Genomic DNA, 230686 nt, shown 5'->3' on the forward strand with positions numbered 1-230686 from the left:
TCGTAATGAAAGCGTAGCTCGGGTACGTGACGCAGCTTGATACGCTTGGCAATTTGGCTTCTTAGAAAGCCTGCGGCACGCTTAAGTACCTGCAGGTTCTCCTTGATACGCTCCGGCTCTTGCTCACCCAACAGGGTGACATAGATATCGGCGTAGCCAAGGTCACGACTCACCGTGGCACCACTTACCGTGACCATGCCTAAGCGTGGGTCTTTTACTTCGCGTTGGATGAGTACCGCCAGCTCCTTTTGGAGCTGATCGGCTACTCGGTCGGTACGCTTAAATTCGCGCATGATTGCTCCTCGCGGCCTTACAGGCTGCGCTCGACCTTCACTTGGTCAAAGACTTCGATCTTGTCATTGACCTGAACATCGTTGTAGTTCTTCACGCCGATGCCACACTCCATACCGTTACGCACTTCTTGGACGTCGTCTTTGAAGCGGCGCAGCGATTCGAGCTCACCTTCGTAAATTACCACGTTGTCACGCAGTACACGGATACGCTTGCTGCGCGAAACGGTGCCTTCGACAACCATACAGCCGGCCACTGCACCAATTTTCGGCGCACGGAACACATCGCGCACTTCAGCCACACCCACGATCTCTTCTTTCCACTCGGGGGCAAGCATACCGCTCATCGCCTGCTTAACCTCGTCGATCAGCTGGTAGATGACGCTGTAGTAACGCAGATCCAAGCCTTCACGCTCGATAATCTCACGGGCAGAGGCGTCAGCACGGACGTTAAAGCCGACCACGATCGCCTCAGAGGCAAGCGCCAAGTTGGCATCGGTACCAGTGATACCACCAACACCCGAGGAGACCACGGCAACTTCAACTTCACCCGTAGAGAGTTCTTCCAGGGCGCCTTTGATAGCTTCCAGTGAACCTTGAACGTCGGCTTTCAGAACGATATTGACCTTGGCAACTTCGTCTTGGCCCATCTGGCTAAACATGTTCTCCAGTTTGGCCTTCTGCTGACGTGCCAGACGCACCTCGCGGTATTTACCTTGACGGAAGTTAGCCACTTCACGGGCTTTCTTCTCGTCGGCAACCACCATGAAGTCATCACCTGCGTCCGGGGTGCCATCTAGACCCTGGATCTCTACCGGCATGGCGGGGCCAGCGGTATCAACCTGCTTACCAAGTTCGTTGGTTAGCGCACGAACGCGACCGTAGTGCAGACCCGCTAGAACGATGTCGCCTTTCTTCAACGTGCCGTTTTGCACCAGTACAGTGGCAACTGGACCACGACCTTTATCAAGGCGCGATTCAACCACAACACCTTTACCCGGCGCAGACGGTACAGCTTTCAGCTCAAGCACTTCAGAGACCAATTGGATCGCTTCCAACAGCTCTTCGATACCTTCACCGGTTTTAGCTGAAACGTGAACAAACTGCGTATCACCGCCCCACTCTTCGGAAATGACACCGTGCTGCGATAGCTCGTTCTTGATCCGATCCAGATCAATGCCCTGCTTATCGATCTTGTTCACCGCTACTACCATAGGTACTTCAGCAGCTTTGGAGTGCTCGATAGCTTCAATCGTCTGAGGCATCACACCGTCGTCGGCAGCAACGACCAGGATAACTACGTCGGTAGCTTTAGCACCGCGGGCACGCATGGCGGTAAACGCTGCGTGGCCAGGGGTATCCAGGAAGGTAACGCCGCCGTGGTTGTCTTCCACGTGGTAAGCACCAATGTGCTGGGTAATGCCGCCTGCTTCGCCGGTGGCGACTTTGGCACGACGGATGTAATCCAGCAGCGATGTTTTACCGTGGTCAACGTGACCCATAACGGTAACCACCGGTGAGCGAGTGATCTCTTCACCTTCGTAGGAGATGCCTTCAAGCATTTCCGTTTCCAGCGCATCATCCTTCACCAGTTTGACCTTGTGGCCCATCTCTTCCACGACGATGGCCGCTGTGTCCTGGTCAATCGTCTGGTTGATGGTCACTGCCGCGCCCATGGTGAACATGGCCTTGATTACTTCGTTGGCCTTGATCGACATTTTGTCGGCAAGCTCAGCAACGCTGATCGATTCAGGAATCGATACTTCACGCACAATAGGCTGAGTCGGCTTCTGGAAAGCATGCTTGCCATTGCCGGTCTGGCTGCCACCACGGCGACCACCGCGACGCTGCTCGGCACGCTTTACCTTCTTACCGCCACCGCCACGCTTACGCTCTTCGCGGTCGCCACGATCGTCGTCATCATCACGACCTTTCTTCTTCGCAGCAGCTTTCTTAGGCGGCGCAGTACGACGGTCGGTGCGGCCTTCCTTCGGCGGAGCAGGCGGCATGTCATCAGCAGCCGGTGCATCGTCGATTTGCAGCTCTGGCACTGAAATCTTGGGCGTTTCAGCAGCTTTTGCCTTGGCTTTCTCTTCCGCCTCTTTCCGTGCGGCGTCCTCGGCAGCCTTAGCTTTGGCAGCCGCTGCTCGCTCTTCAGCTTCGCGAGCATCACGTGCTTTGCGCTCGGCTTCCGCTTCCGCCATATCACCTACTAACTGGCGCGGGCCAGTATGCTTTGGCTCAGCGGCTTTCGGCTTCTCATTCTCAGCGCTTTTAACGTAAGTTTTTTTCTTACGTACCTGCACTTCAATGGTCTTGCCACGCTCGCCGGTTTTAATGCGGCTACGAGTTTTGCGCGTCAGCGTAATGCGGTTTTTGCTTGCATCAACTTCACTGCCGCCATGGCTTTTCTTTAGAAAGCTAAGCAGCTTTTGCTTGTCTTCTTCAGACACAGCATCACCTTCAGAGGCATGCTGTAAGCCTGCTTCTTTCATTTGTTCCAATAGGCGGGGCACATCACGGCCCACCTTTACTGCAAAATCTTTAACTGTCATATCTGACATAGTGACCCTCCTCAGCCCGTGACCTGTTTACTGTGTGTTCGAATCCGATGCGTTCTCGTCTTCAAACCAGGGCGCACGGGCAGTCATGATCAGTGCCGCTGCGCGCGCTTCGTCCAACTCCTCGATATCGACCAGATCGTCGACAGACTGCTCGGCGAGATCTTCCATGGTGACAATGCCTCGGCTAGCCAGAATGAAGGCCAGATGGCGCTCCATGCCGTCCATTTCCAGCAAGTCATCTGCTGGTTGGGCACCATCTAGCGCTTCTTCCGAGGCAATCGCCATCGTCAGCAGCTCGTCTTTCGCGCGTGCACGCAGCTCTTCCACCAACGCTTCATCGAACTCTTCGATTTCAAGCATCTCTTCAAGCGGCACGTAAGCAATTTCTTCCAGGGTGGTGAACCCCTCTTCTACCAACAGGCGGGCAACATCCTCGTCCACTTCCAAGTGCTGAACGAAGGAGTCCACCAAACTATCGATTTCTTGCTCACGCTTAGACTCGGCTTCATCTTCGGTCATCACATTGATGCGCCAGCCGGTCAACTCAGAGGCTAAACGTACGTTCTGCCCGCTACGACCGATGGCCTGAGCGAGGTTATCTTGGGCGACAGCCACATCCATCGCGTGGGCATCTTCGTCCACTAGGATAGACCCAACATCGGCTGGCGCCATGGCGTTGATAACCAACTGCGCTGGGTTGTCATCCCACAGCACAATATCCACACGCTCATTTTGCAGTTCCGAAGAGACTGCTTGAACACGTGAACCACGCATACCGACACACGCCCCAACAGGGTCTATACGGCGGTCGTTGGTTTTCACCGCAATTTTGGCCCGTGAGCCAGGGTCGCGAGCAGCACCTTTAATTTCAATCAGTTGCTCGGCGATTTCCGGCACTTCAATTTTGAACAGTTCAATAATGAAGGCTGGACTGGTACGCGACAGCTGTAGCTGGGCGCCGCGCGCATCCGGGTCTACCTTCACTAGCAACGCACGCACCCGCTCATTCATGCGGTAGCGTTCACCGTGAATCATCTCATTACGCGGCAAGAAGGCCTCGGCGTTTTCGCCCAGGTCAATAATCAGGCCGTCGCGGGTGGTCTTTTTAACAATACCGGCGACCAGCTCGCCTTCACGATCAGCGTATTGGCGTACCACTTCAGCACGCTCGGCCTCGCGCACTTTTTGCACGATAACCTGCTTAGCGGTTTGCGCGGCAATACGACCAAACGCGGCATTTTCAATTTTATGCTCAACAACATCGCCAAGCTTGAGTGGCGGATCGCGTTGTTCGGCGATGCTCTCTTTGATTTCGTAATCTGGCGTTTCAAACTCATCATCTTCGACCACCGTCCAATAACGGAAGGTGTCGTAGTCACCTGTGCGGCGGTCGATATGCACCCGCACGTTGGCTTCTTCCTGATCAAAGCGCTTGCGTGACGCGCTAGCCAGTGCGGCTTCTACCGCTTCAAAGATGACATCACGGGGAACGCCTTTTTCATTAGAGATCGCGTCCACGACCATTAAAATTTCTTTACTCATGCGTTTGCCTCGCCAGAAAACCTGTCCTTTTGTGCATCACCCCGGCAACCGCCGGAAGCCGCCACCCGTTTAATCGTCGAACTGCGGGACAATTTGCGCAGAATCGATGCTTTCGATAGGAAAGCAGTACTCTTCGCCATCCAGCTGCAGCAGCACTTCATCGCCTTCAATACCCGCTAGAAGCCCTTGGTATTTGCGCCGCCCATCAAAGGCAACACGTAGCTTAAGCGCAACTTGGTAGCCTTGATAACGGATGAAGTGGTCCAGGGTATATAAGGGGCGTGCCATGCCGGGCGAAGACACTTCCAGACGGTATTCACCGGGAATGGGATCTTCTACATCCATAACGGCACTAATTTGACGACTAATATCAGCGCAATCTTGTACGCTGACGCCGCTTTCGCGCTCAATGTAAATCACCAACCGCGAGTGCTTGCCCTGGGAAATATGGTCGATACCCCAAAGCTCAAAGCCCATGGCGGTAACGACAGGTTCGATCAGCGCGTGAAGCGCAGCGTGTTTTGTGGCCACAGACAAAGCTCCTATAGCCGTTGCATCAGGCACCTGGCCAGGAGTAAATAAGAAAAGTCAGGTGGCTGATTGGCGTTACCCGGAAATGTGTCTCTGGCAACTCGGATGACATCCGCTTTGAGACACGCTTGGCTCGCAAAAAGCTTTAATAAAAAGCTATTAACAAAACTGTTAACAAATGATGCTAACAAAAAGGCTACTAACAAAAAGCCCCTTCACAGGAAGGGGCTTTTTGAAAGAAACCTGTAATACCTCTTTAGCAATATGCGGAGAACATTGTCAAAATGACCACCTCGTCATAATGACTGACTCACCACCTCAGCTACTCAATAATGACCGTAACCGAGATACAACACATCACTAGAAGATGGTAGCGGGGACCGGATTTGAACCGATGACCTTCGGGTTATGAGCCCGACGAGCTACCAGACTGCTCCACCCCGCATCAATCTAGGTCGACGATAATAGACACTTGAACCACTTACGTCAACCTTTCTTTTCAAGTGTGTTTTTCGTCTTAGGTGCCAACCCCTGCTTTCTTTTACAAAAGCTTTTCTGGCAAAAACTCTGGGAAGCTGGTGAACCAGCAAAACAGATGGTGCCGAAGGCGGGACTTGAACCCGCACGACCATACGGTCACTACCCCCTCAAGATAGCGTGTCTACCAATTCCACCACTTCGGCATCAGGGGAGGCTAAAGAAAGCGACATCAATATGTTACTCGCTGCTTTCCTCTAGCACTGGCGCGGTATTATCCATACTTGTAGGGCCGTCGTCAAGCGTTGGGAAGTTACGCTGCTGCTCAATTAGACGCGAGTCAGGGATACCTGCTTCCGGCGCCTGGCCCGCTTGAGTAGCAAAGTAAGCGAGGGCCATTGAGGTAACGAAAAAGCCTGCCGCTAACACAGCGGTAGTCCGGGATAAGAAACTACCGCTCCCCCGTGAACCGAAGACCGTTTGCGATGCACCACCACCAAAGGCAGCGCCTGCTTCGGCACCTTTACCCTGCTGAAGCAGGATGAGTACAACCAGGGCGATCGCAATCACCACATGAACCATAAGAATTGCAACTTGCATGGCGTTATCCTGCTGACTGACAAATGGCGTAGAAATCGTTGGTTTTGAGCGAAGCTCCGCCCACTAAACCACCGTCGATATCCGGCTGAGCGAGCAGCTCAGCCGCATTACTTGCATTCATACTGCCGCCGTAAAGCAGCTTGAGCTGCTCGGCAAGCGATGTATCAAACCCAGCTTGGTAAGCACGGATACCAGCCATTACCTCTTGGGCTTGCTCAGGCGTAGCAGTGCGACCGGTACCAATTGCCCACACAGGCTCATAGGCAATCACTACCTGAAGGCGCTGAGCAGGCTCTAACCGCGCCATCACATGCCCAACCTGGCGAAGAACAACTTGCATCGTGCTGCCCGCATCACGCTCTTCCAGAGTTTCGCCAACACATAGAATAGGCGTTAGACCAACATCCAGCGCAGCCACCAAACGGTCGAATACCTGCTCATCGGTCTCACGGTAAAGCTTGCGACGTTCTGAGTGGCCGACCAGCACGTAGCCAACCTCAAACTCCTTCAGCATACGCCCGCTAATCTCACCGGTATGCGCCCCTGAGTGTTGGGGATTTAGCGTTTGCGCCCCTAGCTGCAGCGGTGTGTTTTTGAACGCATGACGCGCCGCATCCAGATACAGGAACGGCGGAATCACGACAATGTCGATGTGCGCTGGCAGCGTGGCTGAAGCGAACGCGCTACCAAATGCTTCAATCAACGCCGTTGAACCGTTCATTTTCCAGTTACCGGCAATTAATGGCGTACGCATTGACTATCCTCACTCAAGGTGGAGCGAAATGGTATAGGAGCAGCCTTGTCAAGACAACCGCTGTTACTGGCATAGCGCGGTTTGTTGAAGCAGGCTTGGTGAGCAGGTCAGCTAAACTGGGCCTGCACCTGGTCGGCTAAGGCATTGGCTAGCCGCTCAACGTCAAGATGAGCACACCCTTCGACCATGACCCGAATCAGTGGTTCTGTGCCTGAAGGCCTGAGCAGTACACGCCCCTGGTCACCCAACTCTTCCTCAAGCATCGACACTGCCTGCTGCAAAGACTCGGAATCCATAACCTCTTTGGCGCTTGCTCCCTTAGGCAGCCTTACATTTACTAGCGCTTGTGGCACTTTTTCCAAACCTTTAAGTAGCTCAGGTAAGGTTTTTTGCTCGCGCATCATCAGCGCCAGCACCTGCAGCGCAGAAACAATACCATCCCCCGTAGACTGCACATGGCCACAGACAATATGCCCTGATGCTTCGCCACCCAGCTCCCACCCATGCGCGGCCATCATTTCCATCACGAAGCGATCGCCAACCTTGGCGCGCACAAAGGGGATGCCAAGTCTCTCCAGTGCCATAGCAAGGCCAAAATTGCTCATTAACGTGCCTACTACACCACCTTCCAGCAAGCCGCGCTCATGACGATCCCTAGCAATCAGATAAAGAATATCGTCACCATCTACTTCTCGGCCATCAGCATCTACCAGCAACAAGCGGTCACCATCACCATCAAAGGCAACGCCTAAATCAGCCCCTTGCTGAATAACCGCCGCCCGCAACGCTGCAGGATGGGTGGAGCCCACCTGCTGGTTAATATTCAGCCCATTGGGGGCAGCACCAATCACGCTGACCTCGGCACCCAACTCTCGAAACACATTAGGCGCAATATGGTAAGTCGCTCCATGGGCGCAATCCAGCACCACTTTCAGTCCATGCAGGCTTAGTCGATCTGGCAGGGTGGACTTACAAAATTCGATATAACGCCCGGCTGCGTCATCAATCCGCGTCGCCTTGCCCAAAGAGGCAGCAGCTGCTGTTGTTAGCGGCGCCTCGAGCATTGCTTCAATGCGATCTTCGATCTCATCAGGTAGTTTTTTACCCTCGGCGGAGAAAAACTTGATGCCATTATCATCAAACGGGTTATGCGACGCGGAAATCACGATACCTGCGTCTGCCCGAAAGGTGCGCGTTAAATAGGCGATACCGGGAGTAGGCATCGGCCCCAACAGAGCAACATCAACGCCTGCAGCAGACAAACCTGCCTCTAAGGCAGATTCAAACATATAGCCTGAAATACGCGTGTCTTTACCAATAAGCACCCGAGTAAGACCTTTCTCACGGCGCAATACTTGACCCGCCGCCCAGCCCAGTTTGAGCATAAAATCAGCGGTAATCGGTGACTGGCCAACGGTGCCACGAATACCATCGGTGCCAAAATAACGTCGTGTCATGCATCAAGCTCCTTATTTAACGGCGGCTCGCAACCCTCTTGCAATACCGCCCACGCCATATTAACGGCATCCACCGTTGGCCCTACATCATGCACGCGCAGAATATTCGCCCCGCGCTCAACCGCCATAGCTGCCAACGCCAAGCCACCCGCTAAACGTTCCTCAACGGGTCGGCCCAGCACTTTACCAATCATACTCTTACGTGACATACCAACTAACAGTGGCAGCTCCAACGCCTGTAAAGTATCCATGTACTTTAGCAAGCGTAGGTTGTGCTCAACGGTCTTACCGAAGCCAAAACCGGGATCGATCAATAACCGGCAGCGACGTAACCCAGCAGCCTCACAGGCTGCCACGCGCTCGGCGAGGTAAGCAAAAACGGCACTCTCCACCGGCTGATCATAACTCGGAGACTGCTGCATACTTTGAGGTTCACCTTGGCGGTGCATTAAACATACGGGCAGTCCGCTGGTAGCCGCTGCTGCTAAAGCACCCTCGCGCTCTAGCGCCCGCACATCATTTATCATACCTGCTCCCAATGCGCTCGCTTCCCGCATAACGGCAGCACTACTGGTATCCACCGAGACCAGGGCATCAAGCTCACGCACTAGCGCTTCAATCACTGGCGCCACACGATCTAACTCTTCTTGCTCAGACACAGGAGCAGCACCAGGGCGGGTCGACTCCCCACCCACATCGATCATTGCCGCGCCTTCTGCCAACATACGTTCGGCATGATGCAACGCGCCATCTAATCCAATGTGCTGCCCACCATCAGAAAAAGAGTCGGGAGTCACATTCAGAATACCCATAACCCTGGGGAACGAGAGATCTAACGAATGGCGCCCACAGCGCAAGTGATATGCGCCATTCACTGCCTGACTGGAAGATGAAGGGTCAACTATCGGTTTCATACTGCGGCCTGGTAAAGAAAAGAAACACTGCTGCTTGTGTCTACAGCATAACAAAAAGGCGCCCCATGATGGGACGCCTTTGCTCGTACAGGCTTGTGGTACTTATGGTCCAGCCGGGCCACCCAGCGGATCAGAAGGACGGCGACGGGATTCATCATCATCTTCCTCCCCATCATCACCCGAGACGCCAGAAGGAGCATCATTCCCATCATCTTGAGTCGCCGCAGGCTTATCATCGCCTACCTTCGCGCCACCACCGCCAGTGGAACTTCCATCATCCCAACCTTCCGGCGGACGCGGATCGCGACCTTCCATAATATCTTTCAATTGACTGGCATCGATGGTCTCGTACTTCATCAACGCCTCAGCCATAGCGTCCAGCTTGTCGCGATTATCGTGCAAAATCTGACGCGCCTGCTCGTAGCAGTCATCGATAATTTTGCGCACTTCTTTATCAAGGCGAGTAGTCGTATCGCCAGACTTCATCTTGCTACCGCCCTGCCCTGGGCCACCAAGGAACTGGTGAGACTCATCCTCGTCATACATGATCGGACCCATCTCATCCGACAAGCCCCACTTAGCTACCATGTTGTGGGCAAGCTCGGTCGCGCGCTTAATATCGTTCGACGCACCAGTGGTCACACCATTGGGACCTAGCGTCATCTCTTCGGCAATACGACCACCAAACAGCGAGCAGATTTGACTGAGGATCTGCTGGCGAGAGAGGCTATAACGATCCTCTTCCGGCAGGAACATCGTCACACCCAGCGCCCGGCCGCGCGGAATAATCGTTACCTTGTAGACAGGATCATGCTCAGGCATCACCAAGCCGATAATCGCATGGCCTGATTCGTGATACGCCGTATTCAGCTTCTCTTTATCGGTCATGACCATCGATTTGCGCTCTGCGCCCATCATGATCTTGTCCTTGGCAAGCTCCAGCTCTTCCATGGCAACCAGACGCTTGTTACGACGAGCAGCAAACAACGCCGCCTCGTTGACCAAGTTAGCCAGGTCAGCACCAGAGAAACCTGGCGTACCACGGGCAATTAACTGCGGTTTCACGTCATCAGCCAACGGTACCTTGCGCAGGTGAACGCCCAAGATATGCTCACGACCACGAATATCTGGCAGACCAACCGTCACTTGGCGGTCAAAACGACCAGGGCGTAGCAGCGCCGGGTCAAGTACGTCAGGTCGGTTGGTCGCCGCGATAACGATGATACCTTCATTAGCTTCGAAGCCATCCATCTCAACCAGCAACTGGTTAAGAGTCTGCTCGCGCTCGTCGTTACCACCGCCCATACCAGTACCACGTGAGCGGCCCACTGCATCGATCTCGTCGATAAAGATAATGCAGGGCGCTTGCTTCTTGGCCTGCTCGAACATATCGCGCACCCGAGAGGCACCAACACCTACGAACATTTCAACGAAGTCAGAGCCTGAAATGGAGAAGAAAGGCACTTTGGCTTCACCTGCAATGGACTTAGCCAGCAGCGTTTTACCAGTACCGGGCGGGCCCACCATCAGTACGCCACGAGGAATCATGCCGCCCAGACGCTGAAATTTCGTCGGGTCACGCAGAAAGTCCACCAGCTCCTCAACCTCTTCCTTCGCCTCATCACAGCCCGCCACATCAGCAAAGGTGGTTTTGATCTGATCCTGGGAAAGCAGTTTGGCCTTAGATTTACCAAAGCTCATCGGGCCGCCTTTGCCGCCTCCAGCGCCGCCCTGCATTTGACGCATAAAGAACATGAAGATGGCCAGGATTAGCAAAATCGGGAAGCTGGCAATTAGCAAGCGCGCCCAGATGCTCTGCTGCTGCGGCTCTTTACCGACCACCGTCACATTATTGCTCAACAGATCATCGATCAGCTTAGGATCTTCTGCCGCAGGACGGATGGTTTGGAACTGAGTACCATCCGTACGCTCACCAATGATGGTATAGCCATCAATCGTGACGCTACGTACCTGCTGATTTTGCACCTGCTGCACAAACTGCGAGTAGTTAGTGGTTTGTGGTGCGCTTTCCGTACTGAAATTGTTGAACACTGTCAGTAGAACGGCCGCGATGACCAACCACAGAATCAGGTTCTTCGCCATATCGTTCAAGGGGCTACCCTCATTACAAGAATCCGTCAGTTAACCATTGATACTCAGACCTTACACTAGAGCTCAACGTTCAACCATTGCCAAAGCACATTTGGCTTTGGGCCATCTGTGTCACGTTCGTCCAATGTCCGTAATGTGACACACCTTGCGCCTGCCTGTCTGGCAATCGCAGTGATAAATCTTTGCTATTGCACTAGCTGCCAACACCCTCCAGCACCCAAAAGGTGCACTGAGGTATCGACTGGGGCTGGTTAACCGCGAAACCCTTCAGCCAGAAAGTAGACTTCCCGCGAGCGGGCTCGCGAAGCATCAGGTTTTCTACTCACCACCCGATCAAAACTCCCGCGCAGCTCTTTCAGGTAGGCATCAAACCCTTCACCTTGAAAGACCTTGGCTAAAAAGCGCCCACCAGGCGGTAGCGTTTCTCGGGCTAGCTCTAACGCTAATTCTACCAGATACATGGCTTGTGGCTGATCTATCGCTGCCATCCCACTCATATTGGGGGCCATATCCGACATCACAAGGTCTACACGCCGATTATCCAGACGTTTTAATATCGCCTTGAGCACTGCCTCTTCGGTAAAATCCCCCTGGATAAAGTCAACGCCTGCCAGGGCATCCATCTCTAGTATGTCGGAAGCAATCACCACTCCCTCTGGCCCGACCTTCTCCGCGGCAATTTGACTCCACCCACCAGGGGCGGCACCAAGATCAATTACCGTCATCCCTGGGCGAAACAGCTTATCTTTTTCATTGAGCTCAAGCAGCTTATAACTTGCTCGGGAGCGGTAACCATCCTGCCAACTCTGTTTGACATACTGGTCGTCAAAATGCTCCTTTTTCCAGTTATTGCTGGTTTTACTGACTGAATGTTTACGACCTGGGGGCTTTTGCTGCATGTGGGAATCTGGCACTGGTATAAGAGATGGGCGCATTTACGCGATTGCTTTCACTTAGCGGCATTTCACCGTAAGATGGAACGTTAAGCGCTAACCGGGATACCGCAAGATACCATGAGCTTGTCACAGGCACAAAAGAAAGCATTTCGTAGCATTGGCCACCATCTTAACCCAGTGGTCACCGTTTCTGAGAACGGCGTCTCCGAAAACCTGCTCGCAGAACTCAGCCGCGCGCTCGATGATCACGAGCTAATCAAAGTGAAGCTCGCCCTGCCCGAGCGCGATGACCGTGCTGCCATGATCAACGAGCTACTGGACAACAGCAAGGCAGAGCTGGTGCAAACCATTGGCAAAATGGCGCTACTCTATCGTCGCAACCCAAAGGCCAACCCGAAGCTTTCCAACGTTACCCGCTTCGAAGGCCACCACGGTCGGCACTAACTCTCCCAGAGCGTGCTGCTGAACGTAAGCAATGCAAAAAGCCCGAGACAGTTAACTGCCTTGGGCTTTTTAATGCGCCAATAAAAATACCAAGGCACGGGCGCGGTGCTATAACACACCGGCACCCGCTGCCCGGCAATAGCGCTACGCTAGAGGTGTTCCACGCTTTCTACTTCATACTCAACATCGCCACCAGGGGTCTTCACCACCACAACATCGCCCTCTTCCTTACCAATTAACGCACGGGCAATTGGCGAGGTTACCGAAATACGGCCCTCTTTAATATTGGCCTCGTCCTCACCCACAATGCGGTAAGTAACACTCGCATCGCTATCCAGATTTAGCAGCGATACGGTCACGCCAAAAATCACCTTGCCCGTATTCGGCAGCTTAGTGACATCAATTACTTGAGCGCCGGAAAGCTTACTCTCAATTTCCTGAATACGACCTTCAATAAACCCCTGCTGCTCGCGGGCTGCGTGATACTCGGCGTTCTCTTTAAGGTCGCCGTGTTCACGCGCTTCAGCGATAGCAGCGATCACCTGAGGGCGCGCCTCACCCTTCAGATGGGCGAGCTCATCACGAAGGTTTTTTTCTCCCGCAACCGTCATCGGGACCTTGTTCATTGCGTTGCTCCTGCATGCAGATCCTGAAGGCGCCGCACCGTAATCTCCCTACCGTACTCAAGCGCCATGCAAACAGCATTAGCGCCCGCCAAGGTGGTCGCATAGGGCACCTTGCGCGCGAGAGCAGTACGGCGAATCACCGAAGAGTCGTTAATAGCCTGGCGACCTTCGGTTGTGTTCACAATGTAGGCGATTTCGTCGTTCTTAAGCAGATCGACGATATGGGGACGGCCTTCGTAGACTTTATTGACGTGCTCCACCTCCAGCCCAGCAGCTTCAAGTGCCGCTGCAGTGCCACGTGTTGCACATAATGTGAAGCCTAATGTTAACAGAGAACGAGCAACTTCGATAATCCCCTGCTTATCCGGCTCACGCACTGACAGGAACGCTTTACGGTCACCCTCTAGTGATGGAATAGCTTCGCCTGCGCCTAGCTGCGCCTTGAAGAAGGCTTCAGCAAACGTATCGCCTGAGCCCATCACTTCGCCGGTCGACTTCATCTCAGGAGAGAGAATCGGGTCTACACCTTGGAACTTATTGAACGGGAACACCGCTTCCTTGACGCTATAGAAATGCGGCACGATTTCGCGCTCAAAACCCTGCTCAGCCAGCGTTTTACCGGCCATGCAGCGCGCAGCGATCTGCGCCAGAGAGGTGCCAATGCACTTAGATACAAAAGGCACTGTACGCGAAGCACGGGGGTTGACCTCAATCACGTAGATCTCGCCATCCTGCCAGGCGAGCTGCACGTTCATTAAGCCTTTCACGCCCAGCTCAACAGCCATCTGCTTAACCTGGTCGCGCATTTTATCCTGTACATCAGCAGGCAACGAGTAAGGCGGCAATGCACAGGCAGAGTCACCTGAGTGGACGCCCGCTTGCTCGACGTGCTGCATGATGCCGCCAATTACAACCTGGTGGCCATCCGATACTGCATCGATATCGACCTCTACCGCCGCACTTAGGAAGTGATCAAGCAGCACTGGCGAGTCGTTGGAAACTTTCACTGCATGGGTCATGTAGTTTTCAAGCTCGGAGGCGTCGTAGACGATCTCCATGGCCCGACCACCCAATACATAGCTAGGGCGTACCACCAGCGGATAACCAATCACCTCCGCCTTGGAGAAAGCTTCTTCAAAGCTACGGGCAGTAGCATTGGGCGGCTGCTTCAAGCCAAGCTTGTCGATCATTACTTGGAAGCGCTCACGATCTTCGGCACGGTCGATAGCGTCCGGCGTGGTACCAATAATCGGCACACCAGCCGCCTCTAGCTCGCGGGCCAATTTCAGTGGCGTTTGGCCACCGAACTGGACAATGACACCCACTGGCTTCTCTTTATCAGCGATTTCGAGCACGTCTTCTAGCGTCACCGGCTCAAAGTAGAGGCGGTCAGAGGTGTCGTAGTCGGTAGAGACAGTTTCCGGATTACAGTTAACCATGATGGTTTCATAACCGTCATCGCGCATGGCAAAGGCGGCGTGAACACAGCAGTAATCGAACTCGATACCTTGACCGATACGGTTCGGGCCACCACCAAGCACCATAATTTTCTGGCGGTCAGACACCTCCGCTTCACACTCCTCTTCGTAAGTGGAGTACATGTACGCGGTGTCGGAGGCAAATTCAGCAGCACAGGTGTCGACACGCTTATAAACCGGACGAATGCCCGCTGCCTGACGTGTTTTACGGAATTCTTTTTCGGTCACACCCAACAATTTGGCTAAGCGTGCATCACCGAAACCTTTGCGCTTGAGCTGATAAAGTTCACGGGCTGAGAAGTCGGCCAAGGAGCGCTGGGCAACGGCATTCTCGGTCAGCACTAAGTCTTCAAGCTGCACCAGGAACCAAGGGTCAATATTGGTCAGCGCAAACACTTCATCGACGCTCATGCCTGAACGCATCGCGTCCGCCACGTAGAAGATACGCTCGGCGCCAGCGGCCTGCAGCTCGCCCTGGATGATCGCCATGTTATCTGGCGTGAAGTCGGTAATGATCGGATCAAGACCATCGTTACCGGTTTCCAGGCCGCGCAGCGCTTTCTGCAGTGACTCCTGGAAGGTACGACCAATCGCCATCACCTCACCCACGGACTTCATTTGGGTGGTCAGACGGTCATTGGCCTGAGGGAATTTCTCAAAGGTAAAACGTGGAATCTTGGTAACCACGTAGTCGATGGATGGCTCGAAAGATGCAGGTGTGCGGCCACCGGTAATATCGTTTTGCAGCTCATCCAGGGTATAGCCAATCGCCAGTTTGGCAGCGATTTTAGCAATCGGAAAACCGGTCGCCTTGGAGGCCAACGCCGAGGAGCGCGACACCCGGGGGTTCATTTCGATAACCACCAGACGCCCGGTTTTCGGGTCCATACCGAACTGAACGTTGGAGCCACCGGTCTCTACACCAATCTCGCGCAGAACCGCGAGGCTGGCATCACGCATGATCTGATACTCTTTATCGGTCAGCGTTTGTGCCGGGGCCACGGTGATGGAGTCACCGGTGTGCACCCCCATGGGGTCGAAGTTCTCAATCGCGCAGACGATGATGCAGTTATCGTTTTTATCGCGGACAACCTCCATCTCATACTCTTTCCAACCCAGCAGCGACTCATCAATCAGCAGCTCATGGTTATTGGAAAGCTCGAAACCGCGGGTACAGATTTCTTCGAACTCTTCCTTGTTGTACGCCACACCGCCGCCAGAGCCACCCATGGTGTATGACGGGCGAATAATGGTCGGAAAACCCAGCTCCGCCTGAATCTCCCACGCCTCATCCATGGTGTGCGCAACTTTCGCTTTCGGGCACTCTAAACCAATACGCTTCATGGCCTGATCAAACAGATCACGGTCTTCCGCCATATTAATCGCATCGGCATTGGCACCAATCATCTCAACACCGTACTTTTCCAGCACGCCGTGATGATCCAGCTCCAACGCGCAGTTCAGTGCGGTCTGGCCACCCATCGTGGGCAGAATGGCATCTGGGCGCTCAGCTTCAATAATTTTTTCCACCGCCTGCCAGGTAATCGGCTCGATGTAGGTGGCATCGGCCATAGCGGGGTCGGTCATGATGGTAGCCGGGTTGGAGTTAACCAAAATAACCCGGTATCCCTCCTCGCGCAGCGCTTTACACGCCTGGGCGCCGGAGTAGTCGAATTCGCAGGCCTGGCCGATAACGATCGGGCCAGCACCAATGATAAGAATGCTCTTGATATCAGTACGCTTTGGCATAACGGTTCCCGCAAAAATAGGTGACGATGAGCAACAAAAAACGGCGTTACGTGGCGACAATAAGGCGCAGTGTCAGCGGCGCTAAGTTAACGACGCGCCAGCATCATGGCGACAAAGCGATCAAACAGCGGCGCCACGTCGCGTGGGCCAGGGCTGGCTTCCGGGTGCCCCTGGAAGCTAAACGCCGGGCGGTCAGTACGCTCAATCCCTTGTAGCGTGCCATCAAACAGCGAACGATGTGTTGCACGCACATTGGCGGGCAGGGTCGCTTCATCGGCAGCAAAGCCGTGGTTTTGGCTGGTGATCATCACCGTACCGGTGTCTAAATCTTGCACCGGGTGGTTAGCACCGTGGTGGCCATGGCTCATCTTGACGGTTTTTGCACCGGAGGCTAGCGCCAGCAACTGGTGACCAAGACAGATACCAAATACCGGGATATTGGTTTCCAGCACTTCCTGGATTGCTTTGATAGCGTAGTCGCAAGGCTCTGGGTCACCCGGGCCGTTAGCCAGGAAGACCCCATCTGGATTCATCGCCAACACCTCAGCTGCGGGCGTTTGTGCTGGCACTACCGTTAGACGGCAACCACGAGCAGCAAGCATGCGTAGAATGTTGAACTTCACCCCGTAATCAAACGCCACCACATGATAGGGCCGCTCGGCCTTTCCATCAGGGCCGGCAGCATCGGCATAACCTTCGCCCAAGGTCCATTCGCCTTCCGTCCACTCGTAAGCCTCTTTACATGACACTTCTTTGGCCAGGTCCATCCCCTTCAAACCAGGAAACGCCTTCGCCGCCGCCAGCGCCCGCTCTACCGCGTCATCGCCCTCTGCATCTGCTCCCGCCAGAATCGCGCCATTTTGTGCACCTTTATCGCGCAGAATGCGCGTTAAGCGACGGGTATCGATATCCGCAATGCCCAGCACATTTTGGCTTTTCAGATAGTCAGAAAGCGTTTGCTCGGATCGAAAACTGCTGGCCATCAGCGGTAGATCACGAATCACCAAGCCCGCCGCCGCAATTGATGCGGACTCTACATCTTCCGAATTAATGCCAGTGTTGCCAATATGGGGATAGGTAAGCGTAACGATTTGGCGAGTATAAGAGGGGTCAGTGAGGATTTCCTGGTAGCCGGTCATGGCTGTATTGAACACCACCTCACCGCGTGTGACGCCCTCCGCGCCAATGGCTGTACCGTGAAATACACTGCCATCTTCCAGGGCCAATATCGCAGGTTTGCTCAATGCGGGGTTATTCAAGACAAGTTCTCCCATGCTGGTGGGAGCCTGTGGGCGCAGGCTCGGCGATCCGGTTTGTCGGCGTTTGCGTGCAAACGTCGGGTCGTAAAAAAGCGGGACGAAGCCGATAATAAAAAATCGGTTTCATCCCGCTTGTTGTTCTCTTCCATGGTAAGTGGCCATGGCGCAGCGCTTAGCTGACTATTTTTCTAACCTAGGCCAGTGCAACAAGCGCGGTGCTTTTTCTACAGAGCTTTTTCTACAGAGCTTTTTCCGCAGAACTCCCTCGCAGAGTTTTTCCTGAAGAACACCCTCTTTTCTGAAGAGCATCTCGTCAGCACCTTCTCTACAGGTTATTCGCTCGCTCAATGCAGATATTTTGCTGCTTTTCTGCAGCCACTGGGCCAAAATTTTTGGAATGTTACAGGATTTATCGACCTTAGGCTAGGCCTAAAAGCACAGATCACGCTAAACGATCCTCCCCTCTCTCCTGGCATTGACTTCTGACCATTGACCCGTGCGGAAATCTTCGTCGAACGGAATAAATCTAGTATACAAAATTAATATATTTAGTTGCCTTATAGAGCGCTTTTTGTCTACGCTTGCAAATATTGACCAAATGGTCAAACTCGTTTTGTTCGATAGCTCACTCAATAACTACAAAGAGAATATCGTCATGCCACAAAGCCCTACGCCGTATTCCGGCTCCTCCCCCGTCCCGGCAACAACTGCCTTGGATAACTACTTCAATGTCAGCCGCCGCGGCTCCTCGGTGAAGACCGAAGTGCTTGCAGGCATCGCTACTTTTCTGGCTGGGATGTATATCATCGTGGTCAACCCAGCAGTCCTATCCGATGCTGGCATTCCCTTTTCGGCAGCCCTTTCCGCCACAGTAGTCATCAGCTTTTTTAGTAGCCTGGCCATGGGCCTGTATGCCCGAAACCCAATTTTGGTCGCACCAGGCATGGGCATGAACGCGCTTTTCACCTATACCCTGGTGCTTGGCGCAGGGTTATCGTGGGAAGTTGCTCTGGGCTGTGTGTTCTGGTCGGGGGTATTGTTCGCGGTACTGGCAATGTTCAACGTTCGTGAAGCTATCATCGAGGCCATTCCCGCCTCATTGCGCTACGCCATCACCTGTGGCATCGGCCTGTTTATCACTTTTATTGGGCTCAAAAATGCCGGGTTCATCGTTGCCAACCCAGCGACCCTTATTAGCCTCGGCGACCTGAATGCAAGTCTCGTCACCTTCTTCATTGGCCTGATGGTCACAGCGATATTGGTGATTCGCGGCTTCAATGGCGCTCTGATCCTGGGCATCGCCCTAACCACCCTACTGGCGGCCCCTATGGGCCGGTTGTGGAGTGACGAAGTATTGGTGGCTTGGCAAGGGCTGGCCTCATGGCCGGATTTCTCGGCTGTGATGAAGGTCGATATTCTAGGCGCCCTAAAGGTAGCTTACTTACCGTTTATCTTTGTGATGCTGTTCACTAACTTCTTCGACTCGCTGTCCTGCTTCATGGCCCTGTCCGAGTCTGCTGACCTCAAGGATGCCAACGGCAATCCACGCAACCTTAAGCGCTCCATGACTGTAGATGCCTTTGCGTCAATGATTGCAGCTCCTCTCGGCACCAGCGCGGCACAGACGTTTATCGAATCCGGTGCTGGCGTCGCCCAGGGTGGCCGTACCGGACTCACTGCAGTAGTTATTGGCGTGCTATTCCTGCCCTTCCTGTTCCTCTCGCCACTGCTCTCCTTGGTCCCTAGCATTGCGACTGCCCCAGCCCTGGTACTGGTAGGGCTGTTTATGATGGCCCCCATTGGCAAAATCGACTGGAGCCGCCTTGAAGAGGCTTTCCCTGCATTTCTGGCCATCATCTTAATGCCACTGACTTACTCCATCACCCTTGGTATCGCCTTTGGTTTTATCAGTTTTGTACTAATCCGACTCGCCACCGGCAAGCTGAACGAGATTAAGCCCGCTATGTGGGTATCGGCCCTGTTAGCGGTGGTCATGTTGCTGACGGCATAGTTGTTGCTGACGGCATAAATGGTTGGTTAATAACTAAATAGCGAATAACAACATAACAGGTAGAACTATGATTAACTTTTACCTCAATGGACAACCGCAGCGCGTCGCCGCGGATGCCCACCTCAGCGTCTTGGAGCTGTTGCGCGAACAACTTCACCTGACCGGTACCAAGGAAGGCTGTGCCTCTGGTGACTGCGGTGCCTGCACTGTGGCCATCGGCGCCCCTGATGCCACTGGTGAGCTGCGCTACCACAGCGCCAACGCGTGCATCATGCCGGCCCATCAACTTCAAGGCTGCCACTTGGTAACCGTAGAGGGCTTGGCGGATGGCCAGGAGCGCCTACATCCTGCCCAGACAGCCATGGTTGAATGCCACGGTAGTCAGTGTGGTTTCTGCACACCAGGCATCGTGATGTCACTGTTTACGCTCCACGAAGAACAGCATCGGCACCCTGCTCCGCTCGCTACTGCATTTAGCTCCGAACGCCTGGAAGCAGCCCTTGGCGGTAACCTGTGCCGCTGTACTGGCTATCGCCCCATCCGCGATGCAGCACTGGCCATGAACAAGATTGATGGCCACCGCCCAGCTTGGCTGGATAAAACCTGGGATGACGCGCTGGATAACCAGCACCCGGCCAATCAACTGGCTGTAGATGCCAGCCATTTCCACCAGCCCCGCCGACTGGGCGAACTGGTCCGCCTGCGTGCAGCCCACCCGGAGGCACGCTTGGTCGCTGGCGGCACCGACCTGTGGCTTGAGGCCACTCAGCACCTGACAGACTTCCCACGGGTCATTGATACCACGCGAGTAGATGAGCTCCAGCGTATCGAACAAGGCCAGGATACCGACGGGCGCTCCGGCTGGTGGATCGGTGCCGCCGTCACCTATGCCCGCCTGGAGCCTCTGCTCAAGCACGAATACCCAACCTTCGCCCACCTGCTTCACCGCCTCGGCTCAGCCCAGGTACGCAATCGCGGCACACTGGGAGGCAACGTGGCCAACGCATCACCCATCGGCGACACGCCACCGGTACTGCTGGCCCTCGATGCCCAGCTACGCCTTGCCGGCCCTAAAGGAACCCGCGAAATTGCCGCCACCGACTTCTTCCTTGATTACAAGAAGACCGATCTGGGCGCAGATGAAGTCTTAAGCACGATCTTTATTCCCGAGCCCCAGGCGGGCCGCCCACTTAAGGTATGGAAACTCTCGAAGCGCCGCGAAGATGATATTTCTGCTGTGCTTGGTGCTTTTGCCTGGCATCTGGAGGATGGCTGCCTGCGTGATGTACGTTTGGCATTCGGCGGCATGGCTGGCATACCGGCCCGAGCCCGAGCTGCCGAGGCCGCACTCGAAGGATGTCCACCATCACCAGCCGTTTTCGAGTCTGCATGCAAGGCCCTGACCAGTGACTTCTCACCAATGAGCGATGTGCGCGGCAGTGCCGATTACCGCTCTAGATCCGCCAGCGCGCTGCTTGAACGCCTACGCCTAGTCATCGCCTCACCTACTTCCCCCCAGGCACAAACTCAGGAGGTGATGCTACATGCGTACGCTCACTGATTTATCAGAGTCTCAGACCGAACAGAAAAAGTCTCAGCCTGAAAAAAACTCAGGTAGCTCTTTCTCAGGTAGCTCTTTCTCAGGGGCTTCGGCCCACCACGAGAGTGCGATCAAGCATGTCACCGGGCGCGCGGCTTATATTGATGATTTGGCCCTTCCGGCCGATGCCCTGCACCTAGCCGTGGGCCTCTCGCCTGTTGCCCATGGCCGCATCACCCAGATGGATCTGGAAGCCGTACGATCCGCCCCTGGCGTGGTGGACGTTATTAGCGTGGCAGACGTACCAGGCCATACCGATATCGGCCCAGTGTTCCCAGGGGATCCCATCATGGCCGACGGTGAAGTGCTCTATGCCGGCCAAGTGCTGTTCGCCGTGGCGGCCAACAGCCACCGTGCTGCCCGTCAGGCAGTTAACAAGGCCATCGTCGAGATCGAAGAACGCCCTGCTAGCCTCAACCCCGTGGCCGCTGTCGAGGCCGGTGATCTAGTACGCCCTACCCACCAGCAAATCAGTGGAGACTGGGAGAAAGCCCTCGACAATGCTGCCATTGTCATTACCGGCGAGCAGTTCGTTGGTGGCCAGGAACACTTCTACCTGGAAGGGCAGGCTTGCGTTGTTCACCCCAGCGAGGACGAAGGTGTCGTGGTCCATACCTCGAACCAACATCCCAGTGAGACGCAGAAGCTGGTCGCCGAGGTACTCGGCATCCCCTTGCATGCGGTCACTGTCGAGACACGGCGCATGGGTGGCGGCTTCGGTGGCAAAGAGACGCAGGCCTCCCCCTGGGCCTGCCTGGCCGCCTTGATCGCCAGGCGCACCGGGCGCAGCTGCCGCTTCCGATTATCGCGGGTCGATGACATGCGCGTGACCGGAAAACGCCACCCCTTTCATAATCGCTACCGTCTCGGCGTCGATGCCCATGGCGTGATCCTGGGTGGCGATATCAATGTGATCGGCGATTGTGGTTACTCTCCAGATCTTTCCGATGCCATCGTCGATCGCGCCATGTTCCACTCGGATAACGCATACTCCCTCGGTGAGGTTCGCGTCACCGGTCACCGCGCCCGCACCCATACCGCCTCTAACACGGCCTTCCGCGGTTTCGGTGGCCCCCAAGGCATGATGGTGATCGAAGCGGCAATGGAAGACATCGCACGCCGTATGGGTGAGGATCCACTGACTGTGCGCAAGCGCAATTTCTACCGCGACGGGCGCAATACCACCCACTACGGCCAGACAGTGGATCAGACCGCTCTCTTGCATGAGCTAGTCGAGCAACTCGAAATCTCGAGTGACTACTGGCAACGGCGCAAGACGATCCGAGAGTTCAACGCCCAGAGCCCTGTGATTCGCAAAGGCCTAGCACTGACCCCGGTAAAATTCGGTATTTCCTTCACCGCCCAGCACCTCAACCAAGCTGGTGCGCTACTTCACGTCTATACCGACGGCAGTGTGATGATCAACCACGGCGGCACCGAGATGGGCCAGGGCCTACATACCAAGATCTGCCAGGTGGTGGCGCGGGAGCTGGGGCTGGACCTGGAGAAGGTGCGCATCACCGCCACACGCACCGACAAGGTGCCCAACACCTCACCCACCGCAGCCTCCAGCGGCACCGACCTAAATGGCCAAGCAGCCCGTGATGCAGCGCTCAAACTCAAGACACGGCTCTATGACTTTGCCGCCGAGCACTATCACCTCGACCGCGAAGCCATGCGTATGGAAAATGGTTATTTGGTCACAGGCCTTGGGGAAAGTGAACACCGCATTGCCTGGGGAGAGCTGGTCCAGGCTGCCTATCTATCGCGCGTCTCGCTGTCGGAAAAAGGCTTCTACGCCACGCCATTGATCCATTACGACCGTGCCAACGGCAACGGTCGGCCTTTCTATTACTACGCTTTCGGCGCTGCCGTGGCTGAAGTCTCGGTGGATACCTTGAGCGGTGAATACCAGGTAGATCGCGTCGACATTCTTCATGACGTAGGCGACTCCCTTAACCCAGCCATCGATATCGGCCAAGTCGAAGGCGGCTTCGTTCAGGGGATGGGCTGGTTAACCAGCGAGGAGCTGAAATGGAATGACCGCGGCCAGCTGATCTCAAACGGCCCAGCCACCTACAAGATCCCGACCTACGGCGACCTCCCTCCAACCTTCAACGTCAGCCTGATGGAAGGGCATCCCAATTCCATGGCCAGCATTTATCGCTCCAAGGCGGTGGGTGAACCTCCCTTTATGCTCGGCATATCGGTATGGGCGGCACTGCGTGACGCCCTGGCCAGCCTCAGCGGATACACCCAGGCGGTGCGTCTGGACACTCCGGCCACTCCTGAGCGAGTCATGGCCGCAGCCGAAGCGGCACGCATCAATCTGCGCCATGCCGCCGACGGAGGACAAAGTAATGGCCACTAAGCTCCCCTCTCTAAAATTATCTTCAGGAGCCACACCGTGAATGAAGAGCAAGGACAATACCTGAAACAAGAGCAAGAGCATGCCTGGTTGATACGTGCACGCATCTTGAGTTTCGATGCCGACCCAGGCGATGGTGATACTCCACGAGATGGCAGCGTTGTCTACCACCAGGATGGCGCCCTGTGGTGGGCTGACGGCCGCATTCAGGGCATTGGCGACTACCGTGACCTGGCCCCTCAACTGCCTGCAGATGTCAGCGTCATCGACCAGCGTGACAAACTGATCATGCCGGGCTTCATTGACAGCCATGTCCACTACGTCCAACTCGACATCATGGCCTCCTATGGCCGCCAATTGCTGGACTGGCTGAATGATTACACCTTTCCCGAGGAGTGTCGCTTTGCCCAGCGCGCACATGCCGACAACATGGCCGAAGCTTTTCTCAAAGAGCTGATGCGCGTCGGAACTACCTCAGCCCAAGTATTTTGCTCAAGCCACCCCAATTCGGTAGATGCCTTCTTCAGTGCTTCCCAGCGCCGCGGTCTATGCATGCTCGCAGGCAAGGTACTGATGGATCGCCACGCACCGGCAGCACTTACCGATCAGACCCTCGGCGGTATCCGCGATACTGAACGCTTGATCAGCGACTGGCACGGCACCGACCGTCTCGGCTACAGCGTCACGCCACGCTTTGCCCCCACTTCAACTCGCGCCCAGCTGGATGCTGCCGGCGGCCTACTACGCAACGATGGCAGCCTATGGCTGCAAACCCACTTATCGGAAAACCTAGGCGAGTTGGACTGGGTAGCTGAACTGTTTCCGGAAAGCCGTGACTACCTTGAGGTTTACGAGCAGTCCGGTCTGGTGGGCCCACGTAGTACCTTCGCCCACGGAATCCATCTGGACGACGGAATGCGCAAGCGACTGGCCGACCGCAGTGCCAATATCGCTTTCTGCCCAAGTTCCAATCTATTTCTCGGCAGCGGACTGTTCGACCGCCGTGCAGCGCAGGACATAGGACTGAACCTGACCCTGGCCAGCGATATTGGGGCCGGCACCGACCTTTCCGGCCTAGCCACCCTCAAGGCGGGTTATCAGGTAGGGCAACTACTCGGTCAGCCACTTACTGCCTGGTCAGGCTTCCATGCTCTGACCAGAGGCAATGCCATCTCGCTGTCACTAGATGACCGCATAGGCCGCTTCGCGCCGGGCATGGATGCCGATTTCGTTGTCATCGACCTGTCAGCCTCACCGCTGATGGCAAGGCGTATGGCCAGATGCGAGAGCTTGGCAGAAGAGCTATTCACCCTGATGATGCTAGGTGACGACCGAGCCATCTTTGAAACCTGGGCAGGGGGACGGTTACAACATCGCCGCCAGGATTGAAGCAAGGCTCAGCGCACATGGAGCAATACAATTACTCCAGGCCTAACACATCCTGCATGTCGTAACGGCCGTGCGCTTGGTCTGCGACCCAGCGGGCGGCACGTACGGCCCCTTTGGCAAACGTCATGCGGCTGGAGGCTTTATGGGTAATTTCGATACGCTCGCCTTCTGTGGCAAACATTACTGTGTGTTCACCAACGATGTCGCCAGCGCGCACTGTGGCAAAGCCGATCTCTTTGTCGGTGCGCGGGCCACACTGTCCTACCCGCTCAAACACACCGTGCTCTTTTAGCGTGCGGCCGATGCTTTCTGCAACCACTTCACCCATCTTAATAGCCGTGCCAGAGGGCGCATCTACTTTATGGCGATGGTGTGCTTCGATAACTTCGATATCATAGCCTTCGTCACCCAACGCTTTAGCAGCGGTTTCCAGCAATTTAAGGGTGAGGTTAACGCCCACGCTCATATTCGGCGCGAATACCATTGCCACTTTGTCACGGTAGCTATCAAGCTCGGCCAGCTCGTCATCGCTCATACCGGTGGTGCCAATCACGATGCGTTTACCGTGTTCAGCGCAGAAGGCTAAATTAGCCAGCGTTACCTGGGGCGCGGTGAAGTCGATCAGTACATCGAAGTCGTCCGCTATCGCACTTAACGAATCCACCGCCACCACGCCACGCTTACCAACGCCTGCCAATTCACCAATATCCGCACCGGCCAGAGAACTACCCGGCTCAACAATCCCCCCAGCTAGCGAGGCACCCGCCTCCTGCTCAACCGCGTTTACTAACGTGCGGCCCATACGGCCAGCTACGCCTACAATGGCAATTCGGGTCATGGAAACTCCTGCGCACGCGCCGTTCGGCATCAATCTTGAGAAAAAATCAGGGATAGAAAAGTGACTGCGATTATAACAGACCCCCCTTAGCGATGCGGCGCTAAAGGCAGTCCTATATATCATCCAAATTAGTTTTCCCAGACGATTTCTAACGGCTCGTCTTTTGCCATACGCACTAAGTGGCTCTCCACCACACCCTCCAACTGATCCAGATGCTCCTCTTCCAGAGTCTCGATAGACACCAGCAGCCGCTCGGGCTCAGCGCGCATTAGGCAGGCACCGGTTGAAAACGTAATGGTGGCCTGCTGATCACTCTGCTCTACCTCCAGCTTATGCGCCCAATGCTTGCAAAGACGGTTTATCAAACGCTCAGCAGAAGGCGTAGCAATTTCGGCACGAGATAAAGGCATAGGTCTACTCCAAAATATAAATACTTACGGGCTATTTCTTACTGCCATGTTTTAAGGGGCATGTCTTAAGGGACATGTTATGTGGGCTATTTCTCACTGACGAGCAAGAGGCAGCCAAAACATTGGCGCCGAGCACTAAAAATAGCATATACAGATAGCGCCCAAACGTTAATAAGTTACAATACTAACTGCGTCTCAATCCCAACGAAACCACAATACGCCAGCAATGCCAATCTTCTATTAACCTCTATCGATCAACGAGTAAGCAATGCTCAATTCACTACGCTTAAAGCCATGCTTCAAAATACGCTTCAACATGCTGCTTGGCACGCTCATGGCCCTTGGATGCTGCACAACGGCTGTAGCTGACGCTATTACCATCACCGATATCGCTGGCCGCCAAGTCACCCTATCCGCCCCGGCTGAGCGGGTCATTCTAGGAGAAGGGCGACAAATTTATCTGCTTGGCTTACTCGAACCAGAAGACCCTTTCGCCCATGTGGTCGGCTGGCGCGAAGACTTTTCACAGGCAGCCCCCGATAACTACGCCCGTTACGCCGAGCGCTTCCCAGAAATTGAAGCGATACCGACCTTCGGGGGCTTTAAGGACGGCACCTTTGATGTGGAGCAGGCCGCCGCGCTTAACCCAGACGTGGTACTGATGAATATCGAAGCAAAAGCAGCGACGGAAGACGCCGCTTACGACGAAAAACTGGCACAGCTCGGCATTCCCATCATCTATGTAGACTTTCGGGAAGACCCGATTGAGAACACAATTCCCTCCATGCGGATCATCGGCCAAATCATGGACGATGAAGAAGCAGCAGAAGCCTTCATCGAGTTTGCTGAGTCTCAACTGGCACGGGTAACGGATGTGCTTGCCGAGGCCAACCCCGAGCGCCCAAGCGTATTTATTGACCGTGCAGGTGGTTATTCCGACGAGTGCTGCATGAGCTTCGGGCCGGCCAACTTTGGTGAATATGTCACCCTGGCAGGCGGCACCAACATTGCCGAAGGCATTATTCCCAACAGCTTCGGCAACCTGAATCCTGAACAGATTATTGCCGCTAATCCCGACCACGTGGTTGTCACCGGCGGTAACTGGGACGCTTATGTGCCTGGTGGCGCCTGGGTCGATATGGGGCCTGGCGCCGATATGCAACGCGCACGCACTAAGCTTACTGCATTGACCAAGCGCACCGCGATGACTGGTATTGATGCAGTGGAGTCAGCTAATTTTCACGCTATTTGGCATCAATTTTATAACAGCCCCTACTACTTCGTGGCTGTTCAACAGCTAGCCAAGTGGCTACACCCTGAGCTATTTACCGACCTAGATCCCAACGCCACGATGCAGGAGCTCCACGAGCACTTCCTACCCATCGACTATGAGCCCGGCTACTGGATATCGCTCAATGACGACTAACACTGGGGTGACAGAAACAGAGGTGGCAGAAACCAGGATGACAGAAACCCTGTCACGAGGGCGAGCTTTCTATCATAGCCAGGTTTTCCGCCGCCAAATGATATTGGCGGGGCTGGTTCTTGCGCTGTTTTTTAGCCTTTGCGTCGACCTGGCGCTTGGGCCAGCCCGCTATAGCCTGGGCGAAGTGATCGCGGCGCTTTTTACGCCGGATAGCGTCAGCCAGCAAGCACGAGTGATTGTGTGGGAAATCCGCATGCCGGTGGCGCTGATGGCACTGGTTGTCGGGGCTAGTCTGTCGGTGGCTGGTGCGCAGATGCAAACCATTTTAAGCAACCCTCTTGCCAGCCCATTCACCCTGGGCATCTCTGCAGGTGCCAGCTTTGGCGCGGCGCTCGGACTTGCTTTTGGTGTGGCAATTATTCCAGCCGCTATCGAATTTGTGGTGCCCATCAACGCCTTTGTGATGGCCATGTTCACCGCCTTTTTAATCCACGCCTTAAGCTTGCGCCGTGGCGTTACGGTGGAGACCATAATCCTGCTAGGCATCGCCATGGTGTTTATCTTTAATTCCTTAATGGCACTGATCCAGTTCTTCGCCAGCCAAGAGGCGGTATCCGCGGTGGTATTTTGGACCATGGGAAGCTTAACCAAAGCGACCTGGCCCAAGTTCTGGATCGCTCTAAGCATCCTTGCATTGTCGATGCCGCTGCTTGCCCGCCATGGCTGGGCACTAACCGCTATGCGCCTGGGCGATGCTAAAGCCGAGAGCATGGGTGTGAACCCACGAGCGCTACGCTTGGAAGTGCTGGTATTGGTATCACTGCTCGCTGCCATCTCAGTGGCATTTGTAGGCACCATTGGCTTTATTGGCTTAGTGGGGCCACATATCGCTCGCATTTTGCTGGGTGAGGATCAACGCTTTTTCCTACCAGGCTCTGCCCTGTGTGGTGCACTGATACTCTCCGTTGGCTCGGTTATCTCCAAAATCATTATCCCCGGCACCATCGTTCCCATTGGCATTATCACCTCGCTGGTGGGGATTCCCTTCTTTCTATTTCTGGTACTTAACCATAAGAAGGCCTCATGGTAACCCTACAGTTGAACCGCGTATCCGCCCGTTATGGGCGCCGCTCTATTTTGGAAGAGATCACTACGCCCTGCTTCCAGGGCGGGCAAATGGTGGCACTACTGGGCCCTAACGCGGCAGGCAAATCAACGCTTTTTCGCCGTGTGTTAGGGCTGTTAAAAGGCGAGGGCGAGGTGATTATCAGCGGCACCAGTGCCGAGCGCCCAGTGGCTTATATGCCCCAGGACACCGGTGCCAGGGCGGTATTGACGGTGTATGAATCGGTGCTTTTGGCCCGCATGCAGGGGCGTGGATTAAAAGTACAGCCCGACGATTTAGCGCAGGTTGACCGTGCATTGGAAGAGCTCAGCATCACGGTGCTTGGCGAGCGAGATATTGGTGACCTAAGCGGCGGACAGCGCCAGTTGGTCAGCGCTGCCCAGGCCCTGGTGCAGGAGCCCGAAATTCTGATGCTGGATGAACCCACCTCGGCACTCGACCTTAACCGCCAAATTAGTCTTTTGACGGTTCTGCGCAGACTAGCCGACGAGCGTCAGATGCTGATATTGGTAGCACTCCACGACCTGGGGCATGCGCTACGCTTCACTGACGCCGCCATGCTGCTTGAAAGTGGCCGCTTAATTGCCTGCGGCCCCACCGCTGAGGTGATCACCCCTGCACGGCTACGCCAGGTCTATCACGTAGCAGCGCGTATCGAGTCCTGCTCAAAGGGCCAGCCTCAGCTCATCGTCGAAGCAGCCATTTAACCCTTAACCTAAGTCGCCGTCCTTCCATCGCTGCTAACGCGACTCCGCTCAACATCAGCGGTAGTGCTAGCAGAAAGGCACTGGATACCGGCGATCCAAATAGCACCCAGTCAGCCAGCACAGGCCACACCAAAGCTATATATTCGAAAGGCGCCAAACGCGATGCCTCAGCGTAACGCAGGGCTAAGGTCATCGCGATATGGGCGGCGCCACCAAACAGGCCAGATAACACCAATAGCGCAAACTCGACTCGGGTAAGTGATGCCCAGCCCAACGGAAGTGTTGCCAGCCCTGCCAGCGCTGCAACCACAATAAAATAGAAGGCAATGGAAGCCGCCGTTTCAGTCCGGGAAATACGCCTGACCGTCAACAGCGCCCCTGCGGTTAGCAGCGCACTGAGCGCCCCCAAAATATATCCGGTCAGTTGTCCATTACCGGCACTAGCATCAAGCCCAGGCAAGATCAGTACAGCCACCCCGGCAAGCGCTAACAGGACACCGCCCGCCCGATAAAGCGAGAACCGCTCCCCCAGCAGCAGCACACCACCCACCGCCATAAAGACAGGCGTTAACTGGGCGAGCAGCGTTGCCTCTGCGACCGGCAGCAGCGCCACCGCCGCAAAAGAGGCAAACATCGCTGCCGCCCCCAACCCCGAACGCAGCGCATGCCCCAACGGGCGTCGCGTAGCTAACCCTTGGGGGAACTCCCGCCGTAGCATCAGAAAAACAACAATCGGTAGTAGCGCAAACAGCGAGCGGAAAAATACCGACTGCCCCACTGGCACTGTGTCGCTCACGGCTTTAATACACACCAGCATCCCGGTGAATAGCAGGCCTGACAGAACCCGTAGCAAAATACCCATTGAGGGCCTTTCTTCAAGGTTATCCATTGGGTCTAACGTTCCTTGAACAGCAAAAACCCCCGGAGAACCGAGGGTTTTTGAATCACACATCTAGTGCCTAAACACTATCTCAAAATCACAGCACTATCTCAGAACCACAGTGCTATCTCAGAATCACAGTACTATCTCAGAATCACAGCACTATCTCGGAATTACGGTTTCATCTCTTCAAAGAACTTCTTCACACTGTCGAAGAAACCGGTCTTCTTCGGTGAGTGGCTGTGACTGTTACTGCCGTCGAAGCTCTTTTGCAACTGGCGAAGCAGGTCTTTTTGCTCGTCGTTAAGATTGACGGGCGTCTCCAACACTACTTTGCACAGCAGGTCACCCGGGGCACCACCACGCACTGGCTTCACACCTTTACCACGCAGGCGGAATAGCTTGCCTGTTTGTGTTTCCGGCGGGATTTTCAGCTTCACACGGCCATCTAGCGTGGGCACTTCAAGTTCGCCACCAAGGGCTGCATCTACAAAGTTAATCGGCACATCACACTGTAGGTGCTTGCCGTCGCGTCTGAAGATATGGTGCGGTTTGATGGAAACCTGTACGTATAGGTCGCCCGGTGGACCACCGTTAACGCCACTTTCACCTTCAGCGTTTAGGCGAATACGATCACCGGTATCGACACCTGGCGGAATTTTCACCGACAGAGTGCGGGTTTCACGCACGCGCCCTTCACCATTACACTTATGGCATGGCACCTTAATCTGCACACCAGTGCCATGACAGGTCGGGCAGGTTTGTTGCACAGCAAAGAAGCCCTGCTGCATACGCACCTGGCCGTGACCATTACACGTTGGGCAAGTCACTTTACTAGTGCCTGGCTCCGCACCCTCTCCATCGCAGCGGTCACACTCGATATGGCGCGGCACACGAATATCTACCGTTGTACCAGCCACCGCGCTCTCGAGATCAAGCTCTAGGTTATAGCGCAGATCAGAGCCTCGGGCAGGCGCGTTGGGACCACGGCGTCGGCCACCGCCGCCGCCAAAGATATCGCCAAACACATCGCCGAAGATATCTCCAAAGTCGCCAGAGCCGCCGCCAAAACCGCCACCACCAAAGCCGCCGCCCTGGCCATCTACTCCGGCATGACCAAACTGGTCGTACGCCGCGCGCTTTTCGCCATCGCTTAAGATTTCGTACGCTTCAGACACTTCACGGAATTTTTCCGCTGCGCTGTTATCGTCCGGGTTTCGATCAGGGTGGAATTTTTGCGCCAGACGGCGATAGGCCTTTTTGATCTCTTTCTGATCGGCCCCTTTTTCGACACCCAGGACTTCGTAATAATCGCGTTTGGACATGGGTCCTACGCCTCCTGGTTAGCTACGCACTTAATAGGCGTCTCGACCGCGGAAACAGCAACGCGGGAGTTGCCTCCCGCGTCACCGCTTTCCTTGGCAGAAAGAGGTTGGTTACTGCTGTTTCTTGTCGTCGTTGACTTCTTCGTACTCGGCGTCAACCACGTCATCATCCTGCTTGGCGTTGGCACTCTCTGCGCCATCACCCTCGGCTTGCTGGGCTGCTTCTGCCTGCTCAGCATACATTTTCTGCGCCAACTGGCCCGAAGCTTCGGTCAAAGCATCCAGTTTCTTCTGGATGTTGTCCTGATCGTCAGTTTTGATCACTTCTTCCAGCTCAGTAATAGCGGTTTCGATGGCCTGTTTTTCGTCATCGGTCGCTTTATCACCCGCTTCCTGAACGGTTTTACGCGTAGCGTGAATCATCCCGTCAGCTTGGTTGCGCAGCTGTACCAACGCTTCGAATTTCTTATCTTCGTCAGCGTGGGCTTCTGCATCGCGCACCATCTGCTCGATCTCTTCATCGGTAAGACCGCTAGACGCTTTGATGACGATGGACTGCACTTTGTTAGTTGCTTTGTCTTTGGCCGACACATTCAGGATACCGTTGGCATCCAGGTCGAAGGCAACTTCAATTTGCGGTACACCGCGCGGTGCCGGCGGAATCTCAGCAAGGTCGAAACGGCCAAGCGACTTGTTCTGCGACACTTGCTTACGCTCACCCTGAACAACGTGAATGGTCACCGCTGTTTGGTTATCATCCGCCGTTGAGAAGGTTTGTGTCTTCTTGGTCGGGATCGTGGTGTTCTTGTCGATCAGTGCGGTCATCACGCCGCCCATGGTTTCAATACCCAGGGTCAGCGGGGTTACGTCAAGCAGCAGTACGTCTTTAACGTCGCCACCTAGTACACCACCCTGAATCGCAGCACCGACAGCAACCGCTTCGTCAGCGTTGACATCTTTGCGCGCTTCTTTACCGAAGAAGTCAGCCGCTTTCTTCTGCACCATCGGCATGCGGGTCTGACCACCAACCAGAATCACTTCATCGATTTCAGAAGCAGACAGGCCAGCATCTTTGAGCGCCATTTTGCAAGGCTCAAGAGAGCGCTGTACCAACTCCTCAACCAGAGACTCCAGCTTGGCACGTGTCACCTTAACGTTAAGGTGTTTCGGGCCAGTGTTGTCGGCCGTGATGTACGGCAGGTTAACGTCGGTTTGCTGGGCACTGGAAAGCTCGATCTTGGCTTTCTCTGCAGCTTCTTTTAGACGCTGCATAGCAAGGTTGTCGCCAGACAGATCAATACCGCTATCAGCTTTGAACTGGTCAACCAAGTAGTTGATCAGCGCCAAGTCAAAATCTTCACCGCCCAGGAAGGTGTCGCCGTTAGTGGCCAACACTTCAAACTGAGTTTCGCCGTCAACGTCCGCTACTTCGATGATAGAGATATCGAAGGTACCACCGCCCAGGTCGTATACCGCGATGGTTTTATCGCCGCGGGATTTGTCCATACCGTAGGCTAATGCGGCAGCCGTCGGCTCGTTGATGATACGTTTTACATCAAGACCAGCAATACGGCCGGCATCTTTCGTAGCCTGACGCTGGCTGTCGTTGAAGTAGGCCGGTACGGTGATAACCGCTTCAGTAACCGGTTCGCCGAGGTAGTCTTCGGCGGTTTTCTTCATTTTCTTTAACACTTCCGCGCTTACCTGCGGCGGCGCCATTCGCTTGCCTTTTACTTCTACCCAGGCATCACCGTTGTCGGCTTCGGCGATTTTGTACGGCACCATTTTGATGTCTTTTTGTACAACATCATCTTTGAAGCGACGGCCAATCAGGCGCTTGATCGCGTAAAGCGTGTTTTCAGGGTTGGTCACGGCTTGGCGCTTAGCGGCCTGACCTACCAGTGTTTCGCCATCATCGGTGTACGCGATGATAGAAGGCGTAGTGCGGCCACCTTCGGCATTCTCAATTACTTTAGCGCTATCACCATCAAGCACAGCCACACAAGAGTTGGTGGTGCCCAGGTCGATACCAATAATGCGTCCCATAGCAAAAACCTCGAATTCGGTAGTTACAAAACTAAAAATTTCGTTTTCAAAACATATTGCGGGCTTACCCGCGGGGTTGACCTTTATTTGGGGGCCGCTGGCAGCATTTCAAGGGCTTTTTACTGCTTTGCGCCAACCTTTTCTTACTTCGCTTTTTGGCTGACCACCACCATGGCCGGGCGCACTAGGCGACCATTGAGCAGATAACCTTTCTGCATCACATCCATAACGGTATTCGGTTCAAGCTCGGGATTTGGCACCATGGCCATCGCTTCATGTACCTGTGGGTCGAAGGGCTCGCCATGGGGCTCAACGCTTTCAACACCAAATTTATTGAGCACATCAAGCTGCATTTTCAAGGTCATGGAGACGCCTTCGCGATGAACATCCGATGCACCATCCTGCATGCTCTCTAGCGCTTTTTCGAGGCTATCTACGACGGGGAGAAGTTCTTTCACGAATTTTTCGAGCGCAAATTTACGGGCCTTATCTGCTTCTTGCTCGGCCCGGCGACGCACATTTTGGGCTTCAGCGGCAGCTCGTAACGCCTGATCTTTGGCTTCTGCCAAGCTTTGCTCAAGCTCTTCTACCTGAGCAGCCAGCATATCGGCTTCTGGGTTATCAATACTGTCTACCAGCAGCTCTTCGCCGCTAACTTCTTCGTCACCAATCAAGTCTTCCAGCTCACCTTCCAGCAGGCGCTCTTCGACAGTCTGTTCAGTGACTTCGGCTTCTTGTTCACGGCGAGCCAGCTCATCATCCAACGGGGTTTGCGGTTCTTTTGCCATGTTCAGCTCCTAAAATATGCAAAGGTGCCGCAATCGGCCACCTAGATTCCAAAGAGGGTGTGAATTACACATGCTGGCTATATGGGGGCCATAAAAGCCATCTCAAGAGGGGCATTGAAGTGAGTTATCGACTACTGTATAAAACAACAACCATTGGATAAGTATCCAGCTTCTGTGCTGCATCGCCTCAGGAGGCCCCATGCTCTCTCAGCTAGCAATCCAGGACTACGCTATTGTTGACCGACTTGAACTCGATTTAACCCGTGGCATGACCGCCATTACCGGTGAAACCGGGGCGGGAAAATCGATTTTACTGGGCGCCCTGGGCCTCTGCTTAGGCGAGCGTGCCGATGCAGGCAGCGTCCGCCATGGCTGCGAACGTACCGACCTTTCCGCCCGGTTTGATATTCAGCACCTGCCCGCAGCCATCGAGTGGCTAGCCGCCCGAGAGCTCCCTATAGAAGAGTGCTTACTGCGCCGAGTAGTCACAGCTAGCGGCCGCTCTAAAGCATGGATCAACGGCCACCCAGCTACCATCGCCGACCTTAAATCACTCGGCGAGCAACTGATCCAGATCCATGGCCAACACGCCCACCAAGCGCTAATGCGCGAAGAGACCCACCTCGCACTACTAAACGACTACGCGGGACTACGGGAAAGCAGCCAGCAGCTCGCAGAAGTATTTCGCGAATGGCGCAACGCCCGGCGACAGTTGAAAAAGCTCAGCGAAGAGGGCAGCGAGGTGGAAGCCAAGCGCCAGCTACTGCGCTACCAAGTGGAAGAGCTCGACCAATTGGGCTTGGCAGAAGGCGAACTTAAAACCCTGGAAGAGGAGCAACACACCCTAGCCCACGCAGAAGAAACCCTGCGAGAAACTCAGTTCGCCGCCGACTGCTGCGCTAGCGATGAAGGTGGAGCGCTTTCTCTACTGAATCAAGCTTACGCCCACCTAAGCGCTTTACCTGGCAGTGACAAAGGCACGCTAGCTAACACCCTAGCCATGCTGAGCGATGCCCGCATCCAAGTAGAAGAAGCCTCTAGCGAGCTGAACCGCTTGGCTAGCACTACCGAGTTAGACCCAGAGCGCTTAGCCTGGGTGGAAGAGCGCATGAGCGATGTGCACCGTATAGCTCGCAAACATCACGTTGCCCCAGAAGAAATTTGCGCGCTACATGCGCAACTTAGCTCGGAAGTTGCTCAGCTTGAGGCCAGCGATGATGACCTGGAAGCACTTAGCAGTAAAGTGGCGGAGTGCCGCGAGCGTTACCGCAGTGAGGCTAAGAAGCTCAGCGAAGCGCGACAAAAAGCCGCAGCCCGCTTAGGCAAAGAAGTTCAACAGCAGTTAGCTTTCCTGGCCATGGGCAAGGCCCGCTTTGAGGTCGCCGTTACACCGCGTGAAACGCCCACACCGGAAGGCTTGGACCACGTGCAGTTTCTGATTAGCGCCAACCCTGGCCAGCCCGCAAGACCACTAACCAAGGTAGCTTCTGGCGGCGAGCTTTCGCGTATTAGCCTCGCCATTCAAGTGGTGGCAGCTGCCCACTCAACCATCCCCAGCCTGGTATTTGATGAAGTAGACGTGGGAATTTCCGGCGCCACGGCTGAAATCGTCGGCCAACTGCTGCGTAAATTGGGAGAAAATGGCCAAGTGATGACCGTCACCCACCTCCCTCAAGTCGCCGCTCAAGCGCATCAGCACCTGCATATCGAAAAACGCGCCAAGCGAGATACCACTCTGACTCATATGGCACTGCTAGACGAGCGCGGACGCATTAGTGAACTGGCACGCATGCTTGGCGGTGTCACACTCTCCGATCAGACGCTCGCCCACGCCCGTGAGATGCTTCACGCCAGCCAGCGCCCACCACACTGATCAATGCAGTGCTGGCCATAACTAGCCCTGCAATAATCGGCTCGCGTGATCCAATACTGTGCGCCGCAATGCTGTAAGAGGCGCACTTTCCGTCTGCCAAAAGTGCCAATATAAGGGTACATCCAGTATAAAAACTGGCCCTACATCAACCAATTGACCACTCGCGAGATAATCAGCCACCTGAAGCTCAGGCAACATACCGTATCCCATGCCATGTAACGCCATTTCAACAAAGCCTTCAGAGGATGGGACGCGATGTTGACGAACAGGCGGAGGTAACCCCAGCGCCTCAAGAAACTGGTGCTGTAGGCGGTCATCTCGGTTAAAAATCAAACAGGGGGCGTCAACTAACCGCTTAGGTTCAGACTGTGTGCGATAGCGTTCAACAAACGCTGGGCTCGCCAAGGCGCGGTAACGCAAGACACCTAGTGAACTTACAGCACCCCCGTTGACCGGCTGGGCTTCGGCACATATACATGCCATCACCTCTCCATTACGCATCCGGTCAAGCCCTACCTCTTGGTCCTCAACCACTAAGTCAAAGTCCATCTGGGTACTTAGCGGGCAAGCTGCTATCGCTTGTGGCAACCATGTTGCCATTGAGTCCGCATTGACGGTCAAACGTATCTTGATCGGCTCACCCTGCTCTTCATCTAACAGACCCAACTCCAACTGTTTGACCTGCTGCAAGTGGTTATTCAGGCGACGTCCTAATGCTGTGGCCACAGGCGGCGAGCGACGCAGTACCACTGGCTGGCCCAAGCGGTGTTCCAACTGGCGAATACGCTGACTTACAGCTGACTGGGTAAGATGAAGTTTCTGCGCTGCTTTTTCAAAGCCACCCGTTTCAATGACTGCACTAAGTGCCTCCAATAGCCGGTAGTCCAACATTACACACCTGCCTCAAGATTGTTCTGAAAAGCGTTGGGTAAATATCTGACTCGGTGACTGCTCCCCGCCCTATCGGGCGAGGCTTCCAACTTCTTAGGCAGCAACCGGCGCGTGGCCGGATTTACGCAAGCCTCCATTGGCAGGAGCCGACAGTCCTTCGGCCCGTAGCTTGATAATACCTTGCTGACGGATATTGATCGCGGCGTTGATGTCGCGGTCAAGCTCTGCTGCACAAGCAGGGCATGTCCAGTTGCGCACCGACAAGGGCAGAGAATCTACCTTGTGACCGCAGCAAGAGCAGGTCTTGGAGCTGGCAAACCACTGGTCGATTTTGACCAGATATTTGCCCTGCGCCTTAGCCTTGTACTCCAGCTTCTGAATCAGGCCGAACCAGCTTGCGTCTGCGATGTGCTTCGCCAGCTTCCGGTTCTTCAGCAGGTTTTTTACTTTCAGTGTCTCGACCACCACCGCTTGGTTTTCGTCAATGAGTTGTCGGGACAGGTTGTGCTGGAAATCAGCACGGGCGTTCGCTAGACGCTCATGCGCCTTGGCCAGTTTAAGCCGCGCCTTCGCACGACCTTTGCTGCCTTTCTGGCAGCGAGACAGGGCTTTTTGCTTCCGCCGAAGGTTTGCGGCGGCACGTTTCAGGAAGCGTGGATTGGCTATTTTGTTGCCTTCTGAGTCGATAGCAAGATGGGTAAGCCCCATATCGACACCCAGCACCGTATCAACAGTCTGCATTGGCACGGGCGCTTCTACGCCATCTTCGATCAACAGCGAGGCGTAGTATTTCCCTGTTACCGTGCGCGACAGAGTTATGCTCTTGAGCTTTCCGTCCAGCTCCCGGTGAACCCGCGCCTTAATCGGTTTCATCTTCGGCACTTTAATCCAGTTATCACCCGCGCTGACGCTCATGCAGTGGTAACTGGACTGCTTCCCGTGCTTACGCTTGAACTTCGGGTAACGCGCTGGGAGCTTTGGATCAAAGAAGGCTTGGAAGGCTTTATCGAGATTGATGCACGCTTGCTGGAGTGCGATGGAGTCGAAATCTCCGAGCCAGTGATATTTGCGGGACTTTTTCGCCACCGCCAACAGTGGTTTGAGGTCTTTCTTGGCTTTCAGCTTCAAGCCGTGGCGCTTGTACTGCGAGCTGATTATGTGCAGCGCCTTGTTGTACGTAAACCGAACCGCACCGAACTGGCGGTTAAGAAACTCCGCCTGCTTGGGTGTAGGGTAGATGCGTACCTTAGTGGCCTTTAACATTTCAGTGCTCATAGCTAGAATTCAGCAATTATAAGTCAGAAAGGTCACATTTCAAGTGAGTGCGCATAACAAAGAATTGCTATCAGATTACCTCCGAAAACGCCACAGCGTCACCAAGCTGGTTGTACATCTGGTATTTACCACCAAGTACCGACGAAAACTGTTCGATGGTTATATGATTGAGCAGCTACACGAAGCGTTTGAGTCCGCTTGTGAAAAGCTGGAATGTGACCTACTGGAAATGGATGGTGAAGCAGATCACGTCCACCTGCTGATCGCCTATCCACCGAAGCTGGCGATCAGCGTGATGGTGAACAACCTGAAATCGGTTTCATCACGCCGGATACGAATACTTAATACCCACATACCTCGGCAAAGCAAAAGTGCAGCGCTCTGGTCGCGCTCCTACTTTGCCTGTAGTGCCGGTGGGGCAACTATCGAAACACTGAGAGAGTATGTGCAGAGTCAGGCTACACCTGATTAGAACCGCTGCGCGGTTCCCGCTTGTATCCCCGCCCGATTGGGCGAGGGTTTACGCGGGGTTTTGCTAATGGCTTACCCTACAACAGGAAACTAACCACACCTTTTCACAAGCTTACTCACGTTATATCCACATATTTATCCACTAAGCATTCACATACTGACCCACCTAATACCCTCACATCTACTCGCTACCTACGCACTTACCCACTTTATAACCACAGGATTAAACACCTTATATCCACATACTTATCCACACATCTGCTCACGTGCCTACCCATGTACTTATCCACGTACTTACCTGTGGTTAAGGCATCTGCTAGTGCTACAGCTATCATAAGAATATCTTATGTAGCATAAATATTATTCGTTAGATTAATGAACGAGCCCACATTTATTGTAAAACGCTCATTGACCAGCGTTAGAGGCTCTCAGCATGACACCATCGTTACTCACGGGATTTGCCATCTCCATCGGCCTCATTGTCGCTATAGGCGCCCAAAATGCCTGGGTGCTTAACAAAAGCATGCGCCGAGAGTATCCCTGGGTGGTGGCCACCATTTGCGCCACTATCGATGCAGTACTGATTACGTTGGGTGTGTATAGCATTGAGTCACTACAGCAGCAGCTACCTACGCTGATCCCAGTTATGACATGGCTAGGCATCACGCTACTGTGCTGGTTAGGTGGACAAGCTTTCAAACGCGCATGGCAGGGCAACAGTGGCTTAAAAGCCAGTCAGCAGCATGGCACCCATAGCGGTTGGAAAGTTGCAGGCCAAGCAGCCGCTATTTCGCTTTTAAACCCACATGTCTATCTAGACACTGTGGTACTTATTGGCAGTGTGGGCGTTCAGCAGCCTAATACGGCGGCTTTTGTTGTCGGAGCTGCTTTTGCATCGGTGTTTTGGTTTTTTTCGCTTGCTGCGTTTGGACGCTACCTTGGCCCCAAACTGCAATCACCACGCGCATGGCGGGCCTTCGACACGTTAATTGGCATGATTATGCTGCTGGTGGCGTTTTCACTCGTACCTACTGCTGTGGGTTAAACGTGGCATAAAAAAAGCGCTGACGGCAATGTCAGCGCTTTTTGGCAATAAATTTGAGGCGTGCGCCAAGTGCAGAGCACTGACCACGCCCCACCTCTCACGGATTATTTACGGTTAACGGGGCCGCTGTCCTGGCGCGTAACGTCCGACCCACGTGGGCGCACGTACAACACAAGGGCATGGTCCACTAACTCGTAGCCGTGCTCTTCTGCAATCTCTTGTTGACGACGTTCGATGATTTCATCGAGAAACTCGACGATCTCACCGCTCTCCAGGCACACCATGTGGTCATGGTGGTCCTCTTGGGTCATCTCGAATACCGCATGGCCACCGTCAAAGTTATGACGAATAACCAAGCCTGCTGACTCAAATTGAGTCAGCACACGGTATACGGTTGCCAAACCAACATCCTCGCCCGCATCAATCAGTGTTTTATACACTTCTTCTGCGCTAAGGTGGTGTTGGCCCGAAGCATTTTCGAGAATCTGCAGGATCTTGACGCGCGGCAGGGTCACTTTTAGCCCGGCTTTGCGCAGTTCATGGTTCTGATCGGCCATGGTTGCTCTTCGCAGTAACAGGTTAGGTCGGGTATCATCGACCGAAACCACGATAGTGAAGAATAGGCTCAAATGCAAAAATTGACTCGTATCATTACTCTTTCCGTTGCCCTGACCGTTGTTAGCGGCTGCAGTTACGTCGGCGTTTACAAGCGCGACATTCCCCAGGGCAACCTGGTGACCCAAGAGATGGTTAGCCAGCTCCAGCCGGGTATGACCCAGGAGCAAGTGACCTACGTGATGGGGCGCCCTCTGCTGGAAGCCCCCTTCGACTCGCGTCAGTGGGACTATGTTTATCGCCTTGATAAAGCCTACAGCGGTGTTGAACAGCGTCGTGTCACCCTTACCTTTGATAACGCAGGTCGCTTGGTAAATGTTGAGCAGCAAGGCGATTTATCTCGCGATTTGCCAATCAGTACTGATAGCGGGATGGGGCCAGCGGTAGAAGGCGCCGACCCGATTGACGCTCTACCGACGCCTACTCAGCGAGCACCAGTGCCTGAAAGCACACCCGATTCACAGCCGGTGTTTATGACCGAGTAACACTTATTGGCTTTTGGCTTGGCGCTTTGCACGCTCCAGCCTCGCAGCTTTGGGATCAATCTGCAGCGGGCGATAAATTTCCACGCGATCGCCCGCGCGTAGAACCTCTTGCTCAGGCTGGCGCAGTGCCTTGCCAAAAATACCTAACGGCGCCTGCTCAAAGGTAGCGCTGGGTAGCTCGGGAAACAGGCTTGGAAAATCAGCCAACGCAACCGCCTGGCGTGCCGTTGTGCCCTGAGGCACCTGAACGACCACCAGGCGCTGCTTATGCGGTAGCGCGAAGGCTACCTCTACTGTCAGCGTATTAGCGTCCATAAAGCTCGTCAGCACGTTTCGTAAAGGCATCTACTAGCTGCCCTGCAATCTGCTGAAACAATTTGCCAAACGCCATCCCCAGCAACCGATTGGCAAACTCAAACTCCATTTCTAGGCTAATCTTGCAGGCATCTTCTCCCATGGGGACAAACAACCAGCGCCCCTTCAGACGTTTAAATGGTCCCTTTACCAGCGAAAGCTCGATGCGCTCGGGGGCAAATAAGTTATTTCGGGTAGTAATGGTTTGCTCTACACCAGCGCGCCCCAGGGTCATCTCGCCGACCAAGTGGACGTTATCGTGCTCAAGCAAACGTGCACGGCGACACCCCGGTAGAAACTCAGGGTAACGTTCGAAGTCATTCACTAAATCGAACATTTGTTGGGGGGTGTGCCGCACCAAGGCGGTACGATTAACGGTTGGCATTGACCTCTCCGCTGACTTCACAGTGCCCAAAGCGTATCATGGGAAACATTTTTTCAGACCTTAAATGGTATCACGCCTCCCCGCATAACGAAGGGGGCGCTACCGACAGATCAACGATGAGGTTCCATGGCCACTAAGAAAGGTAACAGTAAGGGCCCCAGCAGCAGCGTTATTGCCCAAAACAAGAAGGCACGGTTTGAGTACCATATCGACGAAACCTTCGAAGCAGGTTTGGTGCTCGCTGGGTGGGAAGTAAAAAGTCTGCGCGCTGGCAAAGCGCAGCTTACCGATACTTACATCCTGGTGCGTAACGGCGAGGCATTTTTACTGGGCAGCCACATCATGCCGCTTAATACGGCAAGTACCCATGAAATTGCCGACCCAACCCGCACCCGCAAGCTGCTGCTGCACCGCAAAGAGATCGCCAAGATTTTCTCGGTAACTCAGGACAAGGGCCACACTTGCGTGCCGCTTAAGCTTTACTGGAAGCGTAACAAAGTAAAATGTGAGCTGGCACTAGTAACCGGCAAACAACTGCATGACAAGCGTGCCACTGAAAAAGATCGCGACTGGAGTCGTCAAAAAGGCCGAATTATGCGGGAACATAACAAGGCATAACTGGTCAATTGGCAGCGAGCACGGTAGAATGCTCGTCTGTAATAAGGGGGCGACATGGTTTCGACGCTGGTGACAACCCTTGCGGTGCATGCCGAGAGCGTGATGTATCTCGTAAATCCCACATCACGAAAAATAGTCGCAAATGACGAAAACTATGCTCAAGGCGCGCTAGCAGCTTAAACACTGTTAGCTTCTTGTCTGGCCCCAAGGTGATGTGCCTATTCATCACTACGGGGATATGAGCTAAAGCTGATAGGACCGCGGTTGGTGGTGTCTTCTCGCCAATCGTCAAACTTTAGAAGACTCGCGTTGCTGAATCCTGATCGTCGGAGTCAGTCGCGTTAAATCAAATGACGAAATCTAAGCATGTAGAGCCAATAGGCGCGTGCTGGCGGACGCGGGTTCAATTCCCGCCGCCTCCACCACCCTACTATACAAATCAAGCACCTACGGGTGCTTTTTTTGTGTCTGAACACCCCCTAAAATCATTCCCATTTAGTGCGGGCAGCTCATATCCCCCTCTTCGCAGCTAGCATGCTCACGCAGCCTCTCTGTACGCTGTTTTGTTAGCGCTGTGAGGCAACCATTACGGACCATCGGCTGCGCACTGCCACCTTCCACGGCGCTACTTTCATACGCGCACTCTGCGTCACGAAATGCTATCCACGCCCGCTGCGCTGCTCTTAGCTGATCGCTGGAGGATTGGCTCAGCTTGCTGATGAGCTCTTGGTAAGCCTCGTTAAGCTCACCATCAGCCTCTTGATAGACCTGCGCCGTGCATTGGGTTAGCTCCATTTGCGTATTGGCGTTATCACATGCCTCGTTAGCGGTTGCAAAACCACTTGATACCAAAAAACCCACACCCAAAAAGAGTGGCGCTAAACGCATGGTGACACCTCTTGATGTTTACTAAATATACTCTGAGATACGACGACATAACGCTAACTAACCAGCATTACTCCTGTACCAATAAAAGCAAAGCGCTGGCATCTCGGCCAGCGCTTTTTAGTCGTTCATAAACAGCTTAGGCTGCTTTGGTTAGTGTGCGATCATTTCTTCAACAATCGCATTACCGTCCAGCTCTGAGGGATAATACGTCGGCCAGTGAGTGACTTCTTCTAGCAGCGCTTCACGATCATTGCCCCAATAAAGATGGAAGTGGTGCGCATCTGTTGGATAAATACTGTGGTCACTGAACTGGATATATTGCGGAAGGTCGTCAGCCCCCTCTTCAAGTTCGAAGATGAACCGAACACCACGATTGCCAGCTTGATAGGTCAATATTTCATAACCATCATATTGGTAATCGCCAGATTTTTCCTCGCCGTTCTCGTAGAAAGTGACAGTACTTCCATCGATGACAATACGCCCTACATCGGTTTGATAACCTGTATCGTAATAGGCTTTGTACTCTTCAGCTGTCTTATCGCCATGCTCGGCTTTATGCGCAAATACCTTGTCTAGCGTGCCATCTTCCAGGTATGGATAAACGGACTGCCAATCACCCTCCCAATCGGAAAGGGGGCGATCCTCCACTTGGTCATCATCAAAATAGCCTGAATAGATGTCGCTATCGTGGTCGTGGTCGTGGTCGTGGTCGTGGTCGTGGTCGTGGTCATGGTCGTGGTCGTGGTCGTGGTCGTGGTCGTGGTCGTGGTCGTGGTCGTGGTCGTTATGAGTGTGACCGTGATCATGCCCATGTTCATGGTCGCTGGCGCCAACAGTTTGAATACCCGTTAGTATCAAGGCACTTAATGCAAGTACGCTGACGCCCTTCAGTGGCAATGCTGTCATAGCTGATCTCTCCTTTTGCCGATTGCAAAGCAATTCAGTCCATCAAAAAAGGTATACTATAACATTTCGTTGATCAAATACGGTCTAAAAAGAGGGCGATGAGTCTTGCGGTATGAATCGAGCAGGGTTATCAGTTAGGATACCTTTAACAAACGACACGGGGTGTCCTGGCGTTACGCCAGGGCTGAGATAAGACCCGCTGAACCTGATCCAGTTCATACCGGCGAAGGGATGTCACGCTAATGGCCAGCCATGTGGTCGGTATGCATCTCTTGCCTTTACGAGGGACATACCATAATGCCGACAATACCCACCGCACTTCCGCTTTCCCAGCAAGTTGTTTTGATTACCGGCGCTAGCCGGGGCCTAGGCGCATGCCTGGCGCATGCGTTTTTAGCGCAGGGCGCACGGGTTGTCGTGAACTACTTAAACAGCACTGACGCGGCAGAAGCCCTGGCGGCACAAGCCCCTGAGCGCGCTCTGGCGATACAAGCGGATGTGCGTGATCCAGTAGCCGTGAAAGCGATGTTTACCACTGCAAAAGCGCATTTTGGAATGCCGGTGACCACGCTGATTAATAATGCCCTGCCGGATTTTTCGTTTAATGGCGATGCGCGCCCAACTCCGGACACGCTTACTTGGGAAAACCTCGACCAGCAGTTGCAGGGCGTGGCACGTGGTGCGCTCAACACTATTCAGGCGGCGCTACCGGGCATGCGTGAGCAGGGTGGTGGGCGGATTATCAACATTGGCACTAACCTCTTCCAAAATCCAGTAGTGCCTTATCATGACTACACGGCTGCCAAGGCGGCATTGCTGTCGCTCACCCGTACGCTTTCCAACGACCTGGGGCCTGACGGTATTACGGTTAATATGTTGTCGGGTGGGCTGCTGCGTACAACCGATGCTTCTGCTGCCACACCTGAAGCGGTGTTCGATCTCATCGCAGCCAACACGCCACTACGCCGTGTCACTACCCCCGAGGAGTTTGCGGATGCAGCACTGTTTTTTGCCTCACCTTGGAGCAGGGCTGTCACCGGCCAAAATTTAGTGGTCGACGGCGGTTTGGTTAAAAACTGATGGCCACACAGATGCATCTCAATCTTTTTATCATGGGCTGCGGACACCATAAGGCAGCCTGGCGCGAGCCAAACTCAGCCGTCGAGCGCATGGGCGACATTCGTTATTATGAGTCGTTGGCACGCACCGCCGAACGCGGAAAATTAGACGCGGTATTTTTCGCCGATGGCCATGCCGCAGGCAACGTGGCCGGGGGGCCACAATGGTTCTTGGAACCATTGACGGCACTCTCAGCCATGGCGCGGGCCACCGATCACATCGGCCTGATCTCCACCATATCCAGTACGTTTTTTAGCCCTTTCCATGCGGCGCGAATGCTCGCTTCGTTAGACCATATTTCTAACGGCCGTATGGGGTGGAATTTAGTCACTTCGATGTTTGATAGCGAGGCGCGCAACCATGGCTGGGAGGCTATGCCTTCTCAGCACATACGCTACGCCCGCGCTGAAGAGTTTGCACACACGGTGTTAGCATTGTGGGATTCATGGGCCGACGATGCGCTACGCTGCGACCGACAGGGCCAGTTTGCAGACCCAAGCAAAGTGCAGCCCATCGGCCATCATGGCGAGCACTTTTTGGTTGATGGCCCACTGACCGTACCGCGATCACCCCAGGGGCACCCTGTGCTGTTTCAAGCGGGTGCATCTGAACCGGGGCGCAACCTTGCCGCCCGCTATGCGGAGGCTATTTACGCCGTGGCCTACGACCTGCCCTCTGCCCAGGCCTACTACCAGGATATCCAAGCCCGTGTACGCGCCGCTGGCCGTGCGCCAGTGGCAATTATGCCTGGGTTAGTCACCTATGTAGCGTCCACTGAAGCCGCCGCAAAAGCACAGCAGCGTGAATTAGATGAGCGCTTACCCACGGAAGATTCACTTCATCAGTTAAGCCAGTTTATCGGTCAGGATTGCCGCCACTGGGAACTGGATGCACCGTTACCTGAACTGCCACCGCTAGAGGCGTTCGCTGGCCCAAAAGGACGCTATGCCACTATTTTGCGTATTATCGAAAGTGAAGCTCCTACACTGCGCCAGTTATTAGGCAGGTTAGCGGCTGGTGGTGGCCACTGCACGATGGTCGGCACGCCAGAGCAGATTGCTGACAAGATGCAGCACTGGGTAGAGGGGGGCGGCGCAGACGGCTTCAACCTAATGCCGCCCACGCTGCCAGGAAGTATCGATGACTTTATTGATCAAGTCGTACCGCTACTGCAAGCCCGTGGTCTATTTCGCCGTGAGTACACGGGTAGCACACTGCGTGACCACTTAGGATTGTCGCGCCCGGCAGCATAAGCGATGCCGGGCGGTCGTGTTGTCGTGCTTATATCGACTGCCGGGCATTCACCCCTTAAAGCGGCGCACCGCCGTGTGTAACAGGCCAAAGTCATACGCAGGGCGGGAAGGCAGTACACGTAAGAGCAGTAGCGATACCGCCACGGGCACCAGTGCCGCTAACAGAAAAGACTCCAGTAATGTTGCCGTGCTCCCACCTGGTGCAGGGAACATTGCTAAGCCAGCCACCAGGCCTAACGCGGTACTGATGACAGCGTTAAGGCCTGTGTAACGGCGATAGAAAAGCCCAAAAAATACGGGGAACGCCGCTGCCGAACATAGCAAATCAGCCAGCAAAAACAGGTACAGCACGCTATAGCCCTGGGAAGCAACCCAAGTGACAGGAATAGCTGCTAAAACGATCAGCCAGCGCGCCATGCTCATCAATGAGGCACTGCTCGCGTTGGGGATCAATCGCCCCATATCCACAGCGATAATGCTCGACGTGGCACTAATGGTGGAGTCGGCACTGCTCATCACCAACGCCAAGCCCAGTGGAACCAACGCCAATGCGAACCATAACGGCACATCTGCCAGCAGCACACTGAACAGTGCTACAGAACCATCGCCTTCAAGTCCAAGCCCCACAAAAGCCAGCCCAAACAGCCCCATCAAACCCACCACGATAAAGCTGCACACACCGCTTATCCAGAAACCACGGCGTAGCACCTTGGTATCTTTAGCCGCATAAATACGCTGCCAAGTGCCTTGATAAAAGAGCCCGGTTAGCGCCACGGCAAGAAAGAACGTCAAGCCTGCGCGGATGCCACCTATATCACTTACCTGCAACAGTTGCGGTGCACTCTCGGCAAGCCCTGCCAGCGTCGGCGCAACGCCTCCTGCCGCCTGCCAACCAAATACTAGCAGCAGCCCCAGCAGCGGCATAATCACCACCATTTGTAGCTTGTCGGTGTAAATAGACGCTCTCAGTCCACCATAGAAGGTGTAAATCAACGTGGCGACCATGACCACACTGGCAGTCACCCATAGCGGGATGGGAGCCAGCAAGCCCACCATACGGGCTACAGCGGTTAACCCGGCAGCCAATAAAATGAACAGGTAAAACAGCATAATCACCAGGGTAAAAGCGTACATAATACGGCCGTAACGATGGATAACGAACTCCGTTAAGCCATGGCCTTCGGGGATCAGCTCGCGCATCCGTCGACCAAGGGGAATCATTACTAACCGGGGGACCATAGAGCCAAACGCATAGCCGAGTATGGCCCCAATACCACCCCAGGTAGCCGCCTGGGCAGGACCGAACAAAATCCAGGTACCTAGCGTGGTCGCCACCAGCGTGAGCACAGTGGCGCGGGTGTTCTGGCTGTTGCGAGCAATGATGTAATCTTCAAGATTATCGCGATTGCGGCGGGCATAGAGTATGCCTGGCACAGCCAATACAATGGCACAGAGAGATAGCCAAAGGCCGGTCCAAATAGGGTCAAGCAGCATGAAAGAAAATCCTCTTTGCCTGTTAATAGACCGGGGATGCAGGGGGCGCACAGCAGGCAGGCGAAAGCAAAGAGGTGTATTGGTTGGCTACATCCTTCCCTTCGCCGGCATGACCCGGATCAGGTTCTAAGGGTTACCAACGCCAAGTGGCGGTGGAGTCTCAGCCAGTGCAGGCTCCCCTAGGACAGCTGCTACCCTAGGTATTGAGACGGGCGCTGTCAATTGGGGTGACTACAACACTCCCCAGCACCCGGCTCAAAAATAACTAACTAAGCAACGTCTCAATGAGCAGGTGGTAAAGAGGAATACCCAGCATGACGTTGATTGGAAAGGTAATACCCAGTGATGCCAGCATAGCAAGGCCAATATTCGCCTGAGGAATTGCGGCACGCATCGCAGCAGGTGCTGCAATATAGGAAGCACTGGCGGCCAAGGCAGCAAGAATGACCACCGAACCAGACGGCAGCCCTAGCACTACGCCTACAGCAATGCCTAGCAGCGACAATAGCACTGGCGTAACAAGGGCAAAAGTCACCAAACGCCAATGATGCCATGGCATTGGACGAAGCGTCTGCGCGGCGGTTAGGCCCATTTCCAACAGGAATAACGCCAACACACCTTTAAATGCACCGGTGAACAGCGCGGTGACTTCTTCTCCTTGAAATGGCCCGTAGAGCGCTCCAATTACCACCCCGCCAATCAGTAAGATCACACCGCGATTAGTTAGCGTTTCATGCCAGAGTTTACGCGTACTCTCTTTAACGGCAGCGCCCTGGTAACGTCTGAATAGCGCAATAGCGATCATGATAGCAGGCAACTCCATCGCTACTAAATAGAGCGTTACCTCACTGCCTACAGCCAGTTGCCGCGCTTCCGCATAAGCGAGCGCAACCGCAAAGGTACCTGCACTCACCGAGCCATAGTGAGCAGCAATGCTAGCACTATCCGCTGCGGAAAGGCGCACCCAGCGGCGCAGTACTGGCATCAACATCAGCGGTATCAACGCCGATAACAGTGCTACCCCTAACAGCTCCGGCACCAACCCCCAATGCAGATTTCCATACAGCGCCATACCGCCCTTTAGGCCAATAGTTAACATTAACAGCAGACTTAATGTGTCGTAGGTGGCCTTAGGGACCTGCAGGTCCGATTTCACTGCCCCTGCTATTAGCCCCAATAAGAAAAACATCACCACAATATCTGGCATCGCTGGCGCTCCACAGGGTTAAAAAAGATGCTGCATTTTGCTGGGAGTAGCGCAAGACAACTAATAATAACTTTCAAGATATATATAGATAATCATCTATACTACTGATATTCCGAGACTGCCCTTTAAGAGAGCCAAGGCCAATGAATATTCGTCACCTGACGTTTCGATTACTGCAGGTGTATGTAACCGTGGTGCGCTGCGGGTCGATTAGTGAAGCGGCAAGGCAGCTTCATCTCACCCAGCCTACGGTATCCCAACAGCTCAAACGTCTAAGCGAAGCAGTGGGCAGCCCTTTGTTAGAACACCATACACAGGGCCTAACCATGACAGCCACAGGGCAAGCGCTTTATCACGCTAGCCGGGATGTGCTAGGCCGCTTTGATGACTTTGCAGACCAGCTCAGCGATTTGCAGCAAGGTAGCAGAGGGCGGTTTAGCATTGCTCTGGTGAATACCGCTCAATATGTTTTACCACGCCTACTGGGACCATTTAGCCAAGCATTTCCTGATGTGGATGTGACCGTACATATTGGTAACCGTCGCCAGGTATTGGCGAGATTTGAGCGCCAAGAAGATGACCTATACGTCTTCAGCCACCCTCCCGCTCTTGCTCACGCGGTAGCAGCACGCTTTATGCGCAACCCGCTGGTAGCGATTGCGGCGGCCGACCACCCTCTTGCGCAGCATTCAGCCATTACCATGGAACAGCTGCTCAAGGAGCGCTTACTGCTGCGCGAGCCAGGCTCAGCTACACGCATGCTGTTGGAGAGCTGGCTTCAGGAGCACGGTTTAACAATGCAGAAAACCCTACAAATGGCGAGCAATGAAGCTATTCGCGTTGGTGTGGCGGCGAGAATGGGGGTCGCCGTTTTATCGGAGCATGTGCTGCCAAACGAGCATCCCGAACTCACGATTCTACCTGTTGCAGGGCTACCGATTGAAAGCCATTGGCAGGTTATTGTGCGCAACGACCGACGCTTGCCCCAATCAGCCCAGCGCTTTCTCCAGTACACTCATACCCATCTCGAACAGTGGATCGAGGCACGCTTTGTATGCAACGAGCTAGCTGACCTGTTGACCGCCTATCCAACATTTCCATTGCGTGGATAAGCACAATTTTCAATGCTTTAACGCAATAGCTGAAATTTTCCACAGCTGTCATCAACTTGACATCAACGTTGGCTTTAATCAGGCTACTGCTTGTTTTCAATTGAACGTTCAATAAAAACTCCGGTAGCCGCTACCCTTAACATCAGTGCCAAACGTAGAACAGATTGCCGCTTAACGAGGTTATCGAAAGCACATTACAGGCTCAGCGCTACCACTCTCAACGAGACGGCTCATCGAAGCCATAGCTGCCCATGCCCCAACTTACCGCCCAAGGTGTTACCTACGATATTGATGCCATTCTGTTTGATAAAGATGGCACGCTCCTCAACTTTGGTGACCTATGGATTGGCTGGTTCGACCAGTTGGTTTCTACCGTCAACCACCAATTGCCTTCCCACCAACAGTTCTCACACCATGCCCTCTATCCCAAAGTCGGTATTTATCCAGAGCAGAGACTTTGGGACCCAACGGGACCGCTTACGATTGGCTCGCTTGACGATATCGCGACAATTCTAGCGCTTAGCTTATTCGAGGCCCGTGTGGCATGGAACGATGCAACACAAATCACCCAGGATGCAATGACCACGCTGGCACAGCAGCTTGACTGGCTGAGCTGCGTCACTCCCGTAGAAGGACTTATTGATTTTGTGACACGCGCCAGCCATGCCGGGGTGCGTATGGGTGTGGTGACTTCAGACGACAAGCAAAACGCTGATCTTCACCTATCTATACTGTCGCTTACCGATCATTTTCCCGTAGTACTTGGCCATGACCAAGTCGCACGTGGAAAGCCCTACCCCGATATGGCACTAGCGGCCTGCCAACAGCTAAACGTTCTTCCCCAACGCACCCTCATCATTGGCGACTCCAATGGCGATATGGCGATGGGTAAAGATGCAGGCCTGCTGGCCAGTATTGGCATCTGTGCCGCCCCCCATCTTGATGGCTCTTATCTGACCCATGCCGATCTTGTGGTTCGCGATTACAACGAGCTAACCATCGCGCCATCCCACCACTAACCAATCAAGGGAACTCTAATTATGCACCCTTCACTTAAAACCCTTACCCAGCAAGCGACCCTCGGCCAGCTGTCGCGCCGCGATTTTTTACGCCGCGCAGCGGCACTCGGCATTGCCGCGCCTTTCGCAGGTTCACTGCTAACCAGCCAAGCGTTCGCTAGCACCGCAACTCCGCAGCGAGGCGGTATCCTTAAAGCAGGCATGCAGGGTGGTGAGTCAACCGACAGCCTGGATCCGGCTAGCTGGACAAGCCAAGTACAACACTCATTTGGCCAATCCTGGGGGGAAGCCCTAACCAACGTTTCACCAGAGGGCGAGCTTGTACCCCGCCTTGCGGAAAGCGTTGACTCCACCGCCGATGCCAAAACCTGGATATTTAAGCTCCGCCGTGGTGTTCAGTTCCATAACGGCCAGGAGATGACGGCTGCTGACGTGGTTGCCACGCTTGAACGCCACTCCGATGAAGACTCGCAGTCTGGTGCGCTAGGCATTATGCGCGGCATTGAATCGATACAAGCCACCGACACCTATGAAGTCACTATCGTGACTCTAGAGCCAAACGCCGACTTACCCTTCCTGCTGTCTGACTATCACTTGATGATTCAGCCCAATGGCGGCAAGGATAATCCAGCAGCAGGCATTGGTACCGGCCCATATAAAGTTGTCGAGTTCCAGCCTGGTGTGCGCCAAATTGCTGAGCGCTTTGAAGGCTACTGGAATCCCGACGAGTACGGCTTTGCCGATCAAATTGAAATTATCGTAATCAACGATCCTACTGCGCGCATTTCAGCGTTGCAGAGCGGCCAAGTGCATCTCATCAACCGAGTAGAGCCTCGGGTTGTCGATATGGTACAGCGACTGCCCAATATCGTGATCAATAACACCTCGGGCCGGGCGCAGTATGTCTTCCCGATGCACTGTGATACCGCGCCGTTTGACAATAACGACCTGCGGCTCGCGCTGAAGTATGCAATCAACCGGGAAGATATGGTCGAACGTATCCTGCGTGGCTATGGCAGTGTGGGCAACGACTTCCCGATCAACAAGGCCTACCCACTGTTCCCTGACGACATTCCCCAGCGTGAATTTGATCCCGAACGCGCTAACTATCACTACAAAAAGTCAGGCCATAACAGCCCTATCGTACTACGCACGTCGGATGTGGCCTTCCCAGGCGCGGTGGATGCCGCTCAGCTGTTCCAACAAAGCTGCGCCCAGGCAGGCATCAATATGGAAGTCCGTCGCGAACCCGGGGATGGCTACTGGTCCGAGGTGTGGAATAAACAACCATTCTGCGCCTCATACTGGAGCGGCCGCCCCACCCAAGACCAGATGTACTCCACGGCTTATATCTCCAGCGCAGACTGGAATGACACCCGTTTCTTCCGCGATGATTTCGATACCTTAGCGCGCGAAGCCCGCGGCGAATTAGACCAGGCCCGTCGTGCCGAGCTATATCGCGATATGGCGATGCTCGTGCGTGATGAAGGCGGCCTGATCCTACCGATGTTTAACGACTACATCGAAGCCACATTAAGTAACGTTGGGGGCTGGTCAGCTAACCCAATGGGAGAGATGATGGCAGGCTTTGCGCTCTCTAAGTGCTGGTTGGCCTCATAACTCGGATCTCTGCTATGAACACCTTTGTACTGAAACTGATTGCCCAGCGCATTGCGCTGGGCCTCTTACTATTACTTGCCGTCTCGGTACTAATATTTGTCGGCACCCAGTTGTTGCCGGGTGATGTTGCTCAGTCTATCCTCGGCCAAAGCGCCACCCCGGAAGCCGTAGCAAACCTGCGGCGCGAGCTGGGCTTGGACCAACCTGCTTGGCTGCGTTATTTCGATTGGCTAGGCGGTATTTTGCAGGGCGACCTGGGCACGGCGCTGTCGAACCGACAGGATATCGGCAGCTCACTATGGGGCCGCGTTGGTAATACGCTGTTTCTTGCCTTCTGGACAGCGATTGTAGCGGTGCCGCTAGCGATTTTGCTGGGGCTTGTCGCGGTGCGCTATCAAAACCGCTGGCCCGACCGGGCCATTTCTGGCACTACCCTCACCGCCATTTCGCTGCCGGAATTCTTTATTGGCTACCTGCTGATCTACCTGTTTGCGGTGAAGTTCAACTGGTTCCCTAGTGTGTCCACCGTGCATAGCGGCATGAGTCTAGGCGAACGCTTACATGCTATTGCCTTACCCGCCGCGACGTTAACGCTAGTAATTTTGGCGCACATGCTGCGCATGACCCGCGCGGCCATTTTAAATGTCATGCAGTCACCCTATATCGAAACCGCTGAGCTTAAAGGGCTAGGCACCTTTCGTATTATTGCCCGCCATGCCTTTCCTAACGCCATCGCCCCGGTGGTGAATGTGGTCATGCTGAATTTGGCGTTTCTGATTGTCGGCGTGGTGGTGGTCGAGGTGATATTCGTCTACCCAGGCATGGGCCAATACTTAATTGATCATGTCTCGAAACGTGATGTGCCTGTGGTACAGGCAGTTGGGTTGATCTTCGCAGCGGTATATATCGGGCTGAATATGCTGGCGGATATCATCGCCATCGTTACCAACCCACGCCTGCGCCACCCTAAATAATGTGCCTTTACTAAGGCCACTGTTACCAGACAGGAATGCAACACCATGTCGAAACCTTTTTCGCTGCTGAAGCGACTGCCGGTGACCGCTCTAGTCGGACTACTGCTTACCTTCAGCTTCTTAATCATGGCGGTCTTCGCGCCGTGGCTTGCACCTTACAGCATGTCTGAAAGCGTGGGCGATATGTGGATGGGGCCATCGGCAGAGTTTTGGCTCGGCACCGACAACCTTGGCCGAGACCTGCTATCGCGGCTAATTTACGGCGCGCGCACCACCATGACCATCGCCGCTCTTGCCACTGCCCTAGCGTTTTCCTTGGGGTCCGTTCTGGGTATTTTGGCCGCAGTTTACGGTGGCTGGGTAGACCAGCTGATCTCACGTGGTGTCGATATTGTGATGTCGATCCCCACGCTGATCTTCGCGTTAGTGATTCTTTCAGTGATGCCCAGCACCGTGCTCATGCTGATTTTAATTATGGGCGTGCTCGACTCTACGCGGGTATTCCGTATCTCGCGGGCGGTGGCAGTCAACATCAATGTGATGGACTTCGTTGAAGCCGCTCGCCTGCGAGGCGAAGGCAAACGCTGGATTATCTTTCGTGAGATTTTACCGAATGCCCTAACGCCTTTAGTCGCCGAACTAGGCTTGAGGTTTATTTTTGCGGTGCTGTTTCTATCATCGCTGTCGTTCCTGGGGCTAGGCGTTCAGCCACCGGATGCCGACTGGGGCAGTATGGTGCGTGAGAACCGCCAGGGCATTGTATTTGGCGTCCCCGCTGCGTTAATTCCCGCTGCGGCCATCGCGCTGCTCGCTATCTCCGTAAACCTAGTGGCTGACTGGATTTTACGCCACACGACAGATCTCAAAGGGGGCCGCAGTGGCTGATACGCTATTAGACATCCGCAACTTAACCATCGAAGCCACCACCTATCCTCCAGGCGAAGCGCCTCAAGACATCACTATCGTCAATGGAGTCAGCCTCACACTGGAACGCGGCAAGGTGCTGGGGCTAATTGGAGAGTCTGGTGCTGGGAAATCCACCATTGGCCTGTCACCAGCAGGCTACGGTCGTGGCGGTATTCGCTTAAGCGGTGAAGTATGGGTTAACGGCCGCGACATTTTGCAAGGCTCGCCTAAAGAGCTACGCCAACTGCGCGGCAAAGCCGTGTGCTACGTGGCACAGTCAGCGGCGGCGGCCTTCAACCCCGCTCAGACGCTGATGGAGCAAGTGATTGAAACCACCTTGCTACATGGCTTAGCCACCCGTAAAGCCGCCGAAGCGAGAGCAGTTGAGCTGTTTAAACAGTTGGGCCTGCCGGACCCCGAGCACTTTGGCAGCCGCTATCCGCACCAAGTATCCGGCGGACAGCTGCAGCGAGCCATGACGGCGATGGCACTATGCCCAGAACCTGATTTAATCATTTTCGACGAGCCAACTACGGCACTGGATGTAACTACCCAGATAGACGTATTGGCAGCCATTAAGCATGCGATTAAAACCACTGGCGTGGGAGCGCTCTACATCACTCACGATCTTGCGGTGGTAGCTCAAGTGGCCGATGATATTTTGGTACTGCGCCATGGTGAAAAGGTCGAAATGGGCAGCGCTGCCCAAATTATTGAGTCCCCTCAGCAGCCCTACACCCAAGCACTGGTCTCTGTTCGTTCAATTGAGCATGCCCCTAAACCGCCAACGGGTAATCCCCTTCTCACCGTGGATAACGTTAGCGCCGCTTATAGCAACAGCAAAGGGAATGTCCTCGAAGGGATCAGCATGAGCCTTTGCGCAGGCCAAACACTAGCCATTGTTGGTGAGTCAGGGTCGGGGAAATCTACCTTGGCACGAGCCATTACGGGGCTACTCCCCCCCAACCAAGGGCAGTTTTTATTTGACGGACAGCCGCTGCCAAAAACGCTGGGCGCTCGGAACAAAGACACGCTACGCGAACTACAGATGATTTATCAAATGGCTGATGTGGCGATGAACCCACGCCATACAGTGGAAACCATCATTGGCCGACCACTCACCTTCTACTTTGGCTTAAAAGGCAAAGCCCGGCGCAAGCGGGTGATTGAGTTGCTAGAAGAGATCGAACTAGGAGAAGGGTTCATTGATCGCTACCCCGCAGAGCTCTCCGGCGGCCAAAAGCAACGGGTATGCATAGCCCGAGCACTTGCGGCTAAGCCTAAGCTGATTATCTGCGATGAAGTCACTAGCGCGCTAGACCCTCTGGTTGCCGATGGCATTCTTAAACTCCTGCTGCGCCTACAGGCCAAAGAGAATGTCGCTTACTTGTTTATTACCCATGATTTAGCAACCGTAAAAGCCATCGCTGACTCGATTGCAGTTATGTATAAAGGTGAAGTGGTACGTTACGGTTCCCGTGAAACGGTACTCTCCCCTCCCTTCGACGACTATACCCAGCAGTTGCTAGCCTCGGTGCCACAAATGAAACTGGGCTGGCTTGAGGAGGCACTCGAAACTCGAGCAAACTAACATCGCCTACGGTGATGAGAGACAACGGTGGGAGCTAGCAGCAGAATCTGTTACTAGCTCCTACTCGCTCACTCCCCACTCCCAAAGTATTAGCTCGTTCAAGCTCACCCCCACTTGATTGCTCTAGCTAGTAGGTTGTTTCTAAAAAAAGACGGAATAGCTTGCTTATCAGCAGTTTTCATTCGTTTTTATTCCGTATTGCGATGCAATATTGGTTGTTACACTAGTGTCGATTACAACCTCTAATTCTAACTATTATTAGGAAAAAATGCGCCATGCTGACGTTACACCACGACCCTGGCCAGCCACGAGTTTCTCGTGGCTGGCTTTTTCTGTTAGCGGCTGTGCTGCTATGTGTAAGTCCTACAGCTTTTGCCGTGACCGGTGACATTGATCTCACGACCTCTGTTGTCGGCTTTTTTGCGGTAGCAATTTTCGTTTTAGCCTATGCGTTAGTCATGGCGGAAGAAAAAATCCACATGCGCAAATCCAAGCCGGTGCTGGTAGCAGCCGGTATCATTTGGGGACTCATTGGCTGGGTGTACGTCCAAAACGGTATGTCGGAAACGTCGGAACATGCGTTCCGCGTGACGCTGCTGGAGTTCACCGAGCTAATGCTGTTCCTATTGGTAGCGATGACTTATATCAATGCCATGGAAGAGCGCAGAGTATTCGATGCTTTACGCTCCTGGATGCTGCGCAAAGGGTTTAACTATCGCACCTTATTTTGGCTAACGGGTGGCCTTGCCTTTGTGTTGTCACCCATTGCCGATAACTTAACCACAGCCTTATTAATGTGCGCTGTTATTACTAAAGTTGCAGAGGGTGATAAGCGCTTTATTAACTTAGCGTGTATTAACGTTGTGGTTGCTGCCAACGCAGGGGGTGCATTTAGCCCATTTGGCGACATTACAACGCTGATGGTATGGCAAGCGGGGATGGTTGCCTTTCAGGAGTTCTTTGTCCTCTTCCTGCCCTCTCTGGTCAATTTCTTGATACCCGCCATCATCATGAGTGCGTTTATCAAAGATGAGAAACCTGCCAGCGTTTACGAAGATGTATGGCTGAAACGCGGTGCACGGCGGATTATCGCACTGTTCCTACTGACCATTACCACCGCAGTACTGTGCCATACGCTGCTTCATCTACCGCCGGTACTTGGCATGATGACAGGACTTGGCTACCTGCAGTTCTTTGGCTACTACCTACGCCGCACGCTACCTCGCTCGCTTGAGCGCAAGCGCGAACGCTATAGCCGCCGTGGCGACAATAAAAAGCTTGAGCAGCTAGGCAGCGTGGTACCGTTTGATGTCTTCAACCGTGTTGCCCGGGCCGAGTGGGATACACTGCTATTCTTCTACGGGGTTGTTATGTGCGTGGGTGGCCTTGGATTTATGGGCTACCTTGGGCTGCTTTCCGATGCGCTTTATACGGGTTGGAACGCAACCTGGGCCAATATTGTGCTTGGGGTAGTCTCGGCGGTGGTGGACAACATTCCCGTGATGTTTGCCGTACTGACCATGCAACCCGAGATGTCTCACGGACACTGGCTGTTGATCACCTTAACTGCTGGTGTAGGTGGCAGCTTACTCTCTATTGGTTCCGCAGCAGGCGTCGCCGTTATGGGACAAGCCCGTGGTGCTTATACCTTTATGGGGCATTTACGTTGGGCGCCGGTGATCATGCTAGGCTATATCGCCAGTATTGCCGTACACATGTGGTTAAACGCAGCTAGCTTCACTCAGTTTCATTAACCCAACTGCCGCCCATCTTATTGACTAAAATAAGCGCAAGCAGTGTAGTGTTTACTGCTTGCGCTTACTTAGCGCTAATAACGAACTAAAACACGCCCAACAGCGTTAATACGTTTCAAACAAGTACTCAATTGGTGTTGGCCTGCCAAACAGATACCCTTGATAACGGTAACACCCGTGACCTCTCAGCCAATCCAACTGCTCTTTCTTCTCCACCCCCTCTGCCACTACCGTTAAACCCAGGCTTACGGCGAGTAAGATCGTAGTATCTACAATGGCGGCATCTGTTTTATCCGTCAGTAGCTCACGAATAAAGGACTGGTCGATTTTTAGCTCATCGAGAGGCAGGCGTTTTAAGTAACTCAGCGAGGAGTAGCCCGTACCGAAATCATCCAGAGCAAAACGGATACCTCGGGCGCGTAGCCTGAGCATAGTATTGCGCACCCTTGTCGGCTCACGCATTAGTAAGCTTTCCGTTACCTCCAGCACCAACCTACTTGCCGGTGCTTGAGTTTCGGCTAACAGCCCCTCTACCTCACGTACAAAGTCGGGCTGCTGAAATTGAACCGAGCTGACGTTTACCGAAAGAGACAAAGACGAATAAGCTGGTTGCGCAGCCCACTTAGCTAGCTGCTCGCAGGCAGATTTCAGCGCCCAGTGGCCAATAGGCACAATTAAACCATTCTCTTCAGCCAGCGGGATAAAGGTTGCGGGTGATACCCAGCCACGTTGGGGGTGGTACCAACGAAGCAGTGCTTCTACGCCCACCGTCGCACCGTGATGGTCCACCTGCAACTGATAATGAAGCGCCAGCTCGTTACGCGCCAACGCCTGGTGTAGATCACCCTCCAGACTAGCCCGCTCCAGCACACTTGTTTGCATATCGCTATTAAAAAAACGTAGTTTGTTACCACCTGCTGCCTTGGCCTGCTGAAGCGCTATATCAGCCTGCTGTAGCACGCTATTCATACTGTGGCTAACACCACTAAATAGGGTAATGCCGATGCTTGCACTAATGGGTAGTTCACGGTCATTACGTAGCTGGGATATCGCTTCCAGCAACTGGCGTGCGACACGCTCAGTAACTAACGCTGCCTCATTTTGCCGCTCACCCAAGGCATTTAGCAGCACCACAAACTCATCGCTACTCACCCGTGCGACCGTAGCGTCCTGAGCTACCTTGTTTAGCAACTGCTGTAGCTGAACAGCGACGCTTATCAACAGCTGGTCGCCACTTTCATGGCCCTGGATATCATTGACGAGACGAAAATTGTCTAGGTCGACAATCAACACCGCACTGAACGTAGGCTCAGCCTTATCTTGCTCGGTCACCATAGCCAGGGAGTCCATCAACAAGCGGCGGTTCGGCAATCCCGTCAAGGCATCATAAAAGGCCAAATGATGGGTTCGCGATTGCATCTCTAGATACTCAGTCAGTTCGGTTGAAATACCACACAAACAGGCCGCTTCACCTTTGCGCATAACAAGCGGTGTCTTAATTGATAAAAAAGTGCGCACCTGATCCTGATTGTCACCTTGCAGCACATTGTGCTCTTCAACCGTCATCTTTTTGCCGGACGCGAGTACCTCACGGTCTACTCGATAAAGTTCAGCTGCGCTTACCTCATCAAAAAACACGTCATCACGTTTCCCAATGATCTGGTCTGCTGGAAGACCAAATAACTCACTAACCCGGTGGTTAACGTAGCGATACTCTAGTGAGGGTGACTTGATATAAATGTACGCATCAACACTGTCTAAAATAGTGGACAGCAAAGTTTCATTGACAGTGAGCTGATCTCGGTTCAGCGCAACACGGCGCTTAAGTAATACATTACCGCCTAGTGCCAGTGCTAAGAGTAGTGTTAACAGTCCACCCCACCACCACAGCCAAGTAGGCAGTAAAGGCGACAAAGGGGCTTGTGCCCGCCAAGCAACCAAGGTGTCGAAATACCGGGAGTCAGCATCTTGCTTCCAACGGCGAAGTACCACATCGATACGATCAAGCACGTCTTCAGATAGCTGAGGAGACGCAGCATAGAATAGCCTTACCGGTAGGAAGATAACTGGCGTTTCCCGCAGGCCGTAATCATGAGCGCGCCAATTGCCAAACAGGTGATTTGACGCTACAAGATCTGCCTCACCACTACTCACCAATTGGAAGCCTTCCGAGGAATTACTCGATGGCACCCACGTTACCGGTATAGCAAAGCGTTGAGTAACAGCAGCTAAGTAACTCTGCTGCATGGACCCCTCAACAACTGCAACACGCATCTGCGCTAAGTCAAAGATAGCTTCAACGTTCAAGCCCTCGCGTTGATAAAGCTGAGACCAGCTATGCATGACGGGTTCCTTGTGGAAAGCAAAGCGCTCTGCACGCTCTTCATTCCAGGCAACATCAGGCAGTAGGTCAATTTTGCCCTGCTCTAACAGCGTTAGACAGTCAGAGAACTCACACGTGAAGCCTTCTAATTCCCACTGCTCCTCGTGCGCGATGGCTTCAAGCAGTTCGCCCAAAATACCTTTCAATTCTCCTTGGTCACCAACAAAGAGCTTTGGCGGGTTGTGATATACCCCTACGAGTAACACTTCATTAGCGAATGAAGGAGGTACCCATAGCCACGTACCAACCAGCATGGCTGCAGCAAAACTGCAGCATGGTAGACGCACTGCAGTCTTTGCAGTTGTCACCATCCGGATGGCTAGCGGGAGCAGTGCGCGCGTCATCACTATACCTACCCACCAGGCATCGTAAGCGGGCCTGCACGCGCGACCACCCGCTGCCAGGCGGGGTCATTTTCGATACGCGCCACAAACGCAGCAATATGGGGATACTTTGTCAGAGCTTGTGTGCCCGGGGCTTGCATGGCTGCCACTGCCTGGAGCGGAAAACTCATCTGAATATCGGCTCCGCTCGGCCAATGGCCTGCAAAGCTCTCTTTTTTGCTCAAGTGCGTTTCGATAACGCTTAAATGCTGATTTATTTGCGGCTGGATAAAGCGTTGTCGTACGGTAGAACAGATCCCCTTAGCCAGGGGTTTAATGATCCAGGGCGACTGTTTGGGGATTTGGCTAAACACTAACCCCATTACCAGCAGAGGCATCAATGAGCCTTCGCCGTAGTGCAACCAGTAACGGTAATCTACCCACTCATGGGTGTCACTTGCTGCTGGCTGCAGACGCCCTTCCCCATAGCGGTGTACAAGATAATCTATGATTGCCCCTGACTCGGCAATGGTCAGCTCGCCGTCGGTGATAACTGGGGACTTACCTAGCGGGTGAATTTTTTTTAGCGCATCCGGTGCCTGCTGCGTCTTACTATCGCGCTGATAAACCTGAATTTCGTAATCAACGCCCAGTAGCTCAAGAAGCCATAGAATACGATGTGAACGAGACTTTTCCAGATGATGAACGTGAATCATAGGTTCTCCATGGGGCGGCTTCTTACATAGGCAAATGGCCAGAGCCAGTTACCCTTCTACTGCAAGCATATTTAGCGTAGCACCATTGCCGCGTTGAACCCCATGGAGGAGGAAAGCAAACCTTATCTTTTATGCCAAAGTAGTAGTTTGCACAATAATAGTGCGCCCCCCCTTATTCCTTTAGGCTAACTAACCTGAAACTAATTTAAAAAAACGCCACTTCACACTTTATGTTCCTGACGCCAGCGCATTAATACGTCAACAAATGACCATTTCCCCTGCAGCCACGGGGCCAATAAGCGCGTCGAAAGCGGAATAAATACAAACACCATTACAGGAGTTAGCATAAGGGTACTTACCATTACTCGTGGTAATAGCGCCCAATCTGCAATTACTCCACCAAACAACCATTGAAACAAAAGCGAAACAGGGAAGAACGCCAGCCAAACAGCCACTGCTTGCTTCCAGCGTGGCGGCGTAACACCAGGGCTAACCTGGAACCAGGCATCCAACCCTGTGGCACGATGCTCATGGGGGGCGTCATAAAGGCCTTTACCGCGCTTAAGCCATGCATGGCGTGAAGCCGAGTGTTCCCAGGCACTCAACGTATCGCTACTGCTAAATCGGAAAATAATCTGGTACTCGTCATCATCTGTTGGCGGCGCCAATACGCCAGACCCCAGGTAACCCGGAAAGTCAGCCGCTAGTTCACGGCCTTCATTTAACCAACGATTAAAATCTTGATAGCGGCCATTCGCCACTCGGCGAGCCACCATTAACGTGACAGGTGAGGCAGACATGGTATATCTCCTAAAAACGCTACAGCCATGGCCGGGTAGGCAGGCTGCTTGCTGACGGGCGGGTAAGCCCATTACTTGTGCCACAGTATACAAGCAATTTTAATGCCATGTGAGTACCGATAAAGCACTCAATACCTTGAGAGCGGCTGAATACTAACAAAGCGCCCCTGGTCGGAAAACTCAAGCCGAAAAACGCCCTGTACGCCGTCTCTTGTCACAACACGGCGTAGCGCCCCAGCGGGGAACACTACCCAGCGACCATCCACGCTGCGTGTACGCACATTGGAGTAACGCCCCTCATAGTGTGCCAAGCATTCGCTCTCAGAGAGACGGATAACCACATCAATAGTAGGCATAAAAAAACCGTTGATCCCCCTAGCAGCTCAGTGCCCAAGAGAAGTTAGTTGTGGATAAAACGTTGGCACTGCTCATGGTGCAGGTGCAGCGGCGCCTAAAAAGCGGGCCTGCCAGTAGTCAATATCAAGTGGCACGCTGACCACCGCCCTGCCACTGCCAGGGGCGTGTATCATTTGACGGTTTCCACGGTAGATACCTACGTGGGTAGCTTTTGCGCCACTGCCAAAGAACAGCAGGTCACCTGGGCGGGGAGCCTCTACTTGAGGCAGCGCTCGAAACTGCTCATCAGCAGTGCGCGGTACACGAATGCCCGCTGCGCGGTAAGTCATTTCCACTAAACCTGAGCAGTCAAGCCCCCCTGGCGAGCTCCCGCCAAGGCGGTACGGTGTGCCAATGGCCTGCTGGGCATGGGAAAGAATCAGCGCACGTTCCATGGAGATGCCTGCCTGAGGGCTGGGCGCCGGTGCGATTTTTGTTTCTTTACTGGCACACCCCACTAATAGCAGCAGGGTAAATAGCGTTAGCAGTGGGGATAGGCGAATAAACGGCATAGAACGCTCCGGCTCAGCACGCTAGCAGTGCTTTTATGATGGCCCAAGCTCGGCTTACTCGCTACTGGTTCTTGATGCTGTTTCGTTAACGCCCAATCCACTCAACGAAGGTTGTCTCTCCTAGGGCGTGGCGCTCATGACGCAGCCGACTCATCGCAGCATAGGGTAAGTCCATCACCAAGCCATTGTTTAATGGCTGCGCCAATACTTGGCGTAGTAGTGCATTACATACAAATAGGTGGGCAACCACCAGCACGTGCTTACCGGGCGGATTAGCCAGTAGTCGCCGCCAAACGTCGCTGACCCGGGCATCCAGTTCAGCGAGTGTTTCTCCTTCAGGAGGAGCAGCCTGGGTGGGGTTGTACCAAAACGCACTCATCTGCTCGGTGCCTTCTTCGGCAAATACCTGAGCATGGGTTTTACCCTCCCAGCGCCCAAGATGAAGCTCGGCAAGGTTATTCTCAACCTGCACCGGCAGTTCAAACTCCTCGCCCAACCAAAGCGCAAACTCGTGGCAGCGCAGCAGCGGCGAGCAGACAATAGCATCGTACGGTGGACGGCCCGCCACAGTGTGCCGCATCACGGCATTGGTCACCTGCTGCCAGCCGGTTTCGCTAAGCGGGTGGTCGGTGCTACCCCGTAGCATGCGTCCGCCCACTGGCTCGCCATGGCGCATAATATCAATCGTAGTGACCTGTGCATCAGGAAAACGCATGGTTGCTCCTTACCCTGTCGGCTAGCTAGATAATGGCGTGGCGCACACGGGCAGATACCCACTCTGAAACCAGCACCGTGGCAAAAATCATCACAAAGATAACGCTAACCTGGTTCCAGGCAAGGCTATTAATCGAAGCGTTAAGTTGCAGACCGATACCCCCGGCTCCCACCAAACCGAGCACGGTGGATTCACGAATATTGATATCCCAGCGATAGACACTAATGCCTGCAAAGGCTGGCATTATCTGGGGCAGTACGCCGTAGTTCATTACTTGCAGGCGGCTGGCACCGGTGGCGCTAATCGCTTCAACAGGCGTGGGGTGAATCTCTTCAATCGCTTCGTACAGCAGTTTGCCCACGAAGCCGATCGAACGCAGTGCAATGGCGATAATACCCGCCAGCACGCCAGGGCCAAGAATCGTCACCAATAGCATGGCCCAAATCAGCGAATTGATAGAGCGTGAGGAAACGATAATAGTGAGCGCCAGGCTGCGTACCAATGGATGCGGCGTGGTATTTCGTGCGGCTAAAAACGCCACGGGAAACGCCATCACAATCCCCAACGCAGTGCCCAGCGTAGCGATGTTCAGCGTATCCCACATGGGCTTCCATAATACACTGGCGTACTCCCAGCGCGGCGGCATCATACGGCTTATCAAGTCGCTGCCCTGGCGGCCGGCATCTTCAACAAACACCCACATGGTATTGTCGGAAATCACCTTCCAGCAGAGCAAAAACAGACTTATCCCCGCCAACCAGGCGACGTACTGTAGCCACTGGGCGCGGGTAGTGCGCCGCTGCCACAGCGGGGTACCTTGAGACGATGTTGAAACTGGCATAGATGATTCCTTTTCAAGACATGCAATGAGCGTGCGGGGTAAAGCGCAAGAACCGAGGCATATGGGTTATATGTGTGGGCTCAGCCATTGCATTACTGTGTCCAGCGGCGAACGTGGCTCGAGGCATACTCACTCATCAACACGATCGCGATGATAATCAGCAGGATGGCAGCGGAGGTGCCGTACTCGTAACGGCTTAATGAGGTGTTCAAGGTGGCGCCGATACCGCCTGCGCCCACAATCCCGATCACCGACGACTCGCGAAAGTTAATATCTAACCGATACATGGAAAGACCAATTAAGCGCGGCATTACCTGGGGTTGAATGGCATGGTTCATGGTTTGCCACCAACTTGCTCCGGTCGCGCGCACGGCTTCAACCTGCTTCCAATCGAGGTCTTCAATATCCTCCGCCAGCAGCTTGGCCATAAAACCAATAGTGGCGAATGCGAGAGTCAGCATGCCCGCAAAGGGGCCAAAGCCGAACATCACCACAAATAGAATGGCGATAATGATCTCTTGGAAGGTGCGCGACACGGCAATAATCGCCCGGCACACCGCGTAAACGGGTAGCGGTGAGATATTGCGCGCCGCACCTAATCCCACTGGAATCGCCAGCAGTACGCCAATCACGGTGGAAGTGAGCGTCATGGTGAGACTTTCCATTAGCCCCGCCATAATATCGTTCTGCCGGCTAACAAAGTCGGGCTGTAGAAAGGCGCCTAAAAAATTTAGCGCCCGGCCCGAGCCTTCAGCCACTCGTGCCCAGTTTACCTCTACTGAGGCTAATGCAAGCACTAGGTAAACCACACCGCCAAGCACCAACCCCCAGCGCACACGCGGATTGTCAATCAGCGGTAACCGCCGCCAGTGACCTTGACGAGCGGCCTGCTGACGCGCCAGCGTATCAGCACTGGTGTTCATAGCGCGCCTCCGGCGACCATGGTAGGCATGGCGTGCGCAGTGTAAGCCGTAGGTTGGAAAGCATCCTCGCTCTTTTCCTCAGCTGGCTCGGGGGTGGTGTCCCAATCCTCTTCACCATAAATGGTGGTGAGAATCTCGCTGGTTAGTTCGCTAGGCTGGCCATCAAATACGATCTCCCCAGCTCGTAAACCAACAATGCGATCGGCAAACTGCTTAGCGAGCGCCACATCATGAATATTGATAATCGCCGCCAGCTCACGCTCAGCGCAAAGTTCACGTATCAGCCGCATAATCTGGCGTGAGGTTTTAGGATCCAGGCTGGCGGTTGGCTCGTCTACAAGCAACAGTTTAGGACTCTGTAACAGCGCACGGGCAATTCCCACCCGCTGACGCTGTCCCCCTGAAAGTGCGTCGGCACGCTTATCAATGGCGTGGGGCAGGCCTACTCGCTCAAGCAGGCGAAAAGCCTCTGCTACCGCCTCTTTCGGATAGCGACGCAGAAAGCTACGCCAGAACCCTACATAGCCAAGCTGGCCCGATAGCACGTTCTCCATCACGGTTAAGCGATCCACCAAGGCGTACTCTTGGAAAATCATCCCCATGGAGCGACGGGCGTGGCGCAATCGGCTGCCGGATAGCTTGGTCAGCTCGGTATTTTCTAAACGAATACTGCCCTGAGTGGGCTCGACTAAGCGGTTTACACAGCGGATCAGGGTACTTTTTCCCGCACCAGACGGCCCAATCAGCGCCATTACCTGACCTTTGGGGAGTGACAATTCAATATCGGTGAGCGCACGATCACCCGTTGGGTAACGTTTACCAACGCCAGTGAGTGTCAACATGGGGTTACCTCATCTTCATAACGGTTCGGCCAGAAGGTTGTCCTTCTGGCCGATGGGGTTACACAGCTACCAAGGGGTTAATCGCAGTCGTAAGTCACGCCATTAGCATCGGCAATAGTACGAATCACCGACCAATGCTCTGCATAGGTAATCGGAATGAACTGCGCTTCACCGGAATTGGCAAACTCGGCCTCAAGAGCACTACCTTCCCAGTCGTAGCTGAAGAAAGCGTCCTGAATTTGCTGAGCAAGCTCAGGCTTCAGATTGTGGGCAACGCCATAAGCGGTGGTGGGAAAGGTTTCCGAGGTGTAGATAATGTCGTAATCACCTTCGTTGACCACGCCGCGCGAGATCATCCGGGTACCTACAGAGTTAGCGATAGCGGCTGCGTCATAATCTTTGTTGACCACCCCTAGAATGGAGTTGTCGTGAGAGCCGGAAAACGCCGTTTCAAAGTCGTCCCCAGCTTCTAGGCCATACTCTGAGCGCAGCAACGCAGAAGGCGCACGGAAGCCAGAGTTAGAGGTCTCAGAAGTAAACGCCAGCTGGCGGCCCTGCAGGTCTTCAACGCTCTCAATACCACTACCGGGGTAAGTGATAATCTCCATCTCATAGCCATAGCTGCCATCTTCACTGGCCATGATGGCAAAGGGGCGGAAACCACCACAGTTAACCGCAACCGGCACACCACCGGTGTTAAAGCCTGCTACGTGCAGGCGGCCTGCGCGCAGTGCTTCCTGCTGAGCAGCATTGGACTGTACAGGGAAGAACTGCACCCGCTTACCAGTCGCTTCGCTTAGGTGATCCAGAAAACCAGCCCACACGTCAGCGTAAACGGCAGGATCTTCAACGGGCGTATAAGCGAAAACCAAAGTATTCGGGTCAACCCACTGGGATTCATCAGTAGGTACATCGGCTACCATATCGCCATCGTTATCTACATAGCGCGAAGAGAGGTCAGCAGACGCGTTAACCGCCGCCAACGCAAACGTGCTGGCAACAGCAGCGCTAATCAACGTGCGAGAAAGCGGGTGAGAAAAACAGGAGGATTGCATGCATCACCTAAGCGGGCTGTTCGAAGATGACGCTATGCTGCCAAGCCTGCATGACAGGCACGGGTCACTTCCATGACAACCCCGTGACATATCAGTGACAGACATAGGCGTGACACTGCCACCACTAGAGCAGCACACAGACTAAAAGCATGGACGATGTCGAGCAGATCGACATTGATAGACGTGGGATGATGAAGACGTTAGCGACAATCCTGGCAGTTTCCCCGTGCCATAATGGCTTCGGCAATGCGCTCTATCCCCTGGCGATAAGCAGCTTGGCGATAAGTGACTTGCTCTTGCTCAGCCCGCGCCAGTACGCTTTGAGCCTGCTCACCTAACAGGCGGTCAAGGCGCTGATTGACGTCCTCTTCGCACCACTTTTCACCCACACGATTTTGCAGCCACTCAAAATAGCTAACAATCACCCCACCGGTATTGACCAAGACATCAGGTAGTACTGGGATTTCGCGTTTGGCTAATGCAGTATCGGCATCACAGGTCAGCGGCCCATTAGCAATTTCGAGGATGGCCCCTGCCTGCACATCGTCAACGTTATTGCAGTGGACCTGATTCTCTAGCGCCGCTAAGGCCAACACATCTACCTCAAGCGACAGCAACTTATCACCCGATAGCGGCTTGCCCTGTTTACTCTTCGATAATGAGCCGTGCTTGTTTTTATCCTGCTTTGCGGCGTCCACGTCTAGTCCGTCAGCGCTGTAAATGGCGCCGCTTGAGTCCGATAGTGCCACGATTTTGTAGCCTCGCTCTCTCGCGAGTCGGGCAAAATGGTAAGCCGCATTGCCAAACCCCTGTACGGCAACAGTGGTTTCTTCCGGTTTGCGCTCTTCGCGATCGACCCACAAATCAAGCACTTTTAAAGCGCCGCGCCCAGTTGCCTCTACCCTACCTGGTGAGCCACCCAGTGAAAGCGGCTTACCGGTGATGGCTGCTGGTGCCTGAGCACGCACAATATGCTCATACTCATCAATCATCCAGCCCATTACTGTGGCATCGGTATTCACATCCGGCGCAGGAATATCCCTGTCAGGGCCCATAATATCGGCAATAGCACGAATATAACCTCGCGCTAAGCGCTCTCGCTCAAGTGATGAAAGTGCTTTGGCATCAACCTGAACACCGCCTTTTCCACCTCCGTAGGGCAAGTTAACCACTGCGCATTTCACTGCCATCCAGAAACTCAGCGTGGTGACTTCATGCTGATTAACATCCAGATGGAAACGCACACCGCCCTTGGCTGGACCGAGGCTAGTGTCGTACTGCACCCGCCAAGCAGGGAAGGCCTTAAGACTACCGTCATCCATACGCACCGGCACACTGACCTGAAGCGATAAGCTAGGCTGCATCAGCCGTGCCTGGGCATCAGGATGGATATCCAGCGCTTCAAACACCGCTTCCAATCGCGAGCGGGCATCCTCAAACAGCGCGGCGCCAGTTTCAGGGGTAAGTGCTTGAGGGGCTTGTTGTTCGGCTTGAGGCTGGCGCGCTTTGGACGTCTTATGCTTTGTTTTATGTTTTTTCGCTTTCGCCATATCGCATTCTCCTTTTGCAGGGTAAGCGTCAACGTCTTCTAGCAAGCAATTTGGCACTGTCTAAGCGTAGCAGTTTGCTAACAACAAGCGCTTTTTACTTGCGAAATCCCAGCTTTTTCTCACACTTAGGCTATTTGCACGGATGCCCAGGGAGAACATTGTGGGGGAGAACATTGTGGGGGAGAACATCGTAGGGGGGAACATCGTGAGCCCAGTGACACGCAGCGCCTTAGGATGGGGCAGCCTCTACTGCTTACTTGCCCTACTGCCGATAGGCTGGCTATTGCTCTCACCGCCAGCCCCCCGTAGTTGGCTAGGTGAAGCGGCGATTTTATTAGGGGCGCTGGCCCTTAGCATCATGGCGTTGCAGGCCCTAATATCCGGCCGACACACTTGGTTTGCCCATGGCGTTGGCTTTGATAACGTTCTGCAATTTCATCGCCAAATCGGTATCGGGGTGCTTTTTCTAGTGATTGCCCACCCGGCTGCTTTGTTTATTGCGCACCCCTCGTTGATTCACTTTATTGACCCTAGGCAGGAAACCCTGCGCGCCTTAACGTTGATGGCTCTGCTGGGTGCCAGCATTATGCTGATTATTAGCTCGCTTTGGCGCAAACGATTTGGGCTATCATATGAGTGGTGGCGACTGCTCCATGGCGGCTTAGCGCTGTTTATCGTTTTTGGGGGGCTAGGCCATGCCATCATGGCCCAACGCTATACCGAGGGCTTGGTTACCTCGGTTGGTTTGGCGCTGCTGATTCTACTTCCTGCTGGCTTAGTGTTGGAAACACGCCTAGTAAGGCCCTGGCGTATGCGCCGCCGCCCTTGGCGTGTGGTGGATACCAAGCTTGAACGTGGTGATACCACCACGCTAACGCTCGAACCCGCAGGGGCCCATCGGTTCTTTTTCCAGCCGGGGCAGTTCTTCTGGATTACTCTGGGTGACACTCCTTGGTCACTGCAACAACACCCTTTTTCCCTCTCATCAAGCGCTACCAACAGCGGGCGAATAACTTTCAGCGCTAAACGTTTGGGTGACTTTACCCAGCAACTACCTCGCGTAACCGCCAATACTCTCGCGTTTATTGAAGGTCCTTTTGGTGCCTTTATTCCTCGCACCAATAATCCGTCCGGCCTAGTGATGATTGCAGGTGGCATTGGCATTACTCCTTTTATGAGTATGCTGTATACCTTTCGTGACCAGCACAACCGCCAGCCTATTTGGTTAATTTATGCCAATCCAACTTGGCGGGAGGCCACATTCCGCGACAACCTAGACGATTTGGCGCAGCATCTTGAGCTAACACTGATTCACGTCATCTCAGATCCCCATGAGGGCTGGGAAGGTGAAGAGGGCTACGTTGATCAGACTCTACTCGCCCGCTGCTTACCCCCGGACGATGGGCAGCGTGACTACTTTATTTGCGGGCCAGACCCCATGATGGATAGTGCCGAACGGGGGTTGATTGCCCAAGGCGTCGCTCCCACCCATATTTTCTCCGACCGTTTCGACATCGTTTAGGGGGTTTTTATGCTGCACAACTACGCAAGATACGCTGGCGTTGGCGTGTTAGCACTGCTCATTGCCGTTGTCCTGCTCGCCGCGTACTGTATCCAATGACCCACCGCTCAGAGCAGCGTGAACACGTTCCAGCCCACCTCACTTCGCAAACGGCACGGGATCTAGCTTGGCTGCTCACCACTCCGGATGTGGTTGAGCTGCCGCCTCCCATTCCCTGCGGCGGTCGGCCAACTCAGCAAGAGCTTGGCTTACAAGATGGTGTGGAAAGGTGGCTGGCACAGCTTGCACCGCTGATAAGCGCACTGGATGGCAAGTTAGGCACGCGTATGGGGCACTACCACGAGCGGCTGTGGCACCTACTGCTAGATAACGCACCCAACACTCGCCTGCTGGCGAGTAATGTAAAAATCACCCATAAGCGCACCACTCTTGGCGAGCTGGATATGCTCTATCGAACACGGGGAAACCCCGCACCCGTGCATCTGGAGGTGGCGATTAAGTTTTATCTTGGGCTACCGGAGGGACCAGGAGATGCTAGCAACCAAAGCCGTTGGATTGGCCCCGGTGGGCTGGATAGTCTGGCGCTGAAGTGCAGCCACCTACGTCACCATCAACTGCCTATTTCGAGCACTGCCACGGCATTGTCGATTATCGCTCACTGGTTAGCCCCCAGAGACTTAGGCCCAACCCCAGCGCTGATCAGCCAGCTCACCCAGCGCTTGGCAATACCTGGCGTGCTGTTTTACCCCTGGCACGCAGTGATACCACCACCAATAGGGGCAACTGCCAATCACCGGCGCGGGCTGTGGTGTTATTTAAAAGATTGGCCAGCGCTGGCGGCTGAAAAAAGCGCGGCACTGCAAATGGCGTGGTTGGAGAAACCACATTGGCTAGCTCCGCCGCCACAAGGAGCATTTCATTCTACTAGCGAAGAAATAGCGCGAGTGAGACCACTGATTGAGCGCTACGGGCCACAGCAAGTGATGCTATACGACCCAGAAGCAGCAACAACAACAACAACAACAACAACAACAACAACAACAACAACAACAACAACCAGTGAGCGACACATGGAGCGCCTTATCATTGTGCCCAATGACTGGCCACGCCAAGTGCCGCTACCACCCCGCACTCGCGATTAAACAACCACCAGGTTATCGCGATGAATCAGCTCGTGGGCTTCTACGTAACCCAAAATAGCTTCAATCTGGTGGCTAGGCTGGCCCGCCAACTGACGGGCTTCATCAGCCCCGTAATTGACCAACCCTTTAGCCACCCGCGCGCCCTGCTCATCCACGCAGAGCACCATATCACCGCGCTTAAAGCTACCCTGCACTTCACGCACGCCCACCGCTAACAGGCTAGAGCCTCTACCGCGCAGTACATTCACAGCCCCGGCATCCAGCACCAAGGTGCCACGCACCTGCAGTTGACCAGCCAACCAACGCTTGCGTGCTGCAATCGGTGCTTGATCCGGCCGCAATAAGGTTCCCAACGCTTCCCCCGTCATCACTCGGGTAATCACATCCGGCTGGCGGCCACTGGCAATTACCGTCACCGCGCCAGAGCGCGCTGCAAGTTGTGCAGCCCTCACCTTGGTGGTCATTCCACCACGCCCCAAGGCACCGCCGCTGCCAGCTACAGCGGCCAAACGCGGGTCGTCGGCGCGGCCTTCGGCAATCAGCTGTGCGGTGGGGTCATGGCGAGGATCGGCACTGAACAGACCTTCCTGATCGGTAAGCAGCAGCAGCGCATCTGCTTCCAACAGGTTGGCGACCAGTGCGCCCAAGGTATCGTTATCACCGAAACGAATCTCATCGGTGACCACCGTGTCATTTTCGTTGATAACTGGCACCACACGCATTTCCACTAAGGTGCGCAGCGCCGATAGCGCATTGAGATAGCGCTTACGGTTGGAAAGGTCATCATGGGTGAGCAAAATCTGAGCCGTTAGCATACCGTGACGAGCAAAATGGTGCTCGTAGCACTGGGTCAGGCCATTTTGGCCCACCGCCGCAGCCGCCTGCAGTTCATGCACGGCGCTGGGGCGCACCTGCCAACCCAGACGCACCATGCCAGCAGCAACGGCACCCGACGAGACCAGGACCACTTCTATCCCCTGCTGATGCAAGGTGGCAATCTGATCCACCCAGCCACCAATGGCAGCTTCATCCAGGCCACGCCCATCATTAGTAATTAGCGCACTGCCGATTTTCACTACTACTCGTCGTGCACGGCTGAGCGCATCGCGCCCAAGGATTTGCTCATTACTTTCCATGCGACCCCACCTTAGTCAGGCTCTTATAGCTTATATCCGGCACTGATAACCTGCACCAGGTACTTATAACCTATATCAGACAATTATCAGGCACTTATAACAAAGGCCGCGCGAACGCAGCCCTTATTAGCTTACTACCGAACCACCCCTGCCTTAGTGCTAAAGACTCAACACTAGATGCTAAGAACTAGATACTTAAAACTAAGGGGCGTACTCAACTTCAACATCGTAATCATCGTCGTCGAAGTCTTCGTCATCTTCATCGTCACGCTTACGGCGGCGGCCCAGTCGCGCCTCGGTACGTGCAACCGACTCTTCTTCCATTCGTCGGCGCATTTCCTGCTCACGGGCATGGGCTTCTTCATCTTCATTTTCCAGGCGCTGCTGTTCGGTCAACCAGCGGTAAGCCGCCTGAACCAGCTTATCGGTACCATCACTGCTGATCGCCGAGATGCGGAATACAGGGCCATCCCAGTTCAGCGCATCGATAATCATCTGGGCACGAGCTTCACGATCCTCTTCAGGCAGCAGATCGAACTTGTTCAATACTAGCCAACGCGGCCGTTCGGATAGTGCCGGAGAGAATTGACCAAGCTCATGAATAATCGCCTGGGCAGCTTCCACTGGGTCAGACTCATCAAACGGCGCCACATCGACCACATGAAACAGCAGTCGCGTACGGGTCAGGTGTTTTAAGAAACGCAGCCCTAGGCCAGCGCCATCAGAAGCACCCTCAATCAATCCCGGTACATCAGCCATCACGAAGTGCTCGTGCATGCCGAGTTTCACAACACCCAGGTTAGGCACCAGAGTGGTGAACGGGTAATTCGCCACTTTGGGCTTGGCTGCGGATACCGAGCGGATCAATGTTGATTTACCCGCATTGGGCATGCCCAGCAGGCCCACATCAGCCATTACCTTCATTTCCAGGCGCAGGTTGCGGCGGTCGCCTTCGGTACCCGGCGTGGTGCGGCGCGGCGCTCGGTTGGTCGAGGATTTAAAGTGAATATTCCCCAGCCCACGACGACCACCCTCGGCCACTAATACCACCTGACCGATATCGGTGACATCGGCGATCACCTCAAGGGTATCTTCGTCGATCACCGTGGTGCCCACCGGCACTTTTACGTGTAGGTCTTCACCTGCTTTACCACTCATTTGGCGACCCATGCCGCCTTGGCCGTTTTCGGCTTTATAAAAACGCTGAAACTTAAAATCAATCAGCGTATTCAGTGAATCATCACCAATCAGGTAAACGCTACCACCATGGCCGCCATCGCCACCATCGGGTCCACCTTTGGGCACATATTTTTCGCGGCGAAAGCTAAGACAGCCATTGCCGCCCTTACCTGCCTCAACAATAATCGAGGCTTCATCGACGAACTGCATTGGATTCTCCCGGCCGCTTCCGCCGCCCTAACTGCTATATCCCACTCGCAACGTGCGAGTAAAAGGGATCAAAAAGACAAAAAAGCCCCGCCATGGCGGGGCTTTTCTTTCGTTATCTTCGTCCTGCGCAACGATGTTGCTTAGGCAGAAACGATGCTAACGAATTTGCGGTTCTTCGGACCTTTGGTCTCGAACTTCACGAAGCCATCGCTCAGTGCGAACAGCGTGTGGTCACGGCCCAAGCCAACGCCAGTGCCGGCGTGGAAACGTGTGCCACGCTGACGAACGATGATGTTACCCGCAGTCGCCGCTTGGCCACCGAAGAGTTTCACACCAAGGCGTTTGGATTCGGAATCGCGACCGTTACGCGTGGAGCCGGCTGCCTTCTTATGTGCCATTGCAAAATCCTCCTTAAGGGAATTTTACCGCTTACGCGGAAATTCCGGTAATTTTGACTTCAGTGAACCACTGACGGTGGCCCTGACGCTTCATGTGGTGCTTCCGGCGACGGAATTTGATAATAGTTACTTTGTCGCCACGGCCGTGGGAAACGATTTCAGCGGAAACTTTGGCACCGCTTACTAAAGGTGCGCCAATGTTCACGTTATCACCGTCTGCTACCAGCAGCACTTCATCAAACTCAATCGTTTCGCCGGTAGCGACTTCGATTTTCTCGAGCTTGAGGGTTTGACCTTCTTTAACGCGGTACTGTTTGCCACCGCTTTTAATAACTGCGTACATGTCGCTCTCCGGACTTGTCGTTAATGCTGGTATGCCTTGCATAGCCAACGCTCATCGCTTTCCGCTCTTATCGACCTGCTGCGAGTGGCGCCCCTTTTGGAGCCATCTGACAGGGAGCATGATGAGTGGGTCGCGGATTATAACGATTATCGGCGCTTACCACAAGGCCATGGGACATTGTCAATTGCCACATCGCCTCATGCGCCACTTGATGCCTTGACGCCTTACAGACAGCCCCATAGCATAACTCTCAACTTAAGGCGGCCGCTGGAAACCTTGCCGCCACTTTCACCTGCCGCGATGAACGGAACCCATGACAGCCAACGTCTCCCCAACCCCGCCTGCCAGCCCAACGCCTTCACCGCTGCACGCCGTGGTGGCTGATGACTTTGACGCCGTAAACCGTACGATTGTTGAGCAGCTAAACTCTAAAGTGCCGCTAGTAGAAACTATCGGCCAATATATCATTGAAAGTGGCGGCAAACGCTTGCGCCCACTATTAGTGCTATTGGCTGCTCGCTCGATTGGCTATGCAGGCGACAAGCATATTACCCTGGCCACGCTGATCGAGTTTATGCACACCTCAACCCTGCTGCACGATGATGTAGTGGATGAGTCGCATATGCGGCGCGGCAAAAAAACCGCCAACGACGCCTGGGGTAATGCGCCTTCTGTGTTAGTGGGCGATTTTCTTTACTCGCGCTCGTTTCAAATGATGGTCGGTGTGGGCTCCATGCGTATTATGGCGATTCTCTCGGGCGCTACCTGCGTGATTGCCGAGGGAGAAGTGCTGCAGCTGACCAACATCGGCAATCCTAGCATTTCAGAAGCGGACTACTTTGAAACCATTCAAGGTAAAACGGCGATGCTATTTGAAGCGGCATCTCATAGTGGGGCCGTGCTCGCCGCCGCCACGCCTGAACAGGAACGCGCACTACAACACTATGGCCGCTATTTAGGCCTGGCCTTCCAGCTAATTGATGACCTGCTGGACTACCAGGGCGACGCTGAGGCCATGGGCAAAAACGTCGGCGACGATCTAGCGGAAGGCAAGCCCACCCTGCCGCTAATCCATGCCATGGAACGCGGTACGCCAGCGCAGGCCAAGCTGATCCGTCAAGTCATTCGCAAAGGCGGGCTTGAGCAGTTGGATGAGGTGCTTGAGATCATCAATGCTACCGGCGCACTGGAGTACACCCGCGCACGGGCAGAGGAAATGGCTGATAAAGCCCTCGCCGAATTAGATGCCTTACCACCCAGCCCCTACCGCGACAGCATGGCGCAACTCGCCCGCTTAGCGGTTGATCGACAAGCGTAATTTCTGCACTACCGATGGGCCGCACCGCGAAAAGGGGCTTGAAAAAAGCCCCTTTTCTGCGTATGATGCGCTCCGTTGTTGAGCACTGCTCGGTACGCTTTCAACAACATTGTGTTCAACAACACTTAGCTTCAACAATGCTCGGAATATAGCTCAGCTTGGTAGAGCGCTGCCTTCGGGAGGCAGAGGTCGCAGGTTCGAATCCTGCTATTCCGACCAAGAATTCAGCAAAAAAGGCCACTTAGCTAACACAGCAAGTGGCCTTTTTTGGTTTCCAAAGCCTGGTTTTTAAGACCTAGCTTTCAAGACCTAGTTTTTAAGATCTAGCTTTCAAGGCCAAGCAAGATCCACCACGACGGGATCATGGTCTGACGAGCGGAAAGGGTCAGGCTGGCTCTGTTCCCGCGTGTTTGCTGGGCTGTCGTAGCTTAAGAAACGCGGCTCATCGGCATTGACGGGCCAAAGATGCACCTGTTGTACGGCAGCGGCCAGTTCAGCACTGGCAAGGGCGTGGTCGAGATAGCCCGACTCACCACGAAAGACGTACGTGTAGCGGCGCTCTGGGGGAAGGTCGCGGGCGATCAAGTCGTTCATGCCCGCGTGGACCAGTATACGGATGGGGTCTTCAGCGCCGTAGGCATTAAGATCACCCAGCAGCAATAGGCGTTCGTGGCCAGCCTCATCGGCCAGCGATGCCAGGAAACGGCTGGTGGCTTCCGCTTGAGCGACACGACGCTGGTTCCAGCATCCCTGGCCACGATCAACATCCCCTTGAGCAGGGCAACCGGATTTCGCCTTGAAGTGCGCTGTGACAACACCAAAGGCAGGCCCGCCCTGGACGCTGCGAAAGAAAGCGGCAAGAGGTGGTCGGTCGTGGACATCGTCACGGTCCATATACAAGTCGCTGAGTACCTCCACCCGATCGGGCCGATAGAGCAGCGCTACCGTGATGGCATCCGTGCCACGGCGGGCTTGGCCACCCACAGTCTGATAGCGAATGCCGGTACGTTGGTGCAGTTGCTCTGCTAGGTCGGCCAACGCCTCTAGGCGATTTTCCACCTCGACCAGTGCCAGTATATCGGCGTCAAGGCCCTCAACCGTGGCGGCCAGCTTAGCGCGCTGCCTTTCTAACGCTTCAGCATTCGCGGCGCCTCGCTCTCCCAGCGTAATAAAGTAATTTTCCACGTTGAAGGTGGCAGCCCGCAGAGCGCCCTCAGGTGCATCCAGAGGAACGGGGCGTGGGTTGCTATTCGTAAATGTGACTGCCTCCGTAGGGTGTAGTCGATAGTCGCCAAAAGCGTGGGTGAGAACCCCTGTGAGCCCATTCAGCGTGCTGCCGACGCGACGGGTACCGTATTCATCCAGGTAGGGCACGGGAACAGGATCAGTGCGGTAGCTACCGTCATCCAATAGCAGAGTAGCCTGGTTTGGCGACACCAGAGAGGCCATATTGGTGGGCCTAAAAAGTCGCTGGCCAGACAGCTGCAAGGTGCCATAGCGGGCAAGCTCGTAGTTACCGGTTACGGTGAGCGGGGCGGAGAAGGTGACCAGCAGGTCTTCCACGGCAGCAAGTGATGTTTCATCCAGCGGCCATGGCAGCACCATGGGTTCTGGTAGTTCACCAGCTCCGCCACAGGTGGCCACGTGGGACACCCGCCGGAGCTGAGGGCGGTCTCGAAAGCTGCCCGCTTGGGCCTGTAGCTGTAGATGCTGCCCTGGAATAACCTGCGCTGCCTTATGCTCAGCCAGCTCTGGTGCATACACGAAGATACCCACCGGACCCTGTTCAGTGGCTTGCTGCAGATAAAACCCGCTGAGGCGCTCTCGGCCAAGGAACTCACCCGTCACGATGCCATCGATGGTCACGTCGCTGCCCGTGGCAAGGGCTGCGTGTTCACCCACTCCTTTGATACGTGCCAAATCCGAGGAAGATTCACCAGGGCAGCTGGCCATAGCGGAAGAAGCCAACGACACCAGCGCCAACCACCCGGCACCTTGGGCTAAACGTCTTGCAAACGTCTTGTAGCGGCCTGCCCTCCCCCTACACAAAGCGCCAGTCACACATTTCATAGTCGCGAATTCCTACCCATGGGCTCTTCAACTCGGTGGATTAAGCAGGCCCACCACGCTGACCAACATCAGCACCGCTCCCAGCACCCGAAAAAACAGCCCGGTATCCGCTTTAAGCATATAGCGGTGGGCCTTCTCACCAACCAAATGGCCGATAAAAGCACAGGGCAGTAGCCATAGCTGATGAATTAGCTGGAGGTCGACGCCTGCGATGACGAACGACACCATCTTGATCACTACCAGGATAAACCACAGCACAAACATGGTATCGCGCAGCTGCTCTTTGGCCACGTGAGTGGCGAACACTGCCACAATCAGCGGCGCGCCGATCAACGACGTACCGCTGACATAGCCACCCAGACTGAGAAGCACGACATCGACATACTTGTTGTTACTTCTAAACGGCCTATTCAGCACATACCCAATGGCATAAATGATCACAATGCCGAAAATAATATTGGTCATGACCTGTGTAGGCAGCGTTAACAACCCCACCACCCCAATCAGCTTGGGAATGATCATGATTTTTAAAGCTTTGGATAAATACTTCCAGTCGATATTACTTTCCGGCGCACTCCCTTCCACACCCACTTTTTGCAGCTGGCGGTGACCACTCCAGGCAATCCAACTGGAGAAAACCAGCAAGTGAATGGCAATAATCGGTAAAAACACCAAGGGCTGGTTCGTCACCAAAAGTAGGAAAGGCAGTGCCAGCACGGCACCACCAAACCCCAGGCTGGTGCGAACAAAGCCACTCCACGCGAAGATAAGCCCGATAAGAAGATACTGGTACCAGAGTAGATCCGCCATCGCTCGCCTATAGGTCCTTATTTGTGAAAGGGTTTGTCTAGCCCCCACCAGCGTGGCAGCAGTGCGCGCACCTTGGCCTGGGTAAATCGGTCATCCATTAATATCACAACCCCTTTATCTTCTGGGCTACGAATCACTCTTCCTGCGGCTTGCACCACTTTGATCATACCGGGTATGCGATAGGTGTAATCGTCGCCCTGGCCGAAGCGGGTGTTCATACGTGCTTTCAGTGCCTCGTTAAAGTCGTTAAACGGCGGCAAACCTAAAGTGGCAATAAACGCGCCGATTAAACGATCTCCAGAAAGATCGATACCTTCCGCAAAGGCGCCGCCCAGTACCGCAAAACCGATTCCTTTTCCGCCTGGGGTAAAGCGCGCTAGAAACAGCTCACGCTCGGCTTCCTGCATAGCACGGGTTTGGGCGAATATCGGTACGCTGGGGTGTGCGCACTGAAACGTCGCCAGCACCTGTTCCAGGTAGGTAAAGCTGCTAAAAAACGCCAGATAGTGACCTGGCTTACGCTGATACTGACCTGCCAGGGCTTCCACAATAGGCGCAACAGAGGCCTCTCGGTGATGGTAGCGTGTGGAGATATCGGCGCAAATTTGCACCTCCAACTGGCGGCTGGAAAACGGTGACACCACTTCCCGCCACACACTGCTTTCCGGTAGCCCCAGTAGGTCACGATAGTAATGAAAGGGCGTCAGCGTGGCCGAAAACAGCACAGCGGTGTGCGCTGCTTTGAAGCGCAGTGCTAGAAAGTCCGCCGGAATAACGTTGCGCAGCCCAAGTACCGCCTTACCTCGCCCATGAATAGCAAGGTCGCACAGCGAGTGATCGCCAAACCGCTCTGTTAAGCGGCAAAAGGCCAACGCTTCAAACAGCAGCTCTTGGAGTTCAAAGCTTGCAGCTTCGGGATGCTCAACCAAATAATCAGTTATTGCACCCGCCAGTGTTTGCATCGCAGCCACCAACTTACTGGGCAGCTCATCAAGCAAATGATAACGCTGTGATGCTGCTTCGCTGATGGATATCTCCTTAATTAGCGCCTGCCACTGCCTACCGACACGTGCCAGCGGCTTAGCAAGGGCAGGAGAAGAACTGCGACGCAAGTGGCTCAACCGCTGTTGCGAAAGCTCAGCACTGTACATACCCCGCGCTCGTTCGACTAAGTTATGCGCCTCATCTACCAGCAGGCCGACCCGCCAGTCGTTGGCTTTGGCCAAACCATGTAGCAACGCATGGCCATCAAACCAGTGATTGACATCGCCCACTACCACATCGGCCCAACGGGCCAGCTCTTGCCCTAAGTAATAAGGGCAAACGCTATGGGCCAGCGCCACCTGACGCAGCCCATCGCGATCAAGCCAACCACGCTCTACGGCAGCTTGGCGGGCCGTAGGCAAACGATCATAAAAGCCTGCTGCTAATGGGCAAGCATCCCCCTGGCAGGCAGTACCAGGGTATTCACAGGCTGTTTGCCTTGCCACCAGCTCCAATACGCGCAGTGGCACAGTCGGTGAAGATGGCGAAGTCGATGAGGAAAGGCACGCCAACGCATCCAGCGCCAAACGGCGGCCTGGGGTCTTCATAGTGAGAAACGCTACTCTATCCAGCTGCTGGCGAGGCATCGCAGAGAGCATGGGAAACAGCGTACCGAGGGTTTTACCAATGCCAGTGGGGGCCTGAGCCAGCAGGCAACGGCCGGTACTGGCCGCTTTGTACACATCTTCCGCCAGTGCGCGCTGTCCAGTGCGAAAATCTGGGAAGGGAAAGGTGAGTGTGGCCAGCTTCTCATCACGCCGCTCACGGTGGAGGGACTCCTGCTCCGCCCAGGCCAAAAAGCACTGACATTGGGCGACAAAAAACGCTTGTAGCTCGTTAGCGCTAGCCTCTTGGGTAAGCACCGTTTCCTGACCGCTGGTAATTTCCAGATACACTAAAGCGAGGGTGACTCGCTCAAGGCGACGCTCGGCACACAGCAGCGCTGCGTATATTTTCACCTGCGCCCAATGCAGCGCACGCTGATTAGCTGCCATGCGCTCCAAGCTACCGCGATAGGTTTTCACTTCCTCAAGACGGTTGGCACTGGGATCAAAACCATCGGCACGCCCCACCACACGCAGACCTTGATAGTAGCCGGAAAGCGGCAGCTCAGCCTGATAGCTCTCGCCCCGACGGCTGGCTACCAGAGCATGCCCTTCGATGCCTTCTTGGGCGCTGGGTGCTGGCGTAAAACGGTGGTCAAGATCGCCTTCCCTTGCGGTGAAGTCGCACAACGTGCGCACCGCCACCCGGTAACGGCTCATTTAGTCGCTTCTGCTTCAGTCGCTTCTGGTTCAACTACTTCGGCTTCAGCCTCCTCCGGCTGCCAGCGTACATGGCATACTTCAACAGGCATGCCATGGCGACAAAAGAAGTCGATCCAGCGGCGCTGGTTATCCTGCAGGCGATCGCCAGGGCCTTTGACTTCAATCATCCGGTAGCGGGGTTCACCCAGCGGCGCTTCCGGCATAAATTGAATCAGGTCAGGCAGGCCCGCGCGGTTGTGCTTAAGATCCTCTAGCAACCGTACAAAACAAGCCCGTAAATGGGTAGGAGGTAGGCACTCAAGGGCCAGCATTAGCAGCTCTTCACTGACGACTCCCCAGTGAACAAATGGCGAAGCAATGCCCTGCTTAGCGCGCCACGTGCTAAGTATCGCCGCCTGATAGCGGCCATCATCCAGTTGGGCCAGGCAATCATCGATATCCGCTTGGCGCTGGCGCACAAAATCCTCACGATATAGATCCGCTGGCCCACTGTGAAACGGATGAAAAAACGCCCCTGGCAGCGGTTTAAAAATGGCCGACCAAAACAGTAAACCAAACAGCCCAGTAAGCAGGCTATTTTCAACGTAATACACCGGTGCGCTAGGGGTTGCTATATGTTCAGCAACGGCCTGTTCTACTGGCTGAGGGCCGGGCAGTTGAAGCACATACGTGGGTGCATCAGCCGCCTTTTTACCTAACCCAGCTGTCAGCTCAACCTCTCGGTGCAGCTTGCGTGCAAGGCGCGGCAGTAGCCGTGCAAGCGCTTGAGCTTCACTTTCACTTGGCTCAGCGGCTAAGGCGTTACTAACGTGGTCATAGGCAGTTTGGTAGCGGCCTAACCGCTCTAGCACACGCAACCTGCGAATACGTGCATCGCTGTTATTGGCATCGGTATAGAGCATTAAGGCAAGCTCAGCATCACCACTGCGTTCAGCAGCGTGTCCCATGGAGAACAACAGCCGCGCCCGCCGAGCGTTTAGCCAGCGGTTATTGGATGCTGGCGGCACCTCAGCAAAGAGCACGTCCGGGGGTTCACCCCCGTCCAAGCGTTCGCGCAGGCGGTGCAGCACTAAGTAGGTGTTCACTTCGTCGCGACGCTGAAATGCCCGCGACTCAGCGGTAAACGTAACCTGCTCAAAGCGCTGCAAGCCCAGCTCGGTAAGCACGAACTCCGCCCAGTCCTGACGCAGGTTGCCAAAAAACATCAGCCGTAGGCGGTCGCAAAGCGGCATCACATTCAGCCGCACAATAGTTGTGGTGGCCGCTGGCCACCACTGGCCTAAAGGCGTTGGGTCGATTAACACGGGGGCTAATGCCGACTGGAGCAAAGCTTTGCCACTGTTTGATGCGAGGCCTGCTGCAGTAATTTCGTCTTTTAGCGCTTGGCGTAATTCACTTAACCGCAGTAGTCGAAACAGCTCAATACTACTTAGTTGAGGGCAATTATCTACCCAGCCAAGGGCTACTAGTGGCTTGAGCGCCTGCTGGGTATCGCCAATTTCGGCGTAGCTCAGTTTGTCTAAACGAAACAGCTCACCTTTGCGCATAACCATGCGCACCAGTAACGCCTGGGAGGCTTGCGGTAGTGCCCTGAAGCTGGCAATCGCATCACACTCGGTGACGCTCAGTAAATCGTGGTGGCGGGCTTCCACCCAGGCGACTACGTAACGAAAGTTCGTTAGGTAATAGAGAGGGTCATCCAGGGAGGCAGTCGCTGGTGCGACATAGGCACTGTTCATACATCCATTATAGCAGTGCTAATTGGGCGGGTTAACCCACCCGATGTTGATAAAGCACCTGCAACGCGTCGTCATCTTTAACAGCGCTAGAAGGAGCCTCAGGTTGAGCAGTGGGCTTACGCCCCCCTGCCAGCACGTACCACTCAGCTTCGGTTAGATAGTGCTGGCACCAGCGGCCTAAGCTATCGGCAATCTGCTCACGACTGCGCTCGCCGCTACGAAAAGCATGGGCCAAGTGCAAAAGATCTTGGCGGGCAGTGCGGGCACGGGCATTACCACCGTGCACTTTGGCAAGTGGGCAGCGTCGGTCATAGGCCGCGTTGGTTAATGCATTTAACCAGCGCTCCACTTCATGCGCCTGAATACCGCCGTAAACTGCCACACTGCACTCCATGCTTAACGGTTAATAGGTGTTATTAGCACTTGCTAAAGGTGCGTTAGACTGCCCGATTTTGGGACAACTGTCATCTTCATATCGCTAGCCCCGCACCTGCTTAAAGCCTTGCAACACATTCACCACGTTGACACCGATATCCTCAACCGCATACCCCCCCTCCATTAAAAATACGCAGGGTAGTCCAGCCTCAGCCAAGCGCTTGCCCAGTGCAATAAAGTCACTGTGCTGAAAGGTAAAAGCGCTAATCGGGTCACCTTCAAAAATATCCACACCCAGGGATACCACGATAAGTTCGCACTCCGCTTGGTGAATACGCTCAAGCGCCTTTTCCAGGGCCGTCATCCAGGCCGCTACCGAGGTGCCTGGGGGCAGTGGGTAGTTAACGTTGAACCCTGCCCCTCTGCCTTCGCCAGTTTCATCTGCGTAGCCAGAATAGTAAGGAAACGTCACATTCGGGTCGCCATGCAACGATAAAAACAGCACGTCATCACGGCTATAGAAAATTTGCTGAGTGCCGTTACCATGGTGGAAGTCTACATCCAGCACCGCTACCCGTCGCTTACCCGCATCCAGTGCCCGTTGGGCTGCAATAGCGGCATTGTTGAAAAAGCAGTATCCGCCAAACTGGTCATAGGCCGCGTGATGGCCGGGCGGGCGGCATAGGCCAAAGGTCGGCTCGCCGGTGGCTAAGGTATGCTCAACGGCGCCCAACGCAGTATCTTTGCTGGCCATGGCTGCAGCAAACGTGCCTTCGGTAATTGAAGTTTCCGCCGCCAAAGCATAATACCCCAGCTGACCGCTCACCGCTTTAGGGATTTTATCGCCTCGCAGGGTGCGGGCTGGCCAAATATTAGGGATAGCTTCGCCTTCGTGGCCGGCGGCCTGCCATGCCTGCCAGCAGCTTTCCAAAAACGCGACGTAACTCGAATCATGCACTGCAAGTACCGGTGCAAGGCCATAGTCGCTGGGGGTGCGCACTTCAAATGCCGCTTTGTGCAGTGCGTTAAGCACTAAGTCTATCCGTTCGGGGCACTCAAAGGGAGTCACTAGTGCGCCATCGTGAAGCTCGCTGCGCGCTTGGCGCTGGCGGCTACCTTCAGAGAAAAACGTCAGCATGTCGATTCCTCATTACATAGGAGATAAGGCCATTGGGCAGCCCATTGGCGTTTTTGGGAGGGGGATTGCTGCTTTAATTGATACTCCGCTCGGCTGGCAGCAGCGCGGTCGGCAAATGGTTGTGCTCCCAACAGTGCTATGGGCGGGTTCGCTCGGGTATAACGCGCGCCTTTTCCCATGCAGTGAGCGTGATAGCGCTTAGCAAGATTATTGGTAATACCCGCATAGGTGCCTCGTTGGCACTCCAATAAATAGAGATACCATTGGGCTCCTGCGGCCGAACTGCTTACGGCCTGACTGCCTGAATCCAAATTACTCACTTGCGCCATATCACCTCGTCAAACCTCACTCTACTTAGCCACCATTACTCACCGCAACACACCTTTAATTTACGCCCACTGCCGCACAAACACCGTTCATTGCGACGAGGTTTGAGGCGCTCGACACTAGGCTTACCATCCACATACCACCAACGCCCCCCTTCAAAAACAAACCGCGACTCCTCTTCAAGCACATGCCAACCGTTAGGCTCTCGAAAGTAGGCACGAAAATGCACACGGCCTTTATCATCACTGGCAGGGGGAGCCGCCATAATAGTGAGCGCCTTCCACTGGGTATCTGGGTCTGGCGGTAGTTGCGCAGGCCGAGTAGAGGTATGCCAGGTTGCAAGCAAATAATCACGAACATTCAACGCAAATGCCGTGTAACGTGAACGCATCAATGCTTCTGGCGTGGGTGCAACCACTCCTTGATGATAAGGCTGACAGCACTTTTGTAGCGGAAGATTGCTGCCACATGTACAACTTGTGGCGATTAATTGAGTCATAGTGGTGGCTCTAGCTGATAAATATGATGGCGCAGTAGAGGTTTTGTTTCTGTATTGCCTAAGAGTAGGTGTATCAGTCCTGTCATAGAGTGGGTATAGTAACAAAGCAAGATTATCAGACAGACGGAGTACGAAACACGATCGATCATTCTTTCCAAACGCAGTGGAGGTTCTCCTATGAAGGTTTACAAACCCGAATGGCAGTGCACGTTTAGCGTAAACGAAGGCGCGGTAGAATCAGCAAACTGGAAAGAGCGAATCGCGTGGCGGCTAAGGGAGTTTGCCGACCGACTTGAAGGCGGCGGCCGCACAGTGAAAATCGACTACAACGTCTCTCCACACGTTAGCCGAGACGAAGTTGATACCTGTTTAGGTAAAGGGTTTGAAGTGACTCAGCGACTACTGACCCAACTTGCCCGCCAACAGGCCTGCGAAGATGTGATGCGCCACGCAAAAGCTGAGCTTTACGAAGAGCAACATCAGCATTAAGAGCAGTAACTAGTAAACGTCTTAGAAAAACACCCGCCCGCTTCAAACGCTTGGCGGGTGTTTTTTATTGGCCGCATTTTGCGTCGCCATTACCCCAAAAAAGGGGTCTCTAGCGCCTGCCCCAATCGCTGCATAAACGCCGTACATTCATCAAGCTGGTCAGTTTCAATATACTCATCCGGCTGATGCGCCTGGGCAATGCTGCCAGGGCCAAGAATAATGGTTTGTAAGCCCTGCCCCTGGAACTGCCCTGCCTCCGTGGCGTAAGCAACCGCATGGTTGCAACAGGCGGCGGGTAAATGGTCTTTAGCCAAGCGCAGCACCCGGTCATTATCTCGGTCGGCAAGACCAGGGACGGTGACGTTGAGGGGTTCGGTGGTGATTTCAACGTGCTTACCTTTGGCCTGCAATTCAGTGGTTAGCTGCGCGCAAAACACTTCAAAGCGTGCGTATATCTCATCAAAGGTATCCGTCGGAAGATGGCGAATCTCCCACTCAAACTGACACTCTCGTGCCATGATATTGATCGCCGTACCGCCCTTAATTTTGCCGACATGCAAGCTGGTGTGAGGCACATTAAACGCCTTATCGACTCGTCCCTCCTCCACCAACGCTGCCATGGTGTCTTCAATAAAAGTGACTAGCCTTGCCGCGACGTGAATGGCAGATGTGCCCTGATTAACCTGGCTGCTGTGGGCTTCACGGCCAATCACTGTGGTACGTAGATTAGTCGCGCCTTTCTGCGCCACCACCGGCTGCATGCTGGTCGGTTCGCCAACAATGACATGAGCGGTGGTGGAGTACTGCTCATAGAAGCGCTTGATGAGGCTTGGTGCGCCCACGCAACCGATCTCCTCATCGTAAGAAAAGCCAAAATAGATAGGCTGCTTAAGTGATGCGTTTACCCAGGAGGGCACCATGGCCAGCGCGCAGGCAATAAACCCCTTCATATCGCAGGTACCGCGACCATATAGGCGGCCATTGCCACCATCGAGCAGTGTGAAGGGGTCACTTGTCCATGGCTGGCCTGCCACAGGCACCACATCAGTATGTCCAGAAAGCATCACGCCACCTGGCGCCTGCGGTCCAATACGCGCAATCAGATTAGCTTTTTGCCCACAGGGGCTCATTACGCGCTCTGAGGCAACGCCGTTATCCGCTAAGTAGTGCTCAACGAATTCAATCAGGGCCAGATTGGACTCGCTGGAGGTGGTATCAAACGACACCAGTTTCGCCAATAAAGTGGTCGCGTCAGTCATACGGCTCTCTTGGTTAGCTTATTAGCTCAACCCTAGCACTGCCCTAGTGCTTTTCCTACTCAAAGAACAACCTTGACTGTCACGGCAACTTCATCGTGCATTCATCAAAACGTCATCTACACTTCTTACTGTTCAGTGCATCCAAAAATCTTAACAAACGCATTGTCACGAGCTTATCAACTAGTTAGCTGATTAAGCTCAGGCCCATCAAGGAGCTGTTATGTCTCGTTTTACACTGCACGCGCTTGCCGTTGGGGTGGCGACTGCCAGCCTTAGCCTATCTGCCCAGGCTGCAACAGAAGTTAGCTGGTGGCACGCCATGGGCGGCCAGTTGGGGGAGATTCTTGAGGGAATCACCGAAGACTTCAACGCCTCACAGGATGAGTACCGTGTGCGCCCCAGTTACCGGGGTAACTATACCGAGACCATGACCGGTGCGATTGCTGCTTTCCGCGCTGGTCAACAGCCTCATATACTGCAAGTGTTCGAAGTCGGCACTGGCACGATGATGAATGCCTCAGGCGCGATATATCCCGTATATCAACTGATGGAAGAGCATGGCCGGGCGTTTGATAACGATGCATTTTTACCTGCGGTAGTCGGCTATTACACAGACACCGAAGGCAATATGCTCTCGTTCCCCTTTAACTCCTCCACGCCGATTATGTACTACAACCGCGACGTGTTTGAGGAGGCGGGCCTAGACCCTGAACAGCCGCCCGAAACATGGGAAGAGCTAGCTGACTTTTCGCGCCAAATCGTTGAGTCTGGTGCTGCACGCTGCGGGTTTACCTCTTCTTGGCCCAGCTGGGTGATGCTGGAAAACTTCTCCGCCATGCATAATTCACCATTAGGCACATTGGAGAATGGCTTTGGCGGCATGGAGACCGAGCTAAACTTTAACAACGAGCTGGTCGCCCGTCATTGGGACAACTTGCACGATTGGCAGGAAGAGAACATTTATCGCTGGGGTGGTCCAGGTACCGGCGCTGACTCCGAGCCAATGTTCTACTCTCAAAACTGTGCGATTTTCTTTGGCTCTTCGGCTTCACGTGCCGATGTGGCGGCCAATGCAGATTTCGAAGTTGGCTTCGGCATGCAGCCCTACTACGCCGATGTAGAGGGTGCCCCACAAAACTCCATTATCGGTGGCGCCACACTGTGGGCACTGCAGGGTCATAGCGACGATGAATATGAAGCCGTTGCGGCCTTCTTTGAGTACCTCTCCCAGCCTGAAGTGCAGGCTGATTGGCACCAGAAAACCGGTTACCTGCCCATCACTCAAGCTGCATGGGATTTAAGCGAAGAGCAGGGCTACTACGCAGAGAATCCGGGTGCCGATATTTCGCTACAGCAGATGACCCTCAACGAACCAACCGAAAACTCCAAAGGCCTGCGCTTTGGCAATTTCGTACAGATTCGCGACATTATCTCTGAAGAGATGGAAGCCGTGATGACCGGCGCCAAAAGTGGCCAAAAAGCAGCAGACGATGCGGTGCAGCGCGGCAACAATCTGCTGCGTGACTTTGAATCTGCCAACCAGTAAATAAGCACTCACTACGCCGCTTACCCTATGGGTAAGCGGCTCTGTCGTTTTTGATGCTTATATTTTTCATATGCTTGTTTAATACTTTGCAGAGCTCCCCATGCAAACTAAACGCATGACGTTCCCAGGGAAATGGCTACCTTTCGCGCTGCTGGCGCCTCAGGTAATCATTACTCTGATCTTTTTTATCTGGCCTGCGGGCCAAGCGCTGTATCAATCGCTCTTGCGCGAAGACGCCTTTGGGCTGCGCACCACCTTTGTGGGCCTTGAGAATTTTGTGCGGCTATTCCGCGATGGCGCCTATCTCAATTCACTATCGGTGACGGTGGTATTCGCGGTGGGCACCACGCTGCTATCCATGACGGTGGCACTACTGATGGCCAGCACCGTAAACCGGATGATTCGTTCACGCAGCACCTATACCACGCTGTTGGTGTGGCCTTACGCCATTGCGCCAGCGTTAGCGGGTGTTTTGTGGTGGTTTATCTTCAACCCCTCGATTGGCATTGTGCCTTACATGCTTGAAATGGTGGGTTACCGTTGGAACCACCGCAACTCGGGCAGTGATGCCATGCTGCTGGTGATTTTAGCCGCTGCCTGGAAGCAGATCTCTTATAACTTTCTGTTCTTCCTGGCAGGCTTGCAGTCCATTCCTCAGTCGTTACTTGAAGCCGCTTCCATTGACGGCGCCAGCCCTTTTAAACGCTTCTGGACGATTGTTTTCCCTCTACTCTCGCCCACCACCTTTTTCTTGATGGTGGTTAACGTGGTGTACGCCATGTTCGACACCTTTGGCATTATCCACACGACCACCCAAGGCGGGCCAGCTCAGTCGACCAACATCCTGGTTTATAAGGTCTACGCCGATGGTTTTGTCGGCCTTAACCTTGGCTCTTCAGCAGCCCAGTCAGTGATTCTGATGGTGATTGTAGTGGTGTTAACGGTCATTCAATTCCGCTTTATCGAGCGCCGAGTCAACTACTGAGCCTTTGGGAGAACAAAAATGGTTGAAAACCGCCCGTGGGCCAATTTTTTCGCCCACACCGTGTTGATTATTGGCGTAGCGCTGGTGATTTTCCCGGTTTATATCGCCCTAGTGGCATCGACCCAGGCACCGGGTGACTTACTGCGCGGTACTATGCCGCTGCTGCCCGGCAGCCATGGAATCGAAAACTATAAGCTGATGTGGCAATCCGGCGTATCGACAGCTAACTCCCCCCCTGCCGCAAAGATGCTCTGGAACAGCTTTGTAATGGCAATGGCAATCACCGTGGGCAAGCTGTCTATTTCGCTGCTGTCCGCTTTTGCAATTGTCTATTTCAGGTTCCGTTTTCGGATGTTCTTTTTCTGGCTGATCTTCGTCACCCTGATGCTACCGGTAGAAGTTCGTATTATTCCCACGTTCCAGGTCGTCGCGGATCTTAAAATGCTCAACAGTTTTGCTGGGTTATCGATTCCGCTGATTGCCTCCGCTACCGCGACGTTCTTGTTCCGCCAGTTCTTTATGACTATTCCCGAAGAGATGCTTGAAGCCGCTCGGGTCGATGGTGCCGGGCCGCTCAAGTTCTTTAAAGATATTTTACTGCCACTTTCAGTGACCAATATCGCCGCGCTGTTTGTGATCATGTTTATCTACGGCTGGAACCAATATCTCTGGCCACTACTGATCACCACTGACCCCAACTACACCACCATAGTGATGGGCATCCAGCGCATGACCGCAGAAGAGAACCCCCAGTGGCATTTGGTGATGGCAGCAGTGGTCATGGCCGCCCTGCCCCCCGTATTAGTAATTTTGTTTATGCAACGGCTATTTGTGAAAGGCCTGACCGAGACGGAGAAATAAGATGGCCAGCATTACCTTGGAAGGGCTGAAGAAAACCTATGCGGGTAACGTCGATGCCGTTAAAGGCATTGACCTGCACATTGAGGATGGCGAATTCGTTGTGCTGGTAGGGCCCTCCGGCTGTGGCAAATCCACTCTGTTGCGTATGGTAGCCGGCCTTGAAACCATTACCGACGGCACGCTCAAAATAGGCGACCGGGTCGTCAATAAACTCGAACCCGCCGAGCGGGATATCGCGATGGTGTTTCAAAACTATGCGCTCTATCCGCATATGACGGTGTACAACAACCTCGCCTATGGCCTGAAGAACCGAGGCTTTAAAAAAGACGAGATTGAAAAGCGCGTGCGTATTGCCGCCAAAATGCTCGAAATCGAGGATTTCTTAGAACGCAAACCGCGCAAGCTATCCGGCGGCCAGCGTCAGCGTGTCGCCATGGGCCGTGCCCTGGTGCGCGAGCCAGCGGCATTCTTATTTGATGAACCACTTTCCAACCTGGATGCCAAACTGCGCGTACAGATGCGTGTTGAGATCAAACAGCTCCAACGGCGCCTGAAAACCACCAGCCTTTATGTGACCCACGACCAGTTGGAAGCCATGACCCTCGGCGACCGCTTGGTAGTGCTGAGTGCCGGACAAATTGAGCAAGTGGGCACCCCTATGGAGATCTACGCCCGCCCGGCCACCATGTTCGTTGCTGGATTCATCGGCTCGCCCGCCATGAATATGGTACCGGTTGAATACCTACATGCACGGGGTTCCAACGGCTTGCTGGACAACCTTCCCGACGGCACAGACATCGTCGGCATTCGCCCGGATGATATGCACTTAACCCCGCCGGAAGGCCCACATTTAATCGTCCAATCAACCTTGGAGCTGTTTGAGGCTGCGGGTGCTGAAAGCCACCTGTATGTGCGTCTCGCCGACAGTGACCAACCCACGGTAATTCGTGTTTCGGGCCAGCCACCGGTCGCCGAAGGCGAAACCCTGCGATTCCATGTTACCCGCAACACGCTGCACCCTTTCAACAGCACTACGGGCAAACGCACAGGGGATTGAACGCAACGTCAAGCCAGGAGAAACCGTCAGCAGAGAAGTCAGTGCCCGTCATACGAAAAGCTAGCTATAAGAAAAGCAAGCCAGCGGAGAGTCCATGCGCTACGTTTGAGATAACGGTTTGAGAGGACGAGCAACACTCGTGTTGCTCACTTTATTATTTATCCGAGTAGCGTGCGGACCGCCACTAATGAGCGCTGAAACTTTATGCATTGACTCCCTTTATCGTGACCACTCTAGACGCGTTCAAGCGACTCTGATCCGCTTGCTGGGAGATTTTGAACTTGCAGAAGAAGCCATGCAGGATGCCTTTGTCGCCGCAGTTCAGCAGTGGCCCACTAGCGGTGAGCCTGACAACCCGACAGCCTGGCTAATTCGCACCGGCTACCACTGCGGTATCGATCAAATTCGTCAGCGCAGCACCGCACGCCGCCGAGCCCACTTGCTGCTACCTGCTGATGAGGCACTGGAGATCGACGATGCCGCTATTGAAGACGATGCGTTGCGGCTGCTGTTCACCTGCTGCCACCCAAGCCTAAGCATGGAAGCGCGGATTGCTCTCACTCTGCGCGAGATGTGTGGCTTGGCCACGGAGCAGGTAGCTAGCGCACTACTTATGAAACCTACCACGCTGGCACAGCGAATCGTACGCGCCAAACGCAAGATTCGTGATGCGCGGATACCCTATGCTGTTCCTGCTCAGGAAGAGCTGCCTGAACGCCTTCCTGATGTACTTCAGGTCGTTTACCTGGTGTTTAACGAAGGTTACTCACGCAGCTCAGGCGCCAGCGTCGTGGATATTAGCCTGACCCGTGAAGCCTTGCGCCTTGGTGAGGAACTAGCAAGGCTGCTGCCTCGGGGCGAAGTGTTTGGGCTGATGGCGCTGATGCGGCTTAGTGATGCCCGTCGCGATGCACGCCAGGATAGCACCGGCGAGTTGGTGACGCTGGATGCCCAGGACCGACGCCTATGGCACCAAGAGGACATTAGCACTGGCATAACGTGGCTCGAACAGGCACTGGCACTATCACCCACGGGGTATTACACGCTTCAAGCCTCAATTGCTGCCGTTCATGCACAGGCTAACAACGCCGAGCAGACTGACTGGGGGCGAATCGTTAGGCTGTATGATGCCCTATGCAGACGCTTCCCATCGCCTATTCTGGCATTGAACCGAGCAGTGGCTATCGCCATGAATGGCGCTCCCGCTACCGGCCTGCAGTTACTCGACGACATCTCGCATCACCCTCAGCTATCCCGCTATCACTTATTTCATGCCGCTAAAGCGGATTTACTGCGTCGTCTGGGCAAGCGTGAAGCGGCGCGCGGCGCCTACCAACAGGCGTTGCTATTGACCACTCTAGGCCCAGAAAAACGCTTTTTGCTCAGGAGGTTAACCGAGCTAGAACAATTGACTTAAAAAAAACCGCACCGCCATGTCGATTTGTGGACGCATTAAACGACTAGAGAGAGTACCCCCCCTAACCATCAAGGAGGCTCTCGATGAAATTTATGCTGATACGCCGCGCCGACGCCAATACCGAAAATGGAGCGCTACCATCACAGGAAATGCTCGCCGCCATGGCCGCCTATAACCAGCGCATGATTCAGGCTGGTGTGTTTATCAGCGGCAATGGCCTACGGCCAACCAGTGATGGCTGCCTTATCCGCTTCGAGAATAGCTCGCCTACCATTATTCCTGGCCCCTTATCTCCCCCAGAGGAGCGTGTTGCAGGCTATAGCGTGCTAGAAGCCCCTTCACTACAGGATGCCATTGAATGGGCGCAACAGTGGCCCACCATGGATGCCAATGGCAACGTGACGCTTGAGCTACGCCGCTACTTCTCGCTGGAGGACTTCGAACCAGGAGCAGGACTGGAACAGCACCGCACTCACGCCCGAATCCCAGACACCCTGAACGTATATGTTGCTTTTCCCGGCACCTGTAGAGAGGCAATGCAGTTTTATGCCGATGTGACCGGCGGGCATCTGGAGAGTCTACTGACTTATGGGGAAACGCCAGCAGCAGAACATACACCATCCTCGTTTCACGACCGCGTTATTCATGCCTCACTCAACCTACGTGGTCGGCGCCTGATGGGGGCGGACATAGCACCAGAGAGATACGCACCACCGCAGGGAGTTCATGTTCAGATGGAATACCAGGATAGAGAACAGGCCGCAAACACCTTCGCACACCTAGCGGAAGGTGGCGAAATCACCATGCCTTTCGAGGCTACCTTTTGGTCTCCAGGGTTCGGCATGGCAACCGATCGGTTTGGCGTCAATTGGATGATTAATGTGTCATCAGACGATTGTCAGCCAGCCAATGAAGGAGGCACTCCATGAAGTACGTTGCATTGGTGTATTACCAGGAGCAAATAATCAATGCCATGAGCGACCAGGCTTGGCACGACCTAAACCAGGAGTGCATCGCTGGGGTGGAACGCTTAACCACTAATGGCAACTACTTGGCTGGCCAAGCGTTACAACCAATAGAAACCGCCACCACGGTACGCGTTCGCGATGGAGAAACACTGATCTCCGACGGCCCCTTTGCCGAAACCAAAGAGCAGTTGGCCGGTTTCTATCTGCTCGAAGCCCACGACTTAAATGAAGCACTACAGCTCGCTAGTCGTATTCCCCCGGCTCGCCTGGGCAGCATTGAGGTACGCCCCGTTCGAGAACTTCCTCCCAAAACAGACACTGGAGCATCACTATGAGTACTATCGCCCAACCTTATGTGGATGGCTTTGTCGCTGCCGTGCCAACCGCTAATAAATCTCAATTTATTGAACATGCCAGCGCTGCTGCTGTGGTCTTCAAGGAGCATGGCGCGCTACGAGTGGTAGAGTGCTGGGGAGATGATGTACCGGAAGGGGATACTACCTCTTTCTCCATGGCGGTTAAGCGCAAAGATGACGAAAGCGTTATTTTTTCATGGATAGAGTGGCCTTCCAAAGCCGTGCGCGATGAGGCTATGCCTAAGGTCATGCAAGATCCACGTTTGCAAATGGACGTTAACCCCATGCCGTTTGATGGCAAGCGGCTCATTTTTGGAGGCTTTGAAAGCATCATTAATGAATGAGAAGGTGAGTGCACTGGGCCGTTCCGTTCTATCGCAACGGCCCATAAGGTGCTGGTTTCAAAGACCTGGTTTCAAGGGTTTATTGCCAATTAGTTCGCTTCAGCAAGATCTTCTATTTCCACAAGATCCTCTACTTCAACAAGATCCACTATGCGCCCTTCAACTTGGTAATCCACCTCCCCAAGCGACACCATGTAGTCACGCAGCATTTCCCAGTCGGTGTTACCGACGATAGTGTTACGGCCATCCTCATAAACAGCACCTAACACCGCGTGGCTATCACCGCCAGTCGCCGTAAAGTTGTTAGTAGCGATAGTGTACGTGCGCTCGGGATCAATGGCCTGCATGGCTTCTTTCTGAGCACCATCCTGAATGCCTTCCTGAGCTACTTTCAGGCTAACCACGCGCTCACCCGCTGGTTTGCTGCTGTCGTATACCAGCTCAACACCTGCAGATACCTGCAGAAAACCGCCGTTCTCAGCAGGAGCGTCAGCTAGAGCAATTTCGAACGTTTCAAGCAGCTCTGCACCAGTAACCTCAAGTAGCGCGAGCCGGTTACCAAATGGCTGCACAGCGATCAGATCACCCACCGACGCATCGCCGCTCTCAAGTGCTTCACGAATGCCGCCGCTGTTTTGGATCGCCAGTACAGTTTCCGGCGCCACTTTACGTGCGGCATAAAGCTGAGCATCGGTAATTAAATTACCCAGCGCGGTTTCATCCGCGCGAACGCTGCGCTCATCACCACGGCCATGGCGTGGGTTGGGCAGTGCTGCAATCACCTTGGCCCCGACTTGGGTATCACGTAGCTCTTCAATCACAGCCGTGTAGGGTTCAAGGCGCTCCGCTGCATCAGGGTCTGCCTCACGCTCATCGGCAGCGAGCAGCTCACCACTGACATCAACCACTAACCCATCAGCATCAAAGGTAACCTGCATCACACCGATATATTGCCCGTACTCCCCCGCCTGACCAATCACCGTCGGCGAGAGTGCTTCACCGGCACGGTTTTCAGTCAGCAAGGTCGGTGGCGATACTTTGGTGTGGCTGTGGCCACCAATAATAATATCAATGCCTTCGACGTACTCGGCCAAGAGAAGATCGTTACCCACGCTGGGGTCGCTATCGTAGCCAAGGTGCGTCAGGGCGATGATCTTATTCACGCCCTGCTCTTCAAAGCTTGCCACCATGGCTTCAGCGGCTTGGCGATAATCACTGATGGTGATTTGGCCAGGGCTTGAAATCGTCTCGCTATCCTGTGTACTTAACCCAAAGATGCCAATCTGCTCGCCATTATGCTCAACAATAATACCGTCATAGAGCATTCCCGCTTGAGGGTCTGAACTGACCGGTTCACCCAGCATGTCAGCAAACTCAGGGGCTGCTGAGAAATCCAGGTTGGCGCCTAAAATGGGAAATTCCGCACCTGCAAAAAACGCTGCGAGTGCCTGATGCCCCTCATCTGGATCACCCAAATCAAACTCATGGTTGCCCGGCACAAACGCGTCGTAGCCCATTAAGTTCATAAACTCCAGGGCATCCTGGCCCTGGAACTCAGTGAAGTAGAGCGTGCCCGAAAAAATATCGCCAGCATCCAGCAATAACCCTTCGCCATACTGCTCTCGCGCTTCATTTAGCGTGGTGACTAACTGTGGGTACTGGTCGGTCCGTCCGTGTAAGTCATTGGTGTGAAACAGCGTAAGAGTGTAGTTATCTGCAAATGCGGGGGAAACAGTGACAAATAAGGCGGTCCCTAGCGCAATACCAGAGCGGCTAAAAAGCATCTTGATGACTCCTTTCATATTGATGTCATGGTTCATTGTTAGCGTGCCATAAAAGCCTGACAAAACGGTGACAAGAGTGGCTAACCACCCACGCTCGCCTCTCAGCGATGAGGAAATAGCGTACTTAGTTCAACTTGCTAATGGCAATGCCATTGCCAGGCAACGGCGGCGCGATAAAAAGCGCGCACGCCCAATGCGCCCACCATCACCAGGGGAGTGAGTCCCCATTGCTATGCCAAAACCCGCCACTGTTATCTAACGTAAGCGCTTCGATGCGTGCGGTAATACCTAATGCAGCCTCCTGGGGGCTGATCAATCCACCAAAATTAACCATGCGTGTTTGCACATAGCCAGGGTGAAGTTGTGCCACAGCAATGCCTTGCGGCTTCAAATCGATTGCCAACGATTTACCAAACGCATTAAGAGCGGCTTTAGAGGCACGATAGCCATAGCGACCACCAGAGTCGTTATCCGCTATTGAGCCCATCCGACTAGTGATATTTGCGACTTTACTGCCTTTTTTAAGATTTGGCCGTAATGCTTCGACCACTCGTAGCGGCGCATAGGCATTGACCTCCATCTGATCGCGGATACTGTCGAAATCAATACTACCCAGCGGCTCATCACGTAGCAGCCCGGCATTATTAATTAATAGGTCAATCAATTGGCCATTCAGCGCCTCAGCTAGCCGGGCGACGTCATTAGGTTGGGTGACATCAATCCCGTCGATCACCAGATCAGCCACGCGGTCCAGCTCTGCCGACGACTGACGGCAAACGCCTAGCACGCGCCAACCAGTATCAGAGTAGCGTTCCGCCAGTGCTAAACCGACACCCCGGTTAGCTCCCGTAATGACAACAGTCGCTTTCATTTTGGATCCCTGCTTCTTTGCATAATGATAATGACAAGAATAGAACATCTATACACTTGCCAGTTGTATGCCGCCATCTGTAGGCATTTTTTTATAAGTACTTTTCTTTAAGTACTTTTCTACAAGTACTTTTCTACCAGTGCTTCCTTTTCTATAGGCACTTTTCTAAATCCTGTTATGCGCATCCAGGGGCAGCCAATGCTGTGCAGAAGAATGCCAGGGTGTCATCACTTGTTCACCGATCTGACTCCTGAGTGTCATTCAGCCTGTTCACACTACATTCAAACGTGATAAAGGGATGAATCGCTCATGCGGCTCTGTATCGTTAGTGAAACATGGTCACCTGATATTAACGGTGTTGCTCACACTCTGAGCAGACTATGTCGCGAACTGTACCAACAGGGCGTTACAGTGGATGTAATACGCCCTCAGCCCAGGGTAGCCGGTGAAGCACAACATGTGGCTAACGAGCTACAGGTGCAGCGGCTGCCACTACCCGGCTATACCGAAGTGCAGGTGGGGCTAGCCTCCTCCGTTAAAATAAGCCGTTTTTGGCGCAAATACCGCCCTGACACTGTTTATCTTGCCACCCAAGGTCCACTGGGCTGGGCTGCCCGCAAAGCTGCGCGGCGGCTGAATATCCCTTTGGTTGCGGGCTGGCACACTAACTTTGACCATTACTGCCACGATTATGGTGTGCCTTGGCTATCAGCGCTTACCTACCGTTATTTGCGCCGCTTCCATAACGGCTGCGCGTTAACACTAGTGCCCACTCACCAGCAGGCAAAAACACTCCAGCAGCAGGGGATTAAGGGAGTACATGTGCTGTCGCGTGGCATTGATGGTAAGCGCTTTTCACCTACCCACCGTGATGCCGAGCTACGCCGCCAATGGGGAGTATCAGACCACCAGCCCGTAGCCCTTTATGTCGGGCGTTTAGCGCCTGAGAAAAATCTAGCGCTACTACAAGAAACCCTGCAAGCCATGCGCAACGCTTGTCCTGATATGGCCCAGATAATTGTCGGTGATGGCCCAGGCCGCACTCAGTTACAAAAAGCACTACCCGATGCCCATTTCACTGGTTTTGTAGATAAACAAACCTTGGCACGCCACTACGCAAGCGCTGATATTTTTGTGTTTCCTTCCCTTTCCGAAACCTGGGGCAATGTGATTAGTGAAGCCATGGCAAGCGGGCTTGCGGTAGTTGCCTACCATCATGCCGCCAGTGCTGAGCTGATCCAAAGCGGACACAACGGCATTACCGTTGCACCAGGAGACTCCACCGCCTTTTCACAAGCGGCTGTAGAGCTATGCCAACACCCGGCGGACTACGCTCGCCTCGGCCGAGTTGCCCGACTAAAGGTATTGGAACAGAGCTGGTCAGGCATCGCTGAGCAGTTCGCACGTTATCTTTCTCAAGCCCAGGAGAGCCACAATGCGCCCACGCCCACTTGCCGTATTCGATCGTCTTGACCTATGGGAGTGGCGTTTTTGCCAACGCGTCACGCTACTTAGCCTCTATCGCCCCTGGCGGCTTACCCTGCAAACAGCCAGCAGGCTAGGTGACTGGCCAGTATGGGTTGCGCTGATTGCCGCACAACCCTGGCTACAACCTCAGCATGAGTGGCGCCTAGCACAATACGCCGCGACGGCACTGGTGGCGATTATCGTTTACCGGTTTGTCAAAACACGTCTTTGCCGTGAAAGGCCTTTTATTACTTACCGCAATGGCGTGCATTGCGGTGAGCCAGCACGTGATCGCTACAGCTTCCCTAGCGGCCATACCATGCACGCCGTCATGTTTTGCGTTTTTGTAGCAGCGCATACTCCATGGTTACTCCCTATTGTCCTGCCACTTTCGCTGCTGATCGCGGTGTCGCGGGTAGGGCTTGGGCTGCACTACACCAGCGACGTATTGGCAGGAGGGGCCATGGGCTACATTTTCGGGCTAATCGGCCTTTATATGATGGGTTAACGCTCGCCCATTAGCGCTTGCCCCCTACTATTCTGGCACTTGCGGGGCAGCGCAATCCTGTATGCCCCATTACGTGTGCACCACTCCTGGCGATAACGTTGTTCATGACTGTATTGCAGTTCATGACTATATCGCTGTTCATGACTATATCGCTGTTCATGACTATATTGCTGATATGGCCGAAGTAACGATACCGCCGGGCCCTGCTCGGCCTTTGTTATTCATCAAGGAGTGATGGGATGACCATGTCAGTAGGTGAGCTATTTATTGCGCTAGTGATTATTGCGCTAGTTCTGCTGTTAAGTAACGCGTTACGCCTATGGCTACCCTGGCTACGACGACTTTTCTTGCCTAGCTCCGTAATAGGTGGGCTACTTCTACTGTTGCTTGGCCCTGATGTAATCGGCCGGTTTATGCCGCCGATTTTTGCCGAGAGCCCTGGGCTTTTTCCTGCCTATGTTCAGGAAAGCTGGGCAGCCCTGCCGGGCCTGTTGATTAACGTCGTATTTGCCGCACTTTTTATTGGCACCGCTATTCCCGGATTACGCACAATTTGGCTGCGCGCAGGGCCGCAGGTAGTGGTCGGGCAAACCATGGCTTGGGGCCAATATGTTGTCGGGCTTACCCTCGCACTCTTAGTTCTGGTACCCATTTTTAACATGAACCCAATGGTGGGTGCGCTCATAGAAATTGGTTTTGAGGGCGGCCATGGAACCGCTGCAGGCATGGCAGATACCTTCGCAGACTTAGGCTTTGAGGAAGGGGCAGACTTGGCACTAGGGCTTGCCACCGTAGGTATTGTTTCTGGTGTGTTAATCGGCACCGTAATGATCAATATTGCCGCTCGTAAAGGAGTAGTAAAGCTAGATGGCGAGCAAGAGGACCCAGATGAGCTGATGCGCAACGATGAGCGCCCATCTACCGAAGAGTTCAGCGAGTTTAAGAAGGACCTGATGCAAGAAGCGGGCACAACCGACCCTCTTAGCCTCCACATTGGCCTTGTGGGCATAGCCATTGTCATCGGTTGGCTGCTGCTATCCGCCTTACAGTGGATAGAGCAGGTGACCTGGGCGCGCAACGACGGGCTTGAAATATTAGCGCACGTCCCGCTCTTCCCAGTGGCCATGATTGGGGGCGTTATTGTCCAACTGTGCGTTATGCGCTTTGGCCTTGAACGCCATGTATCCACCCGAACGATGTCGCGAATTGCAGGCACCGCACTCGATTTTACTATCGTTGCCGCCCTGGCCACTCTTTCGCTCACCACACTAGGCGACTACTTCGTGCCTTTCTTACTACTTGCCCTGGCAGGCATTGGTTGGTCGCTCTTCGTATTGATCGTCATTGCTCCCAGGGTGATACCGGAAAACTGGTTTGAACGCGGTATTGGCGATTTTGGCCAATCGATGGGGGTAACCGTGACGGGGCTGCTGCTGATGAAGATGGCTGACCCTAAAAATAAATCAGGTGCATTAGAAAGCTTTGGCTATAAGCAGTTGATGTTCGAACCGGTCGTCGGTGGTGGCCTATTTACAGCTGCTGCACTGCCGCTGATCGCCCAATTCGGAGCGCTGTCAGTACTCATCTTTACCGGCATTTTAACCATCTGCTGGCTTACCTTTGGGCTTCTCTATTTTGGCCGTATGGTGCCTGAACGTGGAAAAGGAAGGTGGCATAAAGCAGGTAAGTGATCTCACTTTTTAAACATTAACGCCCGCAGTTGCGGGCGTTAATTTAGCGATGTTCAGTACTCACATATCAGGAGGCATATCGTCCATATCTTCTGCAGTCGCCAGAAACGATGTTTTAAACATCATGTACAACCCAAGCCCTGAGAACACTAGAAACAGCACGAACATGCATAACATCAGTACCATTGCCATAACACTTGTCCCTGAAGATGCGCGGCCGCTGCGTTGACGTTTTCTAACCGCTAAAAATTGCTTCACAGGGAAGCATAGACCAAAAGTATCTCCTTTATCTGTACAAAAGTTATGCAAAATGGTTTTAAATTCTAAAAACACAGGGACATCAAAAGGTTATCTGTGAACAAAATGCACAAAAAAACCACCTTGTGTGAACAAGATGGTTATTTTGCATCGCTGCCGTTCCGTGGCCTTGATGACCAGCGCTTTCGTGCGCTGATAGGGACGGGCAAGCTGAGTGTCCTTTTACTTCCTTTTCAACAACTAGGCTCCATGCCTTCCTGTCTTATCTGTCAACTTGCCCGAACTTTTACTGTGCTCGCCATTTCTGTACTCGCTGCCCTCTGGTCTATTTACCTCATTTTTAACTTCTGACTTTTTTCTAACTCTCTCTTCTGACCTCTTCTAGCTTTCTTTACTGACTCTCTTTACTGATACTGAACTGGCATGCGTTGTGAATTTTAGAGCTTTTAAAACAGAACTTTACCGAGGGCTTTTAAAATGATCACCTATTTTTAGGTTACTTACCTAGCTACCTGCACACACTAAGCCAACACTCCCCTAAAAAAATAAAAAACCAATAAAAACATATTCTTAATATAAAATACATTGACACACAATTATCTCATAGGTATTTAAACGAGAGATTCTTATGTATAAAACTGACACATGGGACAAAATAGCTTGTCAAAAGCCCACCTTGCACATTAAACCAGTGGCGTAGTTCGCCAACTGAGCTTATGTTGATTAATGAACCTCTTCGCCCACGTTGGGCTTACGACTTCGGAAGGAATCCCTCAATGAAACGCACACTGCTGCTCTGCGTCTTGTTAATGGCAACGTTAATAGCCATTAGTGGCTGCAATACCGTTCGAGGGATGGGACAAGATATTGAAAAAGGCGGCGAGGCTATCCAGCGCACAGCGGATAGTTAAACCACCATGATGACTGTTTATCTTTCCCATGGCTTGGAGAGTGGCCCCGGCGCACTAAAGATCCAAGCGCTTAACGGCATCGCTGAACAGTTGGATAACTGTGAGCCGGTCGTTATGGACTACCGGGGCATGGCCAAACCTCAACAGCGTTTGCACCACCTTTTGGCTACCATAGCTTCCCGACATGATAGCTTGGCTAACTGTGTACTGGCAGGTTCAAGCCTTGGCGGCTGGCTAAGCGCTGCGGTCAGCGCCCAGCAACCTGTATTGGGCTGTTTTTTACTAGCACCAGCGCTGGGCCTGCCCGACTACCCAGAAACATCGCTCACTATTCAAGCCGCAGAAACGCACATCATTCATGGATGGCGGGACGACGTTGTGGCACCCGGTCCAGTTATCGAGCACGCCCGTTTGCAGCGGCTATCGCTGCGCATGGTCGACGATGACCACCGTTTGCATGACAGTCTCGATACTATTCTGAGCGATTTCGAGCGTTTTTTGGTTCAGTGCGCTGCGCTAAACCGTCCCTGCTGACACACCTTTATTTACGAATCTCAATAAATATTCGACAAGCACTCTACAAGCATATACAAATAATATACATCCATTAGGAGAGTGCTCACATGTTCGGACTATTTAAGCGCGACCCAAAGAAGAAGCTTCAGCAGGCGTATGAGCGTAAATTACAAGCGGCCATGGAGGCATCTCGCAACGGCGATATGCGAGCCAATGCCACTTTAACGGAAGAAGCCGAAGCAATACTGTCTGAAATAAATCGTTTAACAACTGCCAAGTAATAGGATTTCAATGCCACAGGGTCGCAATATACGGCGTTTCAATACACAGGGCTTCAATGCACAGGGTTCCCGCTTAGTCATCACAGCACTGATCGCTTGTTTGGGTTTAACACCGTTTAGCGCAGCGGCAAATTGCCCCTCACCCGGTGAATGGTGGCAAGCACAGCAAGTTGTTTCCCATAGCGCACTTCTCACCCAGGCGGCCCAACAACAGGTGGTATTACTAGGCGAACAGCATGACGCCATTGATCACCACCGATGGCAGCTGAGTACCCTGGCAGGGCTTCACGCACTGCGTGAAAACATGGTCATTGGGTTGGAAATGCTGCCTCGTAGTACACAACCCGTGTTGGATAACTGGGTGGCAGGCGCGCTAAGCGAAGAAGAGCTGCTAGAGCAAACACAATGGCAAGAAACATGGGGCTTTGATTCTGAGCTTTACCTGCCCATTCTGCATTTCGCACGATTACACCAGATCCCGCTCGTGGCCTTAAACATCACACCAGACTTGCGTCGGCGCCTAGTAGAAGAGGGATTTGTGAACATTCCCTCAGATCAACGCCACGGTATACCTGCTCCACTCACTGCCAGCGACACCTACAAAGAGAGGCTTCAACAGGCATTTGAGCAGCATGCCATGGATGTTAACGACCCTGAGCAACTGACCCGCTTCATTGACGCTCAATTAAGTTGGGATGTCGCCATGGCCCATGGGCTTGCCCAGGCAACAGAAGGCGGCGCATTAGCCGTTGGCTTAATGGGGCTGGGTCACGTCGTTTATAACGAGGGCGTTGCGCACCAGCTCAGCGGAATGGGCGTGGAACGCAGCTTAAGCTTGTTACCTTGGGAACGCCAACACTGCGAGACACCACCCCCTGCATTAGCAGACGCTGTCTTCATCCTGCCTGCACAACCAAAAGAGTCCGACTGACGGCATCGAGCCTACTGCAGGACAATCCTAGTGGCCAATCTGTAGGCAAATTTATAGTCGACTCAAAATTGCACCATTATTGAGCATATACAGAGCGTAGCGTTGATTGTCGCGTTTAAACGCCAGGCCATCACCAATTGATCCCCGCTGTCTCAGCTCATAGGGTATGAGCCTTCAACTTTTGTCGATAAAAATAGCTATGACGACTGAAACTCAAATGCAACGGAAAAATTTGTGGTCTGGCCTGGGAGTTACGTTACTTGCCTGCTGGCTATTGATGTGGCTTATTCCCCGATACGGTGGGTCAGGCATGGCTTTTGGTATGCACCCACAACGCCTCGCCACGCTAGGTGCGTGGGTAATGCTGATATGCGCCGCAGCACTTGCAATAGGTAGCCTGATAACGCTTAGGAAACACCGATCCTCGCTGTTTCAATTACCGCCATTAACCAACGTTTGGCACCAAGCTTGGCCTTTCTTATACGTTCTCTTCTTTATTGTGCTGGCAATATTTCTGCCGCTTACCTGGCTCGCGCCTTTTATTGTAGGCACGCTCGTTGCGCTGCTTGGCGAACGACGATGGCATGTCATCCTGCTGGCAGCGGCCATTCCTACCGCAGCACTCTACTTACTAACAGTCCATTTAATGCGCATAGGGGTGGTCTGATATGCCTGAACTTAGTGCCATCACAAGTGCCTTTGGCGATGCTTTAACACTGCACTCAATCAGCGTCATTTTAGGCGGCGTACTGTTAGGTTATTTGGTGGGCGTTATTCCTGGCCTAAACCGCTCTGTCGCTATCGCGATCGCCATTCCGCTAACGTTTTATATGTCCGCCTATGCGGCTATCGCTTTTCTCATTGGCCTTTCAAAAGGCACTGCTGCGGGTAGCGCCGTTTCGGCTATTCTGCTCAACACCCCTGGCGAGCCTTCCTCAGCCGCTACCTGCTTAGACGGCTACCCCATGGCTAAAAATGGCCAGCCACGCAAAGCGCTCAAGGTGGGCCTGCTGGCATCCGTTATCGGCGATTTGCTCTCCACCTTGCTGCTGATCGCTGTGGTTATCCCTTTTGCCTCTATTGCGCTTAAATTCGGCCCTTATGAGCTGGCGGCTATCCTGATTTTTGCCTTGGTATTTATTGCAGGCATGGCCGGTGGCTCGTTCTTAAAAGGTATGGCCGCTGGCGGCATGGGAGTTATCTTAGGCACCGTCGGCCTCGACCCAGAAACAGGGGCAATGCGCTTTACCTTTGGCTTCGCCGAATTAATGGAAGGTGTACCGATTCTTCCCTTGGTAATTGGTACCTTGGCGCTCTCCGAAATGTTTGTGCAATTAGATGAGTATCGGCGTACCAAAGGCGGCAGCTCCGTTCGCCTTGGGCACAATCCCGATGACGATCTCTCTTATAGCGAATTCAAAAAGACACTGCCTACTATCTTTAAAAGCACCGGCGTAGGCGCCTTTGTAGGTGCACTGCCAGGCCTCGGCCCTTCGGTTGGCTCGTTTATGGCCTATGGGCTTGCCAAGCGGGGAGCAAAAGATCCCGATAGTTTTGGTAAAGGCAACCCTAACGGAATTGCAGCAGCGGAAGCAGCGGATAACGCTGTTATCCCCGCAAGCTATATTCCGCTATTCGGTTTAGGTATCCCCGGCAGTGTTTCTGCTGCGCTGCTGGTAGGTGCCTTTATGATTCACGGCATTCAGGTTGGGCCACTGATGCTACGCGACCACCCACAAATGCTGTTTACCATCTTTGCAGGCATGGTGATTGCCAGCCTTATCATGCTGGCCGTGGGCTGGTACGGGTTACGTATCTTTGCCAAAGTGACTAACGTGCCGCAAAACATTGTGATTCCGGTCGTTATATTCCTGTGCTTGGCGGGCATACAAGTTCAGGGGTACGGCACCTTTGGTCTACTGACCGTATTTGGTTTTGCCATCTTTGGTTATTTCCTTAAAAAACACGACTACTCCTTCGTAACCTTCTTAGTAGCCTTCATTGTGACGCCTATGCTGGAAATGAATTTGCGTCAGTCGGTGATCCTTTCCGGCGGAGAAATTAGCATTTTGCTGCAACGACCTATCGCCCTGTTCTTTGTCGTCGCAACAGGCCTGATGGTGCTACACCTTGCCTGGAGTGGCTATCGTACTTACCGCCAGCGTCGCTTGGTTTCTGCGTAGCGATGCTGTTTTCAACCCAACCACAACCACGATAAAAAGATTTTTAAAAATCATTCTAAAAAAATTAGAAAAAACGAACCATAAAAACGATTCCTAACAATTATTGAGGAAATGGCACCATGAAAAAAACACTTCTTAGCACAGCAATTCTTTCTGCGGCTCTGGCTATCGGCGTCAGCACCGCTCAAGCGAATGACTTTCCTAGTAAGCCACTTACGCTAGTGGTTGGTTTTGGCGCTGGTGGCAGCACCGATATTCAAGCCCGCGTGCTGGCCAACGTATTAGAAGAAGAGCTGGGGCAGCCGGTTAACGTTGTTAACCAACCAGGTGCTGGTGGTGGGGTCGCGTTAACCCGTTTAGCCAGCAACCGCGATGAGGGCTACACCTTTGCTTTTGGCACCTCAATGACCATCACTTATGGCCCGCTGGCAACCGAAACCGCCTACCAACTTGATGATTTCCGCTACGTAGCAGGTGTGACTCTGGGCCAGTCTGCCATCGTAACCGGTGAAGGCCGCCCCTTTGGCGACAGCTGGGAGTCGCTGGTTGAGTACGCACGCGAAAACCCTGGCACTACCTACGCCACGCAAACCGCACTTGATCGTATGATCATTGAATACATTGCCCAGAAGGAAGACCTTGAGCTGCGCATCGTTCCCACTGCTGGGGGTGCAGGCATGGCCCCGCTGATTCTTTCTGGCGATGTTGATTTTGCCTACAGCGGCGGTACGCACTCAGGCTATGCAGAGTCTGGTGAAATGCCGGTACTGCTCAGCCTTGCGGAAGAGCGCTTAGTGGCATTCCCTGATGCACCCAGCATGAAAGAAGCTGGCTATGACATTAATCCGGCAGAAATTCGTGTGGTGATGGTGCCTAAAAACACCCCCGACGCCCACGTTGAGCGCCTGGCAGAAGCACTGGAAGCCGCCACCCAGGACGAGCGCTTTATTGAGATTACCGAAGAGCGCATCTTAATGCCGGTGGTCTACCTCCCTGAAGAGGAAGTCACCCAAACACTAATTGCACAGTCAGAAAGCTACAAAGCCCTGCTTGAAGAGCTAGGCGGCGTGCCCGGCGCCGACGAATAAGAGGTACCCGTCTAACGCTAAAGCGCCCGCTGCTTGTTAAAAGCAGCGGGCGCTGTTTTATTAGCGGGGCCAAAAACGAATCAGAACGTTTAGCAGCCCCAACAAAGCTTGTTACTCATCCGCCAGTGCGGGCAGCAGGGTTTTGAGTTTACGGGTCAGCGTATTGCGCCCCCAGCCTAATAGTTCCGCCGCTTCCCCCTTTCGTCCGCCGGTATGTTTAAGCGCAGTTTCTATTAAAATTCGCTCAAAATCCGGCACGGCTTCTTCCAACAAGTGAGTATGTCCTTCTGCCAGGGCATGGTCCGCCCAATCGCGAAACGCTGTACGCCAATCGCCATAGGCGCTGCTTTCCGACGTGCCTACCGAACGCAACTCAGGCGGTAAATCTTCGACCAGGATTTCACGGCCCGAGGCCATCACGGTTAGCCAGCGGCAGATATTCTCTAACTGACGCACGTTACCCGGCCATGGCAGGCGAGTTAGATGAGCCTCCGCTTCTGCGGTTAACACCTTGATATCCGTCGCAAGCTCCTTTGCCGCTTCGGCAAGGAAGTGGCGCGTTAAACGGGGAATATCCTCCCGACGCTCAGCAAGGCGCGGCAGGTGGACCCGGATGACATTTAAACGGTGAAACAAATCTTCCCGAAAGCGCCCCTCATCAACCAGGGACTCCAGGTTTTGGTGAGTGGCCGCAATGATGCGCACATCAACTTTTACCGGTGTATGCCCGCCCACGCGGTAAAACTCTCCATCAGCCAGTACCCGCAGCAACCGCGTTTGCGTTTCAGCAGGCATATCGCCGATTTCGTCCAGAAACAGAGTGCCGCCGTTGGCCTGTTCAAAGCGTCCTTGACGCTGTTGCGCAGCACCGGTAAAGGCCCCTTTTTCATGGCCAAATAACTCAGACTCAATTAAGTCACGGGGGATTGCAGCCATATTCAGCGCAATAAACGGCTTAACCGCCCGAGGGCTATGTTGGTGTAGTGCCTGGGCAACACGCTCTTTACCAGTCCCTGACTCACCATTAATCAGGACAGTGATATGCGAGTGGGAGAGGCGACCGATGGCGCGAAAAACCTCCTGCATGGCAGGTGCTTCACCGATGATTTCGGCATTCAAGCCTTCAGGAACGCTAATCGGGCGCTGACGCTCACGGGCATGGGCAACGGCACGTCTTACCAATGCAAGCGCTTCATCCACATCAAACGGCTTCGGCAGATATTCAAATGCCCCCCCTTGGTAGGAGGCAACCGCGCTGTCTAAGTCAGAGTGAGCGGTCATCACGATAACGGGTAAGTCTGGGTGAGCGTCTCGCACCCGTGACATTAGGTCTAACCCGTCGATACCGGGCATACGAATATCTGTAACCAGCACATCCGGCGGGTTCTCTAACAGGCGCGTAAGCGCCGTGTCCGCCCGCTCAATACACTCCACTTGCAGGTCTGGCTGCGCCAGTGCGCGCTCCAGCACCCAACGGATGGCGCGATCATCGTCGACGATGACCACCCGTGCAACATCGGTACGTGTCGTCTCAGTCATGACGCTTCTCCGGTAAAATTAACAACCAATGGAATCAGTAAACGAAATTCGGTGTGTCCGGGTCGTGAGTCGCATTCGATCAATCCTTGATGTTGGTGCAAAATTGACTGAGCAATGGATAGCCCTAGGCCGCTGCCTTCGGCGCGCCCAGAAACCATTGGATAGAAAAGCGTTTCACGTAATGCATCAGGGATGCCGGGGCCGTTATCAACCACCCCTACTTCACTGACTAATCGGTGGCGTTCTGCCCCAAGCGTAAACTGGCGTCTGGCACGGGTACGTAACGTTAGCGAAGGCGCAGGGGTGGCCGCATCGCTCATCGCCTGAACTGCGTTACGAGCGACATTAAGCACCGCCTGGATCATCTGTGACTCATCGCCAGAAAGGTCAGGTAGGCTAGGGTCATAATCGCGGCTCACTGTCACCTCGGGGTGCTCGGCAATCAACAGCGCCCGCACCCGTTCGAGTACTTTATGAATATTGACCGGCTCATGTTTAACAATATGATTAGGGCCGAGCATGGAATCCACCAAGTCTCGCAGTCGGTCCACTTCTTCAACGATAATATGCGTGAATTCACGTAGCGCTGGATCGTCTAAGTCGCGTTCCAATAGTTGAGCAGCACCGCGAATCCCCCCGAGTGGGTTTTTAACTTCATGGGCCAGGCCACGTGCCAATGTTTTGATAGTTTCTTGCCGCGTGGTTAGCGCCTCTTCCCGGGAAATTTGCATTAAGCGGTCTCGGGGTTCGACTTCCAACAACAGCTCATTTTCAGACAGCGGCGTGACGGTGTAGTCCACCGTGAGTGGTTCGCTATTGAGCGGGGTAATTCTCGCCTCGCGCTGGGTATAGGGGTGAAACGCATCCCGGGCTTTGGCCAGCACCTCATCAATGCTTTCACCGTTGCCTAGCAATGTATCCAGGCTGATCCCCTGTACACGGCTTAAACTAACCGCCAGCAATGCTTCAGCAGCAGGATTCATCCAGCAAACACGTAGCTCACCGTCCAACAATAGTACTGCAGTAGTGAGATGCTCTAATAAACGTTGATACATGGTGTTTCCTGAAATAATGAGCTGAAGTAATAAACCGAACCAATGTGCTGATGAATTCGTCTAGCAGCGGAACTGAAGACTCAGCTAAAAAAGCACCCAGCCAATCATGCAAGGAGAACTGCAAAAACCACGCCAATTATCATCAAACGCCTAATTGCACGGCTGGGGAGCATGCCCGCTGGGCAGAGCGGATCGTTATAGCGCATTGCAGCACTTTCCTGGCCACTATCATGCACCAAAAAAGTGCACCTCTAATCATCAGTAATAATAATATTCACTGGTTCTGTGCGTTTCTGCACCCGGTCACTGCTGCGTCTCTCCCGCTTGCAACAAAAAAACCCCGCCGTGGCGGGGTTTTAGGCTAAGCACACACCACAAGGGTGAGCCTTTATTAGCAGCTGTAGTACATATCAAACTCAATCGGATGAGTGGTCATGCGGATGCGCTCCACTTCTTCCATCTTGAGGTCGATGTAAGCATCGATCATTTCGTCAGTGAACACGCCACCTTCAGTCAAAAACGCGCGGTCTGCATCGAGTGCTTCCAGCGCTTGGTCCAGGCTGTTGGCAACGGTCGGTACTGACTTACCTTCTTCTGGCGGCAGATCATACAAGTTTTTATCCATGGCATCGCCAGGATGAATCTTGTTTTTAATACCGTCGATACCGGCCATCAATAAGGCAGAGAACGCCAGGTACGGGTTGGCAGTCGGATCTGGGAAACGCGTTTCAACACGCTTGCCTTTCGGGCTAGCGGTGTACGGAATACGGATAGAGGCAGAGCGGTTACGGGCGCTGTAGGCCAGCATTACCGGCGCTTCAAAGCCTGGTACCAAACGCTTATATGAGTTGGTAGACGCGTTAGTGAAGGCGTTTAGGGCACGGGCGTGTTTGATAACACCGCCAATGTAGTAAAGCGCCATTTCAGACAGGCCTGCGTATTCGTCACCCGCGAACTGGTTCTGACCATCTTTCCAGAACGACTGGTGTACGTGCATACCAGAACCGTTGTCGCCTACCAGCGGCTTCGGCATGAAAGTCGCGGTTTTGCCGTAAGCGTGAGCCACGTTATGGATCACGTATTTCATTTCCTGAACTTCGTCAGCTTTCTTCACCAGCGTGTTGAATTTAACGCCGATTTCGTTCTGACCCGCGTTAGCAACCTCGTGGTGGTGAACCTCAACGGTCTGGCCAATCGCTTCCAGGGTGTTACACATCGCGCCACGAATATCGTGGAAACTATCAACCGGAGGAACCGGGAAGTAACCACCTTTAACGCGCGGGCGGTGACCCAAGTTGCCACCTTCTACCTGATTACTGGTCGCCCAGGCACCTTCGTCAGACGTGATTTTGTACATGGAGCCCTGAATGTCAGATTTCCAATGTACTTCGTCAAAAATGAAGAACTCAGGCTCAGGGCCAAAGAAGGCGGTGTCGCCCAGGCCGGTGGACTGCAGATAAGCTTCTGCACGCTTGGCAATGGAACGCGGGTCACGGTCATAGCCCTGCATAGTGGCAGGCTCGATGATATCGCAACGCAGAATCAGGGTAGCGTCTTCGGTGAAGGGGTCGAGGAAGCCGGTGCCATCTTCAGGGCGAAGAATCATGTCGGATTCGTTAATGCCTTTCCAGCCCTCAATAGAGGAGCCATCAAACATCTGACCGTTCTCGAAAAACTCTTCGTCCACGTCCCGTGCCGGTACGGTGACGTGCTGCTCTTTACCGCGCGTGTCGGTGAAACGCAGGTCTACCCATTTAACATCATGTTCTTCGATTAGCGCGAGAGTCTTGGCTGACATAGTGTCCTCCGGTATGAGCGTGGCTTAAAGCGTAAACAGTAAGCTTTCGATAAAAGTGATATTCGACAAATCATTCAACACGCTAAAGGCATGTGTCACGTTTGTCATTCTTCTTCGCTCAACGTTTGCCTGACAGTGGATAACAAAGCGTCCAGCGATCATTTCAAACCGGCTATCGTTGTAGCACGCCGAAGGGCACCTGCCTACGACACGCTAGCCGCTGCTCAACATAAAGCACAGAGCATGCCAACGTTGCACCAAGATGGCATAAAAAATCAGCAAACCATTGTATATATTGAACTAAAAATTCCTTAGACATGCATCTTCATGTTGCATTAAACGATAGCAGCAGGCCTCCAACTCCCCTTCTCAGTGCAAAATGCACCAAAACAAAGCAAAAACTCACCCACAAGCACCATTCAAGTGCAGAAAGAAAATAAAGCAATGCCAAGGTGAGGAAAAACTTAATTCTTGCCACTTGACGAAACAGATGGCTACACTTAATTACAAAAACACACTCTAAATAACGCACTCAATGAAAAGGAAGCTCCCTCTATGGCTACGGTCTGCTTTATTGTTGATGCAGTAGTAACGGGGTCCTGTTTACCACGCCACTTACGCGCCATTCGGCAGTCAGGTCATGCAGACCACCTATTACCTATTATCGTCACTAACACATGTGCCGATACACGGCTGGCCCAAATAGAGCAGCGCTACCATGCACGCGGTTTGGTGACACCGGCACAGCTCTTGGGAGCGCGCATTAACCAAGCAGCAAACATCAGCCAAGCCGAGTGGCTATTTATCGCGCTGAGCAAAAAGCCCGTAGCTTCTCAATTATGGAGCACACTTTATGCACAGCTGGACACCTCTACACTGCTAGATGCATTAGTCATTCTTAACGTCCCACCACGCTTTTCTGCACGCCTGTTACGGCGTTTAGTGAAAGCTTCTGCTTCAGTACCACCCTACCTCGTCATTAGGCGCACATGGCTAGAGCGATTAGGAGGGTTTGACCCTGAGCTAGACGAGTCCTCGCTAGAAGATTTATTACAGCGGCTCTACGCATGCCCAACACGCTTGAAAACGATTAGTAGCGCAACACTACGCTCGCAGCCCGGCTTGTTTACCAAGGATGCCGCTGGTTACGCACAACACTCTTCTAGCTTAAGTCTCTAGCCAAGCACTTATCACAAGCACTTATCACAAACGCTTGCCACAGACACTTATCGCCAGCGCGATTGCACGCAGTGACGAAGGGGATTTCAGACCTTAAGGCGCTTACCAAAGAGCATCGCGCCCAGGGTGGTAGTGTTAGCTGCTTTATTCAGCAAAACAGAGCCTACGCTGCCCACTATGATGAGCAAAGCCGCATAAACTACGAGCGGAAGAGTTGAAGGCCCTACTATAAAATCTGTGATGGCAAAAAACATCGGGTGCGCAAGATAGATGCCAAACGAATATGCATTGATATAGCGTACCCAGGCAGGTGCTCGGCGCCCCTTTAGGTAGCGCATTGCCCACAGTGTAAACAACACGAAAAAGGGAATGACCCATACCTCTTTAGATGAAAAGGCCAACCATCCGGCAAAGGTTGCCATCACAATGCAAGCAACCATCCCGATCAGCCAGCCTGGCCAAGCCAATACACTCACCCAAGCCGGCAGTTGAACTGGCTGCGACTGAGGCGCTGATGGTGGTGTGGGCAGGTAATAGCGCACTAATACTAGCGCTAAAAAGAAGAGATACACCCAACCCAATGGGGCAATCCACAGCAAATAGCCAGGCGGCGCCACTTCTAGCCAATAAGCCAGCCCCCAGTAGGCCATGCTTACGACACAGCTTCCCCACAGCCAGGGTTCCGGGTTAAAGCGCCACAGCTGCCAGCGGGTAAACAGCCAATAGGCCGTGTAAAATTGCATGGCAACGATCAAGAAGTAGCCATGCCAGCCTGCAAAAATAAAATACTCCGTTGCATTGCTAATAAATCCCACCGGCTCATCACTGTTCAGTAAGCGCACCCACTCAGCCGTAGAATAAATAAACCCATATACTAAGTACGGCAGCATAACGTACTTAACTCGCTGCCCTAGAAACCCCGGCGGTACTTGTTTGTTGTAACGAATGGCAAAAACAAATACCGAAATAAATAAAAAGATAGGCGTGCCAAGTACCAGTGGGATCCGCATCAGATCGGTAACCACATTATCAACACGCTGATTTATATGGTCGAGCCAGTGAAATAAGAAAACAGCGACACAACCATAAGCACGTAACCAGTAAATTTCTTCAACCTTCTGCATCCAGCCTCCCGACGAGAGAACACCCTGCTACGCTAAGAACGTGCCGCATAACATTACCTGATGTGCTGTACGATGTTTGTAACGTAATTTAATTTCTGGAGGCAATGTGTTCATCACTCCCTTAGCGTCTCTTTTCCGGCTTGTTTGGCGCTGTCTAATTACGCTTACCGGTTGGCTGGCACTCAGCAGTTACGCGATGGCTAGCGATATATCCCGCGAGCAGTTCTTCTCACCCACGCTAGGTTACAGCTACCCTTATACAATCTATTTACCCGATGGCTATGACAAGGATGCGTCAGCCCCTTACCCGGTTATCTACCTACTACACGGCTCGTTTGGTAACGAGCTGGATTGGGCAACCCGCGGTAATCTTCCCCTGGTAGCCAACCGTTTAATAAGCGCTGGGCACATTCCCCCTGCAGTCTTTGTAATGCCGGGTAGCCGCAGTTGGTGGGTAGATGGCTATAACGAACCCGCCCGCAGCGCCTTTTTTAACGACCTGCTACCGCATATCGAAAGCACCTATAACGTAGGTAACACTCGCCATCTACGCGGTGTTGCCGGGCTCTCAGCAGGCGGATTTGGTGCACTTAATTTTGCCCTGGAGCGCCCCGATATGTTCGCCGCTGTTGCTGCCTTAAGCCCTGCTAGCTACGTACCAGCGCCTCCCGCCAACTCCTCAGCCAACCGGCACCCCGCTTTCTTAAACGAGCAGGGGCAGTTCGACCAAAGCCTATGGGAACGGCTCAACTATAACGCGCATCTGGAAGAGTACCGTATTCACGTAACGCCACGGCCCAATTCAGCTACTAGCGATATCCCCCCCGTACCGCTTTATATAAGCGCGGGGCGCAGTGATGTATACGATGCAGAATTCCACGCCCGGCTGCTACGCCAAGCCATGGAACGTATTCAACCGGGTTACGTACGGCTAGACCTCTACCCTGGCGGCCACACGTGGCGTGTATGGCGAGCCAGCCTACCAGCCGCACTAAACTTCATGTTTCAGTATGTGGGGCACCCAAAGGTGCTGGTAGAGTAAAGCACTGACTGATTTAGCCCGTTAGCCTTTGCTGTACATACAGAAGAGGCCGCCCTCTATCCCCTTCACTGCTTACACCGTTGGAATGCCCTATTGGCAGTACCCCACCAACATTATCTACACTGAAGGTAGGCAGTTATTTTCTATCCACTTTATCACTCACTACTAAGGATACTGCGATGCATAAGCATATCGAATGGGATGATCCAGGCAGCGCTAGCGTGATGGAGTACTTTAAAAATGACCCTGACTACACTCCGCCCTACCCAGGAGCCATGCTTTCCGCCCGTTACCAAGGCCGTATTGTGCGGGTAAAGGTAGAGGCCTACCGCGAAGATGATACCGTCAGCATCGGCAGTGTTGCCGCCATTCTCGACCGCCATGGCCGCCACCACGATTCACACTTCAAGCTTACCGTAGGCGATATAGTGCGACTTCCCGACGACAAACGCGCCATGGAGCACTGGGCAGACAACGAGGAAGACGACACCTAATCGAACCGCAGTCTGTGTCTTTACTAAGATCCATGTGCGCTTAATGGGGAGCGGTAGACTTATTCTTGATTCATCGCCAGCTTCCATGCGGTGACAGCCAATAGGCCTGCACGTGCCCCCACTTGGCGTGCATTATTCGAACTGGCATTGCCTTGTAGTGAACGGGAATAGACCCCCTGGAGAATGGCGGCCAGACGAAACAGGGAAAAGGCAAGATAGAAGTTCCAATGCCGGATTTCACCACGTCCAACGCTTCGGCAATAGGCCTCGATAAACGCCGCTTCGGAAGGAATGCCAGCGGCTGCGAGATCGAGCCCCTGAAGCCCCTTGATGCCACTCTGCCCGCTGGGGAGGTGGTAAGGAATACAGCAATAGGCCAGATCAGCCAGGGGGTGTCCCAGTGTGGCCAGTTCCCAGTCCAGCACCGCACTAACCTCGGGATTGTGGGGGTGGATAATGAGATTGCCGATACGGTAGTCACCATGAGCGATCCCCGTGGTGGCATCGTCAGGAATATTATGCGGTAGCCACTCCATCAGCCGGGCCATGGCAGCAGCCCCCTCGGGCCCACCGGCGGGTTCGTCGCACGAAGCCAGGTACTGCTTTGACCAGCGCTGAATCTGCCGGGAATAGTAGTCTCCCTCTTTGCCGAAGCCCGACAAGCCGATCTGTCGCCAATCGACGGAGTGAAGATTAGCTAGCGTTGCAGCCATGGAGGTATAAATTCCACTCCGCTCATCGACAGACAGATCAGCCAGGTTCGGCATGTCCAGTACCCGGCCTTCGACATGATCCATAATGTAGAAGGGTGTGCCGATGATCTCGCTTTCCTCACATAGCAGACGAGTCACCGGGACAGGCACGGACGACCCCTGCAATGCGGTCATCACCTGGTACTCACGCTCGACCTGGTGAGCCGATGGCAATAGTTTGCCGGGCGGCTTCTTACGCAGGACATAGCGACCCGCTGGCGTGGTCAGCAGAAAGGTGGGATTAGACTGTCCACCTTGGAACTGCTGTACCGAGATTTCCTGTTCGGCACCGGGTAGCTTGTGACGGAGATAGGTCTGCAGAGCCGCTTCGTCAAACCGGTGACTTTGCTGGACCGGGCCTAGGACAGGTTGTGATTTACTCATGGCTAGACCTCATCAGGATATGGTTTCGCCACCGTCAGCCACGACCACCTGGCCGGTGACATAGCTCGACATGGGGCTGGCTAAAAACAGGGCCACTCCGGCGATATCGATGGGTTGGCCAAGGCGACGCAGCGGGGTCCTGGTCTCAGCACGCTGCTTGCGCACAGGGTCTTCCACCAGGGCCTTGGCAAAGTCGGTTTCAACCACACCCGGGGCAATGGAGTTAACCCGAATGTTACGCGGCCCCCATTCGACTGCCAGGTTGCGTGTCAAGGCCGCTTCCGCTGCCTTGGACACGCCATAGCAACCGATGGTCGTGTTGCCACGCAAGGCGGCAATGCTGGAGAGCATAATCACGTTTCCTCCGCCCTGATCCGCCATCTTCGGCAACACGCTATTACACAGCCAGAAGGTGCTCTTGACGTTGGTATCCATGATCTTGTCATAGGCTTCGTCAGTAAGCTCCGACATAGGGCCATACACGGGGTTGGTGGCCGCATTACAGACCAGAATATCGATCCGTCCCCATTCAGCCAGTGTGCGTTCCACCAGGTTTTCAAGCTGGGTTTTGTCACCGATATGGCAAGGAATAGAGATCGCTTCTCCACCCTGTTCACATATCGCCTCCGCTACGGCAGCACAGGGTTCCGGTTTACGGCTGGAAATCACCACCTTGGCCCCCTGCTGGGCAAAGACTTCAGCGATACTGCGCCCTATACCACGGCTGCTGCCGGTGATCAGCGCGACCTTCCCTTCGAGATTTAAGAAATCGATCATTTTCACTCCGAATAGAAACTAGTGCGACCTGGACAGGAAATGATGGCTATCAAGGCATAAGTAAGGTGAGCGACTGAGCCACACAGGCCGGTTCTTGCCGATCCTCAAGCTCAATGGCGACATCGGTTACCAACTGATAGCGCCCCTCACCCTTGTAATGAATGGCCTGCGGAACGAACCGCGCACGCACCCGGCTTCCACAGGGGACCGGTTGAATGAAACGTGTCCGATTGAGCCCGTAGTTGAGCTTGCTGCTAAAGCCGTCGATGCGATAGCAGCTTTCCGCCATGGTTACGATCAGCGAAAGAACCAGGTAACCGTGCGCGATCGTCGTGCCATAAGGAGACTCGGACACAGCTCTCTCGACATCGCAATGGATCCACTGGCGATCACCGGTAACCGCAGCAAAGGCATCAATACGCTGCTGGTCGACCTCGAACCAGTCACTGAAGGCAAGAGGGCGACCCAGACTATCGTCAAGCTCCTCAAGGGAGTGGATGACTCTCAAAGCTATCACCTCGCTCGCAGATAAAATAATTATCCATTTAAATGGAACCATATTTCGCATAGCAGTATTTAGTGTTACCTTGGAGATACTAAATGTCAATCATGCACGTCATTCCGAACTCACACAGAGGGGAAGGGGCGCGAGGGGAGCGAGGCACGCCAGACAAGGCACTGGGTAGATGGTGGCTGGAACTGGTAGATGGGTGACTGGATAGATGGGAGAGATATGACGGAAGTGATTCTGGTACGGCACGGACAGGCATCGTTTGGTAGCGACCACTACGATCGTCTCAGCGACCGGGGCCGCCTGCAGGCTCAAGCTCTTAAAGAGCATTGGCAACACATTGGATGGCGCTTCAATCAAGCCTACAGCGGCACCCTGGAGCGTCAGGTAGATACCGCCAGACTGGCCACCGAGGACTCCCCCCGGCCTGTCCAGGACAGTGCTTTCAACGAGTACTGTGCCCATACACTACTGCACCATTATGGCGCACCAGAGCACTCCCCGATCACACAGAATAGCCGCCACTTCCAGCTACAGCTGGAACAGGCACTACGCAACTGGATCCACACCGCACCAGACACCTCATCATTCGAATCCTGGTCACACTTCAATGGCCGCGTGCACGACCGTCTGCACCAGATCGTGCAAACAGCCGCTTTTGATGAACAACTGGTGATCTTCACTTCAGCGGGGGTGATCGCCTGCGCAGTGGCTAGGGTGCTACACCTCGACGGAGAAGGCTTCCTGGCCCTCAACCGGCGTATCTATAACGCATCAGCCACGCATCTCACCTATGGCCGGTCTGGCTTTTCACTGCTTGGATTCAATGACGTAGGTGCCCTGCGCCTGGCAGGCCCCGAGCTGCTCACCTACCGCTAGAGAAGGAAATATCATGACATATCGCTTTACCGAACAAGTCGCCATAGTCACCGGTGCCGCCAGCGGTATTGGTCGCGCCATTGCGCAGCGCCTCTACGCCGAGGGTGCAGCCTTGATGCTGGTAGACCGCAGCGATGAAGGCCTACAGGCACTATTAACGCATTTTGACGATGCCCACCGAGTTGCCATTCGGGTCACGGATATCGCCGACGACAATCAGATAGAACAGATGGTTGAGGCAACTCTTGAGCGCTATGGCCGCCTTGATCTGCTGTGCAACAACGCCGGCGTGGCCAGCAATCGCAATATCGCCACCGAACAGGACCCGGAGGATTGGCAGCGCGTACTGCAGGTCAATCTATTGGGGGTAGTCAACGGCACCAAGTACGCCGCTCGGCACATGGTCGCGGCAGGAGGGGGCGCTATCGTCAATACTGCCTCGATTGCCGGGATACGCTCTGGTGCTGGTGGCAACGCCTATAGCGCCTCAAAGGCGGCAGTCCTGAACTTTACCCAGACCGCCGCCTGTGACCTTGGCCAGTACAATGTACGTGTCAATGCCGTTTGCCCAGGGCTGATCGAAACAGGCATGACCCAGCCGTTTTTCGACAAAGCACGTGAAAAAGGCGTCGTGGACCGGCTTGGCGCACGCTGCGAGCTACTGCGCTATGGCCGCGCCGAGGAGGTTGCCTCAGCGGTAGCCTTTTTGGGTAGCGACGATGCCAGTTTTATCACCGGACAGGCCCTCGCCATCGATGGCGGCAATACCGCTTCGCTCAATATGCCTGGCATGAAGGTATAACCGCACCTGCCGCAGCAAAATACCAACCAACGACAAATCCAATGCAACAAGAGTATGCGCCATGAACCACAATGACCTCCCTCCTTTCAAACAGAATGACTGGGAGGCGCCCGACGTTACAGTCGAGGTGCTCGACTCAGGTATCCAGCTCGTCAGCTCACCTCGGCAACCGCTACCGGTGGCCAATAATCTGATCGAGGTCCTTGCCAGAGCAGCCGACAGGTATGCCGATCGCACCTTTCTGGCACAACGAGATAACAACCAGAGCAACAACCAGAGCAACAACCAGAGCTGGGTACGTCTCAGTTTCAAGGAAGCCGACGAACGCTCCTCTCGGGTTGCCCATTGGCTGTTATCCCTGGGGCTGCCAGAAGCAACTCCGGTCATGATCCTATCGGAAAACTCACTGGAGCATGCCTTGTTCATGCTTGGTGCCATGAAAGCCCGACTGCCAGTCGTTCCCGTATCGCCTGGTTACTCCTTGATGAGTCACGACCACTGCAAGCTGCGCCGTATCCATTCACTCGTGAAACCTGGTGTCGTGTTCGTACAAGATACAGAGCGCTACGCTAAGGCCTTACAGGCCCTGGAGCTTGGCGACACCGCTCTGGTCACCGTAGCGGGCCATGGCGAAGGTGGCTCAATCACTCCGTTCGCCAGGCTGGAAGCAGACGAGGCCGGGCATGAGGTGCAGGCGTCCTGCGATGCCATCCAGCCCGATACAGTGGCCAAGATACTGTTCACTTCAGGTTCGACCGGAGAGCCCAAAGGCGTCATCAATACGCATCACAACCTCTGTTTTACGCAGTCGGCCCTGGGCTCTCTCGTGCATCTCGATGCTGACAATCGCCCCCCTATCCTGCTCGACTGGCTACCCTGGCACCATACCTTTGGTGGCAACCAGAATTTCAATCGCAGCTTGCGCTACGGCGGCGCCCTATATATCGATGACGGCAAGCCACTACCGGGATTATTCGAGCGCACCCTGCACAACCTGCGCGAGATTCAGGTGACAACATTTAGCACCGTGCCTGCCGCCTTCGGAGCACTCCTCGACGCACTCGAGCGTGACAAGCCGCTGCGCGAGAACTTCTTTAGCGAACTCGATTGGATCAGCTACGGTGGCTCTGACATGCCCCAGCACATCTTTGACCGTATTCAGAAGGTAGCCATCGAAGCGACTGGCAAGCGAATGCCAGTGATCACAGCCATGGGCTCCACCGAAACATCAGCCATCATTACTGCTACACACTGGCCTAGCGAGCAGATGGGCAACATCGGATTACCTGTGCCGGGCACTACCGTCAAGCTAATACCACTGGGCGACAAGTTCGAAATGCGTGTCAAGGGACCCCAGGTCATGCAAGGCTACTTCCATGACGATGCCCGGACCCGAGAGACCTTTGATGAAGAAGGCTTTTTCCGCACTGGCGATGCCGTACGCTGGATCGACGCCGCACACCCCCACCTTGGCCTCAAATTTGCCGGAAGGGTGGCCGAAGACTTCAAACTTTCGAGCGGCACTTGGGTACATACTGGCAGCCTACGAAGTGCAGCGGCTTCAGCCTTGGCCCCTTTGATAACCGACCTGGTAATGACCGGCCAGGATCGCGACTGCATCGGTTTGATGGCCTGGCCCAACGAAGCCGGCATCCGTGCCCTGCTGGATGACAGCGAGACGCCGCTGAGTACTCTGATGGGCTCGACGGCATTACACCAACTGCTGTCACAGCGTCTTGAACAACATAATCAGGTGCATAATCACAGCTCAATGCGTATCAAGCGTCTACTATTACTGACGGAACCGCCTTCTCTGGATCACAATGAGATCACGGACAAGCGATATATCAATCAGCTTGCGGTACTTGAGCGCCGAGCTGATCAGGTTGAGCGACTTTATGCCACATCACCAGACCCCGACGTAATCTGCCTCTAATATCCACTCGTGAAGCGGTGACTCTGAGTCACTGCTTGAGTCACCGCTTCGTTTGGCTAATCAAGACGAGACCGCCCCGCCTGTCGAACAGGCGGGGCGGTCTAATACCAAGTACTCCCTAAAGCACTACATATTCCTGGAGCGCTACATATTGTTAGGAATCCAGGTAGCGATTCCGGGGAAAAGCACGACTAGAAGCAGCACGAGCAGTATCATGGCGATTGGCAGCATGGCCCCCTTCATCACCTTGACGATGGGTATCGAGCCGATATGTGATACGACGAACAACACCCCACCCATCGGCGGCGTAATCAGTGCCAGATTGACATTGAGCAACATGATGACCGCGAACCAGATATTATCCCAGCCCATGTAAGCAATGATCGGCACCAACAGTGGAATCGCCAGATACATCAAAGCCATCACTTCTAGAAACATGCCGAGCACGAAAAGGCACAGGTTTATCAGTAGCATCAATTGCAGAGGAGAAAGATCCAAGGCAATGATAGTTTCCAGAAGCTGCTGAGGAATACGTCCAAACGAAACCACATGCCCCAGCACGGCACCACCCACCACGATGACCCCCACCATGGCAGACACGGCCGTGGCCTCCATCAACACATTGCCCAGCTTCTTCAGGGTCAGAGTTCGATAGATGAAGAAGCCCACCAGCATACAATATACGACAGCGATAGCGGCTGCTTCTGATGCAGTAAACACCCCGAGATAGATACCACCCAAGATGATGACCGGTGCCATTAAGCCCCAGAACGCCTCCTTAAGTGCCTTGCGCTTGCTAAGCCTCTCAGGAGCAGGCGCTGCTTCGTGATTGACCTCACGAGTCGACTCCGTTCGGGTTGCTGCAGCTCCCACCTGCAGAGGTGGTGCCGTCATCCGGTAATGACGATTGATGAAAAAGGAGAGGGCGAGAGAATAGAGCAATATCAGCAATATGCCGGGCACGATACCGGCCATGAAAAGCTTACCTATCGACTCGTCGGTCAAGTACCCATAGATGATCATGACAATGCTGGGTGGAATGACACTCCCTAACGACCCCCCTGCCGTGATGGAAGCGGCTATCAAGGAGTCAGAATATCCCGCTCGACGCAGCTCTGGCGTCGCAATCAAGCCCATCGTCGAAGCAGAAACGAAGCTGGAACCCGTCATCGCAGAAAAAACGCCACTGCTCGATATGGTGGCCACCCCAAGTCCCGATTTAGACCACCATAAGAAAGACTTGGCAGCATCAAAAAGGCGCTTCCCCATCCCCGTTTCCGAAATTAGCTGCGCGGCTAGCACAAACAACGGAATGGCAACGAGAATACTGGAATCCATCGCCGAATACGCTTTCTCTACACTGATGCTAGTCGCTGAATCGAGACCGATATAGGTCGTTAGCAGAGCGATGCCAAGAAAGCCAAGGCCGAAGCCCACTGGCAGCCCGCTGGCCATGACCAGCAGGAAGGTGATCACGAATCCTATGATATAAATTGTCATGCTAGGCACCTTGCGGCTTGGTGATGGCGGTAATAGGTTTCACTGTGCCCCCTTATTCATTAACTCCAGCAACAACTTGTTGAAGAATTGAAGGGCAAGCAATACTGCTCCAATCGGAAGCAAGGAACCTGGAATCCATAAGGGCACCTGAATCAAGCCCGTGCTGGTATCACCCATTTCATAAGAGAAATGGACCATCTCGATTCCCTTGATGACAAATGTGACCGAATACCCCAGGCCAATCAGATGGGTAAAGATCCTCAACCGCCTACGATTACTCGCCTTGAGCCGGTCGACAAAGATTGTCACGGCAAAATGGCTATCATTGCGCAGGGCATAGGCGGCTGCTAGGAAAGCGATAGCCATCCAAAGGTATACGCTGAATTCCTGCACCCAGGCTGTGGGGCTGCCGAAGAAATACCGTACGGTGACTTCATACGTGATAATGAGCGCCAATAGCATCAGGCAACAGGCGGCAATGACACCACCCACTCCACTGCTAAAGTCGATCCAGCGTGACAGCCAGTTTCTCTCAGTTGGACTTTTCATCACTACTCCTGCGAGCAAAGTCACAATCCATACACGAGGACAGTGCTAGACAGTATTGCGAGGCCAACTAAGCGATAGATAGTCGACCTCAGCTCGATTATTGGCTTAGCGCGATTATTGGAGACTCAGCTCAAGCAGGCGCTGAGCTTCCGGCCCATTGGCGTCTGCCCACTCCTGCCACACACCATGGCTTATCTCACGCACTCGTTCCATTTCGGACGCAGGGAACTCCGTGACGATAGCGCCATCCTCTGCTGACTCGGCCAGGAATTTTGCCTCCCAGGCCATGGCTTCCTGAAGGCTTCTGGCCTGCATCCGCTCGCCTGCACTCAGCATGATTTCCTGCACATCCTCAGGCAGTGACTCCCACTTGTTGAGGTTCATCGCCACCATAATGGTGGGGAAACTCAGGTTGATTCTGGTCAAGTGAGGCGCGACTTCGTGGGTCTGTTGAAAGTAGCCGTTGACGATGGAATTGAGGCTGGCATCGGCCACCCCAAGCCTGAGGGCCATATACTGTTCTATCTGGGGAATGGAGCTGTCAGGTGAAGCCCCTAAGCGGGAGAAGATATTAGTTCCCATCGGGCTTGTGGAGAGTACGCGTAAATTCTCGAAATCTTCCACCGTTTCAATGTTTCCATTTGAGCTATAGATCTGCACACCATCCACAAAGCTGGTATAGATCAACTTCATGCGCCGCTGCTCCAGGGCATCCTCGATGATTGCAAGGGACTCGCCTTGATAAACCTCCGCGACATGCTCAAGAGAGTCGAATGCAAACGGGAGGTAGACACCCTGCAGCATAGGCACCATCCCCATGACGCGAGGTGATAGCAAGACACCTATATCGACATGGCCCCGCGCAACGGCATTATGCATATCCTTGTCATCGTAGAGTTGCCCCCCCGGATACTCGATAATCCGGATCTTACCTGCGGCAGCTTCATTAACCTCTTCGATCCAGTCAGCACGCGCTTGAGCCACGAAGTGGCTGGGAGGCCCCCAGGAAGCCAGTTTGATTTCGATCTCTTCTGCCATGGCGGTGGCAGAGGCTAGTATCAAGCCGGCAGCAAGGGGCAACAGGGCTCTTGGCTTCATCGTGTTCTCCAGGAATCATTGTTGGTTGTTCTGTTCTATCGCGCCATAGCACATATAGGGATTCATCGACCCACTAAAACGAAAGCCTATTTCACAATACGAAACTAAGTACCATCTTAAACAGCCAATGAAGGGGGCGTCAAGGGCTAAAGCACAACGGTTCCCCCAGCATTCCCACCCTTTAGTCGAATGCCACAACGATCGAAAGGCGAGCCGGAAAGTGATGAACGGGAACCTGGGAAGAGACCAAGGCGCCACTGGCAGAAGAGCCCGGTGGAGCTAAGTTTGGTACGAAAAATCGACGAGAGAGAGCAGACTATGGAGTGCCAAGCTAGGCAGAATAGATAGGATCGCTAAGATGGATAGGATCGCTTAAATAGATAGGATCGCTAAAAATAGACAGGTATTAGCCAGACCGAAACCACAACAAGCACCAGGTCGTTTACAAGACCTGGTGCTGCCTACCGTTCGCTTAGGTCCTGGCGGTTTTGATCAACCATCGCGAAAAGCGCGCGTTGCGTAGCCGTTCAGCATCAAGGATTGGTCACTAGCACTAGACACCCGTAGAAAGAATATCCTTTGCCACTTGGACGAGCTGAGGGCCCAGCGACTGTAGCGCATCCTCAGCAGATAGCAGGTAGTTGGGGCCGCCGCAATTCAGTGCCAGCACACGTCCATCCTGGAGCTGCAGAGGCACACCCACCGCATTGATCGTCTTGTCCCATTCGCCCAAAGAGGAACAAAAGCCCTTGTCCTCGAACTCTTCAAGTGCCCGGTCGATACCCTCTTTCCAAGCCGGCCAGCGCTCACCGCCTACGCGCTCGAGATCGGAGAGAATATGATTACGCTCAGGCTCCTGCAGGCCAGCGATAAAAGCGCGGCCCGCCGCCGATGTCGCAATCGGTAGTCGAGAACCGACCTCCATGCGCAATGCCTGGGTCTCATCGCCCCGGCAGTTTTCCACATAGATCATCGAGAGACGTTCACGAATGGTCAGTCCCACCGATATATTGACACGATTGGCCAGTCGCTCTATGAAGGGCTTGGCGATCTGTCTTACGTGAAGGTTGGAGGTATAGGCATAGCCCAGTGCCAGCACCCCAGCGTCAAGCTGGTACTTCTCCAAATGCCTCGAATACGCCAGATAGCCGAGTTTGGTCAGAGTGTAGGTCATCCGAGAGATGGTCGGCTTAGGCAGGCCGGTAATCCTGGCCAGGTCCTGATTGCTCAACACACCGCCCTGCTGGCCGAAGGCACGAAGGACGTCGAGCCCCCTCGCCAACGCCTCGACGAACTTACGATCTTTTTCACCATTCTTGTCGCGGGGTAAATCGAAAATTTCGTTCATCAGCCATTATCTTATGTAGACTCGAAACGAACCGCGCCACCGCTTCAATAATCATTCGACAAGCGTTGGCACATCAAGGTTTTTCACTGTAATTATCGTATCACATGTATCGCATCGAATCCCTCCTAGATCGCTATGCAAAACCTCCGTCTGCACTCCGGCACCGCCCCCCCTTGAGGCTACTTACATATTCGGATAGTTCGGTCCACCACCGCCTTCCGGCGCCACCCAGGTGATGTTCTGGGCCGGGTCCTTGATATCACAGGTCTTGCAGTGCACGCAGTTCTGGAAGTTGATCTGGAACTGCGGCTGTCCGTCACTCCCCTCCACCACTTCATAGACCCCCGCCGGGCAGTAGCGCTGCGCCGGCTCGGCATATTCAGGCAAATTGTCGCGAATCGGTAACTGTGGATCGGACAGGCGCAGGTGGCAAGGCTGATCTTCCTCATGGTTGGTGTTGGAAAGGAATACCGAGGAGAGCTTGTCGAAGGAGAGCTTACCGTCCGGCTTAGGGTAGTCGATTTTCTCGAATTCACTGGCTGGCTTGAGCTGGGCATGATCCGCGCGGGTGTCATGGACATTGGGCAGCTTGCCGCCCAGCAGCTGATTGACGAAGTTATAAGCACCGCCGCCGACGGTGCCATACTTGTGGATCGCCGGACCAAAGCTGGCGCTCTCCTGGAGTTCGGCATAGGCCCAGCTGGCTTCCCACTTGGTGATGAAGGCGGTCAGCTCCTGGCCACCTTCGTCGCCCGCGGCGAGCGCCTCGAAGACGCTCTCGGCGGCTACCAAGCCCGACTTCATGGCGGTATGCAGGCCCTTAATCTTGGCAAAATTGAGAGTACCGGCGTCGCAACCAACTAACAGGCCGCCGGGGAAGGTCATCTTCGGTAGGCAATTGAGCCCGCCTTTGGTGATGGCCCGGGCGCCGTAGGCGACCCGCTTGCCGCCTTCCAGGTGCTTGGCCAGCACTGGGTGGTGCTTCATGCGCTGGAATTCGTCGAACGGCGACAGCCAGGGGTTCTGATAGGAGAGATCCATGATCAGCCCCACCATCACCTGTTGGTTCTCGGCGTGATAGAGAAACCAGCCGCCATGGGTAGACTTGTCCAGGGGCCAGCCGGAGCCATGCAGTACCAGGCCGGGCTCGTGCTTCTCTGCGGGGATATCCCACAGCTCCTTCAAGCCGATACCGTAGTGCTGAGGATCTTTGCCAGCGGCCAGGTCGAATTTCTGGATCAGTCGCTTGCCCAAGTGGCCCCGCGCCCCTTCAGCGAACAGGGTGTACTTGGCACGCAGTTCCATACCCGGCATATGGCCCTCTTTGGGCTGGCCATCGGCGGCCACTCCCATATCACCGATCAAAATACCCTTGACCGTGCCGTCCTCGATAACAGCTTCCTGGGCGGCGAAGCCGGGGAAGATCTCCACGCCCAGGCCCTCGGCCTGTTCAGCCAACCAGCGGCACAGGTTACCGGCGCTGATCACATAGCGAGGTAGTTCGCCGCCGGTGTTATGCATCGACTTGGGCACCAGGGCATTGGGCAGCTTTTGGGCCTTATCGGCATCCTTGAGCAGGTAGAGCTCGTCGCGGGTCGCGGGGGTGGTCAGGGGCGCGCCGCGCGCCTCCCAGTCGGGGAATAGCTCAGCCAATGCGCGGGGCTCGAAAACCGCCCCGGAGAGGATATGGGCGCCTACTTCTGAGCCCTTCTCCACCACGCACACCGTTAGTTCCTGGCCGGTTTCACCCGCCTGCTGCATCAGCCTGCAGGCCGCCGATAGGCCCGAGGGCCCGGCGCCGACGATGACCACGTCGAATTCCATCACATCTCTTTGTATTGCCATAGCCCTCTCTGCTAGCCCCCTCGTCTGTTGTTATTTACCTGTCTGTTGTTACTCACCTGGCCTCACCCAGCATCCTCTCTGGGAGATCAAACCAGCTGGATCTCATATTCATATTGCCAAACGCCCCGCAATTCCACTAAAGACAAAATATTATCAAATATTAGACCTATGTACCACTTGGCGGAATTGAAGTACCGCATAGCAGAACATACTATCGCAATACGGTCATCAGGTCTACCTCTCGATACCTGCAGCCTGAATGGCCGACAAGTACAACGAATAATTAAAAGGAAGGGGTATGACTACCAACAAGATCTCGGCTTTGTGCGCCGGCTTCTGCTTACTCTCCACGACTGCCGCCGCTCAGGGCACACCCGAACTCTATGGTCAGGTCGCCGCCCGCGTCATTGATCAAGAACATCAGGACCGCTCGGTAGAAGCTTATGACGTTCGTCTGGGCCTCAGGGGAATGGGCCAGTACGCCAATATCACCGCTGTCTACGAGCTCGAAGCCGAATTCACCAACGCGGTGAATGACAGTAGCGATAACAACAATGATGATAATGAGCTTGAAATCCGCAATGCTCGCCTTCTATTCCCGACTCAGCTCGGTACTTTTGTAATTGCCCCAAAAACACCCAGCAGTCAGTACTTAATTCTCTACAGTGCAGTCGATATCTTTGAGACCAACCGCGCCTATACCAATAACGGTGTGTCACAGATATTTGACCAGGCCGAGACATCCTCCCATGTACTGGCCTGGCTGAGTCCTCGTAAGTATGGTTTTCAGGGTCTGCTCTCCTATCTAACAGGCAGCACCGACAGCGGCACTGACTCCGACTACGTGACCTGGTGGCTAGAATGGCAAGCTGACGAGGAGAGCGACCTATCCGGCTTAAGAGCCGCTATCGGCCAAGTGTATATCGATCGCTTGGCAGTTCATGCCTTGGCCGAAGATGATGCCGTTCGAACAACTGCCACAATTGGCTATACCAACCACGGCTTGCACCTTGGGGCAACTTACGAGCATTCGGACTTCAAAGGTTTCGCCAACATGGACAGGGAAACCTATGGCATCGCTGCCAGCTATACCTACAATGGCTATACGCTAGGCGCTGGCTATTACGAGCGCAGTTTCGATGATGATCTCATGTCTTCTCAGGACAACAAGGGAACGGTGGTCACGCTGCAGAAGCGCTTCAACGAAGACCTGATGTTCTTCATTGAGAACGGCAATTTTGACCTCGACGGCCAGAGCAGCCTGAGCGTCGGCGCGAAGCTGACGTTCTGATCGCGTCTCACTGTTTCGTAGGCTAGGTTTCGACAGCCAGATTTCGACAACCAGTTTCGATCTTTTCGCCTCGACCTTTGGTCGAGGCTTTCTTGCTGCCTACTGGCACGGGCCAACACGATGCTCCCATGCAACCCCCATGCAGCCCCCGTCAGCACAACGGGCACTGCGCGGATCTACATCTTCCTTAAGAGCCTATATCTTCCTTAGAGCCTGCTTTCCAATTCCGGCAGGATCTCGAATAAATCACCGACCAGGCCATAATCGGCGACCTGGAAGATCGGGGCCTCCTCGTCCTTGTTGATCGCAACGATCACCTTGGAGTCCTTCATCCCAGCCAGATGCTGGATGGCACCCGAGATGCCCACAGCGATATAAAGCTCGGGGGCGACGATCTTGCCGGTCTGGCCCACCTGCATGTCGTTGGGCACGAAGCCAGCGTCCACCGCTGCGCGTGAGGCGCCGATAGCCGCCCCCAACTTGTCGGCAATGCCGTCGAGCAGCTTGAAGTTCTCGCCATTGCCCATACCACGGCCACCGGAGATAACCACCTTGGCGCCGGCCAGCTCGGGTCGATCGCTCTCGGCCAGCTCCTGCCGGATAAAGGTTGATTGGCTGTTCTCTACCACCGTGTCGACAGTCTCAACGCTGGCATTTCCGTTCGTCCCGACTGCATCGAAGCCGGTGCTGCGCACGGTGATCACCTTGAGGACGTCGGTGCTCCGCACAGTGGCGATGGCGTTGCCGGCGTAGATCGGGCGCTTGAAGGTGTCGGCTGCATCCACCGCAACGATCTCGGAGATCTGCGACACATCCTTGAGCGCAGCGACGCGCGGCATGATGTTCTTAGCAGTGGTGGAGGCGGCCGCCAGAATGTGACCATAATCATTGACGAGTTCAACCAGCAGAGCGCCCACCGGCTCAGCCAGTTGGTGTGCGTAGACGGCATTATCGGCGACGCGGACCTTACTCACGCCGTCAAGCTTGGCGGCGGCCTCGGCAATGGTAGCGACATTTTCGCCGACCACTAGGATGTCGATGTCGCCACCGCTGTCCTGCTGAATGGCCTGGGCCGCCGCGACCACGTGAGCAGTGGCGCCAGCGAGCTGGCCGTCGTGATGTTCGGCAAGTACCAAGATGCTCATGAAATCACCTTCGCCTCATTCTTGAGTTTGTCCACGAGCTCGTCGACGGAGCCCACCTTGATGCCGCCCTTACGCTCAGCCGGGGACTCGACCTTGAGCAGCGTGACCTTGGAGGCCACCTCGATGCAGAGATCTGCCGGGCTTTTGACGTCCATGGGCTTCTTCTTGGCCTTCATGATATCCGGCAACTTGGCGTAGCGCGGCTCGTTGAGACGCAGGTCAGTGGTGACGATGGCCGGCAAGCTCAGTTCGATGGTCTGCAGACCGCCGTCGATTTCACGGGTCACCTGCAGCTTTTTATCCCCCTCATCTCCGCTGATTTTCACCTCGGAGGCGAAGGTGCCCTGGGGCAGTCCGGCAAGTGCGGCGAGCATCTGGCCGGTCTGGTTGTTGTCAGTGTCGATGGCCTGCTTGCCGAGGATGACCAGTCCCGGCTGCTCTTCTTCGACGACCTTGGCCAGCAACTTGGCCACGGTCAGCGACTCAATGCGCTCATTGGCCTCGGCTGATGTGTCGATATGCACGGCACGGTCGGCGCCCAGCGCCAGCGCGGTGCGTAGTTGCTCTTGGGCGGCCTTGGGGCCAATGGTCACGGCGACGACCTCGGTGGCCACGCCGCTCTCCTTGAGACGCACCGCTTCTTCCACGGCGATCTCGCAGAAGGGGTTCATGGCCATCTTGACGTTGGTGAGATCGACGTCAGAGTGGTCCGGCTTAACCCGGATCTTGACGTTGTAATCGATGACGCGTTTGACGCATACCACTATTTTCATCTTCATACCTCTCTGAGTCAGCTATTGACACGAACGCTGCGGCACCGGCACGACTGAGTCGTACCGGGTCAGCAGCGTTCGGAGCAACGCATCAGCAAATATGACCGGGGCGTCACGCGGCCTGGGCGTTACGAATCAGTCGCTGTAGATGCTCATCACGGGAGCCAAGCAGGGTATTGATCATAGTAATTCGCTTGAAAAAGTGACCAACATCGAGTTCATCACTCACGCCCATACCACCATGTAGCTGTACCGCCTGCTGGCCGACCAAGCGACCGGCACTACCCACTTTCACCTTCAACATGGAGGCAGCGTGACTCGCCTCCTCGCCGCCGCCTGCAACGGTAATCGCGCCGAAATAGAGCATTGAGCGCGTCTGCTCACACTCCATGAACATGTCAGCCATGCGATGCTGTAGCACTTGGAACTTGCCGATAGGCTGACCGAACTGCTTGCGCACCTTGCAGAACTCGACAGTGGCATTGAGCAGCTTCTCCATGACGCCAACCGCTTCGGCGGACAGCGCCACGATGGCGTCATTCAAGGTCGCCTGGATAGCATCGTAGGCACTGTCCACCTCCCCCAGAAGGGTTGCCTTGACGCTATCGAAACGAATTTCAGCGCCACGAAAACCGTCATTGGTCGGGTAGGCCTGCATAGTGACGCCCGGCTGGGCCGGATCTACCAGGAACAGTGACAGCCCATTCTGATCACCTCGATTGCCACTGGTGCGAGCGGCCACCACCAGTAGGTCGGCGCTCGGTGCTCCTAGCACCACGGCCTTGTGACCCGTGATATGGTAGCCCTCTTCACTACGCTCGGCGGACGTTTCGATATCCGTGATGGACGAGTGGCACTGCGGCTCGGCCTGGGCAAACGCCAGCTTTAGCTCACCGGCGATAAGCCGCTCAAGCAATTCCGACTGCTGGCTTTCGCTACCATGGCGCTGAATCAGGTTGCCGCCCAGAACTACCGTGGAGAAGTAAGGCTCCACGACCAGGCCACGGCCAAGTTCGGTTTGCAGCACGATCAAGTCGGTCAGACTACCGCCCAGACCACCATAGGCTTCATCGAAAGGTAGCGCTAACCAGCCCAGCTCGGCAAAAAGCTTCCAGTTTTCCTCACTGTAGCCCAGCTCACTCTCGGTTAGACGGCGACGGGTTTCAAAGTCATAGTCGTTCTGAATGAACTTCGCCGCACTGTCCTGGAGCATCTGCTGAATGTCATTGAGTGCAAAATCCATAGTCGTTTTCCTCAGAGTTCCAGAACCGCCTTGGCGATGATGTTCTTTTGAATTTCATTGGTGCCGCCAAAGATGGTGACCTTACGGTTGTTGTAGTAATGGGGCGCCGTATTGGGGGCAAAATGCGGTTCGATGACGATCCCGTCACCCTCTTCTTCGTACTGTTCCGGCACGAAAGGTAAGGCATAGTGGCCAGAAGCCTCTAGGTAGAGTTCATCGATCATCTGTTGCACCTCGGTGCCCTTGATCTTGAGTATCGACGACTCTGGCCCCGGCGCCTTACCGGTAGAAACCGCAGAAAGCACGCGTAACTCAGTGAACTCCAGCGCTTTGAGTTCGATCTCGGTTTCCATGACTCGCGCCATGAAGACACTGTTATCAATAAGGTTAGGCATGCCTAAAGGCGGCTCGCTGAGCATCTCGCGTAATCGTTTGAGGCGCTGCTTTGAGGACGCCACACCAGCGATATTGGTTCGCTCATGGGTCAACAGAACCTTGGCGTAGGTCCAGCCTTTACCCTCTTCACCCACCAGGTTCTCTACTGGCACACGAACATCCTCGAAATTCACTTCGTTGACTTCGCGCCGCCCATCTAGAGTGATGATCGGAGTAACGCTGACCCCCGGAGAGTTCATGTCGATCAGCAGAAAGCTGATACCTTCCTGTTTCTTACCGGTATCGCTGGTTCTAACCAGGCAAAAAATCCAGTCGGCATAGTGCCCCAGAGTGGTCCAGGTCTTGGTGCCATTGACGATGTAATGGTCACCATCGCGTACTGCACGCGTCTTAAGCCCCGCCAGATCGGAGCCCGCGTTGGGCTCTGAATATCCCTGACACCACCACACCTTGCTGGCGAGGATATCGGGTAGAAAGCGCTGCTTCTGCTCCTCATTACCAAAGGTATAGATGACCGGCGCCACCATAGTGAGGCCGAAAGGAATGATACGTGGTGCCTGAGCAGTGGCCGCCTCATTGTTGAAGATGTACTTCTGGGTAGCGCTCCAGCCCGTACCGCCGTATTCCACCGGCCAATTCGCCCCTGCCCACCCCTTGGCATGGAGTGCCTGCTGGTAGGCGATCTGGTCGTCACGGCTGATACGCAAGCCGCGCTGGATCTTCTCCATGACCTGGGGAGGCAACTCATTTTGAAAGAAGGCCCGCACCTCGTCGCGGAAGGCGAGCTCGTCGCCGGTCAAATCGATATTCATACCGCTCTCCAACCTCTAGGAATGTTTAACCAAAGCTATCACCAGCAAAACCACATATCAAATAGCAGTATTTAATTTTACTATGCAGAACTGAAATAGCTTTCAGTCTCGCAACGGTGGGGTCAGGTATGCCGCCCCCTTACCGAGCGAGGCCTGCCGCTCTTTCAATTCCATACGTGCAATCTTGCGCAAGTGCACTTCATCAGGGCCATCGGCAAAGCGTAAGGCTCGCCCTTGGGACCACATATCTGCCAACGGCGTGTCCGGGCTCACCCCCATGGCACCGAAGGTTTGCATTGCCCGATCCACCACTCGAGTGTGCAACTTAGGTACCAGCGCCTTGATCAGGGAGATCTCCTTGGCAGCCGCCTTAGCGCCGACTCGGTCGATCATCCAGGCAGTTTTCAGCACCAGGAGCCTGGCCTGCTCGATCTCAAGCCGAGAATGGGCAATCCAGTCAGATACCGCGCCGTACTGATGAAGGTGCTTACCAAATGCCCTACGCTCCTGGGAGCGCTCAATCATCAGCTCCAGGGCCAGCTCTGCCTGGCCAATAGAACGCATGCAGTGGTGTATCCGCCCCGGCCCAAGGCGCGCCTGGGCCATCGCAAAGCCTTCCCCTTCGCCGCCCAACAAGTTGCTGACAGGCACCCTGACGTTGCGAAAAGTGATCTCGCAGTGACCATGGGGGTTGGTATGGTTCATCACTGTGATATTGCGCTCTACCGTCACCCCCGGCGCGTCATAGGGGATTAGCACCATGCTTTGCTGACGATGGCGGTCCGAATTGTCCGGATCACTCTTGCCCATCAGGATAAAGAGTCGGCAGTGGGGGTGGCTGGCGTTGGAGATGAACCACTTACGGCCATTGATGACGTAGTCACCGCCTTCACGGGTAATCAGGGTTTGGATATTGGTGGCATCGGACGATGCCACGTCCGGCTCAGTCATGGCGAAGGCAGAACGAATCTCGCCGTTGAGCAGAGGGTCGAGCCACTGCTCACGCTGCGCTGGCGTCGCGAACATGTGCAGCAACTCCATGTTGCCAGTATCCGGCGCATTGCAGTTGAACACCTCGGCACACCAGGGTACTCGCCCCATCTGCTCGGCCAGCGGGGCGTACTCCAGGTTGGAAAGCCGCGTTCCAGGCTCATCGTCCCGCAGCCCGGGCAGAAACATATTCCACAGTCCCTCGGCACGCGCCAGCTCCTTGAGATCCGCCATAAAGGACACGGGATAGTGGCCGGTTCGGACCTCTTCGCGATGCTGTCCGATACGAGGAACGATATTCTCCTCCATAAACCGGATCAGTTGATCGCGCAGTGCCTGAGTCCGCTCGTTGAATTCGAAGTGCATCATTCGACTCCTGTAGGGCCGGCGGCTTGGACGAAGCGCGGCCGAAGTAAGCATGAAAAAGAATCAGCGCTGGGCAACAGCGTCAGGCACCAGCACCAGCTTTCCATTGACCTGACGATCGAGCACCCGGCGCAACGCCTCTGCGGCACGCGAAAGCGGCAGGGACTGGTCAATATGCAAACGCACCTGATCTTGTTCGTACCAGCCAAAGAGTTCCTGCATATTGGTGGCGAAGGTCGCCGGGTCCCGACGCACGAAGGCGCCCCAGAAGACCCCCACCGCGGCGAACTCCTTCACCAGCGCCAGGTTGACGGGAAGTTTGGGAATCTCACCACTGGCAAAGCCAATAACGAGCAGCCGACCATAGGGCGCCATGCTGCGGGCACAAGTGTCGAATTGGGCGCCACCCACCGGGTCGTACACCACATCGACCCCCTTACCATCGGTTAGCCGTTTCAGCTCCCCGCGCAACTCCTGGGTCTGGTAATTAATCAGCTCATCGGCCCCATTGGCCTTTGCCAAGGCCAGCTTGGCATCGGTGGAACAGGCCGCTATGACCCTGGCTCCCATCGCCTTGCCGATCTGTACCGCAGCCAGACCAGTGCCGCCTGCTGCGCCGAGCACCAGTAAGGTTTCACCGGGCTGCAGTTGGCCGCGCTGTTTTAGCGCGTGGTGCGCGGTGCCATGGGCCAGCACTAGACTAGCGGCATCACTGAACGGCATCGTCTTCGGCATCGCCATGAGCCGCTCTACTGCACAGCAGACCTTCTCTGCATAGGCAGAGTAGTGATCACTAACCCCGATGACCCGGTCACCAATGGCATAGTCAGTTACACCTTCGGCAACCGCATCCACGATGCCGGCAAATTCCACTCCCGGGGTAAAAGGAAGCTCAGGCTTGGCCTGGTAGCTTCCCTCCACTAGCAAACCATCGGGAAAGTTCACCCCGATCGCTTCGATGGTGATGCGTACCTCTCCGCTACGCGGTTCAGGCTCTTCAACGTCGCGATACTGAAGGCTCTCAACGGGTGCGAATTGGTCGCAAACGATGGCTTTCATAGGCTCACTCCCTAGGTTTACGGTAATGACTCGAAGTTTCAGAAACCATTTCAAAAACCATTTCAAAAACTATTTCAAAAACAAGCTCAGAAACTATTTCAGAAGCTATTTCAGAAACCATTTCAGAAACTATCGACCGGCATGGCCAGGCAGGTGGTATCCAGGGCACGTAGTAGGTGGCAACTGTGCTCAATCCTGGGCAACTCCCAGCGGAAGAAGTACTGACAAGCCATGTGCTTGCCATGACAGAAGGCCTCCGACTCGGAGCCGGAAGCGGCTTGCATAGCCAAGGCCGCTTGGGCCTGGCGCAGCCAAAGCCACGCCACGACGAGATGGCCGAAGGCATCCAAATAAAGTGATGAGTTGGCAAGGGCATGCTTGGCGTCGCCTTCACGCAGCAGGTTTGACAGCGCCTTGGTGGTATCGCGGAATCTATCGAGGGCGGCTTGCAGCGACTCGGCGAACTCCCGTATGCGTGAATCGCAACGAGTACTTTCGATGGTGACTTGGATCTCGTCGCAGAGCAGCTTGAATGACCCACCGTCGTGCATCATGATCTTGCGTCCGAGCAGGTCCAGCGACTGAATACCCTCAGTACCTTCATGAATCGGATTGAGCCGGTTGTCACGATAGAGCCGCTCCACTGGATAATCACGGCTATAGCCATAGCCGCCATGCACCTGGATCGCCAAGGAGTTAGCTTCCAAGCAGTAGCGTGACGGCCAAGACTTGAGCACCGGGGTCAACAAGTCGAGCAACATCGCCGCTCGTTCCCGCTCGGCGGCATCCGCACTCCAGGCTTTGCGATCGGCCAGTTGGGCTCCATACAGAGACAGGCATAGGCCACCCTCGACATAGCTCTTCGCCGCGAGCAGCATGCGCCGCACATCCGCATGGGCAATGATCGGTTGCGGCGATGACGAGGCGTCCTTACTTTCCGGGGGGCGCCCCTGAAGCCGTTCGCGGGCGTAGTCCAAGGCATGCCGATAAGCCGCATAACCAAGGCCTACAGCCCCCACGCCAACCCCTACTCTGGCCTCGTTCATCATCTGAAACATATAGGCCAACCCTCGATGGGGCTCACCGACGAGATAGGCCACGGCCCCACCCTGCTCACCGAAGTTAAGGATGGTGGATGTCGTGCCACGATAGCCCATCTTGTGAATCAGGCCGCCCAGTACCACATCGTTACGCGGCCCGAGCGTGCCATCCTCATTGACCAGATACTTGGGCACCAGGAATAGCGACAGCCCCTTTACCCCTTCCGGCGCACCCTTTATACGCGCCAGCACCAAGTGAACGATGTTCTCGCTCAATTCGTGGTCACCGGCGGATATGAAAATCTTGCTGCCACGCAAACGATAATCGCCATCGACCATGGGCTCGGCAGTCGTGGCGATATCTCCCAGCGACGACCCCGCCTGGGGCTCGGTGAGGGCCATGGTTCCGGTAAAGCGCCCGTCGAGCAACGGCTGACGATAAAGGCGCTGCTGGCTCTCCGAACCAAAGGCGCCGATCACATTGGCATTAGCACCGCTGAGCGAGGCATAGGCAAGCGTCGAGATATTGGCGGCACTGAAGATCGCCTTGCAGGCCACCGATACCGTAAAGGGGAGCTGCATTCCGCCCAATTCATAGTCCTGGGTGGCTGCACCGAAGCCGGCACCGTAGTACTGATCGAGAGCCTCTTTCACTTGTGGAATCAGTTCGACTCTCTCTCCGTCGAAGCGCGGCTCGTTTTCATCCAGCTCTGCGGCATGAGGAGCGAAATAATCGATAGCGATGGACTCGGCCGTATCGAGAGCCGCGTTGAAGGTTTCACGGCCGTGTTCGGCAAACCGCTCCAACGACACCAACTCGTCGGTGTCAATCACCTGATAAAGCAGAAAATCTAGATCATTCCGACAGATCATTTTAGAACCCATCTAGCCCCCTCCACGCCATTTCCACGGCAGCCGTTCGCCTTGTTTCTGACCTTCTGTCTACTAAGCCAGGTCAAAACCAGCCCTCAAAAATCGATCTTCAAAAACTAGCTCTTAAAAACCAACTCTCAAAAACCATCTCTCAAAAACCATCTCTCAAAAACCAACAAGCGAAATATACAACCGCACAGCGAAACAATGCAAGGAAAAACAAAACAACCTATTTACTCATGAAGCGAGGCTGCTACCACGGCAAAGTCTGCTCTCCCCACCACCATTTTTGCGACATTCTGGACGTCGCCTGAGGCTTCCATAAATATGAAGATCGCCACGATGACCGCTATGCAGAATTATATTTTGCAAATACAGATTCATACCGTATAGCATAGATAGTGGGCCTGCCTATCGACCTGTTGTCCCGGGGGGCCAATCGTCATTCGTTAAGGAAAAGGGCAAGGGATCACCATGAGCGAACCCGTCACATGCAAGCAGCACGATAGCGTCCTGCTGATTACCATTGATAACCCCCCGGTCAATGCACTTTCTGCCGCTGTGCGCCTAGGCCTATCCAAGGCGTTCGCTGTCGCCGAGCAGGAGCCTACCGTGAAGGCAGTCGTCCTGCGCTGTGCGGGGCGCACCTTCATCGCCGGTGCCGATATCACTGAATTCGGCAAGCCAATGCAGCCTCCCGCCTTGCCAGAAGTGCTTGATCAAATCGATACATTCACCAAGCCAGTAGTGGCAGCACTACACGGCACAGCACTCGGTGGCGGGTTCGAAACAGCCCTGACTTGCCACTACCGCATTGCCGAAGCATCGGCCCGGGTGGGGTTACCGGAAGTTAAGCTTGGCCTCCTACCCGGCTCCGGAGGCACCCAGCGCTTGCCGCGGCTGATCGACGTCAAGAGTGCGCTAGACATGATCGTGTCGGGCCGCCAGGTTGCGGCACCTGAAGCCATGGCGCTGGGCGCCATTGACCGTATCGCCGAGGGCGACCTGACCGAACAAGCCATGGCTTATGCACGAGAACTGGTGGACAACTCAGCTCCCCTGCGCCGCTGCAGCGACATGGCAGTAAACACCGCTGATATCGGAGCAACATTCTTCGCTGAATATCGCACCCAGGTGGCCAAGCAGCAGCGGGGGCTGGAAGCGCCTCAGGCCTGCATCGAGGCCATCGAAATAGCCACCACGCTGCCATTCGCCGAAGGCTTGAAGAAGGAACGCGAGCTGTTTCTCGAGCGAATGGCATCCTCCGAGTCGGCTGCCCTGCGACACGTTTTCTTTGCCGAACGCCAAGCTCCCGTGGTTACCGACTTGCCGCGCGACACACCGAAACGGGAGATTCGTCGAGTTGGGATCATCGGCGCCGGTACAATGGGCTCCGGCATCGCTATCAATTTTCTCAACGCAGGGATTCCCGTTACCCTGCTGGAGATGAAGAGCGAGGCCCTGGAGCGCGGCATAAAAACCATTCAGGCCTACTACGACGATCGCAAAGCCAAGGGGCGCATGTCGGAGGAAAAGGCCAATGCCTGCTTCGCACGGTTAGCCGGTACGCTCGACTATGCTGACTTCAACGACGTCGACCTGGCCATCGAAGCGGTGTTCGAGAACATGGCCGTCAAACATGAGGTGTTTGCCAAGCTCGATGAGGTCTGCAAGCCAGGGGCCATCCTGGCCACCAACACCTCCTACCTGGACGTCAACCAGATCGCCGCAGCTACCTCGCGTCCGCAGGATGTACTGGGCCTGCATTTCTTCAGCCCCGCCCATGTAATGCGGCTGCTGGAGGTGGTGCGGGCCGACAAGACCGCCGACGATGTGCTCGCCACCGCAATGAAATTGCTCGGCACCATTGGCAAAGTGGGAGTTGTCTCTGGCGTTTGTGACGGCTTCATCGGTAATCGCATGCTCAAAGGCTACGGCCGGGAAGCCGGTATTCTGCTGTTGGAGGGAGCTAGCCCCTCCCAGATTGATAGCACAATGAACCGCTTTGGCATGGCGATGGGGCCGATGGCGATGGGCGACCTCGCTGGCCTGGATATCGGTTCCCGAGCGCGGGAAGAGCGCCGTCAGCGTGGAGAAACGGTTTCCCCCACCGATGGCGCTGTGGCCGACCGGCTGGTGGAGATGGGCCGCCTGGGTCAGAAAAGTGGTAAGGGTTATTACCGCTACGAGGCTGGCTCTCGCAAGCCGATACTCGACCCGGAGGTAGATACGGTCATTGAGCAGGCCGCCAAGCAGCTTGGCATCGAGCGCCGTGACATCAGCGAAGAGGAAATCCTGCAGCGGCTGATCTATCCGTTGATCAACGAGGCGGCAAAAATTCTCGAGGAAGGGATTGCTCAGCGCCCCAGCGATATCGACGTGGTCTGGATCAACGGCTATGGCTTCCCGACCTACCGCGGCGGCCCCATGCACTATGCCGACAGCATCGGACTGGCATCCATTCTCACCACCATCAAGCAGTATCAACAGCGCTACGGCGATACCTGGCAAGCCGCCCCGTTGTTAGAGCGGCTGGTGCAAGAAGGCAAACGCTTCTCCGATCTCTGAGCCGCCAGGGCACGCAATGTTTCTCTCGGCCCTGAGGGCCTTTATGGGTTGTGCCAACTGGCACAACCCTTTTTTGCTACTGCCGACCTCTCGCCTTGTTGGAGTACAACCGCTGGAGTACAACGCTGGAGTACAATCGCATGACCCTCTGGTTGCTATTTACCGCTCTGCTTGCCACCGCTACCGGCCAAGGCGTGGTGATGACGCTGCTCCCGCCCCTGGGGCGTGAAGTAGGACTCAATGAATTCCAGGTAGCCATCATCATATCGTCTTCCGCCTTGGTCTATGCTGTGGGCACCACGGTTTGGGGACGGGTGAGCCTGCACTTCGGCCGGCGCCGTATCATTCTTATTGGGCTGGCCGGCTATACACTGGGTACACTGCTCTTCACCACGGTCTTCTCGCTGGGCATGCTAGGGTTGCTGGCGGGATTGCCGCTATTCATGGCACTACTCTTCAGCCGCATGCTGCAATCCTCGATCATGTCAGCCACCCCGCCTGCCGCCCTAGGCTATGCGATTGCCTTAACGACGGCCGACAAACGCCTAGCCGCGATCAGCCGGACCACCTCCGCCAATAGCCTGGGACAGGTGGTGGGGCCTGCTTTCGGTGGTTTACTGGCGGCCTTAGGCCTGCTGGTACCCCTCTACACCGTTGCGCTGCTGACTTTTTTAGCGCTGGGCTGGTTATGGTTTAGGCTGCCCGATGACCGCCTACTGCCAGGGCAGGTCGATGCAAAAACGACGCACCTCAACACTAGTGAACGGCTCACCTGGGCTTCCTGGCGCTACTTAATGGTGGCAGCCGCCCTATTCTCGGCCATGGCCATGATTCATCAGACTCTGGGGTTCTTCTTCATCGATATCTGGCATCTCTCTCCATCACGGGCCGCTCAACAGGTCGGCTTCTCCGTCCTGACGCTGGCACTGGTCTCGGTCGCGGTACAATTCGGTTTCGTCCAACGCAGTCGTTGGGGCACAGGTCGCATGCTAATACTCGGTCTAACCAGCCTGCTTATCGGCTATATGCTGCTGGCATTCGCTGCCAGCATGGTCAGTTTGCACGTTGCCATGGCACTGGTCGGTCTTGGTATGGGATTGAGCTACCCGGCAGCCGCCACTGCGGCAACTTCAACCGGCAGCGCCCAACAGCAGGCAAAAGCAACCGGGCTGGTGTCAGCCACACCCGCGGTAGGTTTCATTATTGGTCCCTTGGTCGCCGCTCCGCTGTATCAACTGAACCCTAGCGCCCCCTTCGCTGCCGCCGCGATCCTGATAGCGGTCATGCTGGTCATACACCGCTTACCAGCGACCCATACCCGAGCTACAGACACACCATAAAAAAACCCCGACCACAGGGGCCGGGGTTGGTAGCGATGGATGGGAGACAGTCAAGCCAGCGTCAGTAAGCCTCTTCATAGACGGCGGCCACTTCCTGAGGGCTCTTCACCGGCCTTGCATTGAACATGATAGCGGCGTCCCCCATGGCATGTACGGCCAGGTTCGGCAGATTCTCTTGCGGTACGCCGAGATCGCGCAGATGGCGCGGGTGGTCGACCGCCTGCATCAGCGACTCCACCGCCGCGGCCGCGGCCAACGCCGCTTCGCGTTCACCCATACCTACGGTTTCCACGCCGAGCGCCTGGGCCGCCAGTGCCAACTTGTGGCTGGCATGGTCGACGTTAAAGCGCATCACCCGAGGCAGCATGATGCCGCAGGCGAGCCCGTGTGGGATGTCATGGACCACCCCCAGCGTATGGGCCATAGCATGGGCTAAGCCAACTTGTGCCACATTGAATGCCCAGCCAGCCATGGTGGCCGCCAATTGGAGATTGGAACGAGCAGCTTCGTCGCGGGGATTTTTCACTACCCTGGGCAGGTTTTCACTGATCAGGCGAATGGCCTGTAGCGCCTGACCGTCGCAGATTGGCTGCGAGCGGGTACTGGTCAGCGCTTCAATAGAGTGAGTCATGGCATCCAGCGCCGTGGTCACAGTCATGCGGTGGGGCAGCCCGAGGGTAAAGAGAGGATCGAGAATGGCGCTGTTGGGCACGATATAGGGATCGAGGATATAGACCTTGCGGCCCACCGCCTTGTTCTTGATCACCGCCACGTTGGTCACCTCGCTGCCTGTGCCGGAGGTGGTGGGGATAGAAATATGAGGGGTCTGCGGCTCCTGCAAACGCAGCATGGCCATATGATCATTACACTTGCCGCCATTCTTCAACACGACGCATACCGCCTTGGAGGTATCGATCACACTGCCACCACCAACACTGACAATGGCATCGGCACCACATTCACGAGCATAGGCCGCCGCCGCATCGACGGTATCCAGAGACGAGTCCTGCTCGATACGGTCGTAAAGCCCTACACAGAAATCATCCAGCGCCTCTCTAACCATGGCTGGCAGGCCCGTCGCATTGACGCCCTCGTCGGTCATGATCACCGCACGCTTACAACCCAGCTTGACCATCTCTTTGTAGATCGCTGGCAAGCTGCCGTGACCGGAAATGATATTGGTGGGTGCCTTGTACTGCACGAAGGGCGTCTTCTTGTCGTCCGAGAGGATGGCCATGGCCGGACTGGCCCCGACCGCCGCGTAGGCGCTGACATGGATCCGCTTGACCTGGACAAATTCCGACAGCCCAGACGCCCCCATCTCACGGCCGAACCCGGACTGTTTGTAGCCACCGAAGGGGCAGAAGTCACCGAAGGCATGATAATTATTGATCCACACCGTCCCCGTGCGCATCTGGGCGGCAACCCGCTGTGCCCGAGCATTACTGCCGGAATACACGCCACCCGCCAAACCATAGATAGAGTCGTTAGCGATAGCCACGGCCTCTTCATCGCTATCAAATTTGATCACCGCCACGACCGGGCCAAAGATCTCCTCCTGGGCAATACGCATACTATTATCGACATCCGTGAAGATCGTCGGCGCGTAATAGTGGCCGCCCGAAATGCCGGGCACCTCGACCCGATGCCCACCGGTGAGCAGGGTAGCGCCCTCCTCCAGACCCAGCTTAACGTAGCCATCGACGGTTTCGAGCTGCTTGGCACTGACCAGCGGCCCCAGATGGCTCTCTGGAGAGAGCGGGTAGCCGACCCGCAACGCCTCGGTACGCGTCTTCAGCTTGGCAATGAATTCATCATAGATCTTTGAGGCAACCAGCAGTCGAGTACCCGACTCGCACACCTGCCCCTGGTGCAGAAAGGTGCCAAAGACCGCACCATCGACCGCCGCATCCAGATCCGCGTCGTCGAGGATAATATTGGCCGACTTCCCCCCCAGTTCCAGGGTAACTCGCTTAGTGGAATCCGCCGCCAGCTTCATGATGTCGTTGCCGACACTGGTGCTGCCGGTAAAGGAGATCTTGTCGACGTAGGGGTGCGTGCAGAGCAGATTGCCCACTTCACGCCCCTGACCAGTAATCACGTTGATGACCCCTTTGGGAATACCAGCGGCCTGGGCCGCCTCGGCAATGATCAAAGCGGTAAGCGGCGTCTGGGTCGCCGGCTTCAGTACGATGGTGTTACCCATGATGATGGAGTGAGAGATCTTCCAGAACGCCATGCTAGCCGGAAAATTCCATGGAATGATCCCAACACAAACCCCGATCGGCTCACGGCGAATATAGTCACGCCCCGGCGCCCCGACATTCCCAGAGTAGGGAATCTCCTCCTCCCAGGGAAAACTGTTCGCCGAGTAGTGAGCCAGGTTACGCAGCAGGCTGGCACCATTGGAGGCCCAGAACTTGGACAGATTGATCACGTGGCCGGCATCCATGGATTCGGCCATGGCCAGGCGCCCGGCCAACTTCGTGACGTGGTCAGCGAAGTCATAGACCCTGCTGGCACGCTCCGTCGGCGTCAGCCTTGGCCACTCGCCGTGATCGAAGGCCTCTCGTGCCGCTTCAAGGGCGCGCAGGGCATCTGCCTCTCCCGCCTGGGCCACCGTTGCGACCGGTTTCTCGTTACCCGGGTCATACGTAGTGAAGGTTCTGCCATCGGCGGCATTGACGAACTCGCCGTTGATGAAGAGCTGGTAGGAATCCATGGATGTTGTACCTCCCGATTGCAGACGTCGCCCTGTGGGTAAGCGCGGTCATGCAATGACGCGTTATGATTGTGTAGGAATGGTTCTGCTTGAAAAACCCTACCCAACGCATGCTGAAACGACAAAGGAAAGGCACTGTTTCACTGAAATTATTGTTTTATACTGAAACACCTCCCAACTCTTCCGCAGTGAAGAATACAAGTTCGCAAAACACTCAAGGAGCAAGCCATGATGGAAAGCAATAGGCAGGAGCCTAGCGCGCACCAGAACGCTGCTTCGGCCATGCTGGCAGTCTTTCCTACCACCGACAGCCTGAAGCACTTCGCGAAGGCGGGCGATAACGCCCCCCTGCTGGAGTCTCTGCTCGCTTTCGCTCAACGCCATGGTGTCTTAGAGGAGGCCGACGTTGATGCCCTGTATCGCTATATCGACGAGCATGGCGGCGGCGCGAGCAGATCACTGGACGCAGGAAGGCCACAAACCCTGGAAGAGCTGCTCGACAACAGGCAAGCGCATCTTTCACTGCCCCTATCGATACGCGCCTGGACCGAGCGCATCAATGCCTTACTCGACAAGCACCAAGTCGCACTCCCCCGAGTCAGCAACTCGATGCTGACTCGCTTGAAGCGAGAACCGGCCGATAACCTGCATAAACAGAACGTACTGCGCAGCCTGGCTTTCTGGATCGGGCATCAGCGGCAAACACTCGGTGATCAGTGGCACTTCGAAGCGTTGTTGGCACTCTGCCAGGCCAGTAGGCGAACAGAAAATTTCACGGCGGGAGTACGCATGGGGTTTTCCCTCAGCAGCCGCGGCGACCTGATCGACAACCCCGTCGTCAACTGGCTCAAACGAACCCTCAAGCGCCACCTCGACCAGCGCGATGAAGGCTCGCCCGGCGGGCGCTGGGGCAAGGTACATTCCCACGATATCACCACGCTATATATAGACATCCCCAAAGAGCATGACTCCGGAGCCCCCCTCGCCTACCGCCAATGCCTGCGCCAGGCGGTTTCACTGGCCCACAAAGTCGCTATCAGTTGGGCACTGTCGGAACACTCCAGCCACAAGCGCTTTCTCTCTATCGGCCTGACGACCGGCGAGTTCTCGAGTCTCGACGGCTATTTGCTACCACTACTCGGGGCCGAGCTACCGGGTGACCCAGTGGTTCGAGTGTCTAATTTCACCCGACAATGCCTGCAGATCAACGACATACGGGTTCTGTACCAGGAGCGCCCCACCGAGGTGACACTCTTCAATGGTGAAGTGCTGGCAGCCTGGCCGCTCACTGCGCTCTGGAGCTTCATCTACTTCGATTTCGCTCCCGAACTGCAGAGCGACCCCGTGCTCAACGCGACAGGAACCAGATTCGAATTCGACACCTGGCAAACCTACACCCCAAATACCGCCAAGGATGCCATCAGCACCTTCCTGCGCACTCCCCATAACGCCATGTTGGGCATCGAGATCGCCAAGACGCTCTATTATCGCCACCGCTTTGCCGAAGCCTGCGACATCCTGCGTATCGTGCTCAGCATAGACCCAAGCTCCATGGTGGCCCGCACGCTGCGCATGATGATCTACCGCAATATGGCGGTGGAGTGCCCCACACTCTCCGGCGCCACAGCACTCTTTCGGATGGCGGCCCAGGACGCCTGGTGTATTCGTCAGCATAATGCTTCGCTACCCGAGGATTATTACTGTGAAGTCGGCGTATTAGCACTGGCCGAGGCCCTCACGTTGGCCAAGTTCTCCCGCGCCGCCGGTAACGCGATGGGTGAGGAGGAGCGCTTCCTGGCCCTGCTGGAAGAAGCCGCAGACCTCTTCGAAAAAGGCATGAGCGTCTCGCCTGCCGGCCTACGCTCAAGCTTCCTGCTGGCCAGCGCTCGCCTGCTGAAGGCGTTCTTTCGCGCAGACCCGCACCTACTGATTGATGACAGGCGCCGAGTGGATGGAAGCCAGCCACTGGCAGCGGAGCAGACAATCAACCTGCTAAGGCTGCGCGGCTATGATGTGGAGGCCGCACTCACCCCAGAAGGCAACCAGTTTGTGGAACACAAGCTGCTGGACAAAATCACGTTCCATAACGATGCCATTGCCCTGCGCGCCTATCGACCAACCTTGTGCTATACGGCCGCTGTCGCCCTGTGGGACTTCACCCCTCAACGCACCGCAGGCCTGGCCCGACAGGCCCTGGCGCTGATCGAGCAAGCCCGAACAATGGCACGAGAGCTGACACAGAGCGGCTTTCACATCTACTCCTTTAGCCGAATCTATGGCGAGATTCTGACCACTGAACGCTTCCTTGAGCATATGGATAATGCCGAGCAAAGCATTCGCCGCACAGCAGGCAACACCCTCGATGCATGGCCGAACCACAAGCCCCTGCCATTGAAGAAGCAAGCTGAACTCTTACTCATGGCCAACTTTCCCACATTAACGGCAACAGGGCAGACGGAGGGGAAGATAAAGAGTAACTAGCCTCACAAAGAGAACGCACCACAGCTGTGTGCAGTCAGTCCTCTGCACGCACCTCCCCGACCGAGTGCCGTCTGAGCCGCATTTTCTGAGCTGCCTGGGCGGCAGCGCACTCATACCCCCATGCATAAAACTCCTCGATAGCTTTCTGAGCTGCCTGGGCGGCAGCGCACGCGTGATGTATTCGCGCCCGCTGTCTTTATCTTTTCTGAGCTGCCTGGGCGGCAGCGCACATGTACGCAGGCAAGGAGGTAGGAGGAATCTGTTTCTGAGCTGCCTGGGCGGCAGCGCACTTTATTAAATGGATGGGTGGCAAGCGCCGCCTTTTCTGAGCTGCCTGGGCGGCAGCGCACCTTCCATTTCATCGGGATCAAGCACACCTGGTTTTCTGAGCTGCCTGGGCGGCAGCGCACGACCCGGTATTGAAGTAACGGCTCCATCTCTTTTTCTGAGCTGCCTGGGCGGCAGCGCACCCAAGCGCTATCAATAAGTAAGCGAAAATCATTTTCTGAGCTGCCTGGGCGGCAGCGCACTCCGAGACCGATCGCGACTCGCTGGCAGGTGATTTCTGAGCTGCCTGGGCGGCAGCGCACACACCGTGGTGATGACAGCGGCTGTACACGGTTTTCTGAGCTGCCTGGGCGGCAGCGCACGTCGAGTGTTGGCCATGAGGGGTATCCGTTCTTTTCTGAGCTGCCTGGGCGGCAGCGCACCACCATTTGGGCTTTTAGGGCGACGTCATAGCTTTCTGAGCTGCCTGGGCGGCAGCGCACTGAAGGATGCGGCAAATACTGTGCTGCGGGCATTTCTGAGCTGCCTGGGCGGCAGCGCACAATTTGCCGGGGCACGCGTATGTTTAGTAGCATTTCTGAGCTGCCTGGGCGGCAGCGCACCTTAACCGCGTCAACGATGTTTTGGCGGCTACTTTCTGAGCTGCCTGGGCGGCAGCGCACCTTAACCGCGTCAACGATGTTTTGGCGGCTACTTTCTGAGCTGCCTGGGCGGCAGCGCACCAGATCGGTGCTACTTGGTACTTTGCCCGCGAGTTTCTGAGCTGCCTGGGCGGCAGCGCACCATTAGTGATTTACCAACGCCCTCTTCTGCGGTTTCTGAGCTGCCTGGGCGGCAGCGCACTTGCTCCTAGCTCTGACCCATCTGGCGAGTCTTTTCTGAGCTGCCTGGGCGGCAGCGCACGTGCGTTCATTCGCCGCCGAATTTACAGACGTTTTCTGAGCTGCCTGGGCGGCAGCGCACCCGCCGTCGCATTAATATTACTCATCCCTGACTTTCTGAGCTGCCTGGGCGGCAGCGCACTGACCCGCCCGCCGCCGTGGAATTTCGTTACCTTTCTGAGCTGCCTGGGCGGCAGCGCACGGGCAGAGCGACTATCACGTGATAGCGTTGATTTTCTGAGCTGCCTGGGCGGCAGCGCACTATTGCTCCCCGCCTTGTTGCTGGCCGGGCGTTTTCTGAGCTGCCTGGGCGGCAGCGCACGTATTCAAGGCGCAGCTGCTCAAGGTCGAACATTTCTGAGCTGCCTGGGCGGCAGCGCACGTGCCAGACGGCTCCATCCTAATCACCTCGCTTTTCTGAGCTGCCTGGGCGGCAGCGCACAAATGGCGCAAGGCGTGCGAGTGACGAAAGCATTTCTGAGCTGCCTGGGCGGCAGCGCACGCGATGTGCTAGAAGCAGCACCATTTGCCTTGTTTCTGAGCTGCCTGGGCGGCAGCGCACGGCAATCATCTTCATTGTTAACGCCTCCGTTCTTTCTGAGCTGCCTGGGCGGCAGCGCACGTGTAGTGCTATCAGTCATCTCTTTTACCCCTTTTCTGAGCTGCCTGGGCGGCAGCGCACATGCGGATGATGTGGCGGCGCGTATTAGCGCTTTTCTGAGCTGCCTGGGCGGCAGCGCACCCGGCAGTGGCCATTTCCTGCAGCTTTTTATTTTTCTGAGCTGCCTGGGCGGCAGCGCACACATCAAAGCATGAGTTCCTGGATGGCTTGCTTTTCTGAGCTGCCTGGGCGGCAGCGCACCACCACCTCAATGGTCCAGCTATTTTCGTCGCTTTCTGAGCTGCCTGGGCGGCAGCGCACTGAGCGTTAGCGCCACTAATGACAAGGCCAGCTTTCTGAGCTGCCTGGGCGGCAGCGCACCGGAAGCGCTTTCCGCTGGCCTTGTCATTAGTTTTCTGAGCTGCCTGGGCGGCAGCGCACGTGGGCAAGCCCGATTACCAGCCCGCGCCGCCTTTCTGAGCTGCCTGGGCGGCAGCGCACTAGCTGATGCTCTCCGGGGCTCTTTCTGATGATTTCTGAGCTGCCTGGGCGGCAGCGCACGCCGGGATTAGCACCTTAGCGGTCACGATTCATTTCTGAGCTGCCTGGGCGGCAGCGCACCTTATCGGCCTCCACGCTTTCTGCAGCTTTACTTTCTGAGCTGCCTGGGCGGCAGCGCACCGTGCACGTCTTGCGTTCTGGCCACTGTAAAGTTTCTGAGCTGCCTGGGCGGCAGCGCACGATGTTAGCAAATCGCTGTATCAGCGCGTGTCTTTCTGAGCTGCCTGGGCGGCAGCGCACTTCCCACGCCCAAACTGGTTTAGTGTGTCGATTTTCTGAGCTGCCTGGGCGGCAGCGCACGTCGTGCCGGTTTCTGCGATGATAATGTCCATTTTCTGAGCTGCCTGGGCGGCAGCGCACATAATGAAATAGATGATCCTGACAACAATTCGTTTTCTGAGCTGCCTGGGCGGCAGCGCACCGATACGTGGCCATCGTACATGCGTGGAGAGTTTTCTGAGCTGCCTGGGCGGCAGCGCACCGTGCGGCGTGGGTGAGCGGTGAAGAGGGCGTTTTCTGAGCTGCCTGGGCGGCAGCGCACTTTATCACCGTTGCCAATTTTAAATGCGTACTTTTCTGAGCTGCCTGGGCGGCAGCGCACTCCACAAACTCCGCGCTAGGATCGTCTTTAATTTTCTGAGCTGCCTGGGCGGCAGCGCACCTGGCTCGTGAGCATGACGCTGTTGCTAAGCCTTTCTGAGCTGCCTGGGCGGCAGCGCACGCACTACATATGGCATCAAACTTTATGACGGTTTTCTGAGCTGCCTGGGCGGCAGCGCACCCGTTGACGTTGAGTATGAGAGCGCTATCACGTTTCTGAGCTGCCTGGGCGGCAGCGCACTTATTTCAGCTCTTGGGCTTTGTGGCATTCGCTTTCTGAGCTGCCTGGGCGGCAGCGCACTGCGCCCGGGCACGCTATCCCGCCGATATGCATTTCTGAGCTGCCTGGGCGGCAGCGCACCACAACGCCCCGTTATGCAATTATTTTTCGCGTTTCTGAGCTGCCTGGGCGGCAGCGCACAGACCAACTTTTTGGGTTTAGTGATCCTTTTTTTTCTGAGCTGCCTGGGCGGCAGCGCACATGAATTCCGAGACCTTCATGCCGAAGTGCTGTTTCTGAGCTGCCTGGGCGGCAGCGCACTTCGCGCAGAACCGCTAGAGCGGCGTCAGTCTTTTCTGAGCTGCCTGGGCGGCAGCGCACTGATGCAGTCTACCGCGTGCGTGAGTCACTGATTTCTGAGCTGCCTGGGCGGCAGCGCACAAGCTGGCGTAGCACCTTAACTAGCTCGCCCTTTTCTGAGCTGCCTGGGCGGCAGCGCACCCAGCATGCGGCAATTGTGACGAAAACGGAGATTTCTGAGCTGCCTGGGCGGCAGCGCACTCTTTGATCTCTTTACGCTTCTTTTCCAGCGTTTTCTGAGCTGCCTGGGCGGCAGCGCACAAACATGGATATAACCCCGCTTTGGCGGGGTTTTTCTGAGCTGCCTGGGCGGCAGCGCACCAAGCCGCTGTTGCCCACTGTCGTTGCGGGCGTTTCTGAGCTGCCTGGGCGGCAGCGCACGTATCAGCGTGTCAGTGAAAGCGAAAGTCGCTTTTCTGAGCTGCCTGGGCGGCAGCGCACCAGTACGCATTAAAGATGAATGCGCAGCTCCATTTCTGAGCTGCCTGGGCGGCAGCGCACTAGTTATGTACGAGCACTCAATTAGAGATGCTTTTCTGAGCTGCCTGGGCGGCAGCGCACTCGGCGCGCCCTCAAACGTGCGGATCACTGACTTTCTGAGCTGCCTGGGCGGCAGCGCACTCGATCACTACCGTAGCGCCCGTTATCACGATTTTCTGAGCTGCCTGGGCGGCAGCGCACCGTGACGCTTGGGTCGTTAATCTGCGCGCCCTTTTCTGAGCTGCCTGGGCGGCAGCGCACCGCCCCTGCCAGCAGAGCGCCATTGCACCTGCTTTCTGAGCTGCCTGGGCGGCAGCGCACGCCGAGCTAGAGGAGCGGGAGGCGGCGCTGGCTTTCTGAGCTGCCTGGGCGGCAGCGCACGATTGGCCCCACGACTGGGCACAGTTCGCCACTTTCTGAGCTGCCTGGGCGGCAGCGCACTCAGCGCCTGCATTTGATTTGCAAGACGCGATTTTCTGAGCTGCCTGGGCGGCAGCGCACGTTATCACGATGGCGGGCGCGGTGAACTCGTGTTTCTGAGCTGCCTGGGCGGCAGCGCACGGTTAGAAGGCTCTTTCTCAGCTCCTCTTTGATTTCTGAGCTGCCTGGGCGGCAGCGCACCATGTCTCGATAAACCATTGCAAACGCCCACCTTTCTGAGCTGCCTGGGCGGCAGCGCACATTTGGCGGCTGCGGCAGCACTGGTGTGTGTATTTCTGAGCTGCCTGGGCGGCAGCGCACCCCAAGATCGTCATAATAACAGGCTTGCTCTGTTTCTGAGCTGCCTGGGCGGCAGCGCACGAGGACGGCTGCTACGCCGATTGCGGCGCCCATTTCTGAGCTGCCTGGGCGGCAGCGCACCGGCCATGTGGTCGCCACCGGGGGAGGTGGATTTTCTGAGCTGCCTGGGCGGCAGCGCACCTCTGCCGTTTGCTCAAACACGGGTGGCGTTATTTCTGAGCTGCCTGGGCGGCAGCGCACGTGCACAAGATGAAAGATTACTGCTCACGCTGTTTCTGAGCTGCCTGGGCGGCAGCGCACAAGTCGTATTCGTATTGCTCTAGCGCGCTCATTTTCTGAGCTGCCTGGGCGGCAGCGCACTTAGTGGCCCTCCTTGTAACCAATCTGTGGATTTTCTGAGCTGCCTGGGCGGCAGCGCACTGACATACGAAAACGCCACTAATGGTTTTATTTTTCTGAGCTGCCTGGGCGGCAGCGCACAACCGATAGGAAATAAAAAAGCCACCCGGCAATTTCTGAGCTGCCTGGGCGGCAGCGCACGTAACCGATCAGCGACAAAAACGGCCTGTATATTTCTGAGCTGCCTGGGCGGCAGCGCACGCTACTTACCATTGGAAACGTGCTTGAAACGTTTTCTGAGCTGCCTGGGCGGCAGCGCACCGTATCAACGACAGACTTGAGCGCCTCATATATTTCTGAGCTGCCTGGGCGGCAGCGCACTTTTATGGCTTCCTCGCGTAGTTTTTCGTTCGTTTCTGAGCTGCCTGGGCGGCAGCGCACGTGGCCTTTGATTTGTAGGTGATTACTCTGTGTTTCTGAGCTGCCTGGGCGGCAGCGCACCCGTATATTGCTAAACATGCTTTTCATGTGGTTTTCTGAGCTGCCTGGGCGGCAGCGCACGCGGGGGTGCGTCTTATTTGGAGGGTGTCATTTTTCTGAGCTGCCTGGGCGGCAGCGCACGGCAACCTGCTTCTGAATGGCGACCTCAAAGATTTCTGAGCTGCCTGGGCGGCAGCGCACGTATGCGCGAATCTGCGCTAAAGAATAGCTATTTTCTGAGCTGCCTGGGCGGCAGCGCACTTGCTCGCCTGGATGTTATGACAGCGAGCAATTTTCTGAGCTGCCTGGGCGGCAGCGCACTGGATCCGGCGGCGCTGGCAAAGGCATCCAATTTTCTGAGCTGCCTGGGCGGCAGCGCACACCATTAGTGGCGTTTTCGTATGTCATCACTTTTTCTGAGCTGCCTGGGCGGCAGCGCACGATCTATTGCGCCCCCCTGGTTTTGTTGGGCATTTCTGAGCTGCCTGGGCGGCAGCGCACATTAGCTCGTCGGGGTCACGGCCCCATAGGATTTTCTGAGCTGCCTGGGCGGCAGCGCACAAATAGATGTGCTATCATAGCCATTCGGCTGTTTTCTGAGCTGCCTGGGCGGCAGCGCACGCGGCGTTGTGCGTGAGGTAGTTCCGGGTGGTTTTCTGAGCTGCCTGGGCGGCAGCGCACTAGAGCATATCAAAATTAATGTGCTGATTGTTAAAGAGCTTTAGCCAAAAAAAGCGATATCACCCTTTTTTGAGCGATACCGCTAAGTGGTTGATTATTGGTTGCCAATTTTCACGTTAGAAAAAAGGGTCAAAACCACGGCACGGTAGCGTTACTGCTTAAACCATAGTGGTTAAACGCACCCGCCACCGCGTTTTCATGAGGCTTGCTGTGCTCTATAAACAGGCTGAATCGCTGCTGGGTAGAACGGCTATTGATCTGTACAAAGGGCAGCTCTATACGCCGCGCCGCAACTTTGGCGTAAATTGTCCGCGCTTCGTCTTCTGAAATGTTATGCCGCTTGGCATAGCGTTTGGCACGGCTTGCGCTCCCTGTATTGAACTGCTTCCGCGCGACATTAATATGCTGCGCATTCGTAGGAACAGCGATTACCTCACTCACCTTGGCATGGTCACGCATGCCCGCTAACCAGTTCGCGCTCATTAGCTGCTGCAAACGCGCTTGAGTACCATGTAGGCGAAGATGATCACTTAGTGTGCGAGCGCGAACACCATGTTTATGCTTTGGAAAACTGACACCTACATCTGCGGCTTCTAGATCAAACAACGCTCGGTGCAACTTGTTGTAAAGCGCGCCCATGAGCATTGTTTCCGGAAAGTCCGGGTCGGGGCGCAAGCGAATATCAATGTAGTGATCCATGGCTTACCCCGCTTCGCCGAACACACCACCACGGATCAGCGTTGCCATCACAAAATGCTGCTGCTCAGTGGACGGCACTGAATCCTTGATCATCCAGTTATCCAGCAGTGAGTAGAAATCGGCTTTCTGCTTGGGCTGGCGGTACGCTTTGCCCTGAGTCGTTACTGATCCATAAGGCTCTACAGCAATAGGCCCAAGGTCTTCATCGTTTTCATTGGGGTACCAGGTGTCTATAGTACGAATGGCGTTCCCCAATTTCTGAGAGTGAATACCGGCAATATCGCTGACGTGATAAAGCGTTTTGCTCTTATCACCACGCCCGCGATCAAGAATCAGCTCTTGAGAGGGGAACACCTCTTGACCACTGCCCATTCGTACATAGGCCACTACCTCTAGCAGTAAGTGCTGCTCGCCCGCTAACGCGGAGGCGATAACTCCCGCAAGCTCTTTAAGCTCGGTAGTATCCTCGAAGGCACGCAACGAAAGCGACAATGCATCAAACGTCCACTCTTTGGTGGCTTTGCCTTGAGCCAACTGGCGAATACTGACTTCTACTTGCTCTGCGCCCATGCGGTTACGCCACAGAAAGCGACCATTAGCGAGGTTATTGGCGTAACGGTGCGCCAGTTCGCCGAAGCCTTGCGCTTGTTTATACTCGGCAACTGCCTGTTCCAGCTTGGCTTGGTACTCAGCGTTATTACAGGCTGATGGCGTTCCAGCACCAGCTAATACGCGCAGGGTGAAGCGAGCAACCAGGGTATCTGCATTGTGGGGCAGTGTGGCGACATCGACGGTTTGTAGGTTGGGGTTTTCAATCGCGGCATCTAGCTTGGCGGGATCCTGATCTTTCGCTTTCAAGCGGTTGGAAATAGTGCCGCGAACCGACTTTTCACGCACCACGACCGGCTGCCACTGCTGCTCATCTTCCCGCTTATCCCAATTGCTGGCGTAAAGCAGGGCATCAGAAGGGTCGAGCTTACGCTCAAAGGCGAGGACGGAAGCGGTTTTAAGGGTATCGTTTTTAGCCATGATGAAGCTCCTTATTTACTGTGCAGTGGCGCGTAGGTGGTAATCGTTATTGAGTCGGTAAAGTCCCGCTTCTTCGTCGTTATCAACGTACCAAAGCAGGTCTTCAGGTTGCTTCATGCGGTGCGGGCTGACCCATTCACCAATGGAGTAGAGGCTTTCAACAAAGCGAAACTGGGTCTTGGCATCGCGAGCATTGGCCACTTCTCCAGACTGGAAAAGGTCGGAAATAGCGCCATAACCCACCGGAATCGGCACCAGCCAGCCGCGATAGGGCCGCTGAGCCTGCCAAACGGGCTTCTCGCTGGGTTCGCCTTCATTCTCTAACGTGCAAACATGGTTAAGACGAGAGAGGTCTAACCACGCATCCAGCAGGCTGCACTCGGGGTTGTGCTGCTGCAGCGTTTGATGGTGTTCGGTGAGGTAGTCGTCGCGCAGGGTTAGCGCAAAGCCGGGGAGCCAGCGCCGTTTTAGGCGTGCGAATTGCTTGTAGCGTTCATCTTCTTTGTCATCCAGCGCCACCCATTGCGGTCGCTGCTTGTGGCTTGGTACGTTGCGGTTAGGCACTACGCTACCACCGGCAATTCGCATGCCCGACACAATTTCACCAATTTGATAGGCAATATCCTCATGCTCACTTTCTGTAGCAGCACTATCAATCGTGAAGATCAGCGTGATATCAAGATGGACGCGCCCTTCTTCTACAATGGCTGCCGTCCCGCCGGTTTTATCCACCGGATTACGCGTTAGGTGAAAACCACGAATGTAGCCGCCTTCAGTGGCCTGGGCTTCAAAATCGTGGCAAATAACACCGACATTACCGAGCGAAACGTTGATACCTGCCGAAAAGAGCTTGCGCTCCAAGGCGTGCATCAAGCCTACAAAAGCACTCATGGCGGGAAAGCCCCAGGTCATTGGACTGGAAATGGCATTGGCGTTTTGTACCCGCAGGCGCGGCAGGACCAGGAGGTTTTTCACTTTATTCATCGTCATCACCTCCTGGCAGGTTGGTTAAGTCTTCCATTAGGCTTTCCATCCAGCGGCGGTCACGATCCTGCAGGCGTTGATGGGTAGCATCTTTCGCCAATGTTTTCTTCCAGTGGCGAAATTCCACATCACCAAAGGGAAGCTTTCCGCCGAGCGCGGTATTCAGCCAGTTAGCAAAGCGGTGACGAATATCGTCTGCCCACTCCACGCTGTTTCGCGCTTCACGAAAAGAGCTATCTTTCTCGGCGCGGCCAGGATCTAGCCAGTAAATTTCTTCTACTGGTAATTCGCACTTCTCATCGTCACTCCATCCCGCAGGCAGGCTATGCATCTGCATAGCGAATAGCGCCAGCTCATCCATCAGTATGGCGGTGTAGTCATCGCGCAAATCGCGTGTGTGCATATCTGACGTAGGGTTTGTTTCAAGAAATTGTTTGAGGTCTTTAACCAGCGAGCGCACGTCCAAACGGCTGCCAAAGACGCCAGGGTGAGAGAAAACCGATGCGACTTTCAGCGGTGGGCGAATATCGCGCACATTCCAGCTCGGTGGCATTGAGGCCAGCAAATAGTTATTCCCGCCTCGCTCGCTATTCAGCTGCGAGATATTTTGTGGCTTAGTGCCCCCCATTTTCTGTACGGCTAAGTCGGGATAGTTGTGCACGGTTTGCTCGGCGTATTTGCCCTCCCGCTTGGCTTTACGTGCCTCTTTGGCCTCTTCGCTAAAGCGATCATGGTTAATAGTTTGAAATACGCGATGCGCTAGCGAGGTGGCATAGAGCGGGGCTAGCAGATGGAAGTCTTCATCCTCCAAGGTGTCTTCGCCCACCAGCCAATAGAGTTGCTTGCCCCGAGTGTGTGAAGCGTGCTCGCCACTCGGCTCGGTAATCGCCGCAAAAGCGTTGATCCAAGCCTGGGCTTGTTCGTGGTTATCGCTTAACGCTTTTGCCAGCTCACCATCATTTTCCAACGCACGTTCAAGCAGTGATTTTCCCTCAAATTGTAGCTTCAAGAACTTATAAACATCCAAAGCTGCAGCATTTCCCACAACATCGCCCGCAAAATCAGCGGGAAGCGTGTGGCTGCCGACAAGATGATGGTTGTTTAGCAATTCAGGTGGGGCGTAAAGATTGGAGCCTTTGGCATCCGGATGAATAGGTTTGAGGGAGTGGGTAACGACTTGCAGTTGACCAACACGTCTTGCCGCATCGTTAATCCAGGTATCGAACTGGAACTGCTCCACTAACGCCTGGTATTTTGGATCGTCGGGAGCTAGCTTTTCCGCTTTGGTATCGAAACGCTCTTTTAAGAAGGTTTCGACCCCAGAGCGAATTTCTGCTGCTCTGCTATTATCTGCCATACATTTTCCTTTTGTTTATCACACTCTGTTGGCATAGAAATGATGATAAAACACAGCGACCACATCTTTAGTATTCTTTGGTCTGAAGAAGACCAACAATTTGTCGGTTTATGTTCGGATTTTCCAAGTCTTTCCTGGCTTGCTAATGACAGCACCGATGCTCTTACTGGTATCAAAACGCTTGTACGCGAAACGCTCGCGGATATTAACTAGCATGTTTAACTTCATTTGCTCCTCCAAAACCCCAATACGGAGTGGTATCCCCACCGTGGGCTTCTAGCCGAAGCAGTCACCGTGCCGAAGGTACGGGCGGCGCGGTCAAGGGAGATATCCAAGTCTTCCGCTAAGTCAGCCAGTGCTGTTAAGTAGTCGCTTGCACCCCAGGGTTGTATCCGTTCGCCCTGCTCGTTTGCTAGGTCTATCCGCACCAGTAGGCTCTCTTCCACCGGAACGTAGAGTTTTTCACCGCGCCTTGCGCCATCATCTACGCGGTGTAGCGTCCAGGTTTCACCGCCCTCATCGGGCAGCAGCGCTAGGGTTATTTCAGGTTCGAGCTGCTTACGAAATGGGTCACGTTGAATCAACACACCGGTTAAATGCAGCTGCGGCATCACATGCCAGCTATAGGCGCCTAACGGCGGTGGCTTGGGTGTTTTCCCTATCCGTATCTCTTTTTTGGTTAACGGCTCGGCGGGTTGTTCGATCATCAGTTGGTGTAGCCGCTCGTGCTCCAGGTCTACCAGGCTATCTTTGGCGTGCAGCGTTTCTCGTGCCAGCACGCGGGGGCGGGCATCAATCACTTGATACTCATCTGGCGTTAACAGCGTGTTAAGTGAGTGGCTATTAAGACGCCAGGCCATCTTCGTTTCAAAGCCTGGCTTATGAAACGCGGGCTCATCCGCGCGCTCCAGATGCTTTAGATTGGTCTCCAACAGCAGAATATTCGCCACCTCACAGGCCTGTTCGCGATGGCGACGCACCCGGCCTGCTAACTGAATAATCGAGCGCATGGAAGAAGGCTCCACTATGGCCCAATCATAGTCGTGGTCGCGGCCCACTTCCGTGACCGGCGAGCCAAGCACCATAAACAGGTGATCGTTCTCTTCGCTGCTATCCAGTAGGCGGCGGATATCCGGCTGCTGAAAAACGCGATCTGGCTCAGCCCGTTGCAGCGTTCTGTCTAACCGGCGCTCAATTTCTGAGCGCATGACCAATGGGTGGCGGGAGTGATAGACGCACAGATGAAGTCGCACACCCTCAGGTGCGCCCTGCTGAAACAGTGCTCTGGCCACATCTACTAAGGGGTCAATATTGGCCATTCGGATCAAGCCAAAGCTGACGCGTTTTCCCGAATGGGGGTCAACGGAGTGATGCTGTTGGTGAAGCGCTAGCGCATGTTCACGCAGCAGGGATGCAATGGCGGGTCTTATCTCTTCGGGGCGTTTACCCAACGGTGGCAACGCTAAAATATCTGCGCGGCGGCGTACCGGGCTTTTGGCTAGGCGCTCTAACCGACGCTTGGCAAAGGCGTGGTGAGCCTCTCGAAAAGTTTCGCTACTGGAGCAGTTGTGATGCTGGCGGTCGTGCTCGTCGAACCAAGCGCAGCAAATATCGGTCGCTAACCCCGGCTCGCCGCGGTGACGCTGAAAGGCTTCGCGACCACTGCGATAGGCTTCATACAAACCCTCCACTAGCGCAGGCGGCAAGGTGGCCGAGGAAAGCAGCACCCGTGAACCTAGCAGCCCAGCCCAATTGACGAGCCGGGTAAGCGCCGGCAGGTCGTTGATATCGAAATCGTCGATTTCATCGAGCACTAAATCACTGCTCATTAGGCGTAGCATGGGCACGATCTGCCGTCCGCCTCGTGTGCTCTCCGTGGCGGGCACTAGATGGTCAACGGTACATACTAAAATCGGTGCGGCGATCAGCGCGCGGGTGCCCGGCTCATCGCTCAAACGCCGCAGTACCGGGTGGCTATCAAAATTGCCATCAAACACCACGTGGGCATCTTCTTCAATCAGTGCCTGTTTGGATGCTGAACCACTGGCTTCGGCTTCCTGCTCGTAGTGCTCAAACAGGGCTTTATTAGCGCTGCCACCCACGCGCACGGCGAGTTCATCTTCACCTAAATGCAAACGATCACGTAAAGCTTGGCCGGTTTGCAGGGTTAGGGTGCGCAACCCCAACGCAATGCTAAAGCGCGCGCCCTGCTGTGGGTCAGCCAGAGCGTACATAATGCGGCCATTCGCTAAGGTTTTACCACAGCCAGTGGACGCCATGTTAATGCCAAAAAAGCCTTGGCGCTGGCTACGCTCTCTAAGCGATTGCGCCAGATCGAAAGCTTTATCCTGCCAGCGAAAGCGTGGGTGGCTACTGCGCTTACGAAAGCCTTTATGGCGCGCTAAACGGGGTAAGTGGCTGTCTACGCTGGGTAGTGCACGGGCAACTGCTGCCGCGTGTTTCTCAACTCCTAAAATATGCTCATCTAACGGTTGATTGGGCTGTCCGGTTTTGCGCACGGTATTGGCAATTAACGGGTAATTGGGCTCGCCGCGCACGCGATGCTGTAGGTCTTCCAGGCTTGAGTAATGGTGATCGGCCAGCATTAAGCTAAGCCGAGCTAAGTGCATAACGTAGCGGCTTTCCAGCCAGTGGCTACCATTTTGCAGCCGTACCTGTAACCGCGTGGCGAGCTTTGTGGCACGCTCACGCCAACGTGGCGTGCTAACAGGTAATCCGCCCTTGAACTGCCAGTAGGGTGTGATGCGTTTAGGGTCTTGGGTCTCGGGAATCTCGTTCCACTCGGCATAAATAGAAGCAAACAATCCGCCCAATTGCTCCGCCTGAAGTGGCGCCTTTCCTCTGCCCCAGCGCCTTTCATTTTCACCATCGTTTTCCGGCGGTTTTAAAGGTAGCCGGTGGTGGCTAAGCACTAGCCAACCCAGCGCAGCCGCCAGCGGCGGTAAACGACTAAACACCGTAGAGGTGGGTGTATCTATCCCGTCGCGCTCTAATCCTGCCAACCAGTCCTGCTCTTGATAGCCGCCTTCGGCTAGGCGCGCAAGCCATGTGGAGTCGTCATCACTACCTACAAACGCTTGGAACAGGCGTAGCGAGATCCACTCATGGCGGTATAAGTTGCGCCCTTCCAATTTGCCTTTTAGCCGCTGCTGAAAGGCGTCGCAGGCTTTTCCCAGGTCGTGGAGTAACGCAGCCATCGCAGTAAGCAATAGAATGTCTTCACCGTTGTGCCAGTCGTTCTCATCGCGACGGCGAAGGATATCTCTGGCGGTAGTATTGGTTGGTACTGCACCATTGATATTAAACCGCGACGCATCCCCCACTACCCACATTAGCTCGCTGTGGTCGTGGCCACGAATCCAGTGGCAGGCGACGGCGGTATTCTTGCGGGCTTTTTTACGCAGCAGCTTGCGCAGTGTATCTAGTCCCGCCTGGGTGATAGGTGTTTGCCAGGTGCGATCTCCTCGGCGTTCGGCAAACTGGTCGAGTATTCGGCGCGTCTCTTTAAGGGCATTTTTGTTGCACTGGGAAATAAGCAACACATTCATTGCTCCGCGCCCCCCAACGCTTGAGCCACTTCCTTGAGCGTATCAATCATGAAATCGAGGGATTCGGTGCGGGTTAAGCGCTCAATGCAGGCTTGGCGAAACTCCTGCTCTTCATCGCCGCGCATGGCGGAAATAAATGCTTGAGGCAGAATCACGGCGTCTTTCACCAAATCCGCCACATCAAACACCAGTCCTCCGCGGCGGGTTTTACCGTGCAGTACCGCAAGCCCGTGGGGAATGCCCAATACCCAGGTGGCGGTCGCCGCTAGGCCATAGGCGAGGTAGTTGCCGTGATCAAGAAAGCGGTTGGCAGGGTCAGTGCCTGAGCCGCGCTTGGCGCGGGTGAAGTCACCGTAGTCGACCGCATTAACCGCTAGCTTGAACAGCGTTTTGGTTAAGCGTGCTTCTAAGGTCAGTAGATCAACGGTGTTGGGGGCTTTGGTAATTGCTTCACGGTGATGGTTCAGTGCGCTATGCAGGTGGTCGGTGGAAATAGTAAAGCCTGCGTCTTTCATCACACGGCTTGTCCATAGCGCTTCAATACGCGCAAGGCGCGCCTGCTGAAACGCGCGGGCGGCATCCAGACGTTTTACATCGTCAAACCAGAAACGCACCCAGTATTGAAGATACTCCGTGGGCCGGTACTCGCTTTGCGGGGTTAGCCAGGCGACATCCACATCCACCTCATTGGCGGCAAATAACGGCGTGCCACCGCCACCACAAAACCCGACTAATACACCTGCTTTGGCAAGCTCACGCATGGCCGCTTGGGTAATTGAGGTACCGGTGCCCAACAGTATCGAGGTGGTGTTGGCGATGGGGATATTCCAATAACGGGATTTGCTGCCCTCATCGGTAACGTATTCTACTCGGCCACCATTCACCAGCACCCGGCAGTGCTGCAGGTAATAGAGGTTAGCGCGTTTGGAGTGGAGGATTGTTTTAAGATCCGAAGGTGAGAAGTCTTCCACGGTAGCACTCCTGAGTAGCGATCTCCCATCTAACCATCCTTCGCCCCACCATGCTATTGACCTTAGTCATACTTCGCGCCTTTTGAATACACGTTAGCCTCTGGTGCTCTCCATGCTACGCTTAGCGCTACCGCCCCCTTTTATAGGCCTTCACCATGCATGTTGTTCGCGTTTTTACCGCGTTGGTTACCACCTTGGTGATCGCGCTGCCTGCTTACTCACAAACCTCATCTCAAGCCTCTACCGATTGGGCGATCTATGACGAGGTGTTTGAAAGCGGGGCACGCCATGCTGCTTGGTGGGATGCTGGGTGGACGGGGATTTATGCAGCAAGTTTCGCGATCGACGCCTACCAAGCGAGTGAGGCAAGCAGCCGAGATGACCGCTTTGATGCGCGGGTGGGGGTCGTGAAATCTGCCTTGGCGTTAGGTGGCATGCTGCTAGACCGTCAGCCGCACCAAGCGGCATTGGTTGAGTATGAGCGCCTAAAAGCCAGCGGTGAGCTAAGCGGCGTGCAGGCGCTGGGCTTAGAGCTTGCCCAAGCCGAACAGGCTCGTCGTGGTTTTGAAGCACGCATTAGCTCGCTAGTGGTCAACAGCCTTGCAGGAGCAGTGATTGCCGCCGATGGTCGCGAGCGAGACGGTGCGATTAATTTTGCTACCGGTATGTTAATTAATGAGCTGCAAATATGGACGCAGCCCAACCAGGCCTCTAGCGCGATTAATCGTTTTCAGCCTGCCAACCTGTCGCTGGGGCCTATCACTATCCCCGGTGAATACGCACTGCATGTAACGCCTCAGCAGCTTGGTGCCACCTGGCGTTACTAATTTGCCCTTCTAAGCTCTGCCTTCTTTTTTGTTCTTCCACAGCACTGGTGGCAACTAGCAACCAGTGCTTTATCGTTGCCAGCGTGGCATTAACACGTAAAATATTTGGCAACTTTTGGCTTTAATTAACGTTATGTTATAACCTATTTGGTTAACAAAGAGGGTAGTCTGTGAGTCATCGTGCGCACCGCCATAATAAGGAAGGCCCTTGTCATTTCTCCTTGATGTCATTGTCGGCTACTAAACGGCTGATATTTGTTGGCGTACCACTGTTGATACTTTGGGTCTTAGTGGTATGGGCTGGCGGGTGGTTGAGATGAGTCAGCGCTCACTATCACGCTTACAACTGCATAACCTGCATTTGGCGCAAGCAAGGCGCACTGTGCTGGAACATATTGAGGGCGATTTTCAGCCAGGGGCGATTACGGCACTTATCGGTGCCAACGGCGCCGGTAAAAGTACGCTGATCCAGGCCATCATGGGTGAGTTACGGCCTATCAGTGGCAAAGTCGTGTGTACGGTGCCGAAAGAGCGCCGAGCGTGGTTGCCCCAGCAGCTGGCATTAGATCTCACCTTCCCCATGAGTGTGGAGGAGTTGGTGATGACCGGCAGTTGGCCAAGTCACGGGGCATTCACTGGCTACTGTGCGGCGCACTACCGCAAGGGTCGTGAGATTATGGCCCGCCTGGGTATTTCGCATTTGGCCCACCGCCCGCTGGGTGAGCTTTCCGGTGGCCAGCGCCAGCGTGCACTGATTGGGCGCACACTGATGCAAGAGGCTGAGCTTTTACTGTTAGACGAGCCGTTTGCCAATGTGGATAGCGATACGGTGGATATTTTGATCCGCATTCTGCGCCAGATGGCCGACGACGGCGCGACGATCATTGTGGTACTGCACGATATGGATCACCTGCGCCGCCTGGCCGACGAAGTACTGATGCTAAGCGGCGGCCATAGCCGCTGGGTCGCGCCCAGTGAGCTTACTCATCAACATGCACCTGCCCAAGTGGTGCCGTTCACGCTGGGAGGTCGCCATGCTGGATCTGCTTAATGCTTGGTTTATCAGCCCATTCGATTACGGCTTTATGCGCCGCGCCGTGGTAGGCGGTTTAGCGCTTTCGCTGGCCGCTCCGCCGTTGGGAGTGTTTTTGGTGCTGCGCGGCATGAGTCTGATTGGCGACGCCATGGCCCATGCGATTCTGCCCGGCGTAGCGTTAGGGTTTCTGCTGGCGGGGTTTTCGCTCCCGATGATGAGCATTGGCGGCGTGCTGTTCGGGTTACTGGTCGCGCTGCTGGCGGGGGCGGTGTCGAAAATGGGCGGTCAGCGTGAAGATGCCGCTATGGCGAGCTTTTTTATTATTTCTTTGGCGGCCGGTGTGATGTTGATTTCATTAGGCGGCAGCAGTGTCGATCTTACCCACGTGCTGTTTGGGTCCATTTTGGCTATCAATTCCACCGCGCTGCTGCTGATCGCGGGCATCAGCACACTGATTGTAGTGACGCTAGCAGTGGTGTTTCGCGCCCTGGTGGTGGAATGCTTAGACCCGCTGTTTTTACGCGGTCAAAGCCGCCGCAGTGGCTGGGTACACAGCGTGTTTTTAGGGCTGCTGGTGCTGAACTTAACCGCTGGCTTTCAAACCCTGGGCACATTGATGGCGGTGGGCTTAATGATGCTACCCGCCACCTCGGCACGCTTTTGGAGCAACCGTTTAGAGGGGCTAATCGGTATTGCTATTGTGCTGGCCATGGTGGCGAGCACCGGCGGCTTACTGCTCTCTTTTCACTTAGATATCCCTTCGGGGCCCAGCATTATTTTGCTGGCTGGAGTGGGTTATCTGTTTTCGGCCCTGTTTGGCCGCTACCACAGTTTGGCGGCCAAGCTGCGGCGTAAAACAACGCCGTTGGCAGTAGAACAAGGGTGTTGATCTTTATCGTTCATGCTTAACCGTAAAGGAGTGCTGTATGTCTATTGCCTCTTCATCGCGCTGGTTAGTTGGCGTTTCCGCTATGCTGGCGTTGCCTGCGGCCATCGCCAATGACCGCGTCCAGGTCGTCACCAGCTTCTCGATCCTTGCCGACATGGTGGAAAACGTAGGTGGCGATCACGTTGATGTGACCTCCCTGGTTGGCCCTGATGGTGATGCTCATGTGTACTCACCTACTCCAGGGGATGCGCGCTCCCTGACGGCTGCTGACTTAGTCGTATTCAATGGCTTGATGTTTGAGGGCTGGATGGAGCGCTTGGTTAGCGCTAGTGATTACGATGGCCCCCTGGTCACTGCGACGGATGGCATTTCGACGATAGCGTATGACGAGCATGATCACGACCACGGGCATGATCACGACCACGGACATGACCACGACCACGGACATGATCACGACCACGGACATGACCACGAACACGGACATGACCACGACCACGACCACGAACATGGTGAATATGACCCTCACGCTTGGCAGGATATGCAACAAGCCAAGGTGTATGTGGCCAATATTCGTGATGGGCTAATCGCAGTAGATGGCGACAATGCTGAAGCTTATCAGGCTAACGCCGAGCGCTATCTGGCAGAGATGGCTGCCGTGGATGCAGAGATTCGTGCATTAATAGAAGAGATTCCAGCCTCTGCCAGCGTGATTACTGGTCACGATTCCTTTGGCTACTTCTCAAATGCTTACGGAGTTAACTTCCTCTCCCCGGTAGGTCTTTCCACTGAAGCTGAGCCCAGCGGCGCCAGCATGGCGGCACTGGTCGATGTTATTAATGAGCAGAATGTCAAAGCACTGTTTCATGAGAACATGACCAATCAGGCGGTTATTCAGCAGTTGGCCGAAGAGACTGGCTTGCCGATCGCAGGCACTCTCTACGCCGATGCGTTGGCGTCAGAAGGTGACGCTAGCACTTACCTGGGTATGATGCGCCACAATGCGCAGCTGCTTCACACGGCGCTAGCCGAACCGGGTCATGATGATCACGGTCATTCTCACGACCACGACCACGACCACGACCACGACCACGACCACGACGATCATGGTCATAGCCACTAAGCGGCCAACGTCAACAGCGCTGCTCAGGCATCAGCATTAATTGCCGTGAGCAGCCACTCCCGAAAAGACGCCATCGCGTGGGTTTCTGTGCGCGTCTGTAGGCGAGTGAGCCAGTAACCTCCCAGACTGACAGTGGTGTCAAAGGGTTGCACCAACGCGCCACTGTTCAGTTGCCGGGAGAACATCAGGGGTGGCGCCAAGGCCACGCCTACCCCTTGTATGGCGGCTTCCACCATGGCGATAGAAGAGTCAAACACAATGCTTTTGGCCATCGGAAAGCTACCTGACAGCCCCGCCACTAATAGCCACTCGGTCCATTCATCGGCGCGATAAGAGCGCAACCACGTCTCGCCCAAGACATCAGCAGGTGTTGTGAGTCGAGCAGCAATAGTAGGCGTACACATTACCGATAATGATGCCGGCAGCAACGGCTGTGCAGCGGTACCGTGCCAAGCGCCAGTGCCAAAACGAATAGCTAAATCTAACCCCTCTGCGGCTAAGTCCGCACGATTGTTGTGGGTAGAGAGGCGCAGGTCGACAAAGGGATACTTTTTCTGGAAATCCTCCAGCCTCGGCAGTAGCCAGCCAACAGCAAACGTACCTACCACACCGACGTTCAATACCTCACGGTAGCGGCTCTCGCCGAGCCGGTCCAGCGTATGGGCCATCTGGTCGAACGAGCTTTCAAGCACTGGCAGCAACAGTTCGCCCTCTTGGGTAAGCATTAGCCCCCGTGGCAAGCGTATGAATAGCGGTACTCTCAACTGACCTTCAAGCAGCTTAACCTGATGGCTAACAGCGGCCTGGGTCACACAAAGCTCTTCTGCCGCTCGCGTAAAACTCAAATGTCTGGCCGACGCTTCAAAGGCACGCAGCGCCTTTAGCGGCAGGTAAGGACGCACCACTTGAACCCCCAAATTTTTCTAATGGCTCATGCAAAATATCGCTGTTTGTGAATCTTCGCAGCGCGCCGTATGTTAGCTCTTTAGCACGCTTATATAGGCAGGCTTACGCTATTTCAACTGGCGACATTTATTAAGCGCCTAGCTTCAACAATAGGAACAGGATTCTCGTATGCGTACGATATTAGCAGCAAAAACCCACCTCTTCATGGCAACTTCTCTGCTATTTAGCAGCTCGGCTTGGGCGCTCGGGGATACAGATAACGGGGAAATCGAGGCGCTAGTGAACGACACTATCGCACAGCTGATGGATGAGCATCGCATCCCCGGCATGGCCGTCGCGCTGAGTATTAATGGACAGCAGCATTACTTTAATTATGGGCTTGCTAATCAAGAAGCAAGTCTGCCGGTAACGGAAGAGACGCTGTTCGAGCTAGGCTCCGTTAGTAAAGTCTTCACTGCTGCACTGGCAGGCTATGCGCAAACCAGCGGCGCCCTTTCGCTTTCCGACCCGGCCAGCCAGTACCTGCCAGCCCTTGAAAACAGTGCCTTCGATGAGATTACGCTATTAGAACTGGGCACCTACACTGCGGGCGAGCTCCCCCTACAGTTTCCCGAGTCGGTACAAAGCGACGCGGAGATGATCAACTACTACCAACAGTGGCAACCCGAGTCCTCCCCCGGTAGCCATCGGCTGTACTCTAATCCGAGCATCGGCCTACTGGGTTACTTAACCGCCCAAAGCCTTGGCCAGCCCTTCGAGACGCTAATGGAGGAAGCGTTGTTCGCACCACTGGGGCTTGAAGATAGTTATTTTCAGGTGCCCGACGAGCAGCAAGCGCACTACGCCTACGGTTACTCTAAAGAGGATAAACCGGTTAGGGTGAACCCAGGCATGCTAGACGCCCAAGCATACGGATTGAAATCAACAGCAGCGGATGTGCTGACGTTCATCGAAGCCAACATGAACGACACTGCAGCGGATGAGTCACTTAGCCAAGCCATGGCGATCACCCGCACGGGATACGTTGAGATGGGCCATATGACCCAGGGCCTGGGCTGGGAAAGCTACGCCTACCCGGTAGCACTTGAGCAGCTACTGGAAGGTAACTCCCTTGAGATGATCCTGGAGCCTAACCCCGCCAACCACTTGAACCCGCCGCTACCGCCCCGGCAAGCTGCGTTGTACAACAAAACCGGTTCAACCAACGGTTTTGGTGGCTATGTGGCCTTTGTACCCAGCGAGCAGATCGGTATTGTGATGCTGGCCAATCGAAACTATCCCAATCAGGCACGTATTCAAGCAGCCCACCATATCCTAACCGCCTTAACCGAGGCCCCTTGAACGATACCGCCTTCGGGCGGTTTTTTTGCATTGCATTTTATTCGGTTGATGGGGAGACTTGGCACCACCGCTTCGTTTTAACCACTGCAAAGAGCCAATACCATGCGCCTGAACGCCGACTTTAGCCACTTTGCCTGCGTTACACCGGAACATTACCGCTGGGTCAACTCCCCTAGTACTGGCGTGGAACGTATGATGCTCGACCGCGTTGGCGATGAAGTAGCCAGGGCTACCAGCTTGGTGCGCTACGCGCCAAACAGCCAGTTTAGCCATCATACCCACGGTGGTGGTGAAGAGATTCTGGTGCTCGATGGTGTGTTTGCCGATGAGCATGGCCGCTACCCAGCGGGGAGCTATTTACGCAATCCCATCGGTACAGGCCATACGCCCCAAATCGGCAGCGAAGGTGCTCTTATTTTAGTTAAACTGCGCCAGTTCGATGAGAATGACCTTCTACGACTTGCTATCCCCGCCCACCGTTTACCTTGGCAGCCCGATCGCCGTACCGGCGTTAGCTACAAAATGCTGCATACGTTCGGCCAGGAGCGAGTTAGCCTGGAGCGCTGGGCCGCTGAGGTAAAGGTCAACTACCCTTGCCTTAGCGGTGGACTAGAGCTCTTAGTACTGGAAGGGTCACTAAGGGATGGCGATACCGAATACCCGCAGGGTAGTTGGTGCCGCTACCCTGTGGGCGCAGCACCGCAGTTGCAGGCAGGTACAACAGGTGTGCAGCTGTATCTGAAGCGTGGTCACTTAGCTAGGGTTAGCCCACCAAACCTATAAAGGGCAGTAGCGTTACCAGCACAATCAAGACAACAGCGACCAGTACCAGTATCACTTGTAGCGGGTTAGCGGTTAACCGGCGCCATAGCGTTGGCGCCTCTCCTCTGGCCACCGCTTCGTCGTGCTCCCGCCGGGCTCTCGTTTGGCGCTCAGCCTGATACTCCGCCAGAGCGGCTTCAGCAGCCTCGCGCTGGTGAGGATTGCGCAGCCAGATAGCATCGACCCCCAGGCGAAAAAACCCCGCCTGGGTCTCGTATACATCAAAGCCATGCTCATCTAGCAGTTGGCGAACTTCCAGCGCCTCTTCATCCGTCACGTGGCGCAGCCGGAACAGCAAATGGGCCATATTAGTCGCCCATGGCCGCCATACGGTCTGCCTGAATCACTTCGATCCAGTAACCATCGGCGTCTTTGACGAAAATGACGTCCTTCATTTTGCCTTGGTCAGCACGCTTAACAAAAGTGACATCGTGTTCATCAAACCATGCTTGGGCAGCCTCCAGATCCGGTACAGCGAAGCAGATATGGCCAAAGCCTTGTGGCTCGGCATTGCCATCATGGTAGGTAAAGTCTGGCTGGTCTTCGGTGCCCCAGTTATGGGTTAACTCCAGCAGACCTTTTTGACTGAATGTCCAGGCAGTGCGGGCCTGGGTCTCTTCGGGCACATTATCGCCAGCTTCCACATTGGCGAGGAAATAGAGCGAAAACTGCATCTCTTCAAAATCTAACCGGCGCAGCACCCGCATACCAAACACCTTGGAATAAAACGCCAGGGCGCGCTCGGGGTCTTTTACCCGCAGCATCGTATGATTTAACCGAAACCCTTGTGTTTGAGGTGCAGCGGAGGCAACACCTGGGTGCTGTTCACCTTGGAAACTCATAATACGCTCCTTTAAATAACGCGAAACTTTGACGAAATTAACACTTTGTACAAGGCTGTAATCTACATCCAACGAAATAAGCCGCAATTCTGCTACTAGTATTTACCATGAGGGTGGCTGATGGCTAATTCCAGCCCTGTTTCTATGCTCAGAAGAGCATTCTAAGTAAAACGCTCTGGGTAAAACGTTTTGGGGGAAGCATTTTGGGGAAGGCACTTTGGGGAAAGCAAGGAGGCTAGATGCCCCACGGACAAAACCTGGGTGTATCAGTAGTATTGCGTTCTCTGGAAAAACCGATGCAACACCTTAACAATTACATTTCAGAAGTTTCACATGGCATGTTTATTAATCAACTGCCTTTCCATTGATGAATGAGATACCTAGCAGGCGGCGCTCATACGGAGCTTGTCATGACTGAAATCGATATTTCCCTTGGCGACCGCCTAACCTTAAAGCAGTTGGCTCACGCTCTACAGCACGGCTTTTCACCGATAGTGGAGGTCGAGTCGATGGATGGTATTTATAAAGTTCGCTTTCATCACGCTAACGGCGTCTCTGACCTGTGCAATAACGAAGGCCAAGTGAGTACTTTTTTAGGTACCGGTGAAATTCGCGATACGCTTGGCCAACTAGGGCTAACCCACGGCGTACTGACGTTCTCCGACCAGTGCGGCGATGAGATGATCGGCGTAGAAGGCAAAGCCATGACGCCCGAGGAAATGCTGACGTACGGTACTCGCATCGCGTTTCGCTGAGCTAATTTACGCTACGGCTACGCTCGCCTTAGCGTTAGAGGCTTTACAGACCGGCCTGAGCCAAGGATAGTACTCTCACGACAGGGGCGCCCATGCTTAGCAGGGCTGAGAAGCACCCTTTGAACCTGAACCGGATAACACCGGCGTAGGGAGTCGTGGTGCTGCTGCATCACCTCCCGGCCGGGAGGACACTATGCTTTCACGCCCCCTTGGCGATTACCTCAGTGCCCTGCGCGATGCCACGCCGCTGGTACATTGCATTACTAACTATGTGGCAATGAACAGCACTGCTAACCTGCTACTCGCCACCGGCGCCTCCCCCGCAATGCTTCACGCTCAAGAAGAGGTAGCTGAATTTACAGCTATTTCTGGCGCGCTATCGATTAACATTGGCACCCTTTCCGCACATTGGGCGGATGCCATGCTGATAGCAGCACGCACCGCCCAAGAGCAGCATATTCCCTGGGTTCTTGACCCAGTCGCCGTTGGCGCTACCGCATTTCGTCAACAGCTGTGCAGTGCGTTACTAGTCCATCAACCCAGCGTTATTCGTGGCAATGCATCTGAAATCCAGGCACTCAACGGATTAGCTGGCCAGGGGCGTGGTGTGGATGCCACCGCCAGTACCCATGAAGCAGCGGCAGCAGCTATTTCGTTAGCGCAGCAATATCGCTGCGTGGTGGCGGTCACCGGTGAGGAGGACTTCATTACTAACGGCACTGATCATTATCGGCTTAAAGGTGGCCACCCGCTGATGCCACGTGTTACTACCTTAGGCTGTGGGTTAAGTGCGCTAGTTGCAGGCTTTGTGGCGGCTAATCGTACACAGCCACTGGAGGCCAGTTTGGCCGCACTGGCCTGCTTTAGCATTGCAGGTAGCCGTGCGGGCCAGCAGGCCCAAGGCCCAGGCAGTTTTCAAGTAGCACTATTAGACGCGCTCTATCAGTTAACGCCCGAAGACCTCTCTACTATTGCCCAAATGGAGGCAGTGCATGCCGTTTGATCTCTCGCTCTATTTAATCACCGATGCAGAGCTGTGTGCTGGCATTGGCCTTGAAAAAACGGTTGAAGCGGCTGTTCAAGGCGGCATTACCATGGTGCAGCTACGCGACAAGCACGCCAGCGACGAGCACATGATCGCCCAAGCTAAACGCCTTAAAGCCGTTTTAGCCGGTAGTGGCGTGCCGCTGATTATTAATGATCGCCTGGTGGTGGCCGCCGAAAGCGGGGCCGATGGCCTACATGTGGGCCAAAGCGACACCGCGGTGCAGGAAGCTCGCCAAACACTAGGCTCCAACGCCATCATCGGTCTTTCAATTAACACCCTTACCCAGCTGCAGGATGCCCCCCTTGAGCTGCTGGATTACGTTGGCTTAGGGCCTGTGTTTGCGACCGCAAGCAAGCAAGACCATGCCCAGCCAATAGGTTTTGAGGGGTTAGCCCAACTTGCCAGCGCAAGCCAACTACCCTGCGTGGCGATTGGCGGCTTAAAGGCCGAACACGCGGCACGGGTAAAAGCCGCCGGGGCAGACGGCAGCGCAGTTATTTCCGCTATCTGCGGCCAGCCCGACCCGCGCCTTGCAGCGCAGGCATTCCATAGCCCATGAACCAGCTCGAACACCTGATGGCCTTTGTAAAGGTGGCCGAGCTAGGCAGTTATACTCGCGCAGCTGAGGCGCTGGATCTGTCCCGTACGCGAGTATCCCGCCAAGTGATGGCGCTTGAAGCGTCGTTAGGCGCTCGGCTGATTCAGCGCACCACGCGACGGCTGCATCTCACGGAAGCTGGCGAGCGTTACCTGGTTCGGGCCCAGGGAATTCTGCTCTCTTTAGAAGAAGCAGCGGCAGAAGTCGGCAGTGGTACCAATACGGTGAGCGGGCGATTACGCATCAATGGCCCTATGAGCTTTGGTACCCGCTACCTCTCGCCGCTCGTTGCACAGTTTATGCAAACCCACCCTAAGCTTGAGGTGCGTTTAGACCTGAATGATCGCCGGGTTGATCTACTGGAAGAGGGTTACGACGTCGCTATTCGTATCGGCAACCTACCCGACTCCAGTTTGGTTGCACGGCGACTCACCCGGTGCCAAATGTTATTTTGCGCATCACCTGGCTACCTCGCTCAACATGGCACACCAGAGCGTATTGAAGAGCTGTCATCTCACCGCTGCTTACGTTATCGAAGCGGCCAAAACAGTGGAGACTGGAGGGTTGGCGATCGTGCCTTTAGCATTTCTGGGCCACTAGAAAGCAATAATGGCGATATGTTGACCCACGCGGCGGAGGCAGGCCTGGGCATTGCACAGCAACCTAGCTTTTTAGTGACCGATAGCATTGCTAGTGGGCGTTTAGTGCCTATTTTGCAAGACTTACCGCCCTCCCTGCTGGAAATTCATGCTCTTTACCCGGCCCGCCACTACTTACCGGCTAAGGTAGAGCGCTTTATTGAGCTATTAGCAGCAGCATGGGGTGACCCACCGGTATGGGAAGTCGAACTTGGATTGTCGCCTTTTTAGCAACAGTGAAGTTCACTAGCAGTGGATTATCTCAGTGTCTTTCAGCAGTAGAGTAGCGTTATCGCATCCAGCGTGATGCTAACGACTAAGAGAAACTGCCATGACCACTGCTAACACTGCATCTCTCCCTCTCCACGCAACCGCCTTGCTACGCATCAGCTTAGGCGTAATGGCCTTAGCTCACGGCTTGCTGAAGGTGTTTGTCTTCACCTTACCTGGCACCGTCGGCTATTTTGAGTCCTTGGGTTTACCGGGCTTTCTAGCCTACCTGACGATTGCTGCTGAAGTCGGCGGCGGCTTAGCACTGCTACTGGGCGTTTATACCCGCTGGGTAAGCCTTGCCTTGGTACCCGTACTGTTAGGCGCTGTCTGGGTACACATTGGCAATGGCTGGCTGTTCTCTAACGCAGGCGGCGGTTGGGAATTTCCTGTTTTCTGGACCATCGCCCTACTCGTTCAAGCAGGCCTAGGCAGTGGTAGTCTGGTTTTAAACCGTCGATTCAGCTAAACCATTTCACCTATCGCAGTGCCCCAGCATGCACTGGGGTCACCTTGTAGGAGATTGAATCATGTTACCGAGCCTGTTTATTTCCCATGGATCCCCCATGCTGGCGCTGAATAAAACACCGGCCCATGCTTTTCTACGCGAATTGGGTAAGCGGCTTTCCCCCAAGGCTGTAGTCGTCGTCTCAGCACACTGGGAGAGCCTGACGCTTAAAGTCAGTACTAGTGCCAAGCCGGAGACCATTCACGATTTTGGCGGGTTCCCGCAAGCCCTCTTCGATTGCCAATATCCTGCCTCTGGCGACCCTGAGCTGGCTGAACAAGTAGCCGTACTACTGGGAGCGGAACGTGTAGAGCGCGGCCTAGATCACGGCGCCTGGGTGCCACTTTCATTGATGTTTCCAGAGGCGAATATACCGGTGGTTTCTCTTTCTCTACCCGTGCGCTGGAGTAATCAGGCGCTAGTAACCCTAGGCGAGCGCCTATCGTTACTACGGGAACAAGGAGTTTTGATTATCGGCTCAGGCAGCCTGACCCATAACCTGTATGAGACGCTACCCCAGGACAGCCCCATCCCCACCTGGGTGGATGAGTTTTCACATTGGGTGAACGAGCATATTACCGCCAACGATCGGCAAGCACTGCTCAACTGGGAGCACGCCCCAAAAGCACAGCAAAACCACCCCACCCCTGAACACTTTCAACCCCTACTGGTGGCCATGGGGGCGGGAGGCGAAGCGACACAGTTGCACCATAGCGTAGAACACGGCGTACTCACCATGGATGTTTATGCCTTTAACTGATCGATACTCCTAGGGATTCCGGCTGCGCTGTCCTGGAGGAGGTAAGATCACGCATTAACAGGGCAAACTCAAGCTGCTCGGGTTGCAGGTTGATACCTGGCACGGGGATACGCACCCGATGCCCAGAACCAGGCGCGGCGCGCTGGCTTTCGCCGCGCAGGTTCTCAATGTGCTTGAGCATGAAGCGATGATTTCCACCCGGTAGCATTAACTCCATGCTATCGCCTACCTCAAAGCGGTTTTTCACTTCTATCTCAAGCAGTTCACGGCTGGTGTCGTAAGCCAGCACATCGCCGACAAACTGTTGGTGCACGCCAATTGAGCTACCTTGCTCATAGCTCTGAAACTCATCGTGTACATGGCGCCGGTAAAAGCCTTCGGTATATCCTCGGTTCGCGAGATTCTCCAGCTCATCCATAAGGCGCATATTAAAGGGTCGCCCCGCGACAGCGTCATCAATGGCTTGGCGATACACCTGGGCCGTTCGCGCTACGTAGTAATAAGACTTAGTACGCCCTTCGATCTTTAGCGATGACACTCCCATCTCCGCCAACCGCGCCACGTGCTGAACAGCACGTAGATCTTTTGAGTTCATAATGTAGGTGCCGTGCTCATCCTCATAGACGGGCATTAACTTACCTGGGCGGGTGACATCCTCAATCAGGGCCGAAAGCTCATCCTGCTCATTAGCGGTTACCGCCACTCCCTGCTGTGCCGGTATAAGGTCACCGGTCTCATCGTGCGTCGCTGCGACAGTATTATACTTCCAGCGGCATGCGTTGGTGCAGGTACCTTGATTAGGATCACGATGATTGAAGTAACCTGATAGCAGACAGCGTCCTGAGTAAGCAATACATAGTGCCCCATGAACAAAGGTTTCAATCTCTAGGTCCGGACACTCAGCACGTATTTCGCCAATCTCTTCCAGGGAAAGTTCACGGGATAAAATAATTCGGCTAATGCCCTGGCGCTGCCAAAACTTAGCGGCCGCCCAATTGACGACATTAGATTGCACTGAAAGGTGAATTTCTTGGTCTGGCCAGCGATCACGCACCATCATGATCAAACCTGGGTCTGACATAATCAGCGCATCAGGCGCAGCATCAATCACCGGCTCCATATCACGCAGGTAGGTTTTCAGCTTACTGTTATGCGGTGCAATATTTGAAGCTACATAAAACTGCTTACCACGTGCATGGGCGTATTCGATACCACGGTGCAAATTGTCGACCTTGAAATCGTTATTACGCACACGCAGTGAATAGCGCGGCTGCCCTGCGTACACCGCATCCGCACCGTAGGCAAAGGCATAACGCATATTATTAAAGGTACCGGCAGGAGAAAGCAGTTCAGGAGCTTGCATAAAGAGTCACCGTTCTCAGGACCATGGCACGCAGGGTGCTATGATGAAAGGGCTGGATTATAGCCAGCTCCAACACCCTGTCTTGCTCAACAGTCTACTTTGCTGACCCAGGTCAAAAAGTAACGGTAATAGGCCGTTGATGACACAATGAAAACAAAGGCCTTTGGGTGCCAAAGACCTTTTAGTAGCCAAGAGACTCTTTAGTGACTAACAGAGCTTTTAGTGACTAACAGAACTTTTAGTGACAAAAACCTAGTGGTGACAAACACCTGTTAGTGAAAAGAGCGCTTTAAGCGCTTGGACGCGTTTTCAGCGTTGTGCGGCGATCATGGTAGGCAATCGCCAAACCACTGCCCATAATCAGCGCGCTACCCACCCATACCCATACATCAGGCAACTCTCCCCAGAACCACCAGCCTAGCAGTACTGCCCACAACATCGCCGTGTAATCAAACGGCGCGGCTATCGCCGCAGGTGCAAAGCGGAATGCCAGTGTAATAAAAGCCGTTGCTCCAATACCTAAAACACCCGCGGCCAAAAACCCAAGCCAATGCCCAGGCTGCGGCGTCTGCCATACCCAGGGCAAGCTAATGGCTGTGATGATAAATGGCACTAACGTCATATAGAACACCATGGCCCATAGGTGCTCCCGGGCTCCATAGCGACGTGCCGTAATCATCATTAGTGCATAGAAAAAGGCCGCCCCCAATAGCGTAAGTGTGCCTAGCTGGAACGCATCCCCACCAGGGCGTACAACAATCAGTACACCCACAAAACCTGCCAGGGAGGCAATCAATACAGGTGGGTCGATCCGCTCACCAAGCAGCGGCACCGACAGCAACGTCACAAACAGCGGTGCCACAAACGCAATGGCAGTGGCTTCCGCTAGCGGCAGCAGCGTTAGCCCCCAGACGAAACACACCATCGTGGCAGTATAAATCAGCCCCCTTAAGAGGTGCACACGGGGACGTTTGGTGCGCAACTTGCGTAGCCCTCCCGCAAAATGGGCCAACAAAGCAATGAGCGGTAATGACACGAGCGTACGGAAAAAAATAATCTGCAGCGGCGAATGCACTTCGCCAAGCCACTTTGAAACAGCATCGCCAAGCGCTAGAAACAGCACACCTAAACACATACAGAGTATGCCTTTAAACGATGTTGTCATGCTTTCCTCCTGTTGGTCTCGAAGTGGCAATACCGTTAGATATAAAAAACCCCGCCAATGAGGTGAGGCATTGGCGGGGTAAGTAAACCTGGTAGCAGTTACAAGCTTGCGTTAACTACCATACAGTCCATCCCCTGAGCCTGTAGCGTCTGGCAGGCCTGCCTGGCTCGCCCTTCATCCAGAGCCACTACCCGGGCTCGGAATACCGGCGTTTGACCTTCCAAAGTATCCACTGCTACGCGACCACCCATATTATTGGGTAACCTTTGGGCAGCTTGTTGGGCTAATTGCTCGGCATGTGCAGCCTGACTGAAAGCCCCCACTTGAATCCCCCAGTTACCACCAGGCGCTTGCGCTGAGGGGGTAGCCTGTGACGAAGCAACTATGCGTTCCCGTTCAACAACTTCCTGCAGCGGGTCTTTTTCCACGGGAGCAGCCTGGGCACGTAAAAGCTGCTGTTCGACGGCTGCCGCCGCCGTGGAGCTACCTTGAGAGATAGCAGGTGTCTGCGAAGCTGCGGTCCACGTAGCTGTTGCCCGCTCCGGTGTTGCCCGAGCAGTTGTTGCCCGAGCTGTTGCGTCCACACTGGCCATCATCGGACGGCTAGGTGTGTGCTGTTGCGGCTGAGTAGGCATCGGCTGGGCAGAGCCAGAGAACCCCATAAATTCACGCGAGAAATTAGTGCTGGCCAGCCACGTTCGCTGATCGCGCAGCGCTGCACGAGCAAAACCACGATCTAGCAGGTTCGCCATATGGGTATCACGCGATGCGCCAGTAAAGCCACCCATTACAATACTTACCAAGCGCCGATTACCATGAACGGCGGTGGTTGCCACATTGAAGCCCGAAGCACGGATAAAACCTGTTTTTAGGCCATCTGCACCGGGGTAGTTGCGTACCAAACGGTTATGGCTGGTATGGCGAGTTCCCCGATAGGTAAACTCTTGGAGGCCGAAGTAGTGGTAATACTGGGGGAAGTCCTGCATAACCCGTACTGATAACCTCAGCATATCCCGTGCTGTGGTTATCTGCTGATCATCTGGTAAACCAGAGGCATTACGAAACGTAGTAGAGTTCATGCCCAGTTCGCGTGCTTTAGCGGTCATTAAGTGGGCAAAACCCTGCTCACTACCACCTAACGCTTCAGCCACCACTACTGCAACATCGTTGGCTGAACGCACTGCCAACGCCCGAATCGCCGTATCAACGGGGATGGAACTGCCTGCAGATAGCCATAGCTTGGTCGCTGGCATAGCCGCGGCCTGTGCTGAAACAGGTAGCGCTTGATTTATACTTAGCTCGCCTTTCTCAAGCGCTTCAAAGGTAAGATAAAGTGTCATCATCTTAGTAAGCGATGCCGGATAACGTGGCTCATCCGCATTTTCTGCGTATAGCACTTCACCGTTTTCCAGATCAACGACAATGCCAGCATAGCGCGGATTGGCCTGGGCCTGGCTGACAGTTCCCAGCACTAATAAAGAAAGCGTAAGCGGCAGCCACCAACGCGCTATTGCTCTTGCATACATTCCCGTTGTGGCCATACATGCCCCCGCTCAATCAACGTATGTTAAATACTCAATGATAGCCAGTTCGCCAGAAATAACCGTACCAGACTAGCACGGTTGCTTAGCAAAATACTGTCTGCTAAAGAGTATATAGGTTAAGAACAAACAGATAGACATAAAAAAACCGACCCCGCAGGGTCGGTTTTCATTTTTCTTGAAGAAGAGCGCAGGATATTACTCTGCAACCGCTTCTTCTTCAGCAACCGGGCGGTCAACTAGCTCAACGTACGCCATAGGTGCGTTGTCGCCGGTGCGGAAACCGCACTTGAGAATACGGATGTAACCACCCGGACGCTCGGCGTAACGCGGACCCAGCTCGTTGAACAGTTTGCCGACGGCTTCTTTAGAGCGCGTACGAGCAAATGCCAGACGGCGGTTTGCAACGCTATCCTGCTTGGCTAAGGTGATCAGCGGCTCGATAACGCGACGCAGTTCCTTGGCCTTAGGCAGGGTTGTCTTGATGACTTCATGTTCGACCAGCGAGACAGACATGTTCTTAAACATGGCCTGACGATGCGAGCTGGTACGATTCAGATGACGACCACTCTTACGATGACGCATGGTTGTAATTCCTTACCAAACTGGGACTCAAGTCGACGCTTACGCGGAGGCTTTGTCGTCCTTCAGGCTAGCGGGTGGCCAATTTTCCAACCGCATACCGAGGGACAGGCCGCGCGCCGCCAATACATCTTTGATTTCATTCAAAGACTTTTTACCGAGGTTCGGAGTCTTCAACAGCTCAACTTCTGTGCGCTGAATCAGATCACCGATGTAATAAATATTCTCGGCTTTTAGGCAGTTAGCGCTACGAACGGTCAACTCAAGATCGTCTACGGGGCGCAATAGGATAGGATCAACATGATCCTCTTCCTCTTCGACTTCCTGCTCTTTGTCAGCTTCCAGGTCGACGAAGGCGGCCAGCTGCTCTTGCAGAATGGTCGCACTGCGACGGATAGCCTCTTCCGGATCCAGAGTACCGTCGGTTTCCAGGTCGATAATCAATTTATCGAGATCGGTGCGCTGCTCAACACGAGCGGCCTCAACCGAGTAGGAAACGCGGCGGACAGGGCTGAAGGTAGCATCCAGCTGCAGGCGGCCAATTGCACGCGTCTCTTCATCAGAGCCACGGGCGTCAGCCGGTTCGTAACCACGACCCAGCGCGACCTTAAGCTGAATTTTCAGCTCGGCACCTTCATTGACATGCGCAATGATGTGGTCCGGGTTGACGATTTCGACGCTATGATCAAGCGCAATGTCGCCAGCGGTGACGACGGCTGGGCCCTGCTTGTTCAGCGAGAGCACCGCCTCATCGCGGCTGTGCATCTTGATCGCAACATCTTTCAAGTTCAGGAGGATTTCGATGACATCTTCCTGCACCCCTTCGAGCGCACTATATTCGTGCTCTACACCGGCAATTTCAGCCTCTACCACGGCAGCGCCGGGCATGGACGAAAGCAGAATGCGACGGAGTGCATTCCCCAGGGTGTGACCAAAGCCGCGCTCGAACGGTTCGAGAACGATTTTGGCATGATGTGCGCTGATTTCTTCGACCTTGATGTCGCGAGGGCGAAGAAACTCTGTCACTGAACGCTGCATATGAACACCTTTCTTCAGGCTGCCAAACGGATACTGAGTACTCTAAAGCACAATACTCAAGAGCATCTGGGCGGTTAGCTTTGCTATCCCGCCCAGGCCTCAAGAAGCAGAAATATGAAACAAACTGCTTACTTGGAGTACAGCTCGACGATCAGGTTTTCGTTGATGTCGGCAGTCAGGTCACCGCGTTCAGGCAGAGCCTTGAAAGTGCCTTCCATCTTCTTGGCGTCGATTTCGATCCAAGCGATGTCGCCACGGTTGGCCGCAATGGTCAACGCGTTTTGAATACGGGCTTGGTTTTTCGCCTTCTCGCGAATGGATACAACGTCACCCGGCTTCACTTGGTAGGAAGCTACGTTAACGGTGCGGCCGTTCACGGAAATCGCCTTGTGGCTGACCAGCTGACGCGCTTCAGAGCGAGTCGAGCCGAAGCCCATGCGGTAGACGACGTTATCCAGTCGGGATTCGAGCAACTGCAGCAATACTTCACCAGTCGCACCTTTCAGGCGAGCGGCTTCTTTGTAGTAGTTGCGGAACTGCTTTTCGAGTACGCCATACATACGACGTACTTTCTGCTTCTCGCGAAGCTGCAAGCCGTAGTCGGAAAGACGCTGACGACGCTGGCCGTGTACACCCGGGATTTGCTCGGATTTACACTTTTTCTCGAAGGGAGTCACACCGCTCTTCAAAAAGAGGTCTGTGCCTTCACGACGAGACAGTTTGCACTTCGGTCCAATATAACGAGCCATGAATCTGTCTCCTTAAACGCGGCGTTTCTTAGGCGGACGGCAGCCATTATGGGGAATGGGCGTCGCGTCTGTGATGCTTTGCACGCGGAAGCCGGCGGCGTTCAGTGCACGCACGGCGGATTCACGGCCGGGACCGGGGCCCTTGACCAGCACGTCTACGTTTTTCACACCATACTCGGCTGCAGCAGTTGCTGCACGCTCACTTGCCACTTGAGCAGCGAACGGGGTGCTCTTGCGAGAACCACGAAAACCCGAACCACCGGCTGTCGCCCAAGAAAGAGCGTTGCCCTGGCGGTCTGTGATCGTCACGATCGTGTTGTTAAAAGAGGCATGGATGTGCGCTACGGCGTCCACTACCTGCTTTTTAACCTTTTTACGGTTACTACGCGGGTTAGCCATGTTGATGTCTATTCCTGTCTTTACGCCAGAACGTGCGTGTTATTTGCGGATCGGCTTACGCGGGCCCTTACGGGTACGCGCGTTAGTCTTAGTCCGCTGACCACGCAGCGGAAGACTACGACGATGACGCAGACCACGGTAGCAGCCTAAGTCCATGAGACGCTTAATGTTAAGCGTGACATCACGACGAAGGTCGCCTTCTACGGTGTACTTACCAACTTCAGAACGCAGGGTATCCAGCTCATCGCTAGACAGATCCTGGATCTTGGTAGTCGGCGCGATACCGGCAGCAGCACATAGGTGCTGAGCGCGAGTACGGCCAATCCCGAAGATATAGGTCAGCGAGATCGCCGCATGCTTGTTGTCCGGGATATTGACGCCTGCAATACGGGCCATCAGCTTACTCCGAAATTTGAGCGGCTTGCTCGTTTATTCATCTACAAAAGGCGCAACAGCATACCCCTTTATAAGCCCTAAGGCAAGGGGTATGCCAGCACCCGCTAAAAACAACCCAGAGGAATTAACCCTGGCGCTGTTTGTGCCGTGGCTCGCTGCAGATGACGCGGACAGCGCCATTGCGACGAATGATCTTGCAGTTACGGCACATCTTCTTTACGGAAGCTCGAACTTTCATCGTTCTTTCTCCAAAAACGGCTCGCGGCGCGCCAATAAATTGGGCAGCGCCTTAGCGCATAATGCCGCCGCTACCGTAGCCTTTCAGGTTGGACTTCTTCATCACTGAGTCATACTGATGCGACATGAGATGCGACTGCACCTGAGCCATGAAGTCCATGATGACCACTACCACGATCAGAAGCGACGTACCGCCAAAGAAGAACGGAACGTTCCATGCAACGATCAGGAACTGGGGCATCAGGGAAACCGCAGTGATATACAAGGCACCGAACAGGGTCAGACGTGTCATAACCTTGTCGATATAGCGAGCGGTCTGCTCGCCGGGGCGAATGCCCGGCAGGAAAGCGCCTGACTTTTTAAGATTGTCAGCCACATCCTTGGGGTTGAAGACCAGCGCTGTGTAAAAGAAGCAGAAGAATACCACCGCCGCGCCAAAAAGCAAGATGTAAAGCGGTTGACCTGGGCCTAATGCCTGAGATGCACGCTGCAACCACTCCATACCTTCACCGGCACCCACCCACTGACCAATAGAGGCCGGAAAGAGTAGAATACTGGAGGCAAAGATCGCCGGAATAACGCCGGCCATATTAACCTTCAAAGGCAGGTAGCTACTTTGCCCTGCATACATCTTATTGCCCACTTGGCGCCGAGGATAGTTCACTTTGAGGCGGCGTTGGCCACGCTCAATGAAGACTACAAAGGCGACAGTCGCAATACCTAACACTGACAGCGCTAACAGCGGAAGAACATTCCAGGCCCCTTCGTTACGAGCAAGCTCAAACGCTTGCCCCACGGCACTGGGCAGCCCAGCGACGATCCCCGCGAAGATTAGCAACGAAATACCATTGCCAATGCCCTTCTCGGTGATCTGCTCACCTAGCCACATCATAAACACCGCACCAGACACAAAGGTGATGATAGCGGTGAAATAGAAGCTGAAGTCAGCGCTGTACGCGATGCCTTGGCTAGCCAGACCGACGGACATGCCGGTAGCCTGGACAAACGCCAGTAACACCGTGCCGTAGCGGGTGTACTGGCTGATCTTGCGGCGGCCGGCCTCGCCCTCTTTCTTGAGCTGTTCAAGATGAGGGGAGACCGCAGTCATGAGCTGCATGATAATCGACGCCGAAATATAGGGCATGATACCCAGGGCGAGGACACTCATACGCTCCAGGGCGCCACCCGAGAACATGTTAAACATGCCCAGGATGGTGCCCTGTTGCTCCCTAAACAAGGCAGCAAGCTGGTCAGGATTGATACCGGGAACGGGAATGTGGGCACCAATACGGTACACCACGATGGCGAGGAGCACGAAGCGCAAACGCGCCCACAGTTCACTCAGACCGCTGCCCATCGCCGGCATATTTCCTGACTTGGCCATTTAGTCCTCTACCTTGCCGCCGGCGGCTTCGATCGCTTCACGGGCACCTTTGGTGACCTTGATTCCACGAACGGTAACCGCCTTGTTCAGTTCGCCAGAAAGGATGATCTTCGCGTGAAGCGTTGCATCCTTCAGCACGTTGGCTTGCTTCAAGGTTTCCATAGTGACTTCGTCACCGGCAACTTTAGCAAGCTCGGCCAGACGTACTTCTTCAGATACCAGCGATTTAGCGGACGTAAAGCCGAATTTCGGCAAACGGCGCTGCAGCGGCATCTGACCGCCTTCGAAACCAGGCTTGACGCTGCCGCCACTGCGTGATTTCTGACCTTTGTGACCACGGCCACCGGTCTTACCAAGACCGGAGCCGATACCACGACCAACGCGCTTTTCAGCGTGCTTGGAGCCCGGTGCCGGGCTCAGGGTATTGAGTTTCATGGATTACTCTCCCTCAACGCGCACAAGGTAATTTACCTTGTGGATCATGCCGCGTACGGCAGGGGTGTCTTCCAGTTCAACCGTATGACCGATGCGACGCAGACCCAGGCCTTTCATAGTAGCCTTGTGCTTGGGCAAAACGCCGATGGTGCTGCGGATCTGGGTAACCTTGATCGTTGCTGCCATGGTGCCTTACCCCGTGATCGCTTCGACAGACAGACCGCGCTTAGCGGCGATGTCTTCCGGTGCTTGCATGGCAGAGAGACCTTTAACAGTCGCTCGAACCACGTTAACCGGGTTGGTGGAACCGTAGCACTTGGCCAGTACATCGTGGACACCAGCAAGCTCTAGTACAGAGCGCATAGCACCACCAGCGATGATTCCGGTACCCTCGGAAGCCGGCTGCATGTAGACCTTAGAAGCACCATGACGTGCTTTCACCGGATACTGCAGCGTATGGCCAGCAAGGTTCACCTTGACCATGTTGCGACGAGCTTGGTCCATCGCTTTTTGAATCGCGACAGGCACTTCACGCGCCTTGCCACGACCAAAACCGACACGACCTTTACCATCACCAACGACGGTCAGCGCGGTGAAGCCGAAAATACGACCACCTTTGACCACCTTGGCGACGCGGTTAACCTGCACTAACTTCTCTTGCAGATCACCGCTTTGCTGTTCGTTCTTCGCCATCGTAAAACCCTTTAGAATTCCAGGCCGCCTTCACGAGCGGCGTCGGCCAGAGCCTTGACGCGACCGTGATACTTAAAGCCAGCACGGTCGAAGGCCACCTGGGTGATGCCTGCTTCTTTAGCGCGCTCAGCAATCAGAGCACCGACCTTAGAGGCCGCGTCTGAGTTACCGGTCGCACCCTCGCGCAGTGCTTTGTCCAGCGTGGAAGCGCTGGCCAACACTTTGCCACCATCCGGCGAGATAATCTGCGCATAGATGTGACGCGGGGTACGGTTGACGCACAGGCGATACACGCCCAGCTCGCGGATCTTGGCGCGAGCGCGGCGGGCACGACGGAGACGAGATTCTTTCTTCGCGTTCATAACCCTGCCTTACTTCTTCTTGGCTTCTTTGCGACGCACCTGCTCGTCGGCGTACCGAACACCCTTGCCTTTGTACGGCTCAGGCGGACGGAAGGCGCGGATTTCCGCGGCGCACTGGCCGAGCATCTGCTTGTCCGCGCTTTTCAGCACGATCACGGTGTTTTTCGGCGTTTCCGCTGATACACCCTTAGGCAGTTCATAGTCGACCGGGTGCGAGAAGCCCAGTGAAAGATTGAGCGTCTGGCCCTTTGCTTGGGCACGATAACCGACGCCTACAATTTCGAGAGTTTTTGTGAAACCCTCGGATACGCCCGTTACCAGGTTCTGAACCAAGGCGCGGGTAGTACCGGCCATTGCCCAGCTCTTGGCAGACTCACTCGGGGCGAAGGTCAGCTGACCATCTTCTTGACCAATCACCACATCTTGGTGAATGGCGAGAGACAGTGTGCCCTGGCCGCCTTTGGCGGTCAGCTGGCCAGCGTCGATTTTGATCTCGACACCAGCAGGCACTTTAACCGGATATTTCGCTATGCGGGACATTCCAGCCTCCTAGAATACGGTGCAGATGACTTCGCCACCGACGCCTGCTTGGCGCGCGGCACGATCGGTCATGACACCATTAGAGGTGGTGACAATCGCGATACCCAGACCATCGGCGACCTTGGGCAGGTTGTCCTTGCCCATGTAACGACGCAGAGACGGCTTGGAAACCCGCTGAATGTGCTCAATAACCGGCTTACCCTCAAAGTACTTGAGAGTAACGGTCAGCTCGGGTTTAACGCCTTCAGCCACCGTAAAGTCGGTAATGTAGCCTTCTTCCTTTAGCACTCGGGCCACTTCAACTTTCAGCTTGGAGGACGGCATAGTTGCCGTCTCCTTGGTGGCCATCTGCGCATTGCGGATACGGGTAAACATATCCGCCAGAGTGTCTTGCATGCTCATTTAATGTGCGCTCCTGATGATTCTACGTGGCGTTACCAGCTGGACTTTTTAAGGCCAGGAACGTCGCCACGCATGGCGGCTTCACGCAGCTTGTTACGGCCGAGGCCGAACTTGTTGTAAAAACCGTGCGGACGGCCAGTCACGCGGCAGCGGTTACGCTGACGCACCGGACTTGAGTCGCGCGGCAGTTGCTGCAGCTTCAGCGTCGCCTCGAAGCGGTCTTCTTCAGTCGTGTTAACGTCTGAGATGATCTTCTTGAGCTCAGCGCGCTTGGTGGCATACTTCGCCACCAATTGTGTACGCTTAAGCTCACGCTCTATCATACTTTTCTTAGCCATGATCCAACCCTTATTTCTTGAACGGGAAGTTCAGTGCCGCTAATAGCGCACGACCTTCCTCGTCGGTGTTGGCGGTAGTAGTGATAGTGACGTCCAGCCCCCGGATACGATCGATTTTATCATACTCGATCTCTGGGAAGATGATCTGCTCACGCACACCCATTGAATAATTGCCGCGACCGTCAAAAGACTTCGGGTTAAGACCACGGAAGTCACGCACGCGGGGAATCGCAATGTTCACCAGACGGTCCAGGAAGTCCCACATACGCGCTGAGCGCAGTGTTACTTTGACACCGATCGGCCAACCTTCGCGTACCTTGAAGCCCGCGATGGACTTGCGTGCCTTGGTCACCAGCGGCTTCTGACCGGAAAGCTTCTCCAGGTCGCCGATGGCGTTGTCAATCAACTTTTTATCGTTGACTGCTTCGCCGATACCCATGTTCAGGGTCACTTTCGTGATCCGGGGTACCTGCATTACGTTGGCGTAGCTAAACTGCTCTTTAAGCTGAGCTACAACCTCGTTTTGATAACGTTCTTTCAAGTTCGCCATTTTGCTACCCGACTCGCGTTAGGCGTCGATCTGCGTCTGCGTCGACTTGTAGATACGTACCTTGGTACCGTCTTCCTTAACTTGGAAGCCGACGCGATCCGCCTTACCGGTCTCCGAATTGAAGATGGCTACGTTGGACGCGTGAATCGGAGCCTCACGCTCGACGATACCGCCCTGATTACCCGCCATGGGATTAGGCTTGGTGTGACGTTTAATCATATTCACACCGGACACCACGAAGCGGTTTTCTAATACCCGCTTAACGGTGCCACGTTTGCCTTTATCCTTCCCGGCGATGACGATGACTTCATCGTCACGTTTGATCTTTTGCATATCCGCCTCGCTCCTTACAGCACTTCAGGCGCTAGGGAAATGATCTTCATGAACTTTTCATTACGAAGTTCACGAGTTACCGGCCCGAAGATACGCGTGCCGATCGGCTGTTCGTTGGTGTTATTCAACAAAACTGCCGCATTTCCATCGAAACGGATCAGCGAACCGTCACTACGACGGACGCCACTACGGGTGCGAACTACTACCGCTTTCAGCACTTGGCCTTTTTTGACCTTGCCGCGCGGAATAGCTTCCTTCACCGTTACCTTAATGACGTCACCAACGCGGGCGTAGCGACGGTGTGAACCGCCTAACACCTTGATGCATTGCACCCGGCGCGCTCCGCTGTTGTCGGCGACATCCAGCATTGTCTGAGTCTGAATCATCGGTTTTCTCCAAACCTAATCTGACTGCACTGGTAGAACAGACGCAGGGGTTAACCTTTGGCCTGCTCAACCACCTCGACCAGCGTCCAAGCTTTCTTCTTGGAAAGCGGACGGCACTCCTGAATGGAAACCGTATCGCCTGCCTTAGCTTGGTTCGCCTCATCATGGGCGTGCAGCTTGGTGGAGCGCTTAACGTATTTTCCGTAGATCGGGTGACGCTCACGGCGCTCGATCATAACGACGATGGATTTATCCATCTTGTCGCTCACCACCTTGCCGGTGAGCGTACGTGCTTTCTTTTCTTCGGCCATCTCAATCACCTGCCTTCTCGTTGAGCATAGTCTTCACGCGGGCGATATCCCGACGGACCTGCTTGAGCAGATGAGTCTGGCTCAGTTGGCCAGTGGCCTTCTGCATGCGCAGGTTGAACTGCTCGCGGAGGAGCTCGAGGAGTTGCTCTTGAAGCTCTCCTACGGACTTTTCACGAATTTCCTGGGCTTTCATCACATCACCGTCCGTTTCGCAAAGGTGGTGGACAGGGGCATCTTCTGGGCGGCCAGTTCAAATGCTTCACGGGCCAGCTCTTCGGATACACCTTCAATTTCATACAGGACCCGACCCGGCTGGATCTGGGCTACCCAGTACTCAACTGAACCTTTACCCTTACCCATACGAACTTCGAGCGGTTTCTTGGAGATCGGCTTATCAGGGAAAACGCGGATCCAGATCTTACCGCCACGCTTAACGTGACGTGTGATCGCACGACGGCCTGCTTCGATCTGGCGCGCAGTGATGCGGCCACGACCGGTTGCTTTGAGACCGTACTCCCCGAAGCTGATCTTGCTTCCGCGATGCGCCAGGCCACGGTTGCGGCCTTTCATCATCTTACGGAATTTCATACGCTTGGGCTGTAACATCGACTCGCTCTCCCCTTACCTGGAACCTTTCTTCTTGGGCGCGTTGCCGGCAGGCTGTTGTTGCTTAGCCTTGGCACGTACTTCCTCGATACCACCGAGGATTTCGCCCTTGAAGATCCACACTTTGACGCCGATGACGCCGTAGGTGGTGTGAGCTTCGTAAGTGGCGTAGTCGATGTCCGCACGCAGAGTGTGCAGCGGAACGCGACCTTCGCGGTACCATTCGGTACGTGCGATTTCGGCGCCACCCAGACGACCTGACAGCTGAATCTTGATGCCGCCAGCGCCAAGACGCATTGCGTTCTGTACCGCGCGCTTCATAGCACGACGGAACATAACGCGACGCTCAAGCTGACCCGCTACGTTAGCAGCGACTAGCTTGGCATCCAGCTCCGGCTTGCGAACTTCTTCAATGTTCACATGCACGGGAACACCCATCATCTCGGTGAGATCGCGACGCAGACGGTCGACATCTTCACCTTTCTTACCAATCACAATACCCGGACGGGCAGTGTGGATGGTGATGCGGGCATTGTTCGCCGGACGCTCGATGTGAATGCGGCTCACGGAGGCGTTTTTCAGACGCTCTTCCAGGAAACTGCGCACTTCGAGATCGTTATTGAGCTTATCGGCATATGCGCCGCGCTCGGCATACCAGACAGAAGCATGGTCTTTGACGATGCCCAGTCGAATGCCTGTTGGATTGACTTTCTGACCCATCTGGTCGACTCCTACTTCTCGGCTACCTTGACGGTGATGTGGCAGGTGCGCTTCAAGATACGATCCGCACGCCCTTTGGCACGCGGCTTGATACGCTTGAGCGTCATGCCCTCATCGACGCAGATGGTCGAGACACGCAGCTCGTCAATATCCATGCCGTTATTTTCTTCCGCGTTTGCAATGGCGGACTGCAGCACTTTCTTAACCAGCTTGGCAGCCTTCTTCGGTGAGAAGGTCAGCAGGTCGAGTGCCTCGGCGACCGGTTTACCGCGCACCTGGTCAGCCACCAAACGGGCCTTCTGGGCGGATAAACGAGCGCCACGCAGCTTAGCTGTGACTTCCATCTCTCAATCCTCTCTGGCTTACCGTTTGGCTTTCTTGTCCGCCGCATGCCCGCGATAAGTGCGAGTAGCAGCGAATTCGCCCAGCTTGTGACCAACCATTTCCTCGGAGACATGCACCGGGACGTGTTGGCGACCGTTATGGACAGCGATTGTGAGGCCTACCATGTTTGGCAGGATCATCGAACGACGCGACCAAGTCTTGATCGGTTTGCGATCGTTCTTCTCCACTGCAGCCTCTACCTTCTTCAAAAGATGAAGGTCAATGAAGGGACCTTTCTTTAGTGAACGTGGCACAGCCGTTACCCCTTAATGTCTTGGCAATTTAGATCAACGCGTCTTATTACGACGACGAATGATCAGCTTGTCGGTGCGCTTATTCTTACGCGTCTTGTGACCCTTAGTCGGCACACCCCATGGGGATACCGGGTGACGGCCACCACTGGTGCGGCCTTCGCCACCACCGTGCGGGTGATCCACCGGGTTCATCGCGACACCGCGAACAGTCGGACGCACGCCTCTCCAGCGCTTCGCACCGGCCTTGCCAAGTTGACGCAGGCTGTGCTCGGAGTTGCTCACTTCACCCAAGGTCGCGCGGCACTCAGCCAGGACTTTACGCATTTCACCAGAGCGAAGACGTAAAGTGGCGTAGTTACCATCACGAGCGACCAACTGGGCGCTAGTACCGGCACTGCGAGCAATCTGCGCGCCTTTACCCGGCTTCAGTTCGATACCGTGAACGGTAGAACCAAGCGGAATATTGCGCAGCGGCAAGGCATTGCCTTTCTTGATGGGCGCGTTAACACCAGATTCCAGCACGTCACCCGCGCTGACACCTTTCGGTGCAATGATGTAACGACGCTCGCCATCAGCGTATTTCAGCAGCGCAATGTGCGCACTGCGGTTCGGGTCGTGCTCCAGACGCTCAACAGTGGCAGGAATGCCATCTTTGGTGCGTTTGAAGTCGATCAACCGATAGTGGTGACGGTGACCACCGCCCACGTGACGGGTGGTGATGCGACCGTTGTTATTACGGCCACCGGACTTGGACTGCTTTTCCAAAAGCGGTGCATAAGCACGGCCCTTGTACAGTTCCTCACCAACGATCTTGACGACGTGGCGACGACCGGCGGATGTGGGTTTGGTCTTGACGATTGCCATTATCCGTACTCCTGCCCTTATTCGGCGCCAGAGAAGTCTTCGAGCGTTTCACCCGCAGCCAGGGTCACATACGCTTTGCGATAACCCTTACGCAGGCCAACGCCGTGAGCAGTACGCTTTGTTTTACCCTTCATGTTCAATACTTGAACACTGCCGACCTTCTTGCCGAATAGTGCTTCAACGGCTTTCTTGATCTCGGGCTTGGTAGCATCGCTTGCCACCTTGAAAACGTACTGGTTGCGCTCAGCAGCCATCGCGGCCTTTTCGGTCACGTGCGGTCCAAGCAGAACCTTGAATACGCGTTCCTGGTTCATGCCAGCTTCTCCTCGAATTTACGCAGGGCGGAGACGGTAACCAGGACCTTATCAAAGGCTACCAGGCTTACCGGATCAGCTGCCGCGACATCCACCACATCAACGTGGGGAAGGTTGCGTGCGGCCAGATAGAGCTTTTCGTCAACTTCTTCAGTGACAATCAACACTTTTTCAAGGTTGAGCTCTTTCAGCTTGGCAGCTACCTGCTTGGTCTTCGGCGCTTCAACGCTGAACTCTTCAATCGCGATCAGACGCTCTTGACGTACCAGCTCAGACAGGATGGAACGCATCGCCGAACGGTACATTTTGCGGTTAACTTTTTGCGAGTGGTCCTGAGGACGCGCTGCAAAAGTTACGCCGCCGCTGCGCCATAACGGAGAGCGGATAGTACCAGCACGTGCACGACCGGTACCCTTCTGACGCCACGGTTTCTTACCACCACCGCGCACGTCGGAACGGCTCTTTTGAGCGCGAGTGCCTTGGCGACCACCAGCCAGATAGGCGGTGACAACCTGATGGACCAGCGCTTCGTTGAATTCTTTGCCAAAAGTGGCGTCGGCTACTTCAACGGTACCCGCGCCTGCAGCAAGATTCAGATTCATTGGTAATTATCCCCTTCAGCCAGCTTTCACGGCGCTGCGAACGATAACGTCACTACCGGGAGCGCCCGGAACAGCACCTTTGATCAGCAGCAGGTTACGCTCGGCGTCGACACGGACGATCTCAAGGCTCTGTACGGTGCAACGGGCATTACCCATTTGACCGGCCATTTTTTTGCCTTTAAATACACGACCCGGGGTCTGACACATGCCGATAGAACCCGGCGCACGATGCGACAGGGAGTTACCATGCGTGTTGTCTTGGGTACGGAAATTCCAGCGCTTAACAGCACCCTGGAAGCCTTTACCCTTAGAGGTGCCGGTCACGTCGATTATTTGACCAGCTTCGAAGAGGGATACGGTGAGTTCGCCACCCACTTCTGGAGCTTCTTCGCCTTCTGAAAGACGGAATTCCATTAGTGAACGACCAGCCTCAACACCCGCCTTGGCAAACTGACCAGCTTGCGCTTTGGTGAGGTGTTTGGCTTTACGAGAACCTGTGGTGACCTGAACCGCTGCGTAACCGTCAGACTCAAGAGTCTTAACGCGCGTTACACGGTTAGGATCAACTTCAATAACGGTCACGGGCACAGAAGCGCCATCTTCGGTAAAGACGCGGGTCATCCCGGCCTTTTTACCGACTAAACCGATAGTCATACTCAGTCTCCTATAGTGTACGGGGCTATCACCCGCTATGGCTGCCCTTTCCAGAGCATTCCACTAGCACATTGTGTGGCGCCTCACGGCGCGGCGGCTGCTGCTCACTCTAAAAAATTAATGAGCGCTGGGCCGCAAAGTGACTAGTGTAATTAGTCGAGCTTGATTTGCACGTCTACGCCAGCGGCGAGATCGAGCTTCATCAGCGCATCAACAGTTTTTTCAGTCGGCTCAACAATGTCGAGCACACGCTTGTGAGTACGAATCTCATACTGATCGCGCGCATCTTTGTTGACGTGCGGTGAAATCAGAATGGTATAGCGCTCGCGGTTGGTCGGCAGCGGAATCGGCCCACGAACCTGAGCACCAGTACGCTTAGCGGTTTCAACGATCTCCGCTGTGGACTGATCGATCAGGCGATGGTCGAACGCTTTCAACCGAATGCGAATCTTTTGGTTCTGCATTTGCCCTAAACTCCAATGGATGTCGATGGCGCGAGCCATCTACCCACGCATTCAAAGGATGCGCATTATAGGCACGCCATCAGCCCATGTCAAACATTTGCTGATGGTGCGCAGAAAAGGGGGCTCGCAAGAGCCCCCTTGATCAGTCAAGTAAACAGCTTACTTAACGATCTTGGCCACAACGCCAGCACCAACGGTACGACCACCTTCGCGAATTGCGAAGCGCAGACCGTCGTCCATAGCGATCGGAGCGATCAGAGTAACAACCAACTTAACGTTATCACCCGGCATTACCATTTCAACACCTTCCGGCAGTTCACAAGTACCAGTTACGTCAGTGGTACGGAAGTAGAACTGAGGACGGTAGCCCTTGAAGAAAGGCGTGTGACGACCACCCTCTTCTTTGGACAGTACGTATACTTCAGCTTCGAAAACGGTGTGCGGGTTGATAGAACCCGGCTTGGCCAGAACCTGGCCACGCTCAACGTCATCACGCTTAGTACCACGCAACAGGGCGCCAACGTTCTCACCTGCACGACCTTCGTCGAGCAGCTTACGGAACATTTCAACACCAGTAACGATGGTCTTAGTGGTGTCGCGGATACCCACGATTTCCACTTCTTCACCAGCTTTAACGATACCGCGCTCTACACGACCGGTAACAACAGTACCACGGCCAGAGATAGAGAATACGTCTTCGATCGGCATCAGGAACGGCTGGTCGATAGCACGCTCCGGCTCAGGAATGTACTCATCCAGAGCCTTGATCAGATTAGTAACGGCGGTAGTACCCATGCCGTTCTCATCTTCGCCGTTCAGAGCCATCAGCGCAGAACCGATGATGATCGGAGTGTCGTCACCCGGGAAGTCGTACTCGTCGAGGAGTTCGCGAACTTCCATTTCGACCAGCTCAAGCAGCTCTTCGTCATCGACCATGTCCGCTTTGTTCAGGAACACAACGATGTACGGTACGCCAACCTGACGAGACAGCAGGATGTGCTCGCGAGTCTGCGGCATAGGGCCGTCAGCGGCAGAACATACCAGGATCGCGCCGTCCATCTGCGCAGCACCGGTGATCATGTTCTTGACGTAGTCAGCGTGCCCCGGGCAGTCAACGTGCGCGTAGTGACGCTCTTCTGACTGGTACTCAACGTGAGATGTAGCGATAGTGATACCGCGCTCACGCTCTTCAGGAGCGTTATCGATGGTATCAAATGCACGCCAGTCACCGCCGAAAACCTCAGCAGACACACGGGTCAGAGCCGCTGTCAGAGTCGTTTTACCGTGGTCGACGTGACCGATGGTGCCGACGTTGACGTGCGGTTTGGAACGTTCGAATTTTTCCTTAGCCACTGCTATAACCTCTTTACGTTAGCTAACGGTTAACCGTTTTGATTGATGACGGCTTCAACGACGCTGGAGGGCGCCTCCTCGTACTTCGCGAACTCCATAGAGTAGCTCGCACGGCCCTGGGTTTGTGAGCGCAGATCGGTTGCGTAACCGAACATCTCACCCAGTGGCACCGTTGCACGAATGACTTTACCAGAAGAGGAGTCATCCATGCCCTGCACCAAGCCGCGACGACGGTTCAGGTCGCCCATGACGTCACCCATAAAGTCTTCGGGGGTCACGACTTCGACCTTCATCACCGGCTCCAGCAGCACGGCCTTGGCCTTCCTGGCACCTTCTTTAACTGCCATAGAAGAAGCAATCTTAAACGCAGTCTCGTTGGAGTCCACGTCGTGGAAGGAGCCATCAAACAGCGTCACTTTAACGTCGATCATCGGGTAGCCCGCAATGACACCGTTTTTCAGCTGCTCAAAAGCACCCTTCTCAACCGCAGGTACGTATTCCTTAGGAACCGTGCCACCTACGATTTCAGAGTTGAATTTGAAGAAGATCTCTCCTTCGCCTTCACCCTTCTCTTCTGCAGTTAGCGGCTCAATACGCAGCCAGACGTGACCATACTGACCACGACCACCAGACTGACGTACGAACTTGCCTTCTTGCTCGACCTTGCCGCGAATAGTTTCGCGATAGGCAACCTGCGGCTTACCGATATTAGCTTCAACCTTGAACTCGCGACGCATACGGTCAACGATGATATCCAAGTGAAGCTCACCCATACCAGAGATAATGGTCTGGCCGGTTTCTTCGTCGGTCTTAACCTGGAAGGAGGGATCTTCCTGGGCAAGCTTACCCAGTGCAACACCCATTTTCTCCTGGTCAGCTTTAGACTTCGGCTCAACCGCAACAGAGATAACCGGATCCGGGAATTCCATGCGCTCGAGAACAATCTTGTTGTCGATATCGCACAGGGTATCACCAGTGGTGACATCCTTCAGACCGATACAGGCAGCAATGTCGCCAGCCAAGACTTCTTTGATCTCTTCGCGGGAGTTGGCGTGCATCTGAACAATACGACCAACACGCTCTTTCTTCTGCTTAACGGAGTTATACACGCCGTCACCAGATTTTAGAACGCCCGAATAGACGCGAATAAAGGTCAGCGTACCAACGAAGGGGTCGGTGGCGATTTTAAACGCCAGAGCCGCAAACGGAGCGCTGTCGTCAGCCTCACGAGTAGCGATGGTGCCGTCTTTATCGTCCAGCTCACCCTCGATCGCCTTAACTTCAGTCGGCGAAGGCATGTATTCAATAACGCCATCCAATACTGCCTGCACACCCTTGTTCTTAAACGCAGAACCACAGGTGACCAGAACAATATCGTTAGCCAAGGTGCGCGCACGCAGACCAGCCTTGATTTCCTCGACGGTCAGCTCACCACCTTCGAGATACTTCTCCATCAGCTCATCAGAGCCTTCGGCAGCCGCTTCAACCATTTGCTCACGATATTTCTCAGCTGTTTCTTGTAACTCAGCCGGAATATCAACGAGTTCAAAATTCATACCCAGACTCGCCTCATCCCACAGGATAGCCTTCATCTGGATCAGGTCGATAACGCCTTTGAAATCTTCCTCTGTGCCCCAGTTAATCTGGATCGGCACAGCGTTAGCGCCTAAGCGCTCTTTCAACTGCTCAACAACCATAAAGAAGTCAGCGCCGGTACGGTCCATCTTATTGACGAACACCATACGCGGAACTTCATACTTATCAGCCTGACGCCAAACGGTCTCGGTCTGCGGCTGAACGCCGGAAGAGCCACACAGTACAACGACCGCGCCATCAAGAACACGCAGAGAACGCTCAACTTCGATGGTGAAGTCAACGTGCCCAGGCGTATCAATGATATTGATGCGGTGCTCGTCAAACTGCTTGTCCATACCTTGCCAGAAGGTGGTAACAGCAGCAGAGGTGATTGTAATACCACGCTCCTGCTCCTGCTCCATCCAGTCTGTTGTCGAAGCACCCTCATGGGTTTCGCCCAACTTATGGGATAGGCCGGTATAGAAAAGTACGCGTTCAGTTGTCGTGGTTTTACCCGCGTCAACGTGAGCGACGATACCGATATTGCGATAACGCTTAAGTGGAGTCTTGCGTGCCACGGTGTAACTCCCGTTTGTTGGCGATGCTCGTTAATTTAGCGGCGCATGCAGGCGAGGCTTATGCGACCGCCGCCACCCACAAAGGATAGCGGCTAGGTATTGCAACCAAGCATTGCGAATACGTTAAGTATTACAAATACGTGTTGCAACAACGCGTCTCAGCAAACACTTCGCCATGCTGAACAACGTGCATATAAAAACCATAAAGCCGTACTTAAAAACGCCGTACTCAAAAACGTCGATCTTAGAAACGCCGCTTTTAGAAACGTCGATCTTAGAAACGGTAGTGCGAGAAGGCCTTGTTGGCTTCTGCCATGCGATGCACGTCTTCGCGCTTCTTAACAGCAGAACCTTTACCTTCTGCGGCATCCAGCATTTCACCAGCCAGACGCTGCACCATGGTTTTTTCACCGCGACGACGCGCTGCGTCCACCAACCAACGCATTGCCAGCGCTTGGCGACGAGACGGACGAACTTCAACCGGCACCTGATAGGTCGCACCACCAACGCGGCGCGACTTCACTTCGACCATAGGCTGGATGGCTTCCAGCGCTTTGTCGAAAGTCTCCAGCGGATCTTCTTTACTACGCTCGGCAACCTTGTCCAACGCACCGTAGACGATACGCTCAGCTATGGACTTCTTGCCGCTGACCATCAGGTGGTTCATGAACTTCGCCAGACGCTCACTTCCGAACTTAGGATCCGGCAGGATTTCGCGTTTAGCTACAACTCTTCTTCTAGGCATGATAAGCCCTCAATTAAGGATCCTTCAGGTAAACCCGGGACCAGTTGCGCTAATAGCGCCGCCCGACCTTACTCTTATCAGACCGTCATATTCGTATTAAGGTAACAACGCCAGCGTCTTAAGACGCTGCAACAAGACGCCTTAGGACTTCGGACGCTTGGTACCGTACTTAGAACGACCCTGCTTACGGTTCTGAACGCCAGAGGTGTCAAGGGCGCCACGAACGGTGTGATAACGCACACCTGGCAAATCCTTTACACGACCGCCGCGAATCAGAACAACAGAGTGCTCTTGCAGGTTGTGACCTTCACCACCGATGTAAGAAGACACTTCGAAACCGTTGGTAAGGCGCACACGGCAAACCTTACGCAGGGCCGAGTTCGGCTTCTTAGGGGTGGTGGTGTAAACGCGCGTACATACGCCGCGCTTTTGCGGGCACGCCTGAAGCGCAGGCACGTCACTCTTAGTGACGGGGCGCTTGCGCGGCTTGCGCACTAGCTGATTAATCGTTGCCATGGTGTTTAGCTGACTCCAATGGTTGCCTTGTCTTCCAACAAGTAGCCTTTTCAACAAATACGGGCAGCGGATGCGGGCGCACCCACCCCACTGTTAAAGGCTGCGCATTCTAAAGGCTGACCCTAGGTGACGTCAAGTCTTGCTGGCGGTTTAACCAGCAAGACTGTGCCATAAGGGCCAGCCACTCGTTGTTGCTCGCTGCCTACCGCTGGTTACAGATCGTCGTCTGAGTCCAGGGCGGTCAACTGAGCACCAAGCTCCTGCTCTACCTCGGTCGCCGAGGGATTGAACAGACGCTCTACGTCTTCGCGCTTGCGACGACGCTCTGCGTGGTGAGTCAGACCGGTACCTGCCGGAATCAGACGTCCAACCACCACGTTTTCTTTCAGGCCGCGCAGGTAATCGCGCTTGCCGGTCACTGCCGCTTCGGTCAGTACGCGGGTCGTTTCCTGGAACGATGCCGCTGAAATGAACGACTCAGTGGCCAAGCTGGCCTTGGTAATACCCAGCAGTAAGCGTTGATACTTGGCTGGGAATTTGCCTTCTTTCTCAAGCCGTGCGTTCTGCTCAAGTACACGCACAAGCTCTGCCTGATCGCCAGTGATGAAGTCGGAGTCACCAGAGTCAGTGATCTCTACCTTGCGCAACATCTGACGCACAATAACTTCGATGTGCTTATCGTTGATGCCTACGCCCTGCAGACGATAAACGTCCTGCACTTCGGCGGTGATGTACTTGGCTAGCTCCGCTACGCCCAATAGGCGCAAGATGTCATGGGGGTTGCTGGGGCCATCAGAGATAACCTCCCCCTTCTCCACTGCTTCACCCTCGAACACGGCAATTTGACGCCATTTCGGGATTAGCGCTTCGAACGGATCGCCAGACTCCGGAGTAATCGTCAAACGACGCTTACCCTTAGTCTCTTTACCAAAGCTCACTACACCACTGATTTCCGCCAGGATAGAGGACTCTTTCGGCTTACGCGCTTCGAACAAGTCAGCAACCCGTGGCAGACCACCGGTAATATCTTTGTTAGCCGAGGCCTCAACCGGAATACGCGCCACTACTTCACCAACACCGATGGTAGACCCATCGTCGACGGAAATAATGGAGTTACCCGGCAGCAGGTACTGTACGGGCGTATTCGAGCCAGATACCGATACGTATTCACCAGCAGCATCTTGCAGCATTACCATGGGGCGCTTATCGCGGCCAGCCATCGGGCGTGCTGCAGATTCGATCACTTCAATAGAGGACAAGCCAGTCATCTCGTCGACGCTGCGGTGCATGGTGACACCTTCGTCAAGATCGATGAACTGCGCCTTACCTTCTACTTCAGCAATGATCGGATGGGTGTGTGGATCCCACTTCGCCACAACCGCACCCGCATCCACGACGTCACCATCGCGAACAGAGAGCTCAGCACCATAAGGGAGCTTATAGTACTCACGCTCACGGCCATGATCATCGGCTACTGCCAAGGCACTGGAGCGAGAAACCACCACCAGTTTGCCATCGGCACGCTCTACGTGCTTGATGTTGTGCAGACGAACCTTGCCGCCGTGCTTCACCTGTACGCTATCCACTGCAGATGAACGCGATGCCGCACCACCGATGTGGAAGGTACGCATGGTCAGCTGGGTACCCGGCTCACCGATCGACTGCGCGGCAATAACCCCGACAGACTCACCGATGTTGACCTGATGACCACGAGCCAGATCACGACCGTAACAAGAAGCACATACGCCGTGAGCGGTATCACAGGTGATGGTAGAGCGAACGATAATCTCGTCCACACCCATAGTGTCGAGCTCGGCACACCACTTCTCATCCAGCAACGTGTTACGCGGAATCAGCACTTCTTCAGTGCCTGGATCAACCACATCCTGCGCAACAACGCGACCCAATACGCGCTGAGACAGCGGTACGATGATGTCGCCACCTTCAATGATCGGGTGCAGCGTCAGGCCGTTTTCGGTGCCACAATCCGTCTCGGTGATAACCAAGTCTTGCGCCACATCTACCAGACGACGCGTCAGGTAACCGGAGTTGGCTGTTTTCAGTGCCGTATCCGCAAGACCTTTACGTGCGCCGTGGGTCGAGATGAAGTACTGAAGTACGTTCAGACCTTCACGGAAGTTGGCGACGATGGGCGTTTCGATGATCGAGCCATCCGGCTTGGCCATCAAGCCACGCATACCGGCTAGCTGACGAATCTGAGCGGCAGAACCACGGGCACCGGAGTCGGCCATGATGAAAACGCTGTTGAACGAGTCTTGCTCAACTTCGTTGCCCTCACGGTCAATTACCGTCTCTTTCGAGATACCTACCATCATCGCCTTGGCGACTTTATCGTTGGCCTTGGACCAGATATCGATAACCTTGTTGTACTTCTCACCTGCAGTTACCAGGCCAGAAGAGAACTGGTCTTCGATCTCTTTAACTTCAGCTTCTGCCGCGTCAACGATAGCCGTTTTCGCTTCAGGGATAACGAAGTCATTTACACCGATAGAGGCACCGGACCAGGTCGCAAGACGGAAGCCGGTATACATCAGCTGGTCAGCGAAGATAACAGTCGGCTTAAGACCAGCACGACGATAGACTTCATTGATCAGACTGGAGATCGCCTTCTTCTTCATCGGCTGATCGATCAGCGCGAACGGTACGCCTTCCGGCAGGATGCGGAACAGCATCGCGCGGCCAACCGTCGTATCGTAGATGCGACGATGGAAACTACGCTCGCCAGTCTCTTCTTCAATATCGATTTCGTCTAGGCGCACTTTAACCCGGGCGTGCAGCGATACCGACTGAGTACCAAAGGCGCGCTCTACCTCGTTGAGGTCCGAGAACACCATGCCTTCACCCTTGGCATTAATCTTTTCGCGAGTCATGTAGTACAGACCCAGAACAACGTCTTGGGACGGTACGATGATCGGCTCGCCGTTAGCAGGTGATAGCACGTTGTTGGTGGCCATCATCAGCGCACGGGCTTCGAGCTGGGCTTCCAGCGTCAGCGGTACGTGTACCGCCATCTGGTCACCGTCGAAGTCGGCGTTGTAGGCGGCACATACCAGCGGGTGCAGCTGGATCGCTTTACCTTCGATCAACAGCGGCTCAAACGCCTGGATGCCCAAACGGTGCAGCGTAGGCGCACGGTTCAGCAGTACCGGGTGTTCGCGGATAACATCAGCAAGGATGTCCCACACCTCAGGCAGCTCACGCTCAACCATTTTCTTGGCAGCTTTAATCGTGGACGCATGGCCCAGCGACTGCAGCTTGGAGTAGATAAACGGCTTGAACAGCTCAAGCGCCATTTTCTTCGGCAGACCACACTGGTGTAGACGCAGCGTCGGGCCAACGGTAATAACCGAACGGCCAGAGTAGTCGACACGCTTACCCAACAAGTTCTGACGGAAACGACCCTGCTTACCTTTGATCATGTCGGCGAGCGATTTCAGCGGGCGCTTGTTAGAACCCGTGATGGCGCGGCCACGACGACCGTTATCCAGCAGTGCATCCACCGCTTCCTGAAGCATGCGCTTCTCGTTACGCACGATAATATCCGGCGCATTGAGGTCCAACAGACGCTTCAGACGGTTGTTACGGTTGATCACACGACGGTAAAGGTCGTTAAGATCTGAGGTCGCGAAACGGCCACCGTCAAGCGGTACCAGCGGACGCAGATCCGGCGGCAACACGGGTAGCACTTCCATGACCATCCACGCCGGCGCGTTGCCGGAGTGGTAAAACGCTTCAAGCAGTTTCAAGCGCTTGGAGAGTTTTTTGATCTTGGTTTCAGAGTTAGTCTGCGGAATCTCTTCACGCAGGTGGTTAATCTCTTCTTCCAGATCGATGTCTTTGAGTAGCTCTTGGACGGCTTCGGCACCCATGCGGGCATCAAAGTCATCGCCAAACTCTTCAAGGGCTTCAAAGTACTGCTCATCGTTCAGCAACTGACCACGCTCCAGCGTGGTCATGCCTGGGTCGATAACAACAAAGCTTTCGAAGTACAGCACGCGCTCGATATCACGCAGGGTCATATCGAGGAACATGCCGATACGCGACGGCAGTGACTTCAGAAACCAGATGTGAGCAACCGGTGATGCCAGCTCAATATGCCCCATGCGCTCACGGCGCACGGCGGCTTTAGTGACTTCAACGCCACACTTCTCACAGATGATACCGCGGTGCTTCATGCGCTTATATTTGCCGCACAAACACTCGTAGTCTTTCACTGGGCCAAAGATCTTGGCACAGAACAGACCATCCCGTTCCGGTTTAAAGGTACGGTAGTTGATGGTCTCGGGCTTCTTCACCTCGCCGAAAGACCAGGAGCGAATCATGTCCGGCGACGCCAGGGTAATCTTGATCGCGTCAAACTCTTCGGACTGAGATTGCGATTTGAGTACTTTCACCAAATCTTTCATGGGACGGCTCCTAGCTCTCTAACTCGATATCGATGCCCAGCGAGCGGATTTCTTTAACCAGTACGTTAAAGGATTCCGGCATGCCTGCCTGCATGGTGTGGTCGCCATCCACGATGTTTTTATACATCTTGGTGCGGCCTTCGACGTCGTCCGATTTGACGGTGAGCATCTCTTGCAGCGTATAGGCTGCGCCGTAGGCTTCTAGCGCCCACACTTCCATCTCACCAAAGCGCTGACCACCGAACTGTGCCTTACCACCCAAGGGCTGCTGGGTAACCAGCGAGTAAGAGCCGGTAGAACGGGCGTGCATCTTGTCGTCTACCAAGTGGTTAAGCTTCAGCATGTACATGTAGCCAACGGTGACCGGACGGTCAAACGCATCGCCGGTACGACCATCGTACAGCGCCATTTGGCCAGACTCGGGAATGTCCGCCAGCTTCAGCAGGTGCTTGATTTCGTGCTCTTTCGCACCATCGAACACCGGCGTTGCCATCGGCACACCGCCCTTGAGGTTTTTCGCCAGCGCGATAATTTCCTCATCGCTAAGCGAGTCGAGATCCTCTGAACGGCTACCAGGCGTGTTGTAAACCTGACCCAGGAAGTCACGAATCTCTGCAACTTGCTGGCCACGGGCATCGCGCAACATAGCCTCGATTTTCATGCCTAAGCCACGCGCAGCCATACCCAAGTGGGTTTCCAGGATCTGCCCCACGTTCATCCGCGACGGTACACCCAACGGGTTTAGTACCACGTCGACCGGCTCGCCCTTCTCATCGAACGGCATATCTTCGATCGGCATGATCGCCGAGATAACACCTTTGTTACCATGACGACCGGCCATTTTGTCGCCCGGCTGAATGCGGCGCTTAACAGCCATGTAGACCTTGACGATTTTTAGCACGCCCGGTGCGAGATCGTCGCCCTGGGTCAGCTTGCGCTTCTTATCTTCAAAGCGCTCGTCCATTTCTTTACGACGGTTTTCGAGCTGCTCGTCGGCTTGAGCCAGCAGTTCGTTATAGGACTCATCCTGCATGCGCAGCTTGAACCACTGCTGACGCGGCAACTCATCGAGATATGCCTCGTCGAGCACGTCGCCTTTCTTGAGGTTCGGTCCGCCGTTAACTCCCTGGCCATCCAGAGTGCGCTTGAGGCGCTCAAAGGTAGCGTCTTCAGCGATACGGTAAGTCTCTTGAAGATCCTTACGTACCTCATCTAACTGCATCTGCTCAATAGCAAGGGCGCGAGAGTCTTTTTCAACGCCATCACGGGTAAACACCTGAACGTCGATAACCGTGCCTTTCATGCCGGTAGGGGCACGCAGCGAGGTGTCTTTAACGTCAGACGCTTTCTCACCAAAGATCGCACGCAGCAGCTTCTCTTCTGGTGTCAGCTGGGTTTCACCTTTCGGCGTTACCTTACCGACCAGAATATCGCCGGGGCCAACTTCAGCACCAATGTAAACAACGCCTGCCTCGTCCAGCTTGGAGAGAGCCGACTCGCCCACGTTGGGAATATCAGCAGTGATCTCTTCCGGCCCTAACTTGGTGTCACGAGACACACAGGTTAGCTCCTGGATATGGATAGTCGTGAAACGGTCTTCTTGAACGACCCGCTCAGAAAGCAGGATGGAGTCCTCGAAGTTGTAGCCGTTCCAGGGCATGAACGCGATGCGCATGTTCTGCCCAAGTGCCAAGTCACCCATATCCACCGACGGGCCATCGGCAAGAATATCGCCACGGGCCACGCTGTCACCAGGACGTACGATAGGACGCTGGTTCATACAGGTGTTCTGGTTTGAACGGGTGTACTTGGTCAGGTTGTAGATATCAACGCCAGCTTCACCGCCGATGATCTCATCTTCGTGTACCCGTACCACTACACGACGCGCGTCAACGGAGTCGATCACACCACCACGACGTGCCACGGCACAAACACCGGAGTCACGAGCAACGAAGCGCTCCATGCCAGTACCCACTAGCGGCTTGTCAGCGCGCAAGGTTGGTACTGCCTGACGCTGCATGTTCGCACCCATCAAGGCGCGGTTAGCATCATCGTGCTCCAGGAACGGAATCAGTGCGGCCGCAACCGAAACAACTTGGCGCGGTGAAACGTCCATTAGCGTGACTTGCTCAGGACGCATAAACGTGGTTTCACCACGATGGCGCACCTGAACCAAGTCGTCACTCAACCGGTTGGACTCATCCACTGCAGCAGATGCCTGGGCAATAACGAAATCACCCTCTTCGATCGCCGACAGGTGAACGATGTCGTCCGTCACTTGACAGGAATTGACCTTACGGTACGGCGTTTCGAGGAAGCCGTAGCTGTTGGTGTGACTGTACGTCGCCAACGAGTTGATCAGACCGATGTTCGGGCCTTCCGGCGTTTCGATCGGACACAAGCGACCGTAGTGCGTGGCGTGTACGTCACGTACTTCGAAGCCTGCACGCTCACGGGTCAAACCACCGGGACCGAGTGCAGACACACGACGCTTGTGGGTAACCTCAGAAAGCGGGTTGTTCTGATCCATAAACTGAGAAAGCTGGCTGGAACCGAAGAACTCTTTCACCGCTGCCGCTACCGGCTTGGCGTTGATCAAGTCTTGGGGCATCAGGCCTTCGCTTTCCGCCATGGAAAGGCGCTCTTTCACCGCACGCTCAACACGTACCAGGCCAACACGGAACTGGTTTTCAGCCATTTCGCCAACGCAGCGAATACGACGGTTGCCCAGGTGATCGATATCGTCAACGTCACCAAAGCCGTTACGGATATTGATCAGTTCGCGCAGTACATCAAGGATGTCTTTACGATCCAGTACGCCAGAACCTGTATCAGTATCGCGACGCAGACGGCGATTGAACTTCATGCGGCCAACGCCCGACAGGTCGTAGCGATCTTCGCTGAAGAACAAGTTGTTAAACAGCGTCTCGGCAGCTTCCTTAGTAGGCGGCTCACCGGGGCGCATCATGCGGTAAATTTCTACCAATGCCTCAAGAGCTGATGCTGTGGCATCCAGCTTCAAGGTGTCGGAAATAAACGAACCGCAATCCAGATCGTTGGTGTATAGCGTTTCAATATGGGTGATACCACCCTGCGCCATACGCTCCAACACTTCCGGAGTAATTTCAGTGTTACAGGGGCAGATCAGCTCACCAGTTTTGGTGTCGATCTGATCTTTGGCTAGCGTTTTGCCAAATAGATATTCCATCGGCACTTCCAGACGCTCAAGACCAGCTTTTTCAAGCTGGCGAATGTGCTTCTGAGTAATCCGACGTCCCTCTTCAACGATAACTTCGCCTTCGCCATCTTTGATGTCGAAGGTGGCAGTTTCTCCGCGCAGTCGTGAGGGTACTAGCTCTACAAAGAAACCGGTTTTCTCAATATGGAAAACACTGCTCTCAAAGAACTCACTAAGAATTTCTTCGGTGTTCATCCCCAGGGCACGCATAAGCACCGAGGCCGGCAGCTTGCGGCGACGGTCGATACGTACGAAGACGTTGTCCTTGGGGTCAAACTCGAAGTCCAACCAGGAGCCACGGTAAGGAATCACGCGAGCTGAATAGAGCAGCTTACCCGAGGAGTGGCTCTTACCTTTATCGTGATCGAAGAACACACCGGGTGAACGGTGGAGCTGGGAAACGATAACCCGCTCAGTACCGTTGATCACAAAGGTACCGTTTTCGGTCATCAGGGGGATTTCCCCCATGTAGACTTCCTGCTCTTTAATATCCTTGATTGCCTTGTTCGAGGAGTCGCGATCATAGATGATCAAGCGAACCTTGACACGCAGCGGGGCGGAATAGGTCACGCCACGCAGCTGACACTCCTTCACATCGAACGCTGGCGTGCCGAAGCGGTAGCTGACGTACTCAAGCGCCGCATTGCCGGAGAAGCTCTCGATCGGGAACACGGACTTGAACGCCGCGTGCAGGCCGATTTCGTGACGCTCGTCAGGCGAACGATCCTGCTGGAGAAAGTCGTAGTAGGAATCAAGCTGGATGGCCAGCAAGTAAGGCACATCCATCACTTGGGGCAGTTTGCCGAAATCCTTGCGGATGCGTTTTTTCTCAGTATATGAGTAAGCCATCTGTATTCCCCAGCTTGTTCACCATGGGTGACCGATGCGTGGTCATCTGCCCCGCGGGCGTTTCAGACGCAGACAGCAAGCTCCTAAATCGGTAGCTCGCCGTCAAAAATCTTGATAGATAACAGTGTTACAGTAGTGCTGTTCACGCTTCGCTTTCGCTCACGCTTACCATCACTCGCGCTTCACAACTTACGCGTTACAACAACGTACGCTTCACAACAACGGTCTTACTGTATTATTTACTGCTCGTTTTGCAGCTTTTCTGCTGACTCAACACTGCACCTTGCAGCACGATACAACAGAAAAAGGCCGACAGCGGGATGTTCCCGCCGCCAGCCGTGGAAGCTTACGCAGCGCGTAAAGCCGTCAGCACAAGAATTACTTGAGCTCGACGCTTGCGCCCGCTTCTTCCAGCTTGGTTTTAGCTGCTTCAGCGTCTTCTTTAGACATTGCTTCTTTGATGGTTGCTGGCGCGCCATCAACAGCACCTTTGGCTTCTTTCAGACCAAGGCCGGTGATTTCGCGAACCGCTTTGATGACGTTAACTTTCTTGTCACCAGCAGAGGTCAGTACCAGATCAAATTCAGTTTGCTCTTCAGCAGCTTCGCCACCAGCAGCCGGGCCAGCCATTACGGCTGCAGCTGCAGATACGCCGAACTTCTCTTCCATCGCTTCGATCAGCTCGACAACTTCCATTACGGACATGTCGGCTACAGCATTGATGATATCGTCTTTGGTCAGTGCCATTGTTTCATTCCTAACTTTGCGGGAGTCTCGGTCTACCGAGCACTCAGGGTTCATTGCTTGATTCGGGCAGCGCTCTACTTATGCTCTGTAAAGCGCACACAGCTCACGCCGCCTGCAAGAAAAACTGCTTATGCAGCTTCTTGTTTCTGGTCGCGTAGGGCGGCCAGAGTACGAACCAGCTTGCCAGCGGAGGCTTCTTTCATTACCGACATCAACTTGGCAATTGCCTCGTCGTAGGTCGGCAGGGTTGCCAGACGATCGATGTCAGCAGCCGGGATCAACTCACCTTCGTAGGCCAACGCCTTCACTTCGAAGTTCTGATCTTGCTTCGCGAACTCTTTGAACAGACGAGCAGCAGCGCCCGGGTGTTCAGTAGAGAAAGCCAGCAGAGTAGGACCAACAAAGCTCTCATTCAGGCACTCCCACTGAGTACCTTCAAGGGCGCGGCGTGCCAGTGTGTTGCGGACAACACGCAACTGGACGCCATTCTCACGCGCTTGCTTACGCAGATCGGTCATTTTGCCGACCGTTACGCCGCGAGAATCGGCAACTACGACGGAGAGTGCGCCTTTGGCCGCTTCACTGACCTCGGCAACAATCGCTTTCTTGCCTTCAAGTGCTAGTGGCACAGTGATCACTCCTTCGTGCCGGAACCCATAAACAGGCTCCGGTGGTTACCATCTCTTCCAGGCATTTCAACATCAACCCTGGAAGCCTTAGGGGATGGTGCTCACCAGAAAGCGGTTTGCTAAAAAGCGTTAACCAACTGGCGGCCACACCATCTGCGCAGGCGCTTATCTAGGCAATTAAGCCGCGCCCGAACACTGCGCGGCACCTGCGGTCTTTGACGGCGCCCCAGCAGGCAGATACAGACTTCAACCAGCATGGGGGACCGCAAAGTTCTTGCTCGGTTCTTACTGAAACCGGTTCTTACTAAAAACAGTTCTTACTAAACTATCAACGACTCGCTTATACCAGCGCAGAGTGGTCGAGAGTTAAGCCCGGGCCCATGGTAGTGGACAGGGTGATTTTCTTAAAGTAAATACCTTTAGAGGAGCTCGGCTTGAGCCTCTTAAGGTCAGCAACCAACGCTTCCAGGTTGCCCTGAACAGCAGTTGCTTCAAAATTAGCTTTACCCAGCGTAGTGTGGATAATGCCGTTTTTATCGGTACGGAAACGCACCTGACCCGCTTTGGCATTCTTAACCGCAGTCGCCACGTCAGGCGTTACGGTGCCAACTTTCGGGTTAGGCATCAAGCCACGTGGACCAAGAATCTGGCCAAGTTGACCCACAACACGCATCGCATCAGGAGAGGCGATAACAACGTCGAAGTCCATCACGCCCTTCTTGACCTGCTCAGCCAGCTCTTCCATACCTACGATGTCAGCGCCCGCTTCTTTAGCAGCATCGGCGTTAGCGCCCTGGGTGAAAACAGCTACACGTACGTCTTTGCCGGTACCGTTAGGCATAACGGTCGCGCCACGTACTACCTGATCAGATTTACGCGGGTCAACACCAAGGTTGATCGCAACGTCCAAAGACTCATTGAACTTAACAGTAGACAGCTCAGACAGCAGCGCCACAGCTTCTTCCAGAGAGTAAGCTTTGTTAGCGTCTACTTTCTCGCGAATAACCTTCGCACGCTTAGACAGTTTAGCCATGATCAGAGACCCTCCACGTTTAGGCCCATGCTACGAGCACTACCAGCGATGGTGCGCACCGCGGCATCGAGATCAGAAGCCGTCATATCCGGCTCTTTGGTCTTGGCGATCTCTTCTAACTGCTCACGAGTCACGGTACCAACCTTCTTCTTGTTCGGCTCACCAGAACCGGACTTGATACCAGCCGCTTTTTTCAGCAGCACAGCAGCAGGCGGAGTCTTGGTAACGAACGTGAAGCTACGGTCGGAGTAGACAGTGATCACGACAGGCGTCGGCAAGCCAGGCTCAATCTCTTGAGTGGCAGCGTTGAACGCCTTACAGAATTCCATGATATTCACGCCGTGCTGACCCAACGCAGGACCTACGGGCGGACTAGGATTGGCTTTACCTGCAGCAACCTGCAGCTTGATGTAAGCCTGTACTTTCTTGGCCATAACAGTAACTCCAATTGGGTGATAGCGCCTCTCGGCTCCCCGGTACGCGCAAAGCAGCACTCGGCTGCTTTGCATGAATCCAGGGTGGTACGCTACGCGCACCACCCTGCTACATTATCTGTATTACTCTTTTTCCACCTGGGAGAATTCAAGCTCCACCGGCGTTGCACGCCCAAAAATCAACACGCTGACTTGCAGGCGGCTCTTGTCGTAATTCACCTCTTCAACAACGCCGTTGAAGTCGGCAAATGGACCATCAACAACGCGGACAGACTGACCCGGCTCAAACATGGTTTTGGGCCGCGGCTTATCAGTACCGTCTTTCACACGACGCAGAATCGCTTCAGCTTCGCGGGTAGTAATAGGCGCTGGCTTTTCCTTGGTACCACCAATGAAGCCCATCACGCGGGGCGTTTCATTTACCAGGTGCCAAGTCTCGTCAGCCATTTCCATTTCGACCAACACGTAGCCAGGGTAAAACTTGCGCTCACTCTTACGGCGCTTACCGTCGCGCATTTCAACCACTTCTTCCGTCGGCACAAGGATTTCGCCAAAGCGATCTTCCATGCCGTACATTTTCACACGTTCGATCAGCGAGCGCATGACATGCTTTTCGAAACCGGAATAGGCGTGGACGACGTACCAACGTTTGGACATGAAAGCTCCTAACCAATGACGCCGGACATTGCCCAGCTAAGAAGAGTATCGATCAACCACAGCATCAACCCAACCACCAACACCGCGACCAGTACAATAGCAGTGGTCTGCACGGTTTCGGGACGGGTCGGCCACACAACGCGCTGAATCTCTTTCTTAGCGCTCACGGCAAGCTCCACTAAATCGCGCCCTTTTGCCGTGGTGAGAGCAACTAAACCAGCAGTCGCACACAACACCACCACACCTAGCACGCGGTAGAGAAGACCAACATCAGCGAAATAGGTGTTTCCAACGACCGCAACGGCAAGCAGCACCACAACCACTGCCCACTTGAGCCCGTCATGACGAGACTGTTGCACCTCTGCGCCATGTTTTACAGAATTAGGCTTCATAAAAACGAGACTCCCAAGGGTGCAGCGAGCGACAAAGGAATTCTAGAAAGACATACCAACCTGGGGAAGGCTGGCAGGCCAGGAGGGAATCGAACCCCCAACCTGCGGTTTTGGAGACCGCTGCTCTGCCAATTGAGCTACTGGCCTGTATCGTCATGCACGTAAGCAAATGCCTACGCAACAGCGGGCGCCATGATAGCCGAGAACGAACCATCTGACAACCCCTACACTTCATCTATGGCACACACAACCAGAGACAAAGACAAAAAAAGCGAGCTTAGCTCGCTTTTTTTGTAATATGGAGCTCATGGACGGAATTGAACCGTCGACCTCACCCTTACCAAGGGTGTGCTCTACCCCTGAGCTACATGAGCCAAACACAACACTGGAGCGGGCGGCGGGAATCGAACCCGCACCATCAGCTTGGAAGGCTGAGGTTCTACCATTGAACTACGCCCGCCGAACTTGCCTTTAGAATGACAGCCCATTGCACGAGAAACAGTAGCTTGATGCCCGCTAACCGGCTTTTCATTCCCAAGCGCCGAAAAAATCAACGCTCGATTAAACTGGTGGAGAGGGAAGGATTCGAACCTTCGAAGCTTTCGCGGCAGATTTACAGTCTGCTCCCTTTGGCCACTCGGGAACCTCTCCAGCTGTGGCGGCACATTATGCCAACCTCCAGAACAGTGTCAAGCTTATAGACACTTTATTTACGCTAGCTTGCTGAATATAACGTGATATTTAGCGCTGCTTCCGTTCTGGAACGCGCTGCATTCTGTCAAAGCAGCATCGAGAATGCAAGGCCTGCGCGAATTTTTTCTAATGACACTGGCTTAGGCACCGCCGGTGCGCCGGAAAGCTTACCTGCACGCTCAGCAAAGGTCAGAGGGAAACTCGCTTCTAAGCCACCGTAAACCATGTCGGGCCACACAGCATGGGGCACCTGCACTCCGCGGGAAATCACTCGAGCATCCCCCCCGGTAAGCAACACAGGTAGTGCAACACCCTGCTGATCACACACCTCGCTGTAAATGCGATTAATCGCACTTACAGCCGCCATATAGATCCCATGATTAACAGCATCAACGGTGCGCCGCCCTGGCTCTAGCAACGCATCAGCCTCACTCTCAGGGTCAATTGCCACATTTTGAGTCCCAAGTTTGAGGCTTTCTTTCATCAAACGCAGCCCAGGGACAATGAACCCACCGAGATGAGCCCCGCCCGGCAACACAAAATCGATAGTAATGGCGCTGCCACAATCTACCGCACAGCACCCACCCGCCAATTGATAGCCCGCAAGCGCACCCAACCAGCGGTCCACACCAAGACGCCCAGGCTCGTCATAGCCATTAACTACGCCTAACGCCTCAGGCGTCGAGTGAGCCACATAAACATGCCGCACTTGGCGGCGTAGAAGCGTAACGGTCTCTTCTAACACCGCCGCCCTTGCAACGCTTGAGATTCGAACCGCCTCTACGACATCCAAATCAGGAATATCCGCGCCGGGGCGCCACTCCTCTCGGGTCCATACTGCCCCTCGCGAGCGTATTTCACTGCTCTCGGCATCTTTAAGCCGCCATTTTGACAGCGTGTTGCCGATATCCAGATCCAGAATCATAAGCGCCTGCGTATACTGATTTCACCGCCCGATAGGCGACGCGGGTGGTCATCCTCGGTAACCCAAAGGTTACCGCTCTCATCTACTTCTCCTGCAAACGCATCGCTGGAGCGCTCCCCCTGAATGACACGTATAGGCTGCCCTACATAGGCATGGCGCTTATTCCACCCATCGCGCCATGCACAAAACCCTTCATTCTCAAAGTCCGCCAGCATATCCAGCAACCCAGCAACCGTATCAGCGGCCAACTGGTTACGCGAGATTCCCTCTTTCGCATCAAATAAGGCGGCAACAGGCTGATCAATAGTGGCGCGCAGGCTATCGGGCAGCGAAAGGTTCATACCGATACCAATAACGACCTCACAGGGTCCCGCAGCATCGCCCGTCACCTCAATCAAAATCCCTGCGAGCTTGCCAAGCTCACCGCCCTGCTCAGCAAGTAAAATATCGTTGGGCCATTTCAGCTTCGGCTCGACCCCGTACTGCTCCAAAACTTGCGCCATGACAACGCCCACGGCAAGGCTTAGCCCTTCAAGAGCAGTCACTCCTGCTTCAAAACGCCAACCAATTGAGAGCATTAAACTTTGCCCCCAAGGCGTCGACCACACCCGACCACGGCGACCACGCCCAGCTGTTTGAAGCTCAACCAGGCACACCTCGCCATGGCCCGCCCCTTGGGCAAAACGTTCGCGCAGATACTCATTGCTAGAAGGAAGTTGATCCTGCACAAATAGTCGCGCCAATAAATGACGGGCTTTAGCAGGCAAATGCTCGACGATTTTCGCCCCCTCAAGAGGCTCTAAAGGATGGGCAAGCCGATAGCCACGACCTTTGACTGCTACCAATTCTACGCCCAGAGCGTCTAACTTTTTGAGCTGCTTCCATACAGCGGCTCGTGAAACGCCCAGCGCCTCACCTAATTGTTCACCGGAATGAACCTCGCCATCGCTCAACAAACGCATCAGGTTACCGATGGTCATGTGCTTGCCCTGCCAAAAAAAACCAATCTTACCGGATATATAAAAGTGTCGGAAAGCACTGAGATTTCAATTTGATTTTTAGCGTCGAAGTCAACCCCCATTTTAGAGGTCGCCTTTTCATACTTTGTGCTTACTATAAAGCGCAGGGCGTCAAGCAACGTCTGTTGACTAATAATCACTTGGCTATGCCATTGCTTCTATTTACTAATTACGAGGAAGAGCAGGATGCTAAATAAAAAAACACTTGCTACGGCCGCTGCTACCTTTGCACTTACGATGAGCCTCTCAGCCCATGCAGACAATAACTTCCCTTCTGGCCCGCTAACATTGGTTGTCGGGTTTGCAGCCGGGGGCAGTACGGATATTCAGGCACGGGTACTTGCTAATGTCTTGTCAGAAAACCTTGGCCAGCCTGTCAACGTTGTCAACCAACCTGGCGCTGGAGGTGCAGTCTCGCTAGCACGATTAATGCACAATCAGGATGAAGGTCATACGTTTGTTTACGCTGGCACTAACGGCACACTGACTTTCGCCCCACATGCCCATGATACGAACTTCACGCTAGACGACTTCCGCTACGTTGCCAGCATTACTACCGTGCAACACGCCTTAGTAACAGGCAAAGACCGCCCATTTGGCGATAGCTGGGAAGACTTAATCGAGTACGCCAAAGAGAATCCTGGGACCAGCTACGCCACCCAGCACGCGCTGGATAGACTGGTCATTGAGTACATCATGGAGCAGGAAGGGCTTGATCTACGCATCGTGCCAACAGCTGGCGGCGGTGGTATGGCACCGCTGATTCTTTCAGGTGATGTTGACTTTGCTTATAGCGGCGGCACCCACTCTGGTTACGCAGATAGCGGAGAAATGCCCGTCCTGCTGAGCATGGATGCTGAACGCTTATTTGCTTACCCCGATGCCCCAAGCGTTATGGAGGCCGGCTATGACATTGACACTTCAGACTTTCGTGTTGTGGTTGTCCCCAAAAACACGCCCGACAGTAACGTAGAGCGGCTGGCCGAAGCCCTAGAAGAGGCAACACAGGATGAGCGTTTTATCGAAATCACCGAAGAACGCATCCTGATGCCAGTACATTTCCGTGGCGAGGAAGAAGCCACAGAGATGCTCTACGCGCAGTCTGAAAATTACCGTGCACTACTTGAGCGAATGGGCGGCGTTCCCTCAGACGACTAATCCGCATAGCTAAATATGTGCTGACATAACGCCCTCAAATGGTCTATCTAGAGGGCGTTATAGCGATGATAAGTGCTAACTAGGTTTCGAACTTACAAAGAAACTATCCCACCAGCAGCATAGTGGGTACAATGCTCGCCCATTTTCCCTAACCGCGCCTAGGGACTCTTCAAAATTGTATCCATAGGTGCCATTCTAATCGATAGAGTTCTCCTATGAGCACCACCCCGTCAATTGATAATCTTCGCAACATTGCCATTATTGCCCACGTTGACCATGGCAAAACTACCTTAGTAGACAAGCTGTTAAGTCAATCTGGCACGCTTGACCGTAAGGCTGAAGGCCAAGAGCGCGTTATGGACTCCAATGACCAGGAGAAAGAGCGCGGCATCACCATCCTGGCCAAAAACACTGCCATTCAGTGGCAAGATAGCAGTGGCAAGGATTACCACATCAACATCGTGGACACCCCTGGGCACGCCGATTTTGGTGGCGAAGTCGAGCGTGTAATGTCCATGGTGGACTCTGTTCTACTACTAGTAGACGCCGTTGATGGTCCAATGCCGCAAACTCGCTTTGTTACCCAGAAGGCATTTTCCCAGGGCCTTAAGCCGATCGTGGTAGTCAATAAAATTGACCGGCCTGGCGCACGCCCTGACTGGGTTATCGATCAGATTTTCGATCTATTTGACAACCTGGGCGCTACTGATGAGCAGCTTGATTTCCCAATTATTTACTGCTCGGCGCTAAATGGCATTGCCGGTATGGATCCGGAAGACTTATCCGACAATATGGACCCGATGTTCCAGGCGATTGTGGATATCGTTGAGCCGCCTAAGGTTGAGCTCGATGGCCCCTTCCAAATGCAGATCTCCGCACTGGACTACAACAGCTATGTTGGCGTTATCGGCCTTGGTCGCATTAAGCGCGGCTCGGTAAAACCAAACCAGCAAGTTTCCGTAATTAGCGTTGATGGCACTATCCGTAAGGGCAAAATTGGCCAGGTCATGACCCATATGGGCCTTGAGCGTGTGCAAACCACCGAAGCGACAGCGGGCGATATCGTCTGCGTTACCGGTGTTGATAATCTATCGATTTCTGACACGCTATGTGATCCGACGAGCGTCGAAGCACTGCCGCCGTTGTCAGTGGATGAGCCAACCGTTTCGATGACCTTCCAGGTCAACGACTCGCCATTCGCTGGCAAAGAGGGCAAGTTCGTCACTAGCCGAAACATTAAAGATCGCCTGGAACAAGAGCTTATCCACAACGTGGCGCTGCGCGTTGAACAAGGCGAAACGCCAGAGAAATTTAAAGTCTCCGGCCGTGGTGAACTACACCTCTCGGTACTGATTGAAACCATGCGCCGTGAAGGCTTCGAGCTGGCTGTTGGCCGTCCTGAAGTCATCATCAAAGAGATCGACGGTGTTAAGCAGGAGCCTTACGAAGAAGTCATCATCGACTGTGAAGAGCAGCATCAGGGCTCAATCATGGAAGAGCTTGGCTACCGCAAAGGCGAGTTGACCAATATGAACCCGGACGGTAAAGGCCGCGTTCGCTTGGACTTCATGATTCCTGCCCGTGGCTTGATTGGCTTCCGTGGCCAGTTCCTGACCTTGACGTCAGGCACCGGCATCCTCACCAGCCGCTTTGACCATTACGGCCCGCTGAAGCCCGATGCATCTATCGAGCGTCGCAATGGCGTTTTGGTTTCCATGGTAGGCGGCAAAGCCCTGGCGTACGCGCTATATGCCCTGCAAGAACGCGGTAAGCTGATTATTGATCACGCTACCGAAGTGTACGAAGGCATGCTGATTGGTATTAACAATCGCGCCAACGACATGGTCGTTAACCCGACCAAGGGCAAAAAGCTCGATAACATGCGCTCAACGGGTAACGATGAGAACATCGTGCTGACCCCGCCCATCAAGTTCACCCTTGAGCAGGCCATTGAGTTCCTGGATTCCGATGAGCTGGTGGAAGTAACGCCAAGCCATATCCGACTGCGCAAGAAATACTTGACCGAAAATGAGCGTAAGCGTGCTAGCAAGAAGTAAGCGTTAGCAGCAACAAACTTTAAGCAAGCCCCCAAAAGCCCGCATTTGTGCGGGCTTTTTCTTTTACAGCCATCCGCCTTCCGGCTCGCCCTTCCCACTTTCAGTCAATGCGCCAAGTGGCTCCGTTAACGCAGCCTAAACGCTAGCAGGCTGGAAAGATGGCGCGTTCTATCGCACAGTAACGCTAACCTCAGCATGGTCTCGGCCCGCTGGCATCTTGCAATTCATACAGGTGTTTGGATTTTCCCCCTATCCGGCCACCAGCACATGGGCACTCTTCATATGAGCGGTCATAACGTCTGGACTCATAAAGGCACTTTTTTATTAGCAGCGGTTGGTTCTGCCGTTGGCCTAGGCAATCTCTGGCGCTTTCCTTACCTTGCTGGTGAAAACGGTGGCGGGGCGTTTATTTTGGTTTATGCATTGACCATTTTTGCAGTGGGAATACCCATTTTAATTGCCGAAACCATGCTAGGGCGCACCAGCCGCCAAAGCCCTATTATGGGTATGCGGCACTTAACCAAAACCCACAAGACCTCCCGTGTTTGGGAGTCGATTGGCTGGTTGGGGGCCGTCTCTGCTTTTCTAATTCTAAGTTTCTACTCGGTCATTGCAGGCTGGGCGTTGCACTACACTTGGCTAATGCTGACTGGCGAACTGGTTGGCGCGGACGCGCAAACCATCGGCGATGGCTTCAATGCGCTGTTAGCGTCGCCAGGGCTGATGACGCTCTACCACACCCTGTTTATTGCAGCCTCTGCGCTTATTGTGGCAATGGGCATTCACAAAGGCATTGAGTCGGGTCTGCGAATCATGATGCCTGCTCTGTTTGCCATTCTGATCGTGGTGCTTATTTACGGTGTCATTAACGGCGACGTAGGCGCCGCAGCCGGTTTCCTGTTCACCTTTAATCTTGGCGATCTCAGCTTGGAAGGCTGGCTACAGGCCATGGGTCAATCATTCTTCACGCTGAGCCTTGGTATGGGCGCTATCATGGCCTACGGCGCGTATATGTCTAGCGAGGCCTCACTAACCCGCACCGCCATTGCCGTCGCCTTTGTGGATACCGCCGTGGCGATGGTGGCTGGCTTAGCAATTTTCTCGATCGTATTTGGCGCCGGGCTTGAGACTAGCCAAGGCCCAGGGCTTATGTTTGTAACACTGCCGCTGGCTTTTGCCGATATGCCCTTTGGCGCACTGGTCGGCGGCGTATTCTTTATTTTAGTGCTGGGCGCCGCGATCAGCTCGTCTATCTCATTGATAGAACCAGTCGCCGCTTTCTTGGTCGAGCGCTTTGATATGACCCGCCCCCAAGCGGTAACAATTATGGTCGTTGCCGCTTGGGCGATGGGTTTACTGACGGTGGTGAGCTTCAACATCTGGGCAGAAGGGACGATTTTCCACACTCTATTTGGGCGCAGCGCTTTCGACTTTATCGAGCTGCTAACCAATATCTTTATGCCACTAGGCGGCTTGATGATCGCGCTTTTTGCGGGGTGGGCACTGACTCAAAGCGAGGTCATGAAAGAGCTCGGCACCAATAAAACCTGGTTTATGGTATGGCGGTTTTTGGTGCGCTTTGTTGGCCCGGCAGCGGTATCGTTTGTTTTCTTACGCACCATCCCTTACGTAGAAGGCTATGTGATTCCTACTCTTGGCGCATTAATTATCGTGGGCGCGTTTGCGCTTAGCCAACGGATGCGTAAACCCACTTAACACAACAATAGCTACGCAAATAAGCACATATAAACAACTACATAAATAACTACGCAGACAGCCCAGACCGTCTATGGTGCGAGGATACGATGAAACCGCTTATCGAAGTACAACAAGTTAATAAAGCATTCGGTGGGCTACAGGTGATCAACGACTGCTCGATTCGTGTCGAAAGAGGCTCAATCACCGGTATGATCGGCCCCAATGGGGCCGGAAAATCCACACTGTTTAATCTCATCGCCGGGGCACTGACACCAGATAGCGGCCGCATACTGCTGGATGGTGAGGACATCACGGCATTAAGTGCCGACCAACGTTTTCATAAAGGCTTGCTGCGCACTTTTCAGATTGCCCATGAGTTCAGTCAAATGAGCGCCCTGGAAAATTTGATGATGGTGCCGCCCAATCAGGCTGGTGAAAACCTATTCAACGCCTGGTTTAAACCAGGGCTAGTACGCCAGCAGGAAGCCGAAGTGCGTCGCCGCGCCCTGGAAGTAATTGAGTTCGTTGGACTTCATCATGTACGAAATGAGCTGGCAGGCAACTTATCAGGAGGCCAGAAGAAGCTGTTAGAACTTGGCCGTACCATGATGAGCGACGCCAAAGTCGTGCTGTTAGATGAAATTGCCGCTGGCGTGAACCGCACGCTGCTAGGCGACTTAATGGGCAACATCGAACGCTTAAACCGTGAGTTGGGCTACACCTTCTTGGTTATTGAGCACGATATGGACATGATTTCCCGACTATGCGACCCAGTGATTGTGCTAGCCCAAGGGAGCGTAATGATAGAAGGGAATATTGAGGAGATACGCAATAATCCTGCGGTCATAGAGGCCTACTTCGGCACTGATGCCGCTTAAATGAACAATGCCAAAACAGCGCGTTAAACGATAACCAAAACAAAACACGGCCACCTTGGTTAAGCCATGGGCGGCACTGCTGAGACACTCTCACAGAGACACTTTCTATGTCGTCAACGCAACCTCAGCCACTGTTGGAAGCACGCGATGTGCACGGCGGCTATGGCAGTATGAATATTTTAAACGGGGTTGATATGACCCTGTACGCCGATGAAGTTGGCGTCATTGTCGGCCCCAACGGGGCGGGCAAATCCACCATGCTAAAAGCCATATTTGGCCTGTTAAACGTTAATCACGGCGAGATTCTGCTTAACGGCCAGCCAATTCATAACTTGCCACCCAACCGCCTGGTTGAGCGAGGCATGGGATTTGTACCTCAGGAAAAAAATGTTTTCCCTAGCCTAACCGTTAAAGAAAACCTGGAGATGGGCGCCTATCTCAAGCCACAAAACGTTAAGCGTATGCTGGAGCAGGTGTATGACTTTTTCCCTCCGCTAGTGGAGAAGCGCCATCAGCCTGCAGGCGAGTTGTCCGGTGGCCAGCGTCAGATGGTCGCCATGGGCCGCGCGTTAATGGCCGAACCCAGCCTATTACTGCTGGATGAGCCCACCGCGGGTCTGTCACCACTCTATATGAACGAGATTTTCGACCGAGTGAAAAAAATCAACGCCGCAGGTGTCGGTATCTTAATGGTCGAGCAGAACGCCAAGCAGGCCTTAGCAATTGCAGATAAGGGCTTTGTGCTGGCAGCAGGCCAAAACCGCTTTACGGATACCGGGGCAGCGCTGCTAGCAAACCCTGACGTTGCTAAAAGCTTTTTGGGCGGCTAGCCCGGGGGAGAAACGCGTGAACGAACTGGTCTTTTTTATTAATAACGTGGTAATTGCGGGCAGCGTCACTGGCTCTATTTATGCCATCGGCGCCATCGGCGTAACGCTGATTTTCAGCATTATGCGCTTTGCCCATTTTGCTCATGCCGACATGATGACCTTTGGTGCCTTTATGGTGTTGCTGCTCACCACCGCCTTTCCGGCAGCGGGCGCCAGCATTGGCGTCCCCACAGCGATACTCATGCTACCACTTGCCATGGTGTTAACTGCAGTGCTGGCAGTAGGTATTGATAAAGCGTTTTACAAACCGCTGCGCGCTCACGGGGTGAAGCCTATCGTTATGGTGATCGGCTCGCTGGGTGTGACGCTGATGCTCCAGGGACTTATCCGGCTATTTGCGGGCACTAGCGGGCAGAGCCTATATGTGGACGATCGCAAAGAGATTTTCCGCATTGCTCTGCCTTTTGAAGGTGCGCGCGCGCCGATTGTGATTACCGAGCCACAAATTTACTTATTTGTCATCACCATTGTCGCCGTCGTAGCGCTGCACTTTTTTCTTAGCCGCTCGCGACTGGGTAAGGCGATGCGCGCTATGTCCGACAACCCTGAGCTTGCCCAGGCATCGGGTATCAACACCAACACTATTGTGGCGGTGACCTGGGTGATCGCGGGTGGACTCGCAGCGATCGCCGGCACCCTGCTCTCGCTGGACGTTACCTTCAAACCCGACCTCAGCTTCTTCTTGCTGCTACCAATTTTTGCAGCGGCCATTGTCGGTGGCGTTGGCCACCCCTACGGCGCCATTGCGGGAGGCTTTGTGGTGGGCTTTGCAGAAACGCTAGCGGTGTTTAACTGGAACGTGCTGCTACGCCCTTTCCGCGATAGCCTACCAGCCTGGCTTGAGCTGCCTAACAATCTCGCCTTCGTGGGCACCGAGTACAAAATTGTCGTGCCGTTCTTTATTCTGGTGGCCATTCTGGTTTGGCGCCCTACCGGCCTGTTTAAGGGTAAGGTGATCTCATGAGCCACCCCACAAAAACACGTAACCCCGCTTATACACCTAAAGACCCCCCCCCTGAGCGGCGCTTTCCATTGCGAGAGCTAATACTGTTTGGTGCACTGTTCGTCGCAGTACTGGCGGTTTACGCAGTGATGGGGGCGGCCTACAGCACGCGTATGCTGGTTGAGGCGGCCTGTTACGCCATTCTAGCCCTCGGTCTAACCATTCAGTGGGGCTACGCGGGACAGTTTAATGCTGGCGTGATGGGCTTTGTTGCCTTAGGTGGCTTCTGCGCCATGCTGTTCAGCGTGCCGGTAAATGACGCTTTCTGGGGCACCGAGCTACCCGGAGAGCTCGGCCGCGTACTGCTCTATGGTATTGCCGCCACGCTGGTGGTGGTAGGTGCTACCAAGCTGGATAGGCTGGGTGTGCCTAAAAAGCTGCGTACCGTGGTTGCTGTGGTGCTGGCTGTAGTGCTCTATTTAGTGATTATCAGCCTACTGCGTGAAGTAACCAGCGATATCCAGTCACGAGCGGGGTTTGTCGGCGGCTTCGGCCTACCTGCCTGGTTGGGCTGGATAGCTGGTGGCGCGCTGGCCGGGGCCGTTGGCTACTTTATTGGCCACGTCTGCCTTGGGCTACGTAGCGACTACCTTGCCATTGCCACATTAGGTATCGCGGAAATCATTAAAGCGTTTTTGAAAAACTCCGACTGGTTGACTCGCGGCACTGCCACGGTTTCCCCGCTCCCCTGGCCCACCCCCGGCCCAGCAGAGCTGGGCTTTACCCTTTCACGCGCGGTGTACCTGTCCGTCACCGCCGTAGTGATTGCGGTGATATTCTTGCTGCTCCACCGCGCCTATCACGCCCCCTGGGGACGGATGATTCGCGCTATCCGCGATAACGAAGTCTCATCAGCGGCGATGGGTAAAGATATCAACAAGCGTCGCTTAGAGATTTTCGTATTAGGCTGCATCTTAATGGGCCTGGGCGGCGGTATGCTGGGAACATTTAATAGCCTATTCGACCCTCAGGGCTACTTACCTCTTAACCATACCTTCCTAGTACTGGTCATGGTGATTTTAGGCGGCCCTGGTAACAACTTAGGCACCATTTTCGGCGCTGTGGCCGTCTACATTATCTGGATTATGTCGGAGCCACTGGCGTTAGCCCTGATGCAGATGGCGGTCTTTATTGGCGAAGGTTGGTTCGGCTGGGAGCCGCCACGCAACCTGGAGAGCCGAGCGCTTCAGGCGCGGGTCTTTGTCATCGGTCTGCTGATTACTTTGGTGCTGCGTTTCGCCCCTAAAGGGTTACTGCCCGAGAAGATCAAAAGCCACGGTTAATCGCCTGATTTAGCAAATGCAACGCCATTAAACAATGCCCCAGGTCGGTGTGACCTAGGGCATTTTGCTTTGCTAATGCTTGCTACCTGATAGCGCCGCTACTCTATTTAGAATTTATAGCTCCACCAGACCTTTGCTGGTAAAGGTACCGTTTTCGACGACCATCTCTACGACCACACCAGGCACATCACCGTTCTCATCAAACTCGTGGGAGCCAGAGGCACCCTCGTAATTGATCTCGGTACCTGCCGCTATCAGCTCCACTGCTTTTTCCCACTCACCCGGCAGGATGATCTCGCCCGGCGCGCTGGAAACACTACGTAACGCTTCGCTTAACCCTTCGCGCTCAGCACTACCGTTCTGCTCAATGGCCAGTGCCACCAGGAAAGCAGCATCGTATGCCTGGGCAGCGAAGACTGCACTAGGGTCAATACCTGCCGCGGCTGCCGCTGCGTTGAAAATCTCAGTGCCCGGTAGGTCAGGGCTACCAGGGCGTGTGGCAATCATCCCGTCCAGCACGTCAGCACCAATGGCCTGGATGAGACTATCGCCCACCATCCCATCAGCACCGACGTATTGCGTAAACATGCCGCTTTCATAGGCTTGGCGCAGCACCGTTTGGCCAGAGGTATCGGCGTAAGCCAGTACAACGAGTGTGTCGGCACCGCTTGCTGACAGTGAGCCTAACTCGGAACGGTAGTCGGCACGGTTATCTTCGTGGGCAAGGTTTTCTGCAACTTCACCACCACCCTCTTCAAAGGCTGTGCTAAACGCCTCTGAGAGGCCACGGCCGTAGTCGTTATTGACGTAGGTCACCGCCACAAAGTCGATGCCTTTATCAAGCAATAGCTTAGCCAGCATTTCACCTTGGAAGGCATCAGAAGGCACGGTGCGGAAAACCAAATCATTGTCGTCCAGCTCAGAAACCGCCGGAGCAGTAGACGCTGGCGAAACCATCAGTACGCCACCTGGAATGGCTGCATTATTGGCAGCCGCAATAGTGGCCCCAGTGCAAAGTGCACCCACAATTGCGGTGACCCGCTCGGAATTCACCATTCGGTCGGCAGCATTAGAGGCTGCCGACGCATCAGAGCAGGTGGTGTCCCCTGACGGCATGACCAATGTTTGGCCGCCTAAAATCCCCCCCTGTTCATTTATCTGAGCCACGGCCAGCTTGGCACCCTCAAAAATAGGGGGCGTAAGGCTTTCAATTCCCCCGGTAAAACCGCCCAAGAAGCCAACTTTAACCTCTGCCTGGGCCATCGCCGTTAAGGCGAACGATGAGGCCGCAACGGCGGTGACTAATGCGCGCTTATTAATCATATTATTGGTCGCTCCCAGTGATTAAATGCCCCAACGGTCCAGCACGGGACTTCTCTTAATCTGGAACCGGAATGCAAAAAACACAAGTAACGCTTTCTAACGCTACCTTACATTTCGTTTATAGCCAGCGTTCAAGGCGCAGCGTATGGCTTAGCCAAGCATTAAAGTGGCGCCAAACGCTTCCCGGCTCTTTGGTGAGCACTTCAAGCTGTCCCTCCCGCTCAAATTGCCAGTTCAATTTACCATTATCAGCAAGCACTACTCGGTAGCTAATAGATGGCTTTTGGCCTACCGCCACTAACTCATTAAACGCCTGCAACAGCGATTCACTACGCGCTAGCACGCCTACTTCCGTATTCCAAAAAACTGACCGTGGATCGGCATTAAACGAGCCGACAAACAACTGGTCATCATAACGGATAGCTTTAATATGCAGCGCCGATGCTGATGCCCCTGGCACACGCATCTCTCCTCTATCGACTGAGGAGGATGACTCCTGCTCAGGGCGCAATTCATAGAGGGCTACTCCGCTTTCAAGCAGCGCCTGCCGCCAAGGGGCGTAAGCACCGTGTACCATCGCGACATCGGTTGCCTCCAGCGAGTTAGTAATAATATCCACCTCTACCCCTTGTTGAGCGAGCTCAACCAAGCGCTCTACACCACGCTCGGTTGGCACAAAATAGGCAGAAATCAGTATTAATCGCTCGTTTAGTGTCGTTGCGGCGGTTAAATCCCCCATTAGCGTGGATTGCCAATCTGGGGTGCCAGAATGAGCCACCTTGCCAGGCGCATCCCATAGGGCTATCCCCTTCCCCCAGTGCAAGGCCTCCCATGGGGGAGCGCTGCGCGGCTGGCGGCGAAGCTCGGTAAAATAGTCAGAGTCTGCGTTGTTATCTAGCCAGTCTGTCAGCTCCATCTTCAACGAGAGCCAAGCATTGGCGTCTACCTGATGGTAACGCTCTATGGGTTGGGCTAAGCCATGATTCCAGTAAAGATCAAAGCTATCTGATAACGTAGGCACTACCTCGCCAATCGTAATTAGGTCGAGGTCAGCAAAGTTGCGTGCGTCATTGGCGTCGAAATACTCATCCCCCAGGTTGCGCCCGCCGACAATCGCCACGCTATTATCGGCCACCCACAGTTTATTGTGCATGCGTCGATGCTGCTGGGTGGGGTTGACTACCGATGCCAGAACCCTGGGAACAAGATGCCCACGGCCAACCGAAAGTGGGTTATAAACCCGCACATGAATAGCCGGGTGACTGGACAATGCCGCTAAACGGCCACCCTGCCCAGTTGCACCAATATCATCTACGAGCAGCCTAACGCGCACGCCTTGCTCAGCAGCCTCAATCAACTTAGATAGCACCAGCCGCGTGGTTTGGCCATCGCCAAGTAAATACGTCTGAATATCCAGTGTCTGCTGGGCTTGGCGAATCAACCCTGCTCGTACAGCGAACGCCGCCTGGCCGTTGGCCAGCAGTGCAAAACCATCAGGATCCGGCTGCGCATCCAGCGCGAGGGCAGCCTGATTGCCAAGCCAGGTTTGTCGTGCTTCCGGTGGTTCAAGGCTAACGTGATGCTCACGTACTACAGTATGGGTACAGCCTGCTAACAGGGTGGTGATCGTGGCAGCTAACAGCCAGTGAGAGCACCGCTTGGTGCTAGTCATCATCGTGATCAGCTAGCCTCTGTGCCTGTCGCTTACGCAAGCGGTTACGGCGATATAGCCTTACCAATGCGATAGCCAACGCTGCGGTCACCATGCAGGCCAACACAACACCCTGCCAGGGGCGGGCAGCGTCACCCATCATGGTTTCTAAGGTAATAATCAGCATTAAGCCCAGCGCTTGCGACCCAATGGCCAGCGCCCGCAGCATGTCGAAGGCGGGTTGCGGCATAGACATCTCCGTAATTTCTAACGTGCATGATATGGTCTACTAGTGTACCTGCTTAACGGGAAAACTGATGAACGCGATTGCCCTCGGCCCACTGCTAATTTCACTGCCACGGCTATATGCCATTGGCTGCGCGCTGCTGCTGCTACTGGCCAGCCGCTATTTACTGGGTGTATCAGCACGCCAGCATAGCCGCTGGTTTAACGGGCTGCTGTTGGCATGGGTGGTGGGCGCACGCGTGGCCTACGTCGCGCTCAACTGGGAAAGCTACTACGCTGCACCACTGGATATCCTGAAGCTGTGGCAACCCGGCTATTATGGTTTGGGTGGCTTATTCGCGGGGTTGCTATGGACAGTCTGGTCACTGCGCACGCACCTGCTGTCGATGATAGGTGCCCTGGCAATGCTCGTTGGCGCGTCTAGCCTATGGCTTGTGGTAGTGACACTCGCGCCGCTGGGTAATCAGTTTGCTGTGGATACTCTGCCGGATGTCACGCTAGAGGATGTTGACGGTAACCCTGTGCATTTACCGTCGCTCAGTGAAAACGGCGACCTGATTATCGTTAATCTATGGGCCACTTGGTGCCCTCCCTGCCTGCGAGAAATGCCGTTACTGGAAGAGGCCGCCAAGCGTGACGAGGTAAGCGTTGTCATCGCTAACCAAGGTGAAGACCTGCTCCCCATCGTGCGTTATTTGGACGAGCAGGGGCTTTCGTTTCGCTATGCACTGCGCGATCCAAGCCAAACGCTGATGGCGCAGTTCAAGGCGCCGGGCTTGCCCACCACAGTGCTCTTTGACCGCCAGGGCAACACGCTGGACGTGCATGTCGGCGAGCTTACTCGTGCTCAATTAAGCCGCTGGTTGGAAGATTGAAGCCAATAGATCTTAATCCCCTCGCTGCTTTGCGTTAGAATCCCCCGCCCTGCTGCCATCGGCGAACCTTCCCGGTGGCGTATGACCCGTTTTGTAGACTTCCCTGAGGCATCATGAGCGATTTTTCTCCCGGCCAGCGCTGGATTAGTGACGGCGAGGCTGAGCTTGGACTCGGCACCGTGCTTAACTGCGACGCCCGTAGCGTTACCATTTTGTTCAGTGCCAGCCAGGAAACCCGCACCTATAACACACGCCAGGCGCCATTAACCCGCGTGATGTTTGGTAGCGGGGACCGCGTGCTCTCAGCCGACGGCTGGCAGATGCTCGTTGATGACAGCAAAGAGTCTGGCGGTCTGATCACTTACATTGGCGAAGATAGCGAAGGAAATCTACGCGAGCTGCCAGAAGCGAAACTAGCCGACACGATGCAGTTCGACCAGGCCCGAGACCGCTTACTGACCGGCCAGGTAGACCGCAACGACTGGTTTGACCTACGCTTTCGCACCTTGCACCACTACCAGCGTATTGAGCAGCACAGCGCTTTAGGCTTTGCCGGCCCGCGTATCGACCTTATCCCTCACCAGCTATATATCGCCGACGAAGTGGCAGGACGCCACGCGCCACGGGTACTACTGGCGGATGAAGTCGGGCTGGGTAAAACCATTGAAGCAGGCCTGATCCTACACCGCCTGCTCCTCACTGGCCGGATAGAGCGGGCGCTAATACTGGTGCCGGATAGCTTAACCCACCAGTGGCTGGTCGAGCTTTTGCGCCGTTTCTCGCTCAACGTTAGCCTGCTGGATGAGCATCAAAGCCAAGCCCACGGCAGCGCTAACCCGTTTGAGAGCGCCCAGTTAGTACTGGCCAGCCAAGGCTGGCTGTTTGCCAATATCCACCGCCAAGACCAGGCGCTAGCCAGCCGCTTTGATCTGTTGATCGTGGATGAAGCCCACCATCTGGACTGGAGCAGCGAAGGCAGCGGCCCCGGCTATCAGTGTGTTGAACAGCTCGCCGCCGAAATTCCTGGCCTACTGCTGCTAACTGCCACACCGGAGCAGATGGGTGTTGAGAGCCACTTTGCTCGCCTACGCCTGCTGGATGCTGAGCGCTACCACGATATTGAGCGTTTCAAAGACGAAGAGCGCCACTACATTGCGGTGGCCAGTGCCATCGATGCCCTGGATGAGCTGCCTAACGCGGTGGAGGCACGCAGCCGCGTAGAAGTCGTCGCAGATGATCGCGATAGCCAAGCGTTGCTGGCAACCCTGTGTAACCAAGAGGCCAGTAGCGAGCAGCAGGACGCCGCACGCGCCCAGTTGCGCGACGCGCTACTCGATCGCCACGGTACAGGCCGAGTAATGTTCCGCAATAGTCGCCGTCATGTTGGTGGTTTCCCCGAGCGCCGCTTGCACCTTGAAGCGCTAGAAATGCCGTCAGCCTATCGCCGGGTGGTACGTCGCTTAGAACGCGATGAAGACTATCTCGACGAACTGCTGATCGAAACTGGCATAGATCACCCGGATGTACTGATCTACCCGGACGCGACGTACCGAGAGCTAAGCAACGACCCGCTTAACACCGAGTCCTGGTGGCATATCGACCCACGGGTGAACTGGCTGCTAGAGAAGCTCAGCGACGATAGCGAAAGCGGCTTCGCCAACGACAAAGTACTGATCATTGCCCACCATAGAGAAACCGCAGAAGGGCTTGCCGAAGGACTTCGTGTGCTGGGTGGCTACCATGCGCCTGTATTCCATGAAGGCCTATCGCTGGTTGAGCGTGACCGTGCCGCGGCGGCGTTTGCCGACGAAGAGGATGGCTGCCAAGTGCTGGTGTGCTCTGAAATCGGCTCAGAAGGGCGTAATTTCCAGTTCTGCCGCCACTTGGTGATGTTTGATATGCCCCAGCACCCTGACCAGCTGGAGCAGCGCATTGGCCGCTTAGACCGTATTGGCCAACGCCATGCCATAGAATTGCACGCGCCTACATTTACTGGTAGCCCCGGCGAGCGGCTGCTGCGCTGGTACCACGAAGGCATGGATGCGTTCAGTGCCCCCCATGGCATTGGTAGTGAGCTATTCGATGCCTTTGGCGACGCTTTGGCCGATGCCCTGCTCGACGATGAGATGCTTGATGAAATCATCGCCGAAACCCGGCAAATGTTTACCGCCAAGCTGGCCGAACGAGATGCCGGGCGCAACCGCCTACTGGAGCTAAATGCCTGTCGCCCTACACGCGCAAAGCAGGTAAGTGACGCAGTGCGCGAACTCGACGAAGATCCAGCACTACCGAAGTTTGTTGAGCGGGCACTGGATGTTTTTGGCGTTGATAGCCAGGAGATTGGCAACGGCCTACTCCACCTCCAGCCCAGCCAACACATGCTCGATGGCCTTCCTGGGTTAGTAAAAGGCGAAGAGGGCTTCTCTGCTACCTATAGTCGCGCCCAGGCACTGGCACGAGACGACATACAGCGGCTCTCCTGGGAGCACCCGCTGCTGCGTGAAATGATGGAGCGCATATTAGATGGCACCATGGGCAATACTGCCCTGGCGCTGCTACGCCATCCAGCGATTCCCAGCGGCCGACTAATGGCAGAGCTGGTATTCCGTACTCACTGCCCAGCACCTAAATCGCTGCACATTAACCGCTTCTTACCCCCCACAGCAATCCGCGTCCTGCTGGATGAGTCTGGTGCTAATCTAACCAGCAAAATCTCCTTCACTGGCCTGGGTAAAAACCTCCAGAAGGTCAATAAGTCACTGGCCCGTGACTTGATTAAAAGCCGTCACGATCAGCTGCGCGATCTGCTAACCCAGGGAGAAGGCGAAGCCGAGCGCGAGCTACCCAGCATTGTGGAGGCTGCTGAAAGCCGTATGCGCGCGCAATTGGACAGCGAACTCGCCCGCTTAACAGCATTGGCAGAGCACAACCCAGCGGTACGTGCCGAGGAGCTAGAGGCGTTAAAGCAAGAGCGCCAGGCATTGAGCGACGCTATCGAAAATACCCGTCTACGGCTGGACTCAGTGCGAGTAGTCATCACCGTCGACCCTAACGCCTAAAACGCGATATTCGGCTAAAGAATAGCGGCTAACGCCTTGTCGAGAGTTGGGTACTGAAAGGTAAACCCAGCCTCGACAAGCCGCGTGGGCCGCATATCTGCACCGGTTAGCAATAGCTGTGACATCTCCCCCAAGCCCGCTTTTAAGGCAAAAGCCGGTACGGGCAACACCGCGGGGCGATGCAACTGTTTGGCCAACACCTTGGTAAATTCCTCATTAGTCACCGGGTGCGGCGCACTACCGTTAAATGCACCTGATAACGACGACTCGTTGAGTAAAAACACAATCGCTGCTACCAGATCATCCCGATGTATCCAAGGCATAAACTGCTTACCATCCCCAAAGCGCCCACCTAGTCCCAACTTGAACGGTGGCAGCATTTTCTGTAACGAACCGCCACCCGCATCTAACACCAAGCCAGTACGCAGAAGCGCTAAACGAACACCCAGCGCCTCAACAGGCTTAGCGGCCGCCTCCCACTGCTCGCACAATCGGTGAGCAAACTCATCGTTTGGTGGGGTTTTTTCATCTACCACTTTATTGCCCTGGTCACCGTAATAGCCCATGGCAGAACCACTCACCATCACCTTGGGCAACGGTTGGCCATTAGCTTGTAGCTGCTCGCATAGCGCTACCAGCTGTACCGTGCTCTCCAGCCGTGAACGTATGAGCTCATTTTTCTGGTTGTCACTCCAGCGCTTGGCGGCTATCGACTCACCCGCTAAATTGACCAGCGCATCCGCTGGAGCATCAACAAACGCCTGAGCACTATCACGAATATCACAGGTAGCTGGTAGCCGATCCCGCACGCTGTGAGGCGTGCGGGAAACCACTTGAACCTGATGTCCTGATGCGATTAGTTGCTGGCATAGCCGCTGACCAACAAAGCCGCTGCCTCCTGTTATTAATACCCGCATGGTGTCGCTCCAGTAAATGAAAAGAAGTAGGTGCAGCCTAATGTAATATTGGTTGCATATGATTTTTATTGTACGATATTTATACACAAGTATTACAAAGACAAATATATTCAAAGCACATCGCAAGCTACAGCTCTTCTAGTACTAAGGGGATTTATGGACGCCACTCCTACTTCACACTCTCAGTTAACGCCTCGCCGCATGGCAGTTATTGGGGCCGGGATGTCTGGCTTGGCTTGTGCGCAGACGTTAGCCAAAGAGGGGGCTAGCGTCTCACTGTTTGATAAAGCACGCGGCCCCGGCGGCCGGATGTCTAGCAAGCGCCGCCCAACAGCAACTGTCGATTTAGGCGCCCAGGCATTCACTGTACGTGACAAGCGCTTCGCGCAAACCGTAAAGGAGTGGCAACAAGCAGGCTGTGTAGCTATTTGGCCCACCTGTTGTTATCAGGCTAGCTCAAGCGGTTGGCTAACGCACAATGACGGCCAAATACGCTATACAGGTGCCCCCCGTATGAGCGCCATTACCCGTCATATGGCTGAAACGCTTGCCTCGCTACCAAGCACCGCTCAGATATACGACACGGCGATAGTGGCCTTTGAAAAAACGTCGAGTGGTTGGCAGCTAATTGATCAAAACGGCGCTTCATACGGCCCCTTTGACGTAGTAGTAATTAGTGCGCCACCACCCCAAGCCCATGCGCTAGTCGCCAAATGGGATACCGATTTAGCGACTGCCTGCCAGGCTAGCCCACAGCACGGCTGCTGGGCAGGCTGGGCAATTTTTGCGACGCCGCTCCCCCCCATTGCTGACGTGATGCCCAATTGGCACAGCGTAGCAACGGCCCATGAGGTGCTACGTTTAGCTACACGAAACAGCACCAAGCCAGGACGCGAGCAGCAGCAGGAAAGCGTCAGCTTATTGGCTCAATTGACTTGGAGCGATGCACATATCGAACTCGACAACAATATTGCAGCTCAGCGGTTGCTCAGCGCTTTTACAGCGCTGTTTCCAGAAAACACGGCGTTGCCTGAGCTCATTGAGTGGGGTGCC

At 54.6% G+C, this 230686-nt stretch carries 211 protein-coding genes, 7 tRNA genes, 1 other RNA gene, 1 pseudogene, 1 CRISPR repeat array and 3 riboswitches (2 of these 224 only partly in view); of the genes and pseudogenes, 81 read left to right on the forward strand and 139 right to left on the reverse strand.

What is annotated here, in order from left to right:
* The 12 genes from rbfA to rlmE form a co-directional block, all read right to left on the reverse strand.
* Positions 1–293 carry the 5' portion of a 30S ribosome-binding factor RbfA gene (rbfA, locus tag CPA45_RS05665; RefSeq protein ID WP_096650647.1) on the reverse strand. It extends 124 nt beyond the left edge of the window, so the window shows 293 of its 417 coding nt (coding positions 1–293); the start codon lies at positions 291–293; its stop codon lies beyond the left edge, outside the window.
* Positions 294–310: 17 nt separating this feature from the next.
* Entirely contained in the window at positions 311–2854 is a 2544-nt protein-coding gene (infB, locus tag CPA45_RS05670) for a translation initiation factor IF-2 (RefSeq protein WP_096650648.1), read from the reverse strand.
* Between the two features lie 27 nt (positions 2855–2881).
* Positions 2882–4396 (reverse strand): transcription termination factor NusA, encoded by a 1515-nt coding sequence (gene nusA / locus CPA45_RS05675; protein ID WP_078090000.1) that lies wholly within the window; start codon positions 4394–4396, stop codon positions 2882–2884.
* A 69-nt stretch (positions 4397–4465) separates the two neighbouring features.
* Positions 4466–4927 (reverse strand): ribosome maturation factor RimP, encoded by a 462-nt coding sequence (rimP, locus tag CPA45_RS05680; protein ID WP_078089999.1) that lies wholly within the window; start codon positions 4925–4927, stop codon positions 4466–4468.
* Between the two features lie 368 nt (positions 4928–5295).
* Positions 5296–5372: transfer RNA gene (locus CPA45_RS05685), tRNA-Met, on the reverse strand.
* A gap of 151 nt (positions 5373–5523) precedes the next feature.
* Positions 5524–5610: transfer RNA gene (locus tag CPA45_RS05690), tRNA-Leu, on the reverse strand.
* A 34-nt stretch (positions 5611–5644) separates the two neighbouring features.
* Positions 5645–6004, reverse strand: a complete 360-nt coding sequence (secG, locus tag CPA45_RS05695; RefSeq protein WP_078089998.1) for a preprotein translocase subunit SecG — start codon at positions 6002–6004, stop codon at positions 5645–5647.
* A gap of 4 nt (positions 6005–6008) precedes the next feature.
* Positions 6009–6758, reverse strand: a complete 750-nt coding sequence (tpiA, locus tag CPA45_RS05700; RefSeq protein ID WP_096650649.1) for a triose-phosphate isomerase — start codon at positions 6756–6758, stop codon at positions 6009–6011.
* Between the two features lie 107 nt (positions 6759–6865).
* Positions 6866–8215, reverse strand: coding sequence for a phosphoglucosamine mutase (gene glmM, locus CPA45_RS05705; protein WP_096650650.1), 1350 nt, complete (start codon positions 8213–8215; stop codon positions 6866–6868).
* Complete coding sequence (folP, locus tag CPA45_RS05710) at positions 8212–9129, reverse strand: dihydropteroate synthase (protein ID WP_208858458.1); 918 nt, start codon at positions 9127–9129, stop codon at positions 8212–8214. Before folP ends, glmM begins: the two co-directional genes overlap by 4 nt.
* Positions 9130–9231: 102 nt before the next feature.
* On the reverse strand, positions 9232–11241 hold the full coding sequence (ftsH, locus tag CPA45_RS05715) for an ATP-dependent zinc metalloprotease FtsH (protein ID WP_096650652.1): 2010 nt from the start codon (positions 11239–11241) through the stop codon (positions 9232–9234).
* A gap of 251 nt (positions 11242–11492) precedes the next feature.
* Positions 11493–12140, reverse strand: coding sequence for a 23S rRNA (uridine(2552)-2'-O)-methyltransferase RlmE (gene rlmE, locus CPA45_RS05720; RefSeq protein ID WP_096650653.1), 648 nt, complete (start codon positions 12138–12140; stop codon positions 11493–11495).
* Positions 12141–12254: 114 nt separating this feature from the next.
* On the opposite strand from rlmE, the gene yhbY reads away from it, so the two are divergent.
* On the forward strand, positions 12255–12581 hold the full coding sequence (yhbY, locus tag CPA45_RS05725) for a ribosome assembly RNA-binding protein YhbY (protein WP_078089993.1): 327 nt from the start codon (positions 12255–12257) through the stop codon (positions 12579–12581).
* Between the two features lie 149 nt (positions 12582–12730).
* Here yhbY and greA read toward each other — a convergent pair whose 3' ends face one another.
* The 3 genes from greA to carA form a co-directional block, all read right to left on the reverse strand.
* On the reverse strand, positions 12731–13207 hold the full coding sequence (greA, locus tag CPA45_RS05730) for a transcription elongation factor GreA (RefSeq protein WP_096650654.1): 477 nt from the start codon (positions 13205–13207) through the stop codon (positions 12731–12733).
* Positions 13204–16434, reverse strand: coding sequence for a carbamoyl-phosphate synthase large subunit (gene carB / locus CPA45_RS05735; protein ID WP_096650655.1), 3231 nt, complete (start codon positions 16432–16434; stop codon positions 13204–13206). Before carB ends, greA begins: the two co-directional genes overlap by 4 nt.
* An 86-nt stretch (positions 16435–16520) precedes the next feature.
* A complete protein-coding gene (gene carA / locus CPA45_RS05740; protein WP_208858462.1) occupies positions 16521–17678 on the reverse strand; it encodes a glutamine-hydrolyzing carbamoyl-phosphate synthase small subunit in 1158 nt (385 codons plus the stop codon).
* A 670-nt stretch (positions 17679–18348) separates the two neighbouring features.
* On the opposite strand from carA, the gene CPA45_RS05745 reads away from it, so the two are divergent.
* The 4 genes from CPA45_RS05745 (at position 18349) to guaD (ending at position 25061) form a co-directional block, all read left to right on the forward strand.
* Entirely contained in the window at positions 18349–19704 is a 1356-nt protein-coding gene (locus CPA45_RS05745; RefSeq protein ID WP_078090419.1) for an NCS2 family permease, read from the forward strand.
* Between the two features lie 67 nt (positions 19705–19771).
* A complete protein-coding gene (xdhA, locus tag CPA45_RS05750; RefSeq protein ID WP_096650656.1) occupies positions 19772–21265 on the forward strand; it encodes a xanthine dehydrogenase small subunit in 1494 nt (497 codons plus the stop codon).
* Positions 21249–23675: a xanthine dehydrogenase molybdopterin binding subunit gene (gene xdhB, locus CPA45_RS05755; protein ID WP_096650657.1), complete on the forward strand. Its 2427-nt coding sequence runs from the start codon at positions 21249–21251 to the stop codon at positions 23673–23675. Before xdhA ends, xdhB begins: the two co-directional genes overlap by 17 nt.
* A gap of 36 nt (positions 23676–23711) precedes the next feature.
* A complete protein-coding gene (guaD, locus tag CPA45_RS05760) occupies positions 23712–25061 on the forward strand; it encodes a guanine deaminase (protein ID WP_096650658.1) in 1350 nt (449 codons plus the stop codon).
* 31 nt (positions 25062–25092) lie between these two features.
* Here guaD and dapB read toward each other — a convergent pair whose 3' ends face one another.
* Together dapB and CPA45_RS05770 are read right to left on the reverse strand one after the other, a co-directional pair.
* Entirely contained in the window at positions 25093–25899 is an 807-nt protein-coding gene (gene dapB, locus CPA45_RS05765; RefSeq protein ID WP_096650659.1) for a 4-hydroxy-tetrahydrodipicolinate reductase, read from the reverse strand.
* 128 nt (positions 25900–26027) lie between these two features.
* Positions 26028–26309 carry a DUF2218 domain-containing protein gene (locus CPA45_RS05770; RefSeq protein WP_096650660.1) on the reverse strand — a complete coding sequence of 94 codons (282 nt, stop codon included), beginning with the start codon at positions 26307–26309 and terminating at the stop codon, positions 26028–26030.
* A gap of 316 nt (positions 26310–26625) precedes the next feature.
* On the opposite strand from CPA45_RS05770, the gene CPA45_RS05775 reads away from it, so the two are divergent.
* The 3 genes from CPA45_RS05775 to CPA45_RS05785 are packed head-to-tail and all read left to right on the forward strand — an operon-like array spanning position 26626 to position 29568.
* Positions 26626–27735 (forward strand): ABC transporter substrate-binding protein, encoded by a 1110-nt coding sequence (locus tag CPA45_RS05775; RefSeq protein WP_096650815.1) that lies wholly within the window; start codon positions 26626–26628, stop codon positions 27733–27735.
* Positions 27736–27772: 37 nt separating this feature from the next.
* A complete protein-coding gene (locus CPA45_RS05780) occupies positions 27773–28825 on the forward strand; it encodes a FecCD family ABC transporter permease (RefSeq protein ID WP_096650814.1) in 1053 nt (350 codons plus the stop codon).
* Positions 28819–29568, forward strand: coding sequence for an ABC transporter ATP-binding protein (locus CPA45_RS05785; protein WP_096650661.1), 750 nt, complete (start codon positions 28819–28821; stop codon positions 29566–29568). The genes CPA45_RS05780 and CPA45_RS05785 overlap by 7 nt, the downstream gene beginning before the upstream one ends.
* Here CPA45_RS05785 and CPA45_RS05790 read toward each other — a convergent pair.
* The 4 genes from CPA45_RS05790 to grpE all read right to left on the reverse strand — a co-directional run bounded on the left by CPA45_RS05790 (position 29546) and on the right by grpE (position 34607).
* Positions 29546–30457, reverse strand: coding sequence for a DMT family transporter (locus CPA45_RS05790; RefSeq protein ID WP_096650662.1), 912 nt, complete (start codon positions 30455–30457; stop codon positions 29546–29548). The two genes, CPA45_RS05785 and CPA45_RS05790, sit on opposite strands and share 23 nt — an antisense overlap.
* A gap of 164 nt (positions 30458–30621) precedes the next feature.
* Entirely contained in the window at positions 30622–31773 is a 1152-nt protein-coding gene (gene dnaJ, locus CPA45_RS05795) for a molecular chaperone DnaJ (RefSeq protein ID WP_096650663.1), read from the reverse strand.
* A 111-nt stretch (positions 31774–31884) separates the two neighbouring features.
* Positions 31885–33819, reverse strand: a complete 1935-nt coding sequence (dnaK, locus tag CPA45_RS05800; protein ID WP_096650664.1) for a molecular chaperone DnaK — start codon at positions 33817–33819, stop codon at positions 31885–31887.
* A 143-nt stretch (positions 33820–33962) separates the two neighbouring features.
* On the reverse strand, positions 33963–34607 hold the full coding sequence (grpE, locus tag CPA45_RS05805; protein WP_096650665.1) for a nucleotide exchange factor GrpE: 645 nt from the start codon (positions 34605–34607) through the stop codon (positions 33963–33965).
* A gap of 199 nt (positions 34608–34806) precedes the next feature.
* On the opposite strand from grpE, the gene recN reads away from it, so the two are divergent.
* Positions 34807–36480 carry a DNA repair protein RecN gene (gene recN / locus CPA45_RS05810; protein WP_096650666.1) on the forward strand — a complete coding sequence of 558 codons (1674 nt, stop codon included), beginning with the start codon at positions 34807–34809 and terminating at the stop codon, positions 36478–36480.
* Positions 36481–36501: 21 nt separating this feature from the next.
* Here recN and CPA45_RS05815 read toward each other — a convergent pair whose 3' ends face one another.
* The gene (locus CPA45_RS05815) at positions 36502–37371 is read right to left on the reverse strand and encodes a LysR family transcriptional regulator ArgP (RefSeq protein WP_096650667.1); all 870 of its coding nucleotides are present in this window, start codon (positions 37369–37371) and stop codon (positions 36502–36504) included.
* Between the two features lie 93 nt (positions 37372–37464).
* Positions 37465–38646: an RNA-guided endonuclease InsQ/TnpB family protein gene (locus CPA45_RS05820; protein ID WP_244287533.1), complete on the reverse strand. Its 1182-nt coding sequence runs from the start codon at positions 38644–38646 to the stop codon at positions 37465–37467.
* A gap of 64 nt (positions 38647–38710) precedes the next feature.
* On the opposite strand from CPA45_RS05820, the gene tnpA reads away from it, so the two are divergent.
* Both tnpA and CPA45_RS05830 read left to right on the forward strand, forming a co-directional pair.
* Entirely contained in the window at positions 38711–39118 is a 408-nt protein-coding gene (tnpA, locus tag CPA45_RS05825; RefSeq protein ID WP_422822013.1) for an IS200/IS605 family transposase, read from the forward strand.
* Positions 39119–39550: 432 nt separating this feature from the next.
* The gene (locus tag CPA45_RS05830; protein WP_096650670.1) at positions 39551–40162 is read left to right on the forward strand and encodes a LysE/ArgO family amino acid transporter; all 612 of its coding nucleotides are present in this window, start codon (positions 39551–39553) and stop codon (positions 40160–40162) included.
* A gap of 104 nt (positions 40163–40266) precedes the next feature.
* On the opposite strand, the gene fur is transcribed toward CPA45_RS05830, so the two are convergent.
* Positions 40267–40719 carry a ferric iron uptake transcriptional regulator gene (fur, locus tag CPA45_RS05835; RefSeq protein ID WP_096650671.1) on the reverse strand — a complete coding sequence of 151 codons (453 nt, stop codon included), beginning with the start codon at positions 40717–40719 and terminating at the stop codon, positions 40267–40269.
* Positions 40720–40791: 72 nt separating this feature from the next.
* Between fur and CPA45_RS05840 the strand changes: the two genes are divergently transcribed.
* Positions 40792–41262: an outer membrane protein assembly factor BamE gene (locus CPA45_RS05840; RefSeq protein WP_096650672.1), complete on the forward strand. Its 471-nt coding sequence runs from the start codon at positions 40792–40794 to the stop codon at positions 41260–41262.
* A gap of 3 nt (positions 41263–41265) precedes the next feature.
* On the opposite strand, the gene CPA45_RS05845 is transcribed toward CPA45_RS05840, so the two are convergent.
* Together CPA45_RS05845 and CPA45_RS05850 are read right to left on the reverse strand one after the other, a co-directional pair.
* The gene (locus CPA45_RS05845) at positions 41266–41577 is read right to left on the reverse strand and encodes an RnfH family protein (protein WP_096650673.1); all 312 of its coding nucleotides are present in this window, start codon (positions 41575–41577) and stop codon (positions 41266–41268) included.
* On the reverse strand, positions 41567–42001 hold the full coding sequence (locus CPA45_RS05850) for a type II toxin-antitoxin system RatA family toxin (RefSeq protein WP_096650674.1): 435 nt from the start codon (positions 41999–42001) through the stop codon (positions 41567–41569). The genes CPA45_RS05845 and CPA45_RS05850 overlap by 11 nt, the downstream gene beginning before the upstream one ends.
* 126 nt (positions 42002–42127) lie before the next feature.
* Between CPA45_RS05850 and smpB the strand changes: the two genes are divergently transcribed.
* The gene (gene smpB / locus CPA45_RS05855; protein ID WP_096650675.1) at positions 42128–42619 is read left to right on the forward strand and encodes an SsrA-binding protein SmpB; all 492 of its coding nucleotides are present in this window, start codon (positions 42128–42130) and stop codon (positions 42617–42619) included.
* 45 nt (positions 42620–42664) lie between these two features.
* Positions 42665–43044, forward strand: a transfer-messenger RNA (tmRNA) gene (gene ssrA / locus CPA45_RS05860).
* Positions 43045–43114: 70 nt separating this feature from the next.
* Here the strand turns inward: ssrA and CPA45_RS05865 are convergent.
* Both CPA45_RS05865 and CPA45_RS05870 read right to left on the reverse strand, forming a co-directional pair.
* The gene (locus CPA45_RS05865; RefSeq protein ID WP_096650676.1) at positions 43115–43507 is read right to left on the reverse strand and encodes a lysozyme inhibitor LprI family protein; all 393 of its coding nucleotides are present in this window, start codon (positions 43505–43507) and stop codon (positions 43115–43117) included.
* A gap of 150 nt (positions 43508–43657) precedes the next feature.
* Positions 43658–44413, reverse strand: coding sequence for a metal-binding protein ZinT (locus CPA45_RS05870; protein ID WP_096650677.1), 756 nt, complete (start codon positions 44411–44413; stop codon positions 43658–43660).
* 148 nt (positions 44414–44561) lie between these two features.
* Positions 44562–44662: riboswitch (TPP riboswitch) on the forward strand.
* A gap of 48 nt (positions 44663–44710) precedes the next feature.
* On the opposite strand from CPA45_RS05870, the gene CPA45_RS05875 reads away from it, so the two are divergent.
* Together CPA45_RS05875 and CPA45_RS05880 are read left to right on the forward strand one after the other, a co-directional pair.
* Entirely contained in the window at positions 44711–45493 is a 783-nt protein-coding gene (locus CPA45_RS05875; RefSeq protein ID WP_208858460.1) for a 3-oxoacyl-ACP reductase, read from the forward strand.
* Positions 45493–46785 carry an LLM class flavin-dependent oxidoreductase gene (locus CPA45_RS05880; protein ID WP_244287534.1) on the forward strand — a complete coding sequence of 431 codons (1293 nt, stop codon included), beginning with the start codon at positions 45493–45495 and terminating at the stop codon, positions 46783–46785. The genes CPA45_RS05875 and CPA45_RS05880 overlap by 1 nt, the downstream gene beginning before the upstream one ends.
* A 48-nt stretch (positions 46786–46833) precedes the next feature.
* On the opposite strand, the gene CPA45_RS05885 is transcribed toward CPA45_RS05880, so the two are convergent.
* Together CPA45_RS05885 and CPA45_RS05890 are read right to left on the reverse strand one after the other, a co-directional pair.
* Positions 46834–48279 carry a sodium:solute symporter family protein gene (locus CPA45_RS05885; protein ID WP_096650678.1) on the reverse strand — a complete coding sequence of 482 codons (1446 nt, stop codon included), beginning with the start codon at positions 48277–48279 and terminating at the stop codon, positions 46834–46836.
* 79 nt (positions 48280–48358) lie between these two features.
* A riboswitch (TPP riboswitch) is annotated at positions 48359–48470 on the reverse strand.
* A gap of 74 nt (positions 48471–48544) precedes the next feature.
* On the reverse strand, positions 48545–49486 hold the full coding sequence (locus CPA45_RS05890) for a sodium-dependent bicarbonate transport family permease (RefSeq protein WP_096650679.1): 942 nt from the start codon (positions 49484–49486) through the stop codon (positions 48545–48547).
* Positions 49487–49629: 143 nt separating this feature from the next.
* Between CPA45_RS05890 and CPA45_RS05895 the strand changes: the two genes are divergently transcribed.
* The 7 genes from CPA45_RS05895 to nhaD all read left to right on the forward strand — a co-directional run bounded on the left by CPA45_RS05895 (position 49630) and on the right by nhaD (position 58462).
* The gene (locus tag CPA45_RS05895) at positions 49630–50598 is read left to right on the forward strand and encodes a LysR family transcriptional regulator (RefSeq protein ID WP_096650680.1); all 969 of its coding nucleotides are present in this window, start codon (positions 49630–49632) and stop codon (positions 50596–50598) included.
* Positions 50599–50849: 251 nt separating this feature from the next.
* On the forward strand, positions 50850–51617 hold the full coding sequence (locus CPA45_RS05900) for an HAD family hydrolase (RefSeq protein ID WP_096650681.1): 768 nt from the start codon (positions 50850–50852) through the stop codon (positions 51615–51617).
* 21 nt (positions 51618–51638) lie between these two features.
* Positions 51639–53237: an ABC transporter substrate-binding protein gene (locus tag CPA45_RS05905; protein WP_096650682.1), complete on the forward strand. Its 1599-nt coding sequence runs from the start codon at positions 51639–51641 to the stop codon at positions 53235–53237.
* Between the two features lie 14 nt (positions 53238–53251).
* Entirely contained in the window at positions 53252–54211 is a 960-nt protein-coding gene (locus CPA45_RS05910) for an ABC transporter permease (RefSeq protein WP_096650683.1), read from the forward strand.
* A 45-nt stretch (positions 54212–54256) separates the two neighbouring features.
* The gene (locus tag CPA45_RS05915; RefSeq protein WP_078089963.1) at positions 54257–55096 is read left to right on the forward strand and encodes an ABC transporter permease; all 840 of its coding nucleotides are present in this window, start codon (positions 54257–54259) and stop codon (positions 55094–55096) included.
* A complete protein-coding gene (locus CPA45_RS05920; RefSeq protein ID WP_096650684.1) occupies positions 55089–56708 on the forward strand; it encodes an ABC transporter ATP-binding protein in 1620 nt (539 codons plus the stop codon). The genes CPA45_RS05915 and CPA45_RS05920 overlap by 8 nt, the downstream gene beginning before the upstream one ends.
* 275 nt (positions 56709–56983) lie before the next feature.
* Positions 56984–58462: a sodium:proton antiporter NhaD gene (gene nhaD, locus CPA45_RS05925; RefSeq protein WP_096650685.1), complete on the forward strand. Its 1479-nt coding sequence runs from the start codon at positions 56984–56986 to the stop codon at positions 58460–58462.
* A gap of 105 nt (positions 58463–58567) precedes the next feature.
* On the opposite strand, the gene CPA45_RS05930 is transcribed toward nhaD, so the two are convergent.
* The 11 genes from CPA45_RS05930 to CPA45_RS05980 all read right to left on the reverse strand — a co-directional run bounded on the left by CPA45_RS05930 (position 58568) and on the right by CPA45_RS05980 (position 69518).
* Positions 58568–61189, reverse strand: a complete 2622-nt coding sequence (locus CPA45_RS05930) for an EAL domain-containing protein (protein WP_422822010.1) — start codon at positions 61187–61189, stop codon at positions 58568–58570.
* An 8-nt stretch (positions 61190–61197) separates the two neighbouring features.
* Positions 61198–61884 (reverse strand): glutathione S-transferase family protein, encoded by a 687-nt coding sequence (locus tag CPA45_RS05935; RefSeq protein WP_096650686.1) that lies wholly within the window; start codon positions 61882–61884, stop codon positions 61198–61200.
* 221 nt (positions 61885–62105) lie between these two features.
* Positions 62106–62684, reverse strand: a complete 579-nt coding sequence (locus tag CPA45_RS05940) for an antibiotic biosynthesis monooxygenase (RefSeq protein WP_078089959.1) — start codon at positions 62682–62684, stop codon at positions 62106–62108.
* A gap of 128 nt (positions 62685–62812) precedes the next feature.
* The gene (locus CPA45_RS05945) at positions 62813–63040 is read right to left on the reverse strand and encodes a DUF2835 family protein (RefSeq protein ID WP_096650687.1); all 228 of its coding nucleotides are present in this window, start codon (positions 63038–63040) and stop codon (positions 62813–62815) included.
* A 72-nt stretch (positions 63041–63112) separates the two neighbouring features.
* On the reverse strand, positions 63113–63592 hold the full coding sequence (locus CPA45_RS05950; protein ID WP_096650688.1) for a C40 family peptidase: 480 nt from the start codon (positions 63590–63592) through the stop codon (positions 63113–63115).
* A gap of 85 nt (positions 63593–63677) precedes the next feature.
* A complete protein-coding gene (locus CPA45_RS05955) occupies positions 63678–64307 on the reverse strand; it encodes a histidine phosphatase family protein (protein ID WP_096650689.1) in 630 nt (209 codons plus the stop codon).
* A 25-nt stretch (positions 64308–64332) separates the two neighbouring features.
* Positions 64333–65148, reverse strand: a complete 816-nt coding sequence (gene phnE / locus CPA45_RS05960) for a phosphonate ABC transporter, permease protein PhnE (protein ID WP_096650690.1) — start codon at positions 65146–65148, stop codon at positions 64333–64335.
* Between the two features lie 92 nt (positions 65149–65240).
* Positions 65241–66071, reverse strand: coding sequence for a phosphonate ABC transporter, permease protein PhnE (gene phnE / locus CPA45_RS05965; protein ID WP_096650691.1), 831 nt, complete (start codon positions 66069–66071; stop codon positions 65241–65243).
* Positions 66068–66913 carry a phosphonate ABC transporter ATP-binding protein gene (gene phnC, locus CPA45_RS05970; RefSeq protein ID WP_096650692.1) on the reverse strand — a complete coding sequence of 282 codons (846 nt, stop codon included), beginning with the start codon at positions 66911–66913 and terminating at the stop codon, positions 66068–66070. Before phnC ends, phnE (CPA45_RS05965) begins: the two co-directional genes overlap by 4 nt.
* Before the next feature lie 77 nt (positions 66914–66990).
* Positions 66991–67968 (reverse strand): phosphate/phosphite/phosphonate ABC transporter substrate-binding protein, encoded by a 978-nt coding sequence (gene phnD, locus CPA45_RS05975; RefSeq protein WP_096650693.1) that lies wholly within the window; start codon positions 67966–67968, stop codon positions 66991–66993.
* A 200-nt stretch (positions 67969–68168) separates the two neighbouring features.
* A complete protein-coding gene (locus CPA45_RS05980; RefSeq protein WP_244287535.1) occupies positions 68169–69518 on the reverse strand; it encodes a Glu/Leu/Phe/Val family dehydrogenase in 1350 nt (449 codons plus the stop codon).
* 160 nt (positions 69519–69678) lie between these two features.
* Between CPA45_RS05980 and CPA45_RS05985 the strand changes: the two genes are divergently transcribed.
* Positions 69679–71040: a ferredoxin reductase family protein gene (locus tag CPA45_RS05985; RefSeq protein WP_244287536.1), complete on the forward strand. Its 1362-nt coding sequence runs from the start codon at positions 69679–69681 to the stop codon at positions 71038–71040.
* 95 nt (positions 71041–71135) lie between these two features.
* Positions 71136–72182, forward strand: a complete 1047-nt coding sequence (locus tag CPA45_RS05990) for a DUF1853 family protein (RefSeq protein WP_096650694.1) — start codon at positions 71136–71138, stop codon at positions 72180–72182.
* Here CPA45_RS05990 and proB read toward each other — a convergent pair.
* The 4 genes from proB to rplU form a co-directional block, all read right to left on the reverse strand.
* Positions 72179–73318, reverse strand: a complete 1140-nt coding sequence (proB, locus tag CPA45_RS05995; RefSeq protein WP_096650695.1) for a glutamate 5-kinase — start codon at positions 73316–73318, stop codon at positions 72179–72181. The genes CPA45_RS05990 and proB overlap by 4 nt on opposite strands.
* A 201-nt stretch (positions 73319–73519) precedes the next feature.
* The gene (gene cgtA, locus CPA45_RS06000; RefSeq protein ID WP_078089949.1) at positions 73520–74707 is read right to left on the reverse strand and encodes an Obg family GTPase CgtA; all 1188 of its coding nucleotides are present in this window, start codon (positions 74705–74707) and stop codon (positions 73520–73522) included.
* Positions 74708–74847: 140 nt separating this feature from the next.
* Positions 74848–75105, reverse strand: coding sequence for a 50S ribosomal protein L27 (rpmA, locus tag CPA45_RS06005; RefSeq protein ID WP_008957069.1), 258 nt, complete (start codon positions 75103–75105; stop codon positions 74848–74850).
* Positions 75106–75136: 31 nt separating this feature from the next.
* The gene (gene rplU, locus CPA45_RS06010; protein WP_078089948.1) at positions 75137–75448 is read right to left on the reverse strand and encodes a 50S ribosomal protein L21; all 312 of its coding nucleotides are present in this window, start codon (positions 75446–75448) and stop codon (positions 75137–75139) included.
* Between the two features lie 313 nt (positions 75449–75761).
* On the opposite strand from rplU, the gene ispB reads away from it, so the two are divergent.
* Both ispB and CPA45_RS06020 read left to right on the forward strand, forming a co-directional pair.
* Entirely contained in the window at positions 75762–76766 is a 1005-nt protein-coding gene (ispB, locus tag CPA45_RS06015; RefSeq protein ID WP_096650696.1) for an octaprenyl diphosphate synthase, read from the forward strand.
* A gap of 142 nt (positions 76767–76908) precedes the next feature.
* Positions 76909–76985, forward strand: a tRNA-Pro gene (locus tag CPA45_RS06020).
* 111 nt (positions 76986–77096) lie between these two features.
* Here the strand turns inward: CPA45_RS06020 and CPA45_RS06025 are convergent.
* The 8 genes from CPA45_RS06025 to CPA45_RS06060 form a co-directional block, all read right to left on the reverse strand.
* Positions 77097–78836, reverse strand: a complete 1740-nt coding sequence (locus CPA45_RS06025) for an ExeM/NucH family extracellular endonuclease (protein ID WP_096650697.1) — start codon at positions 78834–78836, stop codon at positions 77097–77099.
* Between the two features lie 27 nt (positions 78837–78863).
* Positions 78864–79646, reverse strand: a complete 783-nt coding sequence (locus CPA45_RS06030) for a sulfite exporter TauE/SafE family protein (protein WP_096650698.1) — start codon at positions 79644–79646, stop codon at positions 78864–78866.
* 17 nt (positions 79647–79663) lie between these two features.
* Positions 79664–81955, reverse strand: a complete 2292-nt coding sequence (locus tag CPA45_RS06035; RefSeq protein ID WP_096650699.1) for an ATP-dependent DNA helicase — start codon at positions 81953–81955, stop codon at positions 79664–79666.
* Positions 81952–83697, reverse strand: coding sequence for a VRR-NUC domain-containing protein (locus tag CPA45_RS06040; protein ID WP_096650700.1), 1746 nt, complete (start codon positions 83695–83697; stop codon positions 81952–81954). Before CPA45_RS06040 ends, CPA45_RS06035 begins: the two co-directional genes overlap by 4 nt.
* A 31-nt stretch (positions 83698–83728) precedes the next feature.
* Entirely contained in the window at positions 83729–84079 is a 351-nt protein-coding gene (locus CPA45_RS06045) for a hypothetical protein (RefSeq protein WP_096650701.1), read from the reverse strand.
* Positions 84080–84175: 96 nt separating this feature from the next.
* A complete protein-coding gene (locus CPA45_RS06050; protein WP_096650702.1) occupies positions 84176–85210 on the reverse strand; it encodes a histone deacetylase family protein in 1035 nt (344 codons plus the stop codon).
* Positions 85204–85539 carry a GIY-YIG nuclease family protein gene (locus tag CPA45_RS06055; RefSeq protein ID WP_165771509.1) on the reverse strand — a complete coding sequence of 112 codons (336 nt, stop codon included), beginning with the start codon at positions 85537–85539 and terminating at the stop codon, positions 85204–85206. The genes CPA45_RS06050 and CPA45_RS06055 overlap by 7 nt, the downstream gene beginning before the upstream one ends.
* A 35-nt stretch (positions 85540–85574) precedes the next feature.
* Positions 85575–86036, reverse strand: coding sequence for a YchJ family protein (locus CPA45_RS06060; RefSeq protein WP_096650703.1), 462 nt, complete (start codon positions 86034–86036; stop codon positions 85575–85577).
* Between the two features lie 177 nt (positions 86037–86213).
* On the opposite strand from CPA45_RS06060, the gene CPA45_RS06065 reads away from it, so the two are divergent.
* The gene (locus CPA45_RS06065) at positions 86214–86525 is read left to right on the forward strand and encodes a hypothetical protein (RefSeq protein WP_078089939.1); all 312 of its coding nucleotides are present in this window, start codon (positions 86214–86216) and stop codon (positions 86523–86525) included.
* Positions 86526–86614: 89 nt separating this feature from the next.
* Here the strand turns inward: CPA45_RS06065 and argE are convergent, their stop codons facing one another.
* The gene (gene argE, locus CPA45_RS06070; RefSeq protein ID WP_096650704.1) at positions 86615–87784 is read right to left on the reverse strand and encodes an acetylornithine deacetylase; all 1170 of its coding nucleotides are present in this window, start codon (positions 87782–87784) and stop codon (positions 86615–86617) included.
* A gap of 220 nt (positions 87785–88004) precedes the next feature.
* On the opposite strand from argE, the gene ugpB reads away from it, so the two are divergent.
* The 8 genes from ugpB (at position 88005) to CPA45_RS06110 (ending at position 95318) form a co-directional block, all read left to right on the forward strand.
* Positions 88005–89330 carry a sn-glycerol-3-phosphate ABC transporter substrate-binding protein UgpB gene (ugpB, locus tag CPA45_RS06075; protein ID WP_096650705.1) on the forward strand — a complete coding sequence of 442 codons (1326 nt, stop codon included), beginning with the start codon at positions 88005–88007 and terminating at the stop codon, positions 89328–89330.
* A 100-nt stretch (positions 89331–89430) separates the two neighbouring features.
* A complete protein-coding gene (ugpA, locus tag CPA45_RS06080; RefSeq protein WP_096650706.1) occupies positions 89431–90315 on the forward strand; it encodes a sn-glycerol-3-phosphate ABC transporter permease UgpA in 885 nt (294 codons plus the stop codon).
* 18 nt (positions 90316–90333) lie between these two features.
* The gene (gene ugpE / locus CPA45_RS06085) at positions 90334–91176 is read left to right on the forward strand and encodes a sn-glycerol-3-phosphate ABC transporter permease UgpE (protein ID WP_078089935.1); all 843 of its coding nucleotides are present in this window, start codon (positions 90334–90336) and stop codon (positions 91174–91176) included.
* Between the two features lies 1 nt (position 91177).
* Complete coding sequence (locus CPA45_RS06090; RefSeq protein ID WP_096650707.1) at positions 91178–92233, forward strand: sn-glycerol-3-phosphate import ATP-binding protein UgpC; 1056 nt, start codon at positions 91178–91180, stop codon at positions 92231–92233.
* A 187-nt stretch (positions 92234–92420) separates the two neighbouring features.
* A complete protein-coding gene (locus tag CPA45_RS06095) occupies positions 92421–93650 on the forward strand; it encodes an RNA polymerase sigma factor (RefSeq protein WP_096650708.1) in 1230 nt (409 codons plus the stop codon).
* Between the two features lie 83 nt (positions 93651–93733).
* Positions 93734–94579, forward strand: a complete 846-nt coding sequence (locus tag CPA45_RS06100) for a VOC family protein (protein ID WP_096650709.1) — start codon at positions 93734–93736, stop codon at positions 94577–94579.
* The gene (locus CPA45_RS06105; RefSeq protein WP_096650710.1) at positions 94576–94953 is read left to right on the forward strand and encodes a YciI family protein; all 378 of its coding nucleotides are present in this window, start codon (positions 94576–94578) and stop codon (positions 94951–94953) included. Before CPA45_RS06100 ends, CPA45_RS06105 begins: the two co-directional genes overlap by 4 nt.
* Positions 94950–95318, forward strand: coding sequence for a DUF1428 domain-containing protein (locus tag CPA45_RS06110; RefSeq protein ID WP_096650711.1), 369 nt, complete (start codon positions 94950–94952; stop codon positions 95316–95318). The genes CPA45_RS06105 and CPA45_RS06110 overlap by 4 nt, the downstream gene beginning before the upstream one ends.
* A gap of 89 nt (positions 95319–95407) precedes the next feature.
* On the opposite strand, the gene CPA45_RS06115 is transcribed toward CPA45_RS06110, so the two are convergent.
* On the reverse strand, positions 95408–97102 hold the full coding sequence (locus CPA45_RS06115; protein ID WP_096650712.1) for a bifunctional metallophosphatase/5'-nucleotidase: 1695 nt from the start codon (positions 97100–97102) through the stop codon (positions 95408–95410).
* A gap of 205 nt (positions 97103–97307) precedes the next feature.
* Positions 97308–97973 carry an SDR family oxidoreductase gene (locus CPA45_RS06120; RefSeq protein WP_096650713.1) on the reverse strand — a complete coding sequence of 222 codons (666 nt, stop codon included), beginning with the start codon at positions 97971–97973 and terminating at the stop codon, positions 97308–97310.
* Positions 97974–98282: 309 nt separating this feature from the next.
* Here CPA45_RS06120 and CPA45_RS06125 point away from each other — a divergent pair, with 309 nt between their 5' ends.
* From CPA45_RS06125 to CPA45_RS06135, 4 genes are all read left to right on the forward strand, one after another.
* Entirely contained in the window at positions 98283–99446 is a 1164-nt protein-coding gene (locus CPA45_RS06125; RefSeq protein ID WP_096650714.1) for a glycosyltransferase family 4 protein, read from the forward strand.
* Entirely contained in the window at positions 99409–99948 is a 540-nt protein-coding gene (locus CPA45_RS06130) for a phosphatase PAP2 family protein (RefSeq protein ID WP_096650715.1), read from the forward strand. The genes CPA45_RS06125 and CPA45_RS06130 overlap by 38 nt, the downstream gene beginning before the upstream one ends.
* Positions 99949–100009: 61 nt before the next feature.
* Complete coding sequence (locus CPA45_RS22800; protein ID WP_165771510.1) at positions 100010–100183, forward strand: hypothetical protein; 174 nt, start codon at positions 100010–100012, stop codon at positions 100181–100183.
* 4 nt (positions 100184–100187) lie between these two features.
* Positions 100188–101639, forward strand: coding sequence for a sodium/glutamate symporter (locus tag CPA45_RS06135; protein WP_096650716.1), 1452 nt, complete (start codon positions 100188–100190; stop codon positions 101637–101639).
* A gap of 60 nt (positions 101640–101699) precedes the next feature.
* Here CPA45_RS06135 and CPA45_RS23170 read toward each other — a convergent pair whose 3' ends face one another.
* Positions 101700–101831 carry a hypothetical protein gene (locus CPA45_RS23170; RefSeq protein WP_279628797.1) on the reverse strand — a complete coding sequence of 44 codons (132 nt, stop codon included), beginning with the start codon at positions 101829–101831 and terminating at the stop codon, positions 101700–101702.
* Positions 101832–101993: 162 nt separating this feature from the next.
* Here CPA45_RS23170 and CPA45_RS06140 point away from each other — a divergent pair, with 162 nt between their 5' ends.
* The 8 genes from CPA45_RS06140 to CPA45_RS06170 all read left to right on the forward strand — a co-directional run bounded on the left by CPA45_RS06140 (position 101994) and on the right by CPA45_RS06170 (position 107807).
* The gene (locus CPA45_RS06140) at positions 101994–102248 is read left to right on the forward strand and encodes a hypothetical protein (RefSeq protein ID WP_133066775.1); all 255 of its coding nucleotides are present in this window, start codon (positions 101994–101996) and stop codon (positions 102246–102248) included.
* 425 nt (positions 102249–102673) lie between these two features.
* Positions 102674–102808: an entericidin A/B family lipoprotein gene (locus tag CPA45_RS06145; protein WP_096650718.1), complete on the forward strand. Its 135-nt coding sequence runs from the start codon at positions 102674–102676 to the stop codon at positions 102806–102808.
* Between the two features lie 6 nt (positions 102809–102814).
* Positions 102815–103342 (forward strand): YqiA/YcfP family alpha/beta fold hydrolase, encoded by a 528-nt coding sequence (locus CPA45_RS06150; protein ID WP_096650719.1) that lies wholly within the window; start codon positions 102815–102817, stop codon positions 103340–103342.
* An 89-nt stretch (positions 103343–103431) separates the two neighbouring features.
* Positions 103432–103605 (forward strand): DUF6435 family protein, encoded by a 174-nt coding sequence (locus tag CPA45_RS22615; RefSeq protein WP_106408410.1) that lies wholly within the window; start codon positions 103432–103434, stop codon positions 103603–103605.
* Between the two features lie 10 nt (positions 103606–103615).
* Positions 103616–104536, forward strand: a complete 921-nt coding sequence (locus CPA45_RS06155; RefSeq protein WP_096650720.1) for a ChaN family lipoprotein — start codon at positions 103616–103618, stop codon at positions 104534–104536.
* Positions 104537–104753: 217 nt separating this feature from the next.
* Positions 104754–105203 carry a hypothetical protein gene (locus CPA45_RS06160; protein ID WP_244287537.1) on the forward strand — a complete coding sequence of 150 codons (450 nt, stop codon included), beginning with the start codon at positions 104754–104756 and terminating at the stop codon, positions 105201–105203.
* A 1-nt stretch (position 105204) separates the two neighbouring features.
* Entirely contained in the window at positions 105205–106719 is a 1515-nt protein-coding gene (locus CPA45_RS06165) for a tripartite tricarboxylate transporter permease (RefSeq protein WP_096650722.1), read from the forward strand.
* Between the two features lie 119 nt (positions 106720–106838).
* A complete protein-coding gene (locus tag CPA45_RS06170; protein WP_096650723.1) occupies positions 106839–107807 on the forward strand; it encodes a Bug family tripartite tricarboxylate transporter substrate binding protein in 969 nt (322 codons plus the stop codon).
* 111 nt (positions 107808–107918) lie between these two features.
* On the opposite strand, the gene glnG is transcribed toward CPA45_RS06170, so the two are convergent.
* From glnG to glnA, 3 genes are all read right to left on the reverse strand, one after another.
* Entirely contained in the window at positions 107919–109346 is a 1428-nt protein-coding gene (gene glnG / locus CPA45_RS06175) for a nitrogen regulation protein NR(I) (RefSeq protein WP_078089913.1), read from the reverse strand.
* Complete coding sequence (glnL, locus tag CPA45_RS06180; RefSeq protein WP_096650724.1) at positions 109343–110401, reverse strand: nitrogen regulation protein NR(II); 1059 nt, start codon at positions 110399–110401, stop codon at positions 109343–109345. Before glnL ends, glnG begins: the two co-directional genes overlap by 4 nt.
* Before the next feature lie 391 nt (positions 110402–110792).
* A complete protein-coding gene (glnA, locus tag CPA45_RS06185) occupies positions 110793–112199 on the reverse strand; it encodes a glutamate--ammonia ligase (RefSeq protein WP_096650725.1) in 1407 nt (468 codons plus the stop codon).
* A 555-nt stretch (positions 112200–112754) separates the two neighbouring features.
* On the opposite strand from glnA, the gene CPA45_RS06190 reads away from it, so the two are divergent.
* On the forward strand, positions 112755–113378 hold the full coding sequence (locus tag CPA45_RS06190; RefSeq protein ID WP_096650726.1) for a hypothetical protein: 624 nt from the start codon (positions 112755–112757) through the stop codon (positions 113376–113378).
* Positions 113379–113464: 86 nt separating this feature from the next.
* Here the strand turns inward: CPA45_RS06190 and CPA45_RS06195 are convergent, their stop codons facing one another.
* On the reverse strand, positions 113465–114502 hold the full coding sequence (locus CPA45_RS06195) for an acyltransferase family protein (protein WP_096650727.1): 1038 nt from the start codon (positions 114500–114502) through the stop codon (positions 113465–113467).
* Between the two features lie 196 nt (positions 114503–114698).
* On the opposite strand from CPA45_RS06195, the gene CPA45_RS06200 reads away from it, so the two are divergent.
* Positions 114699–115544, forward strand: coding sequence for an alpha/beta hydrolase (locus tag CPA45_RS06200; RefSeq protein WP_165771511.1), 846 nt, complete (start codon positions 114699–114701; stop codon positions 115542–115544).
* A gap of 179 nt (positions 115545–115723) precedes the next feature.
* Positions 115724–116038, forward strand: coding sequence for a hypothetical protein (locus tag CPA45_RS06205; RefSeq protein WP_096650729.1), 315 nt, complete (start codon positions 115724–115726; stop codon positions 116036–116038).
* Between the two features lie 59 nt (positions 116039–116097).
* On the opposite strand, the gene CPA45_RS06210 is transcribed toward CPA45_RS06205, so the two are convergent.
* From CPA45_RS06210 to CPA45_RS06220, 3 genes are read right to left on the reverse strand one after another with little or no spacing between them, the layout of a single operon-like run.
* Positions 116098–117174: a phosphotransferase gene (locus CPA45_RS06210; protein ID WP_096650730.1), complete on the reverse strand. Its 1077-nt coding sequence runs from the start codon at positions 117172–117174 to the stop codon at positions 116098–116100.
* A gap of 12 nt (positions 117175–117186) precedes the next feature.
* Positions 117187–117951, reverse strand: coding sequence for an SDR family NAD(P)-dependent oxidoreductase (locus tag CPA45_RS06215; RefSeq protein ID WP_096650731.1), 765 nt, complete (start codon positions 117949–117951; stop codon positions 117187–117189).
* A 49-nt stretch (positions 117952–118000) separates the two neighbouring features.
* Positions 118001–118510, reverse strand: coding sequence for a MaoC family dehydratase (locus tag CPA45_RS06220; RefSeq protein ID WP_096650822.1), 510 nt, complete (start codon positions 118508–118510; stop codon positions 118001–118003).
* Positions 118511–118684: 174 nt separating this feature from the next.
* Here CPA45_RS06220 and CPA45_RS06225 point away from each other — a divergent pair, with 174 nt between their 5' ends.
* From CPA45_RS06225 to CPA45_RS06235, 3 genes are all read left to right on the forward strand, one after another.
* On the forward strand, positions 118685–119341 hold the full coding sequence (locus tag CPA45_RS06225) for a histidine phosphatase family protein (protein WP_165771512.1): 657 nt from the start codon (positions 118685–118687) through the stop codon (positions 119339–119341).
* Between the two features lie 13 nt (positions 119342–119354).
* Positions 119355–120143, forward strand: coding sequence for an SDR family NAD(P)-dependent oxidoreductase (locus CPA45_RS06230; protein WP_096650733.1), 789 nt, complete (start codon positions 119355–119357; stop codon positions 120141–120143).
* A 61-nt stretch (positions 120144–120204) separates the two neighbouring features.
* Positions 120205–122079: a feruloyl-CoA synthase gene (locus tag CPA45_RS06235; protein ID WP_096650734.1), complete on the forward strand. Its 1875-nt coding sequence runs from the start codon at positions 120205–120207 to the stop codon at positions 122077–122079.
* Positions 122080–122223: 144 nt separating this feature from the next.
* Here the strand turns inward: CPA45_RS06235 and CPA45_RS06240 are convergent, their stop codons facing one another.
* The 5 genes and pseudogenes from CPA45_RS06240 to CPA45_RS06260 all read right to left on the reverse strand — a co-directional run.
* Entirely contained in the window at positions 122224–123579 is a 1356-nt protein-coding gene (locus CPA45_RS06240) for a TRAP transporter large permease (RefSeq protein ID WP_096650735.1), read from the reverse strand.
* A gap of 39 nt (positions 123580–123618) precedes the next feature.
* Positions 123619–124128, reverse strand: a complete 510-nt coding sequence (locus CPA45_RS06245; protein ID WP_096650736.1) for a TRAP transporter small permease — start codon at positions 124126–124128, stop codon at positions 123619–123621.
* Positions 124129–124242: 114 nt separating this feature from the next.
* Positions 124243–125226, reverse strand: coding sequence for a TRAP transporter substrate-binding protein (locus CPA45_RS06250; RefSeq protein WP_096650737.1), 984 nt, complete (start codon positions 125224–125226; stop codon positions 124243–124245).
* Positions 125227–125779: 553 nt separating this feature from the next.
* Complete coding sequence (locus CPA45_RS06255; RefSeq protein ID WP_096650738.1) at positions 125780–126574, reverse strand: IclR family transcriptional regulator; 795 nt, start codon at positions 126572–126574, stop codon at positions 125780–125782.
* Between the two features lie 183 nt (positions 126575–126757).
* Positions 126758–128431, reverse strand: a pseudogene (locus CPA45_RS06260) (electron transfer flavoprotein-ubiquinone oxidoreductase); the annotation flags it as partial.
* Between the two features lie 286 nt (positions 128432–128717).
* Here CPA45_RS06260 and CPA45_RS06265 point away from each other — a divergent pair.
* The gene (locus CPA45_RS06265) at positions 128718–129710 is read left to right on the forward strand and encodes a porin (protein WP_096650740.1); all 993 of its coding nucleotides are present in this window, start codon (positions 128718–128720) and stop codon (positions 129708–129710) included.
* 206 nt (positions 129711–129916) lie between these two features.
* On the opposite strand, the gene CPA45_RS06270 is transcribed toward CPA45_RS06265, so the two are convergent.
* The 7 genes from CPA45_RS06270 to CPA45_RS06300 form a co-directional block, all read right to left on the reverse strand.
* Positions 129917–130855 (reverse strand): electron transfer flavoprotein subunit alpha/FixB family protein, encoded by a 939-nt coding sequence (locus tag CPA45_RS06270; protein ID WP_096650741.1) that lies wholly within the window; start codon positions 130853–130855, stop codon positions 129917–129919.
* Positions 130852–131628: an electron transfer flavoprotein subunit beta/FixA family protein gene (locus tag CPA45_RS06275; protein WP_096650742.1), complete on the reverse strand. Its 777-nt coding sequence runs from the start codon at positions 131626–131628 to the stop codon at positions 130852–130854. Before CPA45_RS06275 ends, CPA45_RS06270 begins: the two co-directional genes overlap by 4 nt.
* Before the next feature lie 112 nt (positions 131629–131740).
* Positions 131741–132871 carry an acyl-CoA dehydrogenase family protein gene (locus CPA45_RS06280; RefSeq protein ID WP_096650743.1) on the reverse strand — a complete coding sequence of 377 codons (1131 nt, stop codon included), beginning with the start codon at positions 132869–132871 and terminating at the stop codon, positions 131741–131743.
* Between the two features lie 11 nt (positions 132872–132882).
* The gene (locus tag CPA45_RS06285; RefSeq protein ID WP_096650744.1) at positions 132883–134079 is read right to left on the reverse strand and encodes an acyl-CoA dehydrogenase family protein; all 1197 of its coding nucleotides are present in this window, start codon (positions 134077–134079) and stop codon (positions 132883–132885) included.
* 102 nt (positions 134080–134181) lie between these two features.
* Positions 134182–135438 carry an acyl-CoA dehydrogenase family protein gene (locus tag CPA45_RS06290; RefSeq protein ID WP_340640070.1) on the reverse strand — a complete coding sequence of 419 codons (1257 nt, stop codon included), beginning with the start codon at positions 135436–135438 and terminating at the stop codon, positions 134182–134184.
* A 60-nt stretch (positions 135439–135498) separates the two neighbouring features.
* Complete coding sequence (locus CPA45_RS06295) at positions 135499–136494, reverse strand: NADPH:quinone oxidoreductase family protein (RefSeq protein ID WP_096650746.1); 996 nt, start codon at positions 136492–136494, stop codon at positions 135499–135501.
* 122 nt (positions 136495–136616) lie between these two features.
* The gene (locus CPA45_RS06300) at positions 136617–138407 is read right to left on the reverse strand and encodes an acyl-CoA dehydrogenase (RefSeq protein ID WP_244287539.1); all 1791 of its coding nucleotides are present in this window, start codon (positions 138405–138407) and stop codon (positions 136617–136619) included.
* 474 nt (positions 138408–138881) lie between these two features.
* On the opposite strand from CPA45_RS06300, the gene CPA45_RS06305 reads away from it, so the two are divergent.
* A complete protein-coding gene (locus CPA45_RS06305) occupies positions 138882–140975 on the forward strand; it encodes a 3-hydroxyacyl-CoA dehydrogenase NAD-binding domain-containing protein (RefSeq protein ID WP_096650748.1) in 2094 nt (697 codons plus the stop codon).
* 140 nt (positions 140976–141115) lie between these two features.
* Positions 141116–142315: an MFS transporter gene (locus CPA45_RS06310; RefSeq protein WP_096650749.1), complete on the forward strand. Its 1200-nt coding sequence runs from the start codon at positions 141116–141118 to the stop codon at positions 142313–142315.
* A 61-nt stretch (positions 142316–142376) separates the two neighbouring features.
* Here CPA45_RS06310 and CPA45_RS06315 read toward each other — a convergent pair whose 3' ends face one another.
* On the reverse strand, positions 142377–145037 hold the full coding sequence (locus tag CPA45_RS06315; protein WP_096650750.1) for an aldehyde dehydrogenase family protein: 2661 nt from the start codon (positions 145035–145037) through the stop codon (positions 142377–142379).
* A gap of 228 nt (positions 145038–145265) precedes the next feature.
* On the opposite strand from CPA45_RS06315, the gene CPA45_RS06320 reads away from it, so the two are divergent.
* On the forward strand, positions 145266–147518 hold the full coding sequence (locus CPA45_RS06320) for a hypothetical protein (protein WP_096650751.1): 2253 nt from the start codon (positions 145266–145268) through the stop codon (positions 147516–147518).
* An 82-nt stretch (positions 147519–147600) separates the two neighbouring features.
* Positions 147601–153750: a CRISPR direct-repeat array (repeat unit 28 nt; unit sequence TTTCTGAGCTGCCTGGGCGGCAGCGCAC).
* 129 nt (positions 153751–153879) lie between these two features.
* On the opposite strand, the gene cas6f is transcribed toward CPA45_RS06320, so the two are convergent.
* The 6 genes from cas6f to cas1f form a co-directional block, all read right to left on the reverse strand.
* Positions 153880–154449, reverse strand: coding sequence for a type I-F CRISPR-associated endoribonuclease Cas6/Csy4 (cas6f, locus tag CPA45_RS06325; protein ID WP_096650752.1), 570 nt, complete (start codon positions 154447–154449; stop codon positions 153880–153882).
* A gap of 3 nt (positions 154450–154452) precedes the next feature.
* A complete protein-coding gene (gene csy3, locus CPA45_RS06330) occupies positions 154453–155478 on the reverse strand; it encodes a type I-F CRISPR-associated protein Csy3 (RefSeq protein WP_096650753.1) in 1026 nt (341 codons plus the stop codon).
* A 15-nt stretch (positions 155479–155493) separates the two neighbouring features.
* The gene (gene csy2 / locus CPA45_RS06335) at positions 155494–156462 is read right to left on the reverse strand and encodes a type I-F CRISPR-associated protein Csy2 (protein ID WP_096650754.1); all 969 of its coding nucleotides are present in this window, start codon (positions 156460–156462) and stop codon (positions 155494–155496) included.
* Positions 156455–157819, reverse strand: coding sequence for a type I-F CRISPR-associated protein Csy1 (gene csy1, locus CPA45_RS06340; protein ID WP_096650755.1), 1365 nt, complete (start codon positions 157817–157819; stop codon positions 156455–156457). The genes csy2 and csy1 overlap by 8 nt, the downstream gene beginning before the upstream one ends.
* Before the next feature lie 224 nt (positions 157820–158043).
* A complete protein-coding gene (cas3f, locus tag CPA45_RS06345; protein ID WP_096650756.1) occupies positions 158044–161388 on the reverse strand; it encodes a type I-F CRISPR-associated helicase Cas3f in 3345 nt (1114 codons plus the stop codon).
* Positions 161385–162359 carry a type I-F CRISPR-associated endonuclease Cas1f gene (gene cas1f, locus CPA45_RS06350; protein ID WP_096650757.1) on the reverse strand — a complete coding sequence of 325 codons (975 nt, stop codon included), beginning with the start codon at positions 162357–162359 and terminating at the stop codon, positions 161385–161387. The genes cas3f and cas1f overlap by 4 nt, the downstream gene beginning before the upstream one ends.
* Before the next feature lie 155 nt (positions 162360–162514).
* Between cas1f and CPA45_RS06355 the strand changes: the two genes are divergently transcribed.
* From CPA45_RS06355 to CPA45_RS06370, 4 genes are all read left to right on the forward strand, one after another.
* Positions 162515–163186 carry a hypothetical protein gene (locus CPA45_RS06355; RefSeq protein ID WP_096650758.1) on the forward strand — a complete coding sequence of 224 codons (672 nt, stop codon included), beginning with the start codon at positions 162515–162517 and terminating at the stop codon, positions 163184–163186.
* A gap of 316 nt (positions 163187–163502) precedes the next feature.
* Complete coding sequence (locus CPA45_RS06360; protein ID WP_096650759.1) at positions 163503–164237, forward strand: metal ABC transporter ATP-binding protein; 735 nt, start codon at positions 163503–163505, stop codon at positions 164235–164237.
* A complete protein-coding gene (locus CPA45_RS06365; protein ID WP_096650760.1) occupies positions 164221–165111 on the forward strand; it encodes a metal ABC transporter permease in 891 nt (296 codons plus the stop codon). The genes CPA45_RS06360 and CPA45_RS06365 overlap by 17 nt, the downstream gene beginning before the upstream one ends.
* 37 nt (positions 165112–165148) lie before the next feature.
* Positions 165149–166231 (forward strand): metal ABC transporter solute-binding protein, Zn/Mn family, encoded by a 1083-nt coding sequence (locus CPA45_RS06370; RefSeq protein WP_096650761.1) that lies wholly within the window; start codon positions 165149–165151, stop codon positions 166229–166231.
* A 23-nt stretch (positions 166232–166254) separates the two neighbouring features.
* Here CPA45_RS06370 and CPA45_RS06375 read toward each other — a convergent pair whose 3' ends face one another.
* Positions 166255–167133 (reverse strand): LysR family transcriptional regulator, encoded by an 879-nt coding sequence (locus CPA45_RS06375; protein ID WP_279628798.1) that lies wholly within the window; start codon positions 167131–167133, stop codon positions 166255–166257.
* Between the two features lie 172 nt (positions 167134–167305).
* Between CPA45_RS06375 and ampC the strand changes: the two genes are divergently transcribed.
* Together ampC and CPA45_RS06385 are read left to right on the forward strand one after the other, a co-directional pair.
* The gene (gene ampC / locus CPA45_RS06380; protein WP_096650763.1) at positions 167306–168478 is read left to right on the forward strand and encodes a class C beta-lactamase; all 1173 of its coding nucleotides are present in this window, start codon (positions 167306–167308) and stop codon (positions 168476–168478) included.
* Between the two features lie 102 nt (positions 168479–168580).
* Positions 168581–169261, forward strand: coding sequence for a cupin domain-containing protein (locus tag CPA45_RS06385; protein WP_096650764.1), 681 nt, complete (start codon positions 168581–168583; stop codon positions 169259–169261).
* Here CPA45_RS06385 and CPA45_RS06390 read toward each other — a convergent pair.
* Together CPA45_RS06390 and gloA are read right to left on the reverse strand one after the other, a co-directional pair.
* Positions 169242–169607 carry a DUF6164 family protein gene (locus CPA45_RS06390; protein WP_096650765.1) on the reverse strand — a complete coding sequence of 122 codons (366 nt, stop codon included), beginning with the start codon at positions 169605–169607 and terminating at the stop codon, positions 169242–169244. The two genes, CPA45_RS06385 and CPA45_RS06390, sit on opposite strands and share 20 nt — an antisense overlap.
* Position 169608: 1 nt before the next feature.
* Positions 169609–170142 carry a lactoylglutathione lyase gene (gloA, locus tag CPA45_RS06395; protein ID WP_096650766.1) on the reverse strand — a complete coding sequence of 178 codons (534 nt, stop codon included), beginning with the start codon at positions 170140–170142 and terminating at the stop codon, positions 169609–169611.
* A gap of 410 nt (positions 170143–170552) precedes the next feature.
* Between gloA and CPA45_RS06400 the strand changes: the two genes are divergently transcribed.
* From CPA45_RS06400 to CPA45_RS06425, 6 genes are all read left to right on the forward strand, one after another.
* Positions 170553–170897 carry a hypothetical protein gene (locus CPA45_RS06400; protein WP_096650767.1) on the forward strand — a complete coding sequence of 115 codons (345 nt, stop codon included), beginning with the start codon at positions 170553–170555 and terminating at the stop codon, positions 170895–170897.
* Positions 170898–170969: 72 nt separating this feature from the next.
* A riboswitch (TPP riboswitch) is annotated at positions 170970–171066 on the forward strand.
* Positions 171067–171090: 24 nt separating this feature from the next.
* Positions 171091–171900: a hydroxyethylthiazole kinase gene (gene thiM / locus CPA45_RS06405; RefSeq protein ID WP_096650768.1), complete on the forward strand. Its 810-nt coding sequence runs from the start codon at positions 171091–171093 to the stop codon at positions 171898–171900.
* Positions 171890–172504, forward strand: coding sequence for a thiamine phosphate synthase (gene thiE / locus CPA45_RS06410; protein ID WP_096650769.1), 615 nt, complete (start codon positions 171890–171892; stop codon positions 172502–172504). Before thiM ends, thiE begins: the two co-directional genes overlap by 11 nt.
* Entirely contained in the window at positions 172501–173412 is a 912-nt protein-coding gene (locus CPA45_RS06415; RefSeq protein WP_096650770.1) for a LysR family transcriptional regulator, read from the forward strand. The genes thiE and CPA45_RS06415 overlap by 4 nt, the downstream gene beginning before the upstream one ends.
* Positions 173413–173512: 100 nt before the next feature.
* Entirely contained in the window at positions 173513–173920 is a 408-nt protein-coding gene (locus CPA45_RS06420; protein WP_096650771.1) for a DoxX family protein, read from the forward strand.
* A 61-nt stretch (positions 173921–173981) separates the two neighbouring features.
* Positions 173982–174719: a DODA-type extradiol aromatic ring-opening family dioxygenase gene (locus CPA45_RS06425; protein WP_096650772.1), complete on the forward strand. Its 738-nt coding sequence runs from the start codon at positions 173982–173984 to the stop codon at positions 174717–174719.
* Here the strand turns inward: CPA45_RS06425 and trhP are convergent.
* The 33 genes from trhP to fusA form a co-directional block, all read right to left on the reverse strand.
* Positions 174712–176082, reverse strand: a complete 1371-nt coding sequence (trhP, locus tag CPA45_RS06430) for a prephenate-dependent tRNA uridine(34) hydroxylase TrhP (protein WP_096650773.1) — start codon at positions 176080–176082, stop codon at positions 174712–174714. The two genes, CPA45_RS06425 and trhP, sit on opposite strands and share 8 nt — an antisense overlap.
* Positions 176083–176371: 289 nt before the next feature.
* Entirely contained in the window at positions 176372–177247 is an 876-nt protein-coding gene (locus tag CPA45_RS06435) for a DMT family transporter (RefSeq protein ID WP_096650774.1), read from the reverse strand.
* A 98-nt stretch (positions 177248–177345) separates the two neighbouring features.
* Positions 177346–178788 carry a D-alanyl-D-alanine carboxypeptidase family protein gene (locus tag CPA45_RS06440; RefSeq protein WP_244287540.1) on the reverse strand — a complete coding sequence of 481 codons (1443 nt, stop codon included), beginning with the start codon at positions 178786–178788 and terminating at the stop codon, positions 177346–177348.
* Positions 178789–178986: 198 nt separating this feature from the next.
* On the reverse strand, positions 178987–179373 hold the full coding sequence (gene rplQ, locus CPA45_RS06445; protein ID WP_062363025.1) for a 50S ribosomal protein L17: 387 nt from the start codon (positions 179371–179373) through the stop codon (positions 178987–178989).
* 39 nt (positions 179374–179412) lie between these two features.
* Positions 179413–180408 carry a DNA-directed RNA polymerase subunit alpha gene (locus tag CPA45_RS06450; protein ID WP_009099031.1) on the reverse strand — a complete coding sequence of 332 codons (996 nt, stop codon included), beginning with the start codon at positions 180406–180408 and terminating at the stop codon, positions 179413–179415.
* Between the two features lie 128 nt (positions 180409–180536).
* Entirely contained in the window at positions 180537–181157 is a 621-nt protein-coding gene (gene rpsD, locus CPA45_RS06455) for a 30S ribosomal protein S4 (RefSeq protein WP_078089857.1), read from the reverse strand.
* A gap of 12 nt (positions 181158–181169) precedes the next feature.
* Positions 181170–181556 (reverse strand): 30S ribosomal protein S11, encoded by a 387-nt coding sequence (rpsK, locus tag CPA45_RS06460; protein ID WP_009723883.1) that lies wholly within the window; start codon positions 181554–181556, stop codon positions 181170–181172.
* 39 nt (positions 181557–181595) lie between these two features.
* The gene (rpsM, locus tag CPA45_RS06465) at positions 181596–181952 is read right to left on the reverse strand and encodes a 30S ribosomal protein S13 (protein ID WP_096650776.1); all 357 of its coding nucleotides are present in this window, start codon (positions 181950–181952) and stop codon (positions 181596–181598) included.
* Between the two features lie 124 nt (positions 181953–182076).
* Positions 182077–182190, reverse strand: coding sequence for a 50S ribosomal protein L36 (gene rpmJ / locus CPA45_RS06470; RefSeq protein WP_008959154.1), 114 nt, complete (start codon positions 182188–182190; stop codon positions 182077–182079).
* A 51-nt stretch (positions 182191–182241) separates the two neighbouring features.
* Entirely contained in the window at positions 182242–183573 is a 1332-nt protein-coding gene (gene secY, locus CPA45_RS06475) for a preprotein translocase subunit SecY (protein WP_009099021.1), read from the reverse strand.
* On the reverse strand, positions 183574–184008 hold the full coding sequence (gene rplO / locus CPA45_RS06480; protein WP_030074208.1) for a 50S ribosomal protein L15: 435 nt from the start codon (positions 184006–184008) through the stop codon (positions 183574–183576).
* 3 nt (positions 184009–184011) lie between these two features.
* Positions 184012–184194, reverse strand: coding sequence for a 50S ribosomal protein L30 (gene rpmD / locus CPA45_RS06485; protein WP_009723888.1), 183 nt, complete (start codon positions 184192–184194; stop codon positions 184012–184014).
* A gap of 6 nt (positions 184195–184200) precedes the next feature.
* Complete coding sequence (gene rpsE, locus CPA45_RS06490; RefSeq protein WP_078089853.1) at positions 184201–184701, reverse strand: 30S ribosomal protein S5; 501 nt, start codon at positions 184699–184701, stop codon at positions 184201–184203.
* Between the two features lie 11 nt (positions 184702–184712).
* Positions 184713–185063, reverse strand: a complete 351-nt coding sequence (rplR, locus tag CPA45_RS06495) for a 50S ribosomal protein L18 (protein WP_008959159.1) — start codon at positions 185061–185063, stop codon at positions 184713–184715.
* A gap of 9 nt (positions 185064–185072) precedes the next feature.
* Positions 185073–185603 carry a 50S ribosomal protein L6 gene (gene rplF, locus CPA45_RS06500; protein WP_096650777.1) on the reverse strand — a complete coding sequence of 177 codons (531 nt, stop codon included), beginning with the start codon at positions 185601–185603 and terminating at the stop codon, positions 185073–185075.
* A 9-nt stretch (positions 185604–185612) separates the two neighbouring features.
* Positions 185613–186005 carry a 30S ribosomal protein S8 gene (gene rpsH, locus CPA45_RS06505; RefSeq protein WP_078089851.1) on the reverse strand — a complete coding sequence of 131 codons (393 nt, stop codon included), beginning with the start codon at positions 186003–186005 and terminating at the stop codon, positions 185613–185615.
* Between the two features lie 32 nt (positions 186006–186037).
* Positions 186038–186343, reverse strand: coding sequence for a 30S ribosomal protein S14 (gene rpsN / locus CPA45_RS06510; protein WP_078089850.1), 306 nt, complete (start codon positions 186341–186343; stop codon positions 186038–186040).
* Positions 186344–186353: 10 nt separating this feature from the next.
* Positions 186354–186893 carry a 50S ribosomal protein L5 gene (gene rplE, locus CPA45_RS06515; RefSeq protein WP_096650778.1) on the reverse strand — a complete coding sequence of 180 codons (540 nt, stop codon included), beginning with the start codon at positions 186891–186893 and terminating at the stop codon, positions 186354–186356.
* Positions 186894–186911: 18 nt separating this feature from the next.
* The gene (gene rplX, locus CPA45_RS06520; RefSeq protein ID WP_009723895.1) at positions 186912–187226 is read right to left on the reverse strand and encodes a 50S ribosomal protein L24; all 315 of its coding nucleotides are present in this window, start codon (positions 187224–187226) and stop codon (positions 186912–186914) included.
* A 14-nt stretch (positions 187227–187240) separates the two neighbouring features.
* Positions 187241–187612 (reverse strand): 50S ribosomal protein L14, encoded by a 372-nt coding sequence (gene rplN / locus CPA45_RS06525; RefSeq protein ID WP_009723896.1) that lies wholly within the window; start codon positions 187610–187612, stop codon positions 187241–187243.
* Between the two features lie 50 nt (positions 187613–187662).
* On the reverse strand, positions 187663–187923 hold the full coding sequence (rpsQ, locus tag CPA45_RS06530) for a 30S ribosomal protein S17 (protein ID WP_009099001.1): 261 nt from the start codon (positions 187921–187923) through the stop codon (positions 187663–187665).
* A gap of 1 nt (position 187924) precedes the next feature.
* Positions 187925–188116: a 50S ribosomal protein L29 gene (gene rpmC, locus CPA45_RS06535; protein ID WP_009098999.1), complete on the reverse strand. Its 192-nt coding sequence runs from the start codon at positions 188114–188116 to the stop codon at positions 187925–187927.
* Positions 188116–188529 carry a 50S ribosomal protein L16 gene (gene rplP, locus CPA45_RS06540; protein ID WP_007112000.1) on the reverse strand — a complete coding sequence of 138 codons (414 nt, stop codon included), beginning with the start codon at positions 188527–188529 and terminating at the stop codon, positions 188116–188118. The genes rpmC and rplP overlap by 1 nt, the downstream gene beginning before the upstream one ends.
* A 15-nt stretch (positions 188530–188544) precedes the next feature.
* On the reverse strand, positions 188545–189249 hold the full coding sequence (gene rpsC, locus CPA45_RS06545) for a 30S ribosomal protein S3 (protein ID WP_018917731.1): 705 nt from the start codon (positions 189247–189249) through the stop codon (positions 188545–188547).
* 11 nt (positions 189250–189260) lie between these two features.
* The gene (rplV, locus tag CPA45_RS06550) at positions 189261–189593 is read right to left on the reverse strand and encodes a 50S ribosomal protein L22 (RefSeq protein WP_010626471.1); all 333 of its coding nucleotides are present in this window, start codon (positions 189591–189593) and stop codon (positions 189261–189263) included.
* An 18-nt stretch (positions 189594–189611) separates the two neighbouring features.
* Positions 189612–189887 carry a 30S ribosomal protein S19 gene (gene rpsS, locus CPA45_RS06555; protein WP_009098993.1) on the reverse strand — a complete coding sequence of 92 codons (276 nt, stop codon included), beginning with the start codon at positions 189885–189887 and terminating at the stop codon, positions 189612–189614.
* A 33-nt stretch (positions 189888–189920) separates the two neighbouring features.
* Entirely contained in the window at positions 189921–190751 is an 831-nt protein-coding gene (rplB, locus tag CPA45_RS06560) for a 50S ribosomal protein L2 (RefSeq protein WP_078089849.1), read from the reverse strand.
* Positions 190752–190768: 17 nt separating this feature from the next.
* On the reverse strand, positions 190769–191065 hold the full coding sequence (rplW, locus tag CPA45_RS06565) for a 50S ribosomal protein L23 (protein ID WP_078089848.1): 297 nt from the start codon (positions 191063–191065) through the stop codon (positions 190769–190771).
* Positions 191062–191667 carry a 50S ribosomal protein L4 gene (rplD, locus tag CPA45_RS06570; protein ID WP_096650779.1) on the reverse strand — a complete coding sequence of 202 codons (606 nt, stop codon included), beginning with the start codon at positions 191665–191667 and terminating at the stop codon, positions 191062–191064. The genes rplW and rplD overlap by 4 nt, the downstream gene beginning before the upstream one ends.
* A gap of 15 nt (positions 191668–191682) precedes the next feature.
* Positions 191683–192321, reverse strand: a complete 639-nt coding sequence (gene rplC, locus CPA45_RS06575) for a 50S ribosomal protein L3 (RefSeq protein ID WP_096650780.1) — start codon at positions 192319–192321, stop codon at positions 191683–191685.
* Positions 192322–192473: 152 nt separating this feature from the next.
* Entirely contained in the window at positions 192474–192785 is a 312-nt protein-coding gene (gene rpsJ / locus CPA45_RS06580; protein ID WP_009098983.1) for a 30S ribosomal protein S10, read from the reverse strand.
* 159 nt (positions 192786–192944) lie between these two features.
* On the reverse strand, positions 192945–194138 hold the full coding sequence (tuf, locus tag CPA45_RS06585) for an elongation factor Tu (RefSeq protein WP_096650781.1): 1194 nt from the start codon (positions 194136–194138) through the stop codon (positions 192945–192947).
* Between the two features lie 29 nt (positions 194139–194167).
* On the reverse strand, positions 194168–196291 hold the full coding sequence (gene fusA, locus CPA45_RS06590; protein ID WP_096650782.1) for an elongation factor G: 2124 nt from the start codon (positions 196289–196291) through the stop codon (positions 194168–194170).
* Between the two features lie 99 nt (positions 196292–196390).
* On the opposite strand from fusA, the gene CPA45_RS23260 reads away from it, so the two are divergent.
* Positions 196391–196633 (forward strand): pentapeptide repeat-containing protein, encoded by a 243-nt coding sequence (locus CPA45_RS23260; RefSeq protein WP_133066776.1) that lies wholly within the window; start codon positions 196391–196393, stop codon positions 196631–196633.
* Here the strand turns inward: CPA45_RS23260 and rpsG are convergent.
* The 16 genes from rpsG to CPA45_RS06670 form a co-directional block, all read right to left on the reverse strand.
* A complete protein-coding gene (gene rpsG, locus CPA45_RS06595; protein ID WP_078089843.1) occupies positions 196566–197036 on the reverse strand; it encodes a 30S ribosomal protein S7 in 471 nt (156 codons plus the stop codon). The two genes, CPA45_RS23260 and rpsG, sit on opposite strands and share 68 nt — an antisense overlap.
* A gap of 141 nt (positions 197037–197177) precedes the next feature.
* A complete protein-coding gene (rpsL, locus tag CPA45_RS06600) occupies positions 197178–197552 on the reverse strand; it encodes a 30S ribosomal protein S12 (RefSeq protein ID WP_009098973.1) in 375 nt (124 codons plus the stop codon).
* Between the two features lie 212 nt (positions 197553–197764).
* Positions 197765–201979 (reverse strand): DNA-directed RNA polymerase subunit beta', encoded by a 4215-nt coding sequence (gene rpoC, locus CPA45_RS06605; protein WP_096650783.1) that lies wholly within the window; start codon positions 201977–201979, stop codon positions 197765–197767.
* A gap of 10 nt (positions 201980–201989) precedes the next feature.
* The gene (gene rpoB, locus CPA45_RS06610; protein WP_096650784.1) at positions 201990–206066 is read right to left on the reverse strand and encodes a DNA-directed RNA polymerase subunit beta; all 4077 of its coding nucleotides are present in this window, start codon (positions 206064–206066) and stop codon (positions 201990–201992) included.
* A 378-nt stretch (positions 206067–206444) separates the two neighbouring features.
* A complete protein-coding gene (gene rplL / locus CPA45_RS06615; protein WP_078089840.1) occupies positions 206445–206813 on the reverse strand; it encodes a 50S ribosomal protein L7/L12 in 369 nt (122 codons plus the stop codon).
* 128 nt (positions 206814–206941) lie between these two features.
* Positions 206942–207442, reverse strand: coding sequence for a 50S ribosomal protein L10 (gene rplJ / locus CPA45_RS06620; protein ID WP_096650785.1), 501 nt, complete (start codon positions 207440–207442; stop codon positions 206942–206944).
* A gap of 340 nt (positions 207443–207782) precedes the next feature.
* Positions 207783–208475, reverse strand: coding sequence for a 50S ribosomal protein L1 (gene rplA, locus CPA45_RS06625; protein WP_096650786.1), 693 nt, complete (start codon positions 208473–208475; stop codon positions 207783–207785).
* A 2-nt stretch (positions 208476–208477) separates the two neighbouring features.
* Positions 208478–208909, reverse strand: a complete 432-nt coding sequence (gene rplK, locus CPA45_RS06630; protein WP_009098963.1) for a 50S ribosomal protein L11 — start codon at positions 208907–208909, stop codon at positions 208478–208480.
* A gap of 123 nt (positions 208910–209032) precedes the next feature.
* Entirely contained in the window at positions 209033–209566 is a 534-nt protein-coding gene (gene nusG / locus CPA45_RS06635) for a transcription termination/antitermination protein NusG (RefSeq protein WP_096650787.1), read from the reverse strand.
* An 8-nt stretch (positions 209567–209574) separates the two neighbouring features.
* A complete protein-coding gene (gene secE, locus CPA45_RS06640; RefSeq protein WP_096650788.1) occupies positions 209575–209958 on the reverse strand; it encodes a preprotein translocase subunit SecE in 384 nt (127 codons plus the stop codon).
* Between the two features lie 71 nt (positions 209959–210029).
* A tRNA-Trp gene (locus CPA45_RS06645) sits at positions 210030–210105 on the reverse strand.
* A gap of 152 nt (positions 210106–210257) precedes the next feature.
* A tRNA-Thr gene (locus CPA45_RS06650) sits at positions 210258–210332 on the reverse strand.
* A 12-nt stretch (positions 210333–210344) separates the two neighbouring features.
* A tRNA-Gly gene (locus CPA45_RS06655) sits at positions 210345–210418 on the reverse strand.
* 107 nt (positions 210419–210525) lie between these two features.
* Positions 210526–210609 (reverse strand) — tRNA-Tyr (locus tag CPA45_RS06660).
* 127 nt (positions 210610–210736) lie between these two features.
* Positions 210737–211576 carry a type III pantothenate kinase gene (locus tag CPA45_RS06665; RefSeq protein ID WP_096650789.1) on the reverse strand — a complete coding sequence of 280 codons (840 nt, stop codon included), beginning with the start codon at positions 211574–211576 and terminating at the stop codon, positions 210737–210739.
* Complete coding sequence (locus CPA45_RS06670) at positions 211573–212556, reverse strand: biotin--[acetyl-CoA-carboxylase] ligase (protein ID WP_096650790.1); 984 nt, start codon at positions 212554–212556, stop codon at positions 211573–211575. Before CPA45_RS06670 ends, CPA45_RS06665 begins: the two co-directional genes overlap by 4 nt.
* A 225-nt stretch (positions 212557–212781) precedes the next feature.
* On the opposite strand from CPA45_RS06670, the gene CPA45_RS06680 reads away from it, so the two are divergent.
* The 7 genes from CPA45_RS06680 (at position 212782) to CPA45_RS06710 (ending at position 221562) form a co-directional block, all read left to right on the forward strand.
* A complete protein-coding gene (locus CPA45_RS06680) occupies positions 212782–213753 on the forward strand; it encodes a tripartite tricarboxylate transporter substrate binding protein (protein ID WP_096650792.1) in 972 nt (323 codons plus the stop codon).
* A gap of 215 nt (positions 213754–213968) precedes the next feature.
* Positions 213969–215810 (forward strand): translational GTPase TypA, encoded by a 1842-nt coding sequence (typA, locus tag CPA45_RS06685; RefSeq protein WP_096650793.1) that lies wholly within the window; start codon positions 213969–213971, stop codon positions 215808–215810.
* Between the two features lie 282 nt (positions 215811–216092).
* A complete protein-coding gene (locus CPA45_RS06690) occupies positions 216093–217526 on the forward strand; it encodes a sodium-dependent transporter (protein WP_096650823.1) in 1434 nt (477 codons plus the stop codon).
* 89 nt (positions 217527–217615) lie between these two features.
* Positions 217616–218386, forward strand: coding sequence for an ABC transporter ATP-binding protein (locus CPA45_RS06695; protein ID WP_096650794.1), 771 nt, complete (start codon positions 217616–217618; stop codon positions 218384–218386).
* A gap of 107 nt (positions 218387–218493) precedes the next feature.
* A complete protein-coding gene (locus CPA45_RS06700; RefSeq protein ID WP_096650795.1) occupies positions 218494–219216 on the forward strand; it encodes an ABC transporter ATP-binding protein in 723 nt (240 codons plus the stop codon).
* 16 nt (positions 219217–219232) lie between these two features.
* Positions 219233–220240: a branched-chain amino acid ABC transporter permease gene (locus CPA45_RS06705; RefSeq protein ID WP_096650796.1), complete on the forward strand. Its 1008-nt coding sequence runs from the start codon at positions 219233–219235 to the stop codon at positions 220238–220240.
* On the forward strand, positions 220237–221562 hold the full coding sequence (locus tag CPA45_RS06710) for a branched-chain amino acid ABC transporter permease (protein WP_096650797.1): 1326 nt from the start codon (positions 220237–220239) through the stop codon (positions 221560–221562). The genes CPA45_RS06705 and CPA45_RS06710 overlap by 4 nt, the downstream gene beginning before the upstream one ends.
* Positions 221563–221676: 114 nt before the next feature.
* Here the strand turns inward: CPA45_RS06710 and CPA45_RS06715 are convergent, their stop codons facing one another.
* The 3 genes from CPA45_RS06715 to CPA45_RS06725 form a co-directional block, all read right to left on the reverse strand.
* Positions 221677–222885, reverse strand: a complete 1209-nt coding sequence (locus tag CPA45_RS06715; RefSeq protein ID WP_096650798.1) for an ABC transporter substrate-binding protein — start codon at positions 222883–222885, stop codon at positions 221677–221679.
* A 118-nt stretch (positions 222886–223003) separates the two neighbouring features.
* Positions 223004–224560 (reverse strand): phospholipase D family protein, encoded by a 1557-nt coding sequence (locus CPA45_RS06720; protein ID WP_244287541.1) that lies wholly within the window; start codon positions 224558–224560, stop codon positions 223004–223006.
* Positions 224550–224786 (reverse strand): hypothetical protein, encoded by a 237-nt coding sequence (locus CPA45_RS06725; protein ID WP_096650799.1) that lies wholly within the window; start codon positions 224784–224786, stop codon positions 224550–224552. Before CPA45_RS06725 ends, CPA45_RS06720 begins: the two co-directional genes overlap by 11 nt.
* Positions 224787–224853: 67 nt before the next feature.
* On the opposite strand from CPA45_RS06725, the gene CPA45_RS06730 reads away from it, so the two are divergent.
* Both CPA45_RS06730 and rapA read left to right on the forward strand, forming a co-directional pair.
* Positions 224854–225657, forward strand: a complete 804-nt coding sequence (locus CPA45_RS06730; RefSeq protein WP_096650800.1) for a TlpA family protein disulfide reductase — start codon at positions 224854–224856, stop codon at positions 225655–225657.
* A gap of 113 nt (positions 225658–225770) precedes the next feature.
* A complete protein-coding gene (gene rapA / locus CPA45_RS06735; protein ID WP_096650801.1) occupies positions 225771–228716 on the forward strand; it encodes an RNA polymerase-associated protein RapA in 2946 nt (981 codons plus the stop codon).
* Positions 228717–228730: 14 nt separating this feature from the next.
* On the opposite strand, the gene CPA45_RS06740 is transcribed toward rapA, so the two are convergent.
* On the reverse strand, positions 228731–229633 hold the full coding sequence (locus tag CPA45_RS06740) for a TIGR01777 family oxidoreductase (RefSeq protein WP_096650802.1): 903 nt from the start codon (positions 229631–229633) through the stop codon (positions 228731–228733).
* Positions 229634–229789: 156 nt separating this feature from the next.
* On the opposite strand from CPA45_RS06740, the gene CPA45_RS06745 reads away from it, so the two are divergent.
* A protein-coding gene (locus tag CPA45_RS06745) for an NAD(P)/FAD-dependent oxidoreductase (RefSeq protein WP_244287542.1) crosses the window boundary here: on the forward strand, positions 229790–230686 show its 5' portion. 177 nt of this gene lie beyond the right edge of the window; 897 of the gene's 1074 nt are visible here — the first part of the coding sequence; its start codon is at positions 229790–229792; the stop codon falls past the right edge of the window.

It is taken from the genome of Vreelandella nigrificans (assembly GCF_002374315.1).
GTDB classification, from domain to species: Bacteria; Pseudomonadota; Gammaproteobacteria; order Pseudomonadales; family Halomonadaceae; genus Vreelandella; species Vreelandella nigrificans.

What these genes read in the sequence shown, in the direction of transcription:
- CPA45_RS06270 (WP_096650741.1), bottom strand. Translation starts at nt 130,855, where the DNA reads ATGAGCATCTTGGTACTTGCCGAACATCACGACGGCCAGCTCGCTGGC.
- CPA45_RS06055 (WP_165771509.1), bottom strand. Translation starts at nt 85,539, where the DNA reads ATGGCGCAAGTGAGTAATTTGGATTCAGGCAGTCAGGCCGTAAGCAGT.
- rpsK (WP_009723883.1), bottom strand. Translation starts at nt 181,556, where the DNA reads ATGGCTAACCCGCGTAGTAACCGTAAAAAGGTTAAAAAGCAGGTAGTG.
- CPA45_RS06425 (WP_096650772.1), top strand. Translation starts at nt 173,982, where the DNA reads ATGTTACCGAGCCTGTTTATTTCCCATGGATCCCCCATGCTGGCGCTG.
- rplK (WP_009098963.1), bottom strand. Translation starts at nt 208,909, where the DNA reads ATGGCCAAGAAAGTACAGGCTTACATCAAGCTGCAGGTTGCTGCAGGT.
- CPA45_RS06095 (WP_096650708.1), top strand. Translation starts at nt 92,421, where the DNA reads ATGAGCGCTGAAACTTTATGCATTGACTCCCTTTATCGTGACCACTCT.
- csy3 (WP_096650753.1), bottom strand. Translation starts at nt 155,478, where the DNA reads ATGGCTAAAAACGATACCCTTAAAACCGCTTCCGTCCTCGCCTTTGAG.
- CPA45_RS06105 (WP_096650710.1), top strand. Translation starts at nt 94,576, where the DNA reads ATGAAGTACGTTGCATTGGTGTATTACCAGGAGCAAATAATCAATGCC.
- rpsJ (WP_009098983.1), bottom strand. Translation starts at nt 192,785, where the DNA reads ATGCAGAACCAAAAGATTCGCATTCGGTTGAAAGCGTTCGACCATCGC.
- CPA45_RS06700 (WP_096650795.1), top strand. Translation starts at nt 218,494, where the DNA reads ATGTCGTCAACGCAACCTCAGCCACTGTTGGAAGCACGCGATGTGCAC.
- rpsG (WP_078089843.1), bottom strand. Translation starts at nt 197,036, where the DNA reads ATGCCTAGAAGAAGAGTTGTAGCTAAACGCGAAATCCTGCCGGATCCT.
- CPA45_RS05945 (WP_096650687.1), bottom strand. Translation starts at nt 63,040, where the DNA reads ATGCCTACTATTGATGTGGTTATCCGTCTCTCTGAGAGCGAATGCTTG.
- CPA45_RS05955 (WP_096650689.1), bottom strand. Translation starts at nt 64,307, where the DNA reads ATGCGTTTTCCTGATGCACAGGTCACTACGATTGATATTATGCGCCAT.
- dnaJ (WP_096650663.1), bottom strand. Translation starts at nt 31,773, where the DNA reads ATGTCCAAACGCGATTATTACGAAGTCCTGGGTGTCGAAAAAGGGGCC.
- csy1 (WP_096650755.1), bottom strand. Translation starts at nt 157,819, where the DNA reads ATGGCAGATAATAGCAGAGCAGCAGAAATTCGCTCTGGGGTCGAAACC.
- glmM (WP_096650650.1), bottom strand. Translation starts at nt 8,215, where the DNA reads ATGACACGACGTTATTTTGGCACCGATGGTATTCGTGGCACCGTTGGC.
- CPA45_RS06720 (WP_244287541.1), bottom strand. Translation starts at nt 224,560, where the DNA reads ATGATGACTAGCACCAAGCGGTGCTCTCACTGGCTGTTAGCTGCCACG.
- thiM (WP_096650768.1), top strand. Translation starts at nt 171,091, where the DNA reads ATGCTTTCACGCCCCCTTGGCGATTACCTCAGTGCCCTGCGCGATGCC.
- CPA45_RS06390 (WP_096650765.1), bottom strand. Translation starts at nt 169,607, where the DNA reads ATGGCCCATTTGCTGTTCCGGCTGCGCCACGTGACGGATGAAGAGGCG.
- CPA45_RS06320 (WP_096650751.1), top strand. Translation starts at nt 145,266, where the DNA reads ATGATGGAAAGCAATAGGCAGGAGCCTAGCGCGCACCAGAACGCTGCT.
- CPA45_RS06415 (WP_096650770.1), top strand. Translation starts at nt 172,501, where the DNA reads ATGAACCAGCTCGAACACCTGATGGCCTTTGTAAAGGTGGCCGAGCTA.
- CPA45_RS06265 (WP_096650740.1), top strand. Translation starts at nt 128,718, where the DNA reads ATGACTACCAACAAGATCTCGGCTTTGTGCGCCGGCTTCTGCTTACTC.
- CPA45_RS05890 (WP_096650679.1), bottom strand. Translation starts at nt 49,486, where the DNA reads ATGCCAGATATTGTGGTGATGTTTTTCTTATTGGGGCTAATAGCAGGG.
- CPA45_RS06400 (WP_096650767.1), top strand. Translation starts at nt 170,553, where the DNA reads ATGACTGAAATCGATATTTCCCTTGGCGACCGCCTAACCTTAAAGCAG.
- rpoC (WP_096650783.1), bottom strand. Translation starts at nt 201,979, where the DNA reads ATGAAAGATTTGGTGAAAGTACTCAAATCGCAATCTCAGTCCGAAGAG.
- fur (WP_096650671.1), bottom strand. Translation starts at nt 40,719, where the DNA reads ATGGCCGATCAGAACCATGAACTGCGCAAAGCCGGGCTAAAAGTGACC.
- csy2 (WP_096650754.1), bottom strand. Translation starts at nt 156,462, where the DNA reads ATGAATAAAGTGAAAAACCTCCTGGTCCTGCCGCGCCTGCGGGTACAA.
- CPA45_RS06065 (WP_078089939.1), top strand. Translation starts at nt 86,214, where the DNA reads ATGAAGGTTTACAAACCCGAATGGCAGTGCACGTTTAGCGTAAACGAA.
- CPA45_RS06255 (WP_096650738.1), bottom strand. Translation starts at nt 126,574, where the DNA reads ATGAACGAAATTTTCGATTTACCCCGCGACAAGAATGGTGAAAAAGAT.
- CPA45_RS05780 (WP_096650814.1), top strand. Translation starts at nt 27,773, where the DNA reads ATGACAGAAACCCTGTCACGAGGGCGAGCTTTCTATCATAGCCAGGTT.
- tpiA (WP_096650649.1), bottom strand. Translation starts at nt 6,758, where the DNA reads ATGCGTACGCCATTAATTGCCGGTAACTGGAAAATGAACGGTTCAACG.
- rpsQ (WP_009099001.1), bottom strand. Translation starts at nt 187,923, where the DNA reads ATGGCCGAAGAAAAGAAAGCACGTACGCTCACCGGCAAGGTGGTGAGC.
- phnC (WP_096650692.1), bottom strand. Translation starts at nt 66,913, where the DNA reads ATGTTGACACTCACTGGCGTTGGTAAACGTTACCCAACGGGTGATCGT.
- CPA45_RS06130 (WP_096650715.1), top strand. Translation starts at nt 99,409, where the DNA reads ATGCGCCCACGCCCACTTGCCGTATTCGATCGTCTTGACCTATGGGAG.
- CPA45_RS06035 (WP_096650699.1), bottom strand. Translation starts at nt 81,955, where the DNA reads ATGAGCCGTTACCGGGTGGCGGTGCGCACGTTGTGCGACTTCACCGCA.
- CPA45_RS06025 (WP_096650697.1), bottom strand. Translation starts at nt 78,836, where the DNA reads ATGAAATGTGTGACTGGCGCTTTGTGTAGGGGGAGGGCAGGCCGCTAC.
- CPA45_RS05895 (WP_096650680.1), top strand. Translation starts at nt 49,630, where the DNA reads ATGAATATTCGTCACCTGACGTTTCGATTACTGCAGGTGTATGTAACC.
- secY (WP_009099021.1), bottom strand. Translation starts at nt 183,573, where the DNA reads ATGGCCAAGTCAGGAAATATGCCGGCGATGGGCAGCGGTCTGAGTGAA.
- CPA45_RS06305 (WP_096650748.1), top strand. Translation starts at nt 138,882, where the DNA reads ATGAGCGAACCCGTCACATGCAAGCAGCACGATAGCGTCCTGCTGATT.
- CPA45_RS06155 (WP_096650720.1), top strand. Translation starts at nt 103,616, where the DNA reads ATGCCACAGGGTCGCAATATACGGCGTTTCAATACACAGGGCTTCAAT.
- CPA45_RS06315 (WP_096650750.1), bottom strand. Translation starts at nt 145,037, where the DNA reads ATGGATTCCTACCAGCTCTTCATCAACGGCGAGTTCGTCAATGCCGCC.
- CPA45_RS22800 (WP_165771510.1), top strand. Translation starts at nt 100,010, where the DNA reads ATGCCCCATTACGTGTGCACCACTCCTGGCGATAACGTTGTTCATGAC.
- CPA45_RS06715 (WP_096650798.1), bottom strand. Translation starts at nt 222,885, where the DNA reads ATGATTAATAAGCGCGCATTAGTCACCGCCGTTGCGGCCTCATCGTTC.
- rplU (WP_078089948.1), bottom strand. Translation starts at nt 75,448, where the DNA reads ATGTACGCAGTTATTAAAAGCGGTGGCAAACAGTACCGCGTTAAAGAA.
- CPA45_RS06360 (WP_096650759.1), top strand. Translation starts at nt 163,503, where the DNA reads ATGAGTCAGCGCTCACTATCACGCTTACAACTGCATAACCTGCATTTG.
- nusG (WP_096650787.1), bottom strand. Translation starts at nt 209,566, where the DNA reads ATGTCCAAACGTTGGTACGTCGTCCACGCCTATTCCGGTTTCGAAAAG.
- CPA45_RS06100 (WP_096650709.1), top strand. Translation starts at nt 93,734, where the DNA reads ATGAAATTTATGCTGATACGCCGCGCCGACGCCAATACCGAAAATGGA.
- CPA45_RS22615 (WP_106408410.1), top strand. Translation starts at nt 103,432, where the DNA reads ATGTTCGGACTATTTAAGCGCGACCCAAAGAAGAAGCTTCAGCAGGCG.
- CPA45_RS06170 (WP_096650723.1), top strand. Translation starts at nt 106,839, where the DNA reads ATGAAAAAAACACTTCTTAGCACAGCAATTCTTTCTGCGGCTCTGGCT.
- CPA45_RS05775 (WP_096650815.1), top strand. Translation starts at nt 26,626, where the DNA reads ATGCTGCTTGGCACGCTCATGGCCCTTGGATGCTGCACAACGGCTGTA.
- CPA45_RS06230 (WP_096650733.1), top strand. Translation starts at nt 119,355, where the DNA reads ATGACATATCGCTTTACCGAACAAGTCGCCATAGTCACCGGTGCCGCC.
- CPA45_RS05785 (WP_096650661.1), top strand. Translation starts at nt 28,819, where the DNA reads ATGGTAACCCTACAGTTGAACCGCGTATCCGCCCGTTATGGGCGCCGC.
- CPA45_RS05875 (WP_208858460.1), top strand. Translation starts at nt 44,711, where the DNA reads ATGCCGACAATACCCACCGCACTTCCGCTTTCCCAGCAAGTTGTTTTG.
- CPA45_RS05940 (WP_078089959.1), bottom strand. Translation starts at nt 62,684, where the DNA reads ATGTCTGCCTCACCTGTCACGTTAATGGTGGCTCGCCGAGTGGCGAAT.
- CPA45_RS05845 (WP_096650673.1), bottom strand. Translation starts at nt 41,577, where the DNA reads ATGGACGCTAATACGCTGACAGTAGAGGTAGCCTTCGCGCTACCGCAT.
- CPA45_RS06300 (WP_244287539.1), bottom strand. Translation starts at nt 138,407, where the DNA reads ATGATCTGTCGGAATGATCTAGATTTTCTGCTTTATCAGGTGATTGAC.
- smpB (WP_096650675.1), top strand. Translation starts at nt 42,128, where the DNA reads ATGGCCACTAAGAAAGGTAACAGTAAGGGCCCCAGCAGCAGCGTTATT.
- rpsH (WP_078089851.1), bottom strand. Translation starts at nt 186,005, where the DNA reads ATGAGCATGCAAGACACTCTGGCGGATATGTTTACCCGTATCCGCAAT.
- glnL (WP_096650724.1), bottom strand. Translation starts at nt 110,401, where the DNA reads ATGTATCAACGTTTATTAGAGCATCTCACTACTGCAGTACTATTGTTG.
- recN (WP_096650666.1), top strand. Translation starts at nt 34,807, where the DNA reads ATGCTCTCTCAGCTAGCAATCCAGGACTACGCTATTGTTGACCGACTT.
- CPA45_RS05830 (WP_096650670.1), top strand. Translation starts at nt 39,551, where the DNA reads ATGACACCATCGTTACTCACGGGATTTGCCATCTCCATCGGCCTCATT.
- CPA45_RS06250 (WP_096650737.1), bottom strand. Translation starts at nt 125,226, where the DNA reads ATGAAGCCAAGAGCCCTGTTGCCCCTTGCTGCCGGCTTGATACTAGCC.
- CPA45_RS05980 (WP_244287535.1), bottom strand. Translation starts at nt 69,518, where the DNA reads ATGGCGAAAGCGAAAAAACATAAAACAAAGCATAAGACGTCCAAAGCG.
- dnaK (WP_096650664.1), bottom strand. Translation starts at nt 33,819, where the DNA reads ATGGGACGCATTATTGGTATCGACCTGGGCACCACCAACTCTTGTGTG.
- dapB (WP_096650659.1), bottom strand. Translation starts at nt 25,899, where the DNA reads ATGACCCGAATTGCCATTGTAGGCGTAGCTGGCCGTATGGGCCGCACG.
- CPA45_RS06310 (WP_096650749.1), top strand. Translation starts at nt 141,116, where the DNA reads ATGACCCTCTGGTTGCTATTTACCGCTCTGCTTGCCACCGCTACCGGC.
- CPA45_RS06670 (WP_096650790.1), bottom strand. Translation starts at nt 212,556, where the DNA reads ATGACCATCGGTAACCTGATGCGTTTGTTGAGCGATGGCGAGGTTCAT.
- rplB (WP_078089849.1), bottom strand. Translation starts at nt 190,751, where the DNA reads ATGGCAATCGTCAAGACCAAACCCACATCCGCCGGTCGTCGCCACGTC.
- rplR (WP_008959159.1), bottom strand. Translation starts at nt 185,063, where the DNA reads ATGAACGCGAAGAAAGAATCTCGTCTCCGTCGTGCCCGCCGCGCTCGC.
- rplL (WP_078089840.1), bottom strand. Translation starts at nt 206,813, where the DNA reads ATGGCACTGACCAAAGACGATATCATCAATGCTGTAGCCGACATGTCC.
- CPA45_RS05820 (WP_244287533.1), bottom strand. Translation starts at nt 38,646, where the DNA reads ATGAGCACTGAAATGTTAAAGGCCACTAAGGTACGCATCTACCCTACA.
- rplF (WP_096650777.1), bottom strand. Translation starts at nt 185,603, where the DNA reads ATGTCCCGCATAGCGAAATATCCGGTTAAAGTGCCTGCTGGTGTCGAG.
- CPA45_RS06740 (WP_096650802.1), bottom strand. Translation starts at nt 229,633, where the DNA reads ATGCGGGTATTAATAACAGGAGGCAGCGGCTTTGTTGGTCAGCGGCTA.
- rplX (WP_009723895.1), bottom strand. Translation starts at nt 187,226, where the DNA reads ATGCAAAAGATCAAACGTGACGATGAAGTCATCGTCATCGCCGGGAAG.
- xdhA (WP_096650656.1), top strand. Translation starts at nt 19,772, where the DNA reads ATGATTAACTTTTACCTCAATGGACAACCGCAGCGCGTCGCCGCGGAT.
- secE (WP_096650788.1), bottom strand. Translation starts at nt 209,958, where the DNA reads ATGAAGCCTAATTCTGTAAAACATGGCGCAGAGGTGCAACAGTCTCGT.
- argE (WP_096650704.1), bottom strand. Translation starts at nt 87,784, where the DNA reads ATGACTGACGCGACCACTTTATTGGCGAAACTGGTGTCGTTTGATACC.
- CPA45_RS06060 (WP_096650703.1), bottom strand. Translation starts at nt 86,036, where the DNA reads ATGACTCAATTAATCGCCACAAGTTGTACATGTGGCAGCAATCTTCCG.
- CPA45_RS06370 (WP_096650761.1), top strand. Translation starts at nt 165,149, where the DNA reads ATGTCTATTGCCTCTTCATCGCGCTGGTTAGTTGGCGTTTCCGCTATG.
- CPA45_RS06450 (WP_009099031.1), bottom strand. Translation starts at nt 180,408, where the DNA reads ATGCAGCGTTCAGTGACAGAGTTTCTTCGCCCTCGCGACATCAAGGTC.
- CPA45_RS06225 (WP_165771512.1), top strand. Translation starts at nt 118,685, where the DNA reads ATGACGGAAGTGATTCTGGTACGGCACGGACAGGCATCGTTTGGTAGC.
- ugpE (WP_078089935.1), top strand. Translation starts at nt 90,334, where the DNA reads ATGGTTGAAAACCGCCCGTGGGCCAATTTTTTCGCCCACACCGTGTTG.
- rplV (WP_010626471.1), bottom strand. Translation starts at nt 189,593, where the DNA reads ATGGAAGTCACAGCTAAGCTGCGTGGCGCTCGTTTATCCGCCCAGAAG.
- CPA45_RS06210 (WP_096650730.1), bottom strand. Translation starts at nt 117,174, where the DNA reads ATGAGTAAATCACAACCTGTCCTAGGCCCGGTCCAGCAAAGTCACCGG.
- CPA45_RS05930 (WP_422822010.1), bottom strand. Translation starts at nt 61,189, where the DNA reads ATGACGCGCGCACTGCTCCCGCTAGCCATCCGGATGGTGACAACTGCA.
- CPA45_RS05950 (WP_096650688.1), bottom strand. Translation starts at nt 63,592, where the DNA reads ATGCCGTTTATTCGCCTATCCCCACTGCTAACGCTATTTACCCTGCTG.
- thiE (WP_096650769.1), top strand. Translation starts at nt 171,890, where the DNA reads ATGCCGTTTGATCTCTCGCTCTATTTAATCACCGATGCAGAGCTGTGT.
- CPA45_RS05840 (WP_096650672.1), top strand. Translation starts at nt 40,792, where the DNA reads ATGCAAAAATTGACTCGTATCATTACTCTTTCCGTTGCCCTGACCGTT.
- CPA45_RS06145 (WP_096650718.1), top strand. Translation starts at nt 102,674, where the DNA reads ATGAAACGCACACTGCTGCTCTGCGTCTTGTTAATGGCAACGTTAATA.
- CPA45_RS06160 (WP_244287537.1), top strand. Translation starts at nt 104,754, where the DNA reads ATGCAACGGAAAAATTTGTGGTCTGGCCTGGGAGTTACGTTACTTGCC.
- carB (WP_096650655.1), bottom strand. Translation starts at nt 16,434, where the DNA reads ATGCCAAAGCGTACTGATATCAAGAGCATTCTTATCATTGGTGCTGGC.
- CPA45_RS06125 (WP_096650714.1), top strand. Translation starts at nt 98,283, where the DNA reads ATGCGGCTCTGTATCGTTAGTGAAACATGGTCACCTGATATTAACGGT.
- CPA45_RS23170 (WP_279628797.1), bottom strand. Translation starts at nt 101,831, where the DNA reads ATGGCAATGGTACTGATGTTATGCATGTTCGTGCTGTTTCTAGTGTTC.
- CPA45_RS06190 (WP_096650726.1), top strand. Translation starts at nt 112,755, where the DNA reads ATGGCTACGGTCTGCTTTATTGTTGATGCAGTAGTAACGGGGTCCTGT.
- CPA45_RS05935 (WP_096650686.1), bottom strand. Translation starts at nt 61,884, where the DNA reads ATGATTCACGTTCATCATCTGGAAAAGTCTCGTTCACATCGTATTCTA.
- rplA (WP_096650786.1), bottom strand. Translation starts at nt 208,475, where the DNA reads ATGGCTAAACTGTCTAAGCGTGCGAAGGTTATTCGCGAGAAAGTAGAC.
- cgtA (WP_078089949.1), bottom strand. Translation starts at nt 74,707, where the DNA reads ATGCAGTTCGTCGATGAAGCCTCGATTATTGTTGAGGCAGGTAAGGGC.
- CPA45_RS05865 (WP_096650676.1), bottom strand. Translation starts at nt 43,507, where the DNA reads ATGCGTTTAGCGCCACTCTTTTTGGGTGTGGGTTTTTTGGTATCAAGT.
- greA (WP_096650654.1), bottom strand. Translation starts at nt 13,207, where the DNA reads ATGAACAAGGTCCCGATGACGGTTGCGGGAGAAAAAAACCTTCGTGAT.
- CPA45_RS06245 (WP_096650736.1), bottom strand. Translation starts at nt 124,128, where the DNA reads ATGAAAAGTCCAACTGAGAGAAACTGGCTGTCACGCTGGATCGACTTT.
- CPA45_RS06050 (WP_096650702.1), bottom strand. Translation starts at nt 85,210, where the DNA reads ATGCTGACGTTTTTCTCTGAAGGTAGCCGCCAGCGCCAAGCGCGCAGC.
- CPA45_RS05770 (WP_096650660.1), bottom strand. Translation starts at nt 26,309, where the DNA reads ATGCCTTTATCTCGTGCCGAAATTGCTACGCCTTCTGCTGAGCGTTTG.
- CPA45_RS05880 (WP_244287534.1), top strand. Translation starts at nt 45,493, where the DNA reads ATGGCCACACAGATGCATCTCAATCTTTTTATCATGGGCTGCGGACAC.
- CPA45_RS06285 (WP_096650744.1), bottom strand. Translation starts at nt 134,079, where the DNA reads ATGAATATCGATTTGACCGGCGACGAGCTCGCCTTCCGCGACGAGGTG.
- CPA45_RS05790 (WP_096650662.1), bottom strand. Translation starts at nt 30,457, where the DNA reads ATGGATAACCTTGAAGAAAGGCCCTCAATGGGTATTTTGCTACGGGTT.
- rpmA (WP_008957069.1), bottom strand. Translation starts at nt 75,105, where the DNA reads ATGGCACATAAGAAGGCAGCCGGCTCCACGCGTAACGGTCGCGATTCC.
- rplQ (WP_062363025.1), bottom strand. Translation starts at nt 179,373, where the DNA reads ATGCGTCATCGTAAGAGTGGTCGTCATCTGAATCGTACCAGCTCGCAT.
- infB (WP_096650648.1), bottom strand. Translation starts at nt 2,854, where the DNA reads ATGTCAGATATGACAGTTAAAGATTTTGCAGTAAAGGTGGGCCGTGAT.
- CPA45_RS05745 (WP_078090419.1), top strand. Translation starts at nt 18,349, where the DNA reads ATGCCACAAAGCCCTACGCCGTATTCCGGCTCCTCCCCCGTCCCGGCA.
- CPA45_RS06200 (WP_165771511.1), top strand. Translation starts at nt 114,699, where the DNA reads ATGGCTAGCGATATATCCCGCGAGCAGTTCTTCTCACCCACGCTAGGT.
- rplO (WP_030074208.1), bottom strand. Translation starts at nt 184,008, where the DNA reads ATGAAACTCAATACCCTGAGCCCGGCACCGGGCTCCAAGCACGCTGAA.
- grpE (WP_096650665.1), bottom strand. Translation starts at nt 34,607, where the DNA reads ATGGCAAAAGAACCGCAAACCCCGTTGGATGATGAGCTGGCTCGCCGT.
- CPA45_RS05870 (WP_096650677.1), bottom strand. Translation starts at nt 44,413, where the DNA reads ATGACAGCATTGCCACTGAAGGGCGTCAGCGTACTTGCATTAAGTGCC.
- ampC (WP_096650763.1), top strand. Translation starts at nt 167,306, where the DNA reads ATGCGTACGATATTAGCAGCAAAAACCCACCTCTTCATGGCAACTTCT.
- CPA45_RS06110 (WP_096650711.1), top strand. Translation starts at nt 94,950, where the DNA reads ATGAGTACTATCGCCCAACCTTATGTGGATGGCTTTGTCGCTGCCGTG.
- ispB (WP_096650696.1), top strand. Translation starts at nt 75,762, where the DNA reads ATGACAGCCAACGTCTCCCCAACCCCGCCTGCCAGCCCAACGCCTTCA.
- nusA (WP_078090000.1), bottom strand. Translation starts at nt 4,396, where the DNA reads ATGAGTAAAGAAATTTTAATGGTCGTGGACGCGATCTCTAATGAAAAA.
- CPA45_RS06355 (WP_096650758.1), top strand. Translation starts at nt 162,515, where the DNA reads ATGCATGTTGTTCGCGTTTTTACCGCGTTGGTTACCACCTTGGTGATC.
- nhaD (WP_096650685.1), top strand. Translation starts at nt 56,984, where the DNA reads ATGCTGACGTTACACCACGACCCTGGCCAGCCACGAGTTTCTCGTGGC.
- CPA45_RS06030 (WP_096650698.1), bottom strand. Translation starts at nt 79,646, where the DNA reads ATGGCGGATCTACTCTGGTACCAGTATCTTCTTATCGGGCTTATCTTC.
- CPA45_RS06090 (WP_096650707.1), top strand. Translation starts at nt 91,178, where the DNA reads ATGGCCAGCATTACCTTGGAAGGGCTGAAGAAAACCTATGCGGGTAAC.
- rplW (WP_078089848.1), bottom strand. Translation starts at nt 191,065, where the DNA reads ATGAACCAGGAACGCGTATTCAAGGTTCTGCTTGGACCGCACGTGACC.
- xdhB (WP_096650657.1), top strand. Translation starts at nt 21,249, where the DNA reads ATGCGTACGCTCACTGATTTATCAGAGTCTCAGACCGAACAGAAAAAG.
- phnE (WP_096650691.1), bottom strand. Translation starts at nt 66,071, where the DNA reads ATGAACACCAGTGCTGATACGCTGGCGCGTCAGCAGGCCGCTCGTCAA.
- CPA45_RS06150 (WP_096650719.1), top strand. Translation starts at nt 102,815, where the DNA reads ATGATGACTGTTTATCTTTCCCATGGCTTGGAGAGTGGCCCCGGCGCA.
- rpmD (WP_009723888.1), bottom strand. Translation starts at nt 184,194, where the DNA reads ATGGCAGCAACGATCAAGGTTACCCAGATCCGCAGCACCATCGGCGTT.
- CPA45_RS05850 (WP_096650674.1), bottom strand. Translation starts at nt 42,001, where the DNA reads ATGCCAACCGTTAATCGTACCGCCTTGGTGCGGCACACCCCCCAACAA.
- CPA45_RS05900 (WP_096650681.1), top strand. Translation starts at nt 50,850, where the DNA reads ATGCCCCAACTTACCGCCCAAGGTGTTACCTACGATATTGATGCCATT.
- glnG (WP_078089913.1), bottom strand. Translation starts at nt 109,346, where the DNA reads ATGACTGAGACGACACGTACCGATGTTGCACGGGTGGTCATCGTCGAC.
- ugpB (WP_096650705.1), top strand. Translation starts at nt 88,005, where the DNA reads ATGTCTCGTTTTACACTGCACGCGCTTGCCGTTGGGGTGGCGACTGCC.
- phnE (WP_096650690.1), bottom strand. Translation starts at nt 65,148, where the DNA reads ATGCCAGTTTCAACATCGTCTCAAGGTACCCCGCTGTGGCAGCGGCGC.
- cas6f (WP_096650752.1), bottom strand. Translation starts at nt 154,449, where the DNA reads ATGGATCACTACATTGATATTCGCTTGCGCCCCGACCCGGACTTTCCG.
- CPA45_RS06435 (WP_096650774.1), bottom strand. Translation starts at nt 177,247, where the DNA reads ATGACAACATCGTTTAAAGGCATACTCTGTATGTGTTTAGGTGTGCTG.
- CPA45_RS06280 (WP_096650743.1), bottom strand. Translation starts at nt 132,871, where the DNA reads ATGGATTTTGCACTCAATGACATTCAGCAGATGCTCCAGGACAGTGCG.
- CPA45_RS06710 (WP_096650797.1), top strand. Translation starts at nt 220,237, where the DNA reads ATGAGCCACCCCACAAAAACACGTAACCCCGCTTATACACCTAAAGAC.
- CPA45_RS06690 (WP_096650823.1), top strand. Translation starts at nt 216,093, where the DNA reads ATGAGCGGTCATAACGTCTGGACTCATAAAGGCACTTTTTTATTAGCA.
- CPA45_RS06040 (WP_096650700.1), bottom strand. Translation starts at nt 83,697, where the DNA reads ATGAACAGTGCCTATGTCGCACCAGCGACTGCCTCCCTGGATGACCCT.
- CPA45_RS06215 (WP_096650731.1), bottom strand. Translation starts at nt 117,951, where the DNA reads ATGATCGATTTCTTAAATCTCGAAGGGAAGGTCGCGCTGATCACCGGC.
- CPA45_RS06440 (WP_244287540.1), bottom strand. Translation starts at nt 178,788, where the DNA reads ATGGCCACAACGGGAATGTATGCAAGAGCAATAGCGCGTTGGTGGCTG.
- CPA45_RS06240 (WP_096650735.1), bottom strand. Translation starts at nt 123,579, where the DNA reads ATGACAATTTATATCATAGGATTCGTGATCACCTTCCTGCTGGTCATG.
- CPA45_RS06420 (WP_096650771.1), top strand. Translation starts at nt 173,513, where the DNA reads ATGACCACTGCTAACACTGCATCTCTCCCTCTCCACGCAACCGCCTTG.
- CPA45_RS06135 (WP_096650716.1), top strand. Translation starts at nt 100,188, where the DNA reads ATGACCATGTCAGTAGGTGAGCTATTTATTGCGCTAGTGATTATTGCG.
- rplC (WP_096650780.1), bottom strand. Translation starts at nt 192,321, where the DNA reads ATGACTATCGGTTTAGTCGGTAAAAAGGCCGGGATGACCCGCGTCTTT.
- rpsC (WP_018917731.1), bottom strand. Translation starts at nt 189,249, where the DNA reads ATGGGTCAGAAAGTCAATCCAACAGGCATTCGACTGGGCATCGTCAAA.
- CPA45_RS06115 (WP_096650712.1), bottom strand. Translation starts at nt 97,102, where the DNA reads ATGCTTTTTAGCCGCTCTGGTATTGCGCTAGGGACCGCCTTATTTGTC.
- CPA45_RS06730 (WP_096650800.1), top strand. Translation starts at nt 224,854, where the DNA reads ATGAACGCGATTGCCCTCGGCCCACTGCTAATTTCACTGCCACGGCTA.
- rpsD (WP_078089857.1), bottom strand. Translation starts at nt 181,157, where the DNA reads ATGGCTCGTTATATTGGACCGAAGTGCAAACTGTCTCGTCGTGAAGGC.
- rpsL (WP_009098973.1), bottom strand. Translation starts at nt 197,552, where the DNA reads ATGGCAACGATTAATCAGCTAGTGCGCAAGCCGCGCAAGCGCCCCGTC.
- CPA45_RS05905 (WP_096650682.1), top strand. Translation starts at nt 51,639, where the DNA reads ATGCACCCTTCACTTAAAACCCTTACCCAGCAAGCGACCCTCGGCCAG.
- CPA45_RS05815 (WP_096650667.1), bottom strand. Translation starts at nt 37,371, where the DNA reads ATGTTGGACTACCGGCTATTGGAGGCACTTAGTGCAGTCATTGAAACG.
- CPA45_RS06695 (WP_096650794.1), top strand. Translation starts at nt 217,616, where the DNA reads ATGAAACCGCTTATCGAAGTACAACAAGTTAATAAAGCATTCGGTGGG.
- CPA45_RS06725 (WP_096650799.1), bottom strand. Translation starts at nt 224,786, where the DNA reads ATGCCGCAACCCGCCTTCGACATGCTGCGGGCGCTGGCCATTGGGTCG.
- rplN (WP_009723896.1), bottom strand. Translation starts at nt 187,612, where the DNA reads ATGATTCAGACTCAGACAATGCTGGATGTCGCCGACAACAGCGGAGCG.
- phnD (WP_096650693.1), bottom strand. Translation starts at nt 67,968, where the DNA reads ATGCAATCCTCCTGTTTTTCTCACCCGCTTTCTCGCACGTTGATTAGC.
- CPA45_RS05915 (WP_078089963.1), top strand. Translation starts at nt 54,257, where the DNA reads ATGTCGAAACCTTTTTCGCTGCTGAAGCGACTGCCGGTGACCGCTCTA.
- rlmE (WP_096650653.1), bottom strand. Translation starts at nt 12,140, where the DNA reads ATGCAGCAAAAGCCCCCAGGTCGTAAACATTCAGTCAGTAAAACCAGC.
- CPA45_RS06205 (WP_096650729.1), top strand. Translation starts at nt 115,724, where the DNA reads ATGCATAAGCATATCGAATGGGATGATCCAGGCAGCGCTAGCGTGATG.
- secG (WP_078089998.1), bottom strand. Translation starts at nt 6,004, where the DNA reads ATGCAAGTTGCAATTCTTATGGTTCATGTGGTGATTGCGATCGCCCTG.
- yhbY (WP_078089993.1), top strand. Translation starts at nt 12,255, where the DNA reads ATGAGCTTGTCACAGGCACAAAAGAAAGCATTTCGTAGCATTGGCCAC.
- proB (WP_096650695.1), bottom strand. Translation starts at nt 73,318, where the DNA reads ATGGAAAGTAATGAGCAAATCCTTGGGCGCGATGCGCTCAGCCGTGCA.
- gloA (WP_096650766.1), bottom strand. Translation starts at nt 170,142, where the DNA reads ATGAGTTTCCAAGGTGAACAGCACCCAGGTGTTGCCTCCGCTGCACCT.
- CPA45_RS06220 (WP_096650822.1), bottom strand. Translation starts at nt 118,510, where the DNA reads ATGGTTCCATTTAAATGGATAATTATTTTATCTGCGAGCGAGGTGATA.
- glnA (WP_096650725.1), bottom strand. Translation starts at nt 112,199, where the DNA reads ATGTCAGCCAAGACTCTCGCGCTAATCGAAGAACATGATGTTAAATGG.
- typA (WP_096650793.1), top strand. Translation starts at nt 213,969, where the DNA reads ATGAGCACCACCCCGTCAATTGATAATCTTCGCAACATTGCCATTATT.
- cas3f (WP_096650756.1), bottom strand. Translation starts at nt 161,388, where the DNA reads ATGAATGTGTTGCTTATTTCCCAGTGCAACAAAAATGCCCTTAAAGAG.
- CPA45_RS06385 (WP_096650764.1), top strand. Translation starts at nt 168,581, where the DNA reads ATGCGCCTGAACGCCGACTTTAGCCACTTTGCCTGCGTTACACCGGAA.
- rpsM (WP_096650776.1), bottom strand. Translation starts at nt 181,952, where the DNA reads ATGGCCCGTATTGCAGGCGTCAATATCCCGGACAACAAGCATGCGGCG.
- rpoB (WP_096650784.1), bottom strand. Translation starts at nt 206,066, where the DNA reads ATGGCTTACTCATATACTGAGAAAAAACGCATCCGCAAGGATTTCGGC.
- rpsE (WP_078089853.1), bottom strand. Translation starts at nt 184,701, where the DNA reads ATGGCGAAGAACGAACAGCAAAGCGGTGATCTGCAAGAGAAGTTAGTG.
- CPA45_RS06195 (WP_096650727.1), bottom strand. Translation starts at nt 114,502, where the DNA reads ATGCAGAAGGTTGAAGAAATTTACTGGTTACGTGCTTATGGTTGTGTC.
- CPA45_RS06365 (WP_096650760.1), top strand. Translation starts at nt 164,221, where the DNA reads ATGCTGGATCTGCTTAATGCTTGGTTTATCAGCCCATTCGATTACGGC.
- CPA45_RS05885 (WP_096650678.1), bottom strand. Translation starts at nt 48,279, where the DNA reads ATGCTGCTTGACCCTATTTGGACCGGCCTTTGGCTATCTCTCTGTGCC.
- rpmJ (WP_008959154.1), bottom strand. Translation starts at nt 182,190, where the DNA reads ATGAAAGTTCGAGCTTCCGTAAAGAAGATGTGCCGTAACTGCAAGATC.
- CPA45_RS06290 (WP_340640070.1), bottom strand. Translation starts at nt 135,438, where the DNA reads ATGATGCACTTCGAATTCAACGAGCGGACTCAGGCACTGCGCGATCAA.
- CPA45_RS06665 (WP_096650789.1), bottom strand. Translation starts at nt 211,576, where the DNA reads ATGATTCTGGATCTGGATATCGGCAACACGCTGTCAAAATGGCGGCTT.
- CPA45_RS06235 (WP_096650734.1), top strand. Translation starts at nt 120,205, where the DNA reads ATGAACCACAATGACCTCCCTCCTTTCAAACAGAATGACTGGGAGGCG.
- rpmC (WP_009098999.1), bottom strand. Translation starts at nt 188,116, where the DNA reads ATGAAAGCCCAGGAAATTCGTGAAAAGTCCGTAGGAGAGCTTCAAGAG.
- rpsN (WP_078089850.1), bottom strand. Translation starts at nt 186,343, where the DNA reads ATGGCTAAGAAAAGTATGATAGAGCGTGAGCTTAAGCGTACACAATTG.
- CPA45_RS06275 (WP_096650742.1), bottom strand. Translation starts at nt 131,628, where the DNA reads ATGAAAATAGTGGTATGCGTCAAACGCGTCATCGATTACAACGTCAAG.
- CPA45_RS05910 (WP_096650683.1), top strand. Translation starts at nt 53,252, where the DNA reads ATGAACACCTTTGTACTGAAACTGATTGCCCAGCGCATTGCGCTGGGC.
- rplE (WP_096650778.1), bottom strand. Translation starts at nt 186,893, where the DNA reads ATGGCGAACTTGAAAGAACGTTATCAAAACGAGGTTGTAGCTCAGCTT.
- CPA45_RS06120 (WP_096650713.1), bottom strand. Translation starts at nt 97,973, where the DNA reads ATGAAAGCGACTGTTGTCATTACGGGAGCTAACCGGGGTGTCGGTTTA.
- CPA45_RS06165 (WP_096650722.1), top strand. Translation starts at nt 105,205, where the DNA reads ATGCCTGAACTTAGTGCCATCACAAGTGCCTTTGGCGATGCTTTAACA.
- CPA45_RS05990 (WP_096650694.1), top strand. Translation starts at nt 71,136, where the DNA reads ATGACCCACCGCTCAGAGCAGCGTGAACACGTTCCAGCCCACCTCACT.
- rplP (WP_007112000.1), bottom strand. Translation starts at nt 188,529, where the DNA reads ATGTTACAGCCCAAGCGTATGAAATTCCGTAAGATGATGAAAGGCCGC.
- rplD (WP_096650779.1), bottom strand. Translation starts at nt 191,667, where the DNA reads ATGAATCTGAATCTTGCTGCAGGCGCGGGTACCGTTGAAGTAGCCGAC.
- trhP (WP_096650773.1), bottom strand. Translation starts at nt 176,082, where the DNA reads ATGCAAGCTCCTGAACTGCTTTCTCCTGCCGGTACCTTTAATAATATG.
- CPA45_RS06680 (WP_096650792.1), top strand. Translation starts at nt 212,782, where the DNA reads ATGCTAAATAAAAAAACACTTGCTACGGCCGCTGCTACCTTTGCACTT.
- rapA (WP_096650801.1), top strand. Translation starts at nt 225,771, where the DNA reads ATGAGCGATTTTTCTCCCGGCCAGCGCTGGATTAGTGACGGCGAGGCT.
- folP (WP_208858458.1), bottom strand. Translation starts at nt 9,129, where the DNA reads ATGAAACCGATAGTTGACCCTTCATCTTCCAGTCAGGCAGTGAATGGC.
- ugpA (WP_096650706.1), top strand. Translation starts at nt 89,431, where the DNA reads ATGCAAACTAAACGCATGACGTTCCCAGGGAAATGGCTACCTTTCGCG.
- CPA45_RS06295 (WP_096650746.1), bottom strand. Translation starts at nt 136,494, where the DNA reads ATGAAAGCCATCGTTTGCGACCAATTCGCACCCGTTGAGAGCCTTCAG.